This is a genomic window from Geodermatophilus sp. SYSU D00879, assembly GCF_054050375.1.
The window spans coordinates 56672-287357 of the sequence record NZ_JBJGZF010000003.1 but is presented as its reverse complement, the minus strand read 5'-3'; the positions used below and the strand labels follow the sequence as shown (position 1 = coordinate 287357).

Annotated in this window: 216 protein-coding genes, 5 tRNA genes and 1 riboswitch (2 of these 222 cut by a window edge); of the genes, 63 read left to right on the top strand and 158 right to left on the bottom strand. The window is 75.9% G+C overall.

Annotated features, from left to right (window positions below; translation table 11 throughout):
- Positions 1 to 213 carry the 5' portion of an SDR family oxidoreductase gene (locus tag ACI79B_RS07020; RefSeq protein WP_456926810.1) on the bottom strand. The gene continues 540 nt to the left of window position 1, outside the view, so the window shows 213 of its 753 coding nt (coding positions 1-213); it begins with the start codon at positions 211 to 213; its stop codon lies beyond the left edge, outside the window.
- 86 nt (positions 214 to 299) lie between these two features.
- On the opposite strand from ACI79B_RS07020, the gene ACI79B_RS07015 reads away from it, so the two are divergent.
- Positions 300 to 1883, top strand: coding sequence for a helix-turn-helix domain-containing protein (locus tag ACI79B_RS07015; protein ID WP_456926809.1), 1584 nt, complete (start codon positions 300 to 302; stop codon positions 1881 to 1883).
- A gap of 63 nt (positions 1884 to 1946) precedes the next feature.
- Here the strand turns inward: ACI79B_RS07015 and ACI79B_RS07010 are convergent, their stop codons facing one another.
- The 3 genes from ACI79B_RS07010 to ACI79B_RS07000 form a co-directional block, all read right to left on the bottom strand.
- Positions 1947 to 2705, bottom strand: a complete 759-nt coding sequence (locus ACI79B_RS07010; RefSeq protein WP_456926808.1) for an SDR family NAD(P)-dependent oxidoreductase — start codon at positions 2703 to 2705, stop codon at positions 1947 to 1949.
- Positions 2706 to 2784: 79 nt separating this feature from the next.
- Complete coding sequence (locus ACI79B_RS07005) at positions 2785 to 3528, bottom strand: DUF5995 family protein (RefSeq protein WP_456926807.1); 744 nt, start codon at positions 3526 to 3528, stop codon at positions 2785 to 2787.
- 37 nt (positions 3529 to 3565) lie between these two features.
- Complete coding sequence (locus ACI79B_RS07000) at positions 3566 to 4141, bottom strand: TetR/AcrR family transcriptional regulator (RefSeq protein WP_456926806.1); 576 nt, start codon at positions 4139 to 4141, stop codon at positions 3566 to 3568.
- A 78-nt stretch (positions 4142 to 4219) separates the two neighbouring features.
- On the opposite strand from ACI79B_RS07000, the gene ACI79B_RS06995 reads away from it, so the two are divergent.
- Positions 4220 to 5098, top strand: a complete 879-nt coding sequence (locus ACI79B_RS06995) for an SDR family NAD(P)-dependent oxidoreductase (protein WP_456926805.1) — start codon at positions 4220 to 4222, stop codon at positions 5096 to 5098.
- Here the strand turns inward: ACI79B_RS06995 and ACI79B_RS06990 are convergent.
- Complete coding sequence (locus ACI79B_RS06990) at positions 5080 to 7026, bottom strand: PucR family transcriptional regulator (RefSeq protein WP_457000082.1); 1947 nt, start codon at positions 7024 to 7026, stop codon at positions 5080 to 5082. The genes ACI79B_RS06995 and ACI79B_RS06990 overlap by 19 nt on opposite strands.
- A 259-nt stretch (positions 7027 to 7285) precedes the next feature.
- On the opposite strand from ACI79B_RS06990, the gene ACI79B_RS06985 reads away from it, so the two are divergent.
- Both ACI79B_RS06985 and ACI79B_RS06980 read left to right on the top strand, forming a co-directional pair.
- The gene (locus ACI79B_RS06985; RefSeq protein ID WP_456926803.1) at positions 7286 to 8275 is read left to right on the top strand and encodes a DUF2877 domain-containing protein; all 990 of its coding nucleotides are present in this window, start codon (positions 7286 to 7288) and stop codon (positions 8273 to 8275) included.
- A gap of 123 nt (positions 8276 to 8398) precedes the next feature.
- Positions 8399 to 8692, top strand: coding sequence for a DUF4287 domain-containing protein (locus ACI79B_RS06980; protein ID WP_456926802.1), 294 nt, complete (start codon positions 8399 to 8401; stop codon positions 8690 to 8692).
- A gap of 22 nt (positions 8693 to 8714) precedes the next feature.
- Here the strand turns inward: ACI79B_RS06980 and hisG are convergent, their stop codons facing one another.
- The 25 genes from hisG to pyrR all read right to left on the bottom strand — a co-directional run bounded on the left by hisG (position 8715) and on the right by pyrR (position 33965).
- The gene (hisG, locus tag ACI79B_RS06975) at positions 8715 to 9581 is read right to left on the bottom strand and encodes an ATP phosphoribosyltransferase (protein ID WP_456926801.1); all 867 of its coding nucleotides are present in this window, start codon (positions 9579 to 9581) and stop codon (positions 8715 to 8717) included.
- Between the two features lie 99 nt (positions 9582 to 9680).
- Positions 9681 to 9944, bottom strand: a complete 264-nt coding sequence (locus tag ACI79B_RS06970) for a phosphoribosyl-ATP diphosphatase (protein WP_387986919.1) — start codon at positions 9942 to 9944, stop codon at positions 9681 to 9683.
- Complete coding sequence (gene ribH / locus ACI79B_RS06965) at positions 9941 to 10468, bottom strand: 6,7-dimethyl-8-ribityllumazine synthase (protein ID WP_456926800.1); 528 nt, start codon at positions 10466 to 10468, stop codon at positions 9941 to 9943. Before ribH ends, ACI79B_RS06970 begins: the two co-directional genes overlap by 4 nt.
- A 76-nt stretch (positions 10469 to 10544) precedes the next feature.
- On the bottom strand, positions 10545 to 11867 hold the full coding sequence (locus ACI79B_RS06960) for a bifunctional 3,4-dihydroxy-2-butanone-4-phosphate synthase/GTP cyclohydrolase II (RefSeq protein ID WP_456926799.1): 1323 nt from the start codon (positions 11865 to 11867) through the stop codon (positions 10545 to 10547).
- Complete coding sequence (locus ACI79B_RS06955) at positions 11864 to 12487, bottom strand: riboflavin synthase (protein ID WP_456926798.1); 624 nt, start codon at positions 12485 to 12487, stop codon at positions 11864 to 11866. Before ACI79B_RS06955 ends, ACI79B_RS06960 begins: the two co-directional genes overlap by 4 nt.
- A gap of 1 nt (position 12488) precedes the next feature.
- Positions 12489 to 13520, bottom strand: a complete 1032-nt coding sequence (gene ribD / locus ACI79B_RS06950; RefSeq protein ID WP_456926797.1) for a bifunctional diaminohydroxyphosphoribosylaminopyrimidine deaminase/5-amino-6-(5-phosphoribosylamino)uracil reductase RibD — start codon at positions 13518 to 13520, stop codon at positions 12489 to 12491.
- 26 nt (positions 13521 to 13546) lie between these two features.
- The gene (gene rpe, locus ACI79B_RS06945; protein WP_456926796.1) at positions 13547 to 14218 is read right to left on the bottom strand and encodes a ribulose-phosphate 3-epimerase; all 672 of its coding nucleotides are present in this window, start codon (positions 14216 to 14218) and stop codon (positions 13547 to 13549) included.
- A gap of 49 nt (positions 14219 to 14267) precedes the next feature.
- Entirely contained in the window at positions 14268 to 14780 is a 513-nt protein-coding gene (locus ACI79B_RS06940) for a hypothetical protein (RefSeq protein ID WP_456926795.1), read from the bottom strand.
- 48 nt (positions 14781 to 14828) lie between these two features.
- Positions 14829 to 16232, bottom strand: a complete 1404-nt coding sequence (locus ACI79B_RS06935) for an RsmB/NOP family class I SAM-dependent RNA methyltransferase (protein WP_456926794.1) — start codon at positions 16230 to 16232, stop codon at positions 14829 to 14831.
- Positions 16229 to 17206, bottom strand: coding sequence for a methionyl-tRNA formyltransferase (gene fmt, locus ACI79B_RS06930; protein WP_456926793.1), 978 nt, complete (start codon positions 17204 to 17206; stop codon positions 16229 to 16231). The genes ACI79B_RS06935 and fmt overlap by 4 nt, the downstream gene beginning before the upstream one ends.
- A complete protein-coding gene (gene def / locus ACI79B_RS06925) occupies positions 17155 to 17688 on the bottom strand; it encodes a peptide deformylase (protein WP_456926792.1) in 534 nt (177 codons plus the stop codon). Before def ends, fmt begins: the two co-directional genes overlap by 52 nt.
- Positions 17689 to 17722: 34 nt before the next feature.
- Entirely contained in the window at positions 17723 to 19669 is a 1947-nt protein-coding gene (locus tag ACI79B_RS06920; RefSeq protein WP_456926791.1) for a primosomal protein N', read from the bottom strand.
- 235 nt (positions 19670 to 19904) lie between these two features.
- The gene (metK, locus tag ACI79B_RS06915) at positions 19905 to 21098 is read right to left on the bottom strand and encodes a methionine adenosyltransferase (protein WP_456926790.1); all 1194 of its coding nucleotides are present in this window, start codon (positions 21096 to 21098) and stop codon (positions 19905 to 19907) included.
- 94 nt (positions 21099 to 21192) lie between these two features.
- The gene (coaBC, locus tag ACI79B_RS06910; RefSeq protein ID WP_456926789.1) at positions 21193 to 22404 is read right to left on the bottom strand and encodes a bifunctional phosphopantothenoylcysteine decarboxylase/phosphopantothenate--cysteine ligase CoaBC; all 1212 of its coding nucleotides are present in this window, start codon (positions 22402 to 22404) and stop codon (positions 21193 to 21195) included.
- 81 nt (positions 22405 to 22485) lie between these two features.
- Positions 22486 to 22749, bottom strand: coding sequence for a DNA-directed RNA polymerase subunit omega (rpoZ, locus tag ACI79B_RS06905; RefSeq protein WP_089305624.1), 264 nt, complete (start codon positions 22747 to 22749; stop codon positions 22486 to 22488).
- A 55-nt stretch (positions 22750 to 22804) separates the two neighbouring features.
- Complete coding sequence (gmk, locus tag ACI79B_RS06900) at positions 22805 to 23410, bottom strand: guanylate kinase (protein ID WP_456926788.1); 606 nt, start codon at positions 23408 to 23410, stop codon at positions 22805 to 22807.
- Between the two features lie 52 nt (positions 23411 to 23462).
- On the bottom strand, positions 23463 to 23819 hold the full coding sequence (mihF, locus tag ACI79B_RS06895) for an integration host factor, actinobacterial type (protein WP_456926787.1): 357 nt from the start codon (positions 23817 to 23819) through the stop codon (positions 23463 to 23465).
- A gap of 297 nt (positions 23820 to 24116) precedes the next feature.
- Positions 24117 to 24410 (bottom strand): hypothetical protein, encoded by a 294-nt coding sequence (locus ACI79B_RS06890; RefSeq protein ID WP_456926786.1) that lies wholly within the window; start codon positions 24408 to 24410, stop codon positions 24117 to 24119.
- On the bottom strand, positions 24407 to 25285 hold the full coding sequence (pyrF, locus tag ACI79B_RS06885) for an orotidine-5'-phosphate decarboxylase (RefSeq protein ID WP_456926785.1): 879 nt from the start codon (positions 25283 to 25285) through the stop codon (positions 24407 to 24409). Before pyrF ends, ACI79B_RS06890 begins: the two co-directional genes overlap by 4 nt.
- Entirely contained in the window at positions 25282 to 26616 is a 1335-nt protein-coding gene (locus tag ACI79B_RS06880; protein ID WP_456926784.1) for a dihydroorotate oxidase, read from the bottom strand. Before ACI79B_RS06880 ends, pyrF begins: the two co-directional genes overlap by 4 nt.
- Entirely contained in the window at positions 26613 to 29933 is a 3321-nt protein-coding gene (carB, locus tag ACI79B_RS06875) for a carbamoyl-phosphate synthase large subunit (RefSeq protein ID WP_456926783.1), read from the bottom strand. Before carB ends, ACI79B_RS06880 begins: the two co-directional genes overlap by 4 nt.
- Positions 29933 to 31099 (bottom strand): glutamine-hydrolyzing carbamoyl-phosphate synthase small subunit, encoded by a 1167-nt coding sequence (gene carA, locus ACI79B_RS06870; RefSeq protein WP_456926782.1) that lies wholly within the window; start codon positions 31097 to 31099, stop codon positions 29933 to 29935. The genes carB and carA overlap by 1 nt, the downstream gene beginning before the upstream one ends.
- Positions 31096 to 32382 carry a dihydroorotase gene (locus ACI79B_RS06865; RefSeq protein ID WP_456926781.1) on the bottom strand — a complete coding sequence of 429 codons (1287 nt, stop codon included), beginning with the start codon at positions 32380 to 32382 and terminating at the stop codon, positions 31096 to 31098. Before ACI79B_RS06865 ends, carA begins: the two co-directional genes overlap by 4 nt.
- A gap of 69 nt (positions 32383 to 32451) precedes the next feature.
- A complete protein-coding gene (locus tag ACI79B_RS06860) occupies positions 32452 to 33375 on the bottom strand; it encodes an aspartate carbamoyltransferase catalytic subunit (RefSeq protein ID WP_456926780.1) in 924 nt (307 codons plus the stop codon).
- The gene (gene pyrR / locus ACI79B_RS06855) at positions 33372 to 33965 is read right to left on the bottom strand and encodes a bifunctional pyr operon transcriptional regulator/uracil phosphoribosyltransferase PyrR (protein WP_456926779.1); all 594 of its coding nucleotides are present in this window, start codon (positions 33963 to 33965) and stop codon (positions 33372 to 33374) included. Before pyrR ends, ACI79B_RS06860 begins: the two co-directional genes overlap by 4 nt.
- A gap of 231 nt (positions 33966 to 34196) precedes the next feature.
- Between pyrR and bldD the strand changes: the two genes are divergently transcribed.
- Positions 34197 to 34733, top strand: a complete 537-nt coding sequence (gene bldD / locus ACI79B_RS06850) for a transcriptional regulator BldD (RefSeq protein WP_456926778.1) — start codon at positions 34197 to 34199, stop codon at positions 34731 to 34733.
- 15 nt (positions 34734 to 34748) lie between these two features.
- On the opposite strand, the gene ACI79B_RS06845 is transcribed toward bldD, so the two are convergent.
- The 5 genes from ACI79B_RS06845 to ACI79B_RS06825 form a co-directional block, all read right to left on the bottom strand.
- A complete protein-coding gene (locus ACI79B_RS06845; protein ID WP_456926777.1) occupies positions 34749 to 37442 on the bottom strand; it encodes a LuxR C-terminal-related transcriptional regulator in 2694 nt (897 codons plus the stop codon).
- A gap of 222 nt (positions 37443 to 37664) precedes the next feature.
- Positions 37665 to 40901, bottom strand: coding sequence for a hypothetical protein (locus ACI79B_RS06840; RefSeq protein ID WP_457000077.1), 3237 nt, complete (start codon positions 40899 to 40901; stop codon positions 37665 to 37667).
- Between the two features lie 90 nt (positions 40902 to 40991).
- A complete protein-coding gene (locus ACI79B_RS06835; protein ID WP_456926775.1) occupies positions 40992 to 41192 on the bottom strand; it encodes a hypothetical protein in 201 nt (66 codons plus the stop codon).
- 469 nt (positions 41193 to 41661) lie between these two features.
- On the bottom strand, positions 41662 to 41859 hold the full coding sequence (locus ACI79B_RS06830) for a hypothetical protein (RefSeq protein WP_456926774.1): 198 nt from the start codon (positions 41857 to 41859) through the stop codon (positions 41662 to 41664).
- A 335-nt stretch (positions 41860 to 42194) separates the two neighbouring features.
- Positions 42195 to 42392 (bottom strand): hypothetical protein, encoded by a 198-nt coding sequence (locus tag ACI79B_RS06825; protein WP_456926773.1) that lies wholly within the window; start codon positions 42390 to 42392, stop codon positions 42195 to 42197.
- 494 nt (positions 42393 to 42886) lie between these two features.
- On the opposite strand from ACI79B_RS06825, the gene ACI79B_RS06820 reads away from it, so the two are divergent.
- Positions 42887 to 43120 (top strand): hypothetical protein, encoded by a 234-nt coding sequence (locus ACI79B_RS06820; RefSeq protein ID WP_456926772.1) that lies wholly within the window; start codon positions 42887 to 42889, stop codon positions 43118 to 43120.
- Positions 43121 to 43325: 205 nt separating this feature from the next.
- Positions 43326 to 43475: a hypothetical protein gene (locus ACI79B_RS06815; protein ID WP_456926771.1), complete on the top strand. Its 150-nt coding sequence runs from the start codon at positions 43326 to 43328 to the stop codon at positions 43473 to 43475.
- A gap of 8 nt (positions 43476 to 43483) precedes the next feature.
- On the opposite strand, the gene nusB is transcribed toward ACI79B_RS06815, so the two are convergent.
- The 14 genes from nusB to ACI79B_RS06745 all read right to left on the bottom strand — a co-directional run bounded on the left by nusB (position 43484) and on the right by ACI79B_RS06745 (position 56956).
- Positions 43484 to 43894 (bottom strand): transcription antitermination factor NusB, encoded by a 411-nt coding sequence (nusB, locus tag ACI79B_RS06810; protein WP_456926770.1) that lies wholly within the window; start codon positions 43892 to 43894, stop codon positions 43484 to 43486.
- Between the two features lie 16 nt (positions 43895 to 43910).
- Positions 43911 to 44471 (bottom strand): elongation factor P, encoded by a 561-nt coding sequence (gene efp, locus ACI79B_RS06805; RefSeq protein ID WP_456926769.1) that lies wholly within the window; start codon positions 44469 to 44471, stop codon positions 43911 to 43913.
- A complete protein-coding gene (locus ACI79B_RS06800; protein ID WP_456926829.1) occupies positions 44472 to 45572 on the bottom strand; it encodes a M24 family metallopeptidase in 1101 nt (366 codons plus the stop codon).
- Positions 45572 to 46006 (bottom strand): type II 3-dehydroquinate dehydratase, encoded by a 435-nt coding sequence (gene aroQ, locus ACI79B_RS06795; protein ID WP_456926768.1) that lies wholly within the window; start codon positions 46004 to 46006, stop codon positions 45572 to 45574. Before aroQ ends, ACI79B_RS06800 begins: the two co-directional genes overlap by 1 nt.
- The gene (gene aroB, locus ACI79B_RS06790) at positions 46003 to 47058 is read right to left on the bottom strand and encodes a 3-dehydroquinate synthase (RefSeq protein WP_456926767.1); all 1056 of its coding nucleotides are present in this window, start codon (positions 47056 to 47058) and stop codon (positions 46003 to 46005) included. Before aroB ends, aroQ begins: the two co-directional genes overlap by 4 nt.
- Positions 47055 to 47588 (bottom strand): shikimate kinase, encoded by a 534-nt coding sequence (locus ACI79B_RS06785; protein ID WP_456926766.1) that lies wholly within the window; start codon positions 47586 to 47588, stop codon positions 47055 to 47057. Before ACI79B_RS06785 ends, aroB begins: the two co-directional genes overlap by 4 nt.
- Positions 47585 to 48763, bottom strand: coding sequence for a chorismate synthase (gene aroC / locus ACI79B_RS06780; protein ID WP_456926765.1), 1179 nt, complete (start codon positions 48761 to 48763; stop codon positions 47585 to 47587). The genes ACI79B_RS06785 and aroC overlap by 4 nt, the downstream gene beginning before the upstream one ends.
- A 97-nt stretch (positions 48764 to 48860) precedes the next feature.
- Positions 48861 to 49688 carry a shikimate dehydrogenase gene (locus ACI79B_RS06775; protein ID WP_456926764.1) on the bottom strand — a complete coding sequence of 276 codons (828 nt, stop codon included), beginning with the start codon at positions 49686 to 49688 and terminating at the stop codon, positions 48861 to 48863.
- Positions 49681 to 51306, bottom strand: coding sequence for an endolytic transglycosylase MltG (gene mltG / locus ACI79B_RS06770; protein WP_456926763.1), 1626 nt, complete (start codon positions 51304 to 51306; stop codon positions 49681 to 49683). Before mltG ends, ACI79B_RS06775 begins: the two co-directional genes overlap by 8 nt.
- 38 nt (positions 51307 to 51344) lie before the next feature.
- A complete protein-coding gene (gene ruvX, locus ACI79B_RS06765; protein ID WP_456926762.1) occupies positions 51345 to 52010 on the bottom strand; it encodes a Holliday junction resolvase RuvX in 666 nt (221 codons plus the stop codon).
- Between the two features lie 5 nt (positions 52011 to 52015).
- Positions 52016 to 54706 (bottom strand): alanine--tRNA ligase, encoded by a 2691-nt coding sequence (gene alaS / locus ACI79B_RS06760; RefSeq protein WP_456926761.1) that lies wholly within the window; start codon positions 54704 to 54706, stop codon positions 52016 to 52018.
- A gap of 47 nt (positions 54707 to 54753) precedes the next feature.
- Positions 54754 to 55047: a hypothetical protein gene (locus tag ACI79B_RS06755; protein WP_456926760.1), complete on the bottom strand. Its 294-nt coding sequence runs from the start codon at positions 55045 to 55047 to the stop codon at positions 54754 to 54756.
- A complete protein-coding gene (locus ACI79B_RS06750; protein ID WP_387986799.1) occupies positions 55047 to 55472 on the bottom strand; it encodes a DUF948 domain-containing protein in 426 nt (141 codons plus the stop codon). The genes ACI79B_RS06755 and ACI79B_RS06750 overlap by 1 nt, the downstream gene beginning before the upstream one ends.
- Positions 55473 to 55582: 110 nt before the next feature.
- Complete coding sequence (locus tag ACI79B_RS06745) at positions 55583 to 56956, bottom strand: replication-associated recombination protein A (protein WP_456926759.1); 1374 nt, start codon at positions 56954 to 56956, stop codon at positions 55583 to 55585.
- Positions 56957 to 56991: 35 nt separating this feature from the next.
- Between ACI79B_RS06745 and ACI79B_RS06740 the strand changes: the two genes are divergently transcribed.
- A complete protein-coding gene (locus ACI79B_RS06740; protein WP_456926758.1) occupies positions 56992 to 57861 on the top strand; it encodes an aldo/keto reductase in 870 nt (289 codons plus the stop codon).
- 77 nt (positions 57862 to 57938) lie between these two features.
- Here the strand turns inward: ACI79B_RS06740 and ACI79B_RS06735 are convergent, their stop codons facing one another.
- From ACI79B_RS06735 to ACI79B_RS06725, 3 genes are all read right to left on the bottom strand, one after another.
- Complete coding sequence (locus tag ACI79B_RS06735) at positions 57939 to 58814, bottom strand: endonuclease domain-containing protein (RefSeq protein ID WP_456926757.1); 876 nt, start codon at positions 58812 to 58814, stop codon at positions 57939 to 57941.
- A 159-nt stretch (positions 58815 to 58973) separates the two neighbouring features.
- Positions 58974 to 59795, bottom strand: coding sequence for a hypothetical protein (locus ACI79B_RS06730; RefSeq protein WP_456926756.1), 822 nt, complete (start codon positions 59793 to 59795; stop codon positions 58974 to 58976).
- Between the two features lie 53 nt (positions 59796 to 59848).
- Positions 59849 to 60940: a pyridoxal-phosphate-dependent aminotransferase family protein gene (locus ACI79B_RS06725; RefSeq protein ID WP_456926755.1), complete on the bottom strand. Its 1092-nt coding sequence runs from the start codon at positions 60938 to 60940 to the stop codon at positions 59849 to 59851.
- 75 nt (positions 60941 to 61015) lie between these two features.
- Here ACI79B_RS06725 and ACI79B_RS06720 point away from each other — a divergent pair, with 75 nt between their 5' ends.
- A complete protein-coding gene (locus tag ACI79B_RS06720) occupies positions 61016 to 61546 on the top strand; it encodes an ASCH domain-containing protein (RefSeq protein WP_456926754.1) in 531 nt (176 codons plus the stop codon).
- 21 nt (positions 61547 to 61567) lie between these two features.
- Here the strand turns inward: ACI79B_RS06720 and aspS are convergent, their stop codons facing one another.
- Genes aspS through ACI79B_RS06700 form a run of 4 tightly spaced genes read right to left on the bottom strand, consistent with a single transcriptional unit; the run spans position 61568 to position 66308 of the window.
- Positions 61568 to 63343 carry an aspartate--tRNA ligase gene (gene aspS, locus ACI79B_RS06715; RefSeq protein ID WP_456926753.1) on the bottom strand — a complete coding sequence of 592 codons (1776 nt, stop codon included), beginning with the start codon at positions 63341 to 63343 and terminating at the stop codon, positions 61568 to 61570.
- A gap of 30 nt (positions 63344 to 63373) precedes the next feature.
- The gene (locus ACI79B_RS06710; RefSeq protein WP_456926752.1) at positions 63374 to 64354 is read right to left on the bottom strand and encodes an aldo/keto reductase; all 981 of its coding nucleotides are present in this window, start codon (positions 64352 to 64354) and stop codon (positions 63374 to 63376) included.
- Entirely contained in the window at positions 64354 to 65616 is a 1263-nt protein-coding gene (gene hisS / locus ACI79B_RS06705) for a histidine--tRNA ligase (RefSeq protein ID WP_456926751.1), read from the bottom strand. The genes ACI79B_RS06710 and hisS overlap by 1 nt, the downstream gene beginning before the upstream one ends.
- Positions 65613 to 66308, bottom strand: coding sequence for an MBL fold metallo-hydrolase (locus tag ACI79B_RS06700; protein ID WP_456926750.1), 696 nt, complete (start codon positions 66306 to 66308; stop codon positions 65613 to 65615). The genes hisS and ACI79B_RS06700 overlap by 4 nt, the downstream gene beginning before the upstream one ends.
- Before the next feature lie 166 nt (positions 66309 to 66474).
- On the opposite strand from ACI79B_RS06700, the gene ACI79B_RS06695 reads away from it, so the two are divergent.
- The 3 genes from ACI79B_RS06695 (at position 66475) to ACI79B_RS06685 (ending at position 68774) form a co-directional block, all read left to right on the top strand.
- Positions 66475 to 67332 (top strand): peptidylprolyl isomerase, encoded by an 858-nt coding sequence (locus ACI79B_RS06695; RefSeq protein ID WP_456926749.1) that lies wholly within the window; start codon positions 66475 to 66477, stop codon positions 67330 to 67332.
- Entirely contained in the window at positions 67329 to 68045 is a 717-nt protein-coding gene (locus tag ACI79B_RS06690; protein ID WP_456926748.1) for a peptidylprolyl isomerase, read from the top strand. Before ACI79B_RS06695 ends, ACI79B_RS06690 begins: the two co-directional genes overlap by 4 nt.
- A gap of 81 nt (positions 68046 to 68126) precedes the next feature.
- A complete protein-coding gene (locus tag ACI79B_RS06685; RefSeq protein WP_456926747.1) occupies positions 68127 to 68774 on the top strand; it encodes a class I SAM-dependent methyltransferase in 648 nt (215 codons plus the stop codon).
- Here the strand turns inward: ACI79B_RS06685 and ACI79B_RS06680 are convergent.
- The 20 genes from ACI79B_RS06680 to ACI79B_RS06585 form a co-directional block, all read right to left on the bottom strand.
- Positions 68764 to 71187, bottom strand: coding sequence for a RelA/SpoT family protein (locus ACI79B_RS06680; protein ID WP_456926746.1), 2424 nt, complete (start codon positions 71185 to 71187; stop codon positions 68764 to 68766). The two genes, ACI79B_RS06685 and ACI79B_RS06680, sit on opposite strands and share 11 nt — an antisense overlap.
- A gap of 90 nt (positions 71188 to 71277) precedes the next feature.
- On the bottom strand, positions 71278 to 71874 hold the full coding sequence (locus ACI79B_RS06675; RefSeq protein WP_456926745.1) for an adenine phosphoribosyltransferase: 597 nt from the start codon (positions 71872 to 71874) through the stop codon (positions 71278 to 71280).
- Positions 71871 to 73241, bottom strand: a complete 1371-nt coding sequence (gene secF / locus ACI79B_RS06670) for a protein translocase subunit SecF (RefSeq protein WP_456926744.1) — start codon at positions 73239 to 73241, stop codon at positions 71871 to 71873. The genes ACI79B_RS06675 and secF overlap by 4 nt, the downstream gene beginning before the upstream one ends.
- A complete protein-coding gene (secD, locus tag ACI79B_RS06665) occupies positions 73238 to 74941 on the bottom strand; it encodes a protein translocase subunit SecD (RefSeq protein WP_456926743.1) in 1704 nt (567 codons plus the stop codon). The genes secF and secD overlap by 4 nt, the downstream gene beginning before the upstream one ends.
- Positions 74942 to 74951: 10 nt before the next feature.
- Positions 74952 to 75317, bottom strand: coding sequence for a preprotein translocase subunit YajC (locus tag ACI79B_RS06660; RefSeq protein WP_456926742.1), 366 nt, complete (start codon positions 75315 to 75317; stop codon positions 74952 to 74954).
- 172 nt (positions 75318 to 75489) lie between these two features.
- Positions 75490 to 76614, bottom strand: a complete 1125-nt coding sequence (gene ruvB, locus ACI79B_RS06655) for a Holliday junction branch migration DNA helicase RuvB (RefSeq protein WP_456926741.1) — start codon at positions 76612 to 76614, stop codon at positions 75490 to 75492.
- A gap of 73 nt (positions 76615 to 76687) precedes the next feature.
- Entirely contained in the window at positions 76688 to 77326 is a 639-nt protein-coding gene (ruvA, locus tag ACI79B_RS06650) for a Holliday junction branch migration protein RuvA (RefSeq protein WP_456926740.1), read from the bottom strand.
- Entirely contained in the window at positions 77323 to 77889 is a 567-nt protein-coding gene (ruvC, locus tag ACI79B_RS06645; protein WP_456926739.1) for a crossover junction endodeoxyribonuclease RuvC, read from the bottom strand. The genes ruvA and ruvC overlap by 4 nt, the downstream gene beginning before the upstream one ends.
- Before the next feature lie 145 nt (positions 77890 to 78034).
- Positions 78035 to 78787, bottom strand: a complete 753-nt coding sequence (locus ACI79B_RS06640) for a YebC/PmpR family DNA-binding transcriptional regulator (protein WP_456926738.1) — start codon at positions 78785 to 78787, stop codon at positions 78035 to 78037.
- Entirely contained in the window at positions 78784 to 79452 is a 669-nt protein-coding gene (pdxT, locus tag ACI79B_RS06635) for a pyridoxal 5'-phosphate synthase glutaminase subunit PdxT (RefSeq protein WP_456926737.1), read from the bottom strand. Before pdxT ends, ACI79B_RS06640 begins: the two co-directional genes overlap by 4 nt.
- Positions 79449 to 80351, bottom strand: a complete 903-nt coding sequence (pdxS, locus tag ACI79B_RS06630; protein WP_456926736.1) for a pyridoxal 5'-phosphate synthase lyase subunit PdxS — start codon at positions 80349 to 80351, stop codon at positions 79449 to 79451. Before pdxS ends, pdxT begins: the two co-directional genes overlap by 4 nt.
- A 66-nt stretch (positions 80352 to 80417) precedes the next feature.
- Positions 80418 to 80957: a hypothetical protein gene (locus ACI79B_RS06625; protein ID WP_456926735.1), complete on the bottom strand. Its 540-nt coding sequence runs from the start codon at positions 80955 to 80957 to the stop codon at positions 80418 to 80420.
- A gap of 10 nt (positions 80958 to 80967) precedes the next feature.
- Positions 80968 to 82179, bottom strand: a complete 1212-nt coding sequence (locus tag ACI79B_RS06620) for a glycosyltransferase family 4 protein (protein WP_456926734.1) — start codon at positions 82177 to 82179, stop codon at positions 80968 to 80970.
- Positions 82179 to 83114, bottom strand: coding sequence for a phosphatidylinositol mannoside acyltransferase (locus ACI79B_RS06615; RefSeq protein ID WP_456926733.1), 936 nt, complete (start codon positions 83112 to 83114; stop codon positions 82179 to 82181). Before ACI79B_RS06615 ends, ACI79B_RS06620 begins: the two co-directional genes overlap by 1 nt.
- A complete protein-coding gene (gene pgsA / locus ACI79B_RS06610) occupies positions 83111 to 83743 on the bottom strand; it encodes a phosphatidylinositol phosphate synthase (RefSeq protein WP_456926732.1) in 633 nt (210 codons plus the stop codon). The genes ACI79B_RS06615 and pgsA overlap by 4 nt, the downstream gene beginning before the upstream one ends.
- A gap of 2 nt (positions 83744 to 83745) precedes the next feature.
- Positions 83746 to 84339, bottom strand: a complete 594-nt coding sequence (locus ACI79B_RS06605; protein ID WP_456926731.1) for an HIT family protein — start codon at positions 84337 to 84339, stop codon at positions 83746 to 83748.
- On the bottom strand, positions 84336 to 86399 hold the full coding sequence (gene thrS, locus ACI79B_RS06600; RefSeq protein ID WP_456926730.1) for a threonine--tRNA ligase: 2064 nt from the start codon (positions 86397 to 86399) through the stop codon (positions 84336 to 84338). Before thrS ends, ACI79B_RS06605 begins: the two co-directional genes overlap by 4 nt.
- Before the next feature lie 102 nt (positions 86400 to 86501).
- A complete protein-coding gene (locus ACI79B_RS06595; protein WP_456926729.1) occupies positions 86502 to 87041 on the bottom strand; it encodes an MOSC N-terminal beta barrel domain-containing protein in 540 nt (179 codons plus the stop codon).
- 10 nt (positions 87042 to 87051) lie between these two features.
- The gene (locus ACI79B_RS06590; protein WP_456926728.1) at positions 87052 to 87441 is read right to left on the bottom strand and encodes an HNH endonuclease; all 390 of its coding nucleotides are present in this window, start codon (positions 87439 to 87441) and stop codon (positions 87052 to 87054) included.
- A 57-nt stretch (positions 87442 to 87498) separates the two neighbouring features.
- Positions 87499 to 87930, bottom strand: a complete 432-nt coding sequence (locus ACI79B_RS06585) for a hypothetical protein (RefSeq protein WP_456926727.1) — start codon at positions 87928 to 87930, stop codon at positions 87499 to 87501.
- A gap of 110 nt (positions 87931 to 88040) precedes the next feature.
- On the opposite strand from ACI79B_RS06585, the gene ACI79B_RS06580 reads away from it, so the two are divergent.
- A complete protein-coding gene (locus ACI79B_RS06580; RefSeq protein WP_456926726.1) occupies positions 88041 to 88586 on the top strand; it encodes a dihydrofolate reductase family protein in 546 nt (181 codons plus the stop codon).
- A gap of 63 nt (positions 88587 to 88649) precedes the next feature.
- Here ACI79B_RS06580 and ACI79B_RS06575 read toward each other — a convergent pair whose 3' ends face one another.
- The 5 genes from ACI79B_RS06575 to ACI79B_RS06555 all read right to left on the bottom strand — a co-directional run bounded on the left by ACI79B_RS06575 (position 88650) and on the right by ACI79B_RS06555 (position 91602).
- Entirely contained in the window at positions 88650 to 89375 is a 726-nt protein-coding gene (locus ACI79B_RS06575; protein ID WP_456926725.1) for a VOC family protein, read from the bottom strand.
- 100 nt (positions 89376 to 89475) lie between these two features.
- Positions 89476 to 89547, bottom strand: a tRNA-Val gene (locus tag ACI79B_RS06570).
- Between the two features lie 26 nt (positions 89548 to 89573).
- Positions 89574 to 90047 (bottom strand): TIGR02611 family protein, encoded by a 474-nt coding sequence (locus tag ACI79B_RS06565; protein ID WP_456926724.1) that lies wholly within the window; start codon positions 90045 to 90047, stop codon positions 89574 to 89576.
- 14 nt (positions 90048 to 90061) lie between these two features.
- Positions 90062 to 90955 (bottom strand): anti-sigma factor domain-containing protein, encoded by an 894-nt coding sequence (locus ACI79B_RS06560; RefSeq protein WP_456926723.1) that lies wholly within the window; start codon positions 90953 to 90955, stop codon positions 90062 to 90064.
- On the bottom strand, positions 90952 to 91602 hold the full coding sequence (locus ACI79B_RS06555; protein WP_456926722.1) for a sigma-70 family RNA polymerase sigma factor: 651 nt from the start codon (positions 91600 to 91602) through the stop codon (positions 90952 to 90954). The genes ACI79B_RS06560 and ACI79B_RS06555 overlap by 4 nt, the downstream gene beginning before the upstream one ends.
- A 215-nt stretch (positions 91603 to 91817) precedes the next feature.
- Here ACI79B_RS06555 and ACI79B_RS06550 point away from each other — a divergent pair, with 215 nt between their 5' ends.
- The 4 genes from ACI79B_RS06550 to ACI79B_RS06535 all read left to right on the top strand — a co-directional run bounded on the left by ACI79B_RS06550 (position 91818) and on the right by ACI79B_RS06535 (position 92664).
- Positions 91818 to 92267 (top strand): SsgA family sporulation/cell division regulator, encoded by a 450-nt coding sequence (locus ACI79B_RS06550; RefSeq protein WP_456926721.1) that lies wholly within the window; start codon positions 91818 to 91820, stop codon positions 92265 to 92267.
- Positions 92268 to 92354: 87 nt separating this feature from the next.
- Positions 92355 to 92427, top strand: a tRNA-Gly gene (locus tag ACI79B_RS06545).
- A gap of 43 nt (positions 92428 to 92470) precedes the next feature.
- A tRNA-Cys gene (locus tag ACI79B_RS06540) sits at positions 92471 to 92541 on the top strand.
- 48 nt (positions 92542 to 92589) lie between these two features.
- Positions 92590 to 92664 (top strand) — tRNA-Val (locus ACI79B_RS06535).
- Positions 92665 to 92742: 78 nt separating this feature from the next.
- Here ACI79B_RS06535 and coaE read toward each other — a convergent pair.
- The gene (gene coaE / locus ACI79B_RS06530) at positions 92743 to 93348 is read right to left on the bottom strand and encodes a dephospho-CoA kinase (protein WP_456926720.1); all 606 of its coding nucleotides are present in this window, start codon (positions 93346 to 93348) and stop codon (positions 92743 to 92745) included.
- Positions 93349 to 93506: 158 nt separating this feature from the next.
- On the opposite strand from coaE, the gene ACI79B_RS06525 reads away from it, so the two are divergent.
- Positions 93507 to 93776 carry a hypothetical protein gene (locus ACI79B_RS06525; RefSeq protein ID WP_456926719.1) on the top strand — a complete coding sequence of 90 codons (270 nt, stop codon included), beginning with the start codon at positions 93507 to 93509 and terminating at the stop codon, positions 93774 to 93776.
- Between the two features lie 178 nt (positions 93777 to 93954).
- On the opposite strand, the gene rpsA is transcribed toward ACI79B_RS06525, so the two are convergent.
- A complete protein-coding gene (gene rpsA / locus ACI79B_RS06520) occupies positions 93955 to 95427 on the bottom strand; it encodes a 30S ribosomal protein S1 (protein ID WP_456926718.1) in 1473 nt (490 codons plus the stop codon).
- Positions 95428 to 95641: 214 nt separating this feature from the next.
- Here rpsA and ACI79B_RS06515 point away from each other — a divergent pair, with 214 nt between their 5' ends.
- Positions 95642 to 96481: a class I SAM-dependent methyltransferase gene (locus ACI79B_RS06515; RefSeq protein WP_456926717.1), complete on the top strand. Its 840-nt coding sequence runs from the start codon at positions 95642 to 95644 to the stop codon at positions 96479 to 96481.
- Positions 96482 to 96512: 31 nt separating this feature from the next.
- Here the strand turns inward: ACI79B_RS06515 and polA are convergent, their stop codons facing one another.
- A complete protein-coding gene (gene polA, locus ACI79B_RS06510; protein ID WP_456926716.1) occupies positions 96513 to 99251 on the bottom strand; it encodes a DNA polymerase I in 2739 nt (912 codons plus the stop codon).
- A gap of 82 nt (positions 99252 to 99333) precedes the next feature.
- Here polA and ACI79B_RS06505 point away from each other — a divergent pair, with 82 nt between their 5' ends.
- The gene (locus tag ACI79B_RS06505) at positions 99334 to 99738 is read left to right on the top strand and encodes a PaaI family thioesterase (protein ID WP_456926715.1); all 405 of its coding nucleotides are present in this window, start codon (positions 99334 to 99336) and stop codon (positions 99736 to 99738) included.
- Here ACI79B_RS06505 and ACI79B_RS06500 read toward each other — a convergent pair whose 3' ends face one another.
- Entirely contained in the window at positions 99739 to 100359 is a 621-nt protein-coding gene (locus tag ACI79B_RS06500) for a GNAT family N-acetyltransferase (RefSeq protein ID WP_456926714.1), read from the bottom strand.
- A gap of 288 nt (positions 100360 to 100647) precedes the next feature.
- Here ACI79B_RS06500 and ACI79B_RS06495 point away from each other — a divergent pair, with 288 nt between their 5' ends.
- The 5 genes from ACI79B_RS06495 (at position 100648) to ACI79B_RS06475 (ending at position 105265) form a co-directional block, all read left to right on the top strand.
- The gene (locus tag ACI79B_RS06495; protein WP_456926713.1) at positions 100648 to 101898 is read left to right on the top strand and encodes an ABC transporter permease subunit; all 1251 of its coding nucleotides are present in this window, start codon (positions 100648 to 100650) and stop codon (positions 101896 to 101898) included.
- Between the two features lie 3 nt (positions 101899 to 101901).
- A complete protein-coding gene (locus ACI79B_RS06490; RefSeq protein ID WP_456926712.1) occupies positions 101902 to 102900 on the top strand; it encodes a branched-chain amino acid ABC transporter permease in 999 nt (332 codons plus the stop codon).
- Positions 102890 to 103903 (top strand): ABC transporter ATP-binding protein, encoded by a 1014-nt coding sequence (locus ACI79B_RS06485; protein WP_456926711.1) that lies wholly within the window; start codon positions 102890 to 102892, stop codon positions 103901 to 103903. The genes ACI79B_RS06490 and ACI79B_RS06485 overlap by 11 nt, the downstream gene beginning before the upstream one ends.
- The gene (locus ACI79B_RS06480) at positions 103900 to 104757 is read left to right on the top strand and encodes an ABC transporter ATP-binding protein (protein WP_456926710.1); all 858 of its coding nucleotides are present in this window, start codon (positions 103900 to 103902) and stop codon (positions 104755 to 104757) included. The genes ACI79B_RS06485 and ACI79B_RS06480 overlap by 4 nt, the downstream gene beginning before the upstream one ends.
- 88 nt (positions 104758 to 104845) lie before the next feature.
- Complete coding sequence (locus ACI79B_RS06475) at positions 104846 to 105265, top strand: DUF7712 family protein (protein WP_456926709.1); 420 nt, start codon at positions 104846 to 104848, stop codon at positions 105263 to 105265.
- A gap of 77 nt (positions 105266 to 105342) precedes the next feature.
- On the opposite strand, the gene ACI79B_RS06470 is transcribed toward ACI79B_RS06475, so the two are convergent.
- Together ACI79B_RS06470 and ACI79B_RS06465 are read right to left on the bottom strand one after the other, a co-directional pair.
- Positions 105343 to 106677 (bottom strand): ABC transporter substrate-binding protein, encoded by a 1335-nt coding sequence (locus tag ACI79B_RS06470; RefSeq protein ID WP_456926708.1) that lies wholly within the window; start codon positions 106675 to 106677, stop codon positions 105343 to 105345.
- Positions 106678 to 106827: 150 nt separating this feature from the next.
- Positions 106828 to 107442 carry an ANTAR domain-containing response regulator gene (locus tag ACI79B_RS06465; protein WP_387986671.1) on the bottom strand — a complete coding sequence of 205 codons (615 nt, stop codon included), beginning with the start codon at positions 107440 to 107442 and terminating at the stop codon, positions 106828 to 106830.
- A 78-nt stretch (positions 107443 to 107520) separates the two neighbouring features.
- On the opposite strand from ACI79B_RS06465, the gene ACI79B_RS06460 reads away from it, so the two are divergent.
- Positions 107521 to 107594 (top strand) — tRNA-Leu (locus tag ACI79B_RS06460).
- Positions 107595 to 107775: 181 nt separating this feature from the next.
- On the top strand, positions 107776 to 109476 hold the full coding sequence (locus ACI79B_RS06455) for an aminotransferase class V-fold PLP-dependent enzyme (RefSeq protein ID WP_456926707.1): 1701 nt from the start codon (positions 107776 to 107778) through the stop codon (positions 109474 to 109476).
- Here ACI79B_RS06455 and ACI79B_RS06450 read toward each other — a convergent pair.
- The 17 genes from ACI79B_RS06450 to ACI79B_RS06370 all read right to left on the bottom strand — a co-directional run bounded on the left by ACI79B_RS06450 (position 109454) and on the right by ACI79B_RS06370 (position 131926).
- Positions 109454 to 110329, bottom strand: coding sequence for an acyl-CoA thioesterase (locus ACI79B_RS06450; protein WP_456926706.1), 876 nt, complete (start codon positions 110327 to 110329; stop codon positions 109454 to 109456). The genes ACI79B_RS06455 and ACI79B_RS06450 overlap by 23 nt on opposite strands.
- Entirely contained in the window at positions 110326 to 111741 is a 1416-nt protein-coding gene (gene pyk, locus ACI79B_RS06445; protein WP_456926705.1) for a pyruvate kinase, read from the bottom strand. The genes ACI79B_RS06450 and pyk overlap by 4 nt, the downstream gene beginning before the upstream one ends.
- Before the next feature lie 105 nt (positions 111742 to 111846).
- Positions 111847 to 113334, bottom strand: coding sequence for a glutamate synthase subunit beta (locus tag ACI79B_RS06440; protein ID WP_456926704.1), 1488 nt, complete (start codon positions 113332 to 113334; stop codon positions 111847 to 111849).
- Complete coding sequence (gene gltB / locus ACI79B_RS06435; protein ID WP_456926703.1) at positions 113327 to 117991, bottom strand: glutamate synthase large subunit; 4665 nt, start codon at positions 117989 to 117991, stop codon at positions 113327 to 113329. The genes ACI79B_RS06440 and gltB overlap by 8 nt, the downstream gene beginning before the upstream one ends.
- 316 nt (positions 117992 to 118307) lie before the next feature.
- Positions 118308 to 119258 carry a prolipoprotein diacylglyceryl transferase gene (gene lgt, locus ACI79B_RS06430; RefSeq protein WP_456926702.1) on the bottom strand — a complete coding sequence of 317 codons (951 nt, stop codon included), beginning with the start codon at positions 119256 to 119258 and terminating at the stop codon, positions 118308 to 118310.
- Positions 119255 to 120052: a tryptophan synthase subunit alpha gene (gene trpA / locus ACI79B_RS06425; RefSeq protein WP_456926701.1), complete on the bottom strand. Its 798-nt coding sequence runs from the start codon at positions 120050 to 120052 to the stop codon at positions 119255 to 119257. Before trpA ends, lgt begins: the two co-directional genes overlap by 4 nt.
- Positions 120049 to 121425 (bottom strand): tryptophan synthase subunit beta, encoded by a 1377-nt coding sequence (gene trpB, locus ACI79B_RS06420; protein WP_456926700.1) that lies wholly within the window; start codon positions 121423 to 121425, stop codon positions 120049 to 120051. Before trpB ends, trpA begins: the two co-directional genes overlap by 4 nt.
- A gap of 125 nt (positions 121426 to 121550) precedes the next feature.
- Positions 121551 to 122360, bottom strand: coding sequence for an indole-3-glycerol phosphate synthase TrpC (gene trpC / locus ACI79B_RS06415; protein ID WP_456926699.1), 810 nt, complete (start codon positions 122358 to 122360; stop codon positions 121551 to 121553).
- 57 nt (positions 122361 to 122417) lie between these two features.
- On the bottom strand, positions 122418 to 123074 hold the full coding sequence (locus tag ACI79B_RS06410) for a Trp biosynthesis-associated membrane protein (RefSeq protein WP_456926698.1): 657 nt from the start codon (positions 123072 to 123074) through the stop codon (positions 122418 to 122420).
- Positions 123071 to 124579, bottom strand: a complete 1509-nt coding sequence (locus ACI79B_RS06405; protein ID WP_456926697.1) for an anthranilate synthase component I — start codon at positions 124577 to 124579, stop codon at positions 123071 to 123073. Before ACI79B_RS06405 ends, ACI79B_RS06410 begins: the two co-directional genes overlap by 4 nt.
- Entirely contained in the window at positions 124566 to 124940 is a 375-nt protein-coding gene (gene hisI, locus ACI79B_RS06400; protein ID WP_456926696.1) for a phosphoribosyl-AMP cyclohydrolase, read from the bottom strand. The genes ACI79B_RS06405 and hisI overlap by 14 nt, the downstream gene beginning before the upstream one ends.
- Positions 124941 to 124993: 53 nt before the next feature.
- Positions 124994 to 125665 (bottom strand): hypothetical protein, encoded by a 672-nt coding sequence (locus ACI79B_RS06395; RefSeq protein WP_456926695.1) that lies wholly within the window; start codon positions 125663 to 125665, stop codon positions 124994 to 124996.
- The gene (locus ACI79B_RS06390; RefSeq protein WP_456926694.1) at positions 125662 to 127314 is read right to left on the bottom strand and encodes an FAD-binding dehydrogenase; all 1653 of its coding nucleotides are present in this window, start codon (positions 127312 to 127314) and stop codon (positions 125662 to 125664) included. The genes ACI79B_RS06395 and ACI79B_RS06390 overlap by 4 nt, the downstream gene beginning before the upstream one ends.
- A 10-nt stretch (positions 127315 to 127324) precedes the next feature.
- Entirely contained in the window at positions 127325 to 127855 is a 531-nt protein-coding gene (locus ACI79B_RS06385; RefSeq protein WP_456926693.1) for a hypothetical protein, read from the bottom strand.
- A 37-nt stretch (positions 127856 to 127892) separates the two neighbouring features.
- Positions 127893 to 128306 (bottom strand): hypothetical protein, encoded by a 414-nt coding sequence (locus tag ACI79B_RS06380; RefSeq protein ID WP_456926692.1) that lies wholly within the window; start codon positions 128304 to 128306, stop codon positions 127893 to 127895.
- 27 nt (positions 128307 to 128333) lie between these two features.
- Complete coding sequence (locus ACI79B_RS06375) at positions 128334 to 130154, bottom strand: ABC transporter ATP-binding protein (RefSeq protein ID WP_456926691.1); 1821 nt, start codon at positions 130152 to 130154, stop codon at positions 128334 to 128336.
- The gene (locus ACI79B_RS06370) at positions 130151 to 131926 is read right to left on the bottom strand and encodes an ABC transporter ATP-binding protein (RefSeq protein WP_456926690.1); all 1776 of its coding nucleotides are present in this window, start codon (positions 131924 to 131926) and stop codon (positions 130151 to 130153) included. Before ACI79B_RS06370 ends, ACI79B_RS06375 begins: the two co-directional genes overlap by 4 nt.
- 112 nt (positions 131927 to 132038) lie before the next feature.
- On the opposite strand from ACI79B_RS06370, the gene ACI79B_RS06365 reads away from it, so the two are divergent.
- Entirely contained in the window at positions 132039 to 132680 is a 642-nt protein-coding gene (locus ACI79B_RS06365) for a TIGR03085 family metal-binding protein (RefSeq protein ID WP_456926689.1), read from the top strand.
- Between the two features lie 68 nt (positions 132681 to 132748).
- On the opposite strand, the gene hisF is transcribed toward ACI79B_RS06365, so the two are convergent.
- The 3 genes from hisF to priA all read right to left on the bottom strand — a co-directional run bounded on the left by hisF (position 132749) and on the right by priA (position 134740).
- Positions 132749 to 133543 carry an imidazole glycerol phosphate synthase subunit HisF gene (gene hisF, locus ACI79B_RS06360; RefSeq protein ID WP_456926688.1) on the bottom strand — a complete coding sequence of 265 codons (795 nt, stop codon included), beginning with the start codon at positions 133541 to 133543 and terminating at the stop codon, positions 132749 to 132751.
- Positions 133544 to 133616: 73 nt separating this feature from the next.
- Positions 133617 to 134009 (bottom strand): RidA family protein, encoded by a 393-nt coding sequence (locus tag ACI79B_RS06355; RefSeq protein ID WP_456926687.1) that lies wholly within the window; start codon positions 134007 to 134009, stop codon positions 133617 to 133619.
- Positions 134006 to 134740, bottom strand: coding sequence for a bifunctional 1-(5-phosphoribosyl)-5-((5-phosphoribosylamino)methylideneamino)imidazole-4-carboxamide isomerase/phosphoribosylanthranilate isomerase PriA (gene priA, locus ACI79B_RS06350; protein WP_456926686.1), 735 nt, complete (start codon positions 134738 to 134740; stop codon positions 134006 to 134008). Before priA ends, ACI79B_RS06355 begins: the two co-directional genes overlap by 4 nt.
- A 58-nt stretch (positions 134741 to 134798) precedes the next feature.
- Between priA and ACI79B_RS06345 the strand changes: the two genes are divergently transcribed.
- Complete coding sequence (locus tag ACI79B_RS06345; RefSeq protein WP_456926685.1) at positions 134799 to 135410, top strand: nitroreductase family protein; 612 nt, start codon at positions 134799 to 134801, stop codon at positions 135408 to 135410.
- 10 nt (positions 135411 to 135420) lie between these two features.
- A complete protein-coding gene (locus tag ACI79B_RS06340) occupies positions 135421 to 136179 on the top strand; it encodes an SDR family NAD(P)-dependent oxidoreductase (protein WP_456926684.1) in 759 nt (252 codons plus the stop codon).
- A 6-nt stretch (positions 136180 to 136185) separates the two neighbouring features.
- On the opposite strand, the gene ACI79B_RS06335 is transcribed toward ACI79B_RS06340, so the two are convergent.
- On the bottom strand, positions 136186 to 136587 hold the full coding sequence (locus ACI79B_RS06335) for a VOC family protein (protein ID WP_456926683.1): 402 nt from the start codon (positions 136585 to 136587) through the stop codon (positions 136186 to 136188).
- Between the two features lie 106 nt (positions 136588 to 136693).
- Between ACI79B_RS06335 and ACI79B_RS06330 the strand changes: the two genes are divergently transcribed.
- Positions 136694 to 137638, top strand: coding sequence for a helix-turn-helix transcriptional regulator (locus tag ACI79B_RS06330; RefSeq protein ID WP_456926682.1), 945 nt, complete (start codon positions 136694 to 136696; stop codon positions 137636 to 137638).
- Positions 137639 to 137711: 73 nt separating this feature from the next.
- On the opposite strand, the gene ACI79B_RS06325 is transcribed toward ACI79B_RS06330, so the two are convergent.
- Complete coding sequence (locus ACI79B_RS06325) at positions 137712 to 140027, bottom strand: M20/M25/M40 family metallo-hydrolase (RefSeq protein WP_456926681.1); 2316 nt, start codon at positions 140025 to 140027, stop codon at positions 137712 to 137714.
- 65 nt (positions 140028 to 140092) lie between these two features.
- Between ACI79B_RS06325 and ACI79B_RS06320 the strand changes: the two genes are divergently transcribed.
- Positions 140093 to 141133, top strand: coding sequence for a molybdopterin-dependent oxidoreductase (locus tag ACI79B_RS06320; protein WP_456926680.1), 1041 nt, complete (start codon positions 140093 to 140095; stop codon positions 141131 to 141133).
- Position 141134: 1 nt separating this feature from the next.
- On the opposite strand, the gene hisH is transcribed toward ACI79B_RS06320, so the two are convergent.
- The 5 genes from hisH to hisD all read right to left on the bottom strand — a co-directional run bounded on the left by hisH (position 141135) and on the right by hisD (position 145239).
- A complete protein-coding gene (hisH, locus tag ACI79B_RS06315) occupies positions 141135 to 141770 on the bottom strand; it encodes an imidazole glycerol phosphate synthase subunit HisH (protein WP_456926679.1) in 636 nt (211 codons plus the stop codon).
- Positions 141771 to 142037: 267 nt separating this feature from the next.
- Positions 142038 to 142214 carry a hypothetical protein gene (locus ACI79B_RS06310; protein ID WP_456926678.1) on the bottom strand — a complete coding sequence of 59 codons (177 nt, stop codon included), beginning with the start codon at positions 142212 to 142214 and terminating at the stop codon, positions 142038 to 142040.
- 3 nt (positions 142215 to 142217) lie between these two features.
- A complete protein-coding gene (gene hisB, locus ACI79B_RS06305) occupies positions 142218 to 142814 on the bottom strand; it encodes an imidazoleglycerol-phosphate dehydratase HisB (protein ID WP_456926677.1) in 597 nt (198 codons plus the stop codon).
- Positions 142815 to 142819: 5 nt separating this feature from the next.
- Positions 142820 to 143938: a histidinol-phosphate transaminase gene (locus tag ACI79B_RS06300; protein ID WP_456926676.1), complete on the bottom strand. Its 1119-nt coding sequence runs from the start codon at positions 143936 to 143938 to the stop codon at positions 142820 to 142822.
- On the bottom strand, positions 143935 to 145239 hold the full coding sequence (hisD, locus tag ACI79B_RS06295; protein ID WP_456926675.1) for a histidinol dehydrogenase: 1305 nt from the start codon (positions 145237 to 145239) through the stop codon (positions 143935 to 143937). Before hisD ends, ACI79B_RS06300 begins: the two co-directional genes overlap by 4 nt.
- Before the next feature lie 106 nt (positions 145240 to 145345).
- On the opposite strand from hisD, the gene ACI79B_RS06290 reads away from it, so the two are divergent.
- Positions 145346 to 146182 carry an LON peptidase substrate-binding domain-containing protein gene (locus tag ACI79B_RS06290; RefSeq protein WP_456926674.1) on the top strand — a complete coding sequence of 279 codons (837 nt, stop codon included), beginning with the start codon at positions 145346 to 145348 and terminating at the stop codon, positions 146180 to 146182.
- On the opposite strand, the gene ACI79B_RS06285 is transcribed toward ACI79B_RS06290, so the two are convergent.
- The 6 genes from ACI79B_RS06285 to lspA form a co-directional block, all read right to left on the bottom strand.
- Positions 146175 to 146858, bottom strand: a complete 684-nt coding sequence (locus ACI79B_RS06285; RefSeq protein WP_456926673.1) for a hypothetical protein — start codon at positions 146856 to 146858, stop codon at positions 146175 to 146177. The genes ACI79B_RS06290 and ACI79B_RS06285 overlap by 8 nt on opposite strands.
- Positions 146859 to 146908: 50 nt before the next feature.
- Positions 146909 to 150472, bottom strand: coding sequence for a DNA polymerase III subunit alpha (dnaE, locus tag ACI79B_RS06280; protein ID WP_456926672.1), 3564 nt, complete (start codon positions 150470 to 150472; stop codon positions 146909 to 146911).
- A 212-nt stretch (positions 150473 to 150684) separates the two neighbouring features.
- On the bottom strand, positions 150685 to 151116 hold the full coding sequence (locus ACI79B_RS06275; RefSeq protein ID WP_456926671.1) for a GNAT family N-acetyltransferase: 432 nt from the start codon (positions 151114 to 151116) through the stop codon (positions 150685 to 150687).
- Complete coding sequence (locus tag ACI79B_RS06270) at positions 151113 to 151919, bottom strand: CPBP family intramembrane glutamic endopeptidase (protein ID WP_456926670.1); 807 nt, start codon at positions 151917 to 151919, stop codon at positions 151113 to 151115. Before ACI79B_RS06270 ends, ACI79B_RS06275 begins: the two co-directional genes overlap by 4 nt.
- Positions 151920 to 151926: 7 nt before the next feature.
- Positions 151927 to 152862, bottom strand: a complete 936-nt coding sequence (locus ACI79B_RS06265; protein ID WP_456926669.1) for an RluA family pseudouridine synthase — start codon at positions 152860 to 152862, stop codon at positions 151927 to 151929.
- A 17-nt stretch (positions 152863 to 152879) separates the two neighbouring features.
- Entirely contained in the window at positions 152880 to 153437 is a 558-nt protein-coding gene (gene lspA, locus ACI79B_RS06260) for a signal peptidase II (protein ID WP_456926668.1), read from the bottom strand.
- Positions 153438 to 153735: 298 nt separating this feature from the next.
- Between lspA and mqo the strand changes: the two genes are divergently transcribed.
- Entirely contained in the window at positions 153736 to 155229 is a 1494-nt protein-coding gene (mqo, locus tag ACI79B_RS06255) for a malate dehydrogenase (quinone) (protein WP_456926667.1), read from the top strand.
- Between the two features lie 57 nt (positions 155230 to 155286).
- Here mqo and ACI79B_RS06250 read toward each other — a convergent pair whose 3' ends face one another.
- Together ACI79B_RS06250 and ACI79B_RS06245 are read right to left on the bottom strand one after the other, a co-directional pair.
- Positions 155287 to 156171, bottom strand: a complete 885-nt coding sequence (locus tag ACI79B_RS06250; RefSeq protein ID WP_456926666.1) for a DUF559 domain-containing protein — start codon at positions 156169 to 156171, stop codon at positions 155287 to 155289.
- A 114-nt stretch (positions 156172 to 156285) separates the two neighbouring features.
- Positions 156286 to 157797, bottom strand: a complete 1512-nt coding sequence (locus ACI79B_RS06245; RefSeq protein ID WP_456926665.1) for a potassium/proton antiporter — start codon at positions 157795 to 157797, stop codon at positions 156286 to 156288.
- 117 nt (positions 157798 to 157914) lie between these two features.
- Here ACI79B_RS06245 and ileS point away from each other — a divergent pair, with 117 nt between their 5' ends.
- Positions 157915 to 161085: an isoleucine--tRNA ligase gene (ileS, locus tag ACI79B_RS06240; RefSeq protein WP_456926664.1), complete on the top strand. Its 3171-nt coding sequence runs from the start codon at positions 157915 to 157917 to the stop codon at positions 161083 to 161085.
- Positions 161086 to 161106: 21 nt separating this feature from the next.
- Here the strand turns inward: ileS and ACI79B_RS06235 are convergent, their stop codons facing one another.
- Positions 161107 to 161853: a hypothetical protein gene (locus ACI79B_RS06235; RefSeq protein ID WP_456926663.1), complete on the bottom strand. Its 747-nt coding sequence runs from the start codon at positions 161851 to 161853 to the stop codon at positions 161107 to 161109.
- A gap of 27 nt (positions 161854 to 161880) precedes the next feature.
- Positions 161881 to 163002 (bottom strand): ABC transporter ATP-binding protein, encoded by a 1122-nt coding sequence (locus ACI79B_RS06230; protein ID WP_456926662.1) that lies wholly within the window; start codon positions 163000 to 163002, stop codon positions 161881 to 161883.
- A 329-nt stretch (positions 163003 to 163331) separates the two neighbouring features.
- On the opposite strand from ACI79B_RS06230, the gene ACI79B_RS06225 reads away from it, so the two are divergent.
- The 3 genes from ACI79B_RS06225 to ACI79B_RS06215 all read left to right on the top strand — a co-directional run bounded on the left by ACI79B_RS06225 (position 163332) and on the right by ACI79B_RS06215 (position 166734).
- Positions 163332 to 164702, top strand: a complete 1371-nt coding sequence (locus ACI79B_RS06225; RefSeq protein ID WP_456926661.1) for an ABC transporter substrate-binding protein — start codon at positions 163332 to 163334, stop codon at positions 164700 to 164702.
- 122 nt (positions 164703 to 164824) lie between these two features.
- Positions 164825 to 165814 carry a carbohydrate ABC transporter permease gene (locus ACI79B_RS06220; protein WP_456926660.1) on the top strand — a complete coding sequence of 330 codons (990 nt, stop codon included), beginning with the start codon at positions 164825 to 164827 and terminating at the stop codon, positions 165812 to 165814.
- Positions 165811 to 166734 (top strand): carbohydrate ABC transporter permease, encoded by a 924-nt coding sequence (locus ACI79B_RS06215; RefSeq protein WP_456926659.1) that lies wholly within the window; start codon positions 165811 to 165813, stop codon positions 166732 to 166734. Before ACI79B_RS06220 ends, ACI79B_RS06215 begins: the two co-directional genes overlap by 4 nt.
- Before the next feature lie 193 nt (positions 166735 to 166927).
- Here ACI79B_RS06215 and ACI79B_RS06210 read toward each other — a convergent pair whose 3' ends face one another.
- The 17 genes from ACI79B_RS06210 to mraZ all read right to left on the bottom strand — a co-directional run bounded on the left by ACI79B_RS06210 (position 166928) and on the right by mraZ (position 185669).
- On the bottom strand, positions 166928 to 167656 hold the full coding sequence (locus ACI79B_RS06210; protein WP_456926658.1) for a DivIVA domain-containing protein: 729 nt from the start codon (positions 167654 to 167656) through the stop codon (positions 166928 to 166930).
- A gap of 62 nt (positions 167657 to 167718) precedes the next feature.
- Positions 167719 to 168015, bottom strand: coding sequence for a YggT family protein (locus tag ACI79B_RS06205; protein WP_073422422.1), 297 nt, complete (start codon positions 168013 to 168015; stop codon positions 167719 to 167721).
- A gap of 68 nt (positions 168016 to 168083) precedes the next feature.
- The gene (locus ACI79B_RS06200) at positions 168084 to 168992 is read right to left on the bottom strand and encodes a cell division protein SepF (protein ID WP_456926657.1); all 909 of its coding nucleotides are present in this window, start codon (positions 168990 to 168992) and stop codon (positions 168084 to 168086) included.
- A complete protein-coding gene (locus ACI79B_RS06195; protein ID WP_456926656.1) occupies positions 168992 to 169741 on the bottom strand; it encodes a YggS family pyridoxal phosphate-dependent enzyme in 750 nt (249 codons plus the stop codon). The genes ACI79B_RS06200 and ACI79B_RS06195 overlap by 1 nt, the downstream gene beginning before the upstream one ends.
- An 89-nt stretch (positions 169742 to 169830) precedes the next feature.
- Positions 169831 to 170562, bottom strand: coding sequence for a peptidoglycan editing factor PgeF (gene pgeF, locus ACI79B_RS06190; protein ID WP_456926655.1), 732 nt, complete (start codon positions 170560 to 170562; stop codon positions 169831 to 169833).
- 37 nt (positions 170563 to 170599) lie between these two features.
- Positions 170600 to 171883 (bottom strand): cell division protein FtsZ, encoded by a 1284-nt coding sequence (ftsZ, locus tag ACI79B_RS06185; RefSeq protein WP_456926654.1) that lies wholly within the window; start codon positions 171881 to 171883, stop codon positions 170600 to 170602.
- Between the two features lie 364 nt (positions 171884 to 172247).
- On the bottom strand, positions 172248 to 173033 hold the full coding sequence (locus ACI79B_RS06180) for a cell division protein FtsQ/DivIB (RefSeq protein ID WP_456926653.1): 786 nt from the start codon (positions 173031 to 173033) through the stop codon (positions 172248 to 172250).
- Entirely contained in the window at positions 173030 to 174475 is a 1446-nt protein-coding gene (gene murC, locus ACI79B_RS06175) for a UDP-N-acetylmuramate--L-alanine ligase (protein WP_456926652.1), read from the bottom strand. The genes ACI79B_RS06180 and murC overlap by 4 nt, the downstream gene beginning before the upstream one ends.
- Positions 174465 to 175565 carry an undecaprenyldiphospho-muramoylpentapeptide beta-N-acetylglucosaminyltransferase gene (gene murG, locus ACI79B_RS06170; RefSeq protein ID WP_456926651.1) on the bottom strand — a complete coding sequence of 367 codons (1101 nt, stop codon included), beginning with the start codon at positions 175563 to 175565 and terminating at the stop codon, positions 174465 to 174467. The genes murC and murG overlap by 11 nt, the downstream gene beginning before the upstream one ends.
- Positions 175562 to 177064: a putative lipid II flippase FtsW gene (gene ftsW / locus ACI79B_RS06165; protein WP_456926650.1), complete on the bottom strand. Its 1503-nt coding sequence runs from the start codon at positions 177062 to 177064 to the stop codon at positions 175562 to 175564. Before ftsW ends, murG begins: the two co-directional genes overlap by 4 nt.
- Before the next feature lie 158 nt (positions 177065 to 177222).
- Positions 177223 to 178302: a phospho-N-acetylmuramoyl-pentapeptide-transferase gene (mraY, locus tag ACI79B_RS06160; protein WP_456926649.1), complete on the bottom strand. Its 1080-nt coding sequence runs from the start codon at positions 178300 to 178302 to the stop codon at positions 177223 to 177225.
- On the bottom strand, positions 178299 to 179708 hold the full coding sequence (locus ACI79B_RS06155) for a UDP-N-acetylmuramoyl-tripeptide--D-alanyl-D-alanine ligase (RefSeq protein ID WP_456926648.1): 1410 nt from the start codon (positions 179706 to 179708) through the stop codon (positions 178299 to 178301). The genes mraY and ACI79B_RS06155 overlap by 4 nt, the downstream gene beginning before the upstream one ends.
- Entirely contained in the window at positions 179705 to 181249 is a 1545-nt protein-coding gene (locus tag ACI79B_RS06150; protein ID WP_456926647.1) for a UDP-N-acetylmuramoyl-L-alanyl-D-glutamate--2,6-diaminopimelate ligase, read from the bottom strand. Before ACI79B_RS06150 ends, ACI79B_RS06155 begins: the two co-directional genes overlap by 4 nt.
- Positions 181250 to 181399: 150 nt before the next feature.
- Entirely contained in the window at positions 181400 to 183346 is a 1947-nt protein-coding gene (locus ACI79B_RS06145; protein ID WP_456926646.1) for a peptidoglycan D,D-transpeptidase FtsI family protein, read from the bottom strand.
- 2 nt (positions 183347 to 183348) lie between these two features.
- Positions 183349 to 183909, bottom strand: a complete 561-nt coding sequence (locus ACI79B_RS06140; protein WP_456926645.1) for a hypothetical protein — start codon at positions 183907 to 183909, stop codon at positions 183349 to 183351.
- Positions 183906 to 184868 carry a 16S rRNA (cytosine(1402)-N(4))-methyltransferase RsmH gene (rsmH, locus tag ACI79B_RS06135; RefSeq protein WP_456926644.1) on the bottom strand — a complete coding sequence of 321 codons (963 nt, stop codon included), beginning with the start codon at positions 184866 to 184868 and terminating at the stop codon, positions 183906 to 183908. The genes ACI79B_RS06140 and rsmH overlap by 4 nt, the downstream gene beginning before the upstream one ends.
- A 366-nt stretch (positions 184869 to 185234) precedes the next feature.
- The gene (gene mraZ / locus ACI79B_RS06130; RefSeq protein ID WP_387994466.1) at positions 185235 to 185669 is read right to left on the bottom strand and encodes a division/cell wall cluster transcriptional repressor MraZ; all 435 of its coding nucleotides are present in this window, start codon (positions 185667 to 185669) and stop codon (positions 185235 to 185237) included.
- A 316-nt stretch (positions 185670 to 185985) separates the two neighbouring features.
- Here mraZ and ACI79B_RS06125 point away from each other — a divergent pair, with 316 nt between their 5' ends.
- The 3 genes from ACI79B_RS06125 to ACI79B_RS06115 are packed head-to-tail and all read left to right on the top strand — an operon-like array spanning position 185986 to position 190822.
- Positions 185986 to 186969 carry an AAA family ATPase gene (locus ACI79B_RS06125; RefSeq protein WP_456926643.1) on the top strand — a complete coding sequence of 328 codons (984 nt, stop codon included), beginning with the start codon at positions 185986 to 185988 and terminating at the stop codon, positions 186967 to 186969.
- 5 nt (positions 186970 to 186974) lie between these two features.
- Positions 186975 to 188390, top strand: a complete 1416-nt coding sequence (locus ACI79B_RS06120) for a DUF58 domain-containing protein (protein WP_456926642.1) — start codon at positions 186975 to 186977, stop codon at positions 188388 to 188390.
- Positions 188387 to 190822 carry a transglutaminase family protein gene (locus ACI79B_RS06115; RefSeq protein WP_456926641.1) on the top strand — a complete coding sequence of 812 codons (2436 nt, stop codon included), beginning with the start codon at positions 188387 to 188389 and terminating at the stop codon, positions 190820 to 190822. Before ACI79B_RS06120 ends, ACI79B_RS06115 begins: the two co-directional genes overlap by 4 nt.
- A 25-nt stretch (positions 190823 to 190847) precedes the next feature.
- Here ACI79B_RS06115 and ACI79B_RS06110 read toward each other — a convergent pair whose 3' ends face one another.
- From ACI79B_RS06110 to dinB, 3 genes are all read right to left on the bottom strand, one after another.
- Entirely contained in the window at positions 190848 to 191219 is a 372-nt protein-coding gene (locus tag ACI79B_RS06110; protein WP_456926640.1) for a cupin domain-containing protein, read from the bottom strand.
- Between the two features lie 219 nt (positions 191220 to 191438).
- Positions 191439 to 191867, bottom strand: coding sequence for a DUF3040 domain-containing protein (locus ACI79B_RS06105; protein ID WP_387994028.1), 429 nt, complete (start codon positions 191865 to 191867; stop codon positions 191439 to 191441).
- Between the two features lie 135 nt (positions 191868 to 192002).
- A complete protein-coding gene (gene dinB / locus ACI79B_RS06100) occupies positions 192003 to 193175 on the bottom strand; it encodes a DNA polymerase IV (RefSeq protein WP_456926639.1) in 1173 nt (390 codons plus the stop codon).
- 230 nt (positions 193176 to 193405) lie between these two features.
- On the opposite strand from dinB, the gene ACI79B_RS06095 reads away from it, so the two are divergent.
- From ACI79B_RS06095 to ACI79B_RS06085, 3 genes are all read left to right on the top strand, one after another.
- Complete coding sequence (locus ACI79B_RS06095) at positions 193406 to 193729, top strand: BatC protein (RefSeq protein WP_456926638.1); 324 nt, start codon at positions 193406 to 193408, stop codon at positions 193727 to 193729.
- A gap of 287 nt (positions 193730 to 194016) precedes the next feature.
- Positions 194017 to 195141, top strand: a complete 1125-nt coding sequence (locus ACI79B_RS06090) for a cupin domain-containing protein (protein WP_456926637.1) — start codon at positions 194017 to 194019, stop codon at positions 195139 to 195141.
- A 19-nt stretch (positions 195142 to 195160) separates the two neighbouring features.
- A complete protein-coding gene (locus ACI79B_RS06085) occupies positions 195161 to 196087 on the top strand; it encodes a sucrase ferredoxin (protein ID WP_456926636.1) in 927 nt (308 codons plus the stop codon).
- 4 nt (positions 196088 to 196091) lie between these two features.
- On the opposite strand, the gene ACI79B_RS06080 is transcribed toward ACI79B_RS06085, so the two are convergent.
- The gene (locus tag ACI79B_RS06080; protein WP_456926635.1) at positions 196092 to 197264 is read right to left on the bottom strand and encodes an alkaline phosphatase family protein; all 1173 of its coding nucleotides are present in this window, start codon (positions 197262 to 197264) and stop codon (positions 196092 to 196094) included.
- A complete protein-coding gene (locus tag ACI79B_RS06075; protein WP_456926634.1) occupies positions 197261 to 198376 on the bottom strand; it encodes a methyltransferase domain-containing protein in 1116 nt (371 codons plus the stop codon). Before ACI79B_RS06075 ends, ACI79B_RS06080 begins: the two co-directional genes overlap by 4 nt.
- Between ACI79B_RS06075 and ACI79B_RS06070 the strand changes: the two genes are divergently transcribed.
- Positions 198340 to 198681 (top strand): VOC family protein, encoded by a 342-nt coding sequence (locus tag ACI79B_RS06070; RefSeq protein ID WP_456926633.1) that lies wholly within the window; start codon positions 198340 to 198342, stop codon positions 198679 to 198681. The two genes, ACI79B_RS06075 and ACI79B_RS06070, sit on opposite strands and share 37 nt — an antisense overlap.
- Here the strand turns inward: ACI79B_RS06070 and ACI79B_RS06065 are convergent.
- The 3 genes from ACI79B_RS06065 to ACI79B_RS06055 are packed head-to-tail and all read right to left on the bottom strand — an operon-like array spanning position 198563 to position 203129.
- A complete protein-coding gene (locus tag ACI79B_RS06065; protein ID WP_456926632.1) occupies positions 198563 to 202327 on the bottom strand; it encodes a DNA polymerase III subunit alpha in 3765 nt (1254 codons plus the stop codon). The two genes, ACI79B_RS06070 and ACI79B_RS06065, sit on opposite strands and share 119 nt — an antisense overlap.
- Positions 202324 to 202803, bottom strand: coding sequence for an SAV_6107 family HEPN domain-containing protein (locus ACI79B_RS06060; protein ID WP_456926631.1), 480 nt, complete (start codon positions 202801 to 202803; stop codon positions 202324 to 202326). The genes ACI79B_RS06065 and ACI79B_RS06060 overlap by 4 nt, the downstream gene beginning before the upstream one ends.
- Complete coding sequence (locus tag ACI79B_RS06055) at positions 202803 to 203129, bottom strand: DUF6504 family protein (RefSeq protein WP_456926630.1); 327 nt, start codon at positions 203127 to 203129, stop codon at positions 202803 to 202805. The genes ACI79B_RS06060 and ACI79B_RS06055 overlap by 1 nt, the downstream gene beginning before the upstream one ends.
- Positions 203130 to 203363: 234 nt before the next feature.
- Between ACI79B_RS06055 and ACI79B_RS06050 the strand changes: the two genes are divergently transcribed.
- From ACI79B_RS06050 to ACI79B_RS06025, 6 genes are read left to right on the top strand one after another with little or no spacing between them, the layout of a single operon-like run.
- The gene (locus ACI79B_RS06050) at positions 203364 to 203897 is read left to right on the top strand and encodes a YbaK/EbsC family protein (RefSeq protein ID WP_456926629.1); all 534 of its coding nucleotides are present in this window, start codon (positions 203364 to 203366) and stop codon (positions 203895 to 203897) included.
- Positions 203898 to 203911: 14 nt separating this feature from the next.
- The gene (locus tag ACI79B_RS06045; RefSeq protein ID WP_456926628.1) at positions 203912 to 204487 is read left to right on the top strand and encodes a GNAT family N-acetyltransferase; all 576 of its coding nucleotides are present in this window, start codon (positions 203912 to 203914) and stop codon (positions 204485 to 204487) included.
- A gap of 2 nt (positions 204488 to 204489) precedes the next feature.
- Entirely contained in the window at positions 204490 to 206124 is a 1635-nt protein-coding gene (locus ACI79B_RS06040) for a phytoene desaturase family protein (protein ID WP_456926627.1), read from the top strand.
- Positions 206121 to 206912, top strand: coding sequence for a carotenoid biosynthesis protein (locus ACI79B_RS06035; RefSeq protein WP_456926626.1), 792 nt, complete (start codon positions 206121 to 206123; stop codon positions 206910 to 206912). The genes ACI79B_RS06040 and ACI79B_RS06035 overlap by 4 nt, the downstream gene beginning before the upstream one ends.
- Positions 206909 to 208009 carry a glycosyltransferase gene (locus ACI79B_RS06030; RefSeq protein WP_456926625.1) on the top strand — a complete coding sequence of 367 codons (1101 nt, stop codon included), beginning with the start codon at positions 206909 to 206911 and terminating at the stop codon, positions 208007 to 208009. Before ACI79B_RS06035 ends, ACI79B_RS06030 begins: the two co-directional genes overlap by 4 nt.
- An 18-nt stretch (positions 208010 to 208027) precedes the next feature.
- Positions 208028 to 208687: a flavin reductase family protein gene (locus ACI79B_RS06025; RefSeq protein ID WP_456926624.1), complete on the top strand. Its 660-nt coding sequence runs from the start codon at positions 208028 to 208030 to the stop codon at positions 208685 to 208687.
- Positions 208688 to 208711: 24 nt separating this feature from the next.
- Here the strand turns inward: ACI79B_RS06025 and ACI79B_RS06020 are convergent, their stop codons facing one another.
- The gene (locus tag ACI79B_RS06020) at positions 208712 to 209689 is read right to left on the bottom strand and encodes a carbohydrate kinase family protein (RefSeq protein WP_456926623.1); all 978 of its coding nucleotides are present in this window, start codon (positions 209687 to 209689) and stop codon (positions 208712 to 208714) included.
- A 110-nt stretch (positions 209690 to 209799) separates the two neighbouring features.
- On the opposite strand from ACI79B_RS06020, the gene ACI79B_RS06015 reads away from it, so the two are divergent.
- Complete coding sequence (locus ACI79B_RS06015) at positions 209800 to 209970, top strand: hypothetical protein (protein ID WP_456926622.1); 171 nt, start codon at positions 209800 to 209802, stop codon at positions 209968 to 209970.
- Here ACI79B_RS06015 and ACI79B_RS06010 read toward each other — a convergent pair.
- The gene (locus ACI79B_RS06010; RefSeq protein WP_456926621.1) at positions 209967 to 210656 is read right to left on the bottom strand and encodes a CDP-alcohol phosphatidyltransferase family protein; all 690 of its coding nucleotides are present in this window, start codon (positions 210654 to 210656) and stop codon (positions 209967 to 209969) included. The genes ACI79B_RS06015 and ACI79B_RS06010 overlap by 4 nt on opposite strands.
- Positions 210657 to 210720: 64 nt before the next feature.
- On the opposite strand from ACI79B_RS06010, the gene ACI79B_RS06005 reads away from it, so the two are divergent.
- Positions 210721 to 211527, top strand: coding sequence for a lipase family alpha/beta hydrolase (locus ACI79B_RS06005; protein ID WP_456926620.1), 807 nt, complete (start codon positions 210721 to 210723; stop codon positions 211525 to 211527).
- Here the strand turns inward: ACI79B_RS06005 and ACI79B_RS06000 are convergent.
- The 3 genes from ACI79B_RS06000 to ACI79B_RS05990 are packed head-to-tail and all read right to left on the bottom strand — an operon-like array spanning position 211524 to position 214427.
- On the bottom strand, positions 211524 to 212336 hold the full coding sequence (locus ACI79B_RS06000) for an ABC transporter permease (protein ID WP_456926619.1): 813 nt from the start codon (positions 212334 to 212336) through the stop codon (positions 211524 to 211526). The genes ACI79B_RS06005 and ACI79B_RS06000 overlap by 4 nt on opposite strands.
- Before the next feature lie 56 nt (positions 212337 to 212392).
- Positions 212393 to 213310 (bottom strand): ABC transporter ATP-binding protein, encoded by a 918-nt coding sequence (locus tag ACI79B_RS05995; RefSeq protein ID WP_456926618.1) that lies wholly within the window; start codon positions 213308 to 213310, stop codon positions 212393 to 212395.
- Positions 213311 to 213320: 10 nt separating this feature from the next.
- Entirely contained in the window at positions 213321 to 214427 is a 1107-nt protein-coding gene (locus ACI79B_RS05990) for a transcriptional regulator (RefSeq protein WP_456926617.1), read from the bottom strand.
- Positions 214428 to 214502: 75 nt separating this feature from the next.
- On the opposite strand from ACI79B_RS05990, the gene ACI79B_RS05985 reads away from it, so the two are divergent.
- Both ACI79B_RS05985 and ACI79B_RS05980 read left to right on the top strand, forming a co-directional pair.
- Positions 214503 to 215147: a hypothetical protein gene (locus ACI79B_RS05985; protein WP_456926616.1), complete on the top strand. Its 645-nt coding sequence runs from the start codon at positions 214503 to 214505 to the stop codon at positions 215145 to 215147.
- 278 nt (positions 215148 to 215425) lie between these two features.
- Complete coding sequence (locus ACI79B_RS05980) at positions 215426 to 216931, top strand: DUF222 domain-containing protein (RefSeq protein WP_456926615.1); 1506 nt, start codon at positions 215426 to 215428, stop codon at positions 216929 to 216931.
- Positions 216932 to 217012: 81 nt separating this feature from the next.
- Here the strand turns inward: ACI79B_RS05980 and metF are convergent, their stop codons facing one another.
- Positions 217013 to 217945, bottom strand: a complete 933-nt coding sequence (gene metF / locus ACI79B_RS05975; protein WP_456926614.1) for a methylenetetrahydrofolate reductase [NAD(P)H] — start codon at positions 217943 to 217945, stop codon at positions 217013 to 217015.
- Between the two features lie 202 nt (positions 217946 to 218147).
- On the opposite strand from metF, the gene ACI79B_RS05970 reads away from it, so the two are divergent.
- Genes ACI79B_RS05970 through ACI79B_RS05960 form a run of 3 tightly spaced genes read left to right on the top strand, consistent with a single transcriptional unit; the run spans position 218148 to position 221697 of the window.
- Positions 218148 to 219251: a polyprenyl synthetase family protein gene (locus tag ACI79B_RS05970; protein ID WP_456926613.1), complete on the top strand. Its 1104-nt coding sequence runs from the start codon at positions 218148 to 218150 to the stop codon at positions 219249 to 219251.
- 2 nt (positions 219252 to 219253) lie between these two features.
- Positions 219254 to 220747 carry a phytoene desaturase family protein gene (crtI, locus tag ACI79B_RS05965; protein ID WP_456926612.1) on the top strand — a complete coding sequence of 498 codons (1494 nt, stop codon included), beginning with the start codon at positions 219254 to 219256 and terminating at the stop codon, positions 220745 to 220747.
- A complete protein-coding gene (locus ACI79B_RS05960; RefSeq protein ID WP_456926611.1) occupies positions 220744 to 221697 on the top strand; it encodes a phytoene/squalene synthase family protein in 954 nt (317 codons plus the stop codon). Before crtI ends, ACI79B_RS05960 begins: the two co-directional genes overlap by 4 nt.
- On the opposite strand, the gene ACI79B_RS05955 is transcribed toward ACI79B_RS05960, so the two are convergent.
- On the bottom strand, positions 221694 to 222032 hold the full coding sequence (locus ACI79B_RS05955) for an Rv2175c family DNA-binding protein (protein WP_456926610.1): 339 nt from the start codon (positions 222030 to 222032) through the stop codon (positions 221694 to 221696). The two genes, ACI79B_RS05960 and ACI79B_RS05955, sit on opposite strands and share 4 nt — an antisense overlap.
- 112 nt (positions 222033 to 222144) lie before the next feature.
- Between ACI79B_RS05955 and ACI79B_RS05950 the strand changes: the two genes are divergently transcribed.
- A complete protein-coding gene (locus tag ACI79B_RS05950; RefSeq protein ID WP_456926609.1) occupies positions 222145 to 223794 on the top strand; it encodes an amidohydrolase in 1650 nt (549 codons plus the stop codon).
- A gap of 45 nt (positions 223795 to 223839) precedes the next feature.
- Positions 223840 to 223923: riboswitch (ZMP/ZTP riboswitch) on the top strand.
- Between the two features lie 25 nt (positions 223924 to 223948).
- On the top strand, positions 223949 to 225406 hold the full coding sequence (locus tag ACI79B_RS05945; RefSeq protein WP_456926608.1) for a glycine hydroxymethyltransferase: 1458 nt from the start codon (positions 223949 to 223951) through the stop codon (positions 225404 to 225406).
- Positions 225407 to 225454: 48 nt separating this feature from the next.
- On the opposite strand, the gene ACI79B_RS05940 is transcribed toward ACI79B_RS05945, so the two are convergent.
- A complete protein-coding gene (locus ACI79B_RS05940; protein ID WP_456926607.1) occupies positions 225455 to 225592 on the bottom strand; it encodes a hypothetical protein in 138 nt (45 codons plus the stop codon).
- A gap of 166 nt (positions 225593 to 225758) precedes the next feature.
- Between ACI79B_RS05940 and pknB the strand changes: the two genes are divergently transcribed.
- The 3 genes from pknB (at position 225759) to ACI79B_RS05925 (ending at position 229947) form a co-directional block, all read left to right on the top strand.
- Positions 225759 to 227750: a Stk1 family PASTA domain-containing Ser/Thr kinase gene (gene pknB / locus ACI79B_RS05935; protein WP_456926606.1), complete on the top strand. Its 1992-nt coding sequence runs from the start codon at positions 225759 to 225761 to the stop codon at positions 227748 to 227750.
- The gene (locus ACI79B_RS05930; RefSeq protein ID WP_456926605.1) at positions 227747 to 228625 is read left to right on the top strand and encodes a deoxyribonuclease IV; all 879 of its coding nucleotides are present in this window, start codon (positions 227747 to 227749) and stop codon (positions 228623 to 228625) included. Before pknB ends, ACI79B_RS05930 begins: the two co-directional genes overlap by 4 nt.
- Before the next feature lie 143 nt (positions 228626 to 228768).
- Positions 228769 to 229947, top strand: a complete 1179-nt coding sequence (locus ACI79B_RS05925) for a S8 family peptidase (RefSeq protein WP_456926604.1) — start codon at positions 228769 to 228771, stop codon at positions 229945 to 229947.
- 44 nt (positions 229948 to 229991) lie between these two features.
- On the opposite strand, the gene ACI79B_RS05920 is transcribed toward ACI79B_RS05925, so the two are convergent.
- Positions 229992 to 230686, bottom strand: partial view of a threonine aldolase family protein gene (locus ACI79B_RS05920; protein WP_456926602.1) — the 3' portion only. 316 nt of this gene lie beyond the right edge of the window; the window shows 695 of its 1011 coding nt (coding positions 317-1011); the start codon falls outside the window, past its right edge — the gene reads right to left on this strand; it ends in the stop codon at positions 229992 to 229994.

Sequence of the window (230686 nt, the reverse complement as noted above, 5' to 3'; positions counted from 1 at the left end):
CGGGTTGCCCCGCGGGTCGGTGGCGGCGTGCACGACCACCTCGGCGCCGCGCACCGCCGCCGGGAGGTCCCGGCCGGTGGCCAGGTCCGCCCGCACCCCTCCCGGGCCGGTCCCCCGCCTCGACACCTGCCGCACCTGGTGCCCCGCCGCCTGCAGCGACGGGACCAGGACCCGGCCCAGTCTCCCCGTACCTCCGGTGACCACGACGTCCATGGGTGCAGTCTGGCCGGACCGGTCCTTCCCGATCCACCGGCGTGCCGCAGCAGTCGTATCTCACCTGCGAGATACCGTTCTCGACCGTGACGGCGACCGAGCTCCCGGCCGAGACCACGACCACCTCCTCCCCCGCTCCCCCGCCAGCGGTGAGCGCCACGCAGCGCATCGGCCTGCTGGTCCGCGACGCGCGGCGGCACCGCGGGCTGACCCAGCAGCAGCTGGCCGAGCGCCTGGGCACCAGCCAGAGCGCGATCGCCCGGATCGAGCAGGGCGGGCAGAACCTCACCCTCGACCTGCTCGGCCGGCTGTCCGAGGCGCTGGAGAGCGAGCTGATCAGCGTCGGCCCGGCCGGCCCCACCCACCTGCGGGTCACCGGCGGCACGCCGCTGCGCGGCAGCGTGACGGTCAAGTCGTCGAAGAACGCCGCCGTCGCGCTGCTGTGCGCCGCGCTGCTCAACCGCGGCCGGACGACGCTGCGCAACGTCGCCCGGATCGTCGAGGTGGACCGGATCCTCGACGTGCTGCGCTCGATCGGCGTCGTCGCCACCTGGGACGGGACCGGCCGCGACCTCACCCTGCAGGTCCCCGACCGGCTCGACCTGGCCGGCATCGACGCCGACGCCGCCCGCCGGACCCGCAGCATCATCATGTTCCTCGGCCCGCTGCTGCACCGGGCCCGCTCGTTCCGGCTGCCCTACGCCGGCGGCTGCGACCTCGGCACCCGCACCGTCGAGCCGCACATGATCGCGCTGCGCCCGTTCGGCCTGGAGGTCGAGGCGCACGCCGGCGAGTACCACGCCACCGTCGACCCGCGGGTCACCGGGCGGCGCACCATCGTGCTGACCGAGCGCGGCGACACCGTGACCGAGAACGCGCTGCTGGCCGCCGCCCGCACCGAGGGCACCACGGTCATCCGCAACGCCAGCTCGAACTACATGGTCCAGGACCTGTGCCTGTACCTGCAGCTGCTCGGCGTCGACGTCGAGGGCCTCGGGACGACGACGCTCACCGTGACCGGCCGGGCGGTGCTCGACGCCGACGTGGACTACACGATCAGCGAGGACCCGGTCGAGGCGATGAGCCTGCTGACCGCGGGCATCGTCACCGGGTCCGAGCTGACCGTCCGCCGCGCGCCCATTGAGTTCCTCGAGATCGAGCTGGCGGTGCTGGCCGAGATGGGCCTGCGGTACGAGCTCTCGCCGGAGTACCTGGCCGACAACGGCCACACCCGCCTGGCCGACGTCACCATCCACCCGTCGCAGCTCAAGGCCCCGATCGACAAGATCCACCCGATGCCGTTCCCGGGGCTGAACATCGACAACCTGCCGTTCTTCGCGGTCATCGCCGCCTCGGCCACCGGCTCGACGCTCATCCACGACTGGGTCTACGACAACCGCGCGATCCACCTGTCGGACCTCACCCGCCTGGGCGCCGACGTCCGGCTCATGGACCCGCACCGGGTGCTCGTCACCGGCCCGACCCGCTGGCGCAGCGCCGAGGTGGTCTGCCCGCCGGCGCTGCGGCCCGCGGTGTGCATCCTGCTGGCGATGCTGGCCTCGCGCGGCACGTCGGTGCTGCGCAACGTCGACATCATCGCCCGCGGCTACGAGCACCTCTACGAGCGGCTGATCGAGATGGGCGCCTCGATCGAGGTCTTCTCCGACTAGGGCTGGCACGGGAGGCTCCCCACACGTCCCGGCGCCCGGGACGTGCGGCGAGCCTCCCGTACCTCAGCGCTCCTGGGCGGTGGGGCGGACGAGGACCTCGTTGACCGCCACGTGCGGCGGCTGGCTGACCACGTAGACGATCGCCCGCGCGACGTCCTCCGCCTGCAGCGGCGTCATCTCGGTGTACATCCGCACCGAGGTGGCCTTCGCGTCGGGCTGGGTGATGTGGTCGGTGAGCTCGGTGGCCACCGCGCCCGGCTCGACCAGCGAGATCCGCACGCCCCGGGTGGTCACCTCCTGGCGCAGCGACTCGCTGAAGGCGTTCACCGCCCACTTGCTGGCGTTGTAGACGCCGGCGCCCTTGCGCGCGGTGCGCCCGGCGACGCTGGAGACGTTGACGACGTCGCCGGAGCCCTGCGCGACCATGCCGTCGATCGCGGCGTGCGTCGTGTACATCAGGCCGAGCACGTTGGTCGACAGCATCCGCCGCCAGTCCTCGACGTCGGCCCCGACGATCGTGCCGAGCAGCATCACGCCGGCGTTGTTGACCAGGACGTCGAGCCCGCCGAGCTCCTCCCGCGTCCGGGCGACGGCGGCCCGGCAGGACGCCTCGTCGGTCACGTCCAGGTCGAGGGTCAGCGCGCGGGCGCCGCCGTCGCGCAGCTTCCGCGCCAGGGCGTCGAGCCGGTCGGCGCGGCGGGCGCCGACGGCCACGGCGGCGCCGGCCTCCGCGAGCGCGACCGCGGTCGCCTCCCCGATCCCCGACGACGCCCCGGTGACCAGGGCGACCCTCCCGGACAGTGGTCGGCCGGCGTCGGTCATGCGGTCCTCCTCCCGGGCCGCCCGGTGCGGCACCCCGGCCAGCCTGCGCCCGCCCGCGGGATCCGGCAGCGCGGGCGGCTCAGTCCTCCGGCAGGACGACGCCGAAGCCGCGCACGGCCAGCCGCAGCAGCACCGGCCCGCCGCGCTGCAGGTCGGCCACCCGGGCGGCGGCCGCGGCCTCGAGCTGGGCCACCCGGCGGGCCAGCGCGTCGGGCCCCTGCAGGCGCGCCCGGTGCAGGACGGTCGTGTTGCCCCACACCCGGCGCCGCGACTCGCGCAGCAGCACCCGGGCCGCCGTCCGGTTGAGCCCGCCCATGACCCGGTCGACCGGCGTGCGGCGGCTGCCCGCGGCCTGCAGGGCGAGGTCCTCGGCGGCCACCCGGCCGGCCAGCACCTCGTCGATGCGCTCGTGGTCGCGGCGGCGGGAGTCCAGCAGCGGCGGGTCGGCGAAGTCGGCCGGGCCCATGACCTGCACCAGCGACTGCGGCAGGTCGAAGTTGATGTGCGCGTTCATGCCGAGCAGCACGTGCGCCTCCGGCCGGGCGGCCGGGTCGGTGCCGAACGCGGCCCGCCACGGCGCCGGCGGGGCGGCCGGGTCGCGGCGGTGCGCCTCGAGGGCGTCGAGGTAGAGCCCGGCGAAGTCGACGTCCCAGTCGGTCACCCAGGCCGGGTCCTCGAACCGGCCGGCGTCGATCGCCGCGTTCACCGCCTCGGTGGTGCGCAGGTAGGTGCCGAGGAAGTGGCGGGCGGGGTCGCGGGCGGCGACGAGGGCGTCGAGCAGGTCCTGCATGCGGGCGACCAGCTCGTCCACCGGTGCGGTCACACCCCGATCGTCCCCCGCGGCGGGCGTCCCGCGCGCGTCAGGCGTCCAGCAGGCCCGGCAGCCGGTCGAGGGCCGCCGTCACCAGGTCCGGCAGGTCCCCGGCCTCGCCGGCCAGCCAGTCGTCCTGGGCGACCTCGAAGCAGGCGACGACCAGCTTGGCCAGCAGCAGCGCCTCCCCCGCCGGGACGCCGCGGGCGGTGAGCCCGTCGGCGAGCGCGGCCTCCCAGCGGCGCAGCTTCGCCGCCGCCCGGGACCGCAGCGCCGGCACGCCGGCCACCACCTGCTCGCGGGTGAGCAGCAGGTCCCGCAGCGGCGCGACCTGCGCGGCGATCGCGACGGCGGCCGAGCGCAGCGCCGCCCACGGGGACAGCTCCGGCGGGGCCTCGGCCACCGCCGCCGCGGCGGCGGCGAGCAGGTCGTCCTCGAGGCCGAAGAGCAGGTCGTCCTTGTCGGCGAACAGCCGGAACAGCGTGCTGCGCGAGACGTCGGCCGCCGCCGCCACCTGCTCGGTGCTCGTCGCGGCGTAGCCCTGCTCGGCGAACAGCGCGACCGCGCGGCGCGTCACCTCGGCGCGCAGCCGCCGGCGCCGGCGCTCCGCGGCCGTCTCGGTCACCGCCACCTCCTGTTGACACGGAGTCCCGTCCTGACACACAGTCTCACATCGGGACGTCGTCCCGCGAGAGGAGACGCGATGAGCGACATCCGCACAGCCCTGGTCACCGGCGCGACGTCGGGGATCGGGCGGGCCGCCGCCGGGCACCTCGCCGCCACCGGGGAGTGGCGCCTGCTGCTCGGCGCCCGCGACGCCGCCCGCGGTGCCGCGGTCGCCGCCGAGCTGGGACCGCCCGCCGAGGTGGTCGACCTGGACCTGGCCTCCCTCGCCGCGGTCCGCGCGGCCGCGGCCCGGGTCGCCGCCGGGGAGCCGCTGGACGCCCTGGTGCTCAACGCCGGCGTCCAGGTGCCGGTCGCGGACCGGGCCAGCGCCGACGGCCACGAGCTGACCTTCGCGGTCAACCACCTCGCCCACTTCGCGCTCACCGTGGAGCTCCTGCCGCACCTGACCCGGGGCGCGCGGGTGGTCGTGGTCAGCAGCGGCACCCACTGGGGCACCTGGCGGAAGTCCGGGCCGTTCCCGGCGCCGCGGTGGGCGGACCCCCGCGCGCTGGCCCGCCCGCGGCGGGAGTCCGGGCAGCGCGCCTACGCGACGTCGAAGCTGGCCAACGTCCTCTTCGGCGCCGAGCTCGCCCGCCGGCACCCGGAGCTCGACGTCGCGGTGTACGACCCCGGCCTGGTGCCGGGCACCGGACTGCACCACCGCTACCCCGCCCCGGCCCGCGCGCTCTACACCGGGCTCGCGCCCCTGCTCGCCCGGCTGCCGTTCGCCTCCGGCGTCGACGAGGCGGCCGCGGGGCTCGCCGCCGCGGTCACCGGGCCGACCGGCACCAGCGGGCGCTACCTGGAGCGCGGCGTCGAGGCGCCGTCGTCGCCGGACAGCCGCGACCCCGGCCGCGCCCGCGAGCTGTGGGAGGCCAGCCTGGAGCTGACCCGCCCTCAGATCAGCGCGTCGTAGCCGTCGTCGGGGGGCAGCAGCCCCGAGTCGACCGGCGGGCGGTGCGGCTGGTCCAGCCCGCGCATGCGGGCGGCGTGCAGCGCCAGCAGCAGGTTCAGCCGCAGCGTGGGATCGGTGGTGAAGGGCCCGAGCAGCCGCTCGAGCTTGCCGATCCGGTAGCGCATCGTGTTGTAGTGGAAGTGCAGCCGGCGGGCGGACTCCGCGACGTTGAGGTTGGTCTCCAGCAGCACCCGCAGCGTCTCGCGCAGGTCGGCCGAGTCCGGGTCGGCGGCGTCGGCCAGCGAGCCGAGCACCTCGTCGACGTAGGAGCGCAGCTCGGTGCTGTCCGGGATGAGCGACAGCAGCCGGAACACCCCGAGCTGGTCGAAGTGGGTGACCGCGGCCGTCCCGTGGATCTCCTGCCCGACGCCGAGCGCCCGCTGCGCCTGCTGGTGCGCCTCGCCCAGCGCCGAGATCGACCCGGCGGGCCGGCCGATGCCGGTGCCGAGCACCCGGCCCACCCGGCGCACCCGCGCGTTGACCCGGGAGGTCACCGCGGTCACCAGCGAGGTGATCTCCTCCGGCGTCCGGCCGTCCAGCGGCAGCACGGTGACGATCTCGGTGGACAGCCCCGCGACGGCGGCGCCGCTGACCTCCGTCTCCAGCGCCGCCCGCCAGCCGTCGGCCAGCCGGTCGAGGACGTCGAGGGCGCGCGTGGGGTCGGCCGCCGGGTCGGCGGCGGTCTCGGTGGCGGTGACCAGGACGACGACGGGGCCGTCGAGCCGCCAGCCGAAGGAGCGGGTCTGCGCCAGCGCCCGTTCGGTGTGCCGCAGCGAGCCGCCGACCAGCCGGCGGACCAGGTCGCCCTGGAAGCGCAGCTCCACCGAGTGCACCGCCTGCTGGCGGATCACCGACAGCGCCGATACGACGGCGGCCCGCTCCAGCACACCGCCGGCGCCGACCACCATCTGGCCGCTGCGGTGCACGGCGACCAGCCAGCCGTGCCGCTGGTCTCCGGCCATGATCGGCGCGACCGCGTACTCCCCCACCCCGCCGGGCAGCTCGTGGTGGCCGGGGACGAGCAGGATGCCGTCGGCCGGGGACAGGTCGGCGTCGGCGAGGACGTCGGCGGGCGTGACGACGGTCTGGTCGGCGCGCACGCCCGACAGCCGGTGGGCCGGCGCCATCATGGCCAGCTCGTCCTCGGCCTCGGCGTCGAGCAGCCACAGCCAGTCGCTGATCTCGGCGACGTCGCGGGGCGGGCCGGCGCTGGTGACGATCTCCCGGTCGGGGCCGAGCCCGAGGACGGCGGCGCCCTCGAGGTAGGTGGCCAGCTGCTCGGTGACCTCGGCGAGGCCGCCGCCGCTCAGGGCGACGTCGATGAACTGGTCGTGCATGCGGGCGGAGACGGCCAGCGCCTCGCCCTGCCGGCGCACGACCGCGCCGAGCACCTCGGAGACCGCCTCGTCCATGCGGACGGCGGCCGGCAGCGCCACCACGGGGAAGCCGTGCCGCTCGGCCTCGGCGAGCACCTCGGCCGGCACCGGGGGCGGCCCCTCGGTGCGGCGGAAGGCCAGCGCGGCGGCGCCGACCTGCAGCAGCCGGTCCACCAGGGCGCGGCCGGCGGCGGCGTCGGCCGGGGGCAGCCGGGCGCCGAGGACGACGAGGACGTCGGGGCCCGCGGTGGCCAGCGGAGCCGCCGGGTCGTCGACGACCATGTGCCGGACGACGCGACCGGTCCCGGCGCGGCCGGCGACCACCTCGGCGCCCACCAGGCGCGGCAACCGCAGCGCCTCGTCCAGGCGCAGGCCGACGCGGTCGCGCCACCCGGCACGCTCGTCACGGGGCGGCAGGACGCGGGACGGGGCGGGGTGCTGCCATCCGTGCGGCAGCTGCAGCGGCGCAGTCGGGTACATCGCCGAGGTCATCGGCATTTCACCGTGAGTCACGACTCGCCCTCCTCCTCACCCGTCGTCCGTCTCGAGTTGCGGGAAACTGGCAGGTGTGCCTGGACGGGCACCCCCATTCTTGGCCACATTCGCCATAAGAGGACGTGCGACGCGCCGCATAGCTTCGAGTCAGTCGGTCCGTCCGCTGGATGGTAGGCGTTCCCCTCAGGTGGTGCGTCTCACCCTCCGGCAGCCGGTCCGAGGGGCGGGAGTCGAGCGGAGGGTCGCTCCCGCTGTCCGACGGGGAAGGGCTGCACAGATGCGCACCATCGACCACTCGACCACCGGTTCTCCGACCGCACCGGGGCGCGCCGCCCGTGCCGGCGTCCCGACGATCCCCCTGCCCCGCTCGTCGGTGCAGGAGACGCTGCGGACCGCGTCGCCGGCGCGTGCCGCCTCGGCCGTCCCGGCCTCGGCCAGCACCGGCGTGGCCGACCTGCTGCGCGGTCCGGTCCGCCCGGCCCGGGTGCTCATGAGCATGCCCGCCGCGGTGTACCTCCAGGTGCCCACCGAGCGCGGCACCGACGTCGTCGGGGTGCTCACCAGCGACGCCGCCCGGCTCCCCCTCGGCTGCGTCCTCTTCCGGCCCAGCAACGGCCGTCCCCTCGTCGCGCTGCCCGGCGGTGCCCCCGCCGAGGTCGGCGGCGGCCGGATCGTCGTCGGCGACCTGGTCGTGCGCGCCGCCGCGTGGTGGGACCCGCGGCCGCGGCTGCCCAGCCCGCGTCCGGCGCTGCTGCCCGAGGGCGTGCGGCAGCTGCGCACCACCCTCTACGGCGAGGGCGTCCCGCACAGCGCGTTCACGCTGCCGGGCCTGCCCGCCGGCCCCGGCGGCCCGCTGGCCGCGCTGCGGGGCGCGGTGCGCCGGGCCGACCTCGACGCCGCGCTGCGCACCGCCGCCCGGCTGATCGGCCTGGGCCCTGGCCTCACCCCGGCTGGCGACGACGTCATGGCCGGCACGATGGCCGGCCTGGTGCTGCTCCGGCACCCGGCCGCCGAGCGGTTCGCCGCCGGCGTCTACTCGCTGGCCGCCGGCCGCACCACCGAGCTGTCCCGGGCGCTGCTGCGGCACGCCGCGGCCGGCCGGGTCAGCGGCGAGTACGCCGCGGTGCTGCAGGGCCTGGTCGGCGAGCGCCCGCTCGGCCCGGCCATCGAGGGCCTGCTGGCCACCGGCTCCACCAGCGGCCGCGCCATGGCGCTGGGCCTGTGCACCGCGATCGACCTGGTCGACCGCACCACCCGCGCCCGCTGACCGCACCACGACCCGACGGCGGCCCCCTCCCTCCCGGGAGGGGGCCGCTGTCGCGTGGGCGATGAGTCCGCCCGGCCCGGGCCGTCTCCTCTCCCGACACCCACCGACCCCGGGGAGCACGCGATGTCCTTCCAGGCATACCTCGACGCGATCGAGGAGAAGACGGGCCTCACCCCGCGCCAGCTGCTCGCGCAGGCGCACGAGCGGGGCCTCGACGCCCCGGACACCAAGGCGGGTGAGGTGGTGGCGTGGCTCAAGGAGGAGCACGGGCTCGGCCGCGGTCACGCGATGGCGCTGGTCCACGTGCTGAGGAACGGCCCGGTCATCGGCAGCAGGCACGTCGGCAGCACGGGCTCGCACCGCGACGAGTCCGACACCCTCTGGCTCGACGGCAGGGCCACGAAGCCCGCCGGGTGACGGGCCGCGCGGGGTCCTCCGGCTACAGGCGGCAGGCGTGGATGCTCGTGACGAGGATGGCGCGGGCGCCGAGCTCCCACAGCTCGTCCATGACCCGGTTGGTGTCGGACTGGCGGACCATCGCGCGCACCGCCGACCAGCCCTCGGTCTGCAGCGGGCTCACCGTCGGGCCCTCGAGGCCGGGGGTGAGCTCGGTGGCCCGGGCCAGCAGCTCGTTCGGGCAGTCGTAGTCGAGCAGCACGTACTGCCGGGCCACGAGGACCCCGCGCAGCCGCCGCCGCAGCTGGGCGACGGCGGGGATCTCCTCCGCGCCCTCGCGGCGCACGAGCACCGCCTCGCTGGTGAGCACCGGCTCGCCGATGATCCGCAGGCCCGCGGCGCGCAGCGTCGTCCCGGTCTCGACGACGTCGCACACGGCGTCGGCCACCCCGAGGCGGCAGGCGGTCTCCACCGCGCCGTCGAGCTTGACCACGCCGGCCTTGATGCCCGACTCGTCGAGGTACCGCTGCAGCAGCACCGGGTAGGCGGTGGCGATCCGCCGTCCGGCCAGCTTCTCGACCGAGTCGATGCCCGACTCGACGGGGCTGGCGAACCGGAACGACGAGCGGCCGAAGCCCAGCGGCATGACCTCGACGGCGGTCGGGCCCTCGCCGTCGGCCGGCGCGGTCTCCAGCAGCATGTCGCGGCCGGTGATGCCGACGTCGAGGGTGCCGGCGGCCACGTAGACGGCGATGTCGCGCGGGCGCAGGTAGAAGAACTCGGTGTCGCTCTCGGGGTCGTAGACGGCGAGGTCCTTGGTGCTGCGCCGCTGGCGGTAGCCGCTCTCGGCGAGCATCGCGGCCGCGGGCTCGCTCAGGACGCCCTTGTTGGGCACGGCGATGCGCAGCACTGGGTGGCTCCTTCGTTGAGTGCTCGTCCGATGGTCTCTCGGCCCTCCTGCAGGGTCCCGCTGCGAGCGTGCGAGCGGTGGGGGCAGGAGGGTCCTTCCTCAGAGGTGGGTGTAGACGTCGTCGAGGGTCAGCCCGCGGGCGAGCATGAGGACCTGCACCCGGTAGAGGAGCTGGCTGATCTCCTCCGCCGTCCGCTCGGGCCCCTCGTGCTCGGCCGCCATCCAGGACTCCGCCGCCTCCTCGACCACCTTCTTGCCGGCGGCGTGCACGCCGTCGCGGACGGCGGTCACCGTGCCCGAGGCGGGGTCGCCCGCGGCGACCTTGGCCGACAGCTCGGCGAACAGCTCGTCGAAGCGCTTCACGCCAGGCCCTGCCCGACGGCCGGGGTGACCTGGAAGCCGGTGGAGTGCCGGGGCCCGCGGAGGTCGCGGAGGGTGAGCGCGGTGGCCAGCGCGGCGACGGCGGCCTCCCAGCCCTTGTCCTCCGCGGAGCCGGGCAGGCCGGCGCGGTCGCGGGCCTGCTCCTCGGTGTCGCAGGTGAGCACGCCGTTGCCGACGGGCTTGCCGGCGTCCAGCGCCACCCGGGTGAGCCCCGCGGTGACCGCGTCGCAGACGTACTCGAAGTGCGGGGTGCCGCCGCGGATGACCACGCCGAGCGCGACGACGGCGTCGTGCCGCTCTGCCAGCGCCTGGGCGACCACCGGCAGCTCCACCGCGCCCGGCGCCCGGACGACGGTCGGCTCGCCGATGCCGCTGGCGCGGGCGGCCTCGACGGCGCGGGCGAGCAGCGCGTCGGTGATCTCGGCGTGCCAGGTGGTCGCGACGATGCCCAGCGTCAGCCCGGCGGCGTCCACCGCCTGCGCTTCGGGGCGTCCCTGTCCGCTCACGCTGCCTCCTCGCTGGCGCTCGTCGACCGCGTGCGCGGACCCGCTGCTGTGCCCCTCGGTGAACTCGCCGGCTCGTTCACAGCTGCTGCTCCCGCCGGCCCAGCGGGACGTCGGTGCCGGGGACGGTGGCGTGCTCCCCGGCGGGGACGTCGGCGGGGCCGGACTCGGTCTCGGGCTCGATGATGTCGAGCAGGTGGCCCATCCGGTCGCGCTTGGTGCGCAGGTAGGACAGGTTCTCGGCGGTGACGTGGCTGGGCAGCGGCACCCGGCCGGTGACCTTGAGGCCGTAGCCCTCCAGGCCCGCGCGCTTGGCCGGGTTGTTGGTCAGCAGCCGCATGGTGTGCACGCCGAGGTCGACGAGGATCTGCGCGCCGGTGCCGTAGTCGCGGGCGTCGGCGGGCAGGCCGAGGTCGAGGTTGGCGTCGACGGTGTCCACGCCGGCGTCCTGGAGCTGGTAGGCCTGCAGCTTGTGCAGCAGGCCGATCCCCCGGCCCTCGTGCCCGCGGATGTAGAGCACGATCCCGCGGCCCTCGTGCGCGACGGCGGCCAGCGCGGCCTGCAGCTGGGGGCCGCAGTCGCAGCGCAGCGAGCCGAAGACGTCGCCGGTGAGGCACTCGGAGTGCACGCGGACGAGCACGTCCTCGCCGTCGCCGATGTCGCCGTAGACGAAGGCGACGTGCTCGCGCTCGTCGTAGGAGCTGCGGTAGCCCACCGCGGTGAAGGTGCCCGGCGCCAGCGGCACGGTGGCCTCGGCGACCCGCTCGACCAGCTTGTCGAACCGCTTGCGGTAGGCGATGAGGTCGGCGATGGAGATCAGGCACAGGTCGTGCTCGTCGGCGAAGACCCGCAGCTCCTCGGCGCGGGCCATGCCGGTCGGGTCCTTCTCGCTGACCAGCTCGCACAGCGTGCCCGAGGGGCGCAGGCCGGCGAGGACGGCGAGGTCGACGGCGGCCTCGGTGTGCCCGGGCCGGCGCAGCACGCCGCCGTCCTTGGCGCGCAGCGGCACGATGTGGCCGGGGCGGGCGAGGTCGGCCGAGGAGGTGTCCGCGGCGGCGAGCAGCCGGATGGTGTGCGCGCGGTCGGCGGCCGAGATGCCGGTGGTCACGCCCTCGCGGGCGTCGACGGTCACGGTGTAGGCGGTGCCGCGGCGGTCCTGGTTGACCCGGAACATCGGCGGCAGGTCCAGCCGGTCGGCGTCGGCCTCGGTGACCGACACGCAGATGTAGCCCGAGGTGTACCGGACCATGAAGGCCACGAGCTCGGGGGTGGCCAGCTCCGAGGCGAAGATGAGGTCGCCCTCGTTCTCGCGGTCCTCGTCGTCGATGACGACGACGGGGCGGCCGTCCTTGACCGCCGCGATGGCGCTCTCGACCGTGTCCAGGCGGACTGCTCCGCTCATCGTCGCGCTCCCAGCAGGCGTTCCACGTACTTGGCGATCACGTCGACCTCCAGGTTGACCGGGTCACCCGGGGCGCGGCCGCCCAGCGTGGTCTCCCGGAGGGTGGCGGGGATGAGGCTCACCTCGAACCAGGGCTCGGGGTCGTCGGCCGCGCCGAGCGCGCTGACCGTGAGCGAGACGCCGTCGACGGTGATCGAGCCCTTCTCGACGACGTAGCGCGCCAGCTGCGGCGGCAGCGCGACCCGGACGACGTCCCAGTGCTCGCTGGGGGTGCGCGAGACGACCGTGCCGACGCCGTCGACGTGGCCCTGCACGACGTGCCCGCCCAGGCGCCCCCCGGCGGCGACGGCGCGCTCGAGGTTGACCGGGTCGCCGTCGCCGAGGGTGCCGAGGCTGCTGCGGCGCAGCGTCTCGGCCATGACGTCGGTGGACCACACCTGGTCGCCGTCGGGGCCGGGCTCGACGCCGGTGACGGTGAGGCAGACGCCGTTGACCGCGATCGAGTCGCCGAGGCGCACGTCCTCGAGCACGCGGCGGGCGCGGATGCGCAGCACCGCGGCATCCGCGGACTCCTCGCGCGCGGCGAGGGAGCCGACCTCCTCGACGATGCCCGTGAACACGTCAGCCCCTCTCGTCCGCGACCGGTCGGTCTCCAGTGTGCCGGGTCGGCCGCAGGCGGATCTGCACGTCCCCGCCCAGCAGGGTGACGTCCCGGACCTCCAGGGTCAGCGCCGCGCCGATCGTGCTGATTCCCAGGTCTCCCACCAGCGAGGGACCGGCGCCCAGCAGCTTCGGCGCGAGGTGGACGACGGCCTCGTCGACCAGCCCGGCGCGGAGAAAGGCGGCGGCCAGCGTCGGGCCGCCCTCCAGCAGCACCCGGCGCACGTCGCGGTCGAACAGCTCGGCGAGCAGCTCGGCGGGGCCGGCCGCGCGGCTGACGTGGGTGGGCGCGGCGCCGTCGAGCACCCGCGCGGTGGCCGGCAGCCGGCCGCGGCGGTCGTGCACCACGCGCAGCGGCTGGCGGGCGGCGTCGCGGCCGTCGGCGTCGCGGACGGTGAGCTGCGGGTCGTCGGCCAGGGCGGTGCCGGAGCCGACGACGACGGCGTCGCAGCCGGCGCGCAGCGCGTGCACGGCGGCGCGGGCCGTCGGGCCGGTGATCCACCGGCTGGTGCCGTCGGCGGCGGCGACCCGCCCGTCGAGGGTGGCGCCCACCTTCCAGACGACGAACGGCCGGCCCGCGCGGACGCCGGTGAGCCACGCGGCGAGCGCGCCCTCCTCGGCGGCCTGCCGCTCGACGCCCACCTCGACGTCGACGCCGGCCGCGCGCAGCCGCTCGGCGCCGCCGACGGCCAGCCGGGTGGGCTCGGGCACCGCGACGAGGACCCGGGCGATCCCGGCGGCCAGCAGCGCGTCGGCGCAGGGGCCGGTGCGGCCGGTGTGGGCGCACGGCTCGAGGGTGACGACGGCGGTGCCGCCGCGGGCGCGCCCGCCGGCCTGGGCCAGCGCGTGCACCTCGGCGTGCGGGCCGCCGGGCGGGGAGGTGGCGCCCTCCCCCACGACCGCGCCGTCGGCGTCGAGGACGACCGCGCCGACCGGCGGGTTGGGGCTGGTGCTGCCGAGGACGCTCTCGCCGAGCGCGCGCGCCCTCGCCATGGCGGCCTGCTCGGCCGGGGTGACCGTCACCCGGCGGCCGCCGCCGCCTGGGCGCGCAGCGCGGCGATCGCGCGGGCGGGGTCGTCGGCGCCGTAGACGGCCGAGCCCGCGACGAAGACGTCGGCGCCGGCCTCGGCGGCCCGCTCGATGGTGTCGGCGTTGATACCGCCGTCCACCTCGACCAGCACCCGCAGGTGGCCGGTGTCGACCAGCTCGCGGGCGCGGCGGACCTTGGGCAGCACGTCGGCGATGAACGCCTGGCCGCCGAAGCCGGGCTCGACGGTCATGACCAGGAGGGTGTCGAAGTCGCGGAGGACGTCCTCGTAGTCCTCCAGCGGCGTGCCGGGCTTGATCGCCAGGCCGGCCAGGGCGCCGGCGGCACGGACGTCCCGGGCGACGCCGCGGGGGTCGCCGGTGCAGGCCTCGGCGTGCACGGTGACGTTGCGGGCGCCGAGCTCGGCGTACCCGGGCGCCCACCGCTCGGGCGCCTCGATCATCAGGTGGCAGTCCAGCGGGATGGGGCTCACCGCCTGGATCGCCTCGACCACCGGCCGCCCCAGCGTGAGGTTGGGGACGAAGTGGGCGTCCATGACGTCGACGTGCAGCCAGTCGGCGTCGGCGACGCGGGCCACCTCGTCGGCCAGCCGGGCGAAGTCCGCCGAGAGCAGGCTGGGGGCGATCATCGGGGTCCGGGCCACGTCGTCCGAGTCTAGGCAGCCGGTGATCACCCCCTCCGGCCGCGCCCGCTCAGTCCCGGTCGGGCAGGGCGGTCCAGTCGGCCCAGGCGAGGTCGCGGCCGACGCAGCGCGGGGCCCGCAGCGGCCACTCCGCGGCCAGCCAGCGCGGGACGAAGGCGTCCAGCGCCGCCTCGACCTCGGTGCCGGCCAGGCGGTCGACGACCCACCAGGACACCTCCGCGTCGGCGTCGCCGGCCTTCTCCGGCGGGTCGACGTACACGCAGCCGAGCAGCTCCGTCTCGTCCGCGTCGAGCAGCGCGTAGTTGAAGCTCTCGTGCGCCTCGATCTCCCGCTCGTGGCGGGCGAGGTCCTCGCGGTCCTGCTCCTCGGTCATCGTCGCGGGCGGCCAGCCCCACGCCTCGCCGTAGATGCCCCACAGCCGCTCGCGGGAGCCCATGACCGCGGGGAAGTCGATGGCGGTGTCGGCCGCGCGGATGGGGCGCAGGTGCTGACCGGTGGGCAGGTCGGCGCGGAGGGGGTGGACGAAGTCGTCGGGGAGCCAGGAGTCCGAGGGCGAGGGCACGGCGGGGGAGGCTAGGCGACGGACGCCGGTCGTGGGGCCCCGCGCGTCTCAGCGGGTGCGGCGCAGCAGGGCCAGGAACATCGCGTCGGTGCCGTGCCGGTGCGGCCACAGCTGCCCGTACGGGCCGCGCTCGATCCCGGGGACCTCGGGGAACAGCGGCGCCACGGGGAGCACCTCGACGTCGTCCCGCGCGGCCGCGGCGTCCGCGACCGCGACGGTCTCGGCGGCGTGCGGCGAGCAGGTCACGTAGGCGACGACGCCGCCGGGGCGCACCGAGGCCAGCGCGCGGTCGAGCAGCGCGGTCTGCAGGTCCACCAGGGGGCCGACGTCGTCGGGCGTGCGCCGCCAGCGCACCTCCGGCCGGCGGCGCAGCGCGCCCAGCCCGGTGCACGGCGCGTCGAGCAGCACCCGGTCGAACGAGCCCGGCGCCCACGGCGGCTCGCGCCCGTCGGCGACGAGCACCTCGACGTCGTCCTCCCCCGCCAGCGCCCCGCGGACCAGCTCGGCGCGGTGCGGCGCGCGGTCGGCGGCGGTCAGGTGCACCCCGGCCGGGCGGACGGCGGCCAGCAGCCCCGCCTTGCCGCCGGGCCCCGCGCAGACGTCCAGCCAGCGCGTGTCGTCACCCTCCAGCGGCGCGCGGGGAAGGAGCAGCGCGGCGAGCTGGCTGCCCTCGTCCTGCACCGCGGCCCGGCCCGCCCGCACCGACGGCAGTTTCCCGGGGTCTCCCCCGCCGAGGCGCACCGCGTACGGCGACCACGGCCCGGGCGTCCCGCCGGACTCCTCGGCCAGCTCCTCCCGGGGCACGTGCCGGGCGACCAGGTGCACCTCGGGCGCGGCGTCGTCGGCGAGCAGCGCCTCCTCGAGCTCGGCGTCCCCAGCTGCATCGCCGCCCAGCGCCTCGCGCCAGGCCGCCACGATCCACCCGGGGTGGTCGGTGGCCAGCGCCAGCCGCCGGTCGCCGTCGGCGCCGAGCCGCTCGAGCCACGCGGCGCGGTCCCCGCCGGTGGCCACCTTGCGCAGCACGGCGTTGACCAGCCCGGACGCGCCGGCGCCGACGATCGCGCGGGTGAGGTCGACGGTGGTCGCGACGGCGGCGTGCGCCGGCACCCGCAGGTCCAGCAGCTGGTACGCGCCCAGGCGGAGCAGGTCCAGGACGCGCCGGTCGAGGTCGGCCAGCGGGCGGTCCACCAGCCGGGCCAGCACCGCGTCGAGGGTGCCCTGCGCGCGCAGCGCCCCGTAGGCCAGCTGGGTGGCGAAGGCCGCGTCGCGCGGGTCCAGCCCGCGCTCGCGGAGCAGCTGCGGCAGCAGCAGGTTGGCGTAGGCCTCCCGCGCCGAGACGCCGTCGAGGACGTCGTAGGCGGTCAGCCGGGCGCCGTCGAGGGCCGGACGGCGGGGCGAGCGGTCGCGGCGCCCGCCGCGGGGGCCGGCCGGGCGCCGGGGCGGGCGACTCATGCGCCGAACCGCTCGCCGGGCGCCGGGCGGGCGCCGCGGGCCCAGTCGGCGGCCGGGAGCATCCGCTTGCCCGCCGGCTGCACCTCGCCCAGGCGCACCGGGCCGCGGCCGGTGCCGACGACGACGCCGCCCGGCCCGGCCGACACCTCGCCGGGTGCCAGGGCCAGGGCGGTCGGCAGCGGCTCGACCGGGCCCAGGCGCAGCCGGTCGCCGCGCCAGGTGGTCCACGCGCCCGGCGCGGGGGTCACCCCGCGCACCCGCCGGTCGACGACGTGCGCCGGCAGCTCCCAGTCGACCCGGGCGTCGGCGGTCTCGATCCGCGGGGCCAGGCTGACCCCCTCGGCCGGCTGGGGCCGCGGGACGAGCGTGCCGGCCGCGATGCCGTCGAGGGTGGCGACCAGCAGCCGTGCGCCGCTGACCGCGAGCCGGCCGAGCAGGTCGCCGGCGGTGTCGCGCGGGCCGATCGGCTCGGTGAGCAGGCCGAAGACCGGGCCGGTGTCCAGGCCCTGCTCGAGCCGGAAGGTGCAGGCGCCGGTGACCTCGTCGCCGGCCATGACCGCGTGCTGCACGGGCGCGGCGCCGCGCCAGGCCGGCAGCAGCGAGAAGTGCAGGTTGACCCAGCCGTGCGCGGGCAGCTCCAGCGCCGCGGGCGGGACCAGCGCGCCGTAGGCGACCACCGGCGCGCAGTCGACGGCGAGGTCCGCGAGCTGCGCGAGGAACTCCGGCTCGCGCGGCGAGCGGGGCTGCAGCACCGGCAGGCCGGCGGCGTCGGCGCGCTCGGCCACCGGGGAGCGGCTGACCTTCCGGCCGCGGCCGGAGCGGGCGTCGGGCCGGGTGAGCACGGCGGCCACCTCGTGGTCGGAGGCCAGCAGCGCCTCCAGCGAGGGGACGGCGGCCTCGGGCGTCCCGGCGAACAGGAGCCTCAGTGGGGGCTCACCTCCACGCGCGGGACCCAGGCGGCCATGCCGGCCCACTCGGCCTCGGCCAGCGCGGCCCGCGCCGCGGCGGCGGCCTCGGGGTCGAGCCGGTCGACGAACACGACGCCGTCGAGGTGGTCGACCTCGTGCTGCACCGCGCGGGCCAGCAGGTCCGAGCCCTCCACCCGCACCGGGTCGCCGTGCACGTTCCACCCGGTCGCGACGACGTGCAGGTGCCGCCGGCAGTCGAAGCGGAAGCCCGGGATGGACAGGCAGCCCTCGGGCGCCTCCTCGGTCTCGTCGCCGACGAGGTCGACCGAGGGGTTGACCAGGTGGCCCACCTCGCCGTCGACGTACCAGGTGAAGACCCGCAGCCCGACGCCGATCTGCGGCGCGGCGAGCCCGGCGCCGCCGGCGGCGTGCATGGTGTCGGTCAGGTCCGCGACGAGCCGGCGCAGCTCCGCGTCGAAGTCGACGACGGGTGCCGCGGGCCGGTGCAGGACCGGGTCGCCCAGCAGCCGGATGGGGGTGACGCTCACCCGCCCAGCGTAGGTGGGGGCGTGCGGGGACCCGTCACACCAGGTCGAGCGGGTCGAGCTGGACGCGCACGTGCTCGGGCACCTTGCGGGCGCTGCGCACGCCCTGCACCTCGGCCAGCGCGGTCGCCAGGGCCAGGCCCTCGGTGCGCGGCACCCGCACGAGGTACCGCTCGCGTTCGCCCTCCTGCCCGGGCCGCGGCGGCTCGGGCACCGGGCCGAGCAGGTCGGCGTCGTCGGGCAGCCGCGCGGCGCCGAGGAACTCCGCCAGCGCCGCCGGCGACCCGGACAGCGCGGCCATCCGGGTGACCGGCGGGAAGCCGAGCTCGCGGCGGTCGGCGAGCTCGCGCTCGGCCAGCCAGCCCGGGTCCCAGCGGACCAGCGCCTGGACGACGGGGTGCGCGGCGTCGGCGGCGACGACGACCGAGCCGTGCGCCCGCACCAGCGTGGCGGCGTTCATCCAGCGGCGCAGGGTCTCCTCCCCCGCCCGCAGGTCCGCCCGCCCGAGCAGCGCCCACGAGTCGAGCAGCAGCGCGGCGCCGTAGCCGCCCTCGGCGACCGGCTCGGCGCCCGGCGTGGCCACGACCAGCTGCGGCCCGGCGGGCACCGACGGCAGCACACCGGACCCGCGCCCGGACACCCGCACCGGTGCCCCGGGGAAGGCCCGGCCCAGCTCCTCGGCGGTGCGGTTGGCGCCGACGACCGAGGCCCGCAGCTTCGTCCCGTGGCAGTGCGGGCAGTCGAAGGTGGCCGCGGGGCGGGCGCACCAGCGGCAGGCGGGCACCCGCGAGCCGCCCGGCCCGGGCGTGGGCGCGATGCCCAGCGGTCCGGAGCAGACCGCGCAGCGGGCCGGCGCCCGGCAGCGGTCGCAGGACAGCCCCGGCGCGTAGCCGGCGCGCGGCACCTGCACCAGCACCGGGGTGCCCTCGGCCAGCGCCGCGCGGGCCACCCGGTGCGCGAGGCTGGGCAGCCGGGCGGTGCGCGCGGCGGGGTCCCGCGCCAGCTCGTGGTCCTCACCGAGGGCCTGCACCCGCGGGGCGACCGCGCGCAGCGTGGCGCGGTCGGCGGCGAGCTCGTGCGCCCAGCCGCTCTCCACCAGCAGCGCGGCCTCGGCGGTGCGCGCGGTGGCCGCGACGACGGCGGCGGACGAGGACAGGTGCGCGCGGTGCACCAGCACGTCGCGGGCGTGCGCGTAGGGGGCGCGCGGCTCGGCGTGCAGGTCGTCGCCGTCGTCCCAGATCGCGACCAGGCCCAGGTCGGCGACCGGCGCGAACGCCGCCGCGCGGGTGCCGAGGACGACCTTCGCGCTGCCCCGGGCGGCGTCGAGGAAGCGGCGGTAGCGGGCGTCGGGGGCGGCGTCGGCGCGGAGCACGACGAACGACCCCTTCGGCAGCCGCGCGCCGGCCGCGGCCTCCAGCCGGTCCAGGTCGCGGCCGTCGGGGACGACCACCAGCGCGCCGCGGCCGCCGGACAGCGCCGCCTGGCACAGCTCGGCCAGCCGGGCGGGCCAGTCCTCCCCCGGCAGCGCCGTCCACACCGCACGGGCGGGCCGGCCCTCGGCGACGGCGGCCAGCAGCGCCGGCCCGGTCGGGTAGCGGGCGAAGCCGGCCGGGTCCGGCGGCGCCGGCGGATCGGCGGGCTCGGCCGGCGGGCGCTTCTCCGCGGCGGCCCGGCGCGGCGGGACGGCCAGCCGCAGGACGTCGGTCAGCGTGCCGCCCCAGCGCTGCGCGACCGAGCGGGCCAGCGCGGCCACCTCGGGGGTGAGCACCGGCTCGGACGAGACCAGCTTGGCCAGCGGGGCGAGCGTGCGGCCGGACTCGCTGACGTCGGTCAGCTCGAGGACGAACCCGTCGACCAGCTGCCCGGCGAAGCGCACCCGCACCCGGCAGCCGGCCCGGACCTCGCCGGCCATCTCGTCCGGGACCGCGTAGTCGAACGGCCGGTCGAGGTGGGCCAGCGGCACGTCGACGACGACCCGGGCCACGCGCTTCGGCCCCGCGCGGAGGCTCGCCCCGAGCTCGCGAGGGGTGAGGGGCGCGGGGTCCTTCGACAGCGCTGTTCTCCGTTCGGCGGGGTCGTGTCGCAGCAGTGTCCCCGCCGGGTCCGACATCCTGGCCCCGCTGCAGGGGCCCGCCGCGAACCCGGTGACGTGCTGGAACGGGCACCCTCCAGGGGCCCGCGCCGAGCTCGCGAGGCGTGGGGGGAAGGGTGGTCCTCCGTCAGCCCACCGCGGAGCGGAGGGCCTCCACGCGGTCGGTGCGCTCCCAGGGCAGCTCGACGTCGGTGCGGCCGAAGTGGCCGTACGCGGCGGTCGGGCCGTAGATCGGTCGCAGCAGGTCCAGGTCGCGCACGATCGCGCCCGGGCGCAGGTCGAACACCGTGGTGACCGCCTTCTCCAGGACGTCGTCCGGGACGGTGCCGGTGCCGTGGGTGTCGACGAACAGGCCGACCGGGTGCGCGGCGCCGATGGCGTAGGCCACCTGCACCTCGCAGCGGCGGGCCAGGCCGGCGGCAACGACGTTCTTGGCCACCCAGCGCATCGCGTACGCGCCGGACCGGTCGACCTTCGAGGGGTCCTTGCCGGAGAACGCGCCGCCGCCGTGGCGGGCCATGCCGCCGTAGGTGTCGACGATGATCTTGCGGCCGGTCAGCCCGGCGTCGCCCATCGGGCCGCCGATGACGAACTTGCCGGTCGGGTTGACCAGCAGCCGGTAGCCGTCGGTGGGCAGGCCGAGGGCCTGCAGCTCCGGCTCCACCACGAGCTCCTGCACGTCGGGGGTGAGCAGCTGCTCGATGGAGATGTCCTCGGCGTGCTGCGAGGAGACGACGACGGTGTCGACGCCGACCGGCCGGTCGTCCTCGTAGACGACGGTGACCTGGGTCTTGCCGTCGGGGCGCAGGTAGGGCACCGAGCCGTCCTTGCGGACCGCGGCCAGCCGGCGCGAGAGCCGGTGCGCCAGCGCGATCGGCAGCGGCATGAGCTCGGGGGTCTCGTCGGTGGCGTAGCCGAACATCAGGCCCTGGTCACCGGCGCCCTGGCGCTCGATCTCGTCGTCGGTGGTGCCGGTGGTGCGCGCCTCGTAGGCGGTGTCCACCCCCTGCGCGATGTCCGGCGACTGGGAGCCCAGGGAGACGCTGACGCCGCACGAGGCGCCGTCGAAGCCCTTGCGGGAGGAGTCGTAGCCGATCCGCAGCACGGTCCGGCGGACGACGTCGGCGATGTCGACGTACCCGGCGGTGGTGACCTCGCCGGCGATGTGGACCTGGCCGGTGGTGATGAGCGTCTCGACGGCGACGCGGCTGCGCGGGTCCTGCGCCAGCATCTCGTCGAGGATCGCGTCGCTGATCTGGTCGGCGATCTTGTCCGGGTGGCCCTCGGTCACCGACTCGGACGTGAAGAGGCGGCGTGGCACTCGGTTCTCCCTGGGTCGGTGACGAGATCACGGCGCGGCATGCCCGCGCCGTGGGAGCAACTTACCGGCGCGTCCCGCCCGTGGCAGCCGCCGGTCAGGCGAGACGGGGCAGGACGACCTGCCAGACCCCCGCGGCGACGGCGTCCTTGCTGCCGTGGGGCACCTCGGTGGCGGTGCCGTCGGCGGCGAGGACGACGGCGGCGTTGTCCGGGCGGCCGAACACCCCGCCGCCGGAGACGTCGTTGACGACCAGCAGGTCGCAGCCCTTGCGGGCGAGCTTGGCCCGGGCGTGGGCCAGCACGTCGGCGTCGGCGTCCCCGGTCTCGGCGGCGAAGCCGACCACGAGCTGCCCGGGGGCGCGCTTGGTGACCAGCTCGGCGAGCACGTCGGGGTTGCGCACCAGCGGGACGGCGTCGGGCTCGCTCGCGCTGTCCTTCTTGAGCTTCGTGGCCGCGACGGTGGCCGGCCGGAAGTCGGCGACGGCCGCGGCCATGACGACGACGTCGGCCTCCGGGGCCTCGGCGAGCATCGCGGCGCGCAGCTCCTCCGCCGTCCCGACGGGGACGACGCGGACGCCGAACGGCGCGGGCAGGTCGACGTTGGCCGCGACGACGGTGACGTCGGCCCCGCGGGCGGCGGCCACGCGGGCCAGCGCCCAGCCCTGCCTGCCCGACGAGCGGTTGCCCAGGTAGCGCACCGGGTCCAGCGGCTCGCGGGTGCCGCCGGCGCTGATCAGGACGCGGCGGCCGGTGAGGTCGGCGCGCACGACGTCGGCGCCCGCCGCGAGGACCACCTGCGCCAGCGCGGCGACGTCGGCGGGCTCGGGCAGCCGGCCGGGGCCGGAGTCGGGACCGGTCAGCCGGCCGACGGCGGGCGGCAGCACGATCGCGCCGCGGCGGCGGAGCGTGGCGACGTTGTCCTGGGTGGCCGGGTGCAGCCACATCTCGGTGTGCATGGCCGGCACGAACACCACCGGGCAGTGCGCGGTGAGCAGCGTGGCGGTGAGCAGGTCGTCGGCGCGGCCCATCGCGGCGCGGGCGAGCAGGTCGGCGGTGGCCGGCGCGACGACGACGAGGTCGGCGGTCTGCCCGATCCGCACGTGGGCGACCTCGGGCACCTCCGACCAGACGTCGGTGGTGACCGGGTGGCCCGACAGCGCCTCGAAGGTCGCCGCCCCGACGAAGTGCAGCGCCCCGGGGGTGGGGACGACGCGGACGTCGTGCCCGGCCTCGGTCAGCGCGCGCAGCAGCAGGGCGGCCTTGTAGGCGGCCACGCCCCCGGCGACGCCCAGCACGATCCGGCTCATGCGCCCCATCCTCCCGCAGACGCGACGACGCCCCCGGCCTGGGCCGGGGGCGTCGTCACCACTCCTGGGGGCCGGACGGCCTCAGTTGTCGCCGGCGGTGTGGGTGAGCAGGCCCTCGTTGATCTCGCGCAGCGCGATCGACAGGGGCTTCTCCTGGGGCGCGGTGTCGACCAGCGGGCCGACGTACTCGAGCAGGCCCTCGGAGAGCTGGCTGTAGTAGGCGTTGATCTGGCGCGCGCGCTTGGCGGCGAAGATCACCAGGCCGTACTTGCTGCTGGTGCGCTCGAGCAGCTCGTCGATCGGCGGGTTGGTGATGCCCTCGGGGGCGGGTGCGACTCCGGACACGGGCGGGCGTGCTCCTCGGTTGGCTCGGTGGGAGTGAGGGGCCTCGGGTGGCCGGTCACTCGGAGGCGCCGGCAGCCTTTCCTGCCGACGGCGCGACCAGCAATCCTACCAACTCGTCGGCGGCCCTCGCGACGTCGTCGTTGACCACCACGACGTCGAACTCCCCCGCGGCGTCCAGCTCGGCCTGCGCGATGGCCAGCCGGCGCTCCTGCACGGCCGGCGGCTCCGACCCGCGGCCGGCCAGCCGGCTCTCGAGCTCGGCCCACGACGGCGGGGCGAGGAAGACCAGTTGCGCCTGCGGGGCGCGCGCCCGCACCTGGCGGGCGCCCTGCAGCTCGATCTCGAGCAGCGCCGGGGCCCCGGCCGCGAGGCGCTCGCGGACCGGGGCGGCCGGCGTGCCGTAGCGGTTGCCCGCGTACTCGGCCCACTCGAGCAGGCCGTCCTCGGCGACCAGCCGGTCGAACTCGGCGTCACCGATGAAGTGGTAGTGCACCCCGTCGACCTCTCCCGGGCGCTGCCGGCGGGTGGTCACCGACACCGAGACCCACACGTCGGGGTACCGGCGGCGGACCTCGGCGACGACGGTGCCCTTGCCGACCCCCGAGGGTCCGGAGAGCACCGTCAGGCGCGCCGGGGCAGGGATCGGCTGGGCAGTCGGCAACGGGTGGTCCCTCGTGGTGCTGGCGTCGGACGGGTGGAGCGGTACCGCGACCTCAGGCCGTCGAGTCGGCGGGCACCTGGTCGGCGGCCACCGGATCGCCGCCGAACTCCGCCTCCAGCGCCTTGCGCTGGTTGGCGCCCAGGCCGCGCACCCGGCGGGTCGGGGAGATCTCGAGCCGCTCCATGATCTTCGCAGCCCGCGCCTTGCCCACGCCGGGCAGGGACTCCAGGACGGCGGAGACGCGCATCTTGCCGATGACCTCGTCGGTCTCGCCCTGCTTGAGGACGTCGCCGACCGTGGCGCCCTTGCTCTTGAGCCGCTCACGGAGCTCGGCGCGCGCCTTGCGGGCGGCGGCGGCCTTCTCCAGTGCGGCGGCACGCTGTTCGGGGGACAGGTCGGGGAGGGGCATGGTGCGTCCCATCGTGTCGTTGCCGGGGATCTGCGACCCGGCGGGTACGTGCGGTGTCGGGTGCGGGCCCGCGGTCTGGGCACCGACGATCAACCTAGTAACCCCGAATCCGCAGGTCACGCGCTGTTTGCACGACCTTTTCGATCTCCGGTCGCCCGCTCGTGACGCCTGGTGGAGGCCCGCTGTGACCCTCCGTGAACACCGCAGGTCACGAAGTATACGAAACGCATTCGTATCGGCCCGGCGACCCCGCCGCGCGCGGACGTGACACGCCGGGCGGCGCGCCCGGGCAGCCCGTCAGCGGGCCGACCGCCGGCCCAGGACCCACCCGCCGACCGCGGCCAGCACCAGCGCACCGGCGACCGCGAGGGCGGCCCCGACGAGGTGCCCGGTGTCCCAGAGGACCGACCCGGGGCCGGACGTCAGGGTCAGCGCGCTCTCGTGGACGGAGTCGACCTCCGCGAGGGGCGCGTACGCGGTCCAGCCGTGGTCCGACGGCGGGCGGGTGTTCGTCCACCAGAACACGGCGACGCCGGCGACGGCGAGGGTCACTCCGAGTCCCGCGACCAGCCAGGGCACCGCGCGCCTCACCGCCCGAGCTCCCCCGCCCAGCGGGCGGCCGCGGCGCGCAGCCCGGCGGGGTCCGGGCCCGCCGCGAGCACGTCGCGGGAGACGGTGGGGACGACGGCGCGGCCGGCGCCGAACAGGCGCCGCAGGTCCGCCGCCGAGCCGCCCTGGGCGCCCAGCCCCGGCGCGAGCACCGGGCCGCCGAGCCCGTCGAGGTCGACGTCGACCTCGCGCAGCGTGGCACCGACGACGACGCCGAAGGACCCGGTCGTGGCGCCCCAGCGGCTGCCGAGGTCCTGCACCGCGCCGAGGTCGGGCAGCGGGTCGCCGACGACCCAGCCGGGGGTGTTCCAGCCGCGGACGGTGTCGACGACGACCTGCGCCACCGACCGCTCCCCCACCGCCGCGTGCTGCAGCGTGCCGGCGTCGGGGTTGGACGTGCGGGCCAGCACGAACAGCCCGCCGCCGGTCAGCCGGGCGGTGTCCACGGCCGGCTGCAGCGAGCCCGGCCCGAGGTAGGGGCTGACGGTGAGCGCGTCGACGGCGCACGGGTGCTCCGGGCGCAGCACGTCGGCGTAGGCGTCCATGGTCGAGCCGATGTCGCCGCGCTTGGCGTCCAGCAGCACCAGCGCCCCGGCGGCGCGGGCCCGGGCGACGGCGTCCTCCAGCACGGCCAGGCCGCGGGAGCCGTGCCGCTCGAAGAACGCCGACTGCGGCTTGAGCACGGCGACCTCGCCGGCCAGCGCGTCGACCACCGTGTCGGTGAACCGGCGCAGCCCGTCGACGTCGTCGGCCAGGCCCCAGCGCTCCAGCAGCGGCGCGTGCGGGTCGATGCCCACACACAGCGGCCCGCGGGCGGCGACGGCGTCGGCGAGCCGCTGCCCGAACGGCGGGCTCACCGGGGCACCGACCGCGACAGGGTGTCGCCGTGGACGGCGATGCAGTCGCGGGCGAGGAAGGGGTCGGCGAACGCGCCCGACGCCGACTGCACCGCGTCGGCGCCGGCCTCCCACAGCGCCGCGAACGACGCCGGGTCGGTCACCCCGCCCATCGCCAGCACGTCGAAGCGCCGGCCGGACGCCTCGCGCAGCGCCACCAGCCGGCGGGTGAGGTCCAGCGCCCGCCCGCGGACGGCCGCCCCCGACAGCCCGGCCACCGCGCGGCCGGGGAAGGTCGGCTCGCCGTCGCCGCGCACCACCCGGCTCGCGACCGTGTTGATGCCGGCGACGCCGTCGACCAGCGGCACCAGCCGGGGCACCAGCGCGGCCAGCCGGTCCTCGTCGAGCCAGGACAGCTTGGCGACCAGCCCGGTGCGGTCGTCCAGCGCCCGGCGCACGCCCTCGACCACGGCCACGGTGGCGTCGGCGTCCAGGCACAGCGGCGGCTTCACGCCGTCCGGCGAGGCCGACAGCGTGTTCGGGCAGGACAGGTTCAGCTCGACGACGGTCGCGCCGGCCTCCTGCGCCATCGCCGCGACGCGGGCGAAGTCGTCGACCAGGGCGAGGCCGTCGCCGGACCCCATGACGCTGACCAGCAGCAGCTGGTCGGCGTCGACGGCGGCCAGGGACCGCTCGAGGTCGGCCATCCACTCCTGCGGCGCCGGCGAGGGGACGCCGAAGGAGTTGACCGTGCTGACGTCCGGGGAGCCGGGTTCCACCCAGTCCCAGGGGTCGGAGACGACGGCGTCGCCCGGCGGGCGCGGCGCGAACGTCCAGTTCGGCTGCACGTTCGGCTCGTGCGCCCGGCTGCGCACCGTCTTGTAGGTGAGCACGCTGAACCCGTTGCGGGCGTGGAAGCGGACCCACTCCTCCCCGCCGTTGAGCACGCAGGCCGGCACGCCGATCGGGAAGCCGACGTCGCGGCCGAGCACCCGCCACCGCCGGTCGCCGGCCCGCGGCCGCCGCGGCAGCCGCGGGCCGACCGGGGTCGGCAGGTTGTCGCGGTAGGAACCGAGCAGGTCGTAGGACGGCGTCCGCACCCCGTGCGCGGCGAGCAGCCCGCCGTGCCCGGCGAAGAACGCCACACGGGTGAGCAACGGCAGGTCGCCGTCGCCGGCCTCCCCCGCCGCCAGCCGCGCGGCCAGGCCCTCCGCGCCGGCCCGCAGGGCGGCGAGCTCGTCGGCCGGCGGCGTCGCGAACCGGGTGACCCCGGCGAGGAACGACGCCGCCAGCCCGTCGACCAGCCCGCGGGCGACCAGGTCGTCCCGCACGGCCCCGACGACGACGCTCACGGGGTCGCCGTGAGCGCGGCGTGGACCTCCTGCAGGCTGCGCACCCCGAGGCCGCCGCGGCGCAGCGCCTCGACGCCCTGCACCGCCGCCGCCAGCCCCTGCACCGTGGTGACGCACGGGATGCCGGCGGCCACCGCCGCGGTGCGGATCTCGTAGCCGTCCAGCCGCGGCCCGCTGTTGCCCGGCGACCCGAACGGCGTGTTGACCACGACGTCGACGTCGCCGGCCAGGATCCGCTCGACGCAGTTGCCCGGGCCCTCGCTGTACTTGCCGACCACCTCGCACGCGACGCCGTTGCGGCGCAGCACCTGCGCGGTGCCGGCCGTGGCGAGGACGCGGAAGCCGAGGTCGGCCAGCCGCTTGACCGGGAACACCGCGGCCCGCTTGTCCCGGTTGGCCAGCGAGACGAACACCGTGCCCTCGGTGGGCAGCGAGCCGTAGGCGGCGGCCTGGGACTTGGCGAACGCGGTGCCGAAGCCGTCGTCGAGGCCCATGACCTCGCCGGTGGACTTCATCTCCGGCGACAGGACGGTGTCGACGCCGTGGCCCTCGACGGTGCGGAACCGGTGGAAGGGCAGCACCGCCTCCTTGACCGCGATCGGCGCGTCCTCGGGCAGGTCGGTGCCGTCGCCGGTGGCGGGCAGCACGCCGGCGGTGCGCAGCTCGGCGATCGTCTCCCCCACCGCGATCCGCGCCGCGGCCTTGGCCAGCTGCACCGCGGTCGCCTTGGACACGAACGGCACCGTCCGGCTGGCCCGCGGGTTGGCCTCCAGCACGTAGAGGACGTCGTCCTTGAGCGCGTACTGCACGTTGAGCAGCCCGCGGACGCCGATCCGGGCGGCCAGCGCCTCGGTGGCGGCGCGGATCTGCGCCAGGTCGGAGGAGCCCAGCGTGATCGGCGGCAGCGCGCACGCGGAGTCGCCGGAGTGGATGCCGGCCTCCTCGATGTGCTCCATGACGCCGCCGAGGTAGAGCTCGGTGCCGTCGTAGAGCGCGTCGACGTCGATCTCGACGGCGTCCTCCAGGAACCGGTCGACCAGCACCGGGTGGGCGGGGCTGACGTCGGTGGCCTTGGCGATGTAGGCCTCGAGCGTGGCGTCGTCGTAGACGATCTCCATGCCGCGCCCGCCGAGCACGTAGGACGGGCGGACCAGCACCGGGTAGCCGATCTCGGCGGCGATCGCGCGGGCCTCGGCGAACGTCGTCGCCGTGCCGTGCTTGGGCGCGAGCAGGCCGGCGTCGGCCAGCACCCGGGAGAACGCCCCGCGGTCCTCGGCGTCGTCGATGGCCTCCGGCGAAGTACCGAGCACCGGCACGCCGGCGTCCTTGAGCCGCTGCGCGAGCCCCAGCGGCGTCTGCCCGCCGAGGGTGCAGATCACCCCGGCCACGGGACCCGCGGCGCGCTCGGCCTCGACCACCTCGAGGACGTCCTCGAAGGTCAGCGGCTCGAAGTACAGCCGGTCGGCGGTGTCGTAGTCGGTGGAGACGGTCTCGGGGTTGCAGTTGACCATCACGGCCTCGTAGCCGGCGTCCTGCAGCGCCATCACCGCGTGCACGCACGAGTAGTCGAACTCGATGCCCTGCCCGATCCGGTTGGGCCCCGAGCCGAGGATCAGCACGGCCGGCTTCTCCCGCGGTTCGACCTCGGTCTCCTCGTCGTAGGACGAGTAGTGGTACGGCGTGCGGGCGGCGAACTCGGCGGCGCAGGTGTCCACGGTCTTGAACACCGGCCGGACGCCGAGCCGGTGGCGCAGCAGCCGGACGCCGTCCTCCCCCGACAGCTCCGGCCGCAGCGCGGCGATCTGCCGGTCGGACAGCCCGTGCCGCTTGGCCCGCCGCAGCACCGCGGCGGTGAGCGCCGGCGCCTCCCGGACCTCCGCGCCGACCTCCCCGACCAGCGCGATCTGGTCGACGAACCACGGGTCGAACCCGCTGGCCTCGGCGACCTGCTCGACGGTGGCGCCGGCGCGCAGCGCGGCCTCGGCGACGTACAACCGGCCGTCGACCGGCGTGCGCAGCGCCTCCAGCAGCTCCTCGGCGCTCGACCCGGCAGCGTCGCCACCCGCCCCGCCGGCCCCGACGGCCTCGGTCCAGAAGCCCGCCACCTTCGTCTCGGTCGACCGCATGGCCTTGCCCAGGGCCTCGGGGAAGTTGCGGCCCATCGCCATGACCTCGCCGACGCTCTTCATCGTCGTGGTCAGCCGCGGGTCGGCACCGGGGAACTTCTCGAAGGCGAACCGCGGGATCTTCACGACGACGTAGTCCAGCGCCGGCTCGAAGCTCGCCGGGGTGACCCCGGTGATGTCGTTGGTGATCTCGTCGAGGGTGTAGCCGATGGCGAGCTTCGCGGCGATCTTGGCGATCGGGAAGCCGGTGGCCTTCGACGCCAGCGCGCTCGACCGCGACACCCGCGGGTTCATCTCGATGACGACCAGGCGCCCGTCGGCCGGGTTGACCGCGAACTGGATGTTGCAGCCGCCGGTGTCGACGCCGACCTCGCGCAGCACCGCGATGCCGACGTCGCGCATCCGCTGGTACTCGCGGTCGGTGAGCGTCATCGCCGGCGCGACGGTGACCGAGTCGCCGGTGTGCACGCCCATCGCGTCGACGTTCTCGATCGAGCAGATGACGACCACGTTGTCGCTGCGGTCGCGCATGAGCTCGAGCTCGTACTCCTTCCAGCCGAGCACCGACTCCTCGACGAGCACGGTGTGCACCGGGGAGTCGGCCAGGCCGTGGGAGGCCATCCGGCGCAGCATCGCCTCGTCGGTGGCGAACCCGGAGCCGAGGCCGCCCATGGTGAAGCTGGGCCGGATGACGACCGGGTAGCCGACCTCGGCGGCGGTCTCCAGCGCCTCCTCCACGGTGGCGCAGACCCGCGAGCGCGGGGCGTCGGCGCCGATGGACCGGACGATGTCCTTGAACTTCTGCCGGTCCTCGCCGCGGTTGATCGCGTCGACGTCGGCGCCGATGAGCCGGACGCCGTAGCGCTCCAGCGTGCCGTTCTCGTACAGGCCGATCGCGATGTTCAGCGCGGTCTGCCCGCCGAGGGTGGCCAGCAGCGCGTCGGGGCGCTCCTTGGCGATCACCCGCTCGACGAACTCCGGCGTCAGCGGCTCGACGTAGGTGGCGTCGGCGACGTCGGGGTCGGTCATGATCGTCGCCGGGTTGCTGTTGACCAGGCTGACCCGCAGGCCCTCGGCGCGCAGCACGCGGCAGGCCTGGGTGCCGGAGTAGTCGAACTCCGCGGCCTGGCCGATGAGGATCGGCCCGGAGCCGACGACCAGGACGTGCGAGATGTCGGTGCGCTTGGGCATCAGGCGTTCTCCCCCGTGCTGGACTGGACCCGCGGCGCCGGGCTGACCGCGTCCCCGCCGTCCCGCGTGGCCTGCAGGAGGTCGACGAACCGCTGGAACAGCGGCGCGGCGTCGTGCGGGCCGGCGGCGGACTCGGGGTGGAACTGGACGCTGAACGCCGGGGCGTCGAGCAGCCGCAGCCCCTCCACGACGTCGTCGTTGAGGCCGACGTGGCTGACCTCGACCCGGCCGTAGGGGGTGTCGGTGGGCCGGTCCAGCGGCGCGTCGACGGCGAACCCGTGGTTGTGGCTGGTCACCCGGACGGTGCCGCTGACCCGGTCGAGCACCGGCTGGTTGAGGCCGCGGTGGCCGAAGCGCAGCTTGTAGGTGCCCAGGCCCAGCGCCCGGCCGAGGATCTGGTTGCCGAAGCAGATGCCGAACAGCGGCCGGCCGGCGTCGAGCACGCCCCGCACCGCGGCGACGGCGTAGTCGGCCGCGGCCGGGTCGCCGGGGCCGTTGGACAGGAACACGCCGTCGGGGCCGGCGGCGAGCAGGTCCTGCGCGGTCGCGGTCGAGGGGAGCACGTGCGTCTCGACGCCGAGCTCGGCGAGGTGCCGCGGGGTCGCGGTCTTGATGCCGAGGTCGAGCGCGGCGATGGTGAACCGCCGCTTCCCCACCGCCGGGACGACGTAGGGCTCGCGGGTGCTCACGTGCGGCGCGAGGTCGGCGCCGACCATGCCCTCGGCGGCGCGCACGCGGGCGAGCAGCGCGTCGGGGTCGGTGGACTCGCTGCTGATGCCGGCGCGCATGGCCCCGCGCTCGCGCAGGTGGCGGGTCAGGGCGCGGGTGTCGATCCCGCTGATCCCGACGACGCCCTGCGCGGCGAGCTCGTCGTCGAGGCTGCCGGTGGCCCGCCAGTTGGCCGGGCGGCGGGCCGGGTCGCGGACGACGAACCCGGCCACCCACATGCGGCGGCTCTCGTCGTCCTCGCCGTTGACCCCGGTGTTGCCGACGTGCGGCGCGGTCATCGTGACGATCTGGCCGGCGTAGCTGGGGTCGGTCAGCGTCTCCTGGTAGCCGGTCATCCCGGTGGCGAACACCGCCTCGCCGACCGTCGTGCCGACCTTGCCGTAGGACTCGCCGCGGAACGTCCGTCCGTCCTCCAGGACGAGGATCGCCTCGCTCACTTCTGTGCCTTTCCGTCCAGGACGGTCGCCTCGCCCCGCAGGAACGTGGCGACCACGCGGCCGGGCAGCTCCCGGCCGGAGTAGGGGCTGTTGCGGCTGCGGCTGGCCAGCGCGGCCGGGTCGACGGTGGCCCGGGCGGCGGGGTCGAGCAGCAGCAGGTTGGCCGGCTCCCCGGGCGCGATCGGGCGCCCGTGGCCGGTCAGGCGGCCGATGGCCGCCGGGCGGGCCGACATGCGGTCGGCGACGCCGGCCCAGTCGAGCAGGCCGGGCTCCACCAGCGTCTCCAGCACCACCGAGAGCGCCTGCTCCAGCCCGAGCATCCCGGGCCGGGCCTGCGCCCACTCGCTCTCCTTGTCCTCCACCGCGTGCGGCGCGTGGTCGGTGGCGACGGCGTCGATCGTGCCGTCGGCCAGGCCCTGCCGGAGGGCCTCCACGTCCGCGTCCGTCCGCAGCGGGGGGTTGACCTTGAACACCGGGTCGTAGGACTCGGCGCAGGCCTCGGTGAGCAGCAGGTGGTGCGGGGTGACCTCGGCGGTCACCTGCACGCCGCGGGACTTGGCCCACCGCAGGATCTCCACCGAGCCGGCGGTGGAGACGTGGCAGACGTGCAGCCGGGCGCCCACGTGCTGGGCGAGCAGCACGTCGCGGGCGATGACCGCCTCCTCGGCGGCGGCCGGCCAGCCGGTGAGCCCGAGCCGGGCGGAGCGGTCGCCCTCGTTCATCTGCGCGCCGGCGGTCAGCCGCGGCTCCTCGGCGTGCTGGGCGACCACGCCGTCGAAGGCCTTCACGTACTCCAGCGCGCGGCGCATGAGCGCGGGGTCGGCGACGCAGTGCCCGTCGTCGGAGAAGACCCGCACGCGGGCGGCGGAGTCGGCCATCGCGCCGAGCTCGGCCAGCCGCTCGCCGCGCAGCCCGACGGTGACCGCGCCGACCGGCACGACGTCGACCAGCCCGGCCTCCTGGCCCAGCCGCCAGACCTGCTCGACGACGCCGGCGGTGTCGGCGACCGGGTCGGTGTTGGCCATGGCGTGCACCGCGGTGAACCCGCCGAGCGCCGCGGCGCGGCTGCCGGTCTCCACCGTCTCGGCGTCCTCGCGGCCGGGCTCGCGCAGGTGGGTGTGCAGGTCGACCAGGCCGGGCAGCGCGACCAGCCCGTCCGCGTCGACGACGGTCGCGCCGGCCGCGGACAGCCGGTCCCCGACCGCGGCGACCCGGCCGTCCTTCAGCAGCAGGTCGGCGGGCTCGCCGCCGAGGACGCGCGCCCCCTTGATCAGCGTGGTCACGCCGTCACACTCCCTCGCTCCGCTCGGCCGTTCGCTCCGCTCCTCGCTCGCCGGCGCTCGCTGCGGTGCTCACTCACCGGGGCCCCCGCCGAGGAGCAGGTAGAGGACGGCCATCCGCACGCTGACGCCGTTGCCGACCTGCTCGACGATCGTCGAGCGGACCGAGTCGGCGACGTCGGCGGCGATCTCCATGCCGCGGTTCATCGGGCCGGGGTGCATGACGATCGCGTCGTCGGACAGCGCGGCCATCCGGACGGCGTCGAGGCCGTAGCGACGGCTGTACTCGCGGGCGCTGGGGAAGAACGAGGCGTTCATCCGCTCGAGCTGGACCCGCAGCATCATCACGACGTCGGCCTTGGGCAGCACGGCGTCCAGGTCGTAGGAGACCTGCACCGGCCAGGACCCGACGCCGACCGGCAGCAGCGTCGGCGGCGCGACGAGGGTGACCTCCGCGCCGAGCGTCGTCAGCAGCCAGACGTTGGAGCGGGCCACCCGGCTGTGCAGGACGTCGCCGACGACGGCCACCCGCACGCCGTCGAGCCGGCCCAGCCGGCGGCGGATCGTGTAGGCGTCCAGCAGCGCCTGGGTGGGGTGCTCGTGGGTGCCGTCGCCGGCGTTGACGACGCTGCCGCGCACCCAGCCGGCCAGCCGGTGCGGGGCACCGGACGCCGAGTGGCGCACGACGATCGCGTCGCTGCCCATCGCCTCCAGCGTCAGCGCGGTGTCCTTGAGGCTCTCGCCCTTGGAGACGCTGCTGCCCTTGGCGGAGAAGTTGATGACGTCCGCGGACAGCCGCTTGGCCGCCAGCTCGAAGGAGATGCGGGTGCGGGTGGAGTCCTCGTAGAAGAGGTTGACCACCGTGCGGCCGCGCAGCGTGGGCAGCTTCTTGACCTCGCGGCCGGCCAGGGCCTGGTCGATCTGCGCGGCGGTGTCGAGGACGAGCGTGGCGTCGGCGCGGTCGAGGTCGGCCGCGTCCAGCAGGTGCCGCTTCACCGGCTCGTCACCAGCACCTCGTCGGCGCCGTCGGTCTCGGCGAGGTGCACCCGCACCTTCTGCGCGCGCGAGGTGGGCACGTTCTTGCCCACGTAGTCGGCGCGGATCGGCAGCTCGCGGTGGCCGCGGTCGACCAGCACCGCCAGCTGCACCGCGCGGGGCCGGCCGAGGTCGCGCAGCGCGTCGAGTGCCGCGCGCACCGAGCGGCCGGAGAACAGGACGTCGTCGACGAGGACGACCAGCCGGCCGTCGATCCCCGCGGGCGGCAGGACGGTGTCCTCCAGCGCCCGGACGCCGCGCATCCGCAGGTCGTCGCGGTAGAGGGTGATGTCGACGGTGCCGACGTCGACCGCCGTGCCGGCGAAGGCGGCGATGCGGGCGGCCAGCCGGCGGGCCAGCGGGGCGCCGCGGGTGGGGATGCCGACCAGGACGACGTCGGGCAGGGCGTCGCCGGCCTTCTCGATCACCTGGTGGGCGATGCGGTCGACGACGCGGGCGACGTCGGCGGCGGCGAGCAGCACGGTGGGCGCCGGGCCGTCGGACGGGTCGGTGGACTGGTTACCGGGCAGGGGCCCGGTCGTGCCGGCCATCAGGCCTCCTTCCCCGCCTCACGGGACGGGTCGTTAAAGGAGTGGGGTGGACCGGTCTCGACCGTACTGCACCCCTCCGTGTGACCGTCGTCGCGCGTCGTGGTCCCGCAGGTGGGCGCGGGAGTCCCAGGATGGCCCGCACGAGGGAGGCGCTGTTGCCATCCGCCACATGTGAGTACGCTGCGTGACGGACCAGCCCTGGACACGACGACGGACAGTGAGCAGAGACGCATGAGCACCGACTACTCACGGGCACTCGGCGCCCGGCTGCGGGCCATCCGCAACCAGCAGGGTCTCTCCCTCCAAGGCGTGGAGGACAAGTCGCACGGTCGCTGGAAGGCCGTCGTCGTCGGGTCCTACGAACGCGGGGACCGCGCGGTGACCGTCCAGCGGCTCTCCGAGCTCGCCGTCTTCTACGGCGTGCCGGTCTCCGAGCTGCTGCCCGACCCGCGCCCCTCCTCGGCCGTGACCTCGACGACCAAGATCGTGCTGAACCTCGAGTCGCTGGGCTCGCTGCCCGCCGACGAGGCCGGCCCGCTCGCCCGCTACGCCTCGACCATCCAGGCGCAGCGCCACGACTACAACGGCAAGGTCCTCTCCATCCGCGCGGAGGACCTCAAGTCGCTGGCGATCATCTACGACATGAGCCCCGACGAACTCACCACCCGGCTCATCGAGTGGGGCGTGCTCAACCCCGGCATGGACGGCGTCGGCGCCCCCGTCGACGACGAGGACGACAGCTGGGACCGCCGCCGCGCCCCGCGCTGAGGCGACCGGCCCGCGTCAGACCGGCCGCGATCCCGCTCTCCTCCTGATCCCCCGCCCACCGGACAGCGCCTGGACCGCCTCCGGGTGGATCCCGCACGACGACAGCGCCCCCACCAGGTCGGCCCGGCCGTTGACGCCCAGCTTGGCGTACACGTGGGCGAGGTGCGCCTCGACGGTGCGCACGGACAGGACCAGCTGATCGGCGATCTCCTGGTTGCTCAGCCCTCGTGCCGCCAGCTGCGCCACCTGTTCCTCGCGTGGGGTGAGCCGGGGAGGCAGCCGGCCGTCCGTGCCCGTCAGGTCCACCAGCCCGCAGGCCCGGGTCAGTCCCTCTGCACGCGACCGGGACAGGACCGCGGCCTGACGTCTGCCGGCGCGCTCGTGGGCCGCCGCCGCCTCCCCCGCGGCCTCGGCCGCGAACACCAGCACGCCGACCTCCTCCAGGAGCCGGCTGACCCGGTCGAGCTCCTCGGCGGACGAGTCGACGCTGGCACGCGCCCATCGGGCGGCCGCGTCCACGAGGGGGGAGTCGAGCCGCCGGGAGAGCAGTTCCAGGCGGCCGACGACGTCCCGGGCCCGGCCGAAGCGCAGGGCACCGGCCAGCACCACCGCCTCGACGGCCGCCTGTCCCTGGCGGGCGGCGACCTCTGCTGCGACGAGCGCCCGCGCCCCGGCGTCCGACCGTCGTCCCTCCGCCGCTGCGAGCCAGGCCTCGGCCATCCGCACGTGGGGCTCGTGGATCGCGGCCGTGAGCGTCCCCGCGTCCTGCTCGACCAGCAGCCGCGCCGCCTCGGCGTCCCCCGTCTGCGCGTGGGCTGTGGCCGTGAGTGCGGTGCACAGCGGCAGGAAGCCTGCGGGATCCTGTTCCTCGAGACCGGACAGGGCCTCCTGCAGCCAGCGCAGGGCGACGCGTGGCCTCCCGGCCGCCAGCGCCGCCCAGCCGCGGTGCAGGCAGGCGATGGCGTCTCCGGCCCACTCGGGCGCGGTGAGGTTGCGCTGGTACAGCTCGGCCGCCCGGCACTCGAGCTCCCCGACCCGCCCGCCGAGGTGGAGGGCCACGACCTCCGCCTGAGCCAGCGCGATGCGCACGAAGGCCAGTTCGCGCCCGGCCGACAGGGCGTCGAGCGCCGCCCACCCGGACCGGACGGTGGCCAGCGCCCGACCGGTCCGGCCGGTCACCGCCAGACCCGCCGCCGTGGCCGCGGCCGCGAGCGGCTCGGCGAGCCCGGTCGGGGCCGAGGTGAGCACGGACTTGCCGAGCCGCACCGCCTCCCCGGGGTCCCCGCTCAGGAGCGCCAGGACCGCCTCGGTGGCGCCGAGGACCGCCCTGCCCTCGGGCGACCCGACTCTGCCGGCGGCTGACCGGAGGGCGGCGTGGGCGTCGTCGGCCCGCCCCAGGCCGCAGAAGAGGGTGAGCACCTCGATCGTCGCGAGGCGGGCCCGGTCCTCGTCCGAGTCGGCCACGAGCACCGCTTGGTGGGCCAGCTCGGCGCTGCGCACCGCCTGGCCCTGCCACCAGGCCGCCTCGACGAGCGCGAGCTGTGCCCGTGTCCCGCCCCCGGCGTCGACGCCGGCCCGCGCCAGTCGCTCGGCCAGTGCGAACTCCTGCAGCTCGACGGCCTGCTGGGCGGCCGTCGCGAGGACCGCGGCATCGAGTGAGGCCAGCGCGTCGTCCAGCAGGAGTGCCCCACGGCGCACCCACTCCTCGGGGGACCTGGCAGCCGCCCGGGCGGCCAGGTCGTGGCGGATGGTGCGCAGGACCGCCTCCGGAGCGCGGTCGCGGACGACCTCGCTGAACAACGGATGGGCTGCCTTGACCTCGCCGTCCCGCTCCGTGGCGTCGGTCATGAGACCACGTCGCTGCAGCGAGGCGACGGCCTCGAGGCTGCTGAGCTCCGCGACCTCGTGCACGCTGATCGGCTCAGCGGTCGCGAGGACCTCCATGGCCCGCCACTCCTCGGGCCCCAGGTCCCCGAGCTGAGCCAGGACGATCTCCGTGAGACGGGAGGACGGGACCACGGCTCCTCCCCACCGCCACAGGCCGCGGTGGCGGTGCAGCCGTCCGGTCCGGAGTCCGTCTTCCAGGAGTTCGCGCAGGTACTGCGGGTTGCCCTCGCTGAGCCGCCACAGTCGCTCGCAGGTCCTGCTGTCGACGTCGCCCTCCAGCACGGCGCCGACCAGGTGCTGGGTGTCGTGGCGGCCCAGCGGCCGGACGTCCAGCCGCGTGGCCAGTTCGTCCTTCCACAGGTGCGACGAGGGATCGGCACGGAGGGGCTGGGTGCGGACCGCGAGGACCAACGTCACCCCACCGCTCGCCGCGAGCTGGTGCAGGAGCGTCACCGACAACGGGTCGAGGAACTGGGCGTCGTCCACGCCCAGTACGGGCGCGGGGCCGACCCGGTCACCGGCGATGGCCTGAGCCGCCATCTGGAGCAGCGGGAGGGGGTCCGGCGCGGTCACCTCGATCGTCGGCAGGAGGGGTGCCAGGGCACCGAGCGGAACGGCCGCGGCCGCGTGAGACGCCGCGGCCGAGCGGGTGCGCCGCCCGCGGAGTCGAGCCCAGGCCAGTGCCTCACGCAGCAGCCGTGTCCGGCCGACCCCGGCCGGCCCCGCGATCACGATGCTCCGAGCCGGCTCGGTCTCCAGCGCCTCGGCGATGGCTGCGCACTCGTCGTCACGCCCGACGAGCGGCCACCGATGCGGTTCCATCAGCCCGACAGGTCGCCGGACGCCCACTCCCGGGCGGCACGGCCCGGCCGATCCACCCGGTGTGCGGACCGCCCGCCCGTCGACGTTGGCTCGATCAAGGCTCTCCCCCTGCGACGTGACTCCCGCCTTGCAAGAACCGTAACCGCGATCGGGGCGGTGACAGACGTTCTCGTTCCCTTATTCCGGACGACGACGTGGTCCGACCGATCTCCCGTCGCGTCCTCACTCCTCACTACTCGGTGGGGACGGAGCGTTCGCGGGTTCGCGGACCTGCCGCTCCCAGACGAGCACCAGGCCGTGTGCTCCCTCCACGACCCGCGTGGGAGCGTGCTCCGGCGGCAGGGCGGCCAGCCGGTCCCGGAGCTCGGTGGTCACGCCCGGCGCCGGGGTCGGCCGGTCGTCGAACCAGGTGATCTCGACGTCGTGGTGGGGCGCCTCCGCGGCAGCCGGGGCGGTCCACCCCGGACCTGCAGCGACGGCCAGGTCGTGGTCGGCCGTCAAGGCGGCCAGCGCCCCCAGCACCCGCTCGTCGACCGAGCCGTCACGCAGCGCCGTGCGCACCTCGGGAGCCGCGTCCAGCCGGGGGTTGCCCGCCAACGAACTGCCGAAGGCCTGCCGGACGGCCAGGGCGGCAGCGGCTGCCCGCTGCTCGGCCGCGACCTGCGCGGCCCGATCGGCCTCGGCGTCCCGCTCGCGCTCCTCCGCGTGGGCCGACCGCAGGACGACGAGCGCCGCCGGCCCGGTTCCGAACCGGGCCACACGACTCTCCGCCGCTGCCGTGTCCCCCACCGCGACGGCCCAGTCAGCGGTGTCTGCCGCGGCGGATCCGGCGTGGACCAGCCGGTCGGGTGCGACGCCGTCCTTGACCAGGTCGCCCCACAGCTGCGCGGGGACGGCGACGGTGCCGTCGTCGGCCTCCGGCGCCTGGATCCAGGCAGCGAGCGCAGCGTGCGGCAGGGGGACCGCCCTGCCGGGCTGGAACAGCGTGCCGACGACGACCAGGACCACGGCCGGGACGACGACGAGCCCCCGCAGGAGCGGGTGCGGACGCTGCGGCACGGGGAGGCGCACCACGCCGTCGACGAGCACCGCGGCCAGCACGACCGCGGCGACGACGGCGAGCACCGCGGCGCTGCCGGCGCCCGGCCACGGCAGCGCGGCCAGGATGAGCAGCGCACCCGTCGCCACGGCCGGGGGACGCATGCGCCGCACCGCGAGCGCGGCGACCACGACGACCGCCGCCGCGAGGACGAGGACGGTCCGCTCCGACGGGTCGAGCGGACGTCCCGTCCGCTCCACCGGGACCGCTGCGGCGAGACCTCCGACGAGGACCAGCACGGCCACCCCGGACCACCGTGCGGCGGACCGCCGGAGGTCGTCGGGACGCCGGTGCCGGGAGGTCACGGGGGCGCGGCGGCTGTGCCTCCCGTCGCCGGCGGCGTCCCGCGCCGGCCACCACGCCTGCCGGTACCAGCGCGGCGAGCCCGCGAGGAGCGTCGCCGCCGCGCAGACCGCGAACGGCACGGCGACCAGCGGCTCGGTGGCCAGGCCGACGGCGACCGCGAGTACGCCGGCGACCCCGGTGAGGGGGTGGCGAGCCGGCCCCAGGACGACGAGCCCCAGCGCCGTCCACGCGGCCCCGAGGACGGCGGACCCGGCCGTGGCGAGTTCGGTCACCACCGGGCCCATCGCCGCCACGGCCGCGAGCGGCAGGACGACGGCCAGCGGTCGCAGCCGGCGGTGCAGGACGAGGGTGACCAGGCACACCACCAGGACGGCCGAGGCCAGCACGGAGAGCTCCCGGGCCCCGGCGACGGCCGTGGCGTGCCGGTCGAAAGCACCGGTCACGGCGGCGTACAGGGTGAGCTGGGCGTGCGCCAGCCACTCCCCCGCGGCCACCGACGGGTCGTCCGCACCGTGGATCGAGGCGAGCGCGGTATCGACCAGCGCCGTCTCCTCATCCGTCGCCGGACGGGAGGAGGCGACCGAGGCCACCCGTGCCACCAACAGGCAGCCGGTGCCGGCCAGGACCGCCAGCCCCGCGCCGCGGCGCAGGGCCACGCCGGTGGCCGGGCTGATCCGGCTCCTGGCGCCGCGGGCCCGGCGCTTCTGCCGGACGATGTCGACCAGCATCCACAGGATCAGGACGGTGCCGATCCAGGGCAGCGCGAGGAGCAGCATCTGGAACACGCCGAGCGACGTGGTGACGACGTCGCCGGCGCGGACCGCGGCGTCGAGCCCCTGCAGGTACTGCTGCAGTGACCGCCACGCCGCGGGGATCAGCCGGGGCGCGGCGACGACGAAGAAGACCAGCCACGCGGCGAGGGTCGGGACGACCACCAGGACCCAGAGGACCACCGTCCGGCGGGCGCGGGGCTTGAGCTCGGCCACCCTGGGGTGCACCGGCCGGCCCGGGAGCACACTGAGGAACGCCGGCCTGACGTAGCCGAACAGGTCGGGGACGCCCACCAGGTCGGCCAGGATGTAGTAGCCGTCCAGCCGGATGGACGGCAGGAACTGCCAGGCCGTCTCGACGTGCATGCCGATGAGGGCGAGCAGGAGCCAGGTCTCCCCGGTGCGGAGGTAGACCAGGCCGAGCACGGCCAGGCTGATGGCGTCGAAGTAGACCCCGCCGAGGTCGGTGCGCAGGCGGCCGGCCCGGCTGAGGCGGTAGCTGTCGGTGACGTCGCTGTAGAGCGCCGGCCAGACGATGTAGATCCCCACGCCGACGTTGCCCGGGCGGGCGCCGCCGTAGCGGCAGGCCGAGACGTGACCGAACTCGTGGATCGCCCCGGTGACGACGGTGAGGCCGAGGATCGCGAGGAGCAGGGACGGGCGTTCGATGACCGTCTGGACCCCCGCGACGGACTCTGCCAGCAGGTCACCGCCCGCGACGATCGCGACGTCGACGGCCACGAAGGCGGCCACCAGGACCACCCACACCGGCCGGGCGAACAGGGGCTGGAGGACGCGCCCGATCCGGTCTGCCGCCCCGGCGGGGATCACCCCGGCGCGGTAGCGCAGGGCCAGGAGGAGGTCGTTCCTGACCGGCATCGGGACGGGCGCGGGGGCGGTCTGCTGCGCTGCTCCCGCGCTCACGGAGGAGGTGTCGTCGACCGTGGTGCCGCCGGGCTCCTGCCGCACCGCGCCACCCACGGCGACGATGCCGGCGGGGTACAGCCGCTCCTCGATGAGGAACCGCACCTGGTCCTCGGTGAGCTCCTGCCCCAGCTCGGCGTTGACCGTCTCGGCGATCCGTCCGGCGTCGCGACCGTCGAGGGCACGGGCCACCCCGTACAACAGCCGGGGCAGCTGCATCGTCTGCCCGTCGACCCGCTGGATGAGGTACTTCGGCTCCTGGTAGGCCGAGTCCTGGTACTCCCCGAGCAGCTCGGTGCCCGGGGTCAACCCGTACACGCGGCGCTCGTCCGTGCTCGCGGGGCTGAGGGCCTGCGTCACGCTCGTCAACTCCGTACGGGATGGGACCGGGTGGATCCGGGGCACGGGGAGGGGCGGCCGGACCGGCCGCCCCTCCCCTGCAGGAGGACGTCAGCCGCCGACGTTGCTGCCCGCGAGGGCGACAGCCTCGGCGACGTTCACCTGCGTGCCGCCGAAGTTGATGTTGCCGGCGTTGATCGCGATGGCGATGGACACGTTGCCCACCTGGCTGACGTCGACGAAGCGTCCGTTTCCGCCGCGCTTCATCGTGGTGCGCGCCGGCAGCAGCTCGACGGTCTGGTCCTCGAACATGGCGTCTCCTCAGGATCGGTACTGAAGGGGAGGCCACCAGGGAGGAAGGTGGGAGCGATCACCGCCGCCGGACCACCCACTGGCCCCCGTGACCTGCCGATTCCGGCCGCGGTCCGGCTCGACGGCGGAAGTCTTGGCTGCCCGGCGACCGGGCGACAACGGTGGGGAACACCTATCTGGGCTCCCCCGGTTCCCGCATCCCCCGGGGTCGGGCCACTGAGGTCGACCGCGCCGCCACGCAGTCGCGGCCGCCGACCACCGAGGTCTGCACGGCGGGGTCGTGGGTCCACCGGTGCCCGCAGCGACGTGGTACCTGTTGCGGTTGGGTCATCACGCGCCGGCGGGGGCGCCCCCTCCGCTCCCCGCGGCGGGTCCTGCCGGCGAGCGTCCCGGACGCACAGGGAGGGGCGGCCGAGCCGGCCGCCCCTCCCGCGCCGCGCAGGACGTGTCGTCCCGTGCGTTCCCGCCGTCAGCCGCCGATGAACACGTTGCTGCCGGCCAGCGCGGCCGCGACGGCGACGTTCGCCTGGTCGCCGCCCACGTTGATGTTGCCGGCGTTGACGGCAGCGGCGACAGCGGTGTTGCCGCTCTGGTTGATCAGGGTGAAGCCGCCCCGCTTCATCGTGGTGCGGGCCGGCAGCAGCTCGATCTTCTGGTCCTCGAACACGGTGGTCTCCTCAGGATCGGATCGGACGGGGAGAGGACCACGGCCGGTTCCTGCCGCGGCCACCCGCTGGCCCCGTGGGTACCGCCTCCGGCCGCGGTCCGGAGGCGACGGGCCGAAGTCTTCGCCCGCGCCCGACACCGCGACAACGGTGGGGACCACCTATCTCGCCCCGGTCCGGGCCCGGACACGACCGGTCCGGCCACTGCTGCGGTCCACCGACCACCTAGCCGGCCACGCCGAGTACCGAGGGCCGTGCCGCAGACGAAGGAGGGACGGCCGCAGAGCGGCCGCCCCTCCCGTGTACCGGCGTGAGGCCGGTTGGTCGCCCGAGCTCGTCAGCCGCCGATGAACACGTTGCTGCCGGCCAGCGCGAGGGCGGCGGCGACGTTCGCCTGGTCGCCGCCCACGTTGACGTTGCCGGCGTTGACGGCCACGGCCTCGGCGTAGTTGAAGCTCTGGCTGACTACCAGGACGCCGCCCCGCTTCATCGTGGTGCGGGCCGGCAGCAGCTCGATCTTCTGGTCCTCGAACACGGTGGTCTCCTCAGGATCGGATCGGACGGGGAGAGGACCACGGCCGGTTGCTGCCGCGGCCACCCGCTGGCCCCGTGGGTACCGCCTCCGGCCGCGGTCCGGAGGCGACGGGCGGAAGTCTTCGCCCGCGCCCGACACCGCGACAACGGTGGGGACCACCTATCTCGCCCGGTCCGGGCCCGTACCCCCGACGCCCCGGGTACTGCTCCCGGCGCCCCGGTCACCTAGGGCGGCCGGACCCGCCGACATCCGCGCTCCCGCGGTCCCCACAGCCCTTGCGCCCGGCCCACGCCCCGTGCTGCCGTGAGGCCATGGGACGCCTCGTCCGTTGCCTCGTCGGTGTGCTCGCGCCGATGTCGCTGGTCCTGGGCAGCGCGTGCGCCGGCTCCTTCACGGGGAGCAGTGCGTCGGGAGGGAGCAGCTGGTCGAGCGGCGGCAGTTCCTCGCGCGCCACGTCGTCGACGGGAGCGGCACCGACCGGCGCGGTGAGTGCGGTGTCCTGTTCCGGTGCCAGGTGCTCGGTCACGCTGGGCGGCGACGGCGCACGGGCCCACGTGCTGGGGACGACGATCGCGTTCCGCGGCATCACCGCGGGCCGGGCCACCCTCCGCGTCGGCGGCAAGGACGTGACCCTGGTCCGCGGCGGCGAGGTCACCGCCGGCACGCTCCGGCTGACCTGCACGGACGTCGTGCGGGACACCGTGTCCCTCACGGCCGTACGGGGCTGACGCGGGCGGGCCGCGACGCCCGGGGCATCGCAGGTCGGCGGGCACGGTCGGACACCGCGGCCCGTCGCAGGTCGCGGTCCGGCCCCCGCTACGGCAGTGCCTGGCCCGGTCCGGTCCGCAGGGACCTCGCAGCTCGCGGTTCCGGAACTGTCAGGGGCTCGACCTAGCGTCGGCGGCGCCGAGAACGCGCACCCGAGGAGTACCCGTGAGCACCGCCCCGCCCGTCCCGACGCCCGACCGCGAGTCGCTGCTCGCCGCGGACCGCCGGGCCGCGCTGCGCCGGCTGCACCGGCTGACCGCCGGGGCCCGGGCCGCGGCGATGCTGGCCGCCGCCGAGGCCGGTGTCCGGGGCTGAGCCGCGGCTCAGGAGGAGGTCGGCACCTCGGCGTCGAGGATGGCCCCGAGGACGCCGTTGACGTAGGCCGGCGAGTCGTCGGTCGACAGCGCCCGGGCCAGCTCCACGGCCTCGTCGATGACGACGGCGTCGGGCACGTCGTCGGCCCAGAGCAGCTCGAACACCGCCATCCGCAGGATCGCGCGGTCGACGTCGGGCAGCCGTTCGAGCGACCAGCCGCGGGCGTGCTGCCCGATCAGCTCGTCGATGCGCCCCTGGTGCGCCGCCACGCCCTCGACCAACCGGACGGCGTGGTCGGGGACGGGCGGCGACGGGTCGGCGATGCGCTCGCGGAGCAGCTCCACCGGGTCGGTGCCCCGCAGGTCCGCCTCGTAGAGGACGTCGACGGCGCGCTTGCGCGCCTTGGTGCGGGCAGCCATGGCTCGGGGCGGTGCGTCAGTTGGCGCGGCCGAGGTACCGGCCGTCGCGGGTGTCGACCTTGAGCTTGTCGCCGGTGTTGACGAACAGCGGCACGTTGATCTGCGCGCCGGTCTCGAGGGTGGCGGGCTTGGTGCCGCCGGTGGAGCGGTCCCCCTGCAGGCCCGGGTCGGTGTGCTGGACGACGAGCTCCATGGTCACCGGCAGCTCGACGTAGAGCGGGGTGCCCTCGTGCACCGCGACGACGACCTCGGTGTTGTCGAGCAGGTAGTCCGCGCCGCCGCCGACGGTCTCGGACGGGACGTAGATCTGCTCGAAGGTGTCCCCGTCCATGAAGACGAAGTCGTTGCCCTCGCGGTACAGGTAGGTCATGTTCCGCTTGTCGACGGTGGCCGTCTCGACCTTGGTGCCGGCGTTGAAGGTGCGGTCGACGACCTTGCCCGAGAGCACGTTCTTCAGCGTCGTCCGCACGAACGCGCCGCCCTTGCCGGGCTTGACGTGCTGGAACTCGGTGACGGACCACAGCTGGCCGTCGAGGTTGAGGACCATGCCGTTCTTGAGGTCGTTGGTGGTAGCCATCTAGAGGACCAGCAGTTCCTTGCTCGTGAGGGTCAACAACTCGGGCGCGTCCGCCGTGACGACGAGCGTGTCCTCGATCCGGACACCGCCGTGGCCGGGGAGGTAGACCCCCGGCTCCACGGTGACGGCCATGCCGGCGGCCAGACTACCCGCGCCCAGCGGGCCGATGCCCGGCGCCTCGTGGATCTCCAGGCCCACCCCGTGCCCGAGGCCGTGGGTGAAGTGCTCGGCGTGCCCGGCCGCGGCGATGACGTCGCGGGAGGCCGCGTCGACGGCGACGACGTCGGCCCCGACCGCCAGCGCCGCCCGCCCGGCCGCCTGCGCCTCGGCCACCAGCGCGTAGACCTCGCGCTGCCAGTCGGCGGCGTGCCCGAGCACCAGCGTGCGGGTCATGTCGGAGTGGTAGCCGTCGACCGTGGCGCCGAAGTCGAGCTTCAGGAGGTCGCCGCCGGCCAGGACCGTGCGATCGGGCCGGTGGTGCGGGATCGCGGAGTTCGCGCCGGTGGCCACGATCGTCTCGAACGACGGCGCCTCGGCGCCCAGCGCCAGCATGCGGGCGTCGAGCTCCCGGCCGACCTCCAGCTCGGTGCGCCCGGGCCGCAGCGCGCCCTCGGCGGCGAGCTCGGCCAGCGCCTGGTCGGCGACCGCGCACGCCCGGCGCAGGGCCGCGATCTCGTCGTCGTCCTTGACCGCGCGCAGCTCCTCGACCGCGCGGCGGACCGACACCAGCTCGGGCACGGTCCCGCCGGCGGCGGCGTCGGCGAGCACGCGCTCCAGCTGGGCCAGCCCGTCGACGGTGACCTCGTGGCTCTCGTAGCCGATCCGGCCGGCGCCGCGGCGCACCGCCTCCTGCGCGAGCGCGGGGACCGTGCCGCGGTCGACCAGCAGCTCGACGTCGGGCACCTGGGTGCCGGCCTGGGTGGTGTACCGGCCGTCGGTGCCGAACAGGTCGGCGCCGTCGGTGCGCAGCAGCAGCGCGCCGTTGGAGCCGGTGAACCCGGTCAGGTAGCGGACGTTGAGCAGGTTGGTCACCAGGACGGCGTCCAGCCCGCGCTCGGCGGCGGTCGCCCGCAGCCGCTCCCGCCGCCCGGCGGTGCGCATCACGAGACCCCCTTCGCGGCCAGGTGGCGCAGCGCCAGCTCGTAGCCCTGCACGCCGAGCCCGGCGATGACGCCGTCGGCGACGCGGGAGACGTAGGAGTGGTGCCGGAACTCCTCGCGCCGGTGGATGTTGCTGATGTGCACCTCCACGACCGGCGCGGTCACCGCGGCCAGCGCGTCGTGCAGCACCACCGAGGTGTGCGACCAGCCGCCGGGGTTGATGACGACCGGGTCGCCGGCGTCGGTCGCCTCGTGGACCCAGCCGAGCAGCTCGGCCTCGGAGTCGGTCTGCCGCACCCGCACCGTCAGCCCCAGCTCGGCGGCGGCCACCTCGACCATCGCCACCAGCTCGGCGTACGTCGTCGTGCCGTACACCTCGGGCTCGCGGGTGCCGAGCCGGCCGAGGTTGGCGCCGTTGAGGACCTGGATCGTCACGCTGTCTCCGATACTGCGGCCCACGCCGCGTCCAGCCACGCCTGCTCGGGGTCGGTCAGGATCGTCGGGTTGCCGATGCCGTCGAGGACGACGAACCGCAGCGTCGCCCCGCGGGCCTTCTTGTCCACGCGCATCACCGCCTGCAGCGCCGCCCAGTCGCCGCGGTAGTGGGTGGGCAGGCCCATCGCGGCCACCAGGTCGCGGTGCCGGTCGGCCTCGGCGCGGGTGAGCAGGCCGGCCTGCGCGCCGAGCTCGGCGGCGAAGACCAGCCCGACGGCGACCGCCTCGCCGTGCCGCCAGCGGAAGTCCTCGACCCGCTCGATCGCGTGGCCGAGGGTGTGCCCGTAGTTGAGGAACTCGCGGACGCCGGTGTCGAAGAGGTCCTGGCCCACGGCGTCGGCCTTGACCCGCACCGCCCGCTCGATGAGCTCCCCGGTGTCGCGGCGGCCGGTCGGGTCGGCGGCGAGCAGGTCCAGGATCGCCGCGTCGGCGATGAACCCGCACTTGACCACCTCGGCCATCCCGGCGCGGAACTCCGCCTCGGGCAGCCCGGCGAGCACATCGGTGTCGGCGAGCACGCCGGCCGGCGGGTGGAACGCCCCGACGAGGTTCTTGCCCGCGCCGGTGTTGATGCCGGTCTTGCCGCCGACCGCGGCGTCGACCATGCCGAGCACGCTGGTGGGCAGGTGCACCACGCGGACGCCGCGGGTCCAGGTGGCGGCGAGGAACCCGGCGAGGTCGGTGACCGCTCCCCCGCCGACCCCGACGACGGCGTCCGAGCGGGTCAGCCCGAGCCGGCCGAACTCCTCCCAGGCGGTCGCGGCGACCGCAGCGGTCTTGGCGGCCTCGCCGTCGGGGACGACGACGGCCTCGGCGGCCACCCCGGCGGTCTGCAGCGTCTCGACGGCGGCGCCGGCGAGCGCCGCCAGCGGCGGGGCGTGCACGACCGCGGCCTTCGGCGTCCCGGCGAGCAGCAGGCCCAGCTCGGCCTGCGCGCCCGGGCCGATGACGACGTCGTAGGGCTTCTCCCCCGCGACGGTCACCCGCCTCACCGGGCGGTCCCGGCGGGCAGGGCGGACAGCACGTCCGCGACGACGTCCTCCGGCGTGCGGCCGGCGGTGGGCACGACCACGGTGGCGACCTCCGCGTAGAGCGGGGCGCGCTGCTCAAGCAGGGTGCGCAGCATCGCCCGCGGGTTGACCGCCAGCAGCGGGCGGTCCCGGGACAGGCCGGCCCGGCGGGCGGCCGAGGGGACGTCGACGTCGAGGTGGACGACGGTGCCGCCGGCGCGGCCGTAGCCGGTCAGGAGCTCGCGGGTGGCGGCGCTGAGCACCGCGCCGCCGCCGAGCGCGAGGACGCCGTCGTGCTCGCCGAGCGCGCGGGCGACCGCCTGCTCCTCCAGCGCCCGGAAGTGCGGCTCGCCGTGCGTGACGAACAGGTCGGCGACCGTGGTGCCGGCGGCGGCCTCGACGTCGGCGTCGGTGTCCCGGAACGGCAGGCCCAGCGCGGTCGCCACCGCCGTCCCGACGGTCGTCTTGCCCGAGGCCGGCGGCCCCACGAGCACCAGCAGCGGCCGGCTCACCGGTACGGCAGCGCGTCGAGGTAGGCCTGCGCGTTGCGGCGGGTCTCGGCGACGGAGTCGCCGCCGAACTTCTCCAGCGCGGCGTCGGCGAGCACGAGGGCGACCATCGCCTCCATCACCACGGCGCCGCGCGGCACCGCGCAGGCGTCGCTGCGCTGGTTGATCGCGACCGCGGCGTCCCCGGTGGCGACGTCGACGGTGGCCAGCGCCCGCGGCACGGTGGAGATCGGCTTCATCGCCGCGCGGACCCGCAGCGCCTCGCCGTTGGTCATGCCGCCCTCGATGCCGCCGGCGCGGTCGGTGACCCGGCGCAGCCGGCCGTCCTCGCTGACGATCTCGTCGTGGGCGACCGAGCCGCGGCGGCGGGCGGTCTCCAGGCCGTCGCCGACCTCCACCGCCTTGACCGACTGCACGCCCATGAGCGCGGCGGCCAGGCGGGCGTCCAGGCGGCGGTCCCAGTGCACGTGGCTGCCCAGGCCCGGCGGCAGCCCGTGCACGACGACCTCGACGACGCCGCCGAGCGTGTCGCCGTTCTTCCGGGCGTCGTCGACCTCGGCGACCATCGCGTCGCTGGTGGCCGGGTCGGCGCAGCGCACCGGGTCCTCGTCGATGCGCGGGTTGTCGTGCGGGCCGGGGAGCACGCCGTCGGGGACGGTGACCGGGCCGATCGCGACGACGTGGCTCACGACCTCGACGCCGAGCGCCTGCCGCAGGAACGCCTTCGCGACGGCGCCGAGCGCCACCCGGGCGGCGGTCTCGCGGGCGCTGGCCCGCTCGAGCACCGGGCGGGCGTCGTCGAAGCCGTACTTCTGCATGCCGGCGAGGTCGGCGTGGCCGGGCCGCGGCCGGGTCAGCGGCGCGTTGCGGGCCTGACCCTCGAGCACCGCGGGGTCGACCGGGTCGGCCGACATGACCGTCGTCCACTTGGGCCACTCGGTGTTGCCCACCTGGACCGCGATCGGCCCGCCCATGGTCAGCCCGTGCCGGACGCCGCCGGTGAGGGTGACCTCGTCCTGCTCGAAGGACATCCGCGCGCCGCGGCCGTGGCCGAGCCGGCGGCGGGCCAGGTCGACGTCGAGGTCGGAGGTCTGCACCTGCACGCCGGCGGGCAGGCCCTCGAGGATGGCGGTGAGCTGCTGGCCGTGCGACTCACCGGCGGTCAGCCAGCGCAACATGGCGCCGATTCTGCCAGCCGGGGTCCCCGGCCCAGCGGTCCCTCCACCGAGAGGGCGGGGACGAGCCCGGTGAGCGGCCCGCGCGGGACCGGGGGGCTCAGCGGGCGTCCAGCGCCGCGCGCATCGGGCCCAGCGGCGCGGGCAGCCCGGTCATCAGCTCGACCTGCACCGTGGCCTGCCAGAACAGCACCTCGATGCCGCTGACCACCGTGGCGCCGGCCCGGTCGGCCGCGGCGGCCACCGGTGTGGGCCACGGCGCGTAGAGCACGTCCAGCACGGTCTGCCCCGCGCGCCAGCCGAGGCCGGCGAGGTCGCGGTGCGCGCCGATCGGCACCGTGCTGACGACGACCGGCGCCTCCACCGGGCCGGGCTCCAGCCGCCGGACCACCGCCTCCACGCCGAGGACCCCGAGCACCCGGGTGACGTCGGCGGCGCGGGAGGGGTCGCGGACCAGCACGTCGACCGACTCGGCGCCGAGCTCGGCCAGCGCGACGGCGGCGGCTGCGGCCGTCCCGCCCGCGCCGACGATCGCCGCGTGCGCGACCCGCTCGACGCCGCCGGTCTGCAGCGCCATGCCGACGCCGTGGACGTCGGTGTTCTCCGCCCGCCACCCGGCGCCGGTGTGCACGAGGGTGTTCGCCGCGCCCAGCAGCCGGGGCAGCGGCTCGACGGCGTCGGCGACGGCGACCGCCGCCTGCTTGCACGGCATGGTCACCGAGAACCCGCGCCACTCCGGGCCGAGCCCGGCGACCAGGTCGGGCAGGTCCTCGGCGCCCACGTCGAGGGCGTCGTAGGTCCAGCCGGTCAGGCCCAGCGCGGCGTACGCGGCGCGGTGCAGCAGCGGGGAGAGCGAGTGCCCGACCGGGCGGCCGAGGACGGCCGCCCGGCCGGGCGGGGCCGGTGCGGGCACGGGCCGGTCAGCCACCGCACCCGAGGCCGGCGTCGGCGCACCGCTGGCGGGCCGCCAGGAACTCGTCGTAGCTGGCGGTGAAGAAGTGCCGCCCGTCCGAGGACTCCAGCACGTAGTACAGGAGGTCCCCGGTGGTCGGCGCCAGCGCCGCCTCCAGGCTCGCCTCGCCCGGTGCCGCGATCGGCGTCGGCGGGAGGCCGGCCCGGGTCCGCGTGTTGTACGGGCTGTCGGTCTGCAGGTCGCTGACGGTGAGGTCGTTGCCGTTCTTGCCCAGCCCGTAGGCCAGCGTCGCGTCGATCCCGAGCGGGATGCCCTGCGCCAGGCGGTTGTAGACGACCTGCGCCACGTTGGCCCGCTCGTCGTCGACCTTGGTCTCCCGCTCGATCATCGAGGCGACCACGACGACGTCGTACACCGAGCGCCCGGCCGCGGCGGCCCGCTGCTCGAGCTGCGCGTCCTGGGCCATGTCGGTGAACCGGGAGACCATCGCGCGCAGCACGTCGGTGGCGGTGTCGTCGGGCTCGACGTCGTAGGTCGCCGGGAACAGGAAGCCCTCGAGCTGCCCGTTCGCGTAGGCCGGCAGGCCCAGCGCGGCCGGGTCGGCCGCGGCGGCCGTCAGCTCCTCGAGGGGCACACCGGTGGTCTCCGAGATCCGCTGCAGCGTGATCGTGAGCGTGGAGCCCTCGGGGACGGTGACCCGCGAGACCTGGCGGGCGGCCGGGTCGAGCAGCAGGTCGAGGGCGGCCTGGCCGCTCATCTGCGACCGCAGCTCGTAGACGCCGGGCTGGATGCCGGTCGCCGCCGCGTTCGCCTCGGCGGCGTCGACGAACGGCTCGGAGGAGGCGATGACGTCGGCCTCGACGAGGGTGCGGGCGATGTCGCTGAGGGTGTCGCCCTCGCCGACGCGCACCTCGACGCTGCCGGTGCCCGCGCCGGTGTAGTCCTCGGCAGCGGGGTTGACCAGGCCGATCAGCGCCTTGCCGCCGAAGACGATGCCGGCGACGAGCGCGGCGAGGACCAGCAGCGCGAGGACGTTGGCCAGCGGGCTGCGGCGGCGGCCGGAGCGCCGGCGGGGCGCGGGGGCGGCGTCGGAGGCGTCGTCGTCGGGCAGGTCGAGCGAGCCGGTCTCGTCGGGGTCGTCGCCGAAGACGGCGGCGTGCCCGTGCTCCTCGGCCTCGTCGCGGGCGCGCCGGCCGCGCCGGCGTCCGCGGTCGGCGCCACCGGCGCCGAGGACCTCGAGGCCGCCGGTGGGCTCCTCGTCGTCGGCGGGCTCGTCGTGCGGGCCGACGGCGGCCGCGGCCACGGTGGGCGCGTCGTCGGGGTCGGCGGTCCCGTCGCGGCGGGCGAGCTTCGACCACGGGCCGGACGGCCGCGGCGGGACGCCGGGCAGCGGCGGCACGGGCTGGCCGTCGCCGGGCAGCGGGCCGGTGCGGTCGTCCTCGGGCGCGCCGTCCCGGGCACCGGCGTCGTCCGGGGCGGCGTGCCGGCCGGCGGTCACCGGCCGGACGTCGCGGTCCAGCAGGCCGGCACGGGTGGGGCTGCCGGGCCGGACCGGGCCGGGGCCCACCGGCAGCCGCGTCGTCTGCGGTCGGGCCGGCCAGGCGCCCGCGGAGGGCGCCGGGACGTTCGGCATGCCGGGGAGGCCCCGCCCGTACGGCGGGACCGGACCGGTCACGAGCGCCCCCGCTGGGAGTCGAGATACGCCTGGAGGATGACCACGGCGGCGGCCTGGTCGATCACGGGGCGCTGGGCGCGGCTGTCGAGCCCGTTCGCCCGCAGGGAACTGGCTGCGGTCACGGTGGAGAGCCTCTCGTCGACGAGGTGCACGGGCACGCTGCCGATGCGCCCGGCAAGTGACCGAGAGTAGGCACGCGCCTCCCGTGCGGAGGCGCCCGACGCACCCGACAGGTGCCTCGGCTCCCCCACGATCACCTCCGTCACCTCGTGTTCCTCGACGAGGGCGGCGATCCGGTCGAGGTCCCCGCCGTCGCGGCGGCGCTCCACGGTCTCCAGCGGGCTGGCCAGCGTGCCGGTGGGGTCCGACAGCGCGACGCCGATCCGCACCGTGCCGACGTCGAGGCCGAGCCGGCGGCCTTGCCGGGTCCGGCGCGGCGGCAGCGGCAGCCCGGCGGGCAGCCCCTGCGACAGGTCGATCTCGGTGGTCTCGTGGCGCACCGGCGGGAAGCCGGCGCGCAGGTCGATCTGCTCGGTGCGGTGGTGCACCGGCTGCTCCGGCGGGGGCGGGGTCTGCCGGGGGCGCGACGGCGGCACCGCCGGGCGGCCCTGCACGCGCCGCTCCCCCACCGGACCGGTCTCGTCGGGGCGCTGATCGGGCACTCCGCTCACCTCCCTGTGGCGGTCGCGACCGCCTCTTCGCCGGCCTGCAGGGCGGCGGGGATGCCGCCCGGGTCCGTGCCGCCGCCCTGGGCGACGTCGGGCTTGCCACCACCGCGGCCCCCGACCGGGGCCGCCGCGGCACGCAGCACGTCGCTGGCGGACAGCCCGCGCTGCTGGGCGGCGGGGTTCAGTGCTGCGACCAGAGCCACCTTGCCCCCCGACTCCGAGGCCAGCAAGACGACCCCGGGCCGCTCGCCGAGCCGCCCGCGGACGTCGAGGGCGAGGGTGCGCAGGTCCCCGCCGGAGAGGCCGGCCGGCGCCGCGGTGACGACGGCGACCCCGCCGACGTCCGTCGCGCCCGCGGCCAGCTGACCGGCCGCGGCCTGGGTCTGCTGGGCGCGCAGGTCGGCGACCTCCCGCTCGACGTCACGCAGCCGGGACAGGATGCCGCCGACCCGGTCGACCAGCCCGTCGGTGGGCGACTTGAGCAGCTCGCCGAGCTGGCGCACCAGGTCGCGCTCGCGGGCCAGATAGCGGAAGCCCTCGAGGCCGACGACGGCCTCCACGCGCCGCGCGCCCGACCCGACCGACGACTCGCCGGTCAGCGCCAGCGTCCCGATCTGCGCGGAGCCGGCGACGTGCGTGCCACCGCACAGCTCGCGCGACCAGGGGCCGCCGATCTCGACGACGCGCACCTGCTCGCCGTAGGTCTCGCCGAACAGCGCGAGCGCGCCGATCGCCTGGGCCTCGGGCAGCGTCATGTAGGTGGCGGTGACCCGGTGGTCGGCGCGCACGGCCGCGTTGGCGACGTCCTCGATGTCGTGCCGCTGCTGCAGCGTGAGCGCGCCCTGCCAGGCGAAGTCCAGCCGCAGGTAACCGGGGCGGTTGTAGGAGCCCGACTGCAGCGCCTGCGGGCCGAGCACCTGGCGCAGCGCGGCGTGCACCACGTGCGTGCCCGAGTGCGCCTGGCAGGCCGACAGCCGCCACTCCCGGTCCACCTCGGCGGTGAGCTCCGCGCCCTCGGCCAGCTCGCCCTCGAGCACCCGGACCTGGTGCACGACCAGGCCCTTGACCGGCCGCTGCACGTCGAGCACCTCGGCGCGGCCGCCGTCCCAGGTCAGGGTGCCGGCGTCGGCGACCTGGCCGCCGGACTCGGCGTAGAACGGCGTCCGGTCCAGCACCACCCGGGTGACCTCGCCCGGCCCGGCCGGCGCGGCCGGGGCGCCCTCCTCCGCGGCGAGGTCGGAGACCAGGCCGAGCACGCGGGAGTCGGTGCGCAGGGCGGAGTAGGCCCGCCAGTCGGTGGGGCCGTGGTCGGCCAGCAGCCGGCGGTAGGCCAGGACGTCGACCGAGCCGGTGCGCTTGGCGCGGGCGTCGGCGCGGGCCCGGTCGCGCTGCTGCTGCATGAGCGCGCGGAAGCCCTCCTCGTCGACGGTCACGCCCTGCTCGGCGGCCATCTCGAGGGTGACGTCGATCGGGAAGCCGTAGGTGTCGTGCAGGGAGAACGCCTGCTCGCCGGACAGCGACGGCGTCCCGGCGGCCTTGGCCTGCGCGACGGCGGTGTCGAACAGCGCGGTGCCCGAGGTGAGGGTGCGCCGGAACGCCTCCTCCTCGGCGTAGGCGACGGCGGAGATGCGGTCGAAGTCGGCGACCAGCTCCGGGTAGCTCGCGCCCATCGCGTCGCGGGAGACCGGCAGCAGTTCGGGCAGCGTGGCGGCGTCGACGCCGAGCAGCCGCATCGAGCGGACCGCGCGGCGCAGCAGCCGGCGCAGGATGTAGCCGCGGCCCTCGTTGCCGGGGGTGACGCCGTCGCCGATGAGCATCAGGCCGCTGCGGACGTGGTCGGCGACCACGCGCAGCCGGACGTCGGCGTCGTGGTCCTTGCCGTAGGTGACCCCGGCGAGGTCGGCGGCGCGGCGCAGCACCGGCGCGACCTCGTCGATCTCGTACATGTTGTCGACGCCCTGCAGCAGGAAGGCCACCCGCTCCAGGCCCATGCCGGTGTCGATGTTCTTCTTCGGCAGCTCGCCGACGATCCGGAAGTCCTCCTTGCTCCGGACGTCGGTGAGCTCGTACTGCATGAAGACGAGGTTCCAGATCTCCAGGAACCGGTCACCGGCGGTGTCCACCAGCGGGCCGCCGTCGGGGCCGAACTCGGGGCCGCGGTCGTAGTAGATCTCCGAGCACGGTCCGCCGGGGCCGTCGGCGCCGGTGTGCCAGTAGTTGTCCTTCTTGCCCAGCCGCTGGATGCGGTCCTCCGGCAGACCCGCGATGCGGTGCCAGGCCTCGGCGGCCTCGTCGTCGTCGAGGTAGACGGTGACCCAGATGCGGTCGGGGTCGAAACCCAGCCCGCCGTCCTCCACCCGCCCGGTGACCAGGTCCCAGGCGTGCTGGATCGCCCCCTCCTTGAAGTAGTCCCCGAAGGAGAAGTTGCCGTTCATCTGGAAGAACGTGCCGTGGCGGGTGGTCTTGCCCACCTCCTCGATGTCGAGGGTGCGCACGCACTTCTGCACGCTGGTGGCCCGCGGGAACGGCGCGGGCTCCCGGCCGGTCAGGTACGGGATGAACGGCACCATGCCGGCGACGGTGAACAGCAGGGAGGGGTCCGGCGACACCAGCGAGGCGCTGGGCACGACGGTGTGGCCGCGCTGCTCGAAGTGCTGCAGGAAGCGGCGGCGGATCTCGGCGGTCTGCATGGCCTACTCGGTCCTCGGGGCGGGGGCGGCCCCCGCGGGGTGGGTGCTCAGCGGTCGGCGGCGTGGGCGCCGCGCCGCCCGGGGAGCTGGAGCTGGGTCGTGTCGCGCTCCGGCAGCGGCGCGTCGAGCCCGGTGCCCGAGCGCAGCTCCTCCTCGCGCACGGCGGCCGCGGCGCGCACGTCGGCGCCGAACTCGCCGATCGCGTCGGCGAGGTCGCGCAGACCCTCGGCGATCGAGGCGCCGATGCCGGCGGGGGTCATCCTCTCCGCGGCGCGGGAGAGCTTGCGGACGACGAGGGCGCCGATGGTGATGCCCATCGCCAGCCAGAACAGCCGGCGCATCAGGCGGCCCGCCGGGCGGCGCGGCGCGCGCGGCGCTCGGCCTTGTCACGGGCGGCGGCCTCGGCGATCGCCTGGCCCTCGCGGCGCTTCCTGGTCGCGCTGCGGACGCCGTAGCTGAACGCGGCGACCTTGATCAGCGGGCTGCCCACGGTGGCGGCGACGACGCTGGTCAGCGCCGCGACGTTGCTCGACACGTTGGCCGCGTTGCCGGTGATGTCGTCGACCCGCTCGAGGTTGCTGTTGACCTGGGCGATCGTCGTCTGCGCCTGGGTGAGGATCGGCCGGCTCTCCTCCCGGGTCTGCCGGATGGTCAGCGTGGCCTCGTCCAGGGTGCGTCCCAGCTTCAGCAGCGGGACGGCCAGCAGCAGCACCAGCAGCACCAGCGCCAGGGCGGCGATCAGTCCGGCCCACTCTCCTGCGGACACGCGGCGTCTCCTCTTCTCCGTCGGCGGCCGGCGTGGTCGGCAACGACCGGCGTGGCCACAGTAGTCGCGGCCTCCGGCGCCCCTCCGGTGCGCCGGACGACACCGGCCCGTCAGGCGCCGCGGCCGGCCCGCTCCGCGCCGCGGCTCTCCCGCGGGTGCCGGCGGACGATCGCCCGGAGCTTGCCCAGGCGGGCGCCGATGCCGGCCTCCACGCCGCGGGGCGTGGGCCGGTAGTAGTCCCGGCCGACCAGCCCGTCGGGCGGGTACTGCTGCGGCACGATCCCGTCGGGCGCGTCGTGCGGGTAGACGTAGGTCGAGCCGTGGCCCAGCTTCTTCGCCCCGGCGTAGTGGGCGTCCCGCAGGCCGGCGGGGACCGGCCCGCCCAGGCCCGCGCGGACGTCGGCCACCGACTCGCCGATCGCCACCGTCACCGCGTTCGACTTCGGCGCGGTGGCCAGGTGGACGACGGCGTGCGCCAGCGGGAAGTGCCCCTCGGGCATGCCGATGAGCTGAACCGCCTGCGCGGCGGCGACCGCGGTCTGCAGCGCGGTGGGGTCGGCCATGCCGATGTCCTCGCTGGCGGAGATGACCAGCCGGCGGGCGATGAACCGCGGGTCCTCCCCCGCCACCACCATGCGGGCGAGGTAGTGCAGCGCGGCGTCGACGTCGCTGCCGCGGATCGACTTGATCAGCGCGCTGGCGACGTCGTAGTGCATGTCGCCCTGGCGGTCGTAGCGCACCGCGGCCTGCGCGACGGCGGTCTCCAGGGTGACCAGGTCGATTTCGGCCGCGCCCGCGGACCGTGCGGCGCCGGCCCCCGACTCCAGCGCGGTCAGCGCCTTGCGCCCGTCGCCGCCGGCGACGCGGACGAGGTGCTCCTCGGCCTCGGGGCTCAGGGTGAGCCCGCCGCCGAGCCCGCGGTCGCTGGTGAGCGCCCGGTGCAGCAGGGTGCGGACGTCGTCGTCGGACAGCGGCTGCAGCGCGAGCACCAGGCTGCGGGACAGCAGCGGGCTGACGACGGAGAAGAACGGGTTCTCGGTGGTGGCGGCGATCAGGCTGACGATGCGGTCCTCGACGGCCGACAGCAGCGAGTCCTGCTGGGTCTTGGAGAACCGGTGCACCTCGTCGATGAACAGCACGGTGCGCCGGCCGGCGTAGGTGAGCTCGCGCTTGGCCGCGGTGATGACCGCGCGGACCTCCTTGACGCCGGCGTCGAGCGCGGACAGCTGCACGAACTGCCGCTTGGTGGCCAGCGAGATGACGTGTGCGAGCGTCGTCTTGCCGGTGCCGGGCGGGCCGTAGAGGACCAGCGACATCGGCTCGTCGGCCTCGACCAGGCGGCGCAGCGGCGCCCGCGGGCCGAGCAGGTGGGACTGGCCGACGACCTCGTCGAGGGAGCGCGGGCGCATGCGCACCGCCAGCGGCGCACCCGGGTCGACGGCGTCGCCGGTGACCTCCGCCGGCTCGTCGAACAAGGACGTCACGGGTAGCGACGCTACCCGCGGGGCACGACAGCCCCGTGCACCAGCGACGCATCGGAGACCGCACCGTCAGCGCGATCGGCCTGGGGGCCATGCCCCTGTCGACCAAGACCGACCGGCCGGGCCGCGAGGAGGCGGTCGCCGTCGTCCACGCGGCCCTGGACGCCGGCGTGACCCTGGTCGACACCGCCGACGCCTACGCCCGCGACGAGGCCGAGTTCGGGCACAACGAGACGCTCGTGGCCGAGGCGCTGGCCTCCTACGGGCCGGGCGCGGGCGACGTACTGGTGGCCACCAAGGGCGGGCACACCCGGCGGGGCACCGACTGGGAGCTCGACGGCTCGCCGGCGTACCTGCGGAAGGCGTGCGAGGCCTCGCTGCGCCGCCTGGGCGTGGACGCGATCGGGCTGTACCAGTACCACCGGCCCGACCCGGACACGCCGTGGGAGGAGTCGATGGGCGCGCTGCGGCAGCTCGCCGACGACGGCCTGGTGCAGATGGTCGGCATCTCCAACGCCGACGTCGCGCAGATCGACGTCGCCCGCTCGATCGTGGGGCCGGCGCTCGCGGCCGTGCAGAACCAGTTCTCGCCGGGGTGGCGCTTCTCGGCCGGCGAGGTCGGGCACTGCGCGGCGCACGGGCTGGCGTTCCTGCCGTGGAGCCCGTTCGGCGGCGTCACCGCGGCCGGGTCGCTGTCGGCCACCGCGCCGGCGTTCGCCGAGGTCGCGGCCGAGCTGGGCGTGTCGGTGTACCGGGTGACGCTGGCCTGGCACCTCGCCCAGGCCGACGTCGTGGTGCCCATCCCCGGCGCCTCGCGGCCGGCGTCCATCCAGGACTCCGCCGCCGCGGCCGACCTCGAGCTGACCCCCGAGCAGCTGTCCCGCCTGGACGGGTCCGCACCGGGTTGATCATCGGCTGGTTGATCATCGGCTCGTTGCCGCTCGTCTCGGCGTGTCCGCGCGTGTCGGCGGCAACGACCCGATGATCAACGCCCCGGGCGCCACCCGCGGCTGAGCAGCGCCCGCCGCGTCCGCTCGACCACGACGGCGGGACCGCTCAGGTGCCGTGCCGCGAAGCGGAGCACCAGCCACCCGCCCGCGGCCATCAGCGAGTACCGGTCGACGTCGCGCCCGAACTGCTCCGCCTCGGCGTGCTGCCGGCCCTCGTACTCGATCGCCAGCCGGTGCTCGGCGTACCCGAGGTCGGCGTGCGCGACCACCCGCCCCCGGCGGTCGAGGACCGGCAGCTGCACCTCCGGGGCGGGCAGGTCGCTCGTCGTCAGCCAGTAGCGCAGCAGGCTCTCCGGCCGCGACATCGCGTGCCGGGACAACAGCGGCGCGCACTCCCGCGCCCGGACGACGCCCCGGGTCCGTCCGGCCCGGCCGAGGCGCCGCTCGAGCGCCGCCGCGTCGAGCCGCCCGGCGCGGAGCAGCGTGTCGCCCACGGCGACCAGCTCGGCCGGCGGGAGCCGTGGCGCCAGGTCGAGGAACGTCTGCGCCCCGGAGGTCACCCGCAGACCCCCGACCTCCGTCACGTCCTCGCTGCGCAGGTCCCGGACGTGCACCGCGAGGCCGCGCCGCTGCGGGAGCACCGGCCGCGGGCGCAGCACGACCTCGACCTCAGGTGGAGGGTCAGTGTGGGCGCCGAGGAGCACGGCCGCGGTGCTCAGCCCGAAGGCCGTGTCCGGGGGCAGCAGCCGGGTCCACGCGCGGCAGCGGGCGGCCAGCCCCGTCTCTGCGGCGGCCGAGAGGTAGAGGCCGCGGGTCAGCCGCCGCCCGTCCGCGGCCACCTGCCGCCGTCGGGCCCCGGCCGCGCGGGCCTCCGTCCACGTGTAGACCAGCGGCAGCTCGACGTCGTCCATGCCGTGACCGTGCGGCCGGTCCGAGCCCCCGCCGGGGCCGGAGCGGCCGGTTGTGGACGCCGTGGCGCCTGTGGACCCGCGCGGCGCTCGCTGTCGATCATCGCCTCGTCGCCGCTCGCGTCGGCGTGTCCGCGCATGTCAGCGGCAAGATCCCGATGATCAACTCGCGGGGGGGCCCGTCAGCGCGCGGCGGCGGCCGTCGAGCAGCACCGCCACGAACACCGCCAGCACCACGGCGGTGACCCACGGTCCCCAGTCCCGGCCCATCGGCGACGCCGCCAGGCCGAAGACCTGCCACGCCCCCGAGAGCGCATCACCGAGCGTCCGCGGCAGGCCGGTGCCCGGACGCAGCAGCGGCTCCAGCCACGCCACCGCGGTCAGCGCCGGGCCGACCAGCCACGCGATCAGCACGACCGCCGGCCACAGGACCAGCCGCGCCACCGGCCGGACGCCGACCGCGACCAGCGCCGTCGCCAGCAGGAGGGCCTGCAGCCACAGCAGCACCGTCCCGGCCACCGGTGAGGAGGGCGCCGACGGCAGCAGCGTCGAGAGCCACCCCGGCAGCAGGCCGGCCCCCAGCCCGAGCACCACCCCCGCCCCAGCGGGACCGGCGAGCACGAGCGACCCGGCACCCCACGCCAGCACCCCGAGGCCGGCGGTCAGCACCGCGAGCCCGGTCAGCACCCGTGGGTCGGAGTCGAAGCCCGCACCGGCGTCCGAGGCCGCCACCGACTGCAGCACGGTGACCGCGATCCCCAGGACCGCGCCGCACCCCGTGGCGAGCAGCGCGCCCCCGCGCCGCCCCGCCGGCACGAGCAGCGCCGGCGCACCCGCCAGCAGCCCGCCGACCGCGGCGCCGAGCACCAGAGGCGTGAGCAGCCCCGCCCGCAGCGGCAGCACGATCGGCGCAGCGCGCCCCGTCCCGTGCAGCAGCCAGGGGACGAAGCCCGCGCACCAGGCGAGCGCCGCAACGGGCACCATCGCCCAGACCGGGAGCCGCCGGCCGGCCACCGGCGGCGGGACGACGGCGGTGCTCAGCGGCCCAGGACCTCGCGCAGCGCGGCGAGCACGAGGGCGACCGTGTCCGGGCGCGCGTTGTGGCCCATCAGCCCGATCCGCCAGACCGTGGCCGCGTGGGCGCCGACGCCGCCGCCGATCTCCAGGTCGTAGCGCTCGAGCAGCTCCTTGCGCACGGCCGCGGAGTCCACGCCGTCGGGCACCCGCACGGTGGTGAGCTCCGGCAGCCGGTGCCCCTCGGCGGCGAACAGCTCCAGGCCCATCTCCTGCAGGCCCTCGTGCAGCAGCCGGCCGGCCTCGGCGTGCCGGGCGTGCACCGCCTCCAGGCCCTCGTCGAGGATCCGGCCGAGCCCGGCGTGCAGCGACACGACCATCCCGGTCGGCGCGGTGTGGTGGTAGGTGCGGCCACCCGACCCGGCCGCCTCCCCCGCGTAGCCGCCGAGCATGCCGAGGTCGAGGTACCAGCTGCGCGGCTTCTCGACCCGCCGCTCCCACGCGCGGTCGGAGATGGTGAACGGCGCCAGCCCGGGCGCGACGCCGAGGCACTTCTGCGAGCCGGAGTAGGCGAGGTCCACGCCCCAGTCGTCCAGCCGCACCGGGATGCCGCCGAGTGAGGTCACGCAGTCGGCGAGCAGCAGCGCGTCGCCCTTGCCGGCCGCGAGCGGTTCCAGGTCCGACAGCACGCCGGTCGAGGTCTCCGCGTGGACGGCGGCGATGAGCTTCGGCGCCGGGTGCGCCTCCAGGACCCGGGAGGCGTCCACGGGCCGGCCCCACTCGTGGTCCACGCGCACCACCTCGGCGCCGCACCGCGCGGCGACGTCGACCATCCGCTCGCCGAACAGCCCGTTGACCGCCACGACGACGACGTCGCCCGGGCCCACGGTGTTGACGAACGCCGCCTCCATCCCCGCCGACCCGGTGGCCGACAGCGGCAGCGTGCGCCGGTTGGCCGTGCCGAACACCGTGCGCAGCCGGTCGGAGGTCTCGTCCAGGACGCCGAGGAACACCGGGTCGAGGTGGCCGAGCAGCGGCTGCCCGAGGGCGACCGTCGCCTCCGGGTAGGGGTTGGAGGGGCCGGGACCGAGCAGGGTGCGGGCGCGCAGCGGCATGCGCCGCACCCTAGGACCGGCCTCCGGCGGCCGCTCCCCGACACCCCACGGCCCGGGTGCGCCGAGGATGGGCCGGTGAGCACCGACGACCGGACCACCGACGACGCACCGGGCGCGCCGCGGCGCGAGGAGGCCGCCGCGATGTGGGCGGCGTACACGGCGGGCCGCCCGGCCGGCGGCCCGCCCGAGGACGAGCCGCCCGTCGAGCGCTTCGGCGACAGCCGCGCGCTCGCCGACGAGCTGATCGGGCTGGTGCTCGCGGGCACCAAGCGGGCCACCGCGGGCCTGGTCGCCGACTTCGCGCAGGCGGGCGAGCCGCTGCCCCGCATCGGCGGGCACTGGATCGCCTGCGACGGCGAGGGCCGCCCGCGCGCGGTCCTGCGCAGCACCGAGCTGCGCGTCGGCCGGCTGGACAGCGTCGACGACGCCTTCGCGTGGGACGAGGGCGAGGACGACCGCACCCGCGCGAGCTGGCTCGAGGGCCACCTGCGCTACTTCACCCGCACGCAGGCAGCCCGCGGGCAGGCCTGGGACGACGCGCTCGAGGTCGTGTTCGAGCGCTTCCGCGTCGTCTGGCCGCCCGAGGTGGCCGACCGGGCCGGCTGAGCAGCCGGCCCGGCCGCGCCCTCACCTCGTCGGGTCGCTCGGGCCGGGGGCGCCGGGCTCGCCGGGGAGCGCGGGCTCGTCGGCGGTCGCGTCGATGCCCGCCTCCTTGCGCTGCGCGTCGGTGATCGGCGTCGGCGCGCCGGTCAGCGGGTCGTAGCCGGCGCCGGTCTTCGGGAACGCGATGACCTCGCGGATCGAGTCGACCCCGGCCAGCAGCGCGGTCAGCCGGTCCCAGCCGAGCGCGGCGCCGGCGTGCGGCGGCGGGCCGTAGGCGAACGCCTCGAGGAAGAACCCGAACCGCTCGCGGGCCTCCTCGCGGGACATGCCGAGGGTCTCGAACACCCGCTCCTGCAGCTCCGGGTCCGCGATCCGGACCGAGCCGCTGGCCAGCTCGTTGCCGTTGACGACGAGGTCGTAGGCGTCGGACAGCGCGTTCGCCCTGTCCTCGGCGAACCGCTCCCGCCACTCCGGGGTGGGCGAGGTGAACGGGTGGTGCATGAACGTCCAGTCGCCGTCCTCGGTCTCCTCGAACATCGGGAAGTCGACGACGAACAGGAACGACCACGACCCCGGCTCGATGAGCTCCAGCCGCTTGGCGATCTCGTTGCGCGCCGCACCCAGCAGCTCCTGGGAGGACCGGCGCGGGCCCGCGGCGAAGAACACGCAGTCCCCGGGGTTCGCGCCCACGGCGGCCACGAGCCCCTCACGCTCGGCGTCGGAGATGTTCTTGGCCACCGGGCCGCCGAGGGTGCCGTCCTCGGCGACGGTCACGTAGGCCAGGCCGCGGTAGCCGCGCGAGCGGGCCCAGTCCTGCCAGGCGTCGAACGCCCGCCGCGGCTGCGAGCCGCCGCCGGGCATGACCACCGCGCCCACGTAGGGCGCCTGGAACACCCGGAACGGCGTGTCGGCGAAGAACTCCGTCAGCTCGGTGAGCTCGATGCCGAAGCGCAGGTCGGGCTTGTCCGAGCCGAACCGGTCCATCGCCTCGCGGTAGGTCATCCGCGGGATCTCGGGCACGTCGTAGGAGGCCAGCTCCCGCCACAGCGCGCGGACGACGTCCTCCACCACGGCCAGGACGTCGTCGCGCTCGACGAAGCTCATCTCGAAGTCGAGCTGGGTGAACTCCGGCTGCCGGTCGGCGCGGAAGTCCTCGTCCCGGAAGCAGCGGGCGATCTGGTAGTAGCGCTCCAGCCCGCCGATCATCAGCAGCTGCTTGAACAGCTGCGGGGACTGCGGCAGGGCGTACCACTTGCCCGGCTGCAGCCGCACCGGCACGAGGAAGTCGCGCGCGCCCTCGGGGGTCGAGCGGGTGAGGTCCGGCGTCTCCACCTCGGTGAAGCCGTGGCCGGCCATGACGCCGCGGGCGATCCGGTTGACCTCGCTGCGCAGCCGCAGGATCCGGGCCGGGCCCTGCCGGCGCAGGTCGAGGTAGCGGTACTTGTAGCGGACGTCGTCGCTGGCGGCCTGGTCGGTCTCGATCGGGAACGGCAGCGGCGCCGCGGGCGACAGCACCCGCAGCTCGGCGGCGGCCACCTCGATCTCGCCGGTGGGCAGCTCGGGGTTCTCGTTGCCCGCCGGCCGCTGCCGGACCTCGCCGGTCACCAGTACGCAGAACTCGTTGCGGAGGGCGTGCGCCTCCTCCTCGCGGACGACGACCTGGACGTAGCCCGAGGCGTCGCGCAGGTCGACGAAGACGACGCCGCCGTGGTCGCGCCGGCGGGCCACCCAGCCGGCGAGGGTGACGGTGGAACCGGCGTCGGACGCGCGCAGCGTGCCGGCGTCGTGGGTGCGGAGCACTGGGGTCTCTCTCTCAGGGGATGGGGGGTGTCACCAGCGGTCGTGCACGTGCTGCCGGATGCGCTCGTCGTAGAGCCGCTCGAGGTCGGCGAGCTCGGCGTCGGTGAGCGGCGCGAGCCCGGCGGCGGCGACGTTCGACCGCACCTGCTCCACCGAGCGGGCGCCGGGAATCACGCAGGTGACGCCGGGCTGCTGGACCACCCAGCGCAGCGCCACCTGGGCCGGCACCCGGCCGCCGCAGATCGCGGTGAACTCCCGCGCGGCGGCCACGCCGACCTCGTAGGGCACGCCGGCGAAGGTCTCGCCGACGTCGAAGGCCTCGCCCTGGCGGTTGTAGTTGCGGTGGTCGTCGGCGCCGAACGTCGTCGACTCGTCGTACTTCCCCGACAGCAGGCCGCTGGCCAGCGGCACCCGCGCCAGGATGCCGACGCCGCGCGCGGCCGCCGCCGGCAGCAGCTCCTCCAGCGGCTTGCGGCGGAAGACGTTGAGGATCACCTGGATGGTCGCCACGCCGGGGTGCTCCAGGGCGGTGAGCCCCTCGGCGACGGTCTCCACCGACACGCCGTAGGCCGCGATCGCGCCGTCCTCGACGAAGGAGTCGAGCGCGTCGTACACCCGCTGGTCGGAGTAGACCGCGGTCGGCGGGCAGTGCAGCTGCACCAGGTCGAGGGTGTCGACGCCGAGGTTGCGCCGCGACCGGTCGATCCAGGCCCGCAGGTTCTCCGGCGTGTACTGCGCCGCCTCGAACGGGTCGGCGCGGCGGCCGGCCTTGGTGGCCACGAACGGTCGCTCCGACCGGGTGGCCAGCGCCTTGCGGATGCGCTCCTCGCTGCGGCCGTCGCCGTAGACGTCGGCGGTGTCGAGCAGCGTCACGCCGGCGTCGAGGGCGGCGTCGAGGACCCCGCCCGCGGTCTCCTCGTCGACGTCGCCCCAGTCACCGCCCAGCTGCCACGTGCCCAGGCCGACGACGCCGACCTCCGCGCCGGTCCGTCCGAGGGGTCGGGTCTCCATCACTCACTCACCGCAGCTCTCAGCGCCTCGAACAGGTCACCCACGGGGACGGCGCGCTGCTCCCCCGTGCGCAGGTCCTTCAGCTGGCCGACGCCCTCGGCCAGGTCCCGCTCGCCGACGACGACCGCGTGCGAGGCACCCGACCGGTCGGCGGCCTTCATCGCGCCCTTGAGCCCGCGGTCGCCGTAGACGGTGTCCGCGGACACGCCGGCCTCGCGCAGCTGCCCGACCAGCCGGACCGCCAGCCGCTTGGCGTCGGCGCCCAGCGGCACGACGAACGCCTGCACGCCGGGGGCGGCGGCCACGTCGAGCCCCTCGGCCTGCACGGCCAGCAGCGTCCGGTCGACGCCGACGGCGTAGCCGATGCCGCTCACGTCCGGGCCGCCGAGCGCCGCGGACAGCCCGTCGTAGCGGCCGCCGCCGCCGATCGCCGACTGTGCGCCCAGCCCGTGGTGCACGAACTCGAACGTCGTCTTCGTGTAGTAGTCCAGCCCGCGCACCAGCCGAGGCGCCTCGGTCCAGGTCACGCCGAGGTCGGTGAGGTGCTGGCGGACGGCGTCGTAGTGCGCCTTCGTGGAGTCCGACAGGTGGTCGACCATCAGCGGGGCGTCGTCGAGCTGGGCCTGCACCTCGGGCCGCTTGTCGTCGAGCACCCGCAGCGGGTTGATCTCCGCCCGGCGCCTCGTCTCCTCGTCGAGGTCCAGCTTCTCCAGGTACGCGACGAGCAGCTCGCGGTACTGCGGCCGGCAGGTCGAGTCGCCCAGCGAGGTGAGCAGCAGCTCGAAGTCGGTGAGCCCGAGGTCGCGGAAGCCCTGCACGCCCAGCGCCACCACCTCGGCGTCGAGTGCGGGGTCGTCGACGCCGAGCGCCTCCATGTCGACCTGCGTGAAGTGCCGGTAGCGGCCGGCCTGCGGGCGCTCGTAGCGGAACGCCGAGCCCACCGTCCACAGCTTCACCGGCAGCGGGCCGGTGTGCAGCCGGTGCTCGATGAACGCCCGCATGAGCCCGGCGGTGAGCTCGGGGCGCAGCGTGAGCGAGCGGCCGCCGCGGTCGTCGAAGGTGTACATCTCCTTCGTCACGACGTCGGTGGACTCCCCCACGCCGCGGGAGAACACCGCGGTCTCCTCGAACACCGGCGTCTCGACGTAGCCGTAGCCGGCCCGCCGCAGCGGCGCGGTGAGCGTCTCGCGGACGGCGAGGAAGCGCGCCGAGTCCGGCGGGAGGACGTCGAAGGTCCCCTTGGGCGCGGACAGCCCCGTCACAGACCCCGTCCCTTCGGTGCGCTCGCGGCCTCGGCCAGGTACGGGTTGGTCGCCCGCTCGCGTCCGATCGTCGTCGCCGGGCCGTGGCCGGGGAGCACGACGGTCTCGTCGTCCAGCGGCAGGACCACCTCGCGCAGCGAGGTGAGCATGGCCTCCCAGGAACCGCCGGGCAGGTCCACCCGGCCGACCGACCCGGCGAACAGCACGTCGCCGGCCAGCAGCCCGGGGGCGCCGCCGAACTCACTGCCGAGGTCGAGGGAGAAGACCACCGAGCCCTGCGTGTGGCCGGGCGCGTGGCGGACGGTCAGCTCGACGCCGGCCAGCGAGAGCACGGCGCCGTCGTCGAGCGGCTTCACCTCGGTGGGGTCGGGCAGCCGGACGCCGGTGATCAGCGGCGCCAGGGCCGGGCCGTGCCAGCGCGCGGGGTCGGCGAGCATGCCGGAGTCGTCGGGGTGCAGGTAGGCCGGGATGTCGTAGCCCTCGCAGACGGGCAGCACGGAGAAGGTGTGGTCGAGGTGGCCGTGGGTCAGGACGACGGCGACCGGCTTGAGGCCGTCGTCGGCGAGCATCCGGGCCAGCGGCTCCACCGCGTCCATGCCCGGGTCGACGACGACGCACTCCTGGCCGGGCCCGGGGGCGACGGCGTAGCAGTTGGTGCCGAAGGCGCCGGCCGGGAACGAGCGGATGAGCACCCGTGCAGGTTACGCGGGGGATCGGGGCCGCTCCGGTCCGGCAACCGAGGGTCCACAGGAGCGGCACCTACACTCGCGGATCGACCAGCGGGGAGACCGCGGAGCGCGGCCGAGGCCGGATCCGGACCCCGCGGAACGTCCCGTCCGTCCGAGGAGTGTCCCGACCGTGCCGACCAACAAGCAGCGGCGGGTTGCCGCCCAGCGCCGCCTGCAGCGCCAGCTCGAGCGGCGCGCCGAGCTCGCCCGCAAGCGCCGTCGCAACCTGCTCGTCGTGGTGACCGTGATGGCCGTCGTGCTCGTCGCCGGGGCGGTGGCCCTGGTGGCCGGGCTCGGCGGGGACGACGACGACAGCGCCCAGGCCGCCGCCAGCAGCAGCTCGGCGGCCGCCGAGGGCAGCGAGGCGACCGCGGCCCCGGCGGTCACCAACGCCGACGGCACCGTCACCTGCACGTACGCGCCCGACACGTCCGGCAACCCGAACCTGACCGACGTCGGCACCCCGCCGGACCCGGCCTCCACCCCCGCCAGCGGCACGGTGCAGCTGCTCATGAGCACCGACCAGGGCGACGTCCCCCTGACCCTGGACCGCGCGAAGGCCCCGTGCGCCGCGGCGAGCTTCGCCTTCCTGGCCTCGCAGCAGTTCTTCGACGGCAGCACCTGCCACCGCGAGGTCAACCAGCCGACCTTCGGCGTCCTGCAGTGCGGCGACCCGACCGGCACCGGCTCCGGCGGCCCGGCCTACAAGTTCGCCGAGGAGGTCACGCCGGAGACGACCTACCCGCGCGGCACGATCGCCATGGCCAACAGCGGCTCCCCCGGCTCCACGGGCAGCCAGTTCTTCCTCTGCTTCGTCGACACCGACCTGCCGCCGGACTACACCGCGGTCGGCACCGTGGACGAGGCGGGCCTCGCGGTGCTCGACACCGTCGCCGCGGCGGGCAACGACGGCTCCTTCGAGCCGAGCCCCGGCGGCGGCGCGCCGAACCTCCCGGTGACCATCACCTCGATGACCGTCGTCGCGTGAGGCCGGCCCGGGCGGGCGCCGGTCTCACGGGCGCCCTGCTGGCGCTGTCGGCCTGCACGAGCACGGTCCCCGGCTCGGCGTCGCCGGTCCCCGACGGGACCGGCGACGCCGCCGGCGGCGGTGCGGGCGCCGCGACGGTCGCCTGCGAGTGGGTGGCCGCCCGGTCCGGCAACCCCTACGCCGTGGAGGTCCCCCCGCCCGACGACGAGGTGCCCGCCGAGGGCACCGCGGCGCTGCGGATGACCACCAGCCTGGGCGAGCTCGTCCTCACCCTGGACCGGGCCGGCGCCCCCTGCGCGGCGGCGAGCATGCTCCACCTGGCCGCGCGGGGCTTCTTCGACGGCTCCTCCTGCCACCGCGAGGTCGACAGCGAGGGCCTGCAGGTGCTGCAGTGCGGCGACCCGACCGGCACCGGGGCCGGCGGGCCCACCTACGCCTTCCCCACCGACGTCGACGGCGGCGAGACCTACCCCCGCGGCACGGTCGCGATGGCCAACAGCGGGCAGGGCCTCGACGGCAGCCAGTTCTTCCTCGTGTGGGGCGACAGCTCGCTGCCGCCGGACTACACCGTCGTCGGCAGGGTCGACGACGGCGGTCTGGCCGTCCTCGACGTCGTCGCGGCCCACGGCAACGACGGCTCGCTGGACCCCTCCCCCGGCGGCGGCGCCCCGACCGTCCCGGTGACGGTCACCTCGATGGCGCCCGTCGGCTAGTGGACGAAGGACCCCGTCCTCCCCACCCCTCGTGAGCTCGGGGCGGGGCCCGGGACGGGGCCGAAGGGCACACTCGTGGCGGTGACCGCCCGACCCGATGCCTACGCGGGGTTCCCGCCCGGGTTCTTCGCGCGCGACGACGAGCGGCCCGACGCGGAGTTCTACGGCCCGCCGCGGCTGGTCACCCACATCGACGACGCCGCGGTCGCCGCGGTCGGCGACCTCTACGCCGAGCTCGGCATCGACGGCGCGGCGCCGGTCCCCCGTCGGGTGCTGGACCTCATGTCCTCGTGGGTCTCGCACTTCCGCACCCCGCCGGCGGAGCTGGTGGTGCTCGGCATGAACGCCCGCGAGCTGGCCGCCAACCCCGCGGCCACCGAGCGGGTCGTGCGGGACCTCAACGCCGACCCGCGGCTGCCGCTGCCCGACGGCGACGTCGACGCCGTGGTGTGCTGCGTGTCGATCGACTACCTGACCCGGCCGATCGAGGTGCTCGCCGAGGCCGGGCGGGTGCTGCGTCCGGACGGGCCGCTGGCGGTCACCTTCTCGAACCGCTGCTTCCCCACCAAGGCCGTGCACGGCTGGCTGGCCACGACCGACGAGCAGCACGGCGCGCTGGTCGCCGAGCTGGTCCGGCGCACCGGGCTGTTCGCCGAGCCGGAGGTGTCGCTGCGCACCCCGCCCGGCGCCGGGGACCCGCTGTACGCGGTGGTGGCCCTCAGGCGGTGACGCGCTCGACGTCGAAGACGCCCTCGACGTTGCGCACCGTCTGCAGCACCGCGCCCAGGTGCGCGGGGTCGGCCAGCTCGAAGGTGAACCGGCTGACCGCCACCCGGTCCCGGCTGGTCTGCACCGACGCCGAGAGGATGTTGACCCGCTCGTCGGCGAGTGCCTTGGTGACGTCGGAGAGCAGCCGGTGCCGGTCGAGCGCCTCGACCTGGATCGAGACGAGGAACACCGACCCGGGCTGGCTGGCCCACTCGACCTCGACCAGCCGCTCGCTCTTGCGCCGCAGGTCCGCGGCGTTGGTGCAGTCGGTGCGGTGCACGCTCACCCCGCCGCCGCGGGTGACGAAGCCGAGCACGTCGTCGCCGGGCACCGGGGTGCAGCACTTGGCGAGCTTGGCCCAGACGTCGCTCATCCCGTGGACGACGATCCCGGGGTCGCCGCTGGCCGGGCGCCGGTGCAGCGGCCGCCGGGTGGGGATCGCGGTCTCGGCGATGTCCTCGACCGCGCCCTCGGCGCCGCCCAGCGCGGTGATCAGCTTGTCGACCACCGAGGCCGCGGAGATCTGGTTCTCCCCCACCGCCGCGTACAGCGCGGTGACGTCGGCGTAGCGCAGGTCCTTGGCCAGCGTGACCAGCGCCTCGCCGCCGAGCAGCCGCTGAAGCGGCAGGCCGGCCTTGCGCATGGCCCGGGTCAGGGCCTCCTTGCCGGCCTCGACGGCGTCGTCGCGGCGCTCCTTGGTGAACCACTGGCGGATCTTGGTCCGCGCGCGGGAGGAGCCGACGAAGGACAGCCAGTCCTTCGAGGGGCCGGCCGTGGGCGAGCGGGAGGTGAAGATCTCGACGACGTCGCCGTTGGACAGCTTGCTGTCCAGGCTGACCAGCGTGCCGTTGACCCGGGCGCCGATGCACCGGTGGCCGACCTCGGTGTGCACCGCGTAGGCGAAGTCCACCGGCGTCGACCCGCCGGGCAGGCTCATCACGTCGCCCTTGGGCGTGAAGACGAAGACCTCCTGCGGACCGAGGTCGTAGCGCAGGGTCTCGAGGAACTCGCCGGGCTCCTGGGCCTCGCGCTGCCAGTCCAGCAGCTGGCGCAGCCACAGCATGTCGTCGGGCGTGCCGACCTTCGAGGCGCCGAACTCGCCGGGGCCGGGCTTGCCGCCCTGCCGCGCCTTCTCCTTGTACTTCCAGTGCGCGGCGATGCCGTACTCGGCGGTGCGGTGCATGTCGTGCGTGCGGATCTGCAGCTCGACCGGCTTGCCCTGCGGACCGATCACCGTCGTGTGCAGCGACTGGTACATGTTGAACTTCGGCATCGCGACGAAGTCCTTGAAGCGCCCGGGCACCGGCTGCCAGTGCGCGTGCATGATGCCCAGCGCCGCGTAGCAGTCGCGGACGGTGTCGACCAGGATCCGGATGCCGACCAGGTCCCAGATGTCGGTGAAGTCCCGGCCGCGGACGATCATCTTCTGGTAGATCGAGTAGTAGTGCTTGGGCCGGCCGGTGACGACGGCCTGGATGCCGGCGGCCTTTAGCTGCTCGGTGACCGCCGCGGTCACCTCGGCCAGGTAGGTGTCGCGGGACGGCGCCCGCTCGGCCACCAGCCGGACGATCTCGTCGTAGCGCTTGGGGTAGAGCGTGGCGAACGCGAGGTCCTCGAGCTCCCACTTGATGGTGTTCATGCCCAGCCGGTGGGCCAGCGGGGCGAGGATCTCCAGCGTCTCGCGCGCCTTCTTCTCCTGCTTCTCCGGCGGGAGGAAGCGCAGCGTGCGCATGTTGTGCAGCCGGTCGGCGAGCTTGATGACCAGCACCCGCGGGTCGCGGGCCATCGCGACGATCATCTTGCGGATCGTCTCGGCCTGGGCGGCGTCGCCCAGCTTCACCTTGTCGATCTTGGTGACGCCGTCGACGAGGTGGGCGACCTCGGGGCCGAAGTCCGCGCTGATCGCCTCGAGGGTCTTGCCGGTGTCCTCGACGGTGTCGTGCAGCAGCGCGGCGACCAGCGTCGTGGTGTCCATCCCGAGCCCGGCGAGCACGGTGGCCACGGCCAGCGGGTGGGTGATGTAGGGGTCGCCGCTCTTGCGCTTCTGGGTGGCGTGCGCGGCCTCGGCGACGTCGTAGGCCCGCTGCAGCAGCCCGAGGTCGGCCTTGGGGTGGCTCTGCCGGTGCAGCGCGGCCAGCGGCTCGAGCACCGGGCGGACCTCGCTGCGCTGGCCCGCGACGATGCGGCGGGCCAGCCGGTCGCGCACCCGGCGCGGGCGGGCGGGGGCGCCCTCCTCCGGCGGCTCGCTGCCGACGTCGTCGGGGCGGCGGACCAGCGGCCGGGACGGCAGCGGGGCGCGCTCGTCCTGCGGCGGGGCGGGGTCCTCCTCGGGCCGCGCGCCAGCCACGCGGGTGGCGGGCGCGTCGGGTGCCACGGCGACTCCTGCGGGAGCAGAGGAGGAACGACCAGCACCATGCTAGCCGCGCCCGCCAGGGGCGCGGCCGCGCCGGGCCGGGGCTCCTCCTCAGGTGGTCCAGAGGGTGTGCACGGCGTGCGGGGCGAGCCGCTCGCGCCCGCCCAGGGCGGCCAGCTCGACGACCACCGACACCGCCGTCACCACGCCGCCGAGCTCCTCGACCAGCGCGACGGAGGCCGCCAGCGTGCCGCCGGTGGCGAGCACGTCGTCGACCAGCAGCACCCGCTGCCCGGGGTGCAGCGAGTCGGTGTGCATCTCGACGGTCGCGGTGCCGTACTCGAGCACGTAGTCCGCGGCGATCCGCTCCCGGGGCAGCTTGCCGGCCTTGCGCACCGGCACGACGCCGACGCCAGCGTGCAGCGCGACCGCCGCGGCCAGCAGGAACCCGCGGGCCTCGACGCCGACGACGACGTCGAAGCCCGGGTCGCCGGGGCGGCCGTCGTCGGTGTGCGCGACCGCCGCCGCGCGCGGGTCCACGAGCACCGGCGCGGCCAGGCCCTCCACCATGCGGCGGAAGGCCGGGCCGTCGGCGAAGACCGGCGTGAGGTCGCGGAACACGACCCCCGGCTCGGGGAAGTCCGGGACGTCGACGGCCAGGGAGGCGATGAGCTCGTCGAGGGGCGGCAGCGCCTCGGCGGTGCTCACCGGCGCTTCTTCGTCCCGCCCGGCCGCTGCGGCCGGACGCCCGGGCGCGGCGCCGCGGTGGCGCCGCGCGGCCGGGCGGCGTCGGGACCGACCGAGGCCGGCGACTCGACGACGACGTCGGCCTCCGCCGGGCCCAGCGATCCGGCGTCCCGCTCGGCGAGGGCCACCCCGCCGCCGGCGGCGCCGCCGCGGGCCCGGCGGGCGCTGGCGACCGGCCCGGCCGAGGCGCGGGCGCCCTGGCGGGCGGCGGCCGACCGGCGGGCGAGCACCCGCTTGCGCAGCGCGACGACCTCGGGCTCGCGCTCCTTGAGGTCGGCGACGATCGGCGTGGCCAGGAAGATCGACGAGTAGGCGCCCGCCGCGAGGCCGACGAACAGCACCAGCGCGAGGTCCTTGAGCGTGCCGACGCCGAGCAGGCCCGCGCCGACGAACAGCAGCCCGGCCACCGGCAGCAGCGCGATCACCGACGTGTTGATCGAGCGCATGAGGGTCTGGTTGACCGCGAGGTTGGCCGCCTCGCCCCAGGTCATGCGCGCGGTCTGCGCCAGGCCGCGGGTGTTCTCGTCGACCTTGTCGAAGACGACGACGGTGTCGTAGAGGGAGAACCCGAGGATGGTCAGCAGGCCGATGATCGTCGACGGCGTGACCTCGAAGCCGACCAGCGAGTAGACGCCGGCGGTGACCACGAGGTCGTGCAGCAGCGCGGCGATGGCGCCGATGGCCATCTTCGGCTGGAACCGGATGGCCAGGAACGCGATGACCGCGGCGAGGAACACCGCGAGCGCGATGAGCGCCTGGTCGGTGATGTCCTGGCCCCACTCGGCGCTCACCGACTCGGGGCTGACGGCGCCCGCGTCCACGCCGGCGGCGCCGGCCACCGCCTCGACGACCGCCCGCTCGCCGTCGTTGTCCAGCGCGCCGGTGCGCAGCAGGATCTCGTCGCCGCCGACCACCTGCGCCGAGGCGACGTCGGCGCCGGCGTCGGTGGCGGCCTCGCGCACCTGCTCCAGCTGCTCGGTGCCGCCCGGCACCCGGAAGCTGTTGCCACCGGCGAAGTCGATGCCGAAGTTGAAGCCGCGGAACACCATCGAGGCGATGCAGACCAGCACGACCACCGCGGTGACCTTGTAGATCAGCCGGCTGCGACCCACGACGTCGAGGCCGGCCTCGCCGTTGTAGAGCCGGTGCGCCAGGGAGGCCCGGCGCTCGGGACGGCGGGTCGCGCTGCCCTCCGCGGGCAGGCCGGCGTCGGCGAGCGCGGCGTCGTCGGCCGCCGCGGCGGCGTCCTCGGCGGCCGACGCGTCGGCCGCGCGGGCCTCGTCGGCCTCGGTGCCCACCGGCACCGGTGTGTCCTGCTCGCGGCTCATGCCCTGCTCCTGTCCTGCGACGCACGGGTGCCCGCCGCGGCGCCGACCAGCTCGCGCTCCGCGCGGACGGACGGGGCCGCCGAGCGCAGCGACCGGTCGACCTGGCCGAGCCCGGAGAACCGGCTCGACCCGAACGACCGGAACCGGGCGAGCACGGCCATCAGCGGGTGGGTGAAGAGGAAGACGACGACCAGGTCCAGGACCGTGGACAGGCCGAGGGTGAACGCGAAGCCCTTCACGTCACCGATGGCCAGCCAGTAGAGGATCGCCGCGGCGAGGAAGCTGACCGCGTCGGCCGAGAGGATCGTGCGGCGGGCGCGGACCCAGGCGCGCGGCACCGCCGAGCGCAGCGTCCGGCCCTCGCGGATCTCGTCCTTGAGCCGTTCGAAGTAGACGACGAACGAGTCGGCGGTGATGCCGATGGCCACGATGAACCCGGCGATGCCGGCGAGGCTCAGCGTGAAGCCGATCTCGCGGCCGAGCAGCACCAGGCTCGCGTAGACGACGACCGCCGACAGGATGAGGCTGGCGATCATCACCAGGCCGAGCAGCCGGTAGTAGACCAGCGCGTAGACGAAGACCAGCGCGATGCCGATGGCGCCGGCGATCAGGCCCGCCTGCAGCTGCTCGGCGCCGAGCTCGGTGGAGATCGACTGGGCGGTGGCCTGGGTGAAGGTCAGCGGCAGCGCGCCGTAGCGCAGCTGGTTGGCCAGTTCCTCGGCGCTCTGCTGGTCGAACGAGCCGGTGATCGTCGTCTGGCCGTTGATCGCGCCCTGGATGGTGGGCGCGGACACGACCCGGCCGTCGAGGGTGAAGGCGACGTTGGTGCCGACGTTGGCGGCGGTGTACTCCGCCCAGGTGGCGCGGCCCTCGGAGTTGAAGTCCAGCAGCACGACCCACTCACCGGTGGTCTGCTGCGTGCCGGCGCTGGCGTCGGCGATCTCGGTGCCCTCGATGATCGTGGGGCCGAGCAGGTACTTCTGGGTGCCGTCCTCGCTGCAGGCCGCGACGTAGTCGTCCGGGCGGGCCACCTCGCTGGTGGTGTCCTCGGGGTCGCAGGTCAGCGTCGCGTACTGCGCCGCGGCCTCCTCCTGGGTCACCGCCGGGCGGTCCTGGTCGAGCGCGGGGTCGCTCACCGCGCCGTCGCTCGGGGTGGCGGAGTCCGTCGTCCCGGTGTCGGTCGGGGTGGCCGCGTCGGTCGGCGCCGCGCTGTCGGTGGGGGCCGCGCTGTCGGTGGGGGCCGCGCTGTCCGTCGGCGTCGCGCCGTCGGTGGGCGTGGCGGAGTCGCTCGGCGTGGCGGAGTCGGTGCTCTCGGCGGGGGCGGCCGCCTCGGGGCCGGTCACCACCGGGCGGAACCGCAGCTGGGCGGTCTGGCCCAGCTCACGGGCCTGCTCGCCGTCGTCGCCGGGCACCGAGATGACGATGTTCGCGTCGCCCTCGGTGACCACCTCGGCCTCGGCGACGCCGAGGCCGTTGACCCGCTGCTCGATGATCTGGCGGGCGAGCTCGAGGTCCTCGGGCGCCGGCGCCTGCCCGTCGGGCGTGCGCGCGGTCAGCGTGACCGTGGTCCCGCCGCGCAGGTCCAGGCCGAGCTGGGGGGTGCGGTCGGAGCCGGTGAGGAAGATCAGGCCGTACATGACGGCCACGATCAGGACCAGCGCGCCGAAGTAGCGGCGCGCCGGCAGGGCGCGGTTGGCCACGGGTCCTCCGTCAGAGGGTCTTGCCGGTGGGGCCGTCGCCCGGCCGGTCGTCCCGGAGCGTGGTCTCGTCCGGGGCGGGCTCGACCACGGTGTCCCCGGTCGCCACCGGGCCGGGCACCTCGCCGGCCACCGGGCGGACCTGGAGGACCGCCTGCCGGGCGTAGGTCACGACGACGCCCGGGGCGATCTGGACCTGGATGGTGGCCGGGTCGTCGAGACCGGCCACCGTGCCGTGCACGCCGCCGGCCATGGTGACCGGCACGCCGATCGCCAGCGCCGACTGCGTCTGGTTCTGCTGGCGCTTGCGGGCCCGCGCGGGGAGCACGACCAGCGCCACGAACGCCAGCACGAGCAGGAGCAGGGGGAACAGTTCCACGACGGGAGTGCCTCTCTACCGCGCCGGTTGCGCGCGGTCGGTGCGGCCCGGGTCGGGACCGCTCGGGTACGTCGGTCGTGGCGCGCGGGGCACCGTCCGCGCCGACACGGGATCGCACGGCCGGGACCGGTCGGCCCGGGGAGGGCCGAGTTGCGCGCCAGCGCCGATGAGTCTAGGCGTCGAACAGGGGTTCCGACGACGCGCCCGGGTCACGCGGGACGGCTGTGACACCCCCGAGGGGGATACCGCCGCGCGGCACCGGGTGGCCGAGGTGCCGCCAGGCCGCCTCGGTGGCCACCCGCCCGCGGGGGGTGCGGGCGAGCAGCCCGGCGCGGACGAGGAACGGCTCGCACACCTCCTCGACGGTGCTCGGCTCCTCGCCCACCGCGACCGCCAGCGTGGACACACCGACCGGCCCGCCGGAGAAGCGCACGACGAGCGCCTCGAGCACCGCCCGGTCCAGCCGGTCCAGGCCCAGGTCGTCGACGTCGTAGAGCGCCAGCGCGGCCTGCGCGACCGCGCGGGTGACCCGGCCGTCGGCCTCGACCTCGGCGTAGTCGCGCACCCGGCGCAGCAGCCGGTTGGCGATGCGCGGCGTCCCGCGGGAGCGGCCGGCGATCTCGGCCGAGCCGTCGTCGGTGAGCTCGACGCCGAGCAGCGCGGCGCTGCGGGCGAGCACCTGCTGCAGCTCGGCCGGCTCGTAGAACTCCATCTGCCCGACGAAGCCGAACCGGTCGCGCAGCGGCCCGGTCAGCAGCCCCGCGCGGGTGGTGGCGCCGACCAGGGTGAACGGGTTGATCTCCAGCGGGATCGCGGTGGCGCCGGGCCCCTTGCCGACGACGACGTCGACCCGGAAGTCCTCCATCGCCATGTACAGCAGTTCCTCGGCGGGCCGCGCGATGCGGTGGATCTCGTCGATGAACAGCACGTCGCCGGGGCCGAGGTTGGACAGCATCGCGGCGAGGTCGCCGGAGCGCTCGATCGCCGGGCCGCTGGTGATCTTCACCGAGGTGCCGAGCTCCGAGCCGATGATCAGCGCGAGGCTGGTCTTGCCGAGCCCGGGCGGACCGGACAGCAGCACGTGGTCCGGCGGCCGGCCCCGGCGCTTGGCGCCCTCGAGGACCAGCGCGAGCTGGCGGGCGACCTTGGGCTGGCCGATGAAGTCGTGCAGCGAGTGCGGCCGCAGCGCGGACTCGACCACCCGCTCCTCGTCCCCGGCCTGCGGGGAGACGGCGAAGTCGCGGCTGATGCCGGACTCCACCTCGCCGGTCAGCGACCGGTCGAACGGGGCGCTCACGCGTCCTCCTCGCTGGCGCTCGTCGGCCGCGTGCGCGGCGCTGCTCTGCTCATCGGTTCGCTCGCACGCTCGCTCACGCCCGGCCCAGCAGCTGCAGCGCCTGGCGCAGCAGCAGCGCGACGTCGACCCGGCCGGTGCTGGTGAGCTGCTCCTCGGCGACCGGCGCGAGGGCGGTGAGGGCGGTGTCGGCCTCCTTGGTGGACCAGCCGAGCCCGACCAGCGCCGAGGACAGCTGGTCGCGCCAGGGCGCCACCGGGGTGACCGGCGCGAGGCCGGCCGGGGCGGGTCCGTCGAGCTGCGTGTCGGTGGTGGTCGAGCCCAGCCGGTCGCGCAGCTCGAGGATCAGCCGCTCGGCCCCCTTCTTGCCGATGCCGGGCACCTGGGTGAGCGCCTTGACGTCGGCCATGGACACCGCGCGGCGGACCTCGCGCGGCGGGTGGATGGCCAGCACCGCCTGCGCCAGCCGCGGGCCGACGCCGTTGGCGGTCTGCAGCAGCTCGAACAGCTGCCGCTCGTCGTCGTCGGCGAAGCCGTAGAGGGTGAGGGAGTCCTCGCGCACGACCAGGCTGGTGGCCAGGCGGGCGTCCTCCCCGACGGTGAGGCGGGCGATGGTGCCGGGCGTGCACTGCACGGCCAGGCCGATGCCGCCGACCTCGACGACCGCGCCCTCGGGGCCGACCGCGGCGACCCGGCCGCTCACCGAGGCGATCACCGGGACACCCCCTGCCAGCGGGGCAGCGTCCGCTGCACCACCGGCGCGCCGATGCCGCCGGCGATCGCCGCGACCCGCAGCCGGTCCTGGGCCGGGCCGCGCCACACGTGGCAGACCGCCAGTGCCAGGGCGTCGGCGGCGTCGGCCGGCTTGGGGGCCGACGCCAGCCCCAGCACCCGGGTGACCATCAGGGTGACCTGCTCCTTGTCCGCGCGGCCGTTGCCGGAGATGGCCGCCTTGACCTCGCTGGGCGTGTGCCAGGCGACCGGCCGGTCGGCCTGCGCCGCGGCCAGCGCCGCGACGCCGGCCGCCTGCGCGGTGCCGGTGGCGGTGCCCTTGTTGTTCTGGGTGAACACCCGCTCGATGGCCACGACGTCGGGCCGGTGCTCGCGCAGCAGCGCGGTGACCTGGGTGTGCAGCTCCAGCAGCCGCAGCTCCAGGTCCAGGTCCGCGGAGCTGCGGATTACCCCGACGCCCACGGCGGCCGGGCGCGCGCCGGGACGGCCGTCGACCACACCCCAGCCGCACCGGGTCAGCCCCGGGTCGATGCCGAGCACCCGCATGCCCGCTCCCCCTCTCACCGAACGCGTGTTCGACCGCAACCGTAACCGTCCCCGACGACGGCGCCGTCGCGCAACACGCAGGACGGTCCGGGGAGCGGTGCTCGGCCCCGGCCGTGCGCGGCGGGGAGGGAGAGGAGGAGCTCCCTCAGCCGACCTTCTCGAGCACCTCGTCGGAGACGTCGTAGTTGGCGTAGACGTTCTGGACGTCGTCGAGGTCCTCGAGCGCGTCGATGAGGCGGAACACCTTGCCGGCGCCCTCCTCGTCGAGCTCGACGGTGACGCTGGGCACGAACCCGGCCTCGGCGGAGTCGTAGTCGATGCCGGCGTCCTGCAGCGCGGTGCGGACGGCGACCAGGTCACCGGGCTCGGAGACGACCTCGAAGGTGTCGCCGAGGTCGCGGACCTCCTCGGCACCGGCGTCGAGGACCGCCACGAGGACGGTGTCCTCGTCGACGCCGTCGGCCTTGGGGACGACGACGACGCCCTTGCGGGTGAACAGGTAGGACACCGAGCCGGGGTCGGCCATCGAGCCGCCGTTGCGGGTCATCGCGGTGCGCACCTCGGAGGCGGACCGGTTGCGGTTGTCGGTGAGGCACTCGATGAGCACCGCGACGCCGCCGGAGCCGTAGCCCTCGTAGGTGATCGACTGGTACTCGACGCCGCCGGCCTCGGCGCCCGAACCGCGCTTGACCGCGCGGTCGATGTTGTCGTTGGGGACCGAGGACTTCTTCGCCTTCTGGATGGCGTCGTAGAGCGTCGGGTTGCCCGCGGGGTCACCGCCGCCGGTGCGCGCCGCGACCTCGATGTTCTTGATCAGCTTGGCGAACAGCTTGCCGCGCTTGGCGTCGATGGCGGCCTTCTTGTGCTTCGTGGTCGCCCACTTGGAATGGCCGCTCACTGTGCTCCTCCGAGGTCGGGGGCGCCGGCACCGGCGCCGCTGGGGACTGCGACCGCCCCGCCGACCGCGCGCCGCACGATCTCCACGAAGAACGCGTGGACCCGGGTGTCCCCGGTCAGCTCGGGGTGGAAGCTGGTGGCCACGACGTCGCCCTGGCGCACCGCGACGATCCTACCGTCGGCCGCTCCGCCCTCGACCCGCCCGAGGACCTGCACCCCCGGCCCGGCCTCCTCGACCCACGGCGCGCGGATGAACACGGCCGACAGCGGGCCGCCGGGCACGCCCTGCACCGCGACGCGCGACTCGAAGGAGTCGGCCTGCCGGCCGAAGGCGTTGCGCCGCACGGTGACGTCGAGGCCGCCGATCGTCTGCTGGCCGGGCGGGGCGTCGAGGAGCCGGTCGGCCAGCAGCACCAGCCCGGCGCAGGTGCCGTACACCGGCAGACCGCCGCGGACCGCGGCGCGCAGCGGCTCGAGCAGCCCGGTGCGGACGGCGAGGTTCGCCATCGTGGTCGACTCACCGCCGGGCAGGACCAGCCCGTCGACGGCGGCCAGCTCGGCGGGGCGCCGCACCGGCACCGCGTCCGCGCCGAGCCCGGTCAGGACCGCGAGGTGCTCACGGACGTCGCCCTGCAGCGCGAGCACCCCGATCCGGGGCGCGCTCACCAGCCGCGCGCGGCGAACCGCTGCGAGTCGGGCAGCGTGTCCACGTTGATCCCGACCATCGCCTCGCCCAGCCCGCGGGAGACCTTGGCGATCACGTCGGGGTCGTCGTGGAACGTCGTCGCCTGGACGATCGCGGCGGCGCGCCGGGCCGAGTCGCCGGACTTGAAGATCCCCGAGCCCACGAACACGCCCTCGGCGCCCAGCTGCATCATCATCGCCGCGTCGGCCGGGGTGGCGATGCCGCCGGCGGTGAACAGCACGACCGGCAGCTTCCCCGTGCGGGCCACCTCGGCCACCAGGTCGTGCGGCGCGCGCAGCTCCTTCGCCGCGACGAACAGCTCGGCCTCGTCGAGGGTGCCCAGCCGCCGGATGCCGGCCCGGATCGCCCGCACGTGCCGCGTCGCCTCGACGACGTTGCCCGTGCCCGCCTCGCCCTTCGACCGGATCATGGCCGCGCCCTCGGCGATCCGCCGCAGCGCCTCGCCCAGGTCGGTGGCGCCGCAGACGAACGGCACGGTGAACGCGTGCTTGTCGATGTGGTGCGCCTCGTCGGCCGGGGTGAGCACCTCGGACTCGTCGACGTAGTCGACCCCGAGGCTCTGCAGCACCTGCGCCTCGACGAAGTGCCCGATGCGGGCCTTGGCCATGACCGGGATCGAGACGGCGGAGACGATCCCGTCGATCATGTCGGGGTCGCTCATCCGCGCGATGCCGCCCTGCGCGCGGATGTCGGCGGGCACCCGCTCGAGCGCCATGACGGCGACGGCGCCGGCGTCCTCGGCGATCCTCGCCTGCTCGGGCGTGACGACGTCCATGATCACCCCGCCCTTGAGCTGCTCGGCGAGGCCGCGCTTGACGCGGGAGGTGCCGGTGACGGGGAGGGCGGTGGGGTCGGACACGACTGCTCCTGGGTGGTGCGGCGGGCAGGCCGCACGACCGCGCGGCCCGGCCCAGCGTAGGCGGGCTCAGCCGCGGGGCGTGCCGGCGCCCGTGGGGACCGCGTCCAGGCGGTCCTCGACGTCGAAGAACCGCGGCAGCGGCCGGCCGGCGTGCAGCCGCAGCAGCCGGGGCAGCCGCCGCTGGCGCAGCAGCGCGGTGTCCCGGACGGCGTCGTTGTAGAAGCGCCGGGCCAGGCCCATCCGGGCCTCGGCCTCGGCCAGCCCGGCGAGCAGCTCCGCGGGGACCCCCGGAAGCTCCGCCGGCAGCGCGCGCAGCTCCCGGCCCAGGGCGTTCTCGGCCAGCTCCCGGTCGCCGGCCGGCGTCCGCCGCGCCTCGTAGGCGGCGGTCTTCAGCCGGGTCGCGCGGTCCTCACCGAGCGCGGCGCTGTACCCGGAGCCCAGGTCCTCGGCCAGCGCCGCGCGGGAGCGCAGCCGGTCCTCGAGCACCGTCCGCGCGCGGGCGACCCGGGCCTCCAGCCGCCGCAGCCGGGTGAGCGTCCAGGCGGTCCAGGCCAGCACGAGGACGACGACGACCGCGGCGACGAGCATCCAGGCGCCGGGTGTCACCCGAGGCACGCTAGCGGCGGACGCGCCTCAGCAGGGAGGGCAACACCCCGTCGGTGGTGGCCGTCACCTCCGGCCACGCCTCGTCGTCGCCGGCCGTGACCTGCCCTGCGCCGGGGAGCACGACGGTCTCGTAGACGGCGAGCACCCGGCGGGCGACCACCTGCCAGTCGTAGCCCGCGGCCACCTCGCTGCCGGTCGCCGACAGCGCCGTCCGGCGGGCGGGGTCGGCGAGCAGGTCCGACAGCGCCCGCGCCAGCGCCGCGCTGTCCCCGCGACGCACCAGCACCCCGGCCGCGCCGTCCTCGAGCACCCGCGCGAACGCGTCGAGGTCGCTGGCCACGATCGGCGCGCCGGCGGCCATGGCCTCGATGAGCACCACGCCGAAGGACTCGCCGAGCAGGTTGGGCGCGCAGTAGACGTCCACCGAGCGCAGGAAGGCGGCCTTGTCGGCCTCGGGGATCTCGCCGAGCAGGACGACGTGCGCGCGCAGGTCCTCCCCCACCGCCTCGCGCAGGGCGTCGGGGTCGCCGCGGCCGGCCACCAGCAGCCGGGCGCCGGGGTGCTCCCGGACGACGGTCCGCATCGCCTCCAGCAGCACCGGCAGGCCCTTGCGGGGCTCGTCGTAGCGGCCGAGGAACCCGATCGTCGGCCCGTCGACGCCGCGCGCGGCCCCGGGCAGGGCCGGGCCCTCGGCGAAGAACCCGACGTGCACGCCGTTCGGGATGATCACCGCGTCGCCACCGAGGTGCTCGACCTGCACGCGGCGGGCGAAGTCGGAGACGGCGATCCGGCCGGTGATCCTCTCCAGCCAGGGGCGCACGACCGGCCCCCAGGCGGCCAGCCACTTCGACCGCACGGTCGCGGCGTGGAAGGTGGCCACGATGGGGCCGGTGGCGATCATGCAGACCAGCAGGCCGATCGACGGCGGCGCCGGGTCGTGCACGTGGACGACGTCGAAGTGCCCCTCGCGCAGCCAGCGGCGCACCCGCGCGGCGGACACCGGCCCGAACTGCACGCTGGCCATCGAGCCGTTGTACGGGATCGGCACGGTGCGCCCGGCCCAGGTGAGCCAGGGGTCGGTGAGCGACTCCTCGTGCTCGGCCGGGGTGAGCACCTCGACGTGGTGGCCGAGCCCGCGCAGCGTCTCGGCCAGGTCGCGCACGTGGTACTGGACGCCCCCGGGGACGTCCCACTGGTAGGGGCAGACCAGGCCGATCCGCATCAGCGACGCTCCCCCGCCGGCGGGTCGGGCGGCACGTCGGCCCAGATGCGCCCGAGCACGTGCCAGTCCTCCGGCTGCCGCGCGATGTCGGCGGTGAACGCGTCGGCCACGCCCTGCATCGCCGTCGCCACCCGGTCCCGCAGCCGGGCCCCGCCGTCCAGCGGCACCTCCTCGCCGACCTGCAGCACCCAGCCGCGCTCGCTGAACCGGCAGGTGACCGGGTGCAGCGAGGCGCCGGTCTGCGCGGCCAGCAGCGCGGGGCCGCCGGGCATGGTGGACGGCCGGCCGAAGAACTCGACGGGCACGCCGCCGGAGCCGAGGTCCCGGTCGACCAGCAGGCACACCGAGCGCCCGGCCTCCAGCCACTCCCGCAGCACCGCCGAGCTCGGCCGCTCCCCGCCGGTCAGGGGCACCACACGCATGCCGAGGGTCTCCCGGTAGGCGAGGAACCGCTCGTACAGCGACTCCGGCCGCAGCCGCTCGGCGACGGTCATGAACGGCTCGCCGAGCCAGTCGAGGAACCACACCCCGGCGGCGTCCCAGTTGCCGCTGTGCGGCAGCGCCAGGATCACCGGCCGGCCCTGCGCGCGGGCGCGGGCGAGGTGGTCGATACCGGGGACGACGGTGTCGCGCAGCACCCGCGCGGTGCCCAGGCGGGGCAGCCGGAAGGCCTCCTGCCAGTACCGGGCGTAGGAGCGCAGCGCGCGGGCGGTGAGCGCGTCGAGCTCGTCCTCGGCGAGCTTGCCGCCGGTGGCCACGCGCAGGTTGGCCCGCAGCTGGCGGGTGCCCCGGCCCTCGCGGCCGGCGGCGAACCGGGCGACCGCGTCGAACGCGCCGCGGGCCACCGGCTCGGGCAGCCACTGCACCGCCTGCCAGCCCGCGGCGTAGCCGACGTCGGTGGCCCGCGCGGCCGCCCGCGCCCGGAGGCTGCTCACGGGGCCGGCGCCGTCGGCGTCAGCGACTTCCCGCGGGCGCCGCGGTGGACGGCGGCCACCCGCTGGGCGACGGTCACCGCGCCGCCCACCACCAGCAGCCACAGCCCCACGTCGACGGCGTACGGGAGGCCCAGGCCGGTGAGGCCGGTGCCGGTCAGCACGAGGATCAGCCGCTCGGTGCGCTCGACGAGGCCGACGTCGCACGGGATGCCGACGCCTTCGGCCCGCGCCTTGGTGTAGCTGGTCAGCACGCCGAGGACGAGCCCCACCATGGCCAGCAGGGCGAGCAGCCGGTCGTCGCCCGCGCCGGTGTACCACCACACCAGCGCCCCGAAGACCGCGGCGTCGACGGCGCGGTCGCAGGTCGAGTCCAGCACCGCGCCGAACGCCGACCCGCCGCCGCGGGCCCGCGCGAGCGCGCCGTCGAGCATGTCGAGCAGCACGAACAGCGTGACGGTGAACGCGCCCCAGAACAGGTGCCCGGTGGCGATGAGGGTGACCGCCGCGGCGATCGCGCCGACGGTCCCGGTGACCGTGATCGCGTCCGGCGTCACCCCGGCCCGCGCCAGCCGGGTGACCACCGGTGCCCAGAACCGGCCGACGGCCGCCCGGGCACCCGAGCCCAGCACGGTCAGTCCCCCGCCGGCGCGGACGGCGGAGCCGGCGACGCCGCGCCCGGCCAGGCCGCGGCCAGCAGCCTGCGGGTCTCGGCCAGCACCTGCGGCAGCACCCGGGTGAGGCCGATGACCGGCATGAAGTTCGTGTCGCCGCCCCAGCGCGGCACCGCGTGCTGGTGCAGGTGATCGGCGATGCCGGCCCCCGCCACCGATCCCTGGTTCATCCCGATGTTGAAACCGTGTGCTCCGGTCACCTGCCGCACCACCCGCATCGCCGTCTGCGTGAACGCGCCCAGCTCGGCGACCTCGCCGTCGGTCAGGTCGGTGTAGTCGGGCACGTGCCGGTACGGGACCACCATGAGGTGCCCGGCGTTGTAGGGGTAGAGGTTCAGCACCGCGAAGACGGTCGCGCCGCGCGCCACGACCAGTCCCTGCTCGTCCGGCATGGACGGGATGAGGCAGAACGGGCAGTCGTGCTCGCCGGTGGGCTTGCCCGAGCCCCGGATGTAGGCCATCCGGTAGGGCGTCCACAGGTGCTCGAAGACGGCGGCCGGCCCGCCGTCGTCGGCGGAGACGGGGACCGTGAAGCCGTCGGGCCCCACGGTCACCGCGACTCCAGGGGGGCGTCCGCCGTCGGGTCGACGTTGTGCCGCGCGGCGACCCAGGCGGCGACGGCGTCGACGGCCTCGTCGACCGGCACGCCGTTGCGCTGGCTGCCGTCGCGGTAGCGGAAGGAGACCGCGCCGGCCTCGGCGTCGGTGGCCCCGGCGATGAGCACGAAGGGCACCTTCTGCTTGCTGGCGTTGCGGATCTTCTTCTGCATGCGGTCGTCGGAGTCGTCGACCTCGACCCGGATGCCGCGGGCGCGCAGCTTCAGCGCGACGTCGTCCAGGTAGCCGACCTGGTCGTCGGTGACCGGGATGCCGACCACCTGCACCGGCGCCAGCCACGCGGGGAACGCGCCGGCGTAGTGCTCGGTGAGGACGGCGAAGAAGCGCTCGATCGAGCCGAACAGCGCCCGGTGCAGCATCACCGGCCGCTGGCGCGAGCCGTCCGCGGCGGTGTACTCCAGGCCGAACCGCTCGGGGAGGTTGAAGTCGACCTGGATGGTCGACATCTGCCAGCTGCGGCCGATGGCGTCGCGGGCCTGCACGGAGATCTTCGGGCCGTAGAACGCCGCGCCGCCCGGGTCGGGGACGAGCTCGAGGCCGGAGTCCAGCGCCGCCTGCCGCAGCGCCTCGGTGGCGACCTCCCAGCTCTCGTCCGACCCCACGGACTTGTCCGGGTTGCGGGTGGACAGCTCCAGGTAGAAGTCGGAGAGGCCGTAGTCGGCGAGCAGGCCGAGCACGAAGTCGAGCAGCCCGCGCAGCTCCCCGGCCATCTGCTCGGGGGTGCAGTAGATGTGCGCGTCGTCCTGGGTGAAGCCGCGGGCGCGGGTGAGCCCGTGGATGACACCGGACTTCTCGTACCGGTAGACGGTGCCGAACTCGAACAGCCGCAGCGGCAGCTCCCGGTAGGAGCGGCCGCGGGACCCGAACACCAGGTTGTGCATCGGGCAGTTCATCGGCTTGAGGTAGTAGTCCTGCCCCTGCCGGCGGACGGTGCCGTCGGCATCGCGCTCCTCGTCGAGCTGCATGGGCGGGTACATGCCCTCGGCGTACCAGTCGAGGTGGCCGGAGATCTCGAACAGCCGGCCCTTGGTGATGTGCGGGGTGTTGACGAAGGAGTAGCCGCCCTCCTCGTGCCGCTGCCGGCTGTAGGCCTCCAGCTCCCGCCGGACGACGCCGCCCTTCGGGTGGAACACCGCCAGGCCCGACCCGATCTCGTCGGGGAAGCTGAACAGGTCCAGCTCGGCGCCCAGCCGGCGGTGGTCGCGGCGCTCGGCCTCGGCGACCTGCTCCAGGTAGGCCTTGTGCGCCTCGCGGCTCTCCCACGCGGTGCCGTAGACCCGCTGCAGCTGCGGGTTCTTCTCGCTGCCCCGCCAGTAGGCCGCCGCCGACCGGGTGAGGCTGAACGCCGGGATGGTCGAGGTGCGCGGCAGGTGCGGGCCGCGGCACAGGTCGGTCCACACGCGCTCGCCGGTGCGCGGGTCGAGGTTGTCGTACATGGTCAGCTGCGCGCCGCCGACCTCGACGGAGGCGCCGTCATCGGAGGACGCAGCCTCGCCGCCCTTGAGGCCGATCAGCTCGAGCTTGTACGGCTCGTGCGCGAGCTCGGCGCGGGCGTCGTGGTCGCTGATCTCCCGGCGGGAGAAGCGCTGGCCGGCCTTGACGATCTGCTGCATGCGCTTCTCCAGCGCCTGCAGGTCCTCCGGGGTGAACGGCTTCTCCGGGTCGAAGTCGTAGTAGAAGCCGTTCTCCACCGGCGGGCCGATGCCCAGCCGGGTGCCGGGGAACAGGTCCTGCACGGCCTGGGCGAGCACGTGCGCGGTCGAGTGCCGGATGACCGCGCGGCCCTCGGGGCTGGCGGCGGCGACCGGCTCGACCTCGGCGTCGGCGTCGGGGACCCAGGCGAGGTCGCGCAGGTCGCCGGTGGCGAGGTCGCGGACGACGACGGCGCCGTCGGGGCCCTTGAGCGCGACCCCGGCCTCCTTGAGCGCCTGCTCGGCCGTCGTCCCGGCCGGCACCCGGATCGGGGCGGTTGCGGCAGGGGTGGGCGCGGCGGACACGGGGGCTCCTGGGGGGTCGCGAGGTGCTCGGACGGCGCCCGGCCGGAGGCGGACGCGCACCGGCCAGCCTAACGAGCGTCCGCACCGGCCCCGGGGACCCGACTACGTGGGGAGGACCTCGTCGCCGACCGTGACCGTCCCCGGCTCGGCCACCTCGGCGTAGACGCCCAGGCAGTGCTTCGGCAGCCGCGTGACCTGCAGCACGGCCGAGCCCAGCCGCAGCCGGCGGCCCACCCAGGTCCGCTCGTCGTCGGCGGGCAGGTCGAGGAGCAGGTTGGCCCGCGGGTCCTCGGTGCCGCAGCCGGCCGGGACGACGCCGGCCGCCGCCCGGTCCAGCGCCTGCCGGGAGACCAGGTGCACCGCCGCGGCGCCCTCGGGGCGGCCGGTCAGCGGCTCGAGCCGCACCGGCCGGCCCAGCGCTGCGGCGACGGCGGCGGTGTCGAGGTCGGGGTGGCCGGTGGGGACGACGCCGGCGAGTGCCGGAGCGTCCTTGCCGCGCAGCACCCGCCCGTCGAGGTCGACGACGGCGGTCTCGCGGTCCCCGGCCAGCCCGGCGGGGCCGACGTCGGCGGACCGCAGGGGCGTCCCGGCGCAGCCGCGGACCGGGTAGACCGAGATGCCGACGACCGTCCCCGCGCTCACGCGGGCCAGGCTAGGCGGACCGGGCGACGACGACACCGCGGCGGCGCAGCCGGCGCAGCTGGGACTCCAGGTACGGCCGGGCCCGGCGCTGCCCGCCGCGGACGGCGATCGCCTCGGCCAGCCCGGTCAGGACGCGGGCCAGCCGCTCCTCGTCGGCGGGCCAGCCGCGGCGCAGGCACTCCTCCAGCCACTCGACCGGCGCGGTGTGCCCGCGCTCGCCGTTGCACCGCCGGCAGGCGGCCACCTCGTTCTCCAGCCACGACGGGCCGCCCTTGACCCGCGGCACGACGTGCTCGGTGGTGGGCGGGACGTGCCCGGTGAGCCGGCGGCCGCACCAGATGCAGGTGGGGCCGTCCCGCTCCACGGCCGCGTCCAGCCGGGCGACCCTGTCCAGTGCCATCACCCCCATGGTGCGCTCGATCCGGACGCGGGCGGCGGGTGCGCCGGGCCTGGTGCGTCAATCGCGGCGGGCGCGCCCGGCCACCCGCGGGGGCCGCGGTAGCAGCGCGGCCGTCAGGGCGGCCTGCCGGCGGCGGCGGACCGCCCGCCGGAACCGCTCCCGGCCGGGGCCGGCACCGGGCGGGGAGGCCGACCACACGAGGTCGCCCGCCGCCGTGCCGTCGTCGCCGGCGCGGTCCCGCAGGTGCGCGAGGACGCGGCCGGCGAGGGCGTCGTCGGCGAGGAGCGCCGCCCAGTCCTCGGGGTCCCGGCCCTCGTCGGCCAGCGCCTCGCCGATCCAGCCGAACACCCCGGGGCCGAAGGCCCGCACCGCCAGGTCCCCGACGACGGCGTGCGCGGCGTCGACCGCCGTCCCCGCCTCGAGCGCCACCTCCAGCTCGACGACGGCGCGCAGCGTGTACGCATCGGGCACCGGCGGGGTCGACTCCATGCCCGCATCGTGCAGCACGGCGGGTCCGCCACCGATGAGAAACGGGATCGGCCAGTGTCTGACCCGACGAGACCGGCCGACAGGGCCGGCCGACCGACCGAGGAGCAGACATGGGCGTCATCCGGGTGCACGAGTTCACCACCGTCGACGGGGTCGTCGACGCACCGATGTGGACGGTCGACTACGGGTTCCCCGACGACCTGGCCGCCTCCATCGGGTCGATCACCGCGCCGGCGACGGGCATCCTGCTCGGCCGCACGACCTTCGAGATGTTCGCGCCGGCGTGGTCCACCCGGACCGTCGAGGACGACCCCGGCGCGCCGTTCTTCAACGACACGACCAAGTACGTCGTCTCCTCGACGCTGGACGACGCCGAGGGCGTGTGGCGGAACTCCACCTCCCTCGGCGGCTACGACGCCGACCGGATCCGGGAGCTCAAGGCCGACCGGGACCTCTACGTCAGCGGCAGCGCCACCCTCGTGCGGGCGCTGGTCGCCGACGGGCTGGTCGACGAGCTGCACCTGTACGTGTACCCGGTGGCCGTCGGCGAGGGCATCCACCTGTTCCCCGAGGGCACGAAGCAGAAGCTGTCGCTGGTCGGCGTCGAGGCGCTGAGCAACGGCGTCGCGCACCTCACCTACGGCCCGGCCGCCTGAGCCGCCGGGACCGGCGCGAGAGGGCCGGGCTCCCCGTCGTCGGGAGCCCGGCCCTCTCGTCGTCTACGGGGACGGCAGCACGCAGAACTCGTTGCCGTCGGGGTCGGCCAGCACCACCCAGCCGACGTCCCCCTGGCCCACGTCGGCCGGGGTCGCCCCCAGCGCGAGCAGCCGCTCCACCTCCGCCCGCTGGTCCCCGTCGGCGGGCGGGGCGACATCGAGGTGCCACCGGTTCTTGCCCGCCTTCGGCGGCAGCGGCGGCCCGCCCCAGGTGATCTTCGGACCGCCGTGCGGCGAGCGGATCGCCGTCTCCTCGTCCTGGTCCCAGACCAGCGGCCAGCCCAGCGCCTCGCTCCAGAACGACCCGACGTCCCGCGTGCCGTCGCAGGCGAGCGCCCCGACGAACCCGCAGTCGGCGAGGAACCGGTTGCCTGCCTCGATGACGCAGAACTCGTTGCCCTCGGGGTCGGCGAGCACGACGTGCAGCTCCTCGGGGCCCTGGCCGACGTCCTCGTGCCGCCCGCCGAGCGCGAGGACACGGGCCACCGTGCGCTGCTGCTCCTCCGGCGACGTGCTGGTCAGGTCCAGGTGCGCCCGGTTCCGGCCCACCCTGGGCCGGTCGGTCGGGGCGAACCGGAGCAGGAAACCGGTGTCGTCGGCCGGCACGAGCGCGACGCCGCCGCGGGGGTCGTCGGCGGCGGTGTCCCAGCCGAGGACGCCGGCCCAGAAGCGGGCGAGCTCGGCGGGGTCGGCCGCGTCGACGGTGAGGGCGACCAGGGAACAGGGCACCCGGCGACGCTAGGGCGGCCGGGCCGGGGCGACAACGCGGTTTCCCCTGGACGACGAGAGGGCCGGGCTCCCCGTCGGGAGCCCGGCCCTCTCGTGCCGGTGGGCGATACTGGGTTCGAACCAGTGACCTCTTCGGTGTGAACGAAGCGCTCTACCACTGAGCCAATCGCCCGTTGCGCCGTCCATGATGCCAGACGGTCAGCGCCACAGGGGCACCCACCCCGGCACCCAGTCCGGGACGCCGGTGACGTGCAGGGTGACGACCAGGACGCCGTAGACGAACGCCGCCGTCAGGACGCCGATGCCCAGGCGCACCCACACCGGCTGGCGGCCCAGCCAGTCGGTCCAGGCCTTGACGTGCCGCTTGGTGAACTCCAGCAGCCGCTCGGCCCAGGTGAACTCGGTGGCGAGCACGAACAGGCCGGCGATGACGGTGAGCCAGCCGGGCCCCGGCAGCGGGATGGTGACCAGGCCGACGGCGACGACGAGGCCTCCGACGATGCCGACGACCATCCGGTAGGCGTGGTCGACCGAGCGGCGGGCGGCCAGGCGCCGGCGCCACCGGGACTCCGCGACCCGCTCGCGCAGGCTGTGGACGCCGTCGTGGTCGAAGTGCTCCCGCCGCTCCTCCGCGGTCGGTCGTGCCCGCCGCTCCCGCGGCGGCGGCGGCACCGTGTCCTGTCCGCTCAGCTGGTCACCTGCCCGTTCGCCACCACGTCCGACGGTCCCGCCGGAGCCTGCCGCCCGGGCTCGATGCTGATCGCGTACGCCGCGTAGTCGTCGAGACCGGTCGAGGCGGAGCCTACGGTCCGGAGGTCGGTCTGTGGGGACACGACGTCGAAGGTGCCGAGCGCCACGGGTGCGTCGTCGACCACCCCCCACACCACGTAGACGCTGTCGCTGCTGTCGTTGACCCGCAGGCCGTGCGCGACGACCTCCAGCTGCGCGTCGCGGGCGACGACGGTGGCCACCGGGTCGCCGTCGCGGTCCTGGACGGGGGCGATGGTCGCCCGGCCGGGCTGCAGCAGCGCCCCGAGGACCTGCTGCTGCTCCGCGGCGGCGGCGCGGGCGTCGTCCCGGGCGGAGCTGAGCACGACGTTCCAGGTGCCGAGCGCCAGGATCGCGGCGACGGCCGCGGCGACGAGGGCGTTGGGCAGCACCCGCCGCCACACCGGGCGCGGGCCGGGCGCGGGCTCCCCCGGCACGGGCACGTAGCCGGGGAAGCCGGTGGCGACGGGACGGTCGGTGCGGCGGCGCCCGCCGGGGGTGCCCGGCGCCGGCGGCGGCACGGGCGCCGCGGCCGGGGCGGCGGGGTCGACGCCGGCCGGCGGCGGGAGCTGCTCGGTCTCCTCGACCGCGGCCCGCAGCCGCTCGCGCAGCCGGTCGTCGGGCTCGGCCGGCGGCAGGTCCGCGGCCAGCGCCGCCATCACCTCGGCGGTCTCGGCGACGGTCCGGGTGCACCGCGGGCAGGTGGGCAGGTGGGCGCCGAACAGCGCCTCGTCCTCGGGCTCGAGCGCGTGCAGCGCCCACCCGACGGCGAGCTCGTCGAAGGGCTCGTGGGAGTCGGGGCGCGGGCTCACCGGGCACCTCCGTCCACCGCGGCGGGACCGCTGAGCGCGCCACCGGCGGTGGGCCCGGCGACCCCGCCGAGCTCCTCCTTCAGCCGGCGCATGCCGGCCAGCATGCGGGTCTTCACCGTCCCCAGCGGCGCGCGGGTCAGGGCCGCGACCTCCCGCTGCGTGTACCCGCCGTAGTAGGCGAGGGTGAGCGCCTCCCGCTGGGCGTCGGGCAGCGCCCCGAGCGCGGTGCGCACCCGCTCGGACACCACCCGGTCCCACGCCTCGTCCTCGACGTCGCGGGCGCTGGTGGGGGCGCTCAGCGCGAGGTCGTCCTCGGCGCGGGCCCGCCGGCGGCGGTGCGACTCCTCCCGGCGGACGGCGTCGACGGCCTTGTGGTGGACCATCGCCATCAGCCAGGCGGAGAAGCTGCCGCGGGCGCCGTCGTAGGCGTGCGGGTCGCGCCAGACGGTGAGGAACACGTCCTGGACGACGTCCTCGGCGAGGGTGTCGTCGGCGAGCACCCGCCTGGCCAGCGCGAACGCCGGCCGGCGGAACCGGTCGTAGAGGTCGTCCACGGCACCCCGGTCGCCCGCCCGTACGCGCGCCACGAGGTCCAGGTCACCGGGGTCGCCCTCCGGACGTCGTGCCGGACGCGTCACGGTTTCCATGGTCACACGTCGCATTCGCGACAGCGCGCTTCGCGGTTCACCACGCCGGGTAGGGGCATCCCCGGACGGTCACCGCCCCTGAACCCGGCGGGACCGCGCGGACCGGTCGGGAAGATGACCGCCGCGGCCGGCCCGGCCGTGGCGACACGCCCGGCAGCCGGTCGGCGCAACATCCGACTCCGCTCGTCGTTACACGTTGCATGGATCGAGGCGACATGGCACACCGCTCCCCGTCCGGGTACTCCGTCCCGACGACGCTGTACCTGGTCGGACCGACCTCGTGGACCGAGGTGCCTGCCGCCCTCTCCTACGCGGTGCACGACCCCTTCGCGGTGCGGATCGGCTTCGGCGAGAGCGGGGAGGTCACCGACGACGGCATCACCTGGCTGCTCGGCCGCGAGCTGCTCGCCGCCGGGCTCGAGCGGCCGGCCGGCGACGGCGACGTGCGCATCTGGCCGGCCCGCACCAGCGGTGACGTGCTGTACCTGCACCTGCGCGCCCCGTCCGGGGAGGCGCTGTTCGAGCTGTCCCGCGCCACGGTGGCCGCGTTCCTGCAGCGCACCGAGGAGCTCGTGCCCTCCGGGCAGGAGACGGCGGCGCTCGACGTCGACGACGAGCTGGCCGCGCTGCTCTCCGGCGGCGGTGCCGATCCCGGGGCGCGGTGACACCCCGGGGGGACCCCCCGTGAAACCCCCGCCAGGGGTCGGGTATGGTTCTCCCTGCAAGACAGCGACACAACAGAACACAGCAACGCGGACGTGGCTCAGTTGGTAGAGCATCACCTTGCCAAGGTGAGGGTCGCGGGTTCGAATCCCGTCGTCCGCTCGGGACCTCGGGCGCTGGTCGCGAGACCGGCGCCCGTGTGTGCGGTGGAGTGGCCGAGAGGCGAGGCAACGGCCTGCAAAGCCGTCTACACGGGTTCAAATCCCGTCTCCACCTCGGCTCCTCGCCGAGCGCGTGGAGCGGGCCGGTCGGCAGACCGGACTCGGGCGATTGGCTCAGTGGTAGAGCGCTACCTTGACACGGTAGAGGTCACTGGTTCGAACCCAGTATCGCCCACCAGCACGCAGAGCCCCGGACCGCAGCGGTCCGGGGCTCTCGTCGTTCCCGGGGCCGTCACCCCGCGCAGGCGGGTGGCGCTCAGCGCCGCTCCCCCACCGCCGGCGCCACCCGCTCCTCCCAGAACCGCTCCACCTGGGCGGCGAGGGCCTCGGGGGCGCCGCTGTTGTCGAGGACGACGTCGGCCACCGCCCGGCGCTGCTCGTCGGTGGCCTGGGCGGCGATGCGGGCGCGCGCGTCGTCCTCGGTGAGCCCGCGCAGGACCAGCCGGGCGACGCGGGTGTCCAGGTCGGCCTCGACGACCAGCACGAGGTCGTACGCGCCGGCCTGGCCGGTCTCCACCAGCAGCGGGACGTCCTGGACGACGACGGCGTCGTCGGGAGCCGCCTCGACGACCTCCAGGGCCCGGGCGCGCACCAGCGGGTGCACGATGCCGTCCAGCCGCGCCCGCGCCTGCGGGTCGGCGAACACGACCGCGGCCAGCGCCGGGCGGTCCAGCGCCCCCTCGGGGGTGAGCACCTCCGGCCCGAAGGCGTCGACGACGGCGGCCAGCCCGGGCGTGCCGGGCTCCACGACCTCCCGGGCGATGCGGTCGGCGTCCACGACCAGCGCCCCGCGGGCCGCCAGCAGCGCGGCCACCGTGCTCTTCCCCGACCCGATCCCGCCGGTCAACCCGATCCGCAGCACGGACGGACGGTAACGAGCGCGCGGACGGCGGTCACGGACGGGTAACACCCGTCCCCCGTGTCCGGCGCGTCGCACCAGTCACACCCGTCACTCCTCATAACGTCCGCCCCGTCGGTTCCCCATGGAGGGGGACGCAGCCGAGGAAGGCAGGCAGCCCGATGTCGCAGCCCCGTACCGCCGTCGCGACGGTCCCCGCCGGTCCCCGCACCCCGGGCCGGCACCGGGCGGAGCGTGCGGGCGGGGTCCGGGTGGCCGACATCCCCGCCGTCCGCGCCCGCATGGCCCTGCAGCAGGCCGAGCCCTCGCGCCGCGGGGCGTTCCTCCGCTGGCTGCTCGACGCCGCCCCGGCCGGCCGCCACACCTGGCAGTCGCTGGCCGCGGCCGGCGGCCGCCCGCGCTCGGCCTTCGCGATCATCCTCAGCCTCTGAGGGAGGTCCCCTCCGCGGCACGTCCGCGACGGGGCTGATCGGACCGGGTGCCCGCCCGGACGGGGACGGCGGGCGGGCACCCCTCTGCGCCACCCGGTGCACGCACGACAGAGGCCCAGGACCTCGCAGGTCCTGGGCCTCTGTCGTTCGTTCAGACCGTCAGCGCACGGTCAGCGGGTCACTCCCCGCCGGCGAGCTTGGCCCGCAGCGCGGCGAGCGCCTCGTCGCTGGCCAGCGTGCCGCCACCGGAGGTGGTGTCGCCACCGGTCGGCGCGTCACCGCCGGAGGAGTAGTTGCCCCCAGCAGCGGCCTCCGCGTCGGCCTCGCGGGCCGCGGCGATCTGCTTGCGGTGCGCCTCGAAGCGGGCCTGGGCCTCGGCGTACTGCCGCTCCCAGGTCTCGCGGGCCTCCTCGTAGCCCTCGAGCCACTCCCCGGTCTCCGGGTCGAAGCCCTCGGGGTAGATGTAGTTGCCCTGCTCGTCGTAGGACGCGGACATGCCGTAGGCGGCCGGGTCGAACTGCTCCTCGTCGCCGATGACACCCTCGTTGGCCTGCTTGAGCGACAGGCTGATGCGGCGCCGGTCGAGGTCGATGTCGATGACCTTGACGAGGATCTCGTCGCCGACCTGCACGACCTGCTCCGGGATCTCCACGTGGCGCTCGGCCAGCTCGGAGATGTGGACCAGGCCCTCGATGCCCTCGTCGACCCGGACGAACGCACCGAAGGGCACCAGCTTGGTGACCTTGCCCGGCACGACCTGGCCGATCTGGTGGGTGCGGGCGAACTGGCGCCACGGGTCCTCCTGCGTCGCCTTCAGCGACAGGGAGACCCGCTCGCGGTCGAGGTCGACGTCGAGGACCTCGACGGTGACCTCCTGGCCCACCTCGACGACCTCGGACGGGTGGTCGATGTGCTTCCAGGACAGCTCGGAGACGTGCACGAGGCCGTCGACGCCGCCGAGGTCGACGAACGCACCGAAGTTGACGATCGAGGAGACGACGCCGGTGCGCACCTGACCGCGGGCGAGCTTGTTGAGGAACTCGCTGCGGACCTCGGACTGCGTCTGCTCCAGCCACTGCCGGCGGGAGAGGACGACGTTGTTGCGGTTCTTGTCGAGCTCGATGATCTTGGCCTCGAGCTCGCGGCCCACGTAGGGCTGCAGGTCGCGGACGCGGCGCATCTCGACCAGCGACGCGGGGAGGAAGCCGCGCAGGCCGATGTCGAGGATGAGGCCGCCCTTGACGACCTCGATGACGGTGCCGGTGACGACCTCGTCGGCTTCCTTCTTGGCCTCGATCGTGCCCCAGGCGCGCTCGTACTGGGCGCGCTTCTTGGACAGGATCAGGCGGCCTTCCTTGTCCTCCTTCTGGAGGACGAGAGCTTCCACCTCGTCGCCGACCTTGACGACCTCGTTGGGGTCGACGTCGTGCTTGATGGACAGCTCGCGCGAGGGGATGACGCCCTCGGTCTTGTAGCCGATGTCCAGCAGCACCTCGTCCCGGTCGACCTTGACGATGACGCCTTCGACGATGTCGCCGTCGTTGAAGTACTTGATCGTCTGGTCGATCGCGGCGAGGAAGTCCTCGGCGGTGCCGATGTCGTTCACCGCGATCTGGGGGGTGCTGTCGGGACGGACCTGGGTGGAGGTCATGTGGTCGAGTGCTCCGGACGGGGGATGCGTAGGGACAGGTGGACCGCGGCCGGGTGACCGCGGGAGCGGGGAGAGCCGGCGCGCGCCGATCCCTTGCGGGTAACAGCACTGACAGACCTCTGGCGCACTCCCATGGTACGGACGCGCGCGCACCGGGGTCCACCGGGTGGGCGACCTCTGCCGATCCGGAGCGGCGTGTCACGCTGGGCGTGTCATGATGCCGCCGCCCGCGCTCCCCCTCGGGCCCGACGGATACCCCGCGGCCGGGGGTGTCGAACGCCGGCCGGCCGGGTCCGCCGAGTCGGTCCGGGCCAACCGCGGCTGGTGGGACGCCGCCGCGCCGGCCTACCTCGCCGAGCACGGCGAGGACCTCGGCGACGTCGACTTCCTGTGGTGCCCGGAGGGGCTGCGCGAGGCCGACGCGCGCCTGCTCGGCGACGTCGCCGGCCGCCGGGTGCTCGAGGTCGGCTGCGGCTCGGCGCCGTGCGCGCGGTGGCTGCGCCGGGCCGGGGCCGACGTCGTCGCGCTGGACCTGTCGGCCGGGATGCTCGCCCGCGCGGCGGAGCTCGGCCGCGGCACCGGGATCGCGGTCCCGCTGCTGCAGGCCGACGTCGGCGCGCTGCCGCTGGCCGGCGGGTCGTTCGACGTCGTCTGCTCGGCGTTCGGCGGGCTGCCGTTCGTCGCCGACGTCGAGGGGGCGCTGGCGGAGGTGGCGCGGGTGCTCCGCCCGGGTGGGCGGTTCGCCGCGTCGGTCAACCACCCGTTCCGCTGGCCGCTGCCGGACTCCCCCGACCCCGACGACCTGCGGGTGGTCTCGTCCTACTTCGACCGCCGGCCCTACGTGGAGACCGACGGCGACGGGCGGACGGTGTACGTCGAGCACCACCGCACGGTCGGCGACTGGGTGCGCGCCGTCGTCGGGGCGGGCCTGGTGCTCGACGACCTGGTCGAGCCGGAGTGGACGCCGGGCCGCACCCAGGAGTGGGGCCAGTGGTCCCCGGCCCGCGGCGCCCTCGTCCCCGGCACGCTGGTCCTGGTCGCGCACCGCCCGTGACCCTCGACTCGAGGTCGAGGGTCGTGACCGACTAGTGGGCGGCGGCGTCCCAGCTGCGGCCGACGCCGACGGAGACCTCCAGCGGCACCGACAGCTGCGCGGCCCCGGACATCTCGCGGCGGACCAGCGCCTCCAGCGCCTCCCGCTCCCCCGGCGCCACCTCGAGCACGAGCTCGTCGTGCACCTGCAGCAGCATCCGCGAGCGCAGTCCCTCCGCCTCGATCGCCCGCTCGACGCCGAGCATGGCGACCTTGATGACGTCGGCCGCCGAGCCCTGGATCGGGGCGTTGAGCGCCATCCGCTCGGCCATCTGCCGCCGCTGCCCGTTGTCGCTGGTGAGGTCGGGCAGGTAGCGGCGCCGGCCGAGGGTGGTCTCGGTGTAGCCGCGCAGCCGGGCCTCCTCGACGACGCCGTCGAGGTACTCGCGGATCCCGCCGAAGCGCTCGAAGTAGGCGTGCATCTGCTCGCGCGCCTCCTCGACCGAGATCCGCAGCTGCCCCGCCAGCCCGTAGGCGCTCAACCCGTAGGCCAGGCCGTAGCTCATCGCCTTGATCCGGCGCCGCATCTCCGGGTCGACGTCCTCGATCGGGATGTCGTAGGCCCGCGAGGCGACGAACGAGTGCAGGTCCTCCCCCGAGGTGAAGGCCTCGATGAGCCCCTCGTCCCCGGACAGGTGGGCCATGATCCGCATCTCGATCTGGCTGTAGTCGGCCGTCATCAGCGACTCGAAGCCCGGCCCGACGACGAACGCCTGCCGGATCCGGCGCCCCTCGGCGCTGCGGATCGGGATGTTCTGCAGGTTCGGGTCGATCGAGGACAGCCGGCCGGTGGCGGCGATCGTCTGCTGGAACGTCGTGTGGATGCGGCCGGCGTCGTCGACCATCGGGATCAGCCCGTCGATGACCGTGCGCAGCCGGGTCACGTCCCGGTGGCGCATCAGGTGCTCGAGGAACGGGTGCCCGGTCTGGGCGAGCAGGCCGGTGAGCGCGTCGGCGTCGGTGGTGTACCCGCTCTTGATCTTCTTGGTCTTCGGCAGCCCCAGCTCGTCGAACAGCACCGCCTGCAGCTGCTTGGGCGAGCCGAGGTTGATCTCCCGGCCGATGACGGCGTACGCCTCGGCGGCCGCGGCGGCCACGCCCTCGGCGAACTCGCGCTGCAGCTCGCCGAGCAGGTCCGTGTCGACGGCGATGCCGCGGTGCTCCATCCGGGCCAGCACCCGGGTGAGCGGCAGCTCCATCCCCTGCAGCAGGTGGTCCCCGCCCTTCTGGGCGAGGACCTGCTCGAGGGCGTCGGAGAGGTCGTTGACCGCGACCGCCTTGACCACGTCGGCGTGCGCGGCCTCGGCGGCGAGGTCGGCCTCGCTCGGGCCCATCCCGTCGAGGGTCATCTGGCCCTCGGGCTCGGCGGCGTCCTTGAGCTCGCGCTTGAGGTAGCGCACCGAGAGGTCGCCGAGGTCGAAGGAGCGCTGCCCCGGCGTCGCCAGGTAGGCGGCCAGCGCGGTGTCGCTGACCAGGCCCTGCAGGTCCCAGCCGCGCGCCCACACCGCCAGCAGCGGGCCCTTGACGTCGTGCGCCACCTTCTCGGCGGCCGGGTCGGCCAGCCAGTCGGCCAGGGCCTGCTCGTCGGCGACGTCGAGGTCGGGGCCGAGGTCGACGAACACGGCGTGGTCGTCGGCGGCGGCCAGGCCCAGCCCGGTCAGCTCACCGGTCCCCCGCCCCCAGGTGCCGCGGAAGATCACGCCGGTCCGCCCGGTGCGGGCGTGGGCGTCCAGCCAGGCGGACAGCCCGCCGGCCGGGACGTCGTCGGCGGTGACGTCGAAGCCGCCCTCGACCTCGGGCTCGGCGCTGCTCAGCGTGGCGAACAGCCGCTCGCGCAGCACCCGGAACTGCAGGTTGTCGAAGAGGGTGTGCACCTCGTTGCGGTCCCACGCGCGGACGGCGAGGTCCTGCGGGCCCAGCTCCAGCGCCACCTGCCGGTCCAGCTCGGTCAGCCGCCGGTTCTGCAGCACCGAGGACAGGTGCTCGCGCAGCTTCTCCCCGACCTTGCCCTTGACCGTGTCGACCCGGTCGACCAGCTCGTCGAGGGAGCCGTACTCGCGCACCCACTTGGCCGCGGTCTTCTCCCCCACGCTCGGGATGCTGGGCAGGTTGTCGCTCGGGTCCCCGCGCAGCGCGGCGAAGTCCGGGTACTGCTGCGGCGTCAGGCCGTACTTGGCCTCGACCTCCTCCGGCGTGAACCGGGTGAGGTCCGAGACGCCCTTGCGCGGGTACAGCACGGTGACGTGCTCGTCGACCAGCTGCAGCGCGTCGCGGTCGCCGGTGCAGATGAGCACGTCCATGCCCTGCTCGACGGCCTGCACGGTGAGCGTGGCGATGACGTCGTCGGCCTCGTAGCCCGGCGCGGTGATCACCGGGACCCGCAGCGCGGCGAGCACCTCCTGGATGAGGCTGACCTGCCCGCGGAAGTCGGTGGGGCTCTCGGAGCGGTTGGCCTTGTACTCCGCGTAGATCTCGCTGCGGAAGGTCTGCCGGCCGACGTCGAAGGCCACCGCGAGGTGGGTGGGCTGCTCGTCGCGCAGCACGTTGATCAGCATCGACGTGAAGCCGTAGACGGCGTTGGTCGGCTGGCCCGTCGTCGTGGAGAAGTTCTCCACCGGCAGGGCGAAGAAGGCGCGGTAGGCCAGCGAGTGCCCGTCGAGGAGGAGCAGCCGCGGCCGCGTCCCCGGACTCGAGGGGGCGGTGGGCGCGGGGGTGGTCACCGGAGCGGACATCGCGCACGATCCTAGGTGCGCCCGCCCACGGTTCCGAGGCCCCGCACGGAGGGCCGGCCCGCCCGCCGTTACGGTGCCCGGCGTGACCTCCGCTCCCCCGGACTGGCTGGCGCCCAGCGCGAGCAGCCCGCTCGACGACAAGCTCGGCATCACCATCGTCGACTACGACCCGGCCCGGCTCGTGGCGACGATGCCGGTGGAGGGCAACCAGCAGCCCTTCGGCCTGCTGCACGGCGGGGCCACGTGCTCGCTGGTCGAGACGATCGGCTCCTGGGCGGCGATGCTCAACGCCGGCCCGGGCAGGAAGGCCGTCGGGGTGGAGCTGAACGCCAGCTACCTGCGCGCGGCGACGTCGGGCACGGTCACCGCCGTCTGCACCCCGGCCCGCGTCGGCCGCACGCTGTCGACGTTCCTGATCGAGGTCACCGACGACCGCGGGCGGACCACCGCCACCGCGCGGCTGACCTGCGCGATCCTCCCCGCCTGATCAGGCACCCAAGGCCGGCAGCGCCCGGGACACCGGACGACGTCGTGGCGGCCGGGGCAGCGGGACGCCGCCGCGCTGCCAGGCGGCCAGCGACCGGGCCAGCGTCTCCCGCGGCACGATCCGGCGGGTGGTGAGCGGCGCGAAGCCCATCCGCGCGAAGAACCGCTGCCGCTCGGCCTCGTGCCCGCCGACCGCGGCGACGACGTGCTCGGCGCCGACCTCCGCGGCGTGGTCGGCGGCCGCGGCCAGCAGCGCGGCGCCGGCCCCGCACCGGCGGTGGTCCCGGTGCACGACGAGGTTGTCCACCGTGACCTGCGGGACGCCGAGCACCGCCGACAGCGGGTCCAGCCCCAGCACGGCGAGACCGACGGCGACCTCGCCCACGGTGGCCGCGGTCGCGGCGTTGGCGCCGGGCAGGACGGCGAGCACCACCCGGTGCGCGGGGTCGGCCAGCAGCCGCCGGAAGCCCGCCGCCGCGGCCGCCCCCGGTGTCTGCCCGGTGAGGACGCCCTCCGCGTGCGCCTCGGCGCGGTGCTGGCGCACCAGGGCGAGGACGGCGGGCAGGTCGTCGGGGCGCGCCGTGCGCGTGACGACGCGGGACCGCTGGCCGGTAGCAGACACGTGAGCCCTCCCTGGACGGCGCCGCCGAGCGTGCACCTCCCGCCGCCCGCGGCCACGCCGACGCGCCGGTCCTGGGACGGGAGTGATCACCAGGACGGGTGCGTCGGCGCGTCGCGCTTCGGTCACAGTGCGGCGACGAGGGAACGGGGACGCAACACGCCTGGGTTACCGTCACGCCTCCACTGCCACGACCAGGGAGGTTGTGTGAGGCACCCGTCAGCCACTGCCGGGCGACCCGAGCTGCACCGGAGCGCGATCCGCCCGGGGCGCCGGAGCGTCGTCCGCGGGGTGCTGCTGCGACTCCTGCTGGTCCTCGTTGCCGCCACCGGACTCGCCGTCCTGGTCCCCGGGGCCGCGAACGCCGAGGGCGAGCAGGTGCTGGGCACGCTGCAGACCAGCCGGTCCGGCCCCATCGAGGACGTCCAGGTCACGGTCACCACCGCCGCCGGCGACGAGGTCGACACCGTCGAGACCGACGAGAACGGGCGCTGGTCGGTCGACCTGCCCGGCCCCGGCGACTACGTCGTCACCATCGACGGCGACGACCTGCCCGAGGGCGTCGAGCTCGCCGGCGCGGACAACCGCGCGGTCACCGTCGACACCGGCCGGCGGGAGCCGGTGATCATCGGCCTCGAGGACGGCAGCCGCGGCGAGGGCGGCGGCACGGTCCGCGCCGTCCAGCTGCTGGTCGACGGCATCCGCTTCGGCCTGCTCATCGCCATGTGCGCCGTCGGCCTCTCGCTGATCTTCGGCACCACCGGGCTGACCAACTTCGCGCACGGCGAGCTGGTCACCATCGGCGCGGTCGCCGCCTGGTACGTCAACGTGCAGGGCGGCGTGCCGCTGATCCCGGCGGCGCTCATCGCGATGGTGGTCGGCGCGGCCGTCGGCGCCCTCAACGAGCTCGGCCTGTGGCGGCCGCTGCGCCGTCGCGGCACCGGCCTGGTCGCCGCCCTGGTCGTGTCCATCGGCCTGTCGCTGGTGCTCCGCTACGCCGTCCAGATCTTCTACGGCGGCCGGTCCAGCCCGTACCAGGTGTCCACCGGCCGCGCCGTCGACTACGGCCTGTTCACGCTGACCAACCGGGCGCTGATCTCGATCGTCGTCTCGGTGGTCGTCCTGGTGCTGGTGGCGGTCATGCTGCAGCGCACCAAGATCGGCAAGGCGATGCGCGCGGTCGCGGACAACCGCGACCTCGCGGCCTCGTCGGGCATCGACGTCAACCGCGTGATCCTCGTGGTCTGGATGATGGGCGGGGCGCTGGCCGCGCTCGGCGGCGTCCTGCTGGGCCTGTCCGACCAGGTGCAGTGGGACATGGGCTTCCGCCTGCTGCTGCTGATGTTCGCCGGCGTCACCCTCGGTGGCCTCGGCACCGCCTACGGCGCCCTGGTGGGCAGCCTGATCGTCGGTGTGTTCGTCCAGATGTCGACCCTCGTCATCCCGAATGACGTGAAGTACGTCGGGGGGCTCCTGCTCTTGATCGTCATCCTCGTCATCCGGCCCCAGGGCATCCTGGGCAGCCGGGTCCGGATCGGCTGAGCCGTGGGCGACCTCATCGACGCCCTGGCCGTCGCCCTCAAGGCCGGCCTCGGGTTCCAGGCGATCTTCTTCGCGCTGCTCGCCATCGGCCTCAACGTCCAGTTCGGCTACGCCGGCCTGCTCAACTTCGGGCAGATCGCCTTCGCCATGCTGGGCGGCTTCGGCATCGCCATCTCGGTCAGCCAGTGGGGCCTGCCCTTCTGGGTGGGCGTGCTGGTCGGCCTGGCGGCGGCCGTCGTCCTGGCCCTGCTGCTCGGCCTGCCGACCCTGCGGCTGCGCGCCGACTACCTCGCCATCGCGACCATCGCGGCCGCGGAGGGGCTGCGGCTGCTGTTCCGCTCGGTGTCGGCCACCCCGGTCACCAACGGGACCCGCGGCCTGTCCGCCTTCAACGGCGACTTCATCGCCCTCGCCCCGTGGGCGACCAACGAGCGCTACCGCATCCTCGGCACCAGCTGGTCCGGCGGCGAGCTCTGGGTCACGCTCGTCGGGTGGGTGATCGTGGCCCTGTCCTGCCTGCTGGTGTGGGCGCTGGTGCGCAGCCCGTGGGGCCGCGTGCTCAAGTCCATCCGCGAGGACGAGGACGCCGTCCGTGCGCTCGGCAAGAACGTGTACGTCTACAAGATGCAGGCCCTGGTGCTCGGCGGCATCCTCGGTGCGATCGGCGGCATGGTCTACGCCGTCGGGACCGGCTCGGCCGTCCCCGACCAGTACCAGAACGCCAACACGTTCCTGGCCTACGCCGCCCTGATCCTCGGCGGTGCGGCGCGGGTGCTCGGGCCGGTGATCGGCTCCATCATCCTGCTGTTCATCCTGCAGTTCGCCGACACCGGCCTGCGGCTCCTCATCGACAACGGGATCATCCCCGAGGGGCTGCTGTCGTCCACCGACGTGGCGCAGATCCGCTTCGTCCTGGTCGGGATCGGCCTCATGCTGCTGTTGGTCTTCCGACCGCAGGGCATCCTCGGCGACCGACGAGAGGTGATGCTCGATGCCCGCTGACAACACGCCCACCGGCGCCCACGCGGCGTCGCTGGACAAGGGCGGCTCCGGCCGCGCCCCGCAGCGGCTGGCCCAGGCGGCGCTGCGCGACGTCCCGTGGGAGGTCGGCGTCGCCAAGCCCGACCCGGCGATCGTCGTCGACGGGGTCACCCGCACCTTCGGCGGCCTGACCGCGGTCGCCGTCGACCACCTCGAGGTGCAGCGCGGCGGCATCACCGGGCTGATCGGGCCCAACGGGGCCGGCAAGACGACGCTGTTCAACCTGCTCACCGGCTTCGACCAGCCCAACACCGGCACGTGGAGCTTCGACGGCCGGCCGCTGGGCAAGCTCGCGCCGCACCAGGTCGCCCGGCTCGGCGTCGTCCGCACCTTCCAGCTGACCAAGGCGCTGTCCCGGCTCACCGTGCTGCAGAACATGCTGCTCGGCGCCCAGGGCCAGCGCGGCGAGAGCTTCTGGCGGGCGCTCGTGCCCGGGACCTGGCGGTCGCAGGAGAAGGCCAACACCGACAAGGCCATGGAGCTGCTCCGGCGGTTCAAGCTCGACGCCAAGAAGGACGAGTTCGCCGGCACCCTCTCCGGCGGTCAGCGCAAGCTGCTGGAGATGGCCCGCGCGCTGATGAGCGACCCCAAGGTCGTCATGCTCGACGAGCCCATGGCCGGCGTGAACCCGGCGCTGACCCAGAGCCTGCTCGGCCACGTCAAGGACCTCCGCGAGGAGGGCATGACGGTGATCTTCGTCGAGCACGACATGGACGTCGTCCGCGACATCAGCGACTGGGTGGTCGTCATGGCCGCCGGCCGGGTGATCGCCGAGGGGCCGCCCGAGTCCATCAGCCAGAACCAGGCCGTGGTCGACGCCTACCTCGGGGCGCACCACGACGCCCCGCTGACCGTCGAGGAGGAGGACCAGGTCCTCGCCCAGGCCGAGGCGCGGATCGCCGCCGAGGAGCACGGCGGCGGCGAGGTCCTGGCCTCCGACACCACCAGGGAGACCGACCGATGAGCGACCCGCTGTTCCAGGTCGACGAGTCCGGCGAGGAGGTCACCCGGGCCCAGGAGGCCGCGGCGGGCACCGCGGAGCTGTCGCCGGCGGAGAAGGCCGCCACCCGCGAGGAGCACCTCCGCCTCGCCGAGGGCGCCCTGGTGCGGGCCGACGACCTCGTCGCCGGTTACGTGCCGGGGGTCAACATCCTGCGCGGCGCCGACTTCTACCTGCAGGACGGCGAGCTGGTCGGGATCATCGGCCCCAACGGCGCCGGCAAGTCGACGCTGCTCAAGACGCTGTTCGGGCTCATCCCGGTGCGCTCGGGGTCGGTGAAGCTGCGCGGGGAGGACATCACCTCCGCGCCGGCCCACCGGCTGGTGTCCATGGGCGTCGGCTACGTGCCGCAGAACAACAACGTGTTCCCCTCGCTCACCATCGAGGAGAACATGCAGATGGGCGTCTACCTGCGGCCGAAGACGTTCAAGGAGCGCTTCGACTACGTCATCGACCTCTTCCCGCTGCTCGGCGAGCGGCGCAAGGGGAAGGCGGGCGCGCTCTCCGGCGGCGAGCGGCAGATGGTGGCCATGGGCCGGGCGCTGATGATGGACCCGTCCGTGCTGCTGCTCGACGAGCCGTCGGCGGGCCTGTCCCCCGCCTACCAGGACGAGGTGTTCATCCGCTGCCGGCGGATCAACGCCACCGGGGTCTCGATCATCATGGTCGAGCAGAACGCCCGGCGCTGCCTGCAGATCTGCGACCGCGGCTACGTGCTCGACCAGGGCCGCAACGCCTACACCGACACCGGCCAGTCGCTGATGACCGACCCGAAGGTCATCGAGCTCTACCTGGGGACCCTCGCCAAGGCGCAGTGACCGCCTGAGGCCCCGACGAGGCCGGCGCCCCCCACGGGGGCGCCGGCCTCTCGTCGTCCCGGGGGTCCGGGTGGGTAGGAGCGAGCCCGTGAACTGGACCTGGGACCTGCGCGGCCGCGACGGCGGCATGAACGGCCTGGACTTCTGCCGGGCGCTGACCGCCGGCGGCTTCTCCCGCGTGCTCGTGCACGCGGCGCCCGCCCGCCTGGCGGTACGGGTCACCGCCGACGACGACACCGTCGTGGCCCGCGGCGACGCCGACCGCGACGGCGACTACTCCCCCGTCACGCTGCTCGAGCTGACCGACGGCGGCCTGCGGCGCACCGAGGTGTGGCCCGACGAGAGCCACCTCGGCCTGCCGGTGCTGCTGCCCGGCGGGGAGGTCGGCGTCCTGCTGCGCTGGGAGCACGCGCCCGACCGCGGCTGGTGGCGCTGGGCGGTGGAGTTCTCCAACCACCGCGGGCGCCCGGCCGACTGGGCGCCCGAGGGCCAGTCGCTGCAGCGCTGAGCACACGACAGCGGCCCGGCACCCCGCGAGGGGGTACCGGGCCGCTGCCGGATGGTGACTACCTCACCGCCGCGGGGTCACCGCTGCGGGCCGACGCCCTGGTCGTTGAGGCCCTGCAGGATCCGCGAGGACTCCTCGAACCCGATGACGACGATCGCGTCCGGGTTGAAGTCGGCCATCTGCTGGACCTCGGCGTCGAAGTTCGCCGCCTGCGGGTCGTACGTCACGCTGACGATGTCGTCCTCGGAGAGGCCGGCGCTGACCAGGTTGTTCTTGGTGTTGTCGGCCAGGCCCGTGCCGTAGGGGTCGTTGAGCGCGAGGATCCCCACGGTGTTGTTGCCGTCGGCGATGATCAGGTCCGCGAGGGCGCGGGCCTGCAGCGTGTCCGGCGGGGCGGTGCGGAAGTACAGCCCGTTGTCGTTGTAGTTCGTGAACTGGTCGGACGTGTTCGCCGGCGAGAACTGCAGGACACCGGCGCCGGTGATGGCGTCGATGACCGTCAGGCTCACACCGGAGGACGCGGCACCGATGATCGCGTTCACACCGGACTGCAGCAGCCGGTCCACGGTCTGGGTGGCGGTGTCGGTGGAGGCGTCACCGGAGTCACCCTCGACGAGCTGGACCGGCTGGCCCAGCACGCCGCCGGCGGCGTTGATGTCGTTGACCGCCAGCTTGGCGCCGGCGACCTCCGGCGGGCCGAGGAAGGCCAGGTTGCCGGTCAGCGGCAGCAGCGTGCCGATGACCAGCGGGCCGCCGGTCGCGCCGGCCGGCGCGTAGGCCGGGCCCTCGTTGCTGGTGGCGTTGGCCTCGTCACCGGCGATGACGTACTCGGTGGCGTCGCTGTCCAGCGCGTTGTCGTCGCCGAACTGCAGCAGGCCGAAGCTGGCCGCCGCCGGCTCACCGGCGTCGGTGAAGGCCAGCGGACCGGAGATGCCGTCGTAGTCGACGTTGCCGCCGTTGTTGATGATCTCCAGGCACGCGGCGAAGTCGGTGCACTTGTCCCCGCCGGTGGTGATCCCGTTGACGTACGCCTTGAAGGTGTTGGCGTCGTTGGTGCCGGCGGCCTGCGCGGCCAGCGCCGTGACGATCACCGCGTCGTAGGTCTCACCCGCGTAGTTGTAGTCCTGCAGGTTGGGGTCCACCTCGAGCAGCCGGTCGGTGAACTCCGGGCCCAGCTCGGTGAGGGGCGTGGTGCCCCGCATGCCGGCGAGCGCGCCGTCGTCGGTGAAGTCCTCACCGAGGGCGTTGCCCATGTTGCCGTCGGTGCCGTAGATGTTGACCTGCTTCTCGCCGCCGCCCGAGGCGTCGCCGCCCGAGCCGCTGCCACCGTCGTCGCCGCCACCGCAGGCGGTGAGGGCGACGAGCGCGGCGGAGGTGACGGCGATGCTGCGGGCGTAGGTACGCGTGCGCATCCAGCAACTCCCAGTTGTCGTACGTCGGTCCGGCGGGCCCCGGACGTGCCGGGGCCCCGTCAGTCCGGTGAACGTAACTGCTGGATACGGGGATGGATGCGGGACGGTTGAGACCGTGATGGGGTCGTGACCTGGCCTGTTCCGGCCGGGTTACGCGTTCCCCCGGGAGGGTGCACCCTCCGCGGCGGCCTCGTCCGTGGCGAGGATCCGCTCGGCCAGCGCCTTCATCGACGTGCGCTCGTTCATGGCCGTGCGCTGGATCCAGCGGAAGGCCTCCGCCTCGGTCATCCCCTGCTCGGCCATGAGCCGGCCCTTGGCCTTCTCCACGACCTTGCGGGCCTCGAGCCGCTCCTCGAGCGTGCGCACCTCGCCGTCGAGCGCGGCGATCTCGGTGAACCGCGCGCGGGCCACCTCGATGGCCGGCACCAGGTCGTTCTTGGAGAACGGCTTGACCAGGTAGGCCATGGCGCCCGCGTCGCGCGCCCGCTCGACCAGCTCGCGCTGGCTGAAGGCGGTGAGCACGATGACCGGCGCGATCCGCGCCGAGGCGATCTGCTCGGCGGCCGCCAGCCCGTCGAGGACCGGCATCTGGATGTCGAGGATGACGAGGTCCGGCGTCAGCTCCCGGGCCCGGTCGACGGCGGTCTGCCCGTCCCCGGCCTCGGCGACGACGACGTACCCCTCCTCCTCGAGCATCTCCTTGAGGTCGAGGCGGATGAGGGCCTCGTCCTCGGCGATGAGGACCCGGGTCGGCTCGCTGCTCACGCGGAGGAGCCTAGCGACGACGGCCGGGAGCGGCGTCCCGGTTACGCTGACCGGGTCGTGACGTCGGTCGCGGCGCCTGCCCCCGTACCCCAATCGGCAGAGGGAGCGGATTCAAAACCCGCGCAGTGTGCGTTCGAGTCGCACCGGGGGCACCGCTACATCGTCGTCCTGCCGGACGGCACCGCCGCCACGTGCCGTCCCCGCTGCCGCGGAGCCCATCCCGGCGCTCGTCGCGGAGGCCTCCGGCCCCCACTCCTCCCAGCGCCTCGCGGGGCGGCTCACGTCCCGGCGTCGTCCCGCGGTCATCCCGGGAGCACCGCATACGGTGTCGGGGTGAGCGAGCCCGTGCCCCACATGACCCCCGAGCAGTTCCGGCAGCACGGTCACGAGGTGGTCGACTGGATCGCCGACTACTGGGCGCGCATCGAGTCCTTCCCCGTCCGCTCGCGGGTCTCCCCCGGCGACGTCCGCGCGGCGCTCCCGCCGTCGGCGCCCGAGCAGGGCGAGCCGTTCTCCGCGGTCCTCGCCGACCTCGAGCAGGTCGTCCTGCCGGGCGTCACCCACTGGCAGCACCCCGGCTTCCTCGCCTACTTCCCGGCCAACACCTCCGGCCCCTCGGTGCTCGGCGACCTGCTCTCCGCGGGCCTGGGCGTCCAGGGCATGTCGTGGGTGACCAGCCCGGCGGCCACCGAGCTCGAGCAGCACCTCCTGGACTGGTTCGCCGACCTGCTCGGGCTGCCGGAGGCGTTCCGGTCCACGGGCAGCGGCGGCGGCGTCGTCCAGGACTCGAGCTCGGGGGCCAACCTGGTCGCCCTGCTCGCGGCGCTGCACCGGGCCAGCGGCGGGGCCACCGTCCGGCACGGCGTGGTGCCCGAGGAGTACACGGTCTACGTCTCCTCCGAGACGCACTCGTCGATGGAGAAGGCCGTCCGGATCGCCGGGCTCGGCACCGACGCCATCCGGGTCGTGGAGGTCGACGGCGACCTGGCGATGCGCCCGGCGGCGCTGGCCGCCCGGCTGGGGCGCGACACCGCCCGCGGGCTCAAGCCGGTGCTGGTGTGCGCCACGGTCGGGACGACGTCGACCACCGCGGTGGACCCGCTGGCCGAGATCGGGCCGATCTGCCGCCGCTACGGCGCCTGGCTGCACGTCGACGCCGCGTACGCGGGCGTGAGCGCCGTCGCCCCGGAGCTGCGGCACCTGCAGGCCGGCGTCGAGGAGGCCGACAGCTACACCACCGACGCGCACAAGTGGCTGCTCACCGGCTTCGACGCGACGCTGTTCTGGGTCGCCGACCGGGCGGCGCTCACCGGCGCGCTGTCGATCCTCCCCGAGTACCTGCGCAACGCCGCCACCGAGGCCGGCGCGGTCGTCGACTACCGCGACTGGCAGATCGAGCTGGGCCGCCGGTTCCGCGCGCTCAAGCTGTGGACCGTGCTGCGCTGGTACGGCGCCGAGGGGCTGCGGGCGCACGTCCGGTCCGGTGTCGCGCTGGCGCAGGAGCTCGTCGGCTGGGCCGACGCCGACGACCGCTTCGACGTCGCCACCCCGCACCCGCTGTCCCTGGTGTGCCTGCGGCCGCGCTGGCCGGCCGACGTCGACGCCGACGTCGCGACCATGACGCTGCTGGAGCGGCTCAACGACGGCGGCGAGGTCTACCTCACCCACACGACCGTGCGCGGCGCGGTGGTGCTGCGCGTGGCGATCGGCGCGCCGGCGACGACGCGGGCGCACGTCGAGCGGGCGTGGGCGCTGCTGTGCGAGGGCCACGACTGGCTGGCCGCCGACTTCGCCGAGCAGGCCGCCGAGCGCGCCCGCGCCGAGGCCGAGCGCAAGGAGGCCGAGCGGCGGGCGGCCGAGGAGGAGGCCGCCCGGCGGCACGCCGCCGAGCAGGCGGCCGCCGAGCAGCAGGCCGCGGCCGAGCAGCAGGCCGCCGAGCAGGCGGCGGCCGAGCGGCAGGCGGCCCCGGAGGAGACCCCGGCCGGGGCGGAGCCGGCCGAGGCCGTCCCGGCTACTCCCCCAGTGACCGGATGAGCCCCTCCTGGGCCACCGTGGCCACGTGCCGGCCGTCGGCGGTCCAGATGCTGCCGAAGCACAGCGCGCGGCCCTCGGAGGCGGCCGGGCTGTCGGTCTCGTAGAGGAACCACTCGTCGGCGCGGAACGGCGCGTGGAACCAGATGGCGTGGTCGAGACTGGCGCCGACGTAGCGCCCGCCCCACCCGCCGCCGACCCGCGCCAGCCCCGCGGACAGCAGCGTCAGGTCGCTGACGAAGGTCAGGGCCGCGGCCTGCACCCCGGCGTCGTCGGGGAGCCGGCCCGCCACCCGGAACCAGGCGTGCGACTGGGTGGCCGGCGGGGTCTTCGGCTCCGGCGCGAACGGGTTGACCAGCGGCCGCTGCTCCACGGCCCGGCTGATCTCCAGCGCCGGGGCCGCCAGGGCGCCGTGCCCGGCGGCGTGGTCGGCCAGCGACAGCAGCTCCTCGGGCCGCGGCACCTCCGGCATAGGCCGGGAGTGCGTGACGACGGCCGGCTCGCCGGCGTGGAAGTCCGCCGTCAGCGCGAAGACGGCGACGTCCTCACCGCGCCGGGTCTGGCAGGCGATGACCCGGCGGGTGGAGAAGGACCGGCCGTCGCGGATCCGCTCGACGGTGTAGCGCAGTTCCTCGTGCGGGTCGCCCGGCCGCAGGAAGTAGGAGTGCAGCGAGTGCACGCCGCGGCCGCCCCGCACCGTGCGCGTGGCCGCCATGAGCGCCTGCCCGGCCACCTGCCCGCCGAAGATGCGCTGCAGCGTGGTCGTCGGGGTCTGCCCCACGAAGACGTCGGGCGAGCGTTCCTCGAGGTCGAGGACGCTCATCAGCGCGGCGGCCTGGGTCCCGCCGCCGGTCACGAGTCGGTGCCGACTTCGTGCACCCGGATGAGGTTGGTCGACCCGACCGTGTTCGGCGGGCTGCCCGCGACGACGACGACGCGGTCGCCGACCCGGAGCCGGCCGATGGACAGCAGCGAGAAGTCCACCTGCTCGACCATGTCGTCGGTGTGCTGCACGGAGGGCACGAGGAAGGTCTCCACGCCCCACGACAGCGCCAGCTGGCTGCGGACCCGGCCGTCGACGGTGAAGGCCAGCAGCGGCTGGCGGGGGTGCAGGGCGGCCAGCCGGCGGGTGGTCTCGCCGGTCTGGGTGAAGGTGCACAGCGCCTTGACGTCGAGCGCCTCGCCGATGTCCCGGGCCGCGCGGACGATGGCACCGGAGCGGGACCGGGACCGGCGGGTGATCTCCGGGGCGCGCGCGTCGGAGCTCTCGACGGCGTCGATGATCCGCTCCATCGTGCGCACCGTCGCGATCGGGTAGCGCCCGACCGAGGTCTCGCCGGAGAGCATCACCGCGTCGGCGCCGTCGAGGACGGCGTTGGCGACGTCGGAGGCCTCGGCGCGGGTGGGCCGCGAGTTGGTGATCATCGACTCGAGCATCTGGGTGGCGACGATGACCGGCTTGTTGCGCTCGCGGGCGGCCTGCACGGCGCGCTTCTGCACCAGCGGCACCTGCTCCAGCGGCAGCTCCACGCCGAGGTCGCCGCGGGCCACCATGACCCCGTCGAAGGCCTCGACGATCGCCTCCAGGTTCGCCACCGCCTCGGGCTTCTCCAGCTTGGCGATGACGGGGACGTGCACGTCCTCCTGGCGCATGATGTCGCGCACCAGCTCGACGTCGCTGGGCGAGCGGACGAACGACAGCGCGACGAAGTCGACCGACAGGTGCAGGGCGAAGCGGAGGTCCTCCTCGTCCTTCTCCGACAGCGCCGGCACGCTCACGGCGACACCGGGCAGCGACAGGCCCTTGTTGTTGGAGACCTCGCCCCCCTCGACGACCAGGCACCAGACGTCGGGCCCGTCGACGGAGACGACCGACAGGGCGAGCTTGCCGTCGTCGACCAGCAGCCGGTCGCCGACGCGGGCGTCGTTGGCGAGGCCCTTGTAGGTGGTCGAGACGCGCTCGGCGGTGCCCTCGACGTCGTCGACGGTGATGCAGACGCGGCTGCCGGTGGCCCAGTGGACCGGGCCGTCGGCGAACGTGCCGAGGCGGATCTTGGGGCCCTGCAGGTCGGCCAGGACGGCGACGGCGCGGCCGGTGCGGTCCGACGCCTGGCGCACGTGGATGTAGGCCTTCTCGTGGTCGGCGTGCGCCCCGTGGCTGAAGTTGAGCCGGGCGACGTCCATCCCCGACTCGACCAGGGCGGTGATCTGCTCGAGGGAGCTGGTGGCCGGGCCCAGGGTGCAGACGATCTTCGCGCGGCGGGACATGGGGGAAACGCTAGTGGGCGGCCTCCGGCGGAACGGACAGGGGCCGGGTCCCCGCGGGTGTCGCGGGACCCGGCCCCTGTCGCCGGAGTGGTTCCGTGGTGGTGTCTAGCGCAGCGCCACCGCGGTCGGGGTGACCGGCCGGGGCAGCATGGAGCTGCCGGTCAGCCACTGGTCGACCGCGCCGGCGGCGGCGCGGCCCTCGGCGATGGCCCACACGATCAGCGACTGGCCGCGGCCGGCGTCGCCGGCCACGAACACGCCGGGCACGGTGGACATGAACTCGCCGTCGCGGGCGACGTTGCCGCGCCCGTCGACGTCGAGACCCAGCGCCTCGACCAGGCCCTCGCGCTGCACGCCGGTGAAGCCCATGGCCAGCAGCACCAGCTGGGCCGGCAGCTCGCGCTCGGTGCCCTCGACCTTCTGGAACCGGCCGTCGACCCGCTCCACCTCGTGGATGACCAGGGCGCGCACGCGGCCCTCGTCGTCGCCGAGGAAGCGCTCGGTGTTGACCGAGTACAGCCGCTCACCGCCCTCCTCGTGGGCCGAGGAGACCCGCATGATCATCGGGTAGGTCGGCCAGGGGTTGCCCTCGGCCCGCTTGTCCGGCGGCGCGGGCATGATCTCCAGCTGGGTGACCGAGCGGGCGCCCTGCCGGTGGGAGGTGCCCAGGCAGTCGGCGCCGGTGTCGCCGCCGCCGATGATCACGACGTCCTTGCCGTGGGCGGAGATCGGCGGGTCGTCGAGCTCGCCGAGCGCCTGCCGGTTGCCGAAGGGCAGGAACTCCATCGCCAGGTGGATGCCGTCGAGCTCGCGCCCGGGGGCGGGCAGGTCGCGGCCGATGGTGGCGCCCGCGGCGATCACGACGGCGTCGTGCTCGGCGCGCAGCTGCTCGGCGGAGAGGTCGCCCTCCCCCGGCCCGCCGACCTCGACGCCCGTGACGAAACGGGTGCCCTCGGCGCGCATCTGGTCCAGCCGCCGGTCCAGGACGGCCTTCTCCATCTTGAACTCGGGGATGCCGTACCGGAGCAGCCCGCCGACCTTGTCGGCCCGCTCGTAGACGGTGACGTCGTGCCCGGCGCGGGTGAGCTGCTGGGCGGCGGCGAGGCCCGCCGGCCCGGACCCGACGACGGCGACCCTCCTGCCGGTGCGCTCGGCCGGGGTCTGCGGCTCGACGTAGCCCCGCTCGAAGGCCTGGTCGATGATCTCCCACTCGATCTGCTTGATCGTGACCGGCGAGTCCTGCAGGTTCAGCACGCAGGCGCCCTCGCAGGGGGCCGGGCACAGCTTCCCGGTGAACTCCGGGAAGTTGTTGGTCGCGTGCAGCCGCTCGATCGCGTCGCGCCAGTCGTCCCGGCGGGCGAGGTCGTTCCACTCCGGGATCAGGTTGCCCAGCGGGCAGCCGTGGTGGCAGAACGGGATGCCGCAGTCCATGCACCGCGCGGCCTGCTGGCGCAGCGCGGCGACCGGGTAGACGCCGTCCTCCCCGTTCTGCCGGGAGAGGTAGACGTCCTTCCAGTCGAGGATGCGGACGTCGACCGGCCGCCGGGGCGGCAGGGCCCGCTCGTACTTCAGGAACCCCGTGGAGTCAGCCACGTGCGGCCTCCATCACTGCTCGATCCACATCCGTGCCGGCGGCCTCGGCGGCGCGCCGGGCCTCGAGAGCGCGACGGTAGTCGCGCGGCATGATCACGCTGAACTGCTCGGACCAGCGGCCCCAGTCGGCCAGCAGGGCCGCCGCGACCGGCGACTCGGTCTCGGCGTGGTACCGGACCAGCACGTCGCGCAGCCACTGCGCGGACTCGCCGTCCAGCGGCTCGACGTCGACCATCTCCGGGTTCACCCGGTGCCGGGCGAGGTCCAGGACGTAGCCGATGCCGCCGGACATGCCGGCCGCGACGTTGCGGCCGGTGGGCCCGAGGACCACCGCGCGGCCGCCGGTCATGTACTCCAGCGCGTGGTCGCCGGCGCCCTCGACGACGGCCAGCGCGCCGGAGTTGCGGACGCAGAACCGCTCGCCGACCCGCCCGCGCAGGAAGATCTCCCCGCTGGTGGCGCCGTAGCCGATGACGTTGCCGGCGATGACGTTGTCCTCGGCGGCGAAGGTCGCCTCGAGCGCCGGGCGGACGACGATCCGGCCGCCGGACAGGCCCTTGCCGACGTAGTCGTTGGCGTCGCCGAGCAGCCGCATGGTGACGCCGCGCGGGACGAAGGCGCCGAAGGACTGGCCGGCCGACCCGGTGAAGGTCAGGTCGATCGTGCCGTCGGGCAGGCCCTCGCCGCCGAAGCGGCGGGTGACCATCGAGCCGAGCATCGTGCCGACGGTGCGGTTGACGTTGCGCACCGGCAGCTCCAGGCGCACCGGCCGCGCGTCGAGCAGGGCGCCCTCGCACAGCTGGACCAGCGTCTGGTCCAGCGCGACGTCGAGGCCGTGGTCCTGGGTGCGGACCGCCCGGCGGGACGCGCCCTCGGGCAGCCCGGGCTGCGCGAGCATCGGCGAGAGGTCCAGGCCGCTGGCCTTCCAGTGGTCGACCGCGCGCCGGGTGTCGAGCAGCTCGGTGTGGCCGACGGCCTCGTCGACCGAGCGGAAGCCCAGCTCGGCGAGGTACTGCCGGACCTGCTCGGCGAGGAACTCGAAGAAGGTGACGACGAACTCCGGCCGCCCGGTGAACCGCTTGCGCAGCTCCGGGTTCTGGGTGGCGACGCCGACCGGGCAGGTGTCCAGGTGGCAGACCCGCATCATGATGCAGCCCGACACCACCAGCGGAGCGGTGGCGAAGCCGTACTCCTCGGCGCCGAGCAGCATCGCGACGAGGACGTCGCGGCCGGTCTTCATCTGGCCGTCCGCTTGGACCACGATCCGGTCGCGCAGGCCGTTGGCCAGCAGCGTCTGCTGGGTCTCGGCCAGGCCGAGCTCCCACGGCGAGCCGGCGTGCTTGAGCGAGGTCAGCGGGGCGGCACCGGTGCCGCCGTCGTGCCCGGAGATCAGGACGACGTCGGCGTGCGCCTTGCTGACGCCGGCCGCGACCGTCCCGACCCCGACCTCGGCGACCAGCTTGACGTTGATCCGCGCCTCGGTGTTCGCGTTCTTGAGGTCGTGGATGAGCTGCTTGAGGTCCTCGATCGAGTAGATGTCGTGGTGCGGGGGCGGGCTGATCAGGCCGACGCCCGGCGTCGAGTGCCGGGTGCGGGCCACCCACGGGTAGACCTTGCCGCCGGGCAGCTGGCCGCCCTCACCGGGCTTGGCGCCCTGCGCCATCTTGATCTGGATGTCGTCGGCGTTGACCAGGTACTCGCTGGTCACGCCGAACCGGCCGCTGGCCACCTGCTTGATCGCCGAGCGGCGCAGGTCGCCGTTCGGGTCGGGCACGTAGCGGTCGGGGTCCTCGCCGCCCTCGCCGGTGTTCGACTTGCCGCCGAGCCGGTTCATGGCGATGGCGAGGGTCTCGTGCGCCTCCTGCGAGATGGAGCCGTAGCTCATCGCGCCGGTCTGGAAGCGCTTGACGATCTCGCTGGCCGGCTCGACCTCCTCGAGCGGCACCGGCGGGCGCACGCCCGTCCTGATCTCGAACAGGCCGCGCAGCGTCGCGGCCTCCTCCGAGAGCGCGTCGACGGTGTCGGTGTAGCGCTGGAACACCTCGAACTGCCGCGAGCGGGTGGCGTGCTGGAGCAGGAACACCGTCTCGGGGTTGAACAGGTGCACCTCGCCCTCGCGGCGCCACTGGTACTCGCCGCCGGTCTCCAGCCGCCGGTGCGCGCGCTCGGTGGGGTTCTCCGGATAGGCGCGCCGGTGCCGCATGGCAACCTCCTCGGCGAGGACGTCCATGCCGACGCCGCCGAGGGGACAGGAGGTGCCGGTGAAGTACTCGTCGACGACGTCCTGGGACAGGCCGACGGCCTCGAAGATCTGCGCCATCGTGTACGAGCCGACGGTGCTGATGCCCATCTTGCTCATGACCTTGAGGACGCCCTTGCCGAGCGCCTTGACGACGTTGCGCACCGCCTGGGCGGGCTGCACGCCGGTGAGGACGCCGTCGCGGATCAGGTCCTCGATGGACTCGAAGGCCAGGTAGGGGTTGACCGCGGCCGCGCCGTAGCCGAGCAGCAGCGCGACGTGGTGCACCTCGCGGCAGTCGCCGGACTCGACGACCAGGCCGACCTCCATGCGGGTGCGCTCGCGCACCAGGTGGTGGTGGACGGCGGCGGTCATGAGCAGCGACGGGATCGGCGCGCGGTTCTCGTCGCAGTCGCGGTCGGACAGCACGATGACCCGCGCGCCGGCCGCGATCGCCTTGCTGACCTTGTTCCGCAGCTCCTCGACCGCCTGCACCAGCGCGGGGCCGCCGCCGGTGACGTCGAAGTGGCCGGTGATCCGGACGGCGGCGAAGCCGGGCAGGTCGCCGTCGTCGTCGATGTGCAGGATCTTGGCCAGCTCGTCGTTGTCGATGACCGGGTAGGGCAGGTACACCTGCCGGCAGGAGGCCGGGGTGGCCGTGAGCAGGTTCTGCTCCGGGCCGAAGGTGCGCCCGAGGCTGGTCACCAGCTCCTCGCGGATGGCGTCCAGCGGCGGGTTGGTCACCTGGGCGAACAGCTGACCGAAGTAGTCGTAGAGCTGCCGCGAGCGGTCCGACAGCGCCGCGATCGGGGTGTCGGTGCCCATGGAGCCGATCGGCTCGGCGCCGGTGGCGGCCATCGGCGTGAGCAGGACGCGCAGCTCCTCCTCGGTGTAGCCGAACAGCTGCTGGCGGCGCACCACCGACTCGTGGCTGGGCCGCGCGCGCCGCCGCTCGGGCAGCGAGGGCAGGTGCACGAGCCCGGCGTGCAGCCAGTCGTCGTAGGGGTGCTCGGTGGCCAGGGCGCCCTTGACGTCCTCGTCGGAGACGATCCGCCCGGAGGCGGTGTCGACGAGGAACATCCGGCCCGGCTGCAGCCGGCCCTTGGCGACGACCTCCCCGGCCGGGATGTCGAGGACGCCGGCCTCGCTGGCGAGGACGACGAGGTCGTCCTTGGTGTGCCACCAGCGGCCCGGGCGCAGGCCGTTGCGGTCGAGGACGGCGCCGATGAGCGTGCCGTCGGTGAACGCGACGCAGGCCGGCCCGTCCCAGGGCTCCATGATCGAGGAGTGGAACCGGTAGAAGGCCCGGCGGGCCGGGTCCATCTCGTCGTGGTTCTCCCACGCCTCCGGGATCATCATCAGCACCGCGTGCGGCAGCGAGCGGCCCGACAGGTGCAGCAGCTCGAGCACCTCGTCGAAGGTCGCCGAGTCGCTGAAGTCGCTCGCGGTCACCGGGAAGATCCGGTCCAGGCCGAGCTCGGAGGCCGGGCCGGCGGGGCCGTCGAACAGCTCGGTCTCGAGCTTGGCCTCGCGGGCGCGCATCCGGTTGCGGTTGCCCTTGATGGTGTTGATCTCGCCGTTGTGGGCGATGAACCGGAACGGGTGCGCCAGCGGCCAGCTCGGGAACGTGTTGGTGGAGAACCGGCTGTGCACCAGCGCGATCGCCGACTCGTAGCGCTCGTCGCGCAGGTCGGGGAAGAACGCGGGCAGCTGGTCGGTGGTCAGCATGCCCTTGTAGGTGATCGTGCGGCTGGACAGCGAGACCACGTAGAGGGAGCTGCCGGCCTCGCGGGCCTCCCGCTCGGCGCGCTTGCGCAGCACGAACGAGCGCCGCTCCAGCCGGGTCACGCCGTTGACCTCGCGCGGGCCGCCGAAGGCCTGCTGGTCGGCGCGGGCGCCCATGGTCTCGGCGACGAACAGCTGCCCGAAGTGCGGCATGACCGCGCGGGCGGTGGGGCCGAGGTCGGCGCCGTCGGGGTCGACCGGCACGTCGCGCCAGCCGAGGACGGTCAGGCCCTCCTCGGCGGCGATCCGCTCGACGTCGGCGTAGCGGGCGGCCCGCTCCTGCTCGTCGACCGGGAGGAAGGCGATGCCGACCGAGTACTCGCCCAGCGGGGGCAGGTCGAAGTCGACGCCGGCCCGCAGCAGCGCGTCGGGCACCTGGGTCAGGATGCCGGCGCCGTCCCCGGAGTTGGGCTCGGAGCCGGCGGCCCCGCGGTGGTCGAGGTTGTGCAGCGCGGTCAGGCCGGCGGCCACGATCGCGCGGGAGCGGCGGCCGCGGGCGTCGGCCACGAAGGCGACGCCGCAGGCATCCGAGTCGTTCGCCGGGTCGTAGAGACCGGAGGCCGCCGGCGTCGCCGAGAAGGGGACGGCCGAGCCGGCGGTGGTGCGGGGGGCGGGGGTGCGGGACCCGGACATGATCACTCCCGTCGTCGGCCTGCGCGCGGTCCCGGGAGGACGTCGCGGGGCGCGGGGCCCGGCCGGTGGTCAGAGGGTGCGGTGCACGGAAGCAGTGGAGGACAGCGGAGCCGGTGACCGGCCGGGACACGGTGGCCCGGACAGGCGGAGGACCGGCGGCCCCGCGGCTGGTTGCGCGGGGTCGTCGTCCCGCGGGGCAGCGCTGGCCCGGTTACGACGCGAGCGACCCGCCGGGATCACCGGCTGGTCTGGACAGGAGGGTACACAGCGGCGAGACCCGGCCCACCGCCGCGAACCGATCCGTCGGCGCGTCCTGTCAGGGCGTCCCCGGCGCGTCGTGAGACCGGTCACCCCGCCGCTCCGCGGCGGGCGCGTCGGTGCTGGTCGGGGCGTCGTCGGCGGTGCCGGCGTCGGCGGCCGGGGTGTCGTCGTCGTCACGTCCGCCGTCGGCGTCCCGGTCGAGGACCTCCCGCGGGCGGCCCCGCTGCCAGACCATGTAGGCCACGGCGAGCAGGCCCACCACGATGCAGGTGAACACGTTGAGCCGGACGCCGAAGAAGCGGTTGGCGTCGTCGATGCGCAGGACCTCGATCCACAGCCGGCCGGCGCAGTACAGCGCGACGTAGAGCGCGAACGCGCGGCCGTGGGACAGCCGGAAGCGGCGGTCGGCCCACACCACGACGGCGGCCGCGGCGAGGTTCCACAGCAGCTCGTAGAGGAACGTCGGGTGGAAGGTGGCGAACGCCTCGTAGCCGTCGGGGCGGTGCGCGAGGTCGATCTCCAGGCCCCAGGGCAGCGTGGTGGGGCCGCCGAACAGCTCCTGGTTGAACCAGTTGCCCAGCCGGCCGACCGCCTGGGCGACCAGCAGGCCGGGGGCGATGGCGTCGCCGAAGGCCGGCAGCGGGATGCCGCGGCGGCGGCAGGCGATCCAGGCGCCGACGCCGCCGAGGGCGATGGCGCCCCAGATGCCGAGGCCGCCCTCCCAGATGGCGAACGCCCGCAGCGGGTCGCCGCCCTCCCCGAAGTAGGGCTGCGGCGTCGTGATCACGTGGTAGAGCCGGCCGCCGAGGATGCCGAAGGGCACCGCCCACATCGCGATGTCGAGCACCTCGCCGGGCCGCCCGCCGCGGGCGACCCAGCGCTTCTCGGCGATCCAGCAGGCGGCGACGATGCCGGCGATGATGCACAGCGCGTAGGCGCGCAGCGGGAACGGCCCGAGGTGCCACACCCCCTGGGCCGGGCTCGGGATCGACGCCAGCACCGTCACGGCACGGCCACCCGGCGGCGCACGCCCGCGGCGAGCTCCCCGGACAGCCGGCGCACGCCGTCGGCGCCCCGGCCCTCGAGCAGCTCCCGCACGTAGGCCGACCCGACGATGACGCCGTCGGCGAAGCCGGCCACCTCGGCGGCCTGGTCGCCGTCGGAGACGCCGAGGCCCACGCACACCGGGACGTCGGTGACCGCGCGGGTGCGGGCGACCAGGCGCTCGGCGGCGTCGCCGACGGTGGCGCGGGTGCCGGTGACGCCCATCGTGGACGCGGCGTAGACGAACCCGCGGCAGGCCGCGGTGGTCGACGCCAGCCGGGCGTCGGTGGACGACGGCGCGACGAGGAAGACGCGGTCGAGGTCGGCGGCCTCGGCGGCGGCCAGCCACGCGGCGGCCTCGTCGGGGATGAGGTCGGGCGTGATCGCGCCCGCTCCCCCGGCGGCGGCCAGGTCGGTGGCGAACCGCTCGACGCCGTAGCGCTCGACCGGGTTCCAGTAGCTCATCACCACCGGCACCGCGCCCGCGGCGTCGACCGCCTCGACGGCGCGCAGCACGTCGCGCATGCCGACCCCGGCGCGCACGGCGGGGTCGACCGCCTGCTGGATGACCGGGCCGTCCATGCCGGGGTCGGAGTAGGGGACGCCGATCTCCACGACGTCGGCCCCGCCCTCGACCGCCGCGACCATGGCGGCGATCGAGTCGTCCACGCTCGGGTAGCCGACCGGCAGGTAGGCGACCAGCGCGGCGCGGCCCTCGGCGCGGGCGGCGCGGATGCGGTCCTCCAGCCGGCTCATGCCTGGCTCCCCGCGGCCTGGCCGGGCACGGCGTCGCCGGACGCGACGGCGCCCTCGGTGGGCTGCTGGTGGGTGTCCATGCCGGGCCCGGGGTCGACCTCGTCGCGGTCGCCGAGGCCGAACCAGCGCGACGCGGTCTCGACGTCCTTGTCCCCGCGGCCGGAGAGGTTGACCAGCAGCAGCGGCGGTCCGCCTCCCCGCCCACCGTCCCCCCGGGCCACCAGCTCGCGGCCGAGCCGCATGGCCCCGGCGAGGGCGTGCGCGGACTCGATCGCCGGGATGATGCCCTCGGTCCGGCACAGCAGCGCGAAGGCCTCCATCGCCTCGGCGTCGGTGACCGGGCGGTACTCGGCCCGGCCGACGTCGTGCAGGAAGCTGTGCTCCGGGCCCACGCCGGGGTAGTCCAGCCCGGCGCTGATCGAGTGCGACTCGATCGTCTGGCCGTTGTCGTCCTGCAGCAGGTAGGAGCGGGCGCCGTGCAGCACGCCGGGCGCTCCCCCGGTGATCGTCGCGGCGTGCCGGCCGGTCTCGACGCCGTCGCCGCCGGCCTCCAGGCCGACCAGGCGCACGCCCTCGTCGGGCACGAACGCGGTGAAGATCCCGATGGCGTTGGAGCCGCCGCCGACGCAGGCGAGGACGGCGTCGGGCAGCCGGCCCTCCCGCTCGAGCACCTGGGCGCGGGCCTCGTCGCCGATCACCCGCTGGAAGTCGCGGACCATCGCCGGGAACGGGTGCGGGCCGGCGACGGTGCCGAAGACGTAGTTGGTGGTCTCGACGTTGGTCACCCAGTCGCGGAACGCCTCGTTGATGGCGTCCTTGAGGGTGCGCGAGCCGGTGCTCACCGGGACCACCTCGGCGCCGAGCAGCCGCATGCGGGCGACGTTGAGCGCCTGCCGGCGGGTGTCCTCCTCGCCCATGTAGATCGTGCAGGACAGGCCCATGAGCGCCGCGGCGGTGGCGGTGGCGACGCCGTGCTGGCCGGCGCCGGTCTCGGCGATGACCCGCTGCTTGCCGATCCGCCGGGTGAGCAGCGCCTGGCCGAGCACGTTGTTGATCTTGTGCGAGCCGGTGTGGTTGAGGTCCTCGCGCTTGAGCAGCACGCGGGCGCCGCCGCAGTGCTCGGCGAAGCGCGGCACCTCGGTGACCGGGCTCGGGCGGCCGGTGTAGTCGCGCTGCAGGGCGGCGAACTCGGCGACGAACGCGGGGTCGACCCGCATGGCCGCGTAGGCCTCGGTCAGCTCGTCGAGGGCCGCGATCAGCGCCTCGGGGACGAACCGGCCGCCGAAGACGCCGAAGTGACCGGTGGCGTCGGGCCACGCCGGGCGCGCCGGGTCGCTGCGCTGCTCGGGCGGGTGGACGGCACTCGTGGTCATGCCCCCAGTGTCCCGCGCCGGGGCGCGCTGGTGGCGCAGGGGGTCCACGTGCCGCGCCCGCGAGCGGCCCCTCTGCAGGGGCCCGCCCCCAGCCTGGGAGGGGTGGGGGGCAGAGGGGTCCTTCTTCAGCGCGTGGTGCGCGGGACCGCGGGGTGCGACCCGGCGGTGACCAGGTCGGCGACCGCCTGGCGCGGGTCGCCGGCGGTGACCAGGCCCTCGCCGACCAGCACGGCGTCGGCGCCGGCGGAGGCGTAGGCGATGAGCTCGCGCGGGCCGCGGACCCCGGACTCGGCGACCTTGACCACGCCCGAGGGCAGGCCGGGCGCGATCCGCTCGAACGTGCCGAGGTCGACGTCGAGCGTGGTGAGGTCGCGGGCGTTGACGCCGATCACCGAGGCGCCGGCGGCCAGCGCGCGGTCGGCCTCGGCCTCGGTGTGCACCTCGACCAGCGCGGTCATGCCCAGGGACTCGACCCGCTCGAGCAGGCCCAGCAGCGCGTTCTGCTCCAGCGCCGCGACGATCAGCAGGACGACGTCGGCGCCGTGGGCGCGGGCCTCGTGCACCTGGTAGCTGCTGACCACGAAGTCCTTGCACAGCACCGGCACGTTCACGGCGGCGCGGACGGCGGCCAGGTCGGCGTGCGAGCCGCCGAAGCGGCGCCGCTCGGTGAGGACGCTGATCACCCGGGCGCCGCCGGCGGCGTACTGCGCGGCGAGGACGGCGGGGTCGGGGATGTCGGCCAGCGCGCCCTTGCTCGGGCTGCGGCGCTTGACCTCCGCGATGACGCCGACGCCGGGCTCGCGGAGCGCGGCCAGGGCGTCGCGGGCGGGGCGGGCGTCGCGGGCGGCGGCCCGGACCTCGGCCAGCGGGGTGGCCGCCTCGCGCGCCGCGACGTCCTCACGGACGCCGGCGACGATGTCGTCGAGGACGGTCACTCCGCCTCCTCGCTGCTGGGCCGGCCGGTCCGGTGCCGGTCGGACGGTGGACCCACCCTAGCGACGGCGGCCGCGGGGTCCGGTCGCCGGGTCGCCCGCCGGGCCCGGTGTCGCCTCGTCGGCAGGGTCGGACGGGGGGTCGGCCGTGGGGTCGTCGCCGCGGTCGAGGGCGCGCCAGGCGTCCAGCGCCCGGTCCTCGGCGGTGCGGGCGCGCGCCGGGGCCGGCGCGGCGGCCGCGCCGGGTGCCCGCTCGTAGCGGCGGCCCATGGCCGGCCAGCGGCGGCCGCGCACCGCGACCAGCACCCCGGCGGCCAGCGCGACGACGGCGGCTCCCAGGCACAGCACCGGCCAGGCGGCCGCGAGGTCGGCGGTGCGCCGCTCCGCCGGCGCCGCGGTCGTGTCCACCCCGCCGGCCAGCACGCGCACCGACGACCAGGCCAGCGCCGCGCCCGCCAGCGCCACCAGCGCCCCCACCGCGACCCGCCCGGCGCCGCGCACCGCGAGGACGGCGACCGCCGCGGCGAGCAGCAGCAGCCCCGCGGCGGGCACCAGCGGCGCCAGCGACGACCCGGCCAGCGTCTCGGTGACCGGCGGCAGCGGCGGGCGGCGGGTGACCGTGACCGTGGCCCAGGTCTGCCCGCCCGCCGACAGCGCCAGCCCGCCGGCGACCGCGCAGCCGGCGAGCGCCGTCCCCAGCTCCCGCCGGGCGTTCACCGCACCTCCCGCATGCCCTCCGCGGTCGCGATCGCCGAGAGCACCGCGCGCGCCTTGTGCCGGGTCTCGGCCTCCTCGGTGGCGGGGTCGCTGTCGGCGACGATCCCCGCGCCGGCCTGCACGTACGCCCGGCCCTGGTGGAGCACCGCGGTGCGGATGGCGATCGCCATGTCCAGGTCCCCGCTGGCGTCGACGTAGCCGACGGTGCCCGCGTACAGCGCCCGCCGGGTGGGCTCCAGCGACTCGATGATCTCCATCGCCCGCGGCTTGGGGGCGCCGGAGACGGTGCCGGCCGGGAAGGTCGCGTCGAAGACGTCGAGCGCGTCGCGGCCGGGCTCCACCTCGCCGCCGACGGTGGAGACCAGGTGCATGACGTGGCTGTAGTACTCGACCCGCATGAAGTCGGGCACCTCGACGGTGCCCGGCACGCACACCCGGCCCAGGTCGTTGCGCGCGAGGTCGACGAGCATGACGTGCTCGGCCCGCTCCTTGGGGTCGGCGAGCAGCCCCTCGGCCAGCCGGAGGTCCTCCTCCTCGGTGGCGCCGCGCGGGCGGGTGCCGGCCGGCGGGTGGACGACGGCCGAGCTGCCGGTCACGGTCACCAGCGCCTCCGGCGAGGAGCCGACGACGTCGAAGGGCGTCTCCCGCCCGGCGAAGCGCAGCAGGTACATGTACGGCGACGGGTTGGTGGCCCGCAGCACCCGGTACAGGTCGAGCGCGTCGACGTCGGTGTCGGTCTCGAACCGCTGGGCCAGCACGACCTGGAAGGCGTCGCCGGCGCGGATGTGCTCGCGCACCGTCTCCACCCCGGCCTCGTACGCCCCCGGCGCCATCGTGCTGCGCACCGGCGGCGGCTCGGCGGGGGTGAACGTGGCCACGCCCGGCGGTACCGCCTTGGTGAGGTCGGCGGCCATGGCGTCGAGGCGGGCGACGGCGTCGTCCCAGGCCGTGTCGGCGTCGCCGGAGCCGGTCAGGGCGTTGGCGATGAGCAGCACGGTGCCGTCGGTGTGGTCGAGGACGGCGAGGTCGGTGACCAGCGCCAGCGACAGCTCGGGCATGCCGAGGTCGTCGGTGGCGGTGACCGGCAGCCGCTCCAGCCGCCGGACGACGTCGTAGCCGAGGTAGCCGACCAGCCCGCCGGTCAGCCGCGGCAGGTCCTCCCGGCGCGGCGAGCGCAGCCGGCGGGCCAGCGTGCGGACCGCGGCCAGCGGGTCCTCGGGCAGGTCGTCGGTGAGCCCGGGCAGCGGGTCGCCGAGCCACAGCGTCCGGCCGCCGCGCTCGGTGAGGACCCCGGCGCTGCGCACGCCGACGAAGCTGTAGCGCGACCAGCGCTTGCCCTGCTCGGCCGACTCGAGCAGCACGGTGCCGGGCCGGTTGCCGGCCAGCTTGCGGTAGATGCCGACCGCGGTCTCGCCGTCGGCCAGCAGCCGCCGGGTGACCGGCACGACCGGCTGGTCGAGGGCGGCGAACGCCTCGCGGGAGGGGCTGGTCTCACCGAGCCGCACGGGTGACCTCCAGGTCGCGGTGGAAGCAGCTGCGCTCGCCGGTGTGGCAGGCCGGGCCCTCCTGCTCGACGAGCACCAGCAGCGCGTCGCCGTCGCAGTCGAGCCGCACGTCGCGGACCCACTGCCGGTGGCCGGAGGTCTCGCCCTTCACCCAGTACTCCTCGCGGCTGCGCGACCAGTAGGTGGCCCGGCCGGTGGTCAGGGTGCGGTGCAGCGCCTCGTCGTCCATCCAGGCGACCATGAGGACCTCGCCGGTGTCGTGCTGCTGCACGACGGCGGCGACCAGCCCCGCCGGGTCGCGGCGCAGCAGCGCGGCGACGGCGGGGTCGAGGGCGGAGTCGACGGCGGGCACGGCGGGCATGCCGGCGATTCTCCCCCGCCGCGGGGACCGGCCGGGTCGGCGGCCCCGCGCGGTCACCCCGCGGCCGGTGGCGCGTCCTCGCCGGCGACCCACCGGCGGACGGCGCCCGCCAGCAGCAGGCCCAGGCCGACGGCCGGGGCGGCGGCGTAGAACAGCACGCCGACGACGAGCACGCCGGTCGGGTCGGAGCCCGCGAGGTCGGCGAGGGAGGTCAGCCGGACCAGCCAGTAGACGGCCAGGGCGAGCTGCACGCCGAAGCCGACGAGCAGCGTCGACCACACCCCCCGGCTGCGCCGGTTGAGCACCAGCACCCCCGCGACGACCAGCAGGACCGCCGAGAGCAGCTGCACCGCCGACAGCGCGGTGACCTCGGTGACCAGGCCGGAGACGTCGTCGCTCCCGCCGCCGGAGGGGTCGGGGACGCTCGCGAACAGGCCGAACGCGCTGGCCAGCAGCAGCACGTAGGCCGACGACAGCGCGACGACGGCGGCCTGCACGAAGGCGAGGACCGCCGCGGCGACCACCTGCCCCGGCCGGCGCGGCCGCCGCGGCACCGGCAGGCCGTAGGCGGGCCAGTACGGCGCGGCCGGCCAGCCCGGCGCCGGCGCGTACGGCCCGTACACCGGGGGCGGCGCGGAGTACGGGGCGGTGACCGGCGGCCCCGCGTAGGCGACCGGTTCGGTCCCCGCGGCCGGGTCGGCCCAGGGGCTGCCGGGCGAGCTCACAGGGCCGCCGCCAGCGCCCGGCCCGCGACGCGGCCGGAGAACAGGCAGCCGCCGAGGAAGGTGCCCTCCAGCGACCGGTAGCCGTGCATGCCGCCGCCGCCGAAGCCGGACGCCTCCCCGGCCGCGTACAGGCCGGGGAACGGCTCGCCGCTCGCGCGCAGCACCCGGCCGGACAGGTCGGTCTCCAGCCCGCCGAGGGTCTTGCGGGTGAGCAGGTTGAGCCGGACGGCGACGAGCGGGCCGGCCGCGGGGTCGAGCAGCCGGTGCGGCGGGGCCACCCGGATGAGCTTGTCGCCGAGGTAGCTGCGGGCGCCGCGGACCGCGGTGATCTGCAGGTCCTTGGTGAACGGGTGGGCCACCTCGCGGTCGCGGGCGACGACCTCGCGCTCCACGGTCTCCAGCGACACCTCGGGCGCGCCGCCGGTGATCCGGTTCATCCCGGTGACCAGCTCGGGCAGCGACGTCGCCGTCACGAAGTCCTCGCCGCGGTCGAGGAAGGCCTGGACGGGCGCGGAGACGCCCGCCTTGACCCGGCCCAGCAGGAGCCGGACGTCCTTGCCGGTGAGGTCGGGGTTCTGCTCGGAGCCCGACAGCGCGAACTCCTTCTCGACGATCTTCTTCGTCGTCACGAACCAGGTGTGCTCGTACCCGGTCTGCCCGATGTGGGCGAGGGTGCCGAGGGTGTCGAAGCCGGGGAACAGCGGGACCGGCAGCCGCTGCCCCGTCGCGTCCAGCCACAGCGAGGAGGGCCCGGGCAGGATCCGGATGCCGTGCCGCGCCCACACCGGGGAGTGGTTGGCGATCCCCTCGGTGTAGTGCCACATGCGGTCGCGGTTGATCAGGTTGGCGCCGGCGGCCTCGGTGGCCTGCAGCATGAGCCCGTCGACGTGCGCGGGCACACCGGACAGCAGCCGCCGCGGCGCGGGGCCCAGCCGGGCCGGCCAGTTCTGCCGGACCAGGTCGTGGTTGCCCCCGATGCCGCCGGAGGTGACGACGACGGCCTGCGCGGCGACCTCGAAGTCCCCGACGGCGGTGCGCGAGCTGGCCTCGCCGCGGGCGGCGCCGCTGGGCTCGAGCACCTCGCCGCGGACGCCGGTGACCGCGCCGTCGGTGACGACGAGCGAGGTCACCCGGTGCCGGAAGCGCAGCTCGACCAGCCCGCGCTCGACGGCGGCGCGGACCCGGCGGGCGAACGGCTCCACGATGCCGGGGCCGGTGCCCCAGACGATGTGGAAGCGGGGCACGGAGTTGCCGTGGCCGGTGGCCGTGTAGCCGCCGCGCTCGGCCCACCCGACGACGGGGAAGAAGCCGACGCCCTGCTCGCGCAGCCAGGCCCGCTTCTCCCCCGCCGCGAACTCCAGGTACGCCTCCGCCCACTGCCGGGGCCAGTGGTCCTCGGCGCGGTCGAAGGCGGCGGTGCCGAACCAGTCCTGGCGGGCCAGCTCCAGCGAGTCGTGCACCCGCAGGCGGCGCTGCTCGGGCGAGTCGACGAGGAAGAGCCCGCCGAAGGACCACCACGCCTGCCCGCCGAAGGACGCCTCCGGCTCCTGCTCGACGAGCACCACCCGCCGGCCGGCGTCGGCCAGCTCGGCGGTGGCCACCAGCCCGGCCAGGCCGGACCCCACCACGACGACGTCTGTGTCGATCACGGCGGGCACGCTAGCGGGCGCGGCCGCCCCGGGGGGTCCGCCCCGGCTGCACCGGGGCCGGTGTCGCCCGGCCGGGACGGGTCCACTCCCGGATCGGGCGGCGCACCGTCAGCGCCAGGCAGCCGGCCGGGCCGACCAGCAGCGCCAGCGCCCAGCCGACCGACGAGCCGTCACCCAGGGCGCCGAACAGCAGGGCCACGCCGAGCAGCAGGAGCAGCGGCAGCACCGCGGCCACGGCGAGCACCAGCCAGCCGCGGCCCCGGCCCAGCCACACCAGCGCCGACCCGGCGACCGCGAGCAGCGCCAGGACGGCGGAGGCGCCCAGGTACCAGCCCCAGCCCGGGGGCAGGCCATCCCAGAGCAGCCGGCCGAGGTAGAGGTCCTCGGCGGCGACGAGCAGGCCGAACACCGCGGCGAACGGCGCGGTCAGGGGGCGGCCGGGCGCGGGCGGCGGGGCGGTCCGCCGGGCGGCCGACGGCGACACGGGCGCCGCCCGCGGGGAGCGGCGGGTCGTCGTCCGGCGGGGCGGGGACGGCGGCATGCCGCGCAGCGTAGGACCGGTTCCTGGCCGGGCCCTGTCAGCCGGCCCGGCGGCGCCCGGCCAGCCAGGCCGTCACCCGGGGGCTGAGCGCGAGGCCGGCGGCGACCAGCGGGCAGACGGCCACGACGACCGGCGCGGCGCCGACGTCCTCGCCGACCGCGGCCGCCGTCGCGATGACGAGGAGCGCGAAGCCCAGCGAGGCCACGGCGCCCAGGAGCAGCGGCCACCGGCCCCGGCGGGAGACCAGCCAGACGACGCCGAAGAGCTCGATCACGGGCAGCAGGAGCAGCGCGTAGACCCACCAGTCCCGGACGTCGTCGGACTGCACGCCGCCGAGGACGAAGGGCAGGACGGTGACCAGGGCCAGCGGCAGCACGCCGAGGGCGCCGACCGCCGCGGCGGCGATCGCCGTGCCGGGCATGCGGGAGGGGCTCGTGGACGACGTGGTCACGCCGCGGAGCCTAGGACCGGCGCCGGCTCAGGCGACGCGCTCGGGCTCCCCCGCCGACGACCGGCGCCACGAGGCGTGCAGCCGCGCGTAGGGGCCGACGGCGTCGACCAGGTCCGCGTGCGTGCCGCGCTGCACGACCCGGGCGGCGTCGACGACGAGCACCTCGTCGGCCCGCTCGGCGGTGGACAGCCGGTGCGCGATGGTCAGCGTGGTGCGGCCCTCGGTGAGCCGGTCCAGGGCCAGGGTCAGCCGCCGCTCGGTGGCCGGGTCGACGGCGCTGGTGGCCTCGTCGAGCACCAGCAGGTCGGGCGCGGCCACGTGGGCGCGGGCGATGGCGACCAGCTGCCGCTCCCCCGCCGACAGCGACTCGCCGCGCTGGCCGACCGCCGTCGCGACGCCGTCGGCCAGGCCGGCCAGCCAGTCGCCGAGGCCGAGCTCGGCGAAGGCCGCGGTGACCTGCTCGTCGGTGAGGTCCGGGCGGCCGTAGCGGACGTTGTCGGCGACGGTGGCGTCGAACAGGAAGCCGTCCTGCGGCACCATGCCGACCCGCCGGCGCAGCGAGGCGAACGCCACGTCGGGCAGCGGCACCCAGCCGGCCGCGTCGGAGCCGAGCAGCACCCGGCCCTCGGTGGGGTCCATGAGCCGGGTGACCAGCTTGGCGAACGTCGTCTTCCCCGACCCGGTCTCCCCGACGACGGCGTAGCGGCGGCGCGGCGCGAGCGCGAGGTCGACGTCGTCGAGGGCCGCCCGTGCGCCCGGGGCGTAGCGGAAGGTGACGTGCTCGAGCCGGACGCCCAGCGGCCCGGCCGGCAGGTCGCGCGCGGTGCCGGTGGCGGCGGGGTCGCGGACGTCGGGCTCGGTGTCGAGGACGTCGAGCACCCGGCGGAACCCGGCGATCGCGTTCTGCCCCTCGTTGAGCACCTCGCTGGCGGTCTGCACCGGCGCGACGAAGAGCGTGACGAGGAACAGGAACGCCACCAGCGTGCCGGCGGTGACCTCCCCGGCCAGGCCGAGCAGCACGCCGACCACGACGACGGCGGCGTTGGCGACCGCGGCCGCGAACTCGCCGGTGACGAACACGGCCGCGGTGACCTTCTGCGCGTCGACCTGGGCGCGGTAGTGCCGGCCGATGGCGCGGTCCAGGCGGGCCGCCGTCCGCTCGCGGATGCCGTAGGCGCGCACCGTCGGCGCGCCGACGACGGACTCCGACACCGCGGCGAGCACGTCGCCGACCCGCTCGCGGACCACGCCGTAGGCGACCTGCAGCCGGCGGGCGAACCAGCGGACGGCGAAGGCCAGCGGCAGGAAGCAGAGGAGCACCAGCAGGGTCAGCTGCCAGGAGTAGACCGCCATGACGACGGTGGCCACGACCAGCTGGCCGAGGCTCACCACGCCGAGGACGCCGCCCCACTGCATGAAGGTGGACAGCTGGTCGACGTCGCTGGTGACGCGGGAGACCAGGGAGCCGCGGCGCTCGCCCTGCTGGTGCAGCACCGACAGGTCGTGCACGTGGCGGAACGCCCGGGCGCGCAGCCCGGCCAGCGCGGTCTCGGTGGTGCGGAACAGCCGGACGTTCATCCGGTACACCGCCACCCCGGTGACCAGGACGACGACCGCGCAGACCAGCACCAGCGTGCGGACCAGCCCGAGGTCGGGGCCGCCGGGGGCGAGCAGGCCGCGGTCGATGACCTGCTGGACGGCGATCGGCACGACCACCCGCCCGGCGGTGGCGACCAGCGCGAGCGCGAAGGTGGCCGGCAGCCCGCGGCGGAACTCCGGCATCATCCGCAGCCCGCGGCGCAGCGTGGCGAACGCGCCCTCGCGCCGTTCGGTGTCCACGGCGCTCACGCCGCCACCTCCGCCTGGGCGTAGGCGCGGACCAGCGCGGCGTAGCCGGGCACGGTGGCCAGCAGCTCCTCGTGGCTGCCGCGGGCGGTGACCCGGCCGTTCTCCAGCCACACCACCTCGTCGGCGAGGGCGATGGTGGCCTGCCGGTAGGCGACGACGACCACCGTCGAGGGCCGGTCGGCCGAGCGCAGCGCGTCGAGGATGCGCGCCTCGACGGCGGGGTCGACGGCGCTGGTGGCGTCGTCGAGGACGAGCAGCCGGGGCCGGCGGATCACGGCGCGGGCCAGGGCCAGCCGCTGCCGCTGTCCGCCGGACAGGGTGGCGCCGCGCTCGCCGACGCGGGTGTCCAGGCCCTCGGGCAGCCGGTCGACGAAGTCCTCGGCGGCGGCCACGCGCAGCGCGGCGCGCACCTCGTCGTCGCCGTACCCGCCGCCGAGGGTCACGTTGCCGCGGACGGTGTCGTCGAAGAGGAAGGTGCCCTGCGGGACGAAGGCGGCCTGGCCGCTGACCTCGCCCTCGCGCAGCCGGCGCAGGTCGACGCCGTCGAGCAGCACCTCCCCGCCGGCCGGGTCGACCAGCCGCACCAGCAGCCCGGCCAGCGTGGACTTGCCCGAGCCGGTCGGCCCGACGACGGCGACCGTGCTGCCGGCCGCGACGTCGAAGGTGACCTGCGACAGCACCGGCTGCGACGCGCCGTCGAAGACGTGGTCGACCCCGCGCAGGCCCAGCCGGGCGCCGCCGTCGCCGGCGGGCGCGGTCTCCGGGCCGTGCGGGGTCTCGCCGGTGGCGTCGAGCACCGGGGTGACCCGGTCGAAGCCGGCGAGGGCGCGCGGGAGGTCGGCGAGCACCCAGCCGATCGCGCGGATGGGCAGCGCGAGCAGGGTGAACAGGTAGGCGATGCTCACCAGGTCGCCGGCGTCGGTGGCGCCGGAGGCGACCCGGCCGGCGCCGACCACGAGCACGGCGAGCGTGCCAAGGTTGGGCAGCGCCTCCATCAGCGGGTCGAACAGCCCGCGCACCCGGCCGACCGACACCAGCCCGTCGCGGAGCTCTTGGGCGCGCTCGGTGAACCGGGCGCTCTCGACGTCCTCGCGGCCGAGGGTCTTGACCACCAGGCCCGCGTCGAAGCTCTCGTGGGCGATCTCGCTGACCTCGGCGCGCAGCTGCTGCGCCCGCTGCATCCGCGGGCTCATCACCTGCGAGTAGACGGCGTTGACCACGAAGACCAAGGGGAAGACGACGAAGCCGACCAGGGCCAGCAGCGGGTCGGTGGCCACCAGCGCGACGACGGTGATGGCGATCATCACGAGCGTGCCGCAGGCGAACGGCAGCGGGGAGACGAAGTACCAGGCGGCCTCGACGTCGGAGTTCGCGTTGGACAGCAGTTGCCCGGTGGGGTGGCGCTGGTGCCAGGCCAGCGGCAGCCGCAGGTACTGCGCGGTGACGCGGCGGCGGTAGTCGGCCTGCAGGCGGTAGGCCATCACGCCGGCGAACAGCCGGCGGCCGAGGATGCCGAGGATCTTGAGCACCGAGACGCCGAGGACCACGACGACGGCGAGGGTGAGCGCGCCGGCGGTGGTGTCGCCGTCGGCGAAGGCCGGCAGCACCACCCGGTCGGTGACCTCGCCGATGACGAACGCCGACAGCACGGTCATCGCGGCGTACAGGCTGCTGGCGAGCACGGCCAGGGTGAACATCCCGCGCTGCTCGCGGATGGACCGGGCGACGTGGCGCAGTCCCCGCCGGACGACGGCGTCTCGGGCGCGGGGCACGGATCTCCTCGGGGTCGCGACCGCGGCACTCGCGGTCGTTACTCAGGCTAACCGGCGGCACCGACGGGGGCCTGCGGGTTTTCCGGGTGGACGGGATCGGTAACCCGCCGCGGTGACTCCCTCTTCCCGCCCGCTCGCCGCCCGCGAGCGCGCGGCCCTCGCCGACCTCCTCGACGACCTCGGCCCCGACGCCCCGACCTGCTGCGAGGGGTGGACGACGGCGCACCTGGCCGCCCACCTGGTGACCCGCGACCGCCGCCCCGACGCGCTGCCCGGCTACGCGCTGGAGCGCACGCCGGTCGGCGGCCGGCTGCACGCCCACGCGGAGCGGGTCGAGGAGCGGCTGCGCACCTCGGCGGCCTATCCCGAGCTGGTGGCCCGGGTGCGGCAGGGTCCGCCGGCGTGGCTGCCGATGGGCTGGCCCGGGGTGTCGGCGCTCGCGGACTCCGCCGAGTTCGCGATCCACCACGAGGACGTGCGGCGGGCGCAGCCCGGCTGGGCGCCGCGCGCGCTGCCGCTGGCCGACGCCGACCGGCTCTGGGGCGCCGCGCAGCTGTTCGCCCGCACGGCGGCCCCGCGGCACCCCGGCGGCCTGGTGCTGCAGCGCAGCGACGTCCCCGGGCCCGGAAGGCGGATCCGCGCCGGGTCCGCCCCGACCACGGTCGAGGGCGAGCCGATGGAGCTCCTGCTGTGGGCGACCGGGCGCGGCGACGTGGCGAAGGTGGCCGTGCGGGACGGCGCCCCCGTCGCCTGACAGCCCGCGAGCACTTCCGCGGAAGTGCCCCGTGCACTTCCGCGGAGGTGCACGGCCCCCGGCCGCCGTCAGCGCAGGGGCGTGTCCGCGGCGGTGCGCACCGGGACGCCGGCCCCGGCCAGCGCGGCCTTGACGTCGGGGATGCGCAGCTGGCCGAAGTGGAAGACGGTGGCCGCGAGCACCGCGTCGGCGCCGGCCTCGACCGCGGGCGGGAAGTGCTCGACCGCCCCGGCACCACCGCTGGCGATCACCGGCACGCTCACCTCGCGGCGGACCGCGCGGATCAGCTCGGTGTCGAACCCGGCGCGGGTGCCGTCGGCGTCCATCGAGTTGAGCAGCACCTCCCCCACCCCGAGCTCCGCGGCCTGCACCACCCACTCGACGGCGTCCCGGCCGGTGCCGCGGCGCCCGCCGTGCGTGGTGATCTCGAAGCCGGAGTCGGTCGATGCGCCGTCGCGCACCCGGCGGGCGTCGAGGGACAGCACGAGCACCTGGTTGCCGAAGCGGTCGGCGATCTCGCTGATCAGCTCCGGCCGGGCGACCGCGGCGGTGTTCACCGCGACCTTGTCCGCGCCGGCCCGCAGCAGCCGGTCGACGTCGTCGGGGCTGCGCACGCCGCCGCCGACGGTGAGCGGGATGAACACGCTCTCCGCGGTACGCCGGACGACGTCGTAGGTGGTCTCGCGGTCGCCGGAGCTGGCGGTGATGTCCAGGAAGGTGAGCTCGTCGGCGCCCTCGGCGTCGTAGACCCGGGCCATCTCCACCGGGTCGCCGGCGTCGCGCAGGTCGACGAAGTTGACGCCCTTGACCACCCGGCCGGCATCGACGTCCAGGCACGGGATCACGCGGACGGCCAGGCTCACGACGCCTCCTCGCCGGCGCTCGTCGGCGGCGTTCGCCCGGCTGCTCCGCTCGTGCGTGAGCTCGCGAGCTCGCTCACGTCCCCGCCCCCCGGACCGCGTCGGCCTCCACCTCGACCAGCATGTCGGGGTGCAGCAGCGAGGCCACCCCGACCATCGCGGTGGCCGGCCGGACCGCGCCGAAGACCTCGCCGTGCGCGCGCCCGACCTCCTCCCAGCGGGAGGTGTCGGTGACGTACATGCGGGTGCGGACGACGTCGGCGGCGGTCAGGCCGGCCGACTCCAGCGCGGCGACCAGCACGCCGAACGCCACCCGGGCCTGCGCGCCCACGTCGCCGGGGTGCACGACCGCGCCGTCGACGGTGGCGGTGCAACCGCTCACCCAGGCGGAGTCGCCGTGCACGACGACCCGGCTGTAGCCGACGACGTCCTCCCAGGGCCCGCCGGAGCCGATCCGCCGCGCGGTCACGACGACGCCTCGCGGGTGACCGCCAGCGCCTCGGGCAGCGTGAACGCGCCGGCGTAGAGGGCCTTGCCGACGATCGCACCCTCGACGCCGACCGCGGTCAGCCCGGCCAGCGCGCGGATGTCGTCGAGCGAGCTGACCCCGCCGGAGGCGACCACCGGCCGCGGGGTGGCGGCGCAGACCTCGCGCAGCAGCTCGAGGTTGGGGCCGCGCAGCGTGCCGTCCTTGGTGATGTCGGTGACCACGTAGCGGGCGCAGCCCTCGGCGTCCAGCCGCGCGAGGGTCTCGTAGAGCTCGCCGCCCTCGCGGGTCCAGCCGCGGGCGGCCAGCCGGGTGCCGCGGACGTCGAGGCCGACGGCGATCCGGTCGCCGTGCTCGGCGATCGCGCGGGCGCACCACTCGGGCGACTCCAGCGCCGCGGTGCCCAGGTTGACCCGGCGGCAGCCGGTGGCGAGCGCCGCGGCCAGCGACTCGTCGTCGCGGATGCCGCCGGACAGCTCCACGTCGACGTCGAGCTCGCCGACCACCCGGGCCAGGAGCTCGCGGTTGCTGCCCCGGCCGAAGGCGGCGTCGAGGTCGACCAGGTGCACCCACTCGGCGCCGTCGCGCTGCCACTGCAGGGCGGCGTCGAGGGGGTCGCCGTAGGAGGTCTCGCTGCCGGCCTCCCCCTGCACGAGACGGACGGCCTGACCGTCGGCGACGTCGACGGCGGGGAGCAGCTGGAGGGTCGGCACGCTCCCAGCCTAGGGACCGGCCCGCTGTGGCCTGGCTCGCCCACGGCAGGCTGCGGGGGTGGAGTTCGCCGACGTCGTCCGCAGGCGCCGCATGGTGCGCGACTACGACCCCGACCGGCCGGTGCCGCCGGAGGTGCGCGAGCGGCTGCTCGAGCACGCGATCCGGGCGCCCTCGGCCGGGTTCACCCAGGGCTGGGCGTTCCTGGTGCTCGAGACGCCCGCGGAGCGGGACCTGTTCTGGTCGGTGACCGCCTCAGACGGCGCCCCCGACGCCTGGCTCACCCGGATGCGGCGCGCGCCGCTGCTGGTGGTCCCGCTGTCGTCGAAGGACGCCTACCTCGACCGCTACGCGGAGCCCGACAAGGGCTGGACCGACCGCGACGAGGCCCGCTGGCCGGTGCCGTACTGGGACGTCGACGCCGGCATGGCGGCGCTGATGGTGCTGCTGACCGCCGTCGACGAGGGGCTGGGCGCCTGCCTGTTCGGCGTCCCGGCCGAGCGGGTGGACGCCTTCCGGGACGCGTTCGGGATCCCCGGCACCCACCGGCCGGTCGGCGTCGTGTCGGTCGGCTACCCGGGCGCGGACGACCGGCGCTCGCCGTCGCTCAAGCGGGGCCGGCGGGGCGTGGAGCAGGTCGTCCACCGCGGCCGCTGGGGCACGGCTGGTTGACTGCCCGCCCGTGACCTCCTCCTCGCGCGCCGTCCTCGTCACCGGTGGCTCCCGCGGCATCGGCCGCGCGATCGCCCGCGCCTTCGCCGGGCGCGGCGACCGGGTGGCCGTCCACTGGGGCACCTCGAAGGAGCGCGCCGAGGCGGTGCTCGCCGAGCTGCCCGGGTCCGGCCACGCGCTGGTGCAGGCCGACATGACCGACGCGGAGGCGGTGGGCGCCATGGTCGACGCCGCCGCGGAGGCGCTGGGCGGGCTGGACGTGCTGGTCAACAACGCCGGCGTCTTCGTGGCCTCCCCGCCGCTGACCGCCTCCTTCGAGGAGTGGCGGGAGGTGTGGGAGCGGACGCTCGCGGTCAACCTGCTCGGCGCCGCGCACGCCACCTTCCGCGCCGTCCCGCACCTGCGCGCCGCCGGCGGCGGCGCGGTGGTCAACGTGTCCAGCCGCGGCGCGTTCCGCGGCGAGCCGCAGAACCCGGCCTACGGCGCCTCGAAGGCGGGGATGAACGCCTTCGCGCAGTCGATGGCCCTCGCCCTGGCGCCGCTGGGCATCTCGGTCACCGCCGTGGCGCCGGGCTTCGTGCAGACCGAGATGGCGCGCGAGGTGCTCGACGGCCCCGGCGGCGACGCCGTCCGCGCGCAGTCGCCGTTCGGCCGGGTCGCCCGCCCGGAGGAGGTGGCCTCGGCGGTGCTGTGGCTGGCCTCGCCCGAGGCGCGGTTCAGCACCGGCACGATCGTCGACGTCAACGGCGCGTCCTACCTGCGCAGCTGAGCCCGGTCAGCCGCCGTGGGCGGCGGCCCAGTGCGGGCTGGTGATGAGCCCGAGCAGGTTGCCGAACGGGTCGGCGACCACCGCCGTCGACCAGCCCTCGCCGCGCACGGTGGGCGGGGAGACGACGGTGGCGCCGGCGTCCTCGAGGCGCCGCAGCGCCGCGGGCAGGTCGTCGACGTGCCAGTGGACGACGACGCCGGCCGGCCGCCCGGCGGGCCAGGTGGCGTAGCGGGCGTCCATGACGCCGAGCTCGTCCTCGTCGTCGCCGATGCGGAACTCGACGTAGGCCGGTGGCCCCTCGACCGGCCGGGTGAAGTAGGGCTCGGTGCCGAGCACGCCGGCGTACCAGCGGACGGCGGCGGGGACGTCGTCGGCGAGCAGGGTCACGGTGGCCAGTCCTCGGAGCACGGGAGGGTCCCTCCGTCGGGCGGTCCGCCTGCCGCGTCCCGCTGGACCCCATGCTCCGGGGAGAAGTGCTCACCTCCTGAGCGCTTTCCGCGGCATCCTCGGCGGCGTGCGCGCGGACCGGCTGGTCGCCCTCCTCCTGCTGCTGCAGGCCCGCGGCCGGGTCACCGCCGCGCAGGCCGCCGCCGAGCTGGAGGTGTCGGTGGCGACCGCCCGGCGCGACCTTGAGGCGCTGTCGGCGGCGGGCGTCCCGGTGTACCCGCAGGCCGGGCGGGGCGGCGGGTGGCGGCTGGTCGGCGGGGCGCGCACCGACCTCACCGGCCTGACCGGGCCTGAGGCGCGGGCGCTGTTCCTGCTGCTCGGCCCCGCCACCGCGGCCGCGCCGGACGCGCGGGGCGCGCTGCGCAAGCTGCTGCGGGCGCTGCCGGGGACCTTCCGCGCCGAGGCCGCGGCCGCCGCGGAGGCGGTCGTCGTCGACCCGGCCGGCTGGGGCGAGCGCGCCCGCGAGCGGCCGGAGGTGGCACTGCTGCTCGACGCCGTCGTCGCCCGGCGGGTGGTGGAGTTCGACTACGCCGGGCGCGGCGGCGCCCCGAGCCGGCGGCGGGCCGAGCCGTGGGGGCTCGTGGACAAGGACGGCACCTGGTACCTGGTCGCCGGCACCGCGGCGGGGCGGCGCACCTTCCGCGTCGACCGCATGGGGTCGCCGGCGGTGACCGGGGAGGTCTTCGAGCGGCCGGCCGACCTCGACCTGCCCGGCGTGTGGGACGAGGTGGTCGGCGCGGTCGAGGACCGGCGGTCCCCCGTGACGGCGACGGTGCTGGTGGCCGGGCGGCTGGTCCCCGTGCTGCGGGACCGGTTCGGCCGGCACTGCGCCGTCGAGGGCGGCCCGGACGGCGACGGGCGGGTGCGGCTGCGCGTGGCCGCGCACACGACGCGCGCGGTCGCCGAGCAGCTGGCCGGGTTCGGCGCCGCGGTGGAGGTGGCCGGGCCCGCCGCGGTGCGCGCCGAGCTTGCCGCGATCGGCGCCGAGCTGCTGGCCCGCCACGGCGACTGAGCGCCCGGTGTCGACCTGCTGCTGCCTCGGCGCGGCCGGGACAGCAGCAGGGCGACACCCGGCGCGCGCCGGGTCAGCCGAGGTCCGTCGTCGCCCCCACGACCACGAGGTCGGAGCTGTGCGTGCCGGCCGCGTCGACGCCGGGCGGGCGCTCCTCGAAGCCGGGCAGGTCGCCCAGCCCGTCGCTGCCGTCGACCACCCGCAGCCGCAGCGGCCCGTCGCCGTCCACGGTGAACGTGGCCTCCACGCCCTGCGCGGGCGGCGCGTGGAAGGTGATCCACAGCCGGTCCTCCCCCAGCGCCGGGGCCGGGACGTCGCGCGCCTCCACCCGGGCGGCGCCGACCGTCCCGCCGTCGGCGGTCAGGTCCAGCACCACCAGCCGGACCTCGCGCTGCGGAGTGACCCGCACGGTGACCGTCCGCTCCCCGCCGGAGGAGCGGTCGTCGAGGACCTCGACCCGCGACGTCGGCAGGTTCGCGACCTCCGCCGGGCCGGCCGCCACCGCCTCCCCGGCGAGGTAGGGGTAGTCGTGCGGCAGCGTCCGCGGGGTGCCGACGTAGCGCGCGGTGTACTCCCCCGGGTCGTCCTCGGTGCTGGCCCACCAGGCCTCGCCGGTGTCGGCCTCCAGCGCGTAGACCAGCTGGCTGGGCACCGGGTGCTGCGGGTCGAAGCGGTCCACGGCCAGCCCGACGGCGGTGAGCAGCACGGTCAGGGCGACGGCGACCCCGGGCACGGCGAGCGTCCGCAGCCGGGCGCGGCCGGCCGGGAACAGCCCCTCCACCACCGGCAGCAGCGCCAGGGCGAGCACCGTCGCGACCGCCGCGGGCGCGGCCCCGCCGGCCAGGCCGAGCGCCGGGAAGAACAGCGCCACGGTGGGCGCGAGGACGACGACCGCGACCGCCCCGGCGACCAGCGCGCCGGCGAGCCCGGCCCGCCGCGGCAGCAGCCCGGCGAGCGCGCCGGCCAGCGCCGGCAGCGCGGCCAGGTAGGACCCGCCGGGCGCCAGCGCCGCGAGCAGCACCGCCAGGACGGCGAGCAGCGCCAGCGCCCCGGTGCGCAGCGCCGCGGCGCCCAGGCGGCGGCGCAGCAGCGCGTACCAGGCCAGCACCACCGCCGCGACCAGCGCGACCGCCGCCAGCCGGAACCAGCCCGGCTGCCACGGGTCGATCATCGTGGCGTAGCCGGGCCGGACGAGCACCAGCAGCCGCCACAGCCCGACGACGGCCAGCGGCGCGAGCACGAGCGGCAGCAGCGCGGCGGCCGTGCCGAGCAGCGTCCGCGGCAGCGACGAGCCGCGCCGCCGGTCCACCAGCGCCAGGACGGCGACGCCGAGCACCGCCGCCCCCGCCAGCGGCCACACCAGCGCGCCCGGGTACCGCGCGAGCGCGGTGGGCAGCGGGAAGTAGGTGGCGTCGCCGTCGCCGGGGCGGGCCAGGTCGGCCAGGTCGGCGCCGCCGAGCTCCCGGGTGAGGGCGAGGGTGTTGTCGCCCAGCGCCTGCAGCGTCCGCTGGTCCAGCCGGGCGGGGGTGTCCTGCGGCGTGTGGTAGGCGGCGTTGCCGTCGATGAACGCGGTGTTCAGGCCGGTGAAGTCGCCGTCGCCGAGCAGGACGCTGAAGTCGGTGTCGTTGGGCAGCGTCCGGTACACCTCGACGGCGAAGCTGCTGGCCACCGGGTGCGGCACCGCGGCGGCGTACCGCGCGGCCAGCCCGGCGTTGCCCAGCGACGTCTCGAACATGATCGGCGGGCCGGTGGTGCCGCGGGCCTCGAGGTTGAGCACCACCCCGCCCTCGCCCGCCAGCGGGTGGCTGTCGGCGAACGCCTCGGCGCCGCACAGGCAGGCCTCCTCGGCGTCGGTGATCACCACGACGACGTCGTTGCGCAGCGGCTCGCCCGCGCCGAGGGCGCGCACCGTCTCGAGGATGGCGGCCACGCCGGCGGCGTCGTCGCTGGCGCCGGGGCCGGTCTCCACCGAGTCCGAGTGCGCCATGAGGAACAGCCGGCCGGTGCTGTCGGTGCCGGGCAGGACCGCGACGACGTTGCGCACCCGCGCCATCTCCGCCGCCCCGGGACCGGCCTGCCAGGTGCCGACGGCGTTCTGCACGCGGGTGTCCAGGCCCAGGTCGGTGAGCGTGGCGACCAGCCCGTCGACGACGCGCTCGTGCGCCGGGCTGCCCGCGACGTGCACCTGCGCGGCGATCTCCTCCACGTGCGCGAAGGCCCGCCCGGCGCTGAACGACGCCGCCGGGGCGTCGGCGGGCGCGGGGGCCGGTGGGCGCAGCGCCAGCACGCTCCAGACGGTGAGTCCGGCCAGCAGGACCAGCGTGACGAGCGGGCCGGCCGGCCCTCCGCGGCGCTCGGGTGCCGGGGCGGGGGTGCGCGACGCGGGCAAGCGGGTCCTCCTCGACCGGATGCGGGACCGGGTCACCCTAGGCGCGGGCGGAGGACACTCCGGGGATGCTGCGCGGTGCGCTCCCCGCCCGTGCCGGGCGCCGGACCAACCTGGGGCTGCTGGTGCTCCTGCTGGTGGCCGGTGGGAGCGGGGTGCTCGCGTTCGGCGTCGGGACGCCGCTGCCCTCCCGGCTGGTGGCCGCCGTGCACGGGGCGGCGGGGCTGGGCCTGCTGCTGCTCGTGCCGTGGAAGGCCGTCGTCGTCCGCCGCTCGCGGGCGCGCACCCGCGGCCGCCGCGACCCCACCGCGGCGTGGGGCCTCGCGGTCCTCGTCGGGCTGACCGTCGCGACCGGCGGACTGCACACCGTCGCGGGGCCGGGCCTGGCCGTGGGCGGCGTGGCGCTGCTGCAGGTGCACGTCGCGACGGCGGTCGGCACCGCGGTGCTGCTGGTCGTGCACGCCGTCGGCAGCCGGCAGCGGCCGCGGCGCAGCGACGCCTCCCGCCGCGCGCTGCTGCGGACCGGCGGCCTGGCGGTCGCCGCGGCCGCGCTGTGGGGCGCGGTCGAGGGCGGCCTGCGGCTCACCGGGGCGCCGGGCGCGCGGCGGCGCGGCACCGGCTCGTACGAGCGCGGCAGCGGCGACCCCGCGGCCATGCCGGTCACGCAGTGGTTCACCGACGCCGTCCCGGACGACGCCGGCGGGACCGTCGACCTGGTCGCGGGCGGCCGCACGACCCGGCTGCGCGCGGCCGGCCTGGACCGCGGCGACACGGTGACCGCCGTCCTCGACTGCACCGGCGGCTGGTACGCCGTCCAGGACTGGCGCGGCGTGCGGCTGGACCGGCTGCTGGCCGGCCTCGACCTGCCCGACGGCGGCAGCGTCGACGTCGTCAGCGTCACCGGCTACCGGCGGCGGCTGCCGCTGGCCGACGCGGGCGCGCTGCTGCTGGCCACGCACTGCGCGGGCCGGCCGCTGTCGGCCGGGCACGGGGCGCCGGTGCGGCTGGTCGCGCCGGGCCGGCGCGGCTACTGGTGGGTGAAGTGGGTGCGCCGGGTGGAGGTGGTCGACGCGCCGTGGTGGCTGCAGCCGCCGGTCCCGCTCCAGTGAGTCAGAGCGTGGCCAGCCAGTTGGTGAGCAGCTGGGCGCCGGCGTCGCCGCTCTTCTCCGGGTGGAACTGCGTCGCCGACAGCGCGCCGTTCTCCACGCCGGCGACGAACCGGTCGCCGTGCTCGGCCCAGGTGACCTTCGGCGGCGCCAGCCGCGACGGCGGGCCGTCCTGGCCGAGGGTGAACTCGCGCACGCCGTAGGAGTGCACGAAGTAGAAGCGCTCGTCGGCCAGGCCGTGGAACAGCACGCTGCCCTCGGGGACCTCGACCCGGTTCCAGCCCATGTGCGGCAGGACGGGCGCCTCCAGCTGCTCGACGGTGCCGGGCCACTCGCCGCAGCCCGCGGCGTCGTGGCCGTGCTCGACCCCGCGCTCGAAGAGGACCTGCATGCCGACGCAGATGCCCAGCACCGGCCGGCCGCCGGCCAGCCGCCGGCCGATGGTGCGCGGCCCGTCGACGGCGCGCAGCTCCTGCATGCAGTGGGCGAACGCGCCCACGCCCGGCACGACGAGCCCGTCGGCCTCCAGGGCGGCGTCGCGGTCGGCGGTCACGGTCACGTCGGCGCCGACGCGGGCCAGCGCCCGCTCGGCCGAGCGCAGGTTGCCCGACCCGTAGTCGAGGACGACCACCTTCTTCACGTCTGCCACGGTACGTGGCAGCGCCGCGCCCCCCGCCGGGATTCCCGGCTCAGCGGTCCCAGGGCAGCACGGTGAGCTCGGGCCACACCGCCCGCCAGCGGGCGGCCTCGGCCTCGTAGACCTCCCGCGGCGCGGGGCTCGCCGGGTGTCTGGAACAGCAGCCCGGCGGTCGGCCCCCACTCGCCGGCGCCCAGCGCCGGCGCCCGCTCGAGCACCGCGCCACCGTCGGGTCGCCGAGGACGAGCCCGAGGAACCGGTCCTCGGGCGTCAGACCAGCCTCAGGATCCCCGACGCGGTCGCCAGCAGCGCCGCCACCAGCAGCACGACCGCGATCACGACCTGCGGGCCGGTGCGGCCCTTCGTGTCGTGGTCCGCCTTCCACATGCTCCACGCCCCGCCCAGCAGGAACCCGCCGAGGACGACGAGGACGACGCCGAACTCCATCCGCTACAGCGCGCCCTTGGTGGAGGGGACGTCGGCGACCCGCGGGTCGATCGCGACGGCGGCCCGCAGCGCCCGGGCGAGCGCCTTGAACTGGCCCTCGACGATGTGGTGGGCGTCGCGGCCGGCGTAGAGCACCCGCACGTGCAGGGTGATCCGCGCGTTGAAGGCGAAGGACTCGAGCACGTGCTTGGTCAGTGACGTCGGGTAGTCCGGCCCGATCATCGGCGTCATCGTCTCGGGCTCGGCGTGCACGAAGTACGGCCGGCCGGACAGGTCGACGGCGGCCTGCACGAGCACCTCGTCCATGGGGATCGTGGCGTCGCCGTAGCGGGTGATGCCCTTCTTGTCCCCGAGCGCCTCGCCGAACGCCTGGCCGAGGGCGATGGCGACGTCCTCGACGGTGTGGTGCGCGTCGATGTGCAGGTCGCCGTCGGCCTGCACGGTGAGGTCGATGCCGCTGTGCTTGGACAGCGCGGTGAGCATGTGGTCGTAGAAGCCGACGCCGGTGCTGATCGAGCTCTTCCCGGTGCCGTCGAGGTCGAGCTCGACGACCAGCTTGGTCTCACTGGTGGCGCGCTCCACGCGGGCGGTACGGCTCATGGGTCTCAGTCTCCCAGGCGGTGGTCGGGGGCCACCTCACCCAGCGCGGTGAGGAAGGCGTCGGTCTCCGCCGGGGTGCCGGCGGTGACCCGCAGCCAGCCGGGGATGCCGACGTCGCGGACGAGGACGTCGTGGTCCAGCAGCGCCTGCCACGCGGCGTGCGCGTCGGCGAACCGGCCGAACAGGACGAAGTTGGCGTCGCTGGGCACGCTGGTCAGGCCCAGGGACGGCAGGGTGGCGACGATCCGGTCGCGCTGGGCCTTGACCGCGTCGACGGTGGCCAGCAGCGCGTCGGTGTGCGCCAGCGCGGCCCGCGCGGCGGCCTGGGTCAGCGAGGACAGGTGGTAGGGCAGCCGGACCAGCTGCAGCGCGTCGACGACGGCGGGGTCGGCGGCGAGGTAGCCCAGCCGCAGGCCGGCCATGCCGAACGCCTTGCTCATCGTGCGGCTGACCACCAGCCGCGGGCGGCCGGGCAGCAGGGTCAGCGCCGACGGCGTGCCGGCGCGGGCGAACTCCTCGTAGGCCTCGTCGACGACGAGCACGCCGTCGGTGGCGTCGTACAGCTCGGTGATCGTCTCCAGCGCCACCGCGGTGCCGGTGGGGTTGTTCGGGCTGGTCACGAAGACGACGTCGGGCCGGACCTCGCGCACCTGGGCGGCGGCCTGCGCGGCGTCGATGGTGAAGTCCTCGCGGCGGTGCCCGTCGACCCACGCCGTCCCGGTGCCGGCGGAGATGATCGGGTGCATCGAGTAGGACGGGGTGAAGCCCAGCGCCGTCCGCCCGGCGCCGCCGAAGGCCTGCAGCAGCTGCTGCAGCACCTCGTTGGAGCCGTTGGCGGCCCACACCTGCGCGGGCTCGATCCGCTCCCCGCCGCGGCCGAGGTAGGCGGCGAGGTCGGCGCGCAGCGCGACGGCGTCCCGGTCGGGGTAGCGGTTGAGCTCGACCGCCGCGTGCCCGAGCGCCTCACCGAGCGTGGCCAGCAGCTCCGCCGGCAGCGGGTGCGGGTTCTCGTTGGTGTTGAGCCGGTGCGTGACCCGCAGCTGCGGGGCGCCGTAGGGCGTGCGGCCGCGCAGCTCCGGCCGCAGCGGGAGCTCGTCGAGCGATGTCCTCGGAGTGGTCGTCACGGCTTCTGCCGGACCCGGACCGCGGCCGCGTGCGCGGGCAGGTCCTCGGCGTGGGCGAGGGCGTCGACGTGCCCGGCCACCTCGGCCAGCGCCTGCTCGTCGTACTCGACGACGTGGATGCCGCGCAGGAACGACTGCACCGACAGGCCGCTGGAGTGCCGGGCGCAGCCGCCGGTGGGCAGCACGTGGTTGGAGCCGGCGATGTAGTCACCCAGCGACACCGGCGACCAGGCGCCGACGAACACCGCGCCGGCGTTGCGCACCCGCAGCGCCACCTCGCGCGCGTCCCGGGTCTGGATCTCCAGGTGCTCGGCGGCGTAGGCGTCGACCACCGCGAGGCCGGCGTCGAGGTCGTCGACCAGCACGATCCCGGACTGGCTGCCGTCGAGCGCGGTGAGGATGCGGTCGGAGTGCTTGGTGGCCGCGACCTGGCCGGGGACGAGGCCGAGGACGGCGTCGGCCAGCTCCTCGCTCGTGGTGACCAGCACCGCGCCGGCCAGCGGGTCGTGCTCGGCCTGGCTGATCAGGTCGGCGGCGACGTGCACCGGGTCGGCGGTGTCGTCGGCGAGGATCGCGACCTCGGTGGGCCCGGCCTCGGAGTCGATGCCGATCAGCCCGCGCAGCAGCCGCTTGGCGGCGGTGACGTAGACGTTGCCCGGACCGGTGACCATGTCCACCGGCTCGCACGAGCCCGCGCCGTGGCCGAACACCGCGATCGCCTGCGCGCCGCCGACGGCGTACACCTCGGTCACGCCGAGCAGCGCGCACGCGGCCAGCACGCCCGGGTCGGGCAGGCCGCCGTGGTCGCGCTGCGGCGGGGAGGCGACGGCGATCGACGCGACGCCGGCGATCTGCGCCGGGACGACGTTCATCACCACGCTGGACAGCAGCGGCGCCAGCCCGCCGGGGACGTAGAGGCCGACGCGGCGCACCGGCACCCAGCGCTCGGTGACCGTGCCGCCGGGGACCACCTGGGTGGTGACGTCGGTGCGGGCCTGGTCGGCGTGGACCTTCCGCACCCGGGCGACGGCCTCCTCGAGCGCGGCCCGCACGTCGGGGGCCAGCCCGTCGAGCGCGGCCTGGATCGCCTCCACCGGGACGGCGAACTCCTCGAGGTCGACGCCGTCGAGGCGGGCGGTGATCTCGCGGACCGCCTGGGCACCGCGGACGCGGACGTCCTCGCACAGCGGCCGGACGGTGGCGAGGACGGAGTCGATGTCGGTGGCGGCGCGCGGCAGCAGGCCGGCCAGGTCACGGACCCCCGGCAGCGCGGATCCACGCAGGTCGATGCGGGCGAGCACGGGGAGGCCTCCGGAACCAGGCGAGGGACGACTCCCCAGCGTAGTCGGGGCGTGGTCGCCCGCCGTCACGGCGCCGGGGGCGCACGGCGCCCGTACGCTCGCCGGTGTGGGCGACCTCATCCCGCTGTTCCCGCTCGGGTCGCCGCTGTTCCCCGGGATCGTGCTGCCGCTGCAGGTCTTCGAGCCCCGCTACCGGGCGCTGGTGCGGGACCTGCTCGCCCGGCCGGAGGACGGCGACGGCCGGTTCTTCGGGGTGGTCGCGATCCGGCAGGGCTGGGAGGTCGAGCGGGTCTCCCCCGCCCAGGCGCTCTACGACGTCGGCTGCACCGCGCACCTGCAGACCGTGCGGCCGCAGCCCGACGGCGGGTTCCGCATCACCACGGTGGGCGGCGACCGGTTCCGGCTGCTCGACGTCCTGGTCGGCGGGGACGGCGAGGACGGGGACGGCCCGCCCTACCTGCGGGCCGAGGTCGAGTGGCTGGCCGAGGAGGAGGCCGCCGAGGAGGCGGCCGGCGACCAGGAGGTCGGCTCCGCCCCGGCCGGCGGGGGCCCGGACGAGGGGCTGGTCGCCGAGGTGGCCCGCGGGTCGCTCGGCGTGCTGGAGCGCGGGGTGGGCTCACTGTTCACCCGGTACGTGACCGCCGTGGCGGGCCTGCAGACCGGGAGCGCGGAGACCGCCGTGGCCGGCGACGCGCAGGAGCTCGACGGCGTCGACGCGCTGCTCGACGTCGTCGACGGCGACGCCCGCGCGCTGTCCTACCTGGTGGCCTCGGCGGCGCTGCTGACCACCGAGGACCGGCAGGCGCTGCTGGCCGAGTCGGCGACCCGCCGCCGGCTGGTGGCCGAGACGCGGATGCTGCGCCGGGAACTGACCCTGCTCGAGACGGTGGGCGCGGTCCCGGCGCCGCTGCAGCAGTTCGCAGGCCCCACCAGCCTCAACTGAGCGGCGAGCCCACGGCGAGCCGCTCCGTGTCCCGGCCGAGGTCGTCGCGGGCGGCGAACAGCGCCGCGACGACGTAGACCAGCAGCGCGGCGAACGGGGCCACCGCCAGCGCCGGCGGGCTGGACAGCTCCAGCCCGGTGGTCACCCGGGTGCCGACGTCGCCGAGCTGGGCCGGCGTGGGCCCGGGCGCGAGCAGCTCACCCAGCTGCCAGGCGAGCACCCCGGCCAGCGCGGCGCCGACCGCGGTGGCCACCACGGTGGCCACCCCCCGCCGGCGGCGCATCGCCCAGGCGATCCCGCCGGCGAGCAGGCCGAGGCCGGCGAGGACGAGCACCAGCACCGAGTCGTCGGCGACCAGCAGCTCCGCCGACGGGCGCCCGACCGGCACCGCGCCGCCCTCGACCACCTCGAACCGGGCCCGTGGCGCCAGCCAGACCCACAGCAGCCCGGCCGGGACCCCGGCGAGCGCGATGAGCGCGGCCCAGAGCGCCGCCCCCCGCAGGTCCCGCCGCAGCTCCGCGAGCACCGCGGCCCGGGCCCGCCGGGCGGGCGACACGGCGGCGGGCACGGCGGCGGGCACGGCCGCGGACGAGGTGTCCGGCGCGGTGCCCGCGGCGCCGACCACCGCGGCGGGCCGGGCGTACGGGCTGTCGGGGAGCGGAGACGGGCTGCTCACGGCCCCCAGTGAACCCCGCGGAGCGGACGGCCCGCTCCCGGGTGTGCCGGTCACAGCAGGGCGACGCTGGTGGGCCCCAGCAGTGCCTTGATGTCGCCCATCAGCGCGGTGCTCGGCCGTACCCGCAGCCCCTGGTCCAGCCGCAGCACCGTCTCGCGCCCGTTGTTGAGCAGCTTGAGGTGCACCTCGGTGGTGCCCGGGTGGCTGCCCAGCACCTCGCGCAGCCGCTCGACCACCGGCGGGGTGCAGCGGGCCGCGGCCATCGACACGAGCACCGGGCCGCGGGGGCCCTCGGTGAGCTCGGGGATGGTCACCTCGGAGCCGAACAGCGAGGGCTGGTCGTCGCGGCGGCTGATCCGGCCCTTGACCACGACGATCTGGTCGCGGACTACCTTCTCCGAGACCTCCGCCCACGTCTTCGGGAAGAACAGCACCTCGATGCCGGACTCGAGGTCCTCCAGCGTCGCGATCGCCCACGGCGCGCCCTGCTTGTTGGTGCGGGGCTGCACCGAGGTGAGGATGCCGGCGATCGTGACGTTGGCGCCGTCCTCGACCCCGCCGGCGTTGATCTCCGCGATCGGGGTGTCCGCGTTGGCGGCGAGCACGTGCTCGACGCCGTGCAGCGGGTGGTCGGAGACGTAGAGGCCGAGCATGTCGCGCTCGAAGACGAGCCGCTCGGACTTCGACCAGTCCGCCGTCGGGACGGCGATGTCCAGCGCGCCGCCGAACGGGTCGTCGCCGTCCCCGTCGCCGCCGAAGCTGCCGAACAGGTCGAACTGGCCCTCGGCCTCCTTGCGCTTGAGCGACATGGCGGCGTCGACGGCCTGGGCGTGGATGGCGGCGATGCCCTGTCGCGAGTGGCCGAGGGAGTCGAAGGCGCCGGCCTTGGCGAGGGACTCGATGACCTTCTTGTTGCAGGCGACCGTGTCGATCTTGCGCATGAAGTCGGCGAAGTCCTTGAACGCGCCCTTCTCCTCGCGCGCCCGGACGATCGAGTCGACGACGTTGGTGCCGACGTTGCGCACCGACGCCAGGCCGAAGCGGATGTCGGTGCCGACCGCGGTGAAGTCCCAGGAGGACTCGTTGACGTCCGGCGGGAGCACCTTGATGCCCATCCGGCGGCACTCGGCGAGGTAGACCGGCCGGCGGTCCTTGTCGTCGCCGACGCTGGTGAGCAGGCCGGCCATGTACTCGGCCGGGTAGTTCGCCTTGAGGTAGGCCGTCCAGTACGAGACCAGGCCGTAGGCCGCCGAGTGCGCCTTGTTGAACGCGTAGTCGGCGAACGGGACGAGGATGTCCCACAGCGTCTTGATCGCGGCGTCGGAGTAGCCGCGCTCCTTCATGCCGGCCTCGAAGCCGACGAACTCGGCGTCGAGGACGGACTTCTTCTTCTTGCCCATCGCGCGGCGCAGCAGGTCGGCCTTGCCGAGCGAGTACCCGGCGACCTTCTGCGCGATGGCCATGACCTGCTCCTGGTACACGATCAGGCCGTACGTGCCGCCCAGGATGTCCTCGAGCGGCTCGGCCAGCTCGGGGTGGATCGGCGTGATCTCCTGCTGGCCGTTCTTGCGCAGCGCGTAGTTGGTGTGCGAGTTCGCGCCCATCGGGCCCGGCCGGTAGAGCGCGCCGACCGCGGAGATGTCCTCGAAGTTGTCCGGCCGCATGAGCCGCAGCAGCGAGCGCATCGGCCCGCCGTCGAACTGGAAGACGCCGAGTGTGTCACCGCGGGCCAGCAGCTCGTAGGTGGCCTTGTCGGTGAGGTCCTTGCTGATCTCGTCGAGGTCGATCGGCTCCTTGCCGTTCGCGACGATGTTGCGCAGCGCGTCGTCGATGACCGTGAGGTTGCGCAGGCCCAGGAAGTCCATCTTCAGCAGGCCGAGCGTCTCGCAGGTCGGGTAGTCGAACTGCGTGATGATCGCGCCGTCGTTCTCGCGGCGCATGATCGGGATCGAGTCGATCAGCGGGTAGCGGCCGATGATGACGCCGGCCGCGTGCACGCCCCACTGCCGCTTCAGGCCCTCGAGCTTGCGCGCCTGGTCGACCACCTCGGCCGCGCCCGGGTCGGACTCGTAGCGGGCGCGGAACTCCGCGGCCTCCTTGTAGCGGGGGTGCGCCGGGTCGAAGACCCCCGACAGCGGGATGCCCTTGCCCATCACGTCCGGGGGCATGAGCTTGGTCAGCTCGTCGCCCACCGAGTAGGGGCGGTCGAGCACCCGGGCGGCGTCCTTGATCGCGGCCTTGGCCTTGATGGTGCCGTAGGTGACGATCTGGCTGACCCGCTCCTCGCCGTACTTCCGCGAGACGTACTGGATCACCTCGCCGCGGCGGCGGTCGTCGAAGTCGATGTCGACGTCGGGCATCGAGACGCGCTCGGGGTTGAGGAACCGCTCGAAGATCAGCCCGTGCTGCAGCGGGTCGAGGTCGGTGATGCCCATCGCGTAGGCGGCGAGCGAGCCCGCGGCCGAGCCGCGGCCGGGACCGACGCGGATGCCGTTGTCCTTGGCCCAGTTGATGAAGTCGGCGACCACGAGGAAGTACCCCGGGAAGCCCATCTGCGTGATGATCCCGACCTCGTAGTCCGCCTGCTTGCGCACGTGGTCGGGGATGCCGTTCGGGTAGCGCTTGTGCAGGCCCCGCTCGACCTCCTTGACGAACCACGAGGTCTCGTCCTCCCCCGGCGGCAGCGGGAACCGCGGCATGAGGTCGGCGCCCTCGGTGAAGGACACCTCGCACTGCTCGGCGATGACCAGCGTGTTGTCGCACGCGGAGGCGAGGTCACCGGGGAACAGCGCGCGCATCTCGGCGGCGCTCTTCAGGTAGTAGCCGTCGCCGTTGAACTTGAAGCGGTTGGTCTCGTTGAGCCGCGACCCGGTCTGGATGCACAGCAGGGCGTCGTGGGCCTCGGCGTCCTCCTTGTGCGTGTAGTGGAGGTCGTTGGTGGCCAGCAGCGGGATCCCGAGCTCCTTGGCGATCTCCAGCAGCTGCGGTCGGGTCTTCTGCTCGATGGACAGCCCGTGGTCCATCAGCTCGGCATAGAAGTTCTCCTTGCCGAAGATGTCCTGGAAGTCGGCCGCCGCCTGGCGGGCGCGGTCGAGCTTGCCCGCGCGCAGCCACATGTTGACCTCGCCGGACGGGCAGCCCGTCGTCGCGATCAGGCCCGTGCCGTAGCGCTCGAGCAGGTCGCGGTCGAAGCGCGGCTTGCGGTACTGGCCCTCGAGGCTGGCCAGCGAGGAGATGCGGAAGAGGTTGTGCATCCCCTCGGTGGTGCGCGCCAGCAGGGTCATGTGCGTGTAGGCGGCCTTGCCGCGGGAGGACCCGCCCTCGCCGTCCTCGTCGATGAGGTTGTCGCCGAAGTCGAACGGCGCGCGGTCGAACCGGGAGCCGGGCGTGTAGTAGCCCTCCATGCCGATGATCGGCTTCACGCCGGCGGCCTTGGCGTGCTTGTAGAAGTCGTAGGCGCCGAAGACGTTGCCGTGGTCGGTCATCGCCAGCGCCGGCATGCCCTGCTCGGCCGCGGCCTTCGTCACCTCGGGCAGCTTGGCCGCCCCGTCGAGCATCGAGTACTCGGTGTGGACGTGCAGGTGCGCAAACGAGTCGGTCGACGGGCTGCTCACGGTGCTGCGGCGCTCCTCACGGGTCGTGCTGGCCCGGCCGTCGGGTGCTCCGGCGGGCGACCGGCGGGGAAGACCGGGCGGTGCGGTGCGGGCTCGGGACTGGTCCGGCCGGGCACCGACGCAGGCCCGGGCCGGTCCCCTGATCCTCGCACCGGGGACGTTCTACGCCGAGGGTCTGACAGGACGTGTCTCGGCGCGGCGGGACGACCCCGTCACAGTCGGCGGCGCATGGTGACGTGCCGGATGCCCGCCTCCTCGTACTCCTCCCCGACGGCGGTGTAGCCGGCCCGCTCGTAGAAGCCGCGGGCGGTGACCTGCGCGTGCAGCTCCACCTCGGTCAGGCCGCGCAGCGCCGCCTGCCGGTGCAGCTCGGCCAGCACCGCCGCGCCGTGCCCGGCGCCGCGGGCGGCGGCGTCGACGGCCATGCGGCCGATCACGCCCCGCCCGTCGCGCTCCAGCAGCCGCCCGGTGGCCACCACCCGGCCGCTGCCGTCACGACCGACGGCGTGGACGGCGGTGGCGTCGGCGGCGTCCTGCTCGATCTCCGGCGGCACGCCCTGCTCCTCGACGAAGACCCGGGTGCGCACCGCGACCACCTCCGGCCAGTCGGCGGCGGTGGCGACGGCGGCCGTCGCGGCGCTCACGCGGGCGCCCCGCCGGGAGCGCGCGGCGCCGGCAGCGCCTCGGGCAGCGCCGACGACGGCACGAGCAGGAAGCGCAGGTCGACCGCGGCGTGCAGCAGCACCGGCAGCAGCAGCGACCCGGTCTCCAGGTACAGCGCCGCGAACACCCCGCCGAGCACGCCGGTGAGCACGACCCCGCCCACCCCCTGGTAGGCGTGCGCCAGCCCGAAGGCCACGGCCGCGACGGCGACCAGCACCCCCTGCGGCAGCCCGCCGCCCACCGCGGCGACCACCGCGAGGAAGAACCCGCGGTACAGCCACTCCTCGCACACCCCCGCGGTCACCCCGACGACGGTGAACAGCCGCCGCTCGGACCGGCTGCGCGGCAGCAATGCCAGCGTGGCGTGCACCGGCGGCTCGGCGTGCCGGCCGTCGCCGGGCTGCGGCGCCGCGGTCGCCCGCGCCAGCGCCCCGCCGCGCAGCGCCCGGACCGAGACCAGCGCCAGCACCAGCACCACCAGCGCGGCGGCGCCGGTGACCGGCCCGGGCAGGCCGGTGGGCCAGGCCAGCCCGACCGCGGCGGCGCCGACGTCCGGCACGGCCAGCCAGATGACCAGGGCGAGGGTCGCCAGCCCCCACTCCAGGACCAGCAGCCGCCGGTAGAAGGAGCGCCGGGCGGCCGGGTCGGTGCGCAGCCGGCCCTCGAAGCGGCGGTGCAGCACGTGCCCGACCAGCGGCTCGCCGACGACGAGGTAGACCCCGACGACCACGGCCGACAGCGCGGCGGGGCCCCAGTCGGCGAGGGTGGCGGGGAGGCCGGTCACGGGAGGGTCAGGACTCGGCGCGCAGGACGGCCAGCGCCCCCGCGAGGTCGTCCGGGTAGTCGCTGGTGAACTCCACCCGGTGCCCGTCGGCGGGGTGCGCGAAGCCGAGCCGCACCGCGTGCAGCCACTGCCGGGCCACCCCGAGCCGGGCGGCCAGCGTGGGGTCGGCGCCGTAGGCCGTGTCGCCGACGCAGGGGTGACGCAGCGCGGAGAAGTGCACCCGGATCTGGTGGGTGCGGCCGGTCTCGAGGTGGATGTCGACCAGGCTGGCGGCCGGGAAGGCCTCGATCACCTCGTAGTGGGTGACCGACGGGCGCCCGCCGGAGACGACGGCGAACTTCCAGTCGTGCCGCGGGTGCCGGTCGATGGGCGCGTCGATGGTGCCGCGCGACGGGTCGGGGTGGCCCTGCACCAGCGCGTGGTAGCCCTTGTCCACCGTCCGCTCCTTGAACGCCGCCTTGAGCAGCGTGTAGGCGCGCTCGCTCTTGGCGACCACCATGAGCCCCGTCGTCGCGGCGTCCAGGCGGTGCACCACGCCCTGCCGCTCCGGGGCGCCGGAGGTGGAGATGCGGTAGCCGGCCGCGGCCAGCCCGCCGACGACGGTCGGGCCCTCCCAGCCGGGGCTCGGGTGCGCCGCGACGCCGACCGGCTTGTCCACGACCACCACGTCGTCGTCGTCGTGGACGACGGTCAGGCCGGGCACCGGCTCGGGCGGGGGCGCCTCGCCCGGCGGCGGGGGCAGCTCGACCTCCAGCCAGCTGCCGCCGGTGAGCCGGTCTCCCTTGCCGCGCACGCGGCCGTCGACCCACACCTTGTCGGCGTCGGCGAGGTCGGCGGCGACCGCGCGGGACAGCCCGAACAGCCGCGCCAGCGCCTGGTCCACCCGCTGGCCCTCCAGGCCGTCGGGCACCGGGAGGGCGCGGTGCTGGCCGGGAGCGCTCACCGGTCCATCGTGACAGGTCAGCCGCGGGACACCGCGCCGTCGCCGCGGTCGCGGGTCCGGGTGCCGTCGAACTCGACGCCGCGCAGCGCGAGGTAGGCCCCGAGCAGCCCGCCGCAGACGATCGCGGAGTCGGCCAGGTTGAAGATCGGGTAGACCTCGCCGTCCGGCGCGAACACCGACAGGAAGTCGACGACGCCGCCGCGCAGGAACCCCGGCTCGCGGAACACGCGGTCCACCAGGTTGCCCAGGGCACCGCCGAGGACCAGCCCCAGCGCGACCGCCCAGCCGGTGGAGAACAGCCGTCGCGCCGTCCGGACGATCACGACCGCGACGGCGACCGCGATCAGCGTGAAGACGACGGTGAAGCCCTCGGCGAAGGAGAAGGCGGCGCCGGTGTTGCGCGCGTGCGTGAGGTACAGCGCCCCGCCGAGCAGCCGGAGGTTCTCGCCGCGGTCGACCGTCGCGACGACGAGGAGCTTGCTGCCGAGGTCCGCGAGGAAGACCACCGCGGCGAGCAGCAGCAGCAGCCGCGTGCGCGGCCGCCCGGCCGGCGCCGGGGCGGCGCCGTCGTCCACGGCGGCGTCGTCCGGAGCGGCCGCGGCAGGGGCCTCCGCGGGGTCCTCGGGTCGCTCGCTCAGCGGGGGGCTCCTCGTGCTCGCGGCGGTCGTCGGGTGGCCGCGGGGAGGCGGCCGACGAGCCGACGATAGCCTCGGCGGCTGTGCCTCCCGGCCCGCCGCGCGGCCGCACCCCCGCCGCGATGGTGAGGCACCTCACCGCGGGGTAGACGAATCTCACACCCCGTCGAGGGCGTCCCAGCGCGCCGTTCGGCCGATCGTCGGAGATGGCGCACGTCCACCCGGCAGGAAGGCAGTCGTGTCCACCGACCTCGGTTCAGCCACCGACCCCGATGTGGTGCTCGTCGGCGGGGGCATCATGAGCGCGACCCTGGCGTCGCTGCTCGGTGTCATCGCGCCGGAGTGGAGCATCACCGTCTTCGAGTCCGCGGACGCGGTGGCGGGCGAGAGCTCGGACGCGTGGAACAACGCCGGCACCGGGCACGCGGCGCTGTGCGAGCTGAACTACACGCCCGCGGGGCCCGACGGGCGGGTGGACACCGCCAAGGCCCGCCTCATCAACGAGCAGTTCCAGGTGTCGCGCCAGTTCTGGTCGCACCTGGTGCGCAGCGGCCTGACCGGCTCGCCCAAGGAGTTCATCTCCCCCGTCCCGCACGTCAGCTTCGTGACCGGGGAGGGCGGCCGCACCTACATGCGCAACCGCCACACGGCGCTGTCGGCCGAGCCGCTGTTCGCCGGGCTGGAGTACACCGACGACCCGGCCGAGCTGGCGCAGTGGGTGCCGCTGGTCATGGACGGCCGCGACCCCGCGCAGGTCGTCGCCGCGACCCGCTCGGTCGCCGGCACCGACGTCAACTTCGGCGCGCTGACCCGGCTGCTGCTCGAGCAGGGCGAGGCCCGCGGCGTGCAGGTGCACACCGGCCAGCGGGTCACCGGCCTGGAGAAGCGCGACGACGGCCGCTGGGAGGTCACCGTCACGGACAAGCGGACCGACGAGGAGCGCACGGTGCGCGCCCGGTTCGTCTTCGTCGGCGCGGGCGGCGGCGCGCTGCCGCTGCTGCAGAAGGCCGCGATACCCGAGATCCGCGGGTTCGGCGGCTTCCCGGTCAGTGGCATGTTCCTGCGCACCCACTCCCCCGAGCTGGTCAGCCGGCACCAGGCCAAGGTCTACGGGCAGGCCGCCGTCGGCGCCCCGCCGATGTCGGTGCCGCACCTGGACCTGCGCCTGGTCGACGGTGAGTTCTCGCTGCTGTTCGGCCCCTACGCCGGCTGGTCGCCGAAGTTCCTCAAGGCCGGCTCGATGTTCGACCTGCCGCTGTCGGTGAAGCCGAACAACCTCGGCTCGATGCTGGGCGTGGCCCGCACCGAGATGGCGCTGACCAAGTACCTGGTCACCGAGCTGGTGCAGTCGCGCAAGGCGCGGCACCGCACGCTCACGGAGTTCGTGCCCCTGGCCGAGCAGGCCGACTGGGACATGATCACCGCCGGCCAGCGGGTGCAGGTCATCAAGCGGGACCCGAAGAGCGGCAAGGGCGTGCTGCAGTTCGGCACCGAGCTCATCGTCGGCGGCGACGGCTCGATCGCGGGCCTGCTGGGCGCCTCCCCCGGCGCCTCGACGGCGGTCTCGGCGATGCTCTCGCTCGTCGAGCGGGCGTTCCCCGACCGGGTGGCCGCGCGCCGCGCCGCGCTCGAGGAGGCGATCCCCTCCTACGGCCGCGACCTGTCCTCGGACCCGGCCCTGCTGGCGGCCGTCCGCGCGGAGACGATGCAGACCCTCGAGCTCAACGGCTGAGGCTCCCTCGGGGCACTTCCGCGGATGTGCACCGTGCACATCCGCGGAAGTGCACGGTCACCGGGCGCCCGAGCGCGCGCTCAGGGCCGCCCGCACCCGGGCGACGGCGTCGTCCAGCGCACGCAGGTCGGACGCCGACAGCCGGATGACCAGCCAGCCCGCCGCAGCGAGCCGCGCCAGCCGGGCGTCGTCCCGCACGATCTGCAGGCCGTCGAAGTGGTGTTCGCCCTCGTACTCGACGACCACCTTCTGCTCCGGCCACGCGAGGTCCACCCGCGCCAGCCAGCCGCCGGCCCCCACGACGTCGTACTGCGGTACGGGTGCCGGGGAACCGGCCAGGACGCAGGCGACGCGGACCGACGACTCCGGCGGTGACTCGCTGCGCGGATCGGCCAGCTCGAGCACCTGGCGGAACCGCCGGGATCCCCGCCGCCCCGTCCGTCTGCGGAGGAGGTCCTGCATCGCGCGGGGGTCGACCAGGCGTGCACGCAGCATCGCGTCCAGCACCCCCACCGCCGTCCCCGTCGTCTCGAGGACCGCGACGTCCCACACGGTGCGCAGCGGCGCTGTCCAGCGGAGTCCGTAGCCGTCGTCCCGGACGTCGACCGGATCCAGGTCTGTCCGGTGCACGCGGACGCCGTCCGGGCCGCGCCACTTGTGCGGCTCCGGCAGCACGACCGTCACCGGGTCCCGCCAGCCCAGCGCTGGTGCACCGAGCAGCGCCGCGGCCGACCGGCCGCCCAGCGCCGCGTCCGGCGGCATGAGCAGTGCCGCGGCGCGGCAGCGCAGCAGGTGGTCGCGTGGCACGGAAGCGTCGGCGTAGACGCCGTGCAGGACGCAGATGTAGGGCCCCTCCGCCAACCGTCTCCGGGTCAGACGCCCGTCGGCGACGGCGAGCGAGCCGACGAAGACGCCCTCCGGGGTGGTCGGTCGCAACAGCACGGAGCGATCGTGCTGGTCGATGACCGCTGGTCTCCGGTTGTCCACAGGAGCGTGGCCCGGGCGGGCACATCCGCGGAAGTGCACCGGGCAACTCCGCGGAAGTGCACACGGGGGCTAGTCGGACTCGGTCGCCGCGCCCTGCTCGCCGCGCCAGGTGGCCAGCCGGCCGGCGCGGCTGACCGCCCGCAGCCGGCGCTCGGCCTCCGGGCGGGACCGGCGGGCCGACACCAGCAGCGCCTGGTCACCACGCATGAGCCGGGTGGTCGCGTCCGGCACGAACGAGCGGCCGTCGCGGACGATGAGCACCACCGCGGCGTCCTCGGGCAGCCGCAGCTCGGGCAGGTAGACGCCGTGCAGCCGCGAGCCCTCGGGCACGGTCAGCTGCATCATCTCGGCGTCCAGCTCCTCCAGCGGTGCCGCCTCGACCTGCACGTCACGGGGGGTGACCGGGGTGGCGATCCGCAGGCGCCGCGCCACCCACGGCAGCGACCACCCCTGCACGAGGGTGAAGACGACGACCAGCACGAAGACGGTGTCGAAGACGGTCGTCGCCCTCGGGACCTCCGCGGTCAGCGGGATGATCGCCGCCACGATCGGCACCGCTCCGCGCAGGCCGGCCCAGGAGATGAACGCCTGCTGCGCCCACGGGAAGCGGAACCACACCAGGCTGGCCACCACCGACAGGGGCCGGGCGAGCAGCAGCAGCGCGCCGCCCACCACGAGCGCCGGTCCCACGGCCTCGGGCAGCCGGCCCGGGGAGACGAGGAGACCGAGCAGCACGAACAGGCCGATCTGGGCGAGGGAGGCCATGCCCTCGGCGAACCCGATGCTCGCCGCCCGGTGCGGCAGCGCGGCGTTGCCCAGCACCAGACCGCACAGGTAGACCGCGACGAAGCCGGAGGTGTGCGCCAGTGACGCCGACGAGTACGCGAGCACGCAGAGCGCCAGTGTCGCCAGTGGGTAGAACCCGGCCACGGAGAGCGCCACCCGGCGCAGCAGCGCCGCACCCCCGAAGCCGATCCCGACCCCGATGACGGCGCCTCCGATGAGCTCGAGCACCACCACCAGGCCGACCAGCCACCACGGTTGCGTCGCCGCCCCCGCGAGCGACTCGGCCAGCACGGTCACGAGCAGGATGACCGGGGCGTCGTTGAGGCCGCTCTCGGCCTCGAGGGAGGCGGCCACCCGGCGCGGGAGGGGCAGTCGCCGCAGGGTCGCGAAGACGGCGGCGGCGTCGGTCGAGCTGATGACCGCGGCCAGCAGGAGGGCGAAGCCCCAGTCGAAGCCCAGGACCAGGACCCCGATGGCCGCGGTCACGCCCACGCTGACCGCCACACCGACGGTGGACAGCGAGACCCCGGGTCCGACCGCCCGACGGACGTCGGCCCACCGCGTCGTCAGACCTCCCTCGGCGAGGATGATCAGGAGTGCGGCGTACGCCAGCGTGTGCGTGAGCCGGTAGTCCTCGAACTGGACCCCGAGACCGCTCTCGCCCAGCGCCACGCCGAGGGCCAGGTAGAGCAGCAGGCTGGGCAGGCCGAGGCGGTCGGCGAGCCGCAGGGCGACGGCGGCCACCAGCACGACCAGCGCCCCGACGGCGAGGGCGAGGGTGACCGTGGTGTTCACCGCCTGCCACCCATGGCGGCCAGTCTCCCGTACGACCGCATCCGGCCCGCCGCGCCTGGGCGCGGGCGGGGTCGACGGCTCGGGGACGAGGGAAGGGCCGGGTGGGAGGATTGATCCGTGAGCTCTCCGTTCCGTGCGCTGCCACCTCAGGTCGACCTGCCCGCGCTCGAGCAGGACGTGCTGCGCCGCTGGGAGGACGCCGACGTCTTCGCCCGGTCGCTGGAGGCCTCGCAGGGCCGCCCGCAGTGGGTCTTCTACGAGGGCCCGCCCACCGCCAACGGCCGGCCGGGCACCCACCACATCGAGGCGCGCGCGTTCAAGGACGTCTTCCCGCGCTTCAAGACGATGCAGGGCTGGCACGTGCCCCGCCGCGCCGGCTGGGACTGCCACGGCCTGCCGGTGGAGATCGCCGTCGAGCAGGAGCTCGGCTTCGCCGGCAAGCCCGACATCGAGCGCTACGGCATCGCCGAGTTCAACGCCCGCTGCCGGGAGTCGGTCGAGCGGCACGTCGGCGACTTCTCCCAGCTCACCCGCCGCATGGGCTACTGGGTCGACATGTCCACCGCCTACTGGACGATGGACCCCTCCTACATCGAGAGCGTCTGGTGGTCGCTCAAGCAGGTCTTCGACAAGGGGCTGCTGGTCGAGGACCACCGCGTCGCCCCGTACTGCCCGCGCTGCGGCACCGGCCTGTCCGACCACGAGGTCGCCCAGGGCTACGAGTCGATCACCGACCCCTCGGTGTACGTCCGGCTGCCGGTCACCGACGGCGAGTGGGCCGGGAAGGCCGACCTGCTGGTCTGGACGACGACGCCGTGGACGCTGCCCAGCAACACCGCCGTCGCGGTCCACCCCGACGTCACCTACGTCGTGGCGCGCTCCACCAAGGACCCCGCCCACCCGGCCACCCTCGTCGTCGCCGAGCCCCTGCTGGCCGCCGTGTTCGGCGACACCGACGACGTCGAGGTGCTGGCCCGCACCACCGGCCGCGACTGGGAGCGCACGCACTACCGGCGCCCGTTCGACCTGGTCGAGTTCCCGGACGGCGAGGACGCGCACTACGTCGTCCTCGCCGACTACGTCACCACCGACGACGGCACCGGCCTGGTCCACCAGTCCCCCGCGTTCGGCGCCGACGACCTCGCCGTCTGCCGCGCCTACGGCCTGCCGGTGGTCAACCCGATCGACGCCTCCGGCCACTTCCTGCCCGAGCTGCCGCTGGTCGGCGGGCGCTTCTTCAAGGCCGCCGACGACGCCCTGGTCGTCGACCTCCAGCAGCGCGGGGTGCTGTGGCGCGAGCAGCGCTACGAGCACAGCTACCCGCACTGCTGGCGCTGCCACACGCCGCTCATGTACTACGCGCAGCCGTCCTGGTACATCCGGACCAGCGCGGTCAAGGACGAGCTGCTCGCCGAGAACGAGAAGACCCACTGGCACCCCGAGACCATCCAGTGGGGCCGCTACGGCGACTGGCTGAACAACAACGTCGACTGGGCGCTGTCCCGCGACCGGTACTGGGGCACCCCGCTGCCGATCTGGCGCAACGACGCCGACCCGTCCCGGATGGTCGTCGTCGGGTCGCTGGCGGAGCTGTCGGAGCTGGCCGGCCGCGACCTGTCCGACCTGGACCCGCACCGCCCCTTCATCGACGAGGTGACCTTCACCCGCCCCGGCGAGGAGGGCACCTACCGGCGGGTGCCGCAGGTGATCGACGCCTGGTACGACTCCGGCTCGATGCCGTTCGCGCAGTGGGGCGCGCCGCACCGGAACCGGGAGCAGTTCGAGGCGGCCTACCCGGCGCAGTTCATCTGCGAGGCGATCGACCAGACCCGCGGCTGGTTCTACTCGCTCATGGCCGTCGGCACGCTGGTGTTCGGGAAGAACTCCTACGAGAACGTGCTGTGCCTGGGCCACATCCTCGCCGAGGACGGCCGCAAGATGAGCAAGCACCTCGGCAACATCCTCGAGCCGATCCCGCTCATGGACCGGCACGGCGCCGACGCCGTCCGCTGGTTCATGCTGGCCGGCGGCTCGCCGTGGTCGGCGCGGCGGGTCGGGCACGAGACGCTGTCCGAGGTGGTCCGCAAGGTCCTGCTGACCTACTGGAACACCGCCAGCTTCCTCACCCTGTACGCCGAGACCAACGGCTGGGACCCGGCCGCCTCCCCCGCCCCGCCGCGGGCGCAGCGGCCGCTGCTGGACCGCTGGGCGCTCGCGCAGCTGGCCGCGGTCACCGAGGGCGTGACCGACGCGCTGGAGGGCTTCGACACCCAGGGCGCCGGGCGGCTGCTCGCGCAGTTCGTCGACGACCTGTCCAACTGGTACGTGCGCCGCTCGCGGCGCCGGTTCTGGGACGGCGACCCCTCGGCGCTGGGCACGCTGCACGAGGTGCTCGACGGGCTGACCCGGCTCATGGCGCCGTTCACGCCGTTCGTGACCGAGGAGGTGTGGACCCGGGTCGTCCGCCCGGGCCTGGTCACGAGCGATGGCGCAGACGCCCCCGACTCGGTGCACCTGGCGACCTGGCCGGCCGTCGACGAGGACGCCCGCGACCCGCAGCTGGTGGCCCAGGTGGACCTGGTGCGCCGGCTGGTGGAGCTGGGCCGGGCGGCGCGGACCTCGGCGAAGGTGCGCACCCGCCAACCGCTGGCGCGGGCGCTGGTCGCCGCACCGGGCTGGTCCGCGATGGGCCGCGACCTGGTGGCCGAGGTCGCCGACGAGCTCAACGTCGCCGCGCTCGACGAGCTGGGCGCGGTGGGCGGCGACCTGGTCGACGTCAGCGTCAAGGTCGACTTCCGCGCCGTCGGGCGGCGGCTGGGCAAGCAGGTGCAGGCGGTGGCGAAGGCCGTCGCCGCGGCCGACCCGGCCGCCCTGGTCGCGGCCTACCGGGCCGGGACGGCGTCGGTCGACGTCGACGGCGAGGCGGTGGCCCTGCACGAGGGCGACCTGGTCGTGACCGAGACCCCGCGCGAGGGCTGGACGGTGGCCAGCGCCGCCGGCCTGACCGTGGCGCTGGACCTCACCCTCACCCCGGAGCTGGAGCGGGCCGGGCTGGTCCGCGAGGCGGTGCGGCTGGTGCAGGAGGCCCGGAAGAACGCGGGCCTGGCGGTCAGCGACCGGATCGAGCTGTGGTGGACCGCGGACGGCGCGATGGCCGAGGCGCTCACCGGGTCCGGCGAGCAGCTGGCCGGCGAGGTGCTGGCGACCGCCGTCCACGCGGGCACCGCGGGCGAGGGTCCCGGCGTCGAGGGGCCGAACGGCTCCCGCTTCTGGCTCGCCCGGGCCTGACTCCCGGCCGCCCGCCTCGGTTCAGCCGCGGCGGGCGGCCTTCCGGGCGCGCTCCACGGCGGCCAGGTGCGCGTCCGGCCCGCAGACCGCGCACGGGGTGAACCCGTCGGTGCGCGCCTCGTTGACCGGCAGCGGGATCGTCTCCCGCCCGGCCAGCCACGGGCAGTCGGCCAGGTGGTAGCGGGGGTGCTCGTCGACGACGAGCACCTCGTCGGTCAGGTCGACGACCATGAGCAGGTCGGTGACCTCGACGTCCTCCTCGGGGGTGTCGCCGCCGTTGAGCGGCCCGCCCGCGGCAGCGGCCCGGGCGGGCTGCGCGGGGGCCTGGGCCGGGGTCCCGGCGGGCGTCCCGCCGGGTGACGTCGCGGGCGGCGTGGTGGGCGCGGCCTCGGCGGGCCGCTCGGCCGGCGTCCCGGGGGCCCCGTGCCGTCCGGGATGGGCCTCGGTCCCCTGGTCGCGCAGCGGCGCGGCGGGCGCCTCCCCGGTCCCCGGCGCCTCCACGGCCCGGTCCGCGGGCTTCTCCGGAGCACGGGCCGGCTCCACGCGGGGCCGCTCCTCGCGAGGAGGGGCGCCCGCGCGGTCGGGGGTGCGGCCGGCGGCCGGGACGCGGGTGCCGGCGGGTGCGCGCAGCCGGGCGACGACCAGCAGGACCGCGGCCAGGACGCAGGCGCCCACGCAGGCCCAGTACCAGGCGGTGACGGCGGTGACCACGCCCAGCACGAACAGCACGAGGCCCGCGAGGACCAGCAGCGCCGCGGCGACGATCACCGGCGGCCGCCGGGCGCCGGGCGCCGGTCAGTCCCCGGCATGGCCGATCCGCCGTCCGGTCAGGGCGGAGAAGACGTGCGCCTCGCCCGGGCGGATGGCCACGTGCACGACCTCGCCCTTGGCCGGGGGCCGGCGCGCGTCGGCCCGCAGCACCAGGGGCCGCTCGGTCGTCTCCGCGCCGTCGGCCCCGCTCCCGGCCTGGAGCCGTCCGTAGGCGAAGGCGTCCGAGCCGAGCTCCTCCACCACCTGGACCTCGACCGGGAATCCCTCCCCGGCCCCGACGAACTGGACGGCCTCGGGCCGGAAGCCGAGCATGGCGGTCCCCGTGCCGTCCTGTGCGAGGACGTCGAGCACCGAGCGGGAGAGCGGCACCGGGTGGCCGCCGAGGACGGCGCCGCCCTCGCGCAGCGGCACCGTGACGAGGTTCATGGCCGGGGAGCCGATGAAGCCGGCGACGAACTCGTTGACCGGCCGGTCGTAGAGGGCACGCGGGGTGTCCACCTGCTGGAGGACGCCCTCCTTGAGGACCGCGACCCGGTCGCCCATGGTCATGGCCTCGACCTGGTCGTGGGTGACGTAGACCGTCGTCGTCCCGAGCCGGCGCTGCAGGGCGGCGATCTCGGTGCGGGTCTGCACGCGGAGCTTGGCGTCGAGGTTGGACAGCGGCTCGTCCATGAGGAACACCTGCGGGTCGCGGACGATCGCCCGGCCCATGGCCACCCGCTGCCGCTGGCCGCCCGAGAGCGCCTTGGGCTTGCGGTCGAGGTACTGCTCCAGGTCGAGCAGCCGGGCCGCCTCGCGGACCCTGGCCAGCCGGTCCTCCTTGGACATGCCGGCGATCTTGAGCGCGAAGGCCATGTTGTCGGCCACCGTCATGTGCGGGTACAGCGCGTAGTTCTGGAAGACCATCGCGATGTCCCGCTCCTTGGGCGGGAGGTGCGTGACGTCCCGGTCGCCGATGCGGATCGACCCGTCGGTGACGTCCTCGAGGCCGGCCAGCATCCGCAGGGACGTGGACTTGCCGCAGCCCGACGGGCCGACCAGGACGAGGAACTCGCCGTCGGTGATGGACAGGTCGAGCGCGTCGACCGACGGGCGGGTCGCCCCCGGGTACACGAGCGTGGCCCGCTCGTAGGTGATGGCGGCCATGGCGTTCGTTCAGGATCCCTTCTGCGCCGGTGCAGAGCGCGCCCACTGTGACACGCAGCGTTCCCGGGGACCAGCGCCCCGCCCGGAGCGGCACCCGTCCGGGCCGCCGACCGTGACCGGCCCGTGACCTGCGCGGCCCGTGATCGCGGTCTCCTCCCTCGGACGGGGCAGGCGTTGCATAACGGTTTCGGCAACGTCACCGGACGGCGTCGGCCGCGACGTTATGGTCCCCCGGCGTACCAGACGGGCCGGCAGCTGACCGGCCCGTTCGCACGTGACCACACGCCGCGGTCGACGACCGCGGGGACCCCGAAGGGACGTACATGACGATGCGCGCGACAGGCCGGCGCAAGGGTGCGCTGGCCGGCGGCCTGGGCGTGGCACTGGTGCTCGCCGGCTGCGGCGCAAGCGAGACCAGCGGGGGCGGCGGCGGGACCGCCGCGGCCTCCGACCTGACGATCGACTGTGCTCCGTACGAGGAGTTCGGCGACCTCGAGGGCGAGACGGTGAGCGTCTACACGTCGATCGTCGACCCCGAGGACCAGCCCCACATCGACTCCTACGTGCCGTTCGAGGAGTGCACGGGGATCGACGTGCAGTACGAGGGCTCGCGCGAGTTCGAGGCGCAGCTCGTCGTCCGCGTCCAGAGCGGCAACGCCCCCGACATCGCCTTCATCCCGCAGCCGGGGCTGCTGGCGACGCTCGCCGGCACCGGCGCCGTCGCCCCGGCCCCCGAGCAGGTCGAGGCGAACGTCGACCAGTACTGGGACGAGAGCTGGAAGGCCTACGGGACCGTCGACGGCACCTTCTACGCGGCTCCGCTGGGCGCCAACGCCAAGTCCTTCGTCTGGTACTCGCCGTCGGCGTTCGAGGACGCCGGCTACGAGGTCCCGACGACCTGGGACGAGATGGTCGCGCTCTCCGACGAGATCGCCGCCTCCGGCGCCAAGCCCTGGTGCGCCGGCATCGGCTCCGGTGACGCCACCGGCTGGCCGGCCACCGACTGGCTGGAGGACGTCGTCCTGCGCACCGCGGGTCCCGACGTCTACGACCAGTGGGTCGCCCACGAGATCCCGTTCGACGACCCGCAGATCGTCGAGGCGCTGGACACCGTCGGCGGCATCCTGAAGAACCCCGCCTACGTCAACGGCGGCCTCGGCGAGGTGCAGTCCATCGCCTCCACCGAGTTCGGTGACGCGGGCCTGCCCATCCTCGACGGCAGCTGCTGGATGCACCGCCAGGCGTCCTTCTACCAGGCCAACTGGCCCGAGGGCACCGAGGTCGCCGAGGACGGCGACGTCTTCGCCTTCCCGCTGCCGCCCATCGAGGGCGACGGTGCGGCCCCCGTGCTCGGCGGTGGCGAGTTCACCGCGGCGTTCAACGACGACCCGGCGACCCAGGCGTTCCAGACCTACCTGTCCTCGGCGGACTGGGCCAACGTCAAGGCCCAGGTCTCCGGCCCCGGCTGGGTCAGCGCCAACACCGGCCTCGACGTCGAGAACCTCGTCTCCCCGATCGACCAGCTGGCCGCCGAGCAGTTCCAGAACCCGGACGCCGTCTTCCGCTTCGACGGGTCGGACCTGATGCCCGGTGAGATCGGTGCCGGTGCGCTGTGGACCGAGCTGACCAACTGGATCGCGACCGACAAGCCGACCCAGCAGGTCCTCACCGACGTCGAGAACGCCTGGCCGACGGCCTGATCACCCGAGTCCCGGCAGCCGACGGCTGACGGGACCGCCGTACCCATCCCTGGAGACCGGGGGGACCGCAGCCGTGGCCGCGGTCCCCCCGGCCTTCCGTTGCCGGAGAGAGGTCGTCAGCCGTGCAGTGGTTCCTCGAGGCGAGCACCACGGGGCACAAGCTCGCCCTGATGGTGGTCGCCATCCTCCTGTTCGCCGCCGTGATGGCAGCGATCCTGTTCGCCGTCGACCGGCCCCGGCGGGTGCCGAACTGGGTCGTCGCGGCCGGCTTCGTCGGCCCGACGCTCCTGCTGCTCGCGGTGGGCCTGGTCTACCCCGCCCTCGACACCATCCGCGGGTCGTTCTACGACCGGGACGGCTCGGAGTTCGTCGGCCTGGACAACTACGTCACGGTCTTCACCGAGGACAACTTCCAGACCGTGCTGCTCAACACGCTCCTGTGGGTCGTCCTCGTCCCGCTGGTGACCACCGGCCTCGGGCTGGTCTACGCCTACCTGGTCGACCGCACGCGGTTCGAGAGCCTGGCCAAGGCGCTGGTGTTCCTCCCGATGGCGATCTCGATGGTGGGCGCCGGCGTCATCTGGAAGTTCGTCTACGAGTACCGCCCCGACCAGCCCGGCGTGAACCAGATCGGCCTGCTCAACCAGCTGCTGGTCATGCTCGGCATGGAGCCGCGGCAGTTCCTGCTCGACGCGCCGTCGAACACCTTCTACCTGATCGTCGTGATGATCTGGATCCAGGCCGGCTTCGCCATGACGGTGTTGTCGGCGGCCATCAAGGCCATCCCCGACGACATCGTCGAGGCCGCCCGCCTCGACGGCGTCGGCGGCTTCCAGATGTTCCGCTACGTCACCGTGCCCAGCATCCGGCCCGCCCTGGTCGTCGTGCTGACGACGGTCGCGATCGTGACGCTCAAGGTCTTCGACGTGGTGCGGACGATGACCGGTGGCCAGTTCGGCACGAGCGTCGTGGCCAACGAGTTCTACACGCAGGCCTTCCGGCAGTTCAACGTCGGTCTCGGCGCGGCCCTCGCCGTCCTGCTGTTCGTGCTGGTCGTCCCGATCATCGCCTACAACGTCCGACAGCTGCGTCTCGCCGAGGAGATCCGATGACCACGACCACCCCGGTCATGGCGCCCGTCCCCGCCGACGAGCGCCGGCTCACCCGGACGGAGCGCCGCGCGGTCGCCGCCCGGACGAAGCTCAGCTCCCCCGCGGCGTCGGTCATCGCGCTGGTCATCGCGGTGCTGTGGACGGTGCCGACCCTCGGCCTGCTCATCACCTCCTTCCGGCCGGAGCTCGACATCCGCCGCTCCGGCTGGTGGACGGTGTTCACCGACCCGTCGTTCACCGTCGACAACTACAACGAGGTCCTCTACGGCGGAGGGACGAACTTCGCCTCGCTGTTCGTCAACTCGCTGGTGATCACGCTGCCGGCGGTCGTCATCCCGATCTCGCTGGCGCTGCTGGCGGCCTACGCGTTCGCGTGGATCCCGTTCCGGGGACGCAACATCCTGTTCGTCGCCGTGTTCGCCCTGCAGGTCGTGCCGATCCAGGTGACGCTGATCCCGCTGCTGAGCCTCTACGTGGACACCGGGCTGGCCGGCTCGTTCTGGACCATCTGGCTGTCGCACTCGATCTTCGCGCTGCCGCTGGCGGTCTTCCTGCTGCACAACTTCATGAAGGAGATCCCCGCCTCCCTGGTGGAGGCCGCCCGGATGGACGGCGCCGGCCACGTGAAGATCTTCTTCCAGGTGCTGCTGCCGCTGCTGACGCCGGCCATCGCGGCGTTCGCCGTCTTCCAGTTCCTCTGGGTGTGGAACGACCTGCTCGTCGCGTTGACCTTCGCCGGCGGCGCGCCCGACGTCGTGCCGCTGACCGTGCGGGTCGCCGAACTCGCCGGCACACGCGGCTCGGACTGGTACCTGCTCGCGGCGGGGGCGTTCGTCTCCATCGTGCTGCCGCTGGCGGTGTTCCTGGGCCTCCAGCGCTACTTCGTGCGGGGCCTGCTGGCCGGGAGCGTCAAGGGCTGACGGAGGTATCTGCGCCGTCGGAGGGTGCGGGCAGGCAGAGGGCCCCGGACGGGACGTCCAGGGCCCTCTGCGTCTCCGGCGCCGTCTCGGCGCCGTCGCCCGCGCGGGGCCGGCACGGCGCCGTCCGTGGGCCGGCCCCGGAACGCGACAGGGCCCCCGGACCGGTGGTCCGGGGGCCCTGTGCGTGGGGCTGCTACGCGGTCGCGTGCTGCGTCTGCCGGCTGGCCGACGACGGCTCGGCGGAGCCGCGGGCGTCGAGGTCGCGCAGGTGCGACTCGAGGTAGGAGCGGAAGCGGGTGCGGTACTCGCGCTCGAAGGTCCGCAGCTCCTCGATCTTGCGCTCGAGGTTCTGCCGCTTCTCCTCGAGGGGGCCCATGACCTCGCGGTGCCGGCGCTCGGCGTCCTGGTCGAGGGCGGCGGCCTTGGCGCGCGCCTCGCGCTCCATCGTGTCGGCGCGGGTGCGGGCGTCGTTGACCATCGACTCGGCGCGCTGCCGCGCCTCGTTGACCATCTGCTCGCTCTTGGCGCGGGCCTCGGCGACCAGCCGGTCGCTCTGGGTCTTGGCGCCGGAGACCATCTGGTCGGCCTGGGCCTTGGCCTCGTTGACGTAGCGGTCGGCGGTCTCCGACGCCAGCGCCAGCATCCGGGACGCGCGGGTGGTGTCGTCCTCGCGCGCCGCCGCCGGCGGCGGGACCGGGGCGGGAGCCGGGGCCGGCTCCGGGGCGACCGGCTGGGCGGCGACCCGGCCGGTGCCCGAGCCCGCGCGCAGCTCGTTGTTCTCCTCGATGAGGCGGGCGAGCTCGGCCTCCACCACGTCGAGGAACGCGTCGACCTCGTCCTCGTCGTAGCCACGCTTACCGATCGGCGGCTTCTTGAAGACGACGTTGTGCACGTCGGCTGGCGTGAGTGGCAAGGGGCTCACCTCGGGTCGGACGGCGGGTACGGGCTCTGCGGGGTCACGCGCGCGGGGCGCGCGCACGTCGGTCACGCGGTGAGGGCGAGACCGGACGTGATGCTCCGCAGGATGTAGACGGCGATCAATAACACCATGAACGCGAGGTCCAGGCGGATGGACCCCAGGTTCAGGGGCGGGATCACCTTCCGGATCGCCTTGAGCGGCGGGTCGGTGGTCGCGTACACGACCTCCAGGCCCGCGGCGACGAAGCCGGACGGGCGCCAGCTGCGCGCCAGCACCATCACCCAGTCCACGACGAAACGCGCGAACAGCAGGATCAGGAAGACGAGCAGGATCGACGACACGATCTGCCAGAAGAGAGCCACTGTCCTCGCTCGTCCCGGGGCACCTGCGGTGCCGTGTCTGCCTTCCTCCAGCGCCCCGGCCCGACGGCTCAGGACTCGGGGAAGGACCCGCCCTCGCGGATCTTGGCCTTGTCCTCGGCCGTCACGTCGACGTCCCGCGGGCTGAGCAGGAACACCTTGGCCGTGACGGGCTCGATGCTACCGCGCAGACCGAACACGAGGCCCGCGGCGAAGTCCACCAGTCGCCGCGCGTCGGCGTGGTCGAGCTCGGTCAGGTTCATGATGACCGGGCTGCCCTCGCGGAACGCCTCGCCGATGGCGCGCGCCTCGTTGTAGGTCTTCGGGTGCAGCGCGGTGATCCGGTAGGGCTGCGCCACCGGCGCCGGCTCCGGCGCGGCGACCGGCTCGCGGGCGGCCAGGCCGGCGGCCGCGCCACCGGCGCCGGCGCTCACCGAGCCCAGCCGGGACGGGCCCGACGCCGCGGCCGGGGTGGCGGCGGGGGCCGACGGCGGCTGCTGGGCCAGGCCGAGGCGGGTCGCGCCCGCGCGGCGGAGGGGGGCGGGCTCGGACGCGACCGGCGTGGCGACGCGGGGGCCGGGGCGGTCCTCGTCGGCGCGGTCGCCGGGGCGGCGGTCGTCGAAGCGGTCGCCGTCGAACCGGTCCTCGTCGAGGCGGTCACCGGCGGGGCGGCGGCCCTCGTCGGCGCGGTCACCGGCGTAGGAGTCGTCGAACCGGTCGTAGCGGCGCTCGTCGTAGCGGCCGGAGTCGTACCGGCCGGCGTCCAGCCGCGGGGCCTCCAGGCGCCCGGAGTCGTAGCGGGCGTCGTCGTAGCAACCCTCGTCGTACCGGCCGTCGTCGTACCGACCCTCGTCGTAGCGGCCCTCGTCGTACCGGTCGTGGGGGTCGGACTGGCGGGCGTCGTAGCGCCCGTAGGCGCGGGCGTCGTCGTCCTCGACGAGCCCGAGGTACATGCCCATCCTCCGCATGGCGCCGGCCATCAGACGACCTCCTCCGGCGTCCCGGGTGGGACCCCTGTGACTGGTGTGACTGCGGGCGAGGGTAGGGGCCGCGGGCCGAAGAGCGCGGTTCCGACACGCACCAGCGTGGCGCCGGCCGCGATCGCCTCCTCGAGGTCGCCGCTCATGCCGGCGGACAGCTCCGCGGCGCCGGGGTGGTCGGCCCGCACGCGGTCGGCGACCGCGGCCAGCCGGGCGAAGGCGGGGCCGGGTTCCTCGTCGCGCGGGGCGACGGCCATGAGGCCGCGCAGCCGCAGCCCGGGCAGGCCGGCGACGGCGTCGGCGAGGGCCGGGACGTCGTCCGGGGCGGCGCCGCCGCGCTCGGCGATCTCCCCCTCGGCGCCGCCGAGGTCGACCTGCACGAAGACCTCGACCGGCCGGCCGGCCTCCTCCCCCGCCCGGGCCAGCGTCCGGGCCAGCGGCAGCCGGTCGACGGAGTGGACGACGGCGCCGGTGCGGGCGACCGCGGCGGCCTTGTTGCGCTGCAGCTGGCCGATGAAGTGCCACTCGAGCGGCAGGCCGGCGAGCTCGGCCACCTTGGCGGTGAGCTCCTGGGCGCGGTTCTCGCCGAACGCCGCCTGGCCGAGCGCGGCGAGCCCGCGGACGTCCTCGGCCGTCCGCGTCTTGCTCACCGCCACCAGCGCCACCGAGGCGGGGTCGCGCCCGGCGGCCCGCGCGGCGGCGGCGATGCGCTCGCGGACGGCGCGCAGGCGGTCGGCCGGGGTGGTCATGCCGACGATCATCCCCGGGGACGGACTGGAACGGCCCTCCTGCAGGGGCCCGCCGCGAGCCTGCGAGGGGCGGGGGGCAGGAGGGTCCTTCATCCCAGCCAGGTGACGCCGGCCTGGCGGCCGGTGACGCCGTCGCGGCGGTGGCTGTAGAGCCGCCGGTCCTCGACGGTGCAGCGCGGGTCGTGCACCACCTGGGCCAGGCCGGCGCGGCCGAGCAGTTCGGCGACCCCGGCGCGCAGGTCGAGCCCCGGCGTGCCCTGACGCGTGCGCACGGCGGCCGCGGGCGCCACCCGGGCCACCTGGGCCTGCATCTCCCGCGGGACCTCGTAGCAGGCGCCGCAGACGGCCGGGCCGAGCAGCGCGGTGGTGTCGGCCGGGCGGCTGCCCAGCCGGGCCATGGCGGCCAGGGTGGCCGGGACGACGCCCTGCCGGACCCCCTCCCGGCCGGCGTGGACGGCGGCGACCACGCCGGCGACCGGGTCGGCCAGCAGCACCGGCACGCAGTCGGCGACCAGCACGCACAGCACCAGGCCGGGAGTGCGGGTCACCAGGGCGTCGGTCGCCGGCAGCGGCCGCTCGGCCGGGCCGTCGAGGACCGCGACGCCGGTGCCGTGGACCTGGTCCATCCACACCAGCCGGTCCCCGGGCACACCCAGCTCGCGGGCGAGCCGCTCCCGGTTGGCGGCGACGTCGGCCGGGTCGTCGCCGACGTGGCCGCCGAGGTTGAACGAGTCGTAGGGCGCACGCGAGCGGCCGCCCCGCCGGTCGGTGACGACCCGCCGGGGTCGCACCGCCGAGGGGGCGGCCGGGGTCTGGCTCACGGGGCCACCGGGGAGCCGGTGGCGCGGGTCGGTGCCCTCACTGACGCAGGAACTCCGGGATGTCGAGCTCCTCCTCGAAGTCCTCGTTGCCCAGCGGCCGGCGGCCCGCGGCGGCGCCCGCCGCGTGGTTCTGCACCGGGGGCAGCGGCGGGACGGTGATCCCACCGCCGGCCGGCGGGGCCGGGCGGACCGGGGCCGGGCTGACGGGCGCCGGGGCGACGGCGGGGGCCGGCGGGACCAGGCGCTCCCCCGTCGCGCGCGGCGCGGCCGAGGACACCGGCGGCGGGCTGCCGCCGAACCGGCTGGGCGCCGGCGGGGCGGCCGGGGCCGTCGCGGGGGCGGCCGCGACGGCGGCGTCCTTGCGGGCGGAGGGCCGGCCGCCGTCGAAGCCCGCGGCGATGACGGTCACGCGGACCTCGTCGCCCAGGGCGTCGTCGATGACCGCGCCGAAGATGATGTTGGCGTCGGCGTGCGCGGCGTCGGAGACCAGCGAGGCGGCCTCGTTGATCTCGAACAGTCCGAGGTCCGAGCCGCCGGAGATCGACAGCAGGACGCCGTGGGCGCCCTCCATCGAGGCCTCCAGCAGCGGGCTGGCGATGGCCTGCTCGGCGGCCAGCAGCGCGCGGTTGTCCCCGCGGGCGCTGCCGATGCCCATGAGCGCCGACCCGGCGCCGGACATGACCGACTTGACGTCGGCGAAGTCGAGGTTGATCAGGCCGGGGGTGGTGATCAGGTCGGTGATGCCCTGGACACCGGAGAGCAGCACCTGGTCGGCGGTGCGGAAGGCGTCCATCACGCTGACGTTGCGGTCACCCAGCTGCAGCAGCCGGTCGTTGGGGATGACGATGAGCGTGTCGCACTCGTTGCGGAGCTCCTCGATCCCCGACTCGGCCTGGACCGCGCGCCGCTTGCCCTCGAAGGAGAACGGCCGGGTGACCACGCCGATGGTGAGCGCGCCGAGCTTGCGGGCGATCGAGGCGACGACCGGCGCACCGCCGGTGCCGGTGCCGCCACCCTCGCCGGCGGTCACGAAGACCATGTCGGCGCCCTTGAGCACCTCCTCGATCTCCTCGCGGTGGTCCTCGGCGGCCTGGCGGCCGACGTCGGGCTGCGCGCCGGCGCCGAGGCCGCGGGTGAGCTCGCGGCCGACGTCGAGCTTGACGTCGGCGTCGCTCATCAGCAGCGCCTGGGCGTCGGTGTTGATGGCGATGAACTCCACCCCCTTCAGACCGACCTCGATCATCCGGTTGACCGCGTTCACACCGCCGCCGCCGATGCCGACGACCTTGATGACCGCGAGGTAGTTGTGCGGAGGTGTCATGTGGGGCTCCCGACCTCGACCCTCATCCTCAAGTACAGACTTAGTGTTATGTCAACTGGGTCGACGCGGACGAAGTTAGGTGGGCCGCGTCGGGCCCTACAAGCACCCTCCCCGGCCCGGCGTGTCGCCACGTCGACACCACACCGTCACCGGGCGACCCAGATGTCACAAGCTCACCACGGGCGGTGACGACCCGCCTGCCGCAGGTCTCATCCCGGGGTCGAGACCCGGGACCGCGGTGCTCCCGGGACGAATCGGAGCCGCGCAGCGTGTCGGGCGTGTCGCGGCACGGGCGTGTCGGCGGCGCGCCGTCCCGGTTGCCGTCCGCGAACGGCCGCACACGGAGTGCGAGCGGTCCGTGGGCTCAGCGCAGGACGACGGCGCGCGGCGAGCTGACGTCGATCGTCGTCGCCGGCTCCAGCTCGCCGGACGCGACCCGGGCCAGCAGCGCGACCAGCGCCGCGGCCTTGTCGCCGGCGCCGTCGGCGCCGCCCCACACGACGGTGGTGCCGTCGGCGAGGGTGAGCGTCACGTCCTCGCCGGTGGTGGCCCGCGCGCCGGTGACCTGCGCGCGGACGTCGGCCGGCAGCGACACCAGCGCGCCGAGCGCGGCCCGGGTGGCCGGGTCGTCCGGGCCGGGCGCGGCGACCTCGAGCGGGACGACGCCGTCCGGCGCCTCGCCGGTGACGGTGTCGAACAGCACACCGTCGCGGTCGACCAGCGAGCGGGTGCCGGCCTGCTCGACGACGGCGACCGGCCGCCGCTCGACCACGGTGACGACGACGCTGCGCGGCCAGCCGCGGGTGACCGTGACGTCGGCCACCTGCGGCAGCCGGGCCACCCGCGCGGCGGCGGCGTCGACGTCGACCCGCAGCAGCGGCGTGCCCTCCGCGACGCCGGCGGCGGTGCGCACCTGCTCGGCGGTGAGCGTGGTGGCGCCGTCGACGCGGACGGACCGCACGGCCAGCAGCGGGCTCGCCCACACCGCCCACCCCGCCGCGGCGACGAGCACGACGGCGACCGCGGCCAGCAGGATCCGGCGCCGGCGGCGGTCGGCCGCGCTGAGCCGCCGCCTCCGGCGGGCCGGCCGGGCGACCTCGGCCGGGACGCCGCGCTCCCGGTCGGCGGTCGTCAGGCCGGTGCGGCTCACCGCGCCGCGCCCTCCGCGCCGGAGGTCCCGCCGCCGAGGGCGGTGAGCACCTCGGGGCCGAGCATCGAGACGTTGCCCGCGCCCATGGTGATCACCACGTCGCCGGCGCGGGCGCGGCCGGCCAGCGCCGGGGCCGCCGCCGACCAGGACGGCTCGAAGGCCACCCGGTCCGGCGGCAGCGGCACGGCGTCGGCGACCAGCGCGCCGGTGACGCCGGGCACCGGGTCCTCCCGGGCGCCGTAGACGTCCATCACCACCACCTCGTCGGCCAGCCCCAGGGCCTCGCCGAAGGCGCCCGCGAACTCGCGGGTGCGGCTGTACAGGTGCGGCTGGAACGCGACGACGACCCGCCCCTCCCCCGCCACCGCGCGGGCGGCGTGCAGCTGGGCGGTCACCTCGGTCGGGTGGTGGGCGTAGTCGTCGTAGACCCGCACGCCCGCGGCGACGCCCTTGAGCTCGAACCGGCGGTGCACCCCGCCGAAGCGCTCGAGCCCGGTGACCAGCCCGTCGGCGGGCAGGCCGAGCTCGAGGCCGGCGAGCAGCGCGGCGGCGCTGTTGCGGGCCATGTGCCCGCCGGGCACCCGGATCCGGACCCGGCCGAGCACCGCGCCGTCGAGGACCGCGGTCCAGCTCGTGGCGTCCGGGCCGACGTCGAGGTCGACGATCCGCAGGTCGGCGTCCTCGGCGGTGCCGTAGGTGCGCACCCGGGCCGGCGTCGGGACCCCGCGCAGCCGGGCCGAGCCCGGGTCGTCGGCGCACAGGACGACGAACCCGGCGGGGTCCACGGTGCCGAGGAACCGGTCGAAGGCCGCCTCGACCGCGGCCAGGTCGCCGTAGTTGTCGAGGTGGTCGGCCTCGACGTTGGTGACGATCGCGCCGTGCGGGGCCAGCAGGAGGAACGAGCGGTCGCTCTCGTCGGCCTCGGCGACGAAGACGTCGCCCTCCCCCGCGTGCGCGTTGCTGCCCGACTCGTTGAGGGTGCCGCCGATCGCGAAGGAGGCGTCGACGCCGCAGGCCTGCACCGCGACGGTGAGCATCGAGGTGGTCGAGGTCTTGCCGTGGGTGCCGGCGACGGCGACGCTGCGCCGCCCGGCCATCACCGCGGCCAGCGCCACCGCGCGCGGCAGCACGAGCAGCCCCCGGGCCCTCGCTGTGGCCAGCTCCGGGTTGTCCTCCCGGATCGCCGAGGAGACGACGACGCTGTCGGCGTCGCCGAGGTTGGCCGCGGCGTGCCCGACCTCCACCCGCGCACCCAGCGCCCGCAGCGCCAGCAGGGTCGGGGTGTCGCGCCGGTCGCTGCCGGAGACCGGTACCCCGCGGGCCAGCAGAATGCGGGCGATGCCGCTCATGCCGGCGCCGCCGATGCCGATGAAGTGCACCGCGCCCAGCTCCTCCAGCGAGGGCACCGGCGCGGTCCACGCGGCGGTCGCGTCAGCGGTCACCGGCCGCCACCTCCAGGACGATGTCGGCCAGCCGCTCGTCGGCGTCGGGCACCCCGGCCGCGGCGGCGTGCGCGGCGTACCCGGACAGCGCCGCGGGATCGGTGAGCAGGGGCAGCAGGGTCGCCTCGATCCAGGCGGGCGCGAGGTCGGCGTCGTCGACCAGCAGCCCGCCGCCGGCCTCCACCACCGGCAGCGCGTTGCGCCGCTGCTCGCCGTTGCCGATGGGCAGCGGCACGAACGCCGCGGGCAGCCCGACCGCGGACAGCTCGGCCACGGTCACCGCGCCCGAGCGGCACAGCGCCAGGTCCGCGGCGGCGTAGGCGAGGTCCATCCGCTCCAGGTAGTCGACGACCACGTACGGCGCGGCACCGGCGGGTCGCGGCGGCACCTCGACGTCGGTGTTCTTGGGGCCGCGGGCGTGCAGCACCTGCACCCCGGCGGTGGTGAGCGCGTCGGCCGCGGCGACCGCCGCCCGGTTGAGCGACGCCGCGCCCTGGGAGCCGCCGAACACGAGCAGCGTGGGCCGGTCGGCGTCCAGGCCGAAGGCGGCGCGGGCCTCGGCGCGGCGGGCGGCGCGGTCCAGGCCGCTGATCGCCGTCCGCAGCGGCATGCCGACGTGCTCGCCGCGGTGCAGCGGCGTGCCGGGCACGGTCACCGCCACGCGGGCGGCGATCCGCGCGCCGATCCGGTTGGCCAGCCCCGGCAGCGCGTTCTGCTCGTGCACGACCACCGGCACGCCGGCCCGCCGCGCGGCCAGGTACGCCGGCAGCGCCACGTACCCACCGAACCCGACGACGACGTCGGCGGCGAGCTCGTCGAGCAGCGCGCGGGTGTCCCGGACCGAGCGGCGCACCCGGCCGGGCACGCGCAGCAGGTCCAGCGTGGGCTTGCGGGGCAGCGGGACCGGCGGGATCAGCCGCAGGTCGTAGCCGCGCGCGGGCACCAGCCGGGTCTCCATGCCGCGGGCGGTACCCAGGCAGGTGACCCGCAGGCCGGGGTCCCGCCGGCGCAGGGCGTCGGCCAGGGCCAGCATCGGCTCGATGTGGCCGCCGGTGCCGCCGCCGGCGAGGACGACCGACGGCGCGCTCACCGGGACCGCCCCGGTCGGTCGGCGGGGCGCGCCGGGCGGTCGGCCGGGCGCACGGGGCCGCGGTCGGCGGGCCGGGCGGGCACCCGGTCGCGGTCGGGACGGCGCGCCGCCGGGGGCGGCACCCGGCGCTCGGCCGGGCGCTCCTCGGCGGGCCGGCGCACCGGGTGCGCCTCCACCGGGCGGCGGGGCACCGGGCGGGGCGCGCGCTCGGGCCGGGACCGGGGCGGCCGGACCGGGTCGACGGCGTGGGCGGGGACGGGCAGCAGCCAGCGGGCCAGGCGGCCGCGGGGGGTGCGGCGCAGGTGCTCGATGGCCTCGGGCTCGGATCGGGCGAAGCGGATGAGGAGTCCCACGATGAAGAGGGTGAGCACCAGCGAGGTGCCACCGGCGGAGACCAGCGGCAGGGTGACCCCGGTGACCGGGAGCAGGCCCACCACGTAGCCCATGTTCAGGGCCGCCTGGCCGACCAGCCAGACGGTGATCGCCACGCTGGCCAGCGACACGAAGCGGTCGGTGGCGCGGCGGGCGATGCGGAAGCCGGCGTAGGCCAGCACCGCGTAGAGGGTGATCACGACCAGGCAGCCGAGGAAGCCGAGCTCCTCGCCGATGATCGCGAAGATGTAGTCCGACTCGGCCTCGGGCAGCAGGTTCCACTTCATGGCGCTGTTGCCCAGGCCCACGCCCCACAGGCCGCCGTTGGCCAGCGCGTAGAAGCCGCGGATGGCCTGGAAGCCGGTGTCGGTGGGGTCGTCGAAGGGGTGGAGGAACGCGGTGATCCGCTCCATCCGGTACGGCTCGGCCATGACCATGAGCACCACGCCGGTGACCACGGTCGCGCCGCCCACCGCCCACAGCCGCCAGGGCAGGCCGCCGGCGTAGAGCAGGCCCGAGACCACGAGCAGCAGGCTGATCACCGCGCCGAAGTCCGGCTCGAGCATCAGGAGCAGGGACAGCACGGCGAACACCGGCAGCAGCGGGAGCAGCAGCGTCTTGACCGTCAGGTGCCGCCCGTGGACGGCGAGCACGTGCGCCCCCCACAGGGAGACGACGAGCTTGGACAGCTCGGAGGGCTGGAAGTCGGTGAACCCGAGGCTGATCCAGGCCCGCGAGCCGTTGTACATGACGCCGATGCCCGGGATCAGCACCGCCACCAGCAGGACGACGACGACCAGCAGCGCGATCGGCGACCAGCGCCGCACCCACCCGGCCGGCAGCCGCACCGCGACGCCGAGGGCGACGAGGCCGAGCGCGGCGAACAGCAGCTGGTCCACGCCCGGGCGCCAGGCCGGCTGGTCGGCCAGCGCCGCCTCGATCGCCGAGGCGGAGAAGACCATGACCAGCCCGATGGCCAGCAGCAGCCCCGCCGCGCCGAGCACCAGGTGGCAGCTGGTCATCGGCCCGTCGAGCCAGGCCGGCCCGCGCAGCCGCGGCCGCGCCGCGGCCGCGGGCACCCGGCGGGCCGTGCGGCGGGGGCGGGTGGACTCGCTCCGGCCGTCCATCCCGCCATCGTCGCCGCTGCGCCCGCGCAGCGTGAGCACCGACGGCGCGTGTCGCGTCCGGTCGCCGCCGACCGGGCCCCGCGGTGAGGTGCCGGAGCGGCTCCCTCGCAGGGGCCCGCGCCGAGCGGACGAGGCGTGGGGGGCGAGGGGGTCCCTTCTCACAGCCCGGTGATGGAGAGCCAGTCGGCGTAGAACAGGCCCAGCCCGAAGGCCACGGCCATGCCGGTCACCAGCCAGAACCGCACGATGACGGTGTTCTCCGCCCACCCGGCGAGCTCGAAGTGGTGGTGCAGCGGCGCCATGCGGAACACCCGCCGCCGGGTGGCGCGGAAGAAGGCCACCTGGATGACCACCGACAGCGTCACCGCGACGAACAGGCCGCCGAGGACGATCAGCAGCAGCTCGGTGCGGGTGACCACGGCCAGGCCCGCGAGCAGGCCGCCGAGGGCCAGCGACCCGGTGTCGCCCATGAAGATCCGCGCCGGGCTGGTGTTCCACCACAGGAAGCCCAGGCACGCGCCGAGCCCCGCGGCCGCGACCAGCGTGACGTCGAGCGGGTCGCGCACCTGGTAGCAGCCGTCGACCAGCGCGCCGGAGCAGTCGTGGGTGAACTGCCAGAACGAGATGATCGTGTAGGCGCCGCAGACCATCGCCGAGCAGCCGGCCGCCAGCCCGTCCAGCCCGTCGGTCAGGTTCACCGCGTTGGAGAACCCGGCGATGAACAGGTAGGCGAGGATCACGAAGCCGACCGAGCCGAGGAACAGCGGGTCGATGTCGCGGACGAAGGAGACGAACTCCGACGCCGGGGTGACCCCGGCCTCGTCCGGGAAGTTGATCGCGAGCACCGCGAAGGCGATGCCGACCACCAGCTGCCCGACCAGCTTCGAGGTCTTGTTCAGCCCGAGGCTGCGCCGGAAGCGGATCTTGAGGTAGTCGTCGAGGAACCCGACGGTGCCCAGGCCCACCATGAGGAACAGCACCAGCAGGCCGCTGGCGGTCACCCCCCGGTTGGGCTGCCCGACGAGGAACAGGTGGGAGATCAGGTAGCCGCCGACGGTCGCCCCGACGATGACGGTGCCGCCCATGGTGGGCGTGCCCTTCTTCGACAGGTGGCTCTCGGGGCCGTCGTCGCGGATCTCCTGCCCGAACCCGCGCCGGCGGAAGGCCCGCACGGCCAGCGGGGTGCAGAGGATCGAGATGAACAGCCCGAAGGCCGCCGCGATCAGGACGGACTTCACGCGCCTGCCCCGGTGGTCAGCAGGCCGTCGGCCAGGACCTCCAGCCCGTGGGCCCGGCTGGCCTTCACCAGCACGACGTCACCGGGCACCAGCACCTCCGAGAGAAGGTCGAGAGCGGCCGCTCGGTCGGGCACGGACGCGACCTGCGTCCCGGCGCCCTCCCCGTGGCGGGCACCGGCGGCCGTGGCACCCGACACCATGCCTACCGCATCGGGTCCGACGGCGACGAGCAGGTCGACCCCGGCGGCGACCGCGTCACGGCCCAGCCGCTCGTGCTCGGCGTCGGCGTCGGGCCCGAGCTCGGCCATCCCGCCGAGGACGGCGACCCGCCGGGTCGCGGGCAGCCCGGCGAGCGCGGCCAGCGCGGCGCGCATGGACTCGGGGTTGGCGTTGTAGGCGTCGTTGACGACGGTCACGCCGTCGGCGCGGCGGGTGACCTCCATGCGCCAGCGGCTGCGCGGCTCCGCGGCCGACAGCGCCCGCGCCACGGCGGCGGGGGTCATGCCGGCGGCGAGCGCGGCGGCCGCGGCCGACAGCGCGTTGGCCACCTGGTGCTCCCCCACCACCCGCAGCGCCACGGGGTGCTCCTGGCCGCCGGCGACGAGGGCGAAGGAGGCGCGGGCGGCGTCGTCGAGGGCGACGCCGGTGGCGCGGACGTCGGCGCCGTCGGACCGGCCGGTGGTGACCACCCGGGCGCGGGTGCGCGGCGCCATGCCGGCCACCCGCGGGTCGTCGGCGTTGAGGACGGCGGTGCCGGTCTCCGGCAGCGCCTCCACCAGCTCGCCCTTGGCCTGCGCGATGGCGTCGGCCGAGCCGAACTCGCCCAGGTGGGCGGAGCCGACGTTGAGCACCACGCCGACGTCGGGCCGGGCCACCGCGCACAGCCGGGCGATGTGCCCGACGCCGCGCGCGCCCATCTCCAGCACCAGGTGGCGGGTGCCCTCGTCGGCGGACAGCACGGTCAGCGGCAGGCCGATGTCGTTGTTGAACGAGCCGGGCGGGCTGACGGTCGGGCCGGCGGCGGCGAGCACCTGGCCGAGCAGGTCCTTGGTGGAGGTCTTGCCCGAGGAGCCGGTGATGCCGATCGTCAGCAGCCCGCCCGCGGCCAGCCGGGCGTGCACCGCGGCGGCCAGCCGGCCCAGGGCGTCCACCGTGTCGTCCACGACGAGTGCCGGCAGCGGCCCACCGGGGCGGGTGGTCAGCGCGGCGACGGCACCGGCGGCGGCCGCGGCGTCGAGGAACTCGTGCCCGTCGACCCGCTCGCCGGCGACCGCGACGAACAGGTCGCCGGCGGCGACGGTGCGGGAGTCGAGGGTGACGCCGGTGACGGTCGCGGCCGGGTCGGCGGCGGGCGTGAGCGCGGCGCCGACGGCCTCCGCGACCTCGGCGAGGGTCAGGGCGATCACCGGCGCGCCGCCCCGGCGGCCGCCGCGGTGAGGACCTCGCGCAGCACCGCGCGGTCGTCGAACGGCGTCACGGTGCCGGCGACCTCCTGACCCGTCTCATGTCCCTTGCCGGCGACCAGGACGGTGTCCCCGGGCCGGGCCAGCTCCACCGCGCGGGCGATGGCCGCCCGGCGGTCGCCGATCTCCTCCACGCTGCCGCGCCGCTCCGCCGGCACGCCCGCGAGGACGGCGGCGCGTATGGCGGCCGGGTCCTCCGAGCGCGGGTTGTCGTCGGTGACGACGAGGTGGTCGCTGCCGAGCGCCGCGGCGGCGCCCATCGCGGGGCGCTTGCCGGGGTCGCGGTCACCGCCACAGCCGAGCACGGTCACCAGCCTGCCGGTCGTGGCGCCGCGCAGCGCGGCGAGCGCGGAGGCGACGGCGTCGGGGGTGTGCGCGTAGTCGACGACCGCGGTGAACGGCTGGCCGGCGTCGACCGGCTCCATGCGCCCGGGGACGACGGCGGTGGCGATCCCCTCGAGCGCCGCGGCCACCGGCACGCCGACGGCGTCGAGCAGCGCGACGGCGAGCACGGCGTTGGTGACGTTGAACCGGCCGGGCAGCCGGACGCGGGCGGGCCACGTGCCGCCGGGGCCGGTGAGGGTGAACGCCGAGCCGCCGTCGAGGGCCGGCGCGACGTCGGTGGCGGCCCAGTCGGCCGGGTTCCCCTCGGCGGACACGGTGACCGCGCGCCCGCCGAGCATCCCGGCCAGCCGGCGGCCGTGCCCGTCGTCGACGACGACGACCTCGCGGGCGGCGCGGCCGTCGAACAGCAGCGCCTTGGCCTGGAAGTAGTCCTCGAGGTCGCGGTGGAAGTCGAGGTGGTCCTGGCTGAGGTTGGTGAACCCGGCCGCGGCGAACGGGACGCCGCCGACCCGGCCCTGCACCAGCGCGTGGCTGGAGACCTCCATGACCACGGTGTCGACGCCGGACTCGGCCATGGTGGCGAGCAGCGCGTGCAGCACGGGCGCCTCGGGCGTCGTGCGGACGCTGGGGAAGGCGGTCTCGGCGCCGCGGGCGCGGGTGCGGGTCTGCACGGTGCCGATCAGCCCGGTGCCGCGCCCGGCCGCGGCCAGGCCCGCCTCGACCAGGTACGCCGTCGTCGTCTTGCCATTGGTGCCGGTGATGCCGACGACCGGCAGCCGGCGGGCCGGCTCGCCGTAGACGCGGGCGGCGACGTCGCCGAGCAGGGCGCGCGGCGCGTCGACGACGCACACGGGCAGGCCGGTGGCGACCGCCTGGTCGCGGCCGGTGGGGTCGGTGAGGACGGCGACCGCACCGCGGGCGGCGGCGTCGGCGGCGAAGCGGGCGCCGTGCGTGCGGGCGCCGGGCAGGGCCGCGTAGAGGTCACCCGGGCGCACCTCGGGGGTGGCCAGGGTCACCCCGTGCACCGGCGTGGCGGGGTCGCCCTGGACGGGGTCGCCGACGAGGTCGCGCAGCGCGCTGAGGGCGAGCGGGCGGGTCCCCGCTGGCCGGGGCACCGACCCGGTTCCGGTCGGGCTCACGTCTGGCCAATCTACCGTCGGCACCCGCCCGCCCCGCGCACCCGCACGGGCTCGGCGGTGTCGACGGGTGTCTTCCGGCGTGCCCTGTCGGCCCCCTCGCAGGGGCCCGCCGCGAGCGTGCGAACGGTGGGGGGCGAGGGGGTCCTTCGATCAGTCCCCCGCCGGACCGCCGGTCGCGGCCTCGGCGAGGTCCTCGCCGGTGAGCGCGAAGTCCGGCCGCGGCGTCCCCGACGGCACCACGCCGCGCTCGGTGAGCACGTAGCGCATGACGTCGGCGAACACCGGTGCGGCGACCTGGCCGCCCTCGGCGGAGCTGCTGGGCCGCTCGAGGTCGACGGCGACGACGTACTGCGGGTCGTCGGCGGGGGCGAACCCGACGAACGTCGTCACGTAGCCGCCGCCGGCGTAGCAGCCGCACTCCGGGTTGGCCCGCTGCGCCGTCCCGGTCTTGCCGGCCACCCGGTAGCCCTCGACCTCGCCCAGCGGCGCGGTGCCGCCCGGGCCGACGACGGCCTCGAGCATGTGGGCGAGGTCGTCGGCGGTGGTCTCGCTGACCACGCGGGTGGGCTCGGGCGCGTCCGGCGTCGACCTCGTCCCGTCGGGCGCGGTGACCGAGTCGACGATGCGCGGCGGGACCCGGACGCCGCCGTTGGCGATGGCCTGGAAGACCGAGGCCATCTGCAGCGTCGTCACCGACACGCCCTGGCCGATGGCGATGTTCGCCGCGCGGCTCTCCTCCCACTCGTCGGAGTCCGCGAGCAGGCCGCCGCTCTCGCCGGGCAGCTCGACGCCGGTCTCCTCCCCCACCCCGAAGGCGCGCAGGTAGCGCTCGAGCGTGGCGTCGCCGACCTCGCGGGCCAGCATGATCGTCCCGACGTTGCTGGACTTGGCGAGGATGCCGGTGACCGTCCAGTCGACCGGGGCGTGGTCGTGGGCGTCGGTGACGACGGCGTCGCCGGCCTGGATGTGGCCGTTGACGTTCAGCACCCGGTCCGGGGTGGCCTTCCCCTCCTCGATGGCGGCGGCCATGGTCACCGCCTTCATCACCGAGCCGGGCTCGAAGATGCTGGTCACGGCGGGGTTGCCGAGCAGCTCCGGGTCGGTGCTGCCGGCCCGGGCGGGGTCGTAGCCGGGGCAGGAGCCCATCGCGACCACCTGGCCGGTGTGCACGTCGAGCACCACGGCCGAGGCGCGGGTGGTCGCGCCGTCGGAGCAGGCCTCCGCCAGCCGCTGCTCGGTCGTGAACTGGACGTCCTGGTCGACGGTCAGCTCGACGGTGCTGCCGTCGGTGGCCGGCGTCGACTCGTCGATGCCCGAGGGGATCGGGTGGCCGCCGCTGCCGACCTCGACCCGCCGCATGCCGTCGGTGCCGCCGAGCTCGTCCTGGAACTGCAGCTCGATCCCGGCCAGCCCGTCGCCGTCGCGGCCGACGAAGCCGACGACCTGGCCGCCCACGGCCCCGGTCGGGTACAGCCGCACCGGGTCGTCCTCGAAGACGATCCCGGCCAGGCCCAGGGCGTCGATGGCGTCGACGGTCTCCGGCGAGACCTGGCGGGCGAGGACGACGTAACGGCCGTCGCGGCCGAGCAGCTCGGTGAGCTCGGGCACCGGCACGTCGAGCAGGGCGGTCAGCGCGAGCGCCGTGCGCTCGGGGTCCTCCACGACGGTGGGGTCGGCGACGACCCGGGAGGCGTCGACGGTGTAGGCGAACGGGTGGCCGTTGCGGTCGACGATCGCCCCGCGCAGCGCGGAGATCGGGTACTCGGCGAGCCGGTCCTGCTCGGCGGCGTTGGCGTAGTCGGCGCCGTCGACGCCCTGCAGCAGCACGAGCTTGCCGGTGACGACCAGCAGCGGGACGACGACGAGCACCAGCCCCCACCGGAGCCGCTTGGCGCCCATCCGCAGCGGCCGGCCCACCCGCCGGCTGCCCGGGGCGCGCCGCGGCACGAAGGCACCCGAGCGGGGCAGCGGCTCGCGCGGGCCGCGGGGACCGCCGGCGCGCGGCACGGGCCGGGGCAGCGCGCCCCGGCCGCCGCGGGCGGCGGCGCGCGGGGCGGAGCGGCGGGCGGGCTCGGGACCGGGGGCGGGCGGGAGCACGCTCAGCCCTCGTCCCCGGCCGCGGCGGGGTCCGGGGCCGGCTCCGGGGTGCCGCGCAGGGTGGCGCTGCCGTCGGCGCCGATCACCAGGTGCCCGGCCGCGCCGGCCGGGACCAGGCCCGCGGCGACGGCGGCCGCGGCCAGCTGCACCGGCGTGCTGCCGGAGACGACCTGCTGCTCCAGCTCCTGCACCTCCTCGGCCTTCTCGGCGTTGGCGTTGCGCAGCTCGGTGGCCCGCAGGGAGTTGACCGCGATGGAGGTGTTGAGCACCAGCGCGCCGATCGTGGCGAGCACCAGCAGCGCGACGACCAGCAGCACGAACGGCGCCCGGCGCCGCGCCGCCGCGGAGCGGGTGCGGGCCGCGCCGCCGGGCAGCAGCCGCAGCTCGGGCGCCGCGGTGCGGGACGCCGTCCGCGAGGTCCCCACCCGGGGCGCCGGGCCGGTGGCGCGGGTGCGGGCCGGCCGGGAGGGCAGGGCGCGCAGCGGGCGGGAGGGCAGGGTGCGGGCGACCCGCTGCCCCGGTGCCGAGGGTTCGGCGCGCGACGCGCGCGCGGCGGCGCTCATGCCGGCCGCCGGGTGCGCTCGGCCGCGCGGACGCGGGCCGACGCCGCGCGGGGGTTGGCGGCGACCTCGGCGTCGGTGGGACCCTCGCCGCCGCGGGTGAGCAGCCGCAGCACCGGGCCGTACTCGGGCAGCCGGACCGGCAGCTCCGGCGGTGTGCGGTCGGTGGCACCGGCGGCGAGGGTCTGCTTCACGATGCGGTCCTCGAGCGAGTGGAAGGTGATGACGGCGATCCGCCCGCCCACGGCGAGGGCGTCCAGCGCCGCGGGGAGGGCCCGCTGCAGCGCACCGAGCTCGTCGTTGACCTCGATCCGCAGCGCCTGGAAGGTCCGCTTCGCCGGGTTGCCGCCGGTGCGGCGGGTGGCGGCGGGGATGGCGTCGCGCACCAGGTGGGCCAGCCGCTCGGTGCGCGTGAACGGCTCGCGCGCCCGCTCGCGCACGATCGCGGCGGCGATGCGGGAGGCGAAGCGCTCCTCCCCGTACACCCGCAGCACGCGGGTGAGCTCGGCCGCGGAGTAGGTGTTGACGACGTCGGCCGCGGTGCGCGGCGCGCCGGGGTCCATCCGCATGTCCAGCGGCCCGTCGGCGGCGTAGCTGAACCCGCGGTCGGCGCGGTCGAGCTGCAGCGAGGAGACGCCGAGGTCGAACAGCACCGCCTGCACCTCGGCCAGGCCCAGGCGCTCGAGCACGTCGGGCAGCTCGTCGAACACGGCGGGCACGAGGGTGACCCGGTCGGTGTGGCCGGCGGCCGCGATGCGGGCGGCGGCCTCGGCGCGGGCGTGGGGGTCGCGGTCCAGCCCGACCAGGCGCAGCCCGGGGTGGGCGTCGAGCAGGGCCAGCGAGTGCCCGGCCAGGCCCAGGGTGGCGTCGACCAGCACGGCGCCGTCGGCGGCGCAGGCCGGGCCGAGCAGCCCGGTGACGCGGTCGAGGAGGACCGGGACGTGCACGGCCGGTGCGCTCACGTCGTCCTCCTCGCGGTCGGGCCCGGCGGGGCGCGCCGGACGGGTGTCTCATGGTGGCGCGGACGGCGCGCCCGCTGGGGGAGCTCGCCGGGCGTGCCGCGCGGGGACCGGGCCTCCCGGGCCCGGGGAAGAGGAGACCCCCGCCCCCGCGGTGTCGCCTGGCGCCGGGGAAGAGCGTCAGGAGGCGTCCGCGGGGAGCGGGGGTCGCCGGTTGCCGGTGGCCGGTCCGACCGGCGGCGGGGAGCGCCGCCTGCGCACGGGGTCCGAGCCGCGGGGAAGACGGTTCGGGCCGCACCCGGTCGAGCCGCGGGGAAGTCGGCTCGCGGACGGGCGTGCGGGGGGTCGGGGCGACCGGCGGGACGGGGGTCAGGACAGCGTGGGCATCCCCTCGCTCTCCATGGCGGCGAAGGCCGCCTCCTGCTCCTCCACGTAGGCGTCCCACGTGGCCTGGTCCCAGATCTCGAAACGGGTGTCGACGCCGACGACGACCACGTCGCGGTCGAGGCCGGCGTACTGGCGCAGGTTCGCCGGGATGGTGATGCGGCCGGCCTTGTCCGGCTCGACCTCGACCATCGACCCGAAGCTCATGCGGGCGCGCATCCGGGCCTCGGCGGTGTCGGCGGGGGCCATGCTGGCGGCGGCGCGGCTCTGCTCGGCGACCCGGGCCATGGTCAGGCCGTAGACGCAGCGCTCCTGGCCCTTCTTGATCACCATGCCGTCGGCCACCTGGTCGCGGAACCGGACGGGGAGCGCGAGCCGGCCCTTCTCGTCGAGACGCAGGGCGAAGCTGCCGACGAACACCGGATCACCTCCCCCATGTGGTCCTCCTCGTGTCCTCCGCGGACCCGGGACGGGCCCTGGCTCCCCACCGCGCCACACACTAACCCACTACGCCCCACCAGACACCACTCGACACCATGTCGTGACCCACCCGCTCCACCCGTTCGCGTGCAGGTCAGGGGCGCGGGGGCGGCGGGGGGCGGCCGGGTGGGGCGCGGTGGGGGGACGGCCCACCGGGAGGGGTCGTGAGGGCCGCCGTGGTGGGGGCCGGGAAGGAGCCCGGTGGGGCGGTGCGCGAACACGTTGCGGACCACCGCGGGCACGTACCGTGGGCCGGGTGACCGACACCATGCGTGCGGCGGACGGGACGGCGGGGCTGCCGGTCGACGTCGCCGCGGAGGGCGCGCGGATCGCGGCCAACGTGTCCCGCGTCGTCCAGGGCAAGCCCGACGTCGTCCGCCTGGCCCTCGTGGTGCTGCTCGCCGAGGGCCACCTGCTGGTGGAGGACGTGCCCGGGACCGGCAAGACGACGCTCGCCAAGGCGCTGGCCGGCTCGATCGACGCCAGCGTGCGGCGCATCCAGTTCACCCCCGACCTGCTGCCGAGCGACGTCACCGGCGTGGCCGTGTACGACCAGGAGACCCGGGCCTTCGAGTTCAAGCCCGGCGCGGTCTTCGCCAACGTCGTCGTCGCCGACGAGATCAACCGTGCCTCGCCCAAGACGCAGTCGGCGCTGCTGGAGTGCATGGAGGAGCGGCAGGTCACCGTCGACGGCGTCAGCTACGAGCTGGCCCGGCCGTTCCTGGTGATGGCCACCCAGAACCCGGTGGAGATGGAGGGCACCTACCCCCTCCCCGAGGCCCAGCGCGACCGGTTCACCGCGCGGGTGTCGATGGGCTACCCCGACCGCGAGGCCGAGGTCGCCATGCTCGACGACCGCGGCACCGCCGACCCGCTGGCCTCCCTGACGCCGGTGGCCGACGCCGGCACGGTGCGCGCGCTGGTGACGGCGGTGCAGTCGCTGCACGTCTCCGACGCGATCCGCCGCTACGTCGTCGCGCTGGTCGAGGCCACCCGCCGCTCCCCCGAGCTGCGGCTCGGCGCCTCCCCGCGGGCCGGGCTGCAGCTGCTGCGGACCGCCCGCGCGTCGGCGGCGCTGTCCGGCCGCGACCACGTGCTCCCCGACGACGTGCAGGCGATGGCCGTCCCGGTGCTCGCCCACCGGCTGCTGCTCACCGCCGACGCCGCGGCCGCGCGCCGCACCGCCGAGCAGGTGGTCACCGCCCTGCTGTCCACCGTGCCCGTGCTCCGCGGGCGCTGACCGCCGTGGGTGGGCCGTTGCGCTCGGCGCTGACCTCGCTCACCCTCCGCGGCCGCTGCCTGGTCGCCGCGGGGGCCACCCTGCTCGGCCTGGGCGCGCTGCTCGGGGAGCGGCCGCTGGTGCAGATCGCCGTCTTCGTGCTCGCGCTGCCGCTGCTGTCGGCGGTCGCCGTCGCCCGGCAGCGGTTCCGCGTCGGCGTCCGGCGCACCGTGTCGCCGTCGCGGGTGCCGCGCGGCCAGGACGCCGAGGTGCTGCTCGAGGTGACCAACGCCGACCGGCGCACCGGGCGGCTGTGGCTGCTGTCCGAGCACCTGCCGCCGGAGCTCGGCCGCTCCCCCTCCTTCGTCGTCGAGCGGCTGCCCGCCGCCGCGACCGCCGGCATGCGCTACCGGGTGTCCGGCGCCCGCCGCGGCCGGTTCCGGCTCGGCCCGCTGCGGCTGCGCCTGGTCGACCCGTTCGGGCTGGTGCAGCGCACCACCAGCGGCTCCGACGGCGCGCCGCTGGTGGTCGTGCCGCGGGTCCGGCCGCTGGGGCCCGGCGGCCCGGGCGGCGGGCACGGCGGCGGCGGCGAGGGCGCCCGCCGCTCGATCGCGGTGCACGGCGAGGACGACGTGAGCACCCGCGCGTACCGGCACGGCGACGACCTGCGGAAGGTGCACTGGCGGGCCACCGCCCGCACCGGCGAGCTCATGGTGCGGCTGGAGGAGCGGCCCTGGCGCGCCCAGGCGGCGCTGCTGCTCGACATCCGCACCCGCGCCCACCTGCTCACCCGTGCCGCGGGCCCGGGGCCGGCCGCCGGCGGCACCGTCCCCGGCCCGCCCGGCGACCCGGCGCCGCCGCAGGACAGCCTCGAGTGGCTGGTGGAGGCCGCGGCGAGCATCGGCACCACGCTCGCGCGCCGGGGGGCGGCGCTGCGCGTGGTCACCACCGCGGGCGAGCTCACCCCCACCGCGCCGGACGGCGGCCGCGCCGCCCCCACCGCTCGGGCGGCCCTGGGGCCGGGCGAGCTGCTGGACCGGCTGGCCGCGCTCGGTCCCTGTCGCGGCACCGGCCTCGGACCGGCGGCGGAGCTGGTGCACCGGGTGGCCGGCGAGGGCCCGGTCGTCGCGCTGCTCGGCGCGGTCGGCCCCGACGACCTCACCGAGCTCGTCGCCGTCCGCTCGGGTCCCTCCGCCGACGTCGCCGTGCTGCTCGACGTCGCCAGCTGGGGCGACCCCGGCACGCGCAGCCGGCGCGGGCTCTCGGCCACCGCGCGCTCGGCGCTGACCACCCAGCTGGAGCAGTCCGCGGCGCTGCTGCGCGGCGCCGGCTGGCAGGTCGTCGTCGCGGACTCCTCGCGCACCGTCGAGGCCGTGTGGGCCGACCTCGCCCCGGCTGCCGCCGGGGCCCGGGCCGGCGGCGTCCTGGGGGTGCCGGCGTGACCACCCTGGCCCCGCCGCCGCCCCCGGTCCGGTCCGGCGGGCCGGTCCCGCCGCCGGTCCCCGCACCCCCGCCGGCGCCCGTGCCGCCGGGCACGCTGCGCCGCGAGGGCGGCACGACGCTGGCCGCCGCGGTCGCCACCGCGCTCGGCAGCTGCGCCCTGGCGCCGGTCTTCACCCGCCCGGCCTGGGTGCCGCCGGCGCTGGCGGCCGTCGCGGTGGTCGCCCTCGCCGGGCTGGCGCTGCGCGCGGCCGGCCCGGCGGTGTGGGCCTGGGCGTCCGGCGGCCGGGCGCTGCCCGCCCGCGCCGGCGCCGCCGGCGTGCCGCTGGTGCCGCTGGGCCAGCTCGCCGCCCTGCTGTGCCTGATGACGGTGCTGTTCGCCCCCGGCGACGCGATCGGCGGCTGGCTGCCCACCCCGGACTCCCTCGGCGACCTCGCCGCGGTGCTCACCGACGGCTCGGCCGAGATCCGCGAGCAGTCCACGCCGGCCCTGCCGCTGACCGGCCTGCTCGCGCTCACCGTGCTGCTGGTCGGGATCGTCGCCGTGGTCGTCGACCTGATCGCCGTCGGGGGCCGGCAGCCGGCCCTGGCCGGGCTGGGGCTGCTGGTCCTGTTCTGCGTGCCGGTCAGCACGGTCCGCGGCAGCATCGGGCTGACGGCGGTCGCGGCCCCGGCCGCGGGGCTGGCGCTGCTGCTGTGGGCCGACCAGGCGCGGCGGCTGGCCGCGCGGGCCGGGCGGCGGGGCGGCGCCGGCGGGCTCGCCGCGACCGGCACCGCCGTGCTGGCCCTGGCCGCCGCGCTGGTGGGCGGCAGCGTGGTGCCGACCCTGCCCGAGGGCCGGCTGGCCGCCGGCTTCGGCCCCGGGGGCGGCGGCGGGTCGACCGGCACCGCGCTCGACGCGGCCGCGGCGCTGCAGGGCCAGCTCACGCTGCCCGAGCCGATCGACCTGCTGCGGTTCGACGCCTCGGTGCTCGACCCCGGCTACCTGCGCGTGGTGACCCTCGACGCCTACAGCGCCGAGGACGGCTGGACGGTGGGCAACCTCGACGGCGAGACGTCGGTGGCGCAGCCCGACGACCTGGCCCCGCTGCCCGGGCGCCGCGACGGGCGGCGGGTCGAGGCCACGATCACCGCCGTCGGCCACGACGACCGGTTCCTGCCGGTGCTCACCTCCCCGCTGACGGTGGAGATCGCCGACCCGGGCGCCTGGCGGTTCGACCCCACCACCGGCACCGTCTTCGGCCGCGACGTCACCACCGCGGCCCGGAGCTACCGGGTCACCGCGGTCGAGGCCCGCCCCACCGAGGAGGAGCTGCGCGCCTCCGGCGAGGTGCCGCCCGGGTCGCCGGTGCGCGAGCGCGACACCGCGCTGCCGCCGCTGGACCCCGTCGTCACCGACCTGGTCGCGAGCCTGACCGCGGGCGCGGCCACCCCCTACGACGCGGTGCGCGCCATCCAGGGCCACTTCTCCCGCGCCAACGGCTTCGTCTACAGCCTGGCGACCCAGCCGGGCACCAGCGGCGACGACCTCGTCGACTTCCTGCAGCTCAAGCAGGGTTACTGCGAGCAGTACGCCGGGGCGATGGCCGCGATGGTCCGCGCCGCCGGCATCCCCGCCCGGGTCGCGCTGGGCTACACGCCCGGCCGGGTGCAGCCCGGCGGCGGGCGGCTGGTCACCAGCGACGACGCGCACGCCTGGGTCGAGGTGTACTTCGACGACCTCGGCTGGGTGCCGTTCGACCCCACCCCGATCGACAGCGAGCGCGCCGTCGACCTGCCGTGGGCGCCGCGGCCGGCCGACCAGGAGGTGCTCGAGCGCCCGCAGGACGTCCCGACCGCGCCGACCGCGCCCGCCGTGCCGACCACCCCCGTGCGGGACCGGGCCGCCGGCGGCGCCCCGCAGGGCCCGGGGTCGGCGCAGGAGTCGGCGTCGGCGCGCCCGGTGCTGGTCGCCACCGGCGTGCTGCTCGGGCTGGCCGCACTGCTGGCCGCACCGGCCGGCGCGCGGGCGCTGCAGCGGCGCCGCCGGGTGGCCGGCGGCAGCCCGGCAGCGCTGTGGGACGAGCTCGCCGCGACCGCGCGGGACCTCGGCCTGCCCTGGGACCCCGCACAGACCCCGCGGCAGCAGGCGGCGGCACTGACCCGCACCCTCGACGGCGTCGCGGTCGCCGGGGGCGCGCACCGCGCCGGCGTCCCCGACGCGGCCGACGCGATCGGGCGGCTGGCCCGCGCGGAGGAGGCGGCCAGCTACGGCCGCCCCGGCGCGCCCGCCGACCCGTCCCTGGGCGCCGCGCTCACCCGGGCGCGGCGGGGGCTGGCCGCGGCGGCGTCGCCGCGGGCCCGGCTGCGGGCGCTGCTGTGGCCGGCGTCACTGGGCAACGCGCTCGCGGCCGCGGTGACCGCCCGGCTCCCCCACCGGACCTCCGCCGCCTGAGCGGGGCCCCGCCGGGCCGGCGGGCCTACGTCCGGGTCGCCCAGACCGAGGCGCCGTGCCAGTCGATGGCCACGACCGGCTCGTCGCCCACGACCCAGGCGTCGTGCCCGGGCGGCAGCGACGTGACCTCACCGGGACCGGACTCGATCTCGGTGCCGTCGGCCATCACGACGTGGATGCGGCCGGAGACCTGGTACTGCTGGTGCGGGGCCTGGCACAGGTCGGTGCCGGCCACCGGCCGGACGTGCTCGGACCACCGCCAGCCGGGCTGGACGGTGATCCGGCCGACCTCGGCGCCGCCGGCCAGGTGCAGCAGCTCCAGCCGCCAGTTCTCGCCCTGCCGGACCTCGTCGGGGCGGTCGAAGGACAGGTGCTCCAGGGGCTGCGTCTGCGTCATCGGGACTCCCCCTCCCGATCGGCTCGTCGGGCGGCCCCCATCGTCCTCGTCCCCCCGCCGGCGGGTCGACCCCCTCGGCCACCGGGAACGGCGAAGCCCCGGAGAACGGCGACACCCCCGGGGAACGGCGACACCCCCCGGGGAACGGCGACACCCCCCGGGGAACGGCGACGGCCGCCGTCCCGGGTGGGACGGCGGCCGTCGGCGGGGTCTCGCGGGCTACTGGTCGTAGCGGCGGCGGAAGCGCTCCTCGAGCCGGTTCTTCAGCGGCTGCTTGCGGGGCCGCCCGCCCCGGCCGCGGCCGCCCTGCGCGCCGCGGGCACCGGCCGGGCCGGTCTCGACGGCGCCGGTGGCCGAGCGGTAGTTGAGGACGCCGAGCGCGGCACCGCCGAACATCACGAGGAACCCGAGGACGCCCAGCGGCACGGACGGGACGACGGCGCCACCGACGAGGACGGCCAGACCCACCACGACCAGCAGCGCACCGAGCTGGAGCTTTCGCCGGGCCCTCAGCCGGCGGTCGCCGGTGCGGACGGAGGAGGCGAACTTGGGATCGTCGTCGACGAGGGCGCGCTCGATCTGCTCCAGCAGTCGCTGCTCGTGCTCGGAGAGCGGCACCGAGACCTCCAGGTGGGCGGAGCCAGACACCACCGGGCCCGTACCCGGTGGTGACACCGAGGATACGAGCCGTCGGCGGGGTGCGAAAGGCGAGTGCGCGGCGACCCGCCGCACGGCCGTGGTGACCACCCTCACGGGGGGTCCCGGGCGGTCCCGGGGCCCGTCTCAGCGCACCCGGCGGTCGCGGTCGCGGTGCAGCAGCGTGGCCGGCCGCACCGCGCCGGCGCCGAACCGGCGGGCCGCCCGGTCGGCGGCGAGCTCGGCGTCGCGCCGGCCGTGCTCGCGGGCGCCGAGCTCGAGCTGCCGGGGCGCCTGACCGGCCGGGACCAGCCGCTCGGCCCGCACGCCGACCAGCCGGATCCGCGCCCGGTCCAGCCCGAGCGCGTCGAACAGGGCCCGCGCGGTCTCGTACACGTCCTGCCCGACGTCGGTGGGGACGCCGAGGGTGCGGCTGCGGGTGATGGTGGTGAAGTCGGCGAAGCGGACCTTGATGCTCACCGTGCGGGTCAGCCAGCCGCCCGCGCGCAGCCGGGCCGCCGTCCGCTCGGCCAGCCGCAGCAGCTCCCGGTGGATCACGGCGGGGTCGTCGACGTCGGTGGGGAAGGTCTCCTCGTGCCCGGTCGAGCGCTCCGGCTCGTCGGGCACCACCCGGCGGGGGTCGCGGCCCCAGGCCAGCTCGTGCAGGTGGGCGCCGGCGGCGGGGCCGAGCGCCCGCTGCAGGGTGCGCGCCGAGACGTGCGCGAGGTCGCCGACGGTGCGCAGCCCCAGCCGCAGCAGCACCTGCTCGGTCTTCGCACCCACGCCCCACAGCGCGCCGACCGGCAGCGGGTGCAGGAAGTCGATGACCTCGGCCGGGCGGACGACGAGCAGCCCGTCGGGCTTGGCGCGGGTGGAGGCGAGCTTGGCCACGAACTTGGTGCCGGCCACGCCGACGGAGCAGGTGATGCCCTGCTCGTCGAAGACGCGGGCGCGCAGGTACTCCCCGATCTCGGCGGCGCCGCCCAGCCGGCGCCCGGCCCCGCCCACGTCGAGGAATGCCTCGTCCAGGCTCAGCGGCTCCACCAGCGGGGTCACCGACCGGAACAGCGCCATGACCGCCCGGGACACCTCGGCGTAGAGGGCCATGTCCCCCGGCAGCACGGTCGCCGTCGGGCACAGCCGCAGCGCCCGCGCGGTCGGCATGGCGGCGTGCACGCCGTACGCGCGGGCCTCGTAGGTGGCCGAGGTGACCACCCCGCGGTTGCCCGCGCCGCCGACGATCACCGGCGTGCCGGCGAGCTCGGGGCGCCGGCGCACCTCGACGCTGGCGAAGAACGCGTCCATGTCGACGTGCAGCACCGTGCACCCCTCGGCACGCCCGCCCGACGACCGCACGCGACCTCCCCGCTCGAACACCTGTTCGGAGACTAGCGGCCCTCCCCAGGGGACGGCGCGCCGTCCCCGGCGTGTCCCGGCGCACGGGGAACTCGCTGGTCGGCGCATGTGTGACCGGCGCACGGGCGAGGTAGGTGGGACACGACCGACCGTCGTCCGGCGGACGGTCCCGACCCGGATCCCGGAGGAGCCCGATGGCGCTCGACGACGACGACATGACCAGCACGGAGGGTCCGGCCGACAGCGGTGCCGGCGAGGGCACGCCCGGCCAGCACGACGGCGGCGCGGACGGCGGCGCCGACAGCGGCGCGGGCCACGGCCCGGCCGACGGCGGCGCGGCCGGCGGCGGTGCCGACGGTGGCGCGGACGGTGGCGCCGACGGTGGCGCCGACGGCGGTGCTGACGGCGGCGCGGACGGCGGCGCCGGTCACGGCCCGGCCGACGGCGGCGCGGCCGGCGGTGGCTCGGACGGCGGTGCCGACGGCGGCGCCGACGGTGGCGCGGACGGTTCGGCCTGAGCCAGGACCCGGCCGTCGCAGGGCCGGGCGGGGCTGACACCCGCCCGGCCCTGCGCCGGTGCACGCACCTCGACCCCGCGGTCTTCGCCGAGCGGTACTGGTCCCGCCGCCCGCTGCTCGCCCGCGCCGAGGACACCGGGGAGTCGTTCACCGACCTGCTGACGCTGACCGACGTCGACGAGCTGCTGTCGCGGCGCGGCCTGCGCACGCCGTTCCTGCGCATCGCCAAGGACGGCGCCGTCGTCGACCCGAAGCGCTTCACCACCTCCGGTGGCGCCGGCGCCGAGGTGGCCGACCAGGTCTCCTCCGACGCCGTGCTGCGGCTGTTCGCCGACGGCAGCACCGTCGTCCTGCAGGGCCTGCACCGGCTCTGGCCGCCGCTGGTCGAGTTCGCCGACCAGCTCGCCGCCGACCTGGGGCACCCGACGCAGGTCAACGCCTACGTCACGCCGCCGTCCTCGCGCGGGTTCAGCCCGCACTACGACGTCCACGACGTCTTCGTGCTGCAGGTCGCCGGCGAGAAGCACTGGACCATCCACGAGCCGGTGCTCGAGGAGCCGCTGCGCACCCAGCCGTGGAACGACCGGGCCGCCGCGGTGGCCGCCGCCGCGGAGCACGAGCCGGTGGTCGACGCCGTGCTGCGCCCGGGCGACGCCCTCTACCTGCCGCGCGGTTACCTGCACTCGGCGGTGGCGCTCGGGCAGACCAGCGCGCACCTGACCATCGGCGTGCACTCGGTGACCCGCTGGGCCGCGGCCGAGTCCGCGCTGGACCTGGTGCGGGTGCTGGCCGCCGAGGACCGGGAGCTGCGCCGCGCCCTGCCGCTGGGCCTGGACCTGTCCGACCCGGCGTCGGTCCGCGACGACGTCGCCACGGTCGTGACCGCGCTGCAGGAGTGGCTGGGCCGGGTGGACCCGGGCGAGGTCGCCGAGCGGCTGCGCTCGCGGACCTGGTCGCAGGTGCGCCCCGAGCCGGTGGCGCCGTTGGCGCAGGCCACCGCGGCCGCGGCGCTCACCCCGGACACCGTGCTGCGGCTGCGCCGCCGGCTGCGCTGCGCGCTGCGGGACGCCCCGGCCACCGCCGAGGGCGAGCGGGTGGCGCTGCTGGCCGGCCGCCGCCGGCTGGAGTTCCCCGCCTCGACCCGCGCCGCGCTGGAGGGGCTGCTGGCCGCCGGCGAGCTCAAGGTCGCCGACCTGGCCGGCCTCGACGCCGACGACCGGCTCGTCCTCGCCCGCCGGCTGGTCACCGAGTCGATCGCGCTGGTCGCCGACGCGGCGGTGCAGGGCGCGCACGGGGTCGACGGCGTCCCGGCCACCGCCCCCGAGCCGGGCCCGCACGGACCGGGCGCCCCGGCGCCCGGCGCCGGCGGGGACGATGGGGAGCGTGCCGACGCCCTCGGGACCGGGTCGTGACCCCGTCGCCTCCTCCCGGGTGACCGCCCCCGCCCGTGCCGGCCGGCTCGACGCCACCCGCTGCTCGGTCACGGCCCTGGTCCGGGGGGACTCCCCCGTGGCCACGTCCGGGCCGGCGCAGCGCTGGCTGCTCGTCGAGCAGCCGGGCCCCTGGGGCCGCGACGCGCTGACCGGCTCCCGCATCGACCCGGCGGTGACCGCCCGGCTGGCCGCGCGCGCCCGCGCCGAGGGCGTGCGGGTGCTGCTGGTCCGCCGGCCCGGCGGCCGGGCCGCGGACTCCGGGCGCCGCTGGGCCTACGCCGACGGCCGCCCGGGCCGCGAGGGCCTGTGGTGGTCGACCCGCGCCGACGACGCCGACCTGGTCGAGGCGCCCTGGGACGGCTCGGTCGGCGAGCGCGCCGACCGGCCGGCGTACCTGGTGTGCACGCACGGGCAGCACGACGCCTGCTGTGCGCTGCGCGGCCGGCCGCTGGCCGCGGCGATGCCCGCGCCCGCCGACGTCTGGGAGTGCAGCCACCTCGGCGGCTGCCGGTTCGCCTCCAACGTGCTGGTGCTGCCGCACGGCTTCGCCTACGGGCAGGTGCCCGGCGACGGCGCCGACCTGGTCGCCGCGCACGCGCGCGGCGAGGTGGCCCTGCCGTGGCTGCGCGGGCGGGCCGGGCTGCCGCTGCCGGCGCAGGCCGCCCAGCAGGCCGCGCGGGAGCGGCTCGGGCTGCTCGGCGTCGACGACCTGCCGGTGCGCGGCTCCCGGCGGCTGGCCGCCACCGCGGCGGAGGACGCCGACGGCGTCGAGCGGTTCGAGGTGGTGCTCGGCGGCGCGGACGGCGACGTCGTGGTGCGGGTGGAGAGCCGGCCCGCGGCCGAGGCGGCGCAGCTGACCTGCCGGGCGGTGCACGCGGCACACCCGCGCACGTGGACGGCGCTGTCGGTGTCCCCGGTCCGCTGAGCCGCTAGGCGAGCGCGCGACCCCGGGCGAGCAGCAGCGGGATCGCGACCTCGGCGTCGGTGAGCGACCCGTGGTAGGCGGCCAGCCGGCTCGGCCCCGGCTCGGTGGCCGAGGCGGTGACCGCCCAGGGGCCGCGGGCGAGCGCGACGACGTCGCCGATGCGGGCGGCCATCCCCTCGCCGACGGCACCGAACACCCCGCTGGCGACCGCCTCCTCCCGCCCGGCCACCCAGGCCCGGTCGCCGAGCACCCCGCGCCAGGCGTCGAGGACGTCGGCGGCGGCGCCCGGGACGGTGTGCACGTAGCGGGCGCGGGGCTCGCCGGCCAGCAGCGCGACGCCGTCGAGCAGGGCGGGCTCGTCGTCGACGTCGACACGGGTGCCGGCGGGGACGTCGAGCATGCCGTGGTCGGCGGTGACCAGCAGGACGGCGTCGTCGGGCAGGCCGGCGACCACCTGCTCGACCACCCGGTCGACCAGCGTCAGCTGCACCCGCCAGCTGTCGGAGTCGACCCCGCGCACGTGGCCGGTGAGGTCGAGCTCGGGGGTGTAGCCGTAGACCAGCCCGGTGGGGGTGGCGGCCAGCGACTGCAGCAGCACCGCGGCCAGGTCGCCGGCGCTGACCGTTCCCGCGTAGGCCGCGCCCCGGTACACGGCGGTGGTGAGGCCGGAGCCCGCGTAGGCGTAGGGGGCGACCGCGGTGACCGGCAGGCCGGCGGCCGCGGCCTGCTCGAAGACCGTCGGGCGGGGCTGCCAGTCGCGGGGGTCGGGGTCGTCGCCCCACTGGACGTGGTTGAGCAGCCGGTCCTCGCCGGGGACGGCGGTGACGAAGCCGAGGACGCCGTGCCCGCCCGGGGGGACGCCGGTGCCGAGCGTGGCCAGGCTGACCGGGGTGGTGCTCGGGCACGGGGCGGCGAGGTCGCCGGCGGGCGGGGCCAGGGCGGCGAGGGCCGGGGCGAGCTGCGCGTGCGCGCGCAGCAGGTGCGCGCCGAGGCCGTCGACGAGCAGGACCGCGACCCGGCGGGCGCCGGCCAGCGCGGCGGTGAGGCCGAGCGGGTCGGCGGGCAGGCCGCCGCGGTCGACGCCGACCCCCAGGGCGGCGGCCGCGCCGGGCAGGACGTCGGCGAGGCTGGCCGCGCCGTAGGCGGGGCGGACGAGGTCCGGGGGCAGCGCCGTCACGGGCGGCGGGCCAGGACGTGCAGGCCGGCGGCGACGTCGCGGTAGGGCGAGGTGCCGGCGAGCGCGAGCTCGAGGCGGCGGACGGCCTCGGGGTCGGCGCCGGAGCTCGCGTCGAGCAGGTCGGCGACGACGGCGACGCCGCGCCACTCCTCCGGCTCGAGCCCGGCGTTCCGCAGCAGCGCGAGCAGGTCCTCGGAGCCGAACCGGCGGCGGGCGGGGCGGGTGCGGCCGGGCGCGGGGTCGCGGTCCTCGAGCAGGGCCAGCGCCTCCTTGGGGTGGCCGCCCAGCGCGCGGGCGAGGACGGCGCCGGCCCGGTTGGCGGTCGCCACGCTCACGTGGCCGCCGGGGCGCAGCGCGCGGGTGATCTCGCCGAGGGTGGTGGCGGGGTCGTCGACCACCTCGAGCACCGCGTGGCACAGCGCGAGGTCGTAGCCGCCGTCGGGACCGTCACTGCCCAGCGGCAGCTCGTGCAGCAGGTCGCCGTCGCCCTGCAGGCCGCGGACCCGGTCGCCGACCCCGGCGGTCTGCGCCCGGCGCCCGAGGGTGGCCAGGGCGTCGGCGCTCGGGTCGACGACGGTGACCTCGTGGCCGCGGCGGGCCAGCGGGACGGCGAAGACGCCGCTGCCGCCGCCGACGTCGAGGACCCGCAGCGGGGTCCCCGCGCCGGCCAGCGGGTCGAGCGCGGCCCAGACCGCGGCGGTCCGGACGGGCAGCTGCTCGCCGGTGGACGGTGCGGGGGCGGTCACCCGTCCGACCCTAGTGGCGGGGCGGCGCCGGTTCCCCGTCCAGGCGGAGACGGAGTCGGCGGCCCGCTCGAGATCGGCGATGACGATCTTGTGCATGGTGGACATCGCCTCGACCGCCCGCCGCCGGCCGGGGTCGGGGTCGGCCTGCAGCTCCGGCAGCCGGACGGGCACGACCTGCCAGGAGACGCCGAAGCGGTCCTCGAGCCAGCCGCAGGGGGCCTCCTCGCCGCCGTCGGTGAGCCGGTCCCAGAAGTGGTCGACCTCGGCCTGGTCGGCGCACAGGACCTGGCGCCGGCTCCCGGCGCACCGATGAGCCGCGGGCGCCGGCGGTGTCCGTCCTCCCGGGCGCCGGCGTCCCGGCCGCATCGCGGAGGACGGCCGTGCCGAAGCAGATCCCGCGCCTGTGCTTCGACACCGAGGCCGGGGAGGCCGCGCGCTTCTCCACCTCGATCCGGCCGGACGCCGAGGTCCTCGGCACCGTCCGCTGCGGCGCCGAGGACCCCGGGCGGGAGGGCCAGGTCCTCACCGTCAGCTGGATGGCGGGGTCGGGCGTCAGTGGCCCGAGCTGCCCGGGCTGGAGTGCCAGAGCTTGCGCGGAGCGGCCGCTGCCGCGCTCCGTTGTGCCGCGGCGCGGCGGGCGGCGGTCGCGGCGTCGTCCCCGGCGGGCTTGACGTCCGCGTACGGCGACATCCGGAAGCCGGTCGGGTGCACGAGCACCGGCTTGACCACCACCGGCCGCGAGCCGTGCGAGGCCGCAGCTCCGGCGATGGCCTGGTCGGTGTACTCCCCCGGCGCCGCCATGTGCTCGGCCACCGCGGCCAGGCCGCCGGTCTCCCAGGCCTCGTAGAGCGCGGGCAGCTCCCAGGCGCCGGTGGCCCGGATCGACACCCCGCGCGGGCCGGTGCGCCGCAGCACCCCGCGGATCACCAGCAGCCAGGAGTGGAACACCGTCGCCGCGTAGGGGCCCTGCACGTCCTCGAAGAAGGTCGAGTCGGTGCAGCCGGTGGCGTCGTCGAGGGTCACGAACACCACCCGGCGGCCCGACCGGATCGGCGGGGTCTGGGTGGCCACCTTGACCCCGGCCACCAGCACCTCGGCGTGGCTGCGGGCGCCGAGCAGCTCCCCCGCCGGCACCGCGCCGATCGCCGAGAGGAACGGCCGGTAGAAGTCGACGACGTGCCGGCTGGCGTCCAGCCCGAGCACCTCCAGCTCGGCGCGCACCAGCTCGGCGTCGGTGAACTCCGGCAGCCCGGACCCCCCGGCCCACCCCGGGCCGGTCTCCTCGGGACCGCCGCCGTCCTCCTCGGCGTCCAGCCCGAGCAGGTCCAGGCTGAGCTGCCCCACCGCCCCGGCCCTCGCCCCGCTGCGGCTCCACCGGTCCAGCTCGCTGATCTGCAGCAGCAGGTCGCGGCGGGTCACCGACCGGCGGGAGCGGGTGGGCCGGCCGGCCTCGCGGTCGCGGACGCCGAACCCGTAGAGCGAGTCGAACCCGCCGGCGAGCACCAGCCGCTCGACCACCGGCCGGGACACCGCGGCCCGCGACCAGAAGTCGGTCAGCGACCGGTAGGGCTGCCCGGCGACGATCCGCTCCACCTCGTCCTCGCCGATGCCCTTGACGTCGGTGAGCGACAGCCGGATCCCGTAGGCCGACGGGTCGGGCATCGCCGCGGGCATCCACTCCGGCCGCCGCCAGTCCTCCCGCCGGTCCTCCGGCGCCAGCCGCTCCACCCGGTAGGTGCCGGTCGAGGCGTTGACGTCCAGGCCCAGCACCCGGATCCCGAAGTTGCGGGCGTCGTCGAGGATCAGCCGCTTCGGGTACATGCCGGGGTCGTGGGTGAGCACCCCGGCGAGGAAGGCCGCCGGGTGGTGGGTCTTCAGCCACGCCGACTGGTAGGTGGGCAGCGCGAACGCGGCCGCGTGCGCCTTGCAGAACCCGAACGAGCCGAAGGCGACGAGCACCTCCCACACCCTCTCGACGACGTCGACCGGGTAGCGCCGCAGCGCCTCGGGCACGAACCAGGCCCGCACCTCCGGGTGCAGCTCCCCGTCCCCGAGCGCCCGGCGCGCCTCGTCGGCCTGGGCGAGGTCGCAGCCGGTCATCTGCGCCACGATCTGCAGCACCTGCTCGTGGAAGACGACGACGCCGGCGGTCTCCCGCAGGAACGGCGCGAGGTCCTCGTGCGGGTAGACCGGGTCCCGCCAGCCGTTCCGGGCCAGCAGGAACGGCGTCACCATGTCGCTCTTCACCGGCCCGGGCCGGAACAGCGAGATGTCGATGACGATGTCCTCGAACGTCTCCGGCCCGAACTTGCCGACCAGCTCGCGCTGCCCCGGCGACTCGATCTGGAACATGCCGAGGGTCCGGGTGCTGCGGATGAGCTCGAAGGTCGTGGGGTCGTCGCGCGGGACGGCGTCGATGTCGACGGCGGTGTCGTCGACCCGGGCCACCTCGTCCAGGGCGTGCGCGATCGCCGACTGCATCCGGATGCCGAGCAGGTCGAGCTTGAGCAGCCCGAGCTCCTCGACGTCGTCCTTGTCGAACTGGCTCATCGGGTAGCCGAGGTAGCTGCTCTCCACCGGCGTGCGGTCGAGCAGCGTGGCGTCGGACAGCAGCACGCCGCACGGGTGCAGCGCGATGTGCCGGGGCAGGCCGTCGAGCCGGGCGACCAGGTCGAACAGCAGGTCGAGGTCGCCGGTGCCGCCGCCGCGCCGGGAGCCCATCCGGCTGGCCCGCAGCTCCGGCAGGTCGCGCAGCGCGGCGTGCACCTGGTTGGCCCGGACGTGCGGGAAGGCCTTGGCCACGGCGTCGATCTCGGCCGGCGGCAGGCCGAGCGCGGCGCCGACGTCGCGGATGGCGTGCCGCACCCGGTAGGTGTCCATCATCGAGATGCAGCTGACCCGGTGGGCGCCGAAGCGGTCGAGAACCGCGTCGTAGACCTCCATCCGCCGGGCGGACTCGACGTCGATGTCGATGTCGGGCAGCTGGTGGCGCAGCGGGGAGAGGAACCGCTCCATCAGCAGGCCGTAGCGGATCGGGTCGACGTCGGAGATGCCGAGCAGGTAGGTGACCAGGCTGCCCGCGCCCGACCCGCGCGCGGCCGCCCGGACCCGCAGGCCCCTGATGAGGTCGACGACGTCGGCGACGGTGAGGAAGTAGGACGGGTAGCCGAGGGAGTCGATGACGGCGAGCTCCTCCTCGAGCCGCCGGGTCACCCGCGCCGTGCGGGCCATCCCGCGCCGGCCGAGCCCGGCCTCGCAGCGGGCGCGCAGCACCTCGGAGGGGTCCATCCCCTGCTCGCCGGGCGCGGTGACGACGTCGAGCTCGGGATAGCGCACGGTGCCGATGCCCAGGTCCTCGCGGACGTCGACGGCGCACTGCTCGGCCAGCCGGGCGGTGCGCTCGGTCAGCCGCAGCGCGGCGTCGCGGTCGGGGCCGGCGAGGTCCGCGGCGACCTCGGCCATCTCCTTGCCCGACTTGAGGTGGCCCTCGGCGGTGCGCCGGTCGACGTGCCGCGTGTCGAGGGCGACCAGCCGGCGGGAGGCGTCGAGGACGTCGGCGGTGGGCGCGTCGAGGGCGTCGACGTATCGGACGGCGTTGGTGAGCACCGCCGGCACGCCCTCCTCCTCGGCGAAGCGCAGCAGCCGCTGGGCGCGGGAGCGGTCGCCCCGGCCGCGGTGGTGCACCACCTCCAGCACCAGCGAGCCCGGGCCGAACACCGACCGCCAGGCGTCCAGCCGCACGGAGGCGACGTCGGCCCGCCCGGCCGCGAGCGCCCGGCCCACCGGCGAGTCCGGCCCCAGCACCGCGACCAGCCCGGGCGCGTGCTCGGCGGCCAGCGCGAGCGAGGCCACCGGCTCGCCGCGGGTGCCGCGCAGGTGCGTGGCGCTGGTCAGCCGGCACAGCGAGCGCCAGCCGGCGCCGTCGCGGGCGAGGAAGGTGACCCGCGGCAGCCGCGGGTCGACGGCGGCGCCGCCCCGCACGGGGTTGCGCCGCGCCGGCGCCGGCCGCGCGGGGGCGCGCCCGGTGCGGCGCAGGGAGAACTCGTCCTCGCCCAGCACGTGCGCCCGCGCCGGCGGCACGGTGGTGTCCACCGCCGGCGCGACCGCGAGGTCGACGCCGAACACCGGCCGCAGCCCGGCCGACCGGCAGGCCAGCGCGAACTTGACCGCGCCGTAGAGACCGTCGCGGTCGGTCAGCGCGAGCGCCGTCATGCCGTGCTCGGCGGCGCGCGCGACCAGGTCGGCCGGGTGGTTGGCCCCGTACCGCAGGGAGTAGCCGGAGGCGACGTGCAGGTGGACGAAGGGGTCCCCGCTCACCGCCCGCGGGCGGGACGGTGGGCGGTGCCGCCGACCACGCGCGGCCGGGGCGCCGGCTCGGGCGTGGTGGCCAGCAGCTCCTCGACCACGGCGAGGAAGGTCCCGGCGTCGCGGACCAGGTCGTCGGCCTCGCGCTCGGTGACCGCGCGGGACAGCCCGGCCTCGGCCGCGGCGCGCTTGGCGGCGCCGGCGGCGAAGAAGGTGGCCCACTCCCCCAGCTCGGGGGCGACCTGCTCGAGCAGCACCCAGGCGCTGCGCGGCCGGCGGCGGCCGCTCTCCGGCCGGGTGCGGGCGGCCAGCACGCCCGCGGCGGCCCGCAGCGCCGCCAGGTGCGCGGTGGCGTAGCGGCGGCACGCGTCGGGGGCGTGCCGGGCCTCGGCCAGGGCCCGGGTGGCCTGGTCCAGCAGCTGGCCCGCGGCCGCCGGGAGCGGCGGGGGCAGGGGCAGCTGCTGGGCCATGGCGTGCGCGGCGCCCATCAGTCGTGCACCCGCACGAGAGACCAGCGGTTGTCCGCGGCGTCCCAGCACAGGTCGTAGACGCCGGCGAAGCTCATCCGCGAGCGGCCGGCCCGCAGCGCCTCCACCCGGAACACCTCGCGGGGGGCCACCAGGTCGGCCGAGGCGCCGCCGGGGGTGCCGGCGGCCCGCTGCCACCACGGCGCGGTCTCGACCCACGAGTCGAGCAGCTCGCCGACGACGTAGCGGCCCTGCCCGCGCCAGAACTGCGCCGGCCCGAGCGGACCGCGCTCGACCCGCACCTCCTCGCCGGCCCGCTCGCCGACGTCACCCAGCACCCGGCTCATGCCCGTCTCCCCACCCCGTGCCGCGTCTCGACGGTCTGCCCACCGCCCGGGCGGGGAAGGTCCCGGGGCGGCGGCCGACCTGTTCGAACGTGTGTTCGAACAGGTCGAGTAGACCCGACCGCGCCGGTCCCGTCAAGCCGGACGCGCTCCCGCGTCCTCCCCCCGGGAGGAGCCCCTCCCGCCCGCGTGCCGGACGGTACGGCGGGGGTACGACAGCGGTGGCAGGATCAGCGCATGAGCCGACCCGTCCACCCCCGGGTGGCCGCGATCGCCGGCCTGCTCGCCGGGGCCGGCGCCACCGGGCGGGTCCACGAGCTCGCCGACGGCGCGCACACCGCCGCCGCGGCCGCCGCGCAGCTCGGCGTCCCGGTCGGGGCCATCGCCAACAGCCTGGTGTTCGACGTCGGCGGGCAGCCGCTGCTCGTGCTGACCAGCGGCGCGCACCGGGTCGACGTCGCGAGGGTGGCCGCCCTGCTCGGCGTGCCCCGCGTGGAGCGCGCCTCGGCCGCCTTCGTCCGCGAGCACACCGGCCAGCCGATCGGCGGGGTCGCCCCGGTCGGCCACCCGGCGCCGATCGGCACGCTCGTCGACGTCGAGCTGGCCCGGTACGACCGGGTGTGGGCCGCCGCCGGCCACCCGTCCGCCGTCTTCCCCACCAGCTACGACGAGCTGCTGCGACTGACCGCCGGCACCCCCGCCGAGGTCGGGAGCGGCCCGACCGCCGACGGTCCGGCCGCCGCTCCCCACCCCGCCGCGGTGGGCCCGTGACCGAGGAGAACCCCGTGACCGGCACGACGCCCGCGACGCGGGTGACCCAACTGCCCGCAGGCTGGCTGCGCGAGCACATGCACGAGGCGCTGGCCATCTACGGCGAGGCGATGGGCTACGACGCCTCGGTGGTCGCCGGCCGCTACGGCTACGCCGTCCAGCACACCGAGCGCCCCGGCTTCCGCGCCGTCGGGGCCTTCGCCGCGACCCCGGACGGCGAGCAGCTGGTCGGCTTCGGCTACGGCTACCTCGTCGCCCCCGGCCAGTGGTGGCACGACCAGGTGCGCGCGGCGCTGGACCGGCGCACCGCCAAGCGCTGGCTGCCCGGCGCGTTCGAGGTGTGCGAGCTGCACGTGCACCCCGAGGCGCAGAGCCGCGGGCTGGGCCGGCGACTGCTGCACGCGCTGGTCGAGGGCGTGGACGCGCCGGCCGCGCTGCTGTCCACCCCCGACGCCGACACCAAGGCGTTCCGGCTGTACCACGCCGACGGGTTCGTCGACCTCGCCCGCGGCCACCACTTCCCCGGGGACGCCCGGCCCTTCGCCATCCTCGGCGCCCGGCTGCCGCTGCGGCCGGTCCCCGGCGCCTGAGCGTGCGGGAGCCGGACCGGGCCGTCGACGCCGTCGTCGTCGGCGCCGGCCACAACGGGCTGGTCGCCGCCTGCTACCTGGCGCGCGCCGGGCTGGCCGTCGAGGTGGTCGAGCGCGACGACGTCCTCGGCGGGGCGGTGTCCACCGTGGAGCGCTGGCCCGGGGTGCGGGTCGACCGCGGCTCCAGCGCGCACGTGATCGTCCGGCACAGCGGCGTCGTCGAGGAGCTCGACCTCGCCGCCCACGGCCTGCGCTACGTGGACTGCGACCCGTGGGGCTTCGCGCCCGCCCCGGCGCCCGACGACCCCGGCCCGGACGGCCGCCCGCTGGTGTTCTCCGTCGACCTCGACGCCACCTGCGCCTCGATCGCCGCCGCCTGCGGGCCGGACGACGCCGACGCCTACCGCCGGTTCGTCGGCGTGTGGGGGCCGCGCAGCCGTGCCGTCGTCGACTCCTTCGGCCGCCGGCCCACCCTGCTGGGGCTGGCCCGCGCGTTCTGGCCGCTGGGCGCGCCGGCCGGCGACGCCCCGCGCACCCCCGGCGGCGACCTCGCCGCCGACTTCCTCGGCTCCGGCGACGCGCTGCTGGACCGCTGGTTCGGCAGCGAACGGCTGAAGGCGGCGCTGGCCTGGTTCGGCGCGCAGTCCGGCCCGCCGATGAGCGAGCCGGGCACCGCGGCGATGGTCGCCTGGGTGGCGCTGCTGCACGACACCCCGCCGGGCCACCCGGTGGGCGGCTCCGGCGGCCTCACCCAGGCGCTCCGGCGCCGGCTGGAGGCCGACGGCGGCCGGGTCGTCCTCGGCGACGGCGCCGCGCGGCTGCTCGTCGACGGCGGCCGGGTCACCGGCGTCGAGACGGCGTCCGGGCGGCGGGTGTCCGCGCCGGTCGTCGTCGCCGCCTGCCACGTGCTGGCCACCCGCGACCTCGCCGGCGACCACGCCCCGCCCGCCCTCGCGGACGCCGCCCCGCCGGTGGGCAACGGCTTCGGCCTGGTGCTGCGCTGCCTCACCGACGCGCTGCCGGCCTACCCCGGCGTCGACCCGGCCGTGTCGGCGCAGGGCCTGCAGCTGCTGTGCACCGACCGCGCGCAGCTGGCCGCCGCGCACGGCGACTGGCTGGGCGGCCGGTTGCCCCGCGAGCCGGTGCCGCTGGCGATGTCCTTCTCCGCCAGCGACGACACCCTCACCCCGCCCGGGCGGCACGTGGTCACCGTGTGGGGCCAGTGGTACCCCTACGCGCTCGCCGACGGCGGCGACTGGGACGCCCTCGCCGGCGCCGAGGCGCATCGGCTGGTGGCCGCCGTCGACCGGTACGCCCCCGGCTTCGCCGCCTCGGTGCAGGACGTGTACGTCCAGACGCCGGTGCTGCTGGAACGCGAGCTGTCGCTGCTGCGTGGCAACGTCATGCACGTGGAGATGGGCCTGGCCAGCATGTTCTCCCTGCGCCCGACGCCGGCGCTGGCCGGCTACCGGGTGCCGGGCCTGGCCGGGCTGTACCTGGCCGGCGCCTCCACCCACCCCGGCGGCGGGGTGTCGGGCAACTCCGGCCGGACGGCGGCCCGGGTGGTGCTCGCCGACCGCCGCCCGCTCGCCCGCGCCCGCGCCGCGGCGGGGCGGCTCGCGCGGACGGCCCGGTGAGCGCCGCGACGGCGGCGGTGCGACGGGCCGTCGCACCGGCGCCGGTGCCGCTGGTCCTCGCGGTCCTGCTGGTGCTGGCGGCGATCGCCTACCCCCTCACCGACGGCGCCGCCCGCGACGCGGTGTCCTGGACGATCGTGCTGCTCGGCTCGGCGGTGTCGGTGACCTCGGCCGCCGTCGCGCACGGCGCGCGCGCCGGCGCCGCGGTGCTCGGTCTGGTGGCGGTCACCGCGGTCGCGTTCGAGTCGGTCGGGCTGGCCACCGGCGTCCCCTACGGCACCTACTCCTACAGCGACGCGCTCGGCCCGACACTGCTCGGCGTCCCGTTCCTCGTGCCGCTGGCCTGGCTGATGATGGCCTGGCCGAGCCGCGTGCTCGCCGGGCTGCTCACCCGCGGGGTGCGGCCGGGCCGGCGGCGGCCCGCGCGGGTCGCCGTCGCCGCGGCGGTGTTCGCCGGCTGGGACGTCGTCCTGGACCCGCAGCTGGTGCAGGCCGGCTACTGGACCTGGGCGCACCCCACCCCGGGGCTGCCCGGCATCGACACCGTGCCGCTGACCAACCTCGCCGGCTGGCTGCTGGCCGGGCTGGTGCTCATGGCGCTGCTCGAGCTCGTCGTCCCCCCGACCGTCCGCGTCGACGCCGCGCCGCTGCTGGTGATCGCCTGGATGGTGGCCGGCGGGGCGCTCGCGCACGCCGTCTGGCTGGACCTGCCCGGCTCCGCGGCGTGGGGCGCGGCGCTGACCGCCGTCGTCGCCGCCGTGCTCGCGGTGCAGGCCCGCCGCCGGTGAGCGGCGCGGTCGTCCGGGTCCTGTCCGGCCTGGCGGTCGCCGGCGCCGCGCACGCCGCGGTCAACGCCGCCCTGCTGCGCCGCCCGCCGGCCGACCCGCCGGAGGCGACCCGGCCGGTCACCGTGGTGCTGCCGGTGCGCGACGAGGAGGCGCAGGTCGGCGACTGCCTGGCCGCCGTGCTGGCCTCGGCCGGCGTCCCGGACCTGCGGGTGGTCGTCGTCGACGACGGCTCCACCGACGGCACCGCCGCCGTCGTCCGCGGCACCGGCGACCCGCGGGTGCGGCTGGTCCCGGCCGGGGACCTGCCGGAGGGCTGGCTGGGCAAGCCGCACGCCTGCTGGGTCGGCGCGCAGACGGTCACCGACGACGGCGTGCTGGTCTTCCTCGACGCCGACGTCCGGGTGGCGCCCGACGCGCTGGCCGCCGCCGCCTGGCTGCTCGAGGCGCACGGCCTGGACCTGGTCTCGCCGTGGCCGCGGCCGGTGGCGGGCACCCTCGCCGAGCGGCTGGTGCAGCCGCTGTCGCCGTGGCTGTGGCTGACCACGCTGCCGCTGCGGGTGGCCGAGCGCTCGCCGCGGCCGTCGCTGACCGCGGCCAACGGCCAGTTCCTCGCGCTCACCCGCCGCGGCTACCTGCGCGCCCGCGGGCACGCGGCGGTGCGCGCGGAGGTGGTGGAGGACGTCGCGCTGGCGCGGGCGGTCAAGCGGTCCGGCGGGCGGGCGGTGCCGGCGGCGGGCGCGACGCTGGCCGAGTGCCGGATGTACGACGGCTGGGCGGCGATGCGGGAGGGCTACGGCAAGTCGCTGTGGGCGTCGGTCGGCGGGTCGCCGGCGGCGTCGGTGGCCGCGGCGGCGGTGCTGACCGCCGTCGGCGTCGTCCCGCCGCTGGCGGCGCTGCGCGGGTCGCGGGCGGGCCTCGCCGGCTGGCTGGCCGGTGTGGCCGGGCGGGCGGTGAGCGCGGCGGCGACCGGCGGGCGGGTGTGGCCCGACGCCCTGGCGCACCCGCTGTCGCTGCTGGCCCTCGACGTGCTGCTGGCCGGGTCGGTGGCCGGGCACCGGCGGGGCACGCTCACCTGGCGCGGACGCGCGCTGCGCTGACCCGGGCCAGGATGGGGCGTGACCTCGCCCTCCAGCAGCCCGGCCCGCACCGCGTTCGACCCCGGGGACATGCGCCCCACGGACTTCTACCGGGTGATGAACTCGGTGGTGGTCCCGCGGCCGATCGCGTGGGTGTGCAGTCGCTCGGCCGAGGGTGTGCACAACCTGGCGCCGCACTCCTTCTACACGGTGGCGTGCGTGCGGCCGCCGGTCGTGCAGTTCACCTCGGTGGGCCGCAAGGACTCGCTGAACAACGTCGAGGCCACCGGCGACTTCACGGTCAACCTGGTCCCGGAGGAGCTGTTCGAGCAGGCCAACGCCACCGGCACCGACTTCCCGCCCGACCAGAGCGAGGCCGAGGCCGCCGGCATCCGGCTGGAGCCGAGCGAGCGGGTGGGCGCGCTCCGGGTGGCGCAGTCGCCGGTGAGCATCGAGTGCACGCTGCACTCGACGCTGCGGCTGGGTGACAGCACCGTCGTCTTCGGCCGGGTCGAGTGGGTCAGCGTGTGGGCCGACGCCGTCCGCGACGGCCGCCCGCGGATCGAGGCGCTGCGGCCGCTGGCCCGGCTCGGCGGCAACGAGTGGTGCACCGTCGGTGAGGTGCGCGCGATCCCGCGCATCCCCTACGCGAAGTGGGCCGAGGACCCCTCGATCGGCCAGCAGGTCCGCGACAGCTGACCGCCCGCCACCCGGGCGAGGAGGTCAGGCGGGCAGGTGCTCGGCGACCTCGGCGGCGGCGGCGTCGCCGAAGGCCGCGGTGAACCGCCGGAGGAACGGCTCGCGGCGCAGCTCGTACTCCTGGGTGCCGACGACCTCGACGGCCTCGGTGGCCACCGCCGAGCCCAGCTGGGTCGCCCGCTCCAGGCTCAGCCCCCAGGTGCGGCCGGCGATGAACCCGGCGCGCAGCGCGTCGCCGCCGCCGGTGGGCTCGACCGGCTTGGTCTCGGGGACGGCGATGACCTCGATCGGGGCGGTGTCCTGCTGCCGCACGAGCACGCCCTTGGCGGCGCGGGTGGTGACCCAGGTGCCGACCCGGGCGAGGATCTCGTCGGCGTCCCAGCCGGTCTTCTGGGTGAGCAGCGCCGACTCGTACTCGTTGGTGAACAGCAGGTCCGCGCCGTCGACCAGCTCGCGGATCATCTCGCCGTCGGCCCAGGCCAGCTGCTGGCTGGGGTCGGCGGCGAAGGGGTAGCCGCGGTCCCGGCACTCCTGGGTGTGCCGCACCATCGCCTTCGGGTCGTTGGGGCCGATGACGACGAGGTCGGGGTGGCCGACGCGGTCGCAGACCGGCCCGAGCTCGATCTCGCCGGCCTCGCTCATCGCACCCGAGTAGAAGGACGCGATCTGGTTGTTGACCGCGTCGGTGGTGCACACGAACCGGGCGGTGTGCTTGAGCTCGGACCACCGCACGGCGTGGGTGTCGACGCCGTGCCGGGTCAGCCAGGCGTCGTAGTCGGCGAAGTCGCTGCCCACCGAGCCGACCAGCACCGGCGAGAGGCCGAGCAGGCCCAGGCCGTAGGCCATGTTGGCGCCGGCGCCGCCGCGGTGCTGGATGAGGTCGTCGACGAGGAAGGACAGGGAGACGTTCTCCATCTGCCCCTCGACGAACTGCTCGGTGAACCGACCGGGGAAGGTCATCAGGTGGTCGGTGGCGATGGAGCCGGTGACGACGACGGGCACGGGGGCTCCTCGGGGCGAGCGGGTGGGACGGCGAGCACGGCAACCCTAGAAGGCGGCCCCGGTCACACGCGCCCCGGCGTGCACCGGGACGGAACGGGTAGGTCCGTCCCATGAGCGACCAGCACACCCTCGCGACCATGGAGAAGCTCGACCTCGGCCACGGCAAGGGCAGCCTCGGCGACCACGTCGCCGTCTGCGCCTGCGGCTGGCGCAGCGACCCCGAACCCGACCACCAGTCGGCGCTGGACCGCCTCACCGAGCACGCCGAGGCGAACGACTAGTCCCCCAGCGCCCGGCGCAGCGAGACGCCGAGCTGGGCGGTCCCGACCAGCCCGAGCACGGCCCCGACGGCGGCCCCGGCGGTGACCACGACCGCGGGGCCGTCGTCGACGCCGGCGAGCGCGTCCAGGCCGGTGGCCGCGACGATCCCGGCCCCGCCGACGGTGAACCCGGCCATCGCCACCCGGGTGGGCCGCTCCCACACCGAGATCGCCCCGGTCTCGGCCACCCCGGCCTGCCCGGCACGGGCGCGCAGGTAGTCCGGCAGCCAGCACAGCGCCCCGAAGACGGCGGCCAGCCAGCCCGGCGCCCCGGCCGCCCACAGGGCGAGCGCGTACCCGGCCTCGGTGAGCCGGTCGACGGCGGAGTCGAGGACGTAGCCGCGCCGCGAGGCCCGCCCGCCGGCCAGGGCGAGCGCGCCGTCGAGGGAGTCCAGCAGCCCGGACAGGCCGATCAGCAGCCCCGCGGCGACCAGCCACGCGCCGCCGGCCAGCGCCGGCCCGACGGCGGCCAGCGCGACCAGCAGGCCGAGCGCCGTCGCGGCCAGCGGCGGCAGCCAGGACAGCGCGCGGGCCAGCGCGTAGGCCAGCGACAGCCAGCCGAGCACCAGCCGGCTCGCGGCCGGGTCGGTGCCGCCGTGCCACCGCGACCACTCGGCGAGGTACTCGTCGCGGCTCAGCACGGGCACCCTCTCACCGGCGCAGTCTCTCCCAGCCCGGGTGGACGCCGGCGGGACCGGGGACAGTGGACGGGTGCTCGCCGGCCTGTCCCCCGCCCGCCGCCGCCTGGTCCTCGCCGTGCTGGCCCTCGTCCTCGTCGCCGCCGTGGCCGCGACCGTCCTGCTCCTCACCCGCGCGGACGGGCCGGACCCGGCCGCGCCGGTGTCGCAGGAGGAGCCCGGCCCGGTCCTGCTGGTCCCCGGCTACGGCGGCACCACCGGCTCGCTGACACCGCTGGCCGACCGGCTGACCGCCGAGGGCCGCGACGCCACCGTCGTCGCGCTGCCGGGCAACGGCACCGGCGACCTCACCGCCGCGGCCGGCGCGCTGGACGACGCCGCGGACGCCGCGCTCGAGCGCACGGACGCCGAGAGCGTCGACGTCGTCGGCTACTCCGCCGGCGGCGTCGTCGCCCGGCTGTGGGCCGCCGGCGACGGCGGCGAGGTGGCCCGCCGGGTGGTGACCCTCGGCTCGCCGCACCACGGCACCACGCTGGCCGACCTCGCCGCCGGCGTCGCGCCCGGCCAGTGCCCCGAGGCCTGCCGGCAGCTGGCCACCGACAGCGAGCTGCTCGCCGGCCTCAACGCCGACGACGAGACGCCCGCCGGGCCGACGTGGGTGTCGGTGTGGACGACGCAGGACGCGACGGTGACCCCGCCGGACTCCGCCCGCCTCGACGGCGCGCTGAACCTGACCGTGCAGTCGGTGTGCGCACAGGCGCAGGTCGGCCACGGCGAGCTGCCGCGCGACCCGCTGGTGCAGGCCATCGTGCTGGCCGAGCTCGCACCGGGCGACCCCGTCCCGCTGGGCCCGGCCGACTGCGCGCGCCTCGGCGGCTAGCTGGTCACGTCCTTGGTGGTGAAGTTCGCCCACGCCGCGGTCAGCAGCACGCCGACGTACACGCCCTGCAGCGCCAGCCCGCGGACGACGTCGCGCCACAGGACCGGGTCGCGGAACAGGTCGACGAACGCCAGCCAGTAGCGCGTGGGCAGGTAGGGCGCGATCGGCGAGGCGGCGTCGAGGGTGAACAGCAGCGACGAGGTCACGAGCACCGCCAGCGCGCCGAGCGCGGCGGCCAGCGGCGAGTCGGTGAGCGTGGAGAAGAACAGCCCGAACGCCGCGACGCCGAGCATCGACACGGCGACGTAGCCGATCGCCACCAGCGTCCGGCCGGCCAGCTCCTCCGCCGTCAGCGACGTGCCCGACACCGACGTGCCGCCCGCCACCGGCCGCGCGTCGAACAGCAGCTGGCCGACGACGTAGCCGACCGCGGCGACCACCACGACGGTCACGACGACGAACGCCAGCACCGCGACCAGCTTGGCCACCAGCAGCCGGGTGCGGCCGGCCGGGCGGGCGAGCAGGTAGCGCAGCGTCCCGGCCTGTGCCTCCCCCGCGACGGCGTCGCCGCTGACCACCGCGACCGCGATCGGCAGGAACAGCGGCAGCACGATCGCCAGCGCGGCCAGCGGGTACAGCTGCCCGTTGGTGAGGACGGCGGACAGGAACGGCGGGCCCTCGCCCGGCCGCGGCGCGAGGTCGGTGACCTGCAGCAGCACCGCCACCAGCACCGGCAGCGCGTTGAGGACGGCGATCGTCGCCCAGGTGCGCGGCCGGCCGAAGGTCTTGCGCAGCTCCGTGCCGATCACGCCCGCTCCCTGCCGATCACGCCCGCTCCCTGCCGATCACGCCCGCTCCCTGCCGATCACGCCCGCTCCACCCGGTCCGCGCTGGTGCCCGCGGCGGCGAGCACGACCTCCTCGAGCGTGGGCCGCTGCAGCGCGAGCCCCGCCACCGGGACACCGGCGCCCACCAGCAGCGCGTTGACCTCCGCCGGGTCCGCCCCGCGCACCACCACCCGGCCGCCGTCGGTGCCGAGCACCCGCCCGTCCAGGACCGCGCGCACCCGCTCGGGCGCCGGGGTGTCGACGACGGTGGCGCCGGTGGGCGCGGTGAGCCGCGCGATCTCCTCCTGCAGCACCAGCCGCCCCCGGTCGAGGACGCCGACCCGGCTGCACAGCTGCTCGACCTCGGCCAGCAGGTGGCTGGACAGGAACACCGTCGTCCCGCCGCGGTGCAGCTCCAGCAGCAGCTCGCGGATCTCGTGGATGCCCTGCGGGTCCAGGCCGTTGGTCGGCTCGTCGAGGACCAGCAGCTCCGGCCGGCGCAGCAGCGCCCCGGCCAGGCCCAGGCGCTGGCGCATGCCGAGCGAGTAGGCGCCGACCTTCCGCCGGCCCACCCCGCCCAGGCCCACCTGGTCGAGCACCTCGGCGATCCGCCGGCGCCGCGTGCGGCGGGAGCCGCCCGGGCCGGCGGCGTCGAGCAGCGCCAGGTTGGCCGCGCCGGACAGGTGCCGGTGGTGCGCCGGGCCCTCGATCAGCGCGCCCACGCGGGGCAGCACCCGGCGCCCGGCCCGCGGCATCCGCTCGCCCAGCAGCTCGACCTCGCCGCGGGTGGGCAGCACCAGGCCCAGCAGCATGCGCACCGTCGTCGTCTTGCCCGAGCCGTTGGCGCCGAGGAAGCCGTAGACGTCGCCGGCGCGGACGTCGAGGTCGATGCCGTCGACCGCGCGCACCCGGCCGTACTGCTTGACCAGCCCCCGGGTGACGATCACCGAGCTCACGACGGCACCCTCACGACGGCGCCCCGGGGAGGCCGGCCGCGGCGTCGGCGAGCGCGTCGAGGGTGACGGTGCCGGTCAGCAGGTAGGTGCCGGAGCCGGGGGTGTCCAGCAGCATCAACCCGAGCGGGCCGACGGCGACCCGGGTGCCGCGCTCGTCCCGCACGGCGTCGGGCGCGGCGGCCAGCGCGGAGCGGACGGCCGCCGCCAGCCGGCCGGGGACCGGCGCCACCGCCAGCAGCGTCACGCCGCTGCCGTACACGCCGACGACCTCCGGCGCGCCGGCCAGCTCCCGCCGCGGCAGGCCGGCCAGCTCCCGGGGCAGCGGGACGAGCCGCAGCCGGCGGTCGGCCTCGCGCAGCAGGCCCTCGGCGTCCTGGCCGGCCCGGGCGCGGACGTCGGCCGGCGGGACGAACGTGACGACGGCGGCCGGCGGGACGGTCAGGTCGAGGTCGAGGAAGCGGGTGTCGAGCGCGGGGGCCGACGCGCCGTCGGCGACGACCTCCACGGCCAGCGGCAGGCCGGTGCCCGCGTCGGCCCACACGTCGACGTGCGCCACCGAGGCGGCCGGCGCCGCGGGCACCAGGCGCAGGCCGAGCGCGTCGCGGCCGGCCACCCGCCGGGCGCCGATCCGGGACAGCTCGCCGTCGGCCGCCTCCGACAGCAGCCGCCGGCCCAGGGTCGCCGGCACCAGGTCCGGCGCCGTGGGCAGGGTGAGCGGCGCCGGGGCGGTGCGGGTGGCGGTCGCGGACTCGTACTCCCACGTCCAGGTGCCGCCCACGTCGACGTGCACGCCGGTCTCCCCCGTCGCCGACACCACGTCGACCCGGTGCTCCTCGGGTCCGCGCCACCAGACGCGCATCGCGGTGCGGTCGCTGAGCAGGTCGGCGACGGCGGGCAGCTGGTCGCCCACGGGCAGCGCGAGCCCGCCGGCGGAGACGGCGTAGCCGGAGAAGCCGACCCCGCCGCTGGCGAGGACGGCGCCCCGCAGGTCGGCGGCGGGGACGTCGGCGTCGCCGGCCGGCAGCGCGCCCACGAGAGCGGGCAGCGACGCGAGGACGGCGACCAGCCCGACCACGACCGACCAGCGGCGGGCCCGCCCGTACCCGCGTGCGGCCATGACGGCCACGGTACGAGCGCCGCGCCACGGGCGGCCCGCGCATGGACCGACCGCGCAAACGGGTACGGCTGGGGCATGGCTCCTCCGTTGAGCGACGCCGTCGTCGTCGACGTCCTGCGCCGGCTGGACCGGCTCACCGCCCCTCTCGTGCGGCGGTTGGCCCGTCCACCGGACCTCCCGACCGCACAGCGCGACGCCTGGTGGGCCGAGCAGGCCGCCCAGGTGGGCGCGGTCGCGAGCAGCCTGCCGCGGGTGGCCGGCCGGCTGGCCGACCTCCTGCCGCTGCAGAACACCGTCGGGACGGCGGTCCAGTCGCTCGTGGTGCTCGGCGTGGCCAACGAGCACGGCGTCACCGACCCCGCCGAGCGGGTCTCCCTGCTGTCGGAGGTCCTGCTCGACCGCGACCTCCCGCCCGGCCGGGTCCGCCCGCTGCTGGAACGGGTGCGCGGCGCCTACACCGAGACCGCGATCGGCGCCAAGGAGGAGCGGGTCGGCCTGCGGGGCATCGTGCGCACCATCTGGCGGGCCTCCCGGCTGCTCGGCCGCATCGACGAGGCGCTCGACGCCCGCCCCAAGGGGCGCATCGGCGCGCGGGCGCTCGCCCAGCTGCCGGTGGTCGGCGTCCTCGGCGGGTACGCCGCCGAGCGCGAGGCGCTGCGCCGGGCGGCCCGGATGACCGCCGACCTCATCGAGCCCGGTCGTCGCGTCAGCGTGCTGTGACTCTCGGCAGTACGGGGGCTCCGGGTCGGTGACTCGTCACCGGTGCTGGTCGTGGGCATGACCTCGCTCTGTGCCTGACCTGCCTGCGCGTCGTACAGCCGCGAAGTCCGGTTCGGCAGTCGAGCAACGGCAGAGAGGCCATCTTCGGCCGGAGACCGCGAAGGACTCATCGATCGTCTCCACGTGTTGGTGCCGGGCTCGGTGTGCGGTGATCCTCTTCGCCCGGACGGCTGTCTGAGCAGCCAAAACTGTCGTACCCCGGCCGTAGCGTGCGGGGTGTGGAGGAGGTCGCCGGCTACGTGTCGCCGGTGGAGCGGGCGCTCGCCGGCTGGCTGGTCGAGCGGCCGGTGTCGATCCCCCGGCTGCCGGTGGCGCTGCTGTCGCGGGAGCAGAAGGCGGCCGAACTGCAGCGGGTCGCGGCGATGGAGGCGATGACCGCCGCGTACAAGGCCGAGCTGGTCCTCGGCCTGGCCGACGACTCCCCCGCTGACGACGACCCCACACCCGGCACCCCCGGCGCCCGCTCCGGGTCGTGGCAGCCGGATCCGGAACTGCCCGGGGTGTCGGAGTTCTTCACCGCCGAGCTGGCGGTGGTCCTCAACGTCGGCCGCGGCACCGCCTCCCACCTGGCGCACCGGGCCTGGATCTACCGCTCGCACCTGCCCGCGACGTGGGCGGCGCTGGCCGCTGGCACCCTGGACGAGGCCCGCGCCAGGGCCCTGGTCGACGTGCTGGAACACACCACCGCCGCGATCGCCCGCCGCCTGGAGGCCCGGCTGCTGCCCGAGGCCCCGTCGCTGACGGTGCGCAAGCTGCGGGAACGGGCGCTGGCGTTGCTGCAGGCCGCCGACGCCGACGCCATCGACGCCCGCCGCGCGCAGGCCGAACGGCACGCCGACGTGCGGCTCTACGACTCCCCGTACGACGGCATGGCCACCCTCGCCGCCGACCTGCCCGCCGACGTCGCCGCCGCCTGCCACGCCTTCGTCGACACCCTCGCCCAGATGCTCAAGGCCGACGGCGACCCCCGCCCGATCGGGCAGCTGCGCACCCTGGTCTACACCGACCTGCTGCAGCGCCCCTGGGAGACCGGCCGGCCCTCGGTGACCGCGCACCTGCAGGTCATCGCCACCCTCAGCGCGCTGGCCGGCCGCTCGCCGGAGGCGGGTGCGGTGAACGGGCTGCCGATCACCGCCGCCCACCTGCGCGAACTGCTCACCCAGCTCGACGCCCTGGGCCTGCGGGCGCCCGAGGGCGGATCGGTCACCCTCGCCCTGGTCGACGACGACGGCACGCTGCGGGCGACGACCACCCTCGATCAACTCCGTCGCCTGGCCGGCCGCGGCTGCCCCGACCATCCGGACACCGACACGGAGTGCGAGTGCGCGGTGCTCGACCGGCCGGCCGAGACGGAGAGCTACGCGCCCTCCGCGCCGCAGCGGCGGTTCGTGCACACCCGCGACCGCACCTGCCGCTTCCCCACCTGCGGCCAGCGCGTCGGCTGGGCCGACGCCGACCACGTCATCCCCCACGCCCACGGCGGGGCGACCGACTGCGCGAACCTCTGCTGCCTGTGCCGCAGCCACCACCGCCTGAAGACCCTCGCCCGAGGCTGGCGGTTCGAGATGACCGCCGACGGGGTCCTGAGCGTCACCACGCCGTCGGGCATCACCAGGACGACCCGGCCACCGGGCGTGCGACCACCACCAGCAGAGCCCGACCCACCGCCCGACGATCCCGGACCACCCCCACCGGCCGACCCGGACGAGCCTCCTCCGTTCTGACCGACGAGGAGACGCCGGCTCACCCGCACCGTGGCGAGCCGGCGACCTCCGCTGCCCGCGGACGCGCAGCAGCCACACCCGTCAGGGAGCAGCGGCCAGCGTCGAGGGCACCGAGGTCCCGGTGCCGGCGTCGGTGAGGTTGGTGAAGACCTCCCGCGTCGCCGTCGACCGGTTCATGGTGATGAAGTGGATGCCGGGCACGCCCTCGTCCAGCAGCTGCCGGCACATCGCCGTGGCCACCTCGACGCCGTAGGCGCGCACCGCCGCCTTCGCCTCGGGTGAGTCGCCGTCGAGCTCGGCGAACCGCGCGGCCAGGTCCTCGGGGAACGCCTGGCCCGACAGCTGCACGATCCGGGCGATCTGCCGCGCGTTGGTGACCGGCATGACGCCTGCGATGACCGGGACGTCGCAGCCGTGGGCGGCGACCCGGTCGCGCAGCCGCAGGTAGTCCTCGACACGGAAGAACATCTGCGTGATCGCGAAGTCCGCGCCGGCGCGGCACTTGCGCACGAACATCTCGACGTCGGTCTCGAAGTCCGGCGAGCGCGGGTGCCGCTCGGGGAAGGCCGCGACGCCCACGGAGAAGTCGCCCATCGAGCGGATCAGCTCGACCAGCTCCGAGGCGTACTCCAGGCCCTCGGGGTGCCGGACCCACTCGGCCTGCGGGTCGGTGCCCGGCGGGTCACCGCGCAGCGCCAGCAGGTTGCGCACGCCCGCGGCGGCCAGCCGGCTGACGACGTGCCGCAGCTCGGCCACCGAGTGGTCGACCGCGGTCAGGTGCGCCAGCGGGGTCATCGTCGTCTCGGCGGCGATCCGCTCGGTGACGGCCACGGTGCCCTCACGGGTGGAGCCGCCGGCGCCGTAGGTGACCGACACGAACGACGGGCGCAGCCGCTCGAGCTGCCGCAGCGCCGTCCACAGCTGGACCTCGGCCTCGGGTGTCTTCGGGGGGAAGAACTCGAACGACCACGTGGGCCGCGACGAGGCGAGCAGCTCGCGGACGCTTCGGGTCACGGGTGCCGAGGGTACGTGGAGCCGCAGCCGCTGCATCCGTCCACACGGTCCCGGCAGAAGACCCCGGGAAGACGACGACAACGCGATCGCAGAGCGGCGAGGAGGTCCCGTGAGCGCCCACCACCGGCCCCTGGACAGGACGCGCACTACTCGATGGGGCGATACTGGCCGCGTGATCACCGGGGCGGCAGAGGCAGAGTCCGTGGTCCGGCCCCTGGCCCCGCCCCTGGAGGTCGCCGACCTGGACCGGATCCGCGGTGCGGTGTCCGCGGCGCTGACCGGCTTCCTCGAGGAGCAGCGGACCACGCTCGCCGGGATGGCACCGGCACTGACCCCCGTCGTCGACGAGGTCTGCGCGCTCGCCGACGGCGGCAAGCGGCTGCGCCCGGCGTTCGCCTACTGGGGCTGGCGCGGGGTCACCGAGGACGTCAGCGGCCCGGCCGAGGACGACGCCGCGGTGCTGCGCGCGGTCGCCGCGCTGGAGTTCGTGCACGCCAGCGCCCTGGTCCACGACGACGTCATGGACGGCGCGCTCACCCGCCGCGGCCGGCCGGCCACGCACATCGGGTTCGCCTCGCGGCACGGCGACGGTGGCCTGACCGGCGACGGCGAGGCCTTCGGCGTCGGCGCGGCCATCCTCGTCGGCGACCTCGCTCTGGTGTGGTCCGACGAGCTGCTGCGCCGCTCGGGCATCAGCGCCCCGGCGCTGGCCCGCGCCCGCTCCGTCTGGGACACCATGCGCACCGAGGTCACCGCCGGGCAGTACCTGGACCTGCTGCGCGCCGCCGGCGGCCTGCCCGGCGCCCAGGGCGCGCTCACCGTCGCCCGCTACAAGAGCGCCGGCTACACCGTCCAGCGGCCGCTGCAGCTCGGCGCCGCCATCGCCGGCGCCGGACCGCGCGCCGCCGACGTCTACACCGCCGTCGGCCTGCCCCTGGGCGAGGCGTTCCAGCTGCGCGACGACGTCCTCGGCGTCTTCGGCGACCCCGCCGTCACCGGCAAGTCCGCCGACGACGACCTGCGCGAGGGCAAGCAGACGCTGCTGGTCGCCCTCGCCGAGGAGGCCGCCGACGACGCCGGCCGCCGGCTGCTGCGCACCTGCCTGGGCAACCCCGACTGCGACGCCGAGCAGCTGGACGCGCTGCGCCGGCTGATCGAGGACACCGGCGCCCGCGCCCGGGTCGAGGAGCGGATCGCCGAGCGCACCGCCACCGCCCGCCGCGCGATCGCCGACGCCCCGATCGCCGACGAGGCCCGCGCCGCCCTCGACGCGCTCGCCGTCGCCGCGACCTCCCGGACCGCCTGAGCGTGCGCACCGTCCCCGGGCCGACCGACCGGGTCGTCGTCGTCGGTGCCGGCCTCGCCGGTCTCGCGACGGCGCTGCGGCTGCGCGGCGCCGGCCGCGAGGTGACCGTCGTCGAGCGCGGCGACGGTCCCGGCGGGCGCGCCGGCGTCGTCGCCCGCGACGGCTACGTCCTGGACACCGGCCCCTCGGTGTTCACCGCGCCGGAGCTCGTGGCCGACACGCTGGCCGCCGTCGGCGAGAAGCTCGAGGACCGGCTGACGCTGGTGCCGCTGGAAACCACCTACCGGGCGCAGTTCGCCGACGGCTCGCACCTGGACGTGCACGCCGACGTCGACCGGTTCGCCGCCGAGGTGGAGGCGCTGGCCGGCCCGGCCGAGGCCGCCGCGCTGCGCCGCTACCTCGCCGACCTCGCCGAGCTGTACCGGCTGCAGCTGGACACCTTCATCGACCGCAACCTCGACACCCCGCTGGACCTGCTCGGCCCCGAGCTGTGGGCGCTGGTCCGGCGCGGCGGCTTCGGGCGGCTGTCGAGCCACGTGGCCCGGTTCTTCACCGACGACCGGCTGCGCCGGCTGTTCAGCTTCCAGGCGCTCTATGCCGGGGTGTCGCCGTTCCGGGCGATCGCCGCCTACGCCGTCATCGCGCAGCTCGACATCGGTGCCGGCGTCTGGCACCCGGTCGGCGGGATCGGCGCGGTGCCGCGCGCGATGGCCGCCGCGGCCGCGGACGCCGGCGTGGGATTCCGGTACGGCGCGGCGGTGGAGGAGCTGGAGCTGCGCGGCCGGCGGGTCACCGGCGTCTGCCTCGCGGGCGGCGAGCGGCTGCCCGCCGACGCCGTGGTCGTGACCACCGACGAGCCCGAGCGGCTGGTGCCCGGGTCCTCCCGCCGGCGGCGGCCCACCTACTCGCCGTCGTGCGTGACCCTGCACCTCGGCGTCCGCGACGAGCTGCCCGGGCAGGCACACCACACGATCAGCTTCGGCGCGGCCTGGCGGCAGGTGTTCGACGAGCTCACCCGCGACGGCCGGCCGATGAGCGACCCGAGCCTGCTGGTGAGCATGCCCTCGGTCACCGACCGGTCGCTGGCGCCCGGCGGCGGGCAGGTGCTCAGCGTCGTCGCGCCGGCGCCGAACCTCGACCCGCGCTCCGGCGGCAACCCGGGCATCGACTGGGACGCCCTCGCCCCCCGCTACCGCGAGGAGGTGCTCGGTGTGCTCGAGGCCCGCGGCTGGACGGGGATCTCCGACGCGATCGAGGTGGAGCACGTGGACACCCCGCTGACCTGGGCGCGGCAGGGCATGGCGGCCGGCACGCCGTTCGCCCTGGCGCACACCTTCGGCCAGACCGGCCCGTTCCGGACGCCGACGCTGCCCCGCCGCGGCCCGGAGAACGTGGTGCTGGCCGGCTCGTCGGTGCAGCCCGGCGTCGGCGTCCCCATGGTGGTCATCAGCGGGCGGCTGGCCGCCGAGCGGATCACCGGGCCGGTGACGCGGTGACCGCGACCGAGCGGCCGCTGACCCGGGCCGAGCGGCAGGAGCGGCTCGACGCCGCCTACCGGCACTGCGCCGCGGTCAACGCCGAGCACGGCAAGAGCTACCACCTGGCCACCCGGCTGCTCACCGCCGACCGGCGCCCGGCGATCCACGCGCTCTACGCCGCCGCCCGCACCGCGGACGACCTCGTCGACCACCCCGGCGCCGACCCCGGGGCCGACCTCGCCGACTGGTCGCGGGCGCTGCTCGACGAGCTGGAGGCCGGCTGGTCCGACGACCCGGTGCGGCTGGCCACGGTGCACACCTACCGCCGGTACCGCATCCCGGTCGAGCACCTCGTCGACTTCCTCGCCGCGATGACCAGCGACCTCACCGTCACCGGCTACGCCGACATCGCCGCGCTCGACCGGTACATGTGGGGCTCGGCGTCGGTGATCGGCCTGCAGGTGCTGCCCGTGCTGGGCACCGCGCCCGGCGTGACGCAGGAGGAGGCCGCGCCGCACGCCATCGCGCTGGGTGAGGCGTTCCAGCTGACCAACTTCCTGCGCGACGTCGCCGAGGACGCCGACCGCGGCCGGGTCTACCTGCCGGCCGACGTCATGGCCGCCCACGGCGTCACCCGCGAGCAGATCGAGGCCAAGCGGTACGACGCCCGCTTCCGCGCGCTGATGCAGGAGATGGTGGAGATCGTCCGCCGCCGCTACGACGACGCCGCCCCGGGGACGCCGATGCTCGCGCCCGAGTCCCGGGACTGCGTGCGCGCGGCGACGGCGCTCTACGGCGGCATCCTCACCGAGATCGAGCGCGCCGACCACCGGGTGCTCGACCGCCGGGTGACGGTGTCCAAGCCCCGCCGGCTCGGGATCTTCGCCCGCCGCCTCGCGAGCGCCCAGGCGGTGCGGCTCAGGGGGCGGCGCTCCTCGGCGGCGCTCCTGGAAGGGCGGCGCTCCTAGAAGGCAAGCGCCTGCGCGCGCCGGGTGACCTCGGTGTGCCGGTCGCCGCGCAGCGCCTCGACCGGGGTCCCGGGCAGCGACTCGTCCTCGCGGAACAGCCACTCGAAGACCTCGTCGTCGCTGAACCCGCCGTCCTTGAGGACGGTGATCAGCCCCGGCAGGTGCCGCAGCACCGCGCCGTCCTGCAGGAACTCGGCGGGGATGCGGCTGTTGCCGCTGCCCGGCACGGCCATGAGCTTCCCCTCGCGGACAAGCTGCCGGACCTTGTTGGGCGAGACCCCGAGGGCGTCGGCGACCTCTGCCGGCGTGAGGGTCTTCATCTCGTCGGACTGCACGGTCCGAGCCTAGGACGGCGCGGGACCCGGCTACCATCGGCGGCGGCACGGCCGTGCGACCGTGGGCGGGGCACGGACCCGTCGCCCTGCCGGCCCCGAGGAACCGACCACGATGCGCATCGACACCGTCCTCACCAACGCCCGCATCACCACCCTCGACCCGGCACGACCGACGGCCTCGACGATCGGCGTCCTCGGCGGCCGGGTCGTCGGCCTCGACGAGGACCTCGACGGGGTCACCGCGGACGTGCGCCACGACCTGGGCGGGGCCCCCGTGGTGCCGGGCTTCAACGACGCTCACCTGCACTTCTCGGTGCTCGGCAGGGAGATGACGCAGCTCGACCTCTCCGCGGAGGCCGCACCCACCCTCGACGAGCTCTACCGGCGGGTCGCGGAGTGGGCCGCCGCCCGGCCGGAGGGCGCCTGGGTGGTGGGCAACGGCTACGACCAGAACAAGATCGGCGCACACCCCACACGGCAGGTGCTCGACCGCGTCGCCGGGGGCCGGCCGGTCTACCTCGTGCACGCCTCCAACCACATGGCGGTCGCCAGCACCGAGGCCTTCCGCCTCGCGGGCCACGCCGACCCGGACGCGGTCGAGGCGCCGCCGGGCGGCAGCGTCGTGCGCGTCGACGGCGTCGCCACCGGCCTCCTGCAGGAGCAGGCGATGGCGCTGGTGAGCCGGGTCCTGCGGCCGGTGCCCCAGGAGGACCTCGTGGCCGCGATCGGAGCGGCGTCGGCCTGGGCGCTGCGCCACGGCCTCACCAGCGTGACCGAACCCGGCATCGGCGGACGGATGATCGGCCACGGTCCGGCGGACGCCCGCGCCTTCCAGCTGGCGCGCGAGCGCGGCGTGCTGCGCACCCGGGTCACGGCGATGCCCTTCGTCGACGCCCTCCACGGGCTCGGCCGCGTGGACGAGGAACTCGAGGGCTGGGGCCTGGACCTCGGGATCCGCACCGGTCTCGGCGACGAGTGGTTCCGCCTGGGACCGGTGAAGATCATGGCCGACGGCTCCCTGATGGGCCGGACGGCGGCCATGAGCCGCGACTACGCCGACACCCCGGGGAACGCCGGCTACCTGCAGGCGGACGCCGCTGCCCTGCGCGAGAGCATCGTGCGCGGCCACCTCAACGGGTGGCAGGTCGCCACCCACGCGATCGGCGACCGGGCGCTCGACGTCGTCCTCGACGCCTACGAGGAGGCGCAGCGGCGGGCACCCCGCGCCGATGCCCGGCACCGCATCGAGCACGTCGGGGTGGCCTCCGACGAGCAGGTGGCGCGGATCGTCGCGGCGGGGCTCCTCCCGGTACCGCAGGGCAGGTTCCTGTCCGCGCTCGGTGACGGGATCCTGACGGCGCTCGGCCCGGGACGGACCGGGCTCGCCTACCGGATGCGGTCCTTCGTCGATGCCGGCGTCGAGCTCCCCGGCTCGACGGACGCGCCCGTCGTCCCCGGCGAGCCGATCCTGAGCATCCACGACATGGTCAACCGCCGGTCCGCCGGCGGGGCCCCCCTCGCGCCGCACGAGGCGCTCACCGCCCGCCAGGCCCTGCGCGCCTACACGGTCGGCTCCGCCCACGCGGTCTTCGAGGAGACGCGCAAGGGAACCCTGCGCCGGGGGATGCTCGCGGACCTGGTCGTCCTGTCCGACGACCTGCTGGCGGTGGCGCCGGAGCGGATCCGGGACGTGCAGGTCCGGGCGACCATGGTCGGCGGCGTGTTCGGCCACGACGCCGAGGGTCGGCTGGCGGGCGGGTGACCGCCGCGCGGGATGCGGCCGGCCCCAGGCGCCCCCGGTAGGATCGGCCCGGGCCGTGACTGGCGCATCGAGGTGGGGCACCACCGGGGAGCGGCCTGCACTCCCCCGCCGGGCGCCTGGGCACCGCTGACGCCGACACCCGCCAGGAGCCCCCATGAGCGACGTGACCCCCTCCTTCGACGCCGCCGCCGCGTCCACCGCCTACCGCAGCGCCCTGTCGGTCATCGCCGACGTCGAGCCGCGGGTGGCCGACGCGATCGGCGCGGAGCTCGCCGACCAGCGCGCCTCCCTCAAGCTCATCGCCAGCGAGAACTACGCCAGCCCCGCGGTGCTGCTGACGATGGGCAACTGGTTCAGCGACAAGTACGCCGAGGGCACCGTCGGGCACCGCTTCTACGCCGGCTGCCAGAACGTCGACACCGTCGAGGCGCTGGCCGCCGAGCACGCCCGCGAGCTGTTCGGCGCCCCCTACGCCTACGTCCAGCCGCACTCGGGCATCGACGCCAACCTGGTCGCGTTCTGGGCGGTGCTCGCCCAGCGGATCGAGTCCCCCGCCCTGGAGCGGGCCGGCGTCCGGCACGTCAACGACCTCACCGACGAGGACTGGGCCACCCTGCGGCACGCCCTCGGCGACCAGCGGATGCTCGGCATGAGCCTCGACGCCGGCGGCCACCTCACCCACGGCTTCCGCCCGAACATCAGCGGCAAGATGTTCGCCCAGTCCTCCTACGGCACCGACCCGGGGACCGGGCTGCTCGACTACGACGCCGTCGCCGCCCGCGCCCGCGAGTTCCGCCCGCTGATCCTCATGGCCGGCTACTCCGCCTACCCGCGCAAGGTCGACTTCGCGCGGATGCGGGAGATCGCCGACGAGGTCGGCGCGACGCTCGTGGTGGACATGAGCCACTTCGCCGGCCTGGTCGCCGGGAAGGTCTTCACCGGCGACTTCGACCCGGTGCCGCACGCGCACGTGGTCACCAGCACCAGCCACAAGTCGCTGCGCGGCCCGCGCGGCGGGTTCGTGCTGGCCCAGCCCGAGTACAGCGACGCCGTCGACCGCGGCTGCCCGATGGTGCTCGGCGGCCCGCTGCCGCACGTCATGGCCGCCAAGGCGGTCGCCTTCGCCGAGGCCCGCCGGCCGGAGTTCGCCGGCTACGCGCAGGCCGTCGTCGACAACGCCGTGTCCCTCGCCGAGGGGCTGTCCCGCCGCGGCGCCCGGCTGGTCACCGGCGGCACCGACAACCACATCGTGCTGCTCGACGTCTCCGGCTTCGGCCTCACCGGCCGGCAGGCCGAGTCGGCGCTGCTCGACGCCGGCATCGTCACCAACCGCAACGCGATCCCGGCCGACCCCAACGGCGCCTGGTACACCTCCGGCGTCCGGCTGGGCACCCCGGCGCTGACCACCCGCGGGTTCGGCGCCGCCGAGTTCGACCGCACCGCCGAGCTGATCGTCGACGTTCTGTCGCACACCAGCCCCACCGCGACGAAGGACGGCTCGCCGTCGAAGGCGAAGTACGTCGTCGACGGCGGCCTGGCCGAGAAGACCCGCGCGGCCGCGGCCGAGCTGGTCGCCGCGCACCCGCTCTACCCCGGGCTCGAGCTGTCCTGAGCCCGCGACGGCGGCCCGGCCCGGGGCGGGTGCCCCGGGCCGGGACCGTCAGACGTCGCTGTCGCGGTCCTCGGGCCGCTTCGACGTCTCGACCTCGGTCTCGGTGACCGGGGCGCCGCTGCCCTCGTCCGCGCCGCCGCGCTCGACCTCGCCCTGCGGGCCCGGCTCGGGTGTCTGCTCGCTCACGTGCTCGTCCTCTCCCTCGTCGATCGGTGCCCGCCCGCCTACCCCCGCCGGGGCGGGTGCACGCGGGCGACCCCTCCCGTGACCGGTGTGACGGGAGGGTGTGGCGGCCCGCCCGCCTGCGCGTGTGCCGACCGCTCCGGGGCGGTGCGCTCCTAGACTCCTGCCCGTGGACACCGCCGTGACCGACCCCGTGGTCGGCCTGGTCCTCGAGGGGCGCTACCGCCTCGAGGAGCGCCTCGCGCGCGGCGGCATGTCCACCGTCTACGCCGCCACCGACCTCCGGCTGCACCGCACGGTCGCTGTCAAGGTCATGGCCGAGCACCTCGCGCACGACCCGACGTTCGTCGGCCGGTTCACCCGCGAGGCCCGCGCCGCCGCGATGCTCAGCCACCCCAACGTCGTCGGGGTGAGCGACCAGGGCAGCGACCAGGGGCTGGTCTTCCTGGTGATGGAGCTGGTCCGCGGCCGCACCCTGCGCGACCTGCTGCAGGCCCGCGGCCGGCTGACCGTGGCCGAGGCCTTCGCCGTCCTCGAGCCGGTGCTGGCCGGGCTGTCGGCCGCGCACCGCGCCGGCATCGTGCACCGCGACGTCAAGCCCGAGAACGTGCTCATCGGCCACGACGGCACCGTGAAGGTGGCCGACTTCGGCCTGGCCCGCGCGCTCACCGGCACCGGGCAGACCAGCCACACCGGCGGCGTGCTCATCGGCACCGTCGCCTACCTGTCCCCCGAGCAGCTCGAGCGCGGCCGCGCCGACGCCCGCAGCGACGTCTACGCCGCCGGGCTGGTGCTGTTCGAGATGCTCACCGGCCACCCGCCCTACGGCGGCGACACCCCGCTGGCGGTGGCCTACCAGCACGTGCACCACGACGTGCCCCTGCCCTCGGCCGAGGTGCCGACCGTGCCGTGGCAGGTCGACGAGCTGGTCAAGCGGACGACGCGCCGCGAGCCCGCCGTCCGCCCGCTGGACGCCGGCGCCTTCCTCGCCGACCTCGAGGACGTGCGCAGCGACCTGGGCCTGGCCCGCGTGCCGGTGCCCACCGGGCGCAGCTCCGCGGGACCGGCCACCATCCGCCCGACCAACCGGCCCCCGCGCCGGCACCCCAGCGACCCCGGCGACGGCGACACCGAGCCGGGCACCGAGGTGCTCGGCGGCGCCCGCTCCTCCCGCGCCGGCCGCACCAGCCTGCTGCCGAACGTCGGCACCGGCTCGACGGCCGACGTCGGCGGGCGGCGGCCCGCCCCGCCGCAGCGCACCGGCGTCTCGCCGCAGGTGCGGCGCCGCCGCGCGCGGCTGGCCGTCGCCGTCGTGCTGCTGCTGGCGGTCACCGTCGGCGCGATCGGCTGGTGGATGGGCTCCGGTCGCTGGACGCAGGTGCCCTCCCTGGTCGGCAGCGACCGCGCCGCCGCGGTCGACCTGCTGCAGGAGGCGGGCCTGGACCCGGTCTTCGCCGAGGAGCAGTTCAGCGAGACCGTGCCCGAGGGCGTGGTCATCTCCGCCGACCCCGAGAGCGGCGAGGCGATCCGCAACACCGACGTCGAGCTGGTGGTCTCCAAGGGGCCCGAGCGGTTCACCGTGCCCACCGACCTGGTCGGGCAGCCGATCGAGGCGGTGCGCGAGGCGCTGGCCGGCATCCCCGTCGTCCCCACCGAGCAGCAGGACTACGACGAGGACGTCCCCGTCGGGTCGGTCACCGGGTTCGAGCCCGAGGCCGGCACGGAGGTCAGGCGCGGCGACCCGGTGGTCGTCTACGTCAGCCGCGGGCCGGCGCCGGTCGCGATCCCCAACGTCGTCGGCCAGCCCGCCGACGCCGCGCAGGCCAACCTCGAGGCCGAGGACTTCACCGTCGTCCGCACCGAGGGCCGCAGCGCCGACGTCCCCACCGGGGCGGTCATGGCGGTCACCCCGGGGCCGGGCACCGAGGCGCCCTACGGCAGCGAGGTGACCATCCAGGTCTCCATCGGCGTGCCGCAGGTGACCGTGCCCGACGTGACCGGCATGGGCGAGGACGAGGCGACCGCGGCCCTGGAGGCCGCGGGCCTGACGGTCACCACCTCCACCTTCATCACCGGCGACCGCGTGTACCGGCAGAGCCCGGGCGCGGGCACCGTCGTCGACCTGGGAAGCCAGGTGAGCCTGCTGCTGAGCTTCGGGTGACGTCGATCCCCATCGGGGCGCACGTCCAGGTCGCCGGCGGGCTGGCCACCGGCGGGCTGCGCTACACCGACGACGTCGGCGCGCAGGCGGTGCAGGTCTTCGTCGGCAACCCGCGCGGCTGGAAGCGGTCGGCCGGCGACCCCGCGCAGGACGCCGCGTTCGTCGCGGGCCTGGCCGAGCGCGGCGTCCCGTCGTTCGTGCACACGCCGTTCCTGGTGAACGTCGGCTCGCCCACCCCGGCGACCGTCGACCGCTCGATCGAGACGATCGCCGCCGACCTCGCCCGCGGCGTGCAGCTCGGCGTGCGCGGCGTCGTCGTGCACGCGGGGTCCGCCGTGGACGAGGACCGCTACGAGGCCGCGCTGCGCCAGCTGCACGAGCGGCTGCTGCCGGTGCTCGACGCCCTCCCCGACGCCGGCCCGCGGCTGCTGGTCGAGCCGACGGCGGGCGGTGGCCGGTCGCTGGCGGCCACCGTCGAGGACCTCGGCCCGTACCTCGCGGCGCTCGACTGGCACCCGAAGGTGGGCGTCTGCCTGGACACCTGCCACGCGTGGGCGGCCGGGCACGACCTGGCCACCCCGGGTGGGACGACGGCGACGCTCGACGCGCTGGAGGCCACCGTGGGCCCGGGCCGTCTCGGGCTGGTGCACGCCAACGACTCCCTCGACGAGCGCGGCTCCAAGCGGGACCGGCACACCACCATCGGCGAGGGCTCGATCGGCGTCGGCGCGTTCGGCGAGCTCATGGCGCACCCGTCGATGGCCGGGGTGCCGGTCGTCGTCGAGACGCCCAGCGCCGACCGCGGCCACGCCCGCGACATCGCCCTGCTGTGCGCCCTGCGCGACGGCCGCCCCGTGGAGTCCACCGCCGCCTGACGCGCGCGCCGCGCCCGGGGAGGGCGACACGCCGCGGTCACCCTGCGGGTTCGCGTCTTCACTTGCGGTGATCTACGACACGGGATTGGCTCGCATCCCACCGCGGCCGCCGGGTTGCGGAGAGTCACCCCGAGGAGCCGTCCTTGCCCACTCGTCGCACCCTGGCCGTCGGCGTCGTCGCGCTGGCGACCGCCGGCCTCGGCGTCACCGCCGGCCCCGCCTCCGCCGCACCCGCCGACGGCGGCCCGCGGGCCACCTTCGTGGTCACCGTCGACCGCTCCACCCTCCCCGACCAGGCGGCGGACCGTGCCCGCGGCCTCGGTGGCCGGATCGCCCACGTCTACACCGCGGCGCTCACCGGCTTCGCCGTCGAGCTGCCCGAGGCCGCCGCGGGCCGGCTGTCGGCCATCCCGGGCGTGGTCGCCGTCGAGCGCGACCAGGTGGTCACCGCCGAGGGCGCGCAGTCCGGCGCGCCGTGGGGCCTGGACCGCACCGACCAGCGCGACCTGCCGCTGTCCGGCACGTTCGGCTACACCGCGACCGGCAGCGGCGTCACCGCCTACGTCATCGACACCGGCATCAACGCCGCGCACGCCGACTTCGGCGGCCGGGCGGTCTCCGGGTACGACGCCGTCGACGGCGGCCCCGCCGACGACTGCAACGGCCACGGCACGCACGTCGCGGGCACCGTGGGCGGCACCACGTACGGCGTCGCCAAGGGCGTGCGCCTGGTCGGCGTCCGCGTCCTGGACTGCGCCGGCAACGGCACCACCTCCGGCGTCGTCGCCGGCATCGACTGGGTGACCGCGAACCACACGGCGGGCGCGCCGGCGGTGGCCAACATGAGCCTGGGCGGCGGGGCGAGCACGGCGATCGACACCGCGGTCCGCAACAGCATCGCCGACGGCGTGACCTACGCCGTCGCGGCCGGCAACGGCAACACCGCGGGCGTGGCCCAGGACGCCTGCGCCTCCTCCCCCGCGCGGGTCCCCGCCGCGCTCACCGTGGGCGCCACCGACCGCACCGACACCGCCGCGGCGTTCAGCAACTACGGCAGCTGCGTGGACCTGCTCGCGCCCGGCGTCGGCATCACCAGCGCATGGCACACCTCGCCGACGGCGACCAGCACGATCAGCGGCACGTCGATGGCCACGCCGCACGTCGCCGGTGTCGCCGCGCTGTACCTGTCGACCGCGCCCGGCGCCGCGCCGGCGACGGTCGCCGGCGCGGTCACCGCGGCCGCGACGACCGACCACGTGACGCTCTCGCGGACCGCCACCCGGGCCGGCACGCCCAACCGGCTGCTGTTCAGCTCCTGGTGAGCCGCGGCGCCCGCCGGCCACCCCAGCGGTGGCCGGCGGGCGTCTCAGCGGTCGAGGAGGTCGGCGAGGACGTCGCCGGCGCGGTCGACCGCGGCCCGGTCGACGTCGAGGTGCGTGACCAGGCGGATCCGCCGGGGGCTCACCTGGGACACCAGCACGCCGCGCGCCTTGGCGGCCCCGGCCACGACCGGCGCCGGGACGTCGTCGACGACGACCATGTTGGTCTCCACCGTGGCCGGGTCGACGCCCAGGCGCTTGGCCAGCAGCCGGGCGTGCTCGTGGTCCTCGGCCAGCCGGGCGAGGTGGGAGTCCAGCGCGTAGAGCCCGGCCGCGGCCAGCACCCCGGCCTGCCGCATGCCGCCGCCCAGGCGCTTGCGCCACAGCCGCCCGACGGCGATCCGCTCGGCCGAGGCCACGAGCACCGACCCGACCGGCGCGCCGAGCCCCTTGGACAGGCAGACCGACGCGGTGTCGGCCAGCCGCCCGTAGGTCGCGAGCGCCACGCCGGAGGCGACGGACGCGTTCCAGATCCGGGCGCCGTCGAGGTGCACGGCGACGCCGGCATCGCGGGACCAGGCGAACAGCCGCTCGAGCTCGGCCAGCGGCTGCACCCGCCCGCCACCGCGGTTGTGCGTGTTCTCGACGGCGACGGCGGCGGTGGCGGTCAGGTGCCAGTCGCCGCGCGGGCGCACCTGGTCGATCAGCGCGTCCGCGTCGAGCAGCCCGCCGTCGGAGACGA

Excerpts from the sequence above, each read along its gene's own strand:
- ACI79B_RS07010 (WP_456926808.1), bottom strand. The coding sequence starts at position 2,705 with ATGACCGACGCCGGCCGACCACTGTCCGGGAGGGTCGCCCTGGTCACC.
- ACI79B_RS06995 (WP_456926805.1), top strand. The coding sequence starts at position 4,220 with ATGAGCGACATCCGCACAGCCCTGGTCACCGGCGCGACGTCGGGGATC.
- ACI79B_RS06985 (WP_456926803.1), top strand. The coding sequence starts at position 7,286 with ATGCGCACCATCGACCACTCGACCACCGGTTCTCCGACCGCACCGGGG.
- ACI79B_RS06980 (WP_456926802.1), top strand. The coding sequence starts at position 8,399 with ATGTCCTTCCAGGCATACCTCGACGCGATCGAGGAGAAGACGGGCCTC.
- ACI79B_RS06960 (WP_456926799.1), bottom strand. The coding sequence starts at position 11,867 with ATGAGCGGAGCAGTCCGCCTGGACACGGTCGAGAGCGCCATCGCGGCG.
- ribD (WP_456926797.1), bottom strand. The coding sequence starts at position 13,520 with ATGGCGAGGGCGCGCGCGCTCGGCGAGAGCGTCCTCGGCAGCACCAGC.
- ACI79B_RS06935 (WP_456926794.1), bottom strand. The coding sequence starts at position 16,232 with ATGAGTCGCCCGCCCCGGCGCCCGGCCGGCCCCCGCGGCGGGCGCCGC.
- coaBC (WP_456926789.1), bottom strand. The coding sequence starts at position 22,404 with ATGAGCCGGATCGTGCTGGGCGTCGCCGGGGGCGTGGCCGCCTACAAG.
- mihF (WP_456926787.1), bottom strand. The coding sequence starts at position 23,819 with ATGCCCCTCCCCGACCTGTCCCCCGAACAGCGTGCCGCCGCACTGGAG.
- carB (WP_456926783.1), bottom strand. The coding sequence starts at position 29,933 with ATGCCCAAGCGCACCGACATCTCGCACGTCCTGGTCGTCGGCTCCGGG.
- pyrR (WP_456926779.1), bottom strand. The coding sequence starts at position 33,965 with ATGGCCGGCACGACCGGGCCCCTGCCCGGTAACCAGTCCACCGACCCG.
- bldD (WP_456926778.1), top strand. The coding sequence starts at position 34,197 with ATGAGCACCGACTACTCACGGGCACTCGGCGCCCGGCTGCGGGCCATC.
- ACI79B_RS06845 (WP_456926777.1), bottom strand. The coding sequence starts at position 37,442 with ATGGAACCGCATCGGTGGCCGCTCGTCGGGCGTGACGACGAGTGCGCA.
- ACI79B_RS06835 (WP_456926775.1), bottom strand. The coding sequence starts at position 41,192 with ATGTTCGAGGACCAGACCGTCGAGCTGCTGCCGGCGCGCACCACGATG.
- nusB (WP_456926770.1), bottom strand. The coding sequence starts at position 43,894 with ATGGCTGCCCGCACCAAGGCGCGCAAGCGCGCCGTCGACGTCCTCTAC.
- efp (WP_456926769.1), bottom strand. The coding sequence starts at position 44,471 with ATGGCTACCACCAACGACCTCAAGAACGGCATGGTCCTCAACCTCGAC.
- ACI79B_RS06800 (WP_456926829.1), bottom strand. The coding sequence starts at position 45,572 with ATGCGCACCGCCGGGCGGCGGGAGCGGCTGCGGGCGACCGCCGCCGAG.
- aroC (WP_456926765.1), bottom strand. The coding sequence starts at position 48,763 with ATGTTGCGCTGGCTGACCGCCGGTGAGTCGCACGGCCAGCAGCTCACC.
- mltG (WP_456926763.1), bottom strand. The coding sequence starts at position 51,306 with ATGCCGAACGTCCCGGCGCCCTCCGCGGGCGCCTGGCCGGCCCGACCG.
- alaS (WP_456926761.1), bottom strand. The coding sequence starts at position 54,706 with ATGCAGACCGCCGAGATCCGCCGCCGCTTCCTGCAGCACTTCGAGCAG.
- ACI79B_RS06755 (WP_456926760.1), bottom strand. The coding sequence starts at position 55,047 with ATGCGCCGGCTGTTCTGGCTGGCGATGGGCATCACCATCGGCGCCCTC.
- ACI79B_RS06735 (WP_456926757.1), bottom strand. The coding sequence starts at position 58,814 with ATGGACGACGTCGAGCTGCCGCTGGTCTACACGTGGACGGAGGCCCGC.
- ACI79B_RS06730 (WP_456926756.1), bottom strand. The coding sequence starts at position 59,795 with ATGGTGCCCGTTGCGGCGCTCGCCTGGTGCGCGGGCTTCGTCCCCTGG.
- ACI79B_RS06725 (WP_456926755.1), bottom strand. The coding sequence starts at position 60,940 with ATGCCGCTGCGCGCCCGCACCCTGCTCGGTCCCGGCCCCTCCAACCCC.
- ACI79B_RS06710 (WP_456926752.1), bottom strand. The coding sequence starts at position 64,354 with ATGGAGACCCGACCCCTCGGACGGACCGGCGCGGAGGTCGGCGTCGTC.
- secF (WP_456926744.1), bottom strand. The coding sequence starts at position 73,241 with ATGAGCCGCGAGCAGGACACACCGGTGCCGGTGGGCACCGAGGCCGAC.
- ruvC (WP_456926739.1), bottom strand. The coding sequence starts at position 77,889 with ATGCGGGTGCTCGGCATCGACCCGGGGCTGACCCGGTGCGGCTGGGGT.
- ACI79B_RS06620 (WP_456926734.1), bottom strand. The coding sequence starts at position 82,179 with ATGCGGATCGGCCTGGTCTGCCCCTACCAGTGGGACGTCCCCGGGGGC.
- ACI79B_RS06590 (WP_456926728.1), bottom strand. The coding sequence starts at position 87,441 with ATGGCACTGGACAGGGTCGCCCGGCTGGACGCGGCCGTGGAGCGGGAC.
- ACI79B_RS06585 (WP_456926727.1), bottom strand. The coding sequence starts at position 87,930 with ATGGAGTCGACCCCGCCGGTGCCCGATGCGTACACGCTGCGCGCCGTC.
- ACI79B_RS06580 (WP_456926726.1), top strand. The coding sequence starts at position 88,041 with ATGGGCGTCATCCGGGTGCACGAGTTCACCACCGTCGACGGGGTCGTC.
- ACI79B_RS06555 (WP_456926722.1), bottom strand. The coding sequence starts at position 91,602 with ATGGAAACCGTGACGCGTCCGGCACGACGTCCGGAGGGCGACCCCGGT.
- ACI79B_RS06550 (WP_456926721.1), top strand. The coding sequence starts at position 91,818 with ATGGCACACCGCTCCCCGTCCGGGTACTCCGTCCCGACGACGCTGTAC.
- ACI79B_RS06525 (WP_456926719.1), top strand. The coding sequence starts at position 93,507 with ATGTCGCAGCCCCGTACCGCCGTCGCGACGGTCCCCGCCGGTCCCCGC.
- rpsA (WP_456926718.1), bottom strand. The coding sequence starts at position 95,427 with ATGACCTCCACCCAGGTCCGTCCCGACAGCACCCCCCAGATCGCGGTG.
- ACI79B_RS06515 (WP_456926717.1), top strand. The coding sequence starts at position 95,642 with ATGATGCCGCCGCCCGCGCTCCCCCTCGGGCCCGACGGATACCCCGCG.
- polA (WP_456926716.1), bottom strand. The coding sequence starts at position 99,251 with ATGTCCGCTCCGGTGACCACCCCCGCGCCCACCGCCCCCTCGAGTCCG.
- ACI79B_RS06485 (WP_456926711.1), top strand. The coding sequence starts at position 102,890 with ATGCCCGCTGACAACACGCCCACCGGCGCCCACGCGGCGTCGCTGGAC.
- ACI79B_RS06480 (WP_456926710.1), top strand. The coding sequence starts at position 103,900 with ATGAGCGACCCGCTGTTCCAGGTCGACGAGTCCGGCGAGGAGGTCACC.
- ACI79B_RS06470 (WP_456926708.1), bottom strand. The coding sequence starts at position 106,677 with ATGCGCACGCGTACCTACGCCCGCAGCATCGCCGTCACCTCCGCCGCG.
- pyk (WP_456926705.1), bottom strand. The coding sequence starts at position 111,741 with ATGTCCCGCCGCGCGAAGATCGTCTGCACCCTGGGCCCGGCCACCAGC.
- gltB (WP_456926703.1), bottom strand. The coding sequence starts at position 117,991 with ATGTCCGGGTCCCGCACCCCCGCCCCCCGCACCACCGCCGGCTCGGCC.
- trpA (WP_456926701.1), bottom strand. The coding sequence starts at position 120,052 with ATGAGCCGGCTGGAGGACCGCATCCGCGCCGCCCGCGCCGAGGGCCGC.
- trpB (WP_456926700.1), bottom strand. The coding sequence starts at position 121,425 with ATGACCACGAGTGCCGTCCACCCGCCCGAGCAGCGCAGCGACCCGGCG.
- hisI (WP_456926696.1), bottom strand. The coding sequence starts at position 124,940 with ATGCCCGCCGTGCCCGCCGTCGACTCCGCCCTCGACCCCGCCGTCGCC.
- ACI79B_RS06385 (WP_456926693.1), bottom strand. The coding sequence starts at position 127,855 with ATGCCGCCGTCCCCGCCCCGCCGGACGACGACCCGCCGCTCCCCGCGG.
- ACI79B_RS06320 (WP_456926680.1), top strand. The coding sequence starts at position 140,093 with ATGCTGCGCGGTGCGCTCCCCGCCCGTGCCGGGCGCCGGACCAACCTG.
- ACI79B_RS06310 (WP_456926678.1), bottom strand. The coding sequence starts at position 142,214 with ATGGAGTTCGGCGTCGTCCTCGTCGTCCTCGGCGGGTTCCTGCTGGGC.
- hisB (WP_456926677.1), bottom strand. The coding sequence starts at position 142,814 with ATGAGCCGTACCGCCCGCGTGGAGCGCGCCACCAGTGAGACCAAGCTG.
- ACI79B_RS06230 (WP_456926662.1), bottom strand. The coding sequence starts at position 163,002 with ATGGCCGCCATCACCTACGAGCGGGCCACGCTCGTGTACCCGGGGGCG.
- ACI79B_RS06225 (WP_456926661.1), top strand. The coding sequence starts at position 163,332 with ATGCGCGCGACAGGCCGGCGCAAGGGTGCGCTGGCCGGCGGCCTGGGC.
- ACI79B_RS06215 (WP_456926659.1), top strand. The coding sequence starts at position 165,811 with ATGACCACGACCACCCCGGTCATGGCGCCCGTCCCCGCCGACGAGCGC.
- ACI79B_RS06200 (WP_456926657.1), bottom strand. The coding sequence starts at position 168,992 with ATGGCCGGCGCCATGCGGAGGATGGGCATGTACCTCGGGCTCGTCGAG.
- ACI79B_RS06195 (WP_456926656.1), bottom strand. The coding sequence starts at position 169,741 with ATGACCACCCCGGCCGACCGCCTGCGCGCCGTCCGCGAGCGCATCGCC.
- ftsZ (WP_456926654.1), bottom strand. The coding sequence starts at position 171,883 with ATGACACCTCCGCACAACTACCTCGCGGTCATCAAGGTCGTCGGCATC.
- ftsW (WP_456926650.1), bottom strand. The coding sequence starts at position 177,064 with ATGGACGGCCGGAGCGAGTCCACCCGCCCCCGCCGCACGGCCCGCCGG.
- ACI79B_RS06140 (WP_456926645.1), bottom strand. The coding sequence starts at position 183,909 with ATGAGCGCCGCCGCGCGCGCGTCGCGCGCCGAACCCTCGGCACCGGGG.
- ACI79B_RS06110 (WP_456926640.1), bottom strand. The coding sequence starts at position 191,219 with ATGACGCAGACGCAGCCCCTGGAGCACCTGTCCTTCGACCGCCCCGAC.
- ACI79B_RS06095 (WP_456926638.1), top strand. The coding sequence starts at position 193,406 with ATGGCGCTCGACGACGACGACATGACCAGCACGGAGGGTCCGGCCGAC.
- ACI79B_RS06075 (WP_456926634.1), bottom strand. The coding sequence starts at position 198,376 with ATGCGGCCGGGACGCCGGCGCCCGGGAGGACGGACACCGCCGGCGCCC.
- ACI79B_RS06060 (WP_456926631.1), bottom strand. The coding sequence starts at position 202,803 with ATGGGCGCCGCGCACGCCATGGCCCAGCAGCTGCCCCTGCCCCCGCCG.
- ACI79B_RS06055 (WP_456926630.1), bottom strand. The coding sequence starts at position 203,129 with ATGAGCCGGGTGCTGGGTGACGTCGGCGAGCGGGCCGGCGAGGAGGTG.
- ACI79B_RS06050 (WP_456926629.1), top strand. The coding sequence starts at position 203,364 with ATGAGCCGACCCGTCCACCCCCGGGTGGCCGCGATCGCCGGCCTGCTC.
- ACI79B_RS06015 (WP_456926622.1), top strand. The coding sequence starts at position 209,800 with ATGAGCGACCAGCACACCCTCGCGACCATGGAGAAGCTCGACCTCGGC.
- ACI79B_RS05990 (WP_456926617.1), bottom strand. The coding sequence starts at position 214,427 with ATGGCCGCACGCGGGTACGGGCGGGCCCGCCGCTGGTCGGTCGTGGTC.
- ACI79B_RS05985 (WP_456926616.1), top strand. The coding sequence starts at position 214,503 with ATGGCTCCTCCGTTGAGCGACGCCGTCGTCGTCGACGTCCTGCGCCGG.
- ACI79B_RS05950 (WP_456926609.1), top strand. The coding sequence starts at position 222,145 with ATGCGCATCGACACCGTCCTCACCAACGCCCGCATCACCACCCTCGAC.
- ACI79B_RS05945 (WP_456926608.1), top strand. The coding sequence starts at position 223,949 with ATGAGCGACGTGACCCCCTCCTTCGACGCCGCCGCCGCGTCCACCGCC.